Raw genomic sequence first — 230686 nt, 5'->3', positions numbered from 1 at the left:
AACACACTGCAACTGAGTGGTGAAATAAAACCTGGCGGTGCAGACCTGGAGTATGCGCTGGACAATGATCCATCTAACTGTTACCTGCTGGTAGCCGTAGTACAACGCAGTGCTACCACCAATGTAAAAGGTGGCGAAAATGAAGGCCGTATCCTGCCCCATGTACAGCTGGTGCGCGGCCTGGAGACCATGAACCTGAAAGGCCACAAAACAGGCCACATACATGTAAAACTGCCTGCTGGCTTTAACACCCGGGAGTGGGAAATTACCGGTTTGGTACAGCAAAACAGTAACGGCGCTGTTACGGCTGCGGCACATGCCACGCTCCAATAATTCATTCCGTAGTGGATGTGATCATCTGAACAGCTAACTAACAAGACCAACCCGCATTTATGAACGCTTACGCATATCCTGTGTAAGCGTTTCTTTTGCTGTCAACCATTAATTGAAAACTGGATGATCGATGACCGGTACGTATGCGGCATTATGTCTATCCAGGGTTAACGCTCCCCACAGCTACACTGCACGGGAACAAAATAAAAAAGAACCAGGTATTGCCTGGCTCTTTTCACATACACAACAGCTCATAAAAAAGGACATCTCAAATCATATGAGATGCCCTGTGTCACGGGTTACAAAATGCAACCCTTACAAAACAGTATCCTGGGAAAACTGGCCGTTTAAACCAGGATACAGTTTGCGGAAAGTAATGTAAGATGCAGCCAGTATGCCATACGCTATGATCGCGTCAATGGTGGCAGGAAAGCCAAGAACTGCCAGTTTGGAAAGGAAGGCAAATGTAATATCGAAGAAGATGCCTGCATACACCCATTCCTTGAGGCGGAGCACTTTGCCCGGAATGAGCAGGGTCAGTACACCAGACAGTTTAGCCACCCCCAGGATATAAATGAAGTGGGAAGGATAGCCCAGTTGCTGGGTAATGCCCCATACGATCGGGTTACCAGTAAGCTCAAAGAAGCCACTTGCGCCAAACCAGAGGGAAATAAGAACAGTAGCAGTCCAGTAAATAATAGTAGTTGTTTTCCGTGTCATGATCTGTAAGTTTTTGTTGTGATTGATGACACAAAATTGCAACAGGAAACGCCACCAGTCCAGCTGTTTCGCCCTGAACCGGACAAAGAACAGGATGAGTTGGACAAGGGGCGCGGCTATCATTTGCGCATGAGGAGCCAAGCCCGTACCGCCACGATGACCAGCAGCATGGAAATGATGCGCACGGGACTGGTGCCAGGGCGCCCTGCGCCGGCCTGCTGGCGCAATGCCTGGTCGATAGGTGTGCGGGTGCGTCCCCAAAAAGGGCAAAGCGGGTGCATGACCCGCTTTGCCCTTTACAATTTAAACGTGTGTATTACTTTATTCTATGGTCACCACTACCCGCCTGTTCACCCGCCTGTTATGTTCAGAAGTATTGGGCAGTGCGGGATCGCTTTCCCCTACCGTGCTGATGTCCATGCGACTGTCTGCAATGCCCTTATTGTGCAGGTAATGCGCTACCGCTTTGGCGCGCGCCATGCCTACACGCTGGTTTTCTTTTTGGGTGCCAATGTTGCAGGTGTGGCCCACAATAGCTACCCGCAGGTTGGGGTATTGCTGCAGGATGGCGGCTACGCTGTCCAGGTGGGAGATCAGGCTTCCAGGAACAGTGATCTTACCCAGCGTACCAAAGGTCACAGGAGCGGCTACTACGGCGGCTTCCGCCATGGTGGGCGTAGCGGCCGGCGGAGCAGGTACGGGAGCGGGCGTTACCGGCGCAGGCGCCGGTGCGGCGGCCACTGGTGCAGGCGTGGGCGCAGGGACTGGAGGCGATGCCGGTACCGGGGCTGCCGGTGCGGGCGTTGCCTCAACTTGTTTGGACCGGTGTTGTCTTTTGCTATTGCCTCCAAAACCTACTCTCACTTGTATACCATAAGCCAGCAGCTTTGTATGCTCACTCATGGGCATCACGCCCGTGCCTTGTACGTTTGAAATGCCTGTAGGGCTGTAGGTAACGATGGAGGTAGTGGGCGGTGCGTCTTTCCGCAGATCATTCACACCATAATCTATGAACAATCCGGTATAGAGATGCAGTTTTTCAGACAACTCAAAACGGACGCCAGTGGCCAGGCTGGCTGTGGCAGACAGCTTCAGGTCATTGGTAGTTTTGCTTTGCCAGTTATTCACCGTACCAAAACCGTGCTGGGGCAGGTCTTTCAGCTCCACGTTCACATCCGGGTAGTAGCCGGAAAGTACCAGTTGCTGTGCGGAGGCTTTTGTTTCTCCACTGAAAGGCACCAGTACTTTGCCACCTGCGGCAATGTACCATTGCGTATTGCCTTCCGTGTGGTACTGGATCATCACCGGGATGCCAGCCGCCAGGAAGTGCTGGGTTTCTTTATAACCGGTGGCCGTTACTTTATACTGGAAGGCAGACCCCTGGTCATCCACCATATAGGAAGAGAACTGGGTGCCGTCTTTCACCGTGGCTTTGGCATGGTAGTACCCGGCCTGTATACCGGTGAGCAGGCCCCAATGGGTGCCCAGCGGAAAGGTATAATTAAGCCCCAGTGAGCCACCGGGTTTAAGCTTACCCTGGTCATAGTGCAGGCCCTGCATGCCACCATTCACTTCCACTCCAAATTCCTGGGCGCCGGCCCGTGCGCAAAGAACGGACAGGCAGATGCCGAGGTATATGATCTTTTTGGTCATCATCATTGTAATTAAAAAATTAGTCTGCTATCATTACGTTCACACTTGCGATCTGGCCATTGCTCAGTCTCAGGGAGATGATGTACAGGCCACCGGTATTGGGCATGCTTACCTGCATGACGGGGTGTACTGCCGTGATCTCCTTCAACACACCGCCGGTAATGCTGGTGATGGTCAGTTTAGCGCCCTGCAATGCAGCATCCGTGTAGTTGCACGTGATGGTAGCGGTAGCTCCTGCCGGTGCGGGGTTAGGCTGGATCCTGATGCCACCGGTAGCTGTAGCCGGTGCTGTGAGCGTTACAGGACAGGTCTGGGACGTATTGCCATTCTTATCTTTCACCACCACGTAGTAAGTGCCGCTCAGGGAAGTGGACTGGCTGTAGTAGGCCATGGTAGCGCCATTGATCATGCTGCCATCTTTGTACCACTGCCATTGTACATAATTGTTACTACTGTTATCAAACACCAGCACATCATCCCAATGCGGCCTTACCAGGCCGGAAAGCTGGTAAGAAAAGTTGTTGTCCACGGGTGCAGCAGCTTCATGGTTTGCATCGCCGGGTTGTGTAGCCGTAACAATGGTGCCACCCTGTGCTACCGGGATAAGGATGTCGCCGCTCACGGTGGCTACATTCACATTGGTTACCGTATAGGTCACCGGCAGGCCACTGCTGGCCGTTGCGTTCAGCTGGATGGAGGTTGTGCCACCGCAACCGCTGATCAGCTGCTGATCCCAGGTGATGGCCTGGGGCGCTTTGGTGATGGTAAGGTTATTGCCGTTGTATACAAGCACGTAGTTGTTGCCTGCCGATACAGTTCCTTGCAGGATGGCATATACCCCTGTATTCTCGCCCGGATCGCGGGTGAGGGTGCCCGTGAAGAGGTTGTTATCATCTCCAAACTGGAAGCCCGTGGCCTGGTAAGTAAGCACCGGGTCTGCAGTGCCATACACTTTCGTTTGCGCATCGGCGGTTATGGCCAGTGTTGCTTTTGTAATGATGAACACATTCGCGGTAAAGGTCACTGCGTAATTATTACCAGGTGTAAGGGTACCCTGGCGGATGGTGTAGTTGCCCACGTTCTCTCCTGCATCGCGGGTAAGGCTGCCAGTGAATACATCGCCGGGAACCAGTGTACCTGCGGTGATTGCATAACCCAGCACAGGATCAGCCGCGCCGTATATTTTCGTGGCAGATTTTGCGGCTACCGTAATGGCTCGCTGACCAATGGTGAGGTCTTCACTGTTGAAGGCCAGGTCGTAGTTGGCATTCAGGGCCAGGGTACCCAGGTTGATGGCGTAGGTGCCCACATGCTCGCCCGGGGCCCTGGACAGGCTGCCAACAAACTGGTCGCCGGGTATCGGGGCCGGGGTAAAGGTATACGTCAGCACGGGGTCTGCATCACCATAGATCTTACTGGCGGCATCCGCTGTGATGGTGATCGTTTTCTTATTGATGGTAAAGTCTGCGCTGGTGAAGTGCAGCACATAGTTGCCGCCCAGGGTAAGACTGCCTTGCAGGATGGGATACACACCGGCGTTTTCACCCGGGGCCCTGGTAAGCGTACCGGTAAAGACATCGCCCGGTATGAGGGCCTGGGCTACCGTATAGGTCAGCACCGGGTCTGCATCGCCATAGGTCTTGCTCATCGCGGTGGCGGTAACATCGATCTGCTTGGCGCCGATAGTGAGGTCTGCACCGGTAAAGGTAATATTGTAGTTGCCATTGAGCGACAGTGTACCCAGGTTAATGGCGTAGTTGCCTACATTCTCCCCTGCATCGCGGGTAAGGCTGCCGGTAAATACATCGCCGGGGACCAGTGCCGGGGCAAAGGTGTAGGTGAGCGCAGGGTCTGCATCCCCATAGCTTTTCTGCTTGGGCACGGCCGTAACATTTACCGTCCTTTTAGTGATCGTAAAGTCATTACCGGTGAAAGTGATGATGTAGTTACCACCTGCAGACAGGCTCCCCTGGCTGATAGCGTAGATACCTGCATTTTCTCCCGCTGCGCGGGTAAGGCTGCCCGTGAAGGCATCACTGCCCAGCAACGCAGGTGCGTTGGTATAGGTCAATGCAGGATCTGCGTCGCCATACGCCTTGTTTTTCGCATCCGCCGTTACGGTAATAGTTTTGGGGCTGATGACCAGGTTGTCGCCATTATACACAACAACATAATTGCTGCTCAATGCCAGTGTGCCTTGTTTAATGGTGTAGCTACCTGTGTTCTCGCCAGGATCGCGGGTCAGTGTGCCGGTGAAGGCGTCCGTACCGGTGAGTGCCGGCGTGTAAGTATAGGTCAGTGCAGGATCGGCATCACCATATGTTTTGCTTTGTGCGTGGGCCGTTACAGTGATGGTTTTCACGCCAACGTTCAGGTTTGCCGTAACAAAGCTCAGCGTGTAATTACTGCCCAGTGCTAATGTACCCTGGCGGATGGCGTAGCTGCCTACGTTCTCGCCAGGATCGCGGGTGAGAGTGCCGGTGAAGGCATCGCTGTCCACCAGTGCGGGGTTGTGCGTGTAGGTGAATGCAGGATCGGCAGCACCATATTCCTTCGCTTGTGCATCTGCTGTTATCGTAATCGCTTTGGGCGTGATGGAGAGGCCAGCACCGGTGAAAGTGAGCTGGTAGTTGCTGTTCAGCGACAACGTTCCCTGGTTAATGGTGTAGTTGCCCACGTTCTCCCCGGCAGCACGGGAAAGGCTACCGGTAAAAGTATCGCCCGTTACCAGTGAAGGTGTGAAAGTATAAGTCAGCGCAGGATCGGCATCCCCGTAGGTTTTCGTTTGCGCATCCGCGGTTACCGCAATTGTCTTTTGACCAATGGAGAGGTTAGCGCTGTTAAATGCGATCACGTATTGGGCCGGCAACGTGAGCGAACCCTGGTTGATGGCATAGCTGCCCACCGCTTCACCCGGGGCCCTGGAGAGGGTGCCGCTAAAGGTGTCTCCCGCATCCAGTGCAGGTGTGAAGCTGTAAGTCAGTGCCGGATCGGCATCGCCATACGTTTTGCTTTGTGCAGTTGCCGTTACGGTGATCACCTTGGCGGAGATCGTTAGATTATCACCGGTATAGTTCACCAGGTAATCGCTGCCCGGTGTAAGCGTGCCCAGGCGGATAGGATAAATGCCCACGCTTTCACCCGGATCCCTTGTAAGCGTGCCGGTAAAGACATCGCCGGTTATCAATGCAGGTGTGTAAGTATACGTCAGTACAGGATCCATAACGCCACTGGCTTTTGTTTTTGGATCGGCCGTTACGTTGATTGTTTTTGCACCAATGGCCAGGTTATTACCGGTGAAGATCAATACATAGTTGCTGCCTAGTGAAAGACTGCCCTGGCTGATGGCGTAGTTGCCCACATGCTCACCGGGCGCGCGCGTAAGGCTGCCGGAGAAAACGTCGCCTGGCAACGGTGATGGTGAAAAAGTATAGGTCAATGCAGGATCCGCATCGCCGTAGGTTTTGCTTCGCGCATCCGCCGTTACCGTGATGGCTTTTGTGCCAATGGTGAGATTGTCACCGGTAAAGTTTATAACGTAATTGGTGCCCAGCGAAAGGCTGCCCTGGCTGATAGCATAGCTGCCCACATCTTCGCCGGAAGCGCGCGTAAGGCTGCCGGAGAAAACATCGCCTGGCAACGGTGATGGTGAAAAAGTGTAGGTCAATGCAGGATCTGCATCGCCGTAGGTTTTGCTTCGCGCATCCGCTGTTACCGTAACAGGCTTCGGGGTAACCAGTAGATTACCTGGCACAAACACCAGGGTGTAATTGCTGCCGGCACTGAGGGTACCCAGGGTGGTGGCATAAGACCCTACGTTTTCACCAGGATCCCTGGACAATGCACCTGTAAAGGCATCGCCGGGTTGCAGCGTCGGTGAGACACTATAAGTTAATACTGGATCCGCATCACCATAAGTTTTGGACTGCCCGGTAGTACCGGAAATAGTGAGGGGGCGGGCCGTAATGGTGAACGTACCTGGAGAAACTGTAAGCAAATAATTAGCGCTCAATGATAAAGAGCCCGCTGAAATAGCATAACTGTTTACATCCTCACCCGGAGATCTTGTCAAGGCACCGGAAAACACGTCCGCACCTATTAGTGCAGGTGTAACAGTATAGGTTAAAACAGGGTCTGCATCCCCGTATACCTTAGTAGCATTATCAGGCTGCACCGTCACACTCAACGGGTTTACCGTACTGGCAGGAATAATGGCATCCGCCGCATCTGCATCCTGGCTGCTCACGGTAATTATTTCATTATAAGTACCTGCATCCGCATCCGCCTTCAGGCGCACCAGGACATTCGTTGTGTTCACCTGGTTTGCGGTTGCCATAACTGTGGCCGTGGCGCCAAAAGTGGCACCACCATCCGCACTTACCTCGAAATGGGCCGGCGCCGTGATGGTAATATTGCCGCTCAGGTTAGTCCCCGATACATGGAAACCAGCGGCCGTGGAAGCCGTACCATATGTGGTGGTCATGGCAGCAGGTAATGTTTCCACCGCCACGGCTGGCTTTTTCACATGAATGGTCACCGTGGAAATATTACTGGGGCCAAGGCTGTAACCAATGTAATAATCAAAGGCGTCATCTCCTGCATAACCGGTGTTCGGGGTATACGAGAAAGTGCCATCGCCATGAATGGTCACTGTTCCATGCTGCGCGCCCGTTGCCTGCTGCATGATAAGATCCTGGCCCGGCACCAATCCCGCATCATAGATGTCATTTTGCATCACCCCTTGCGGCAGGCTTACCGTCAGGGTGGTGTTCATTATCGCATTATAATCATCATTAACCGTCACCGGTGGCTGTTTCACGTGGATGGTTACTGTAACGGTGTTACTGGGACCACCACTGTATCCTATGTAATAGTTAAAGTTATCATCACCAACGTAGTTGGGGTAAGGGATGTAATCAAAACTACCGTCCTGGTTAATCAACACGTTTCCATGTTGCGGAGAAGTTGCCTGCTCCATAATAAGATCAACTCCCGGCACCAGGCCCACATCGTACAAGTCATTAGCCATCACACCATTTGCGGTACTCACCTGCAGGACCGTATTCTTCGCCACGCTGTAATCGTCATTGACGGCCACGGGCGGGGCTACACGCTGTTTCAACTCCGCATGCCCACCCGGAAGGGCATGCAACGGCACTGCGGCCATAATACTGGCGCTATTCCAAAATACCGCGAACAACAAGAGCAACAGGCGTAAAATTTTCTTCATCTAAAATCTTATAAGATCAATTAAATAGTAACTGTCTGGAAATGCAAAAAACACCTGTGCCGGGATGGCAAGGCGGAAAGGCAAGGAAAGCTGGATGGGCACGCTAACGGCGCACGGTTGATATTGCGTTGGCAATCCATGGTATATCGGGACCTATTGCTAGGGATCTAAAAAGCACCTACTGCACGCCATGGCGTGCTTAAAAACATAAAAACGTTGGCAGTAATAACGCGGAATAGCCGCTCTTGCTATGAAAATCTACGACGAACCAATTCAATTTCGGAGCACAATACAAGCAAAAAAAACTGACATACGCAAGAAAAATGAGGTGCATGGTATAACGGATCTGGCTATATGTAAACAGGGGCTTTGCGTAAGTCGTTGTGTATTATTTTAATGCGGAGAGCGCAGGAGGAAGAAGGCGGAAGTAATTTTTTACAGGAACATACAGGCAGACCTACCGGGTCCCGCCACCCTCGCAGACAGTACAAGACAGTTAAAGCCATCACATTGAATATCTTTATGCTTTTACTACCACGTTCGCGAAACCAAAAAGATAAGATGAAACTGCTCTTTACCCTTAGCCTTGCTTTGCTGTCGATCATTTCCTGCCATGCGTCCACCGCTTCCACACTACCACACCCACAGACCTGGCATGCCAACTGGATAGCCCTGCCGGGAGAAAATGAACATGCTTACGGTGTGTATTATTTCCGGAAAAAATTTGATCTCGCCGCCCGGCCGGATAGTTTCCTGGTGCACGTATCGGCAGACAACCGTTATAAACTGTTTGTAAACGGCACCCTGGTATCACTGGGCCCTGCGCGCAATGACACCTACCACTGGAACTACGCCACCGTGGACCTGGCCCCCTACCTGCAGGCAGGCCACAACCTGGTGACGGCCATCGTGTGGAATGAAGCCGATTTCCGCCCGGAAGCGCAGATCTCCGTGCGCACCGCTTTCATGCTGCAGGGCAATACTGTTAAAGAAGAAATACTGAACACCAACGATAGCTGGAAATGCGCCAAAGACAATGCTTACCAGCCCCTCCCCGCCATCTTTGCCGCCAGCACCGGCGAAATGGTGGACCGCACCAAAACCATCCGCAACTGGATGGCCCCTGACTTTGACGACAGCCATTGGCCGAAGGCCGCCAACCTCTTTGGCGCCCAGCCCAAAGGCCAGTCGGACGGACTGGGATGGATGCTGGTGCCCTGCCCCCTGCCGCCCATGGAAATGACCTACCAGCGCATTCCCACCTTGCGCAAAGCGGAGGGCATCCCCGCGCCCACTGGCTTTCCGGGGCAAAGAACCGCGGTGATCATTCCCGCTCACACCACCGCCACCCTGCTGCTGGACCAGACCTTCAATACCAATGCTTATGTAACGCTGGCTTTCAGCAAAGGCACGGGCGCCGGCATTTCCCTTCGTTATGCAGAGTCACTGGTGGAAGAATTTACGCAATACGGAGCGCGCAAGGGCAACCGTGACCAGGTGGATGGCAAATTGTTTTCCGGCCGTATGGACAGCCTGGTATCTGATGGTACGGATGCACAAACCTATACCAACCTTAACTTCCGCACTTTCCGCTACCTGCAGTTGCGCGTGCACACGCAGGACGAGCCCCTGACCATTGATGATATTTACGGCACCTTCACCGGCTATCCTTTTAAAGCGCCGGCCCAGTTCCATACGGATGATGCGGAGATCAAAAAAATACTGGAAATAGGCTGGCGCACCGCCCGCCTGAATGCATGGGAAACGTACACAGACTGCCCTTACTACGAGCAGCTGCAATACATTGGCGATACCCGTGTACAGGCCACCATCAGCTATTACAACAGTGATGACGACCGCCTGGCGCGCAATGCCATTGAACTGATGGACCATTCCCGTTTGGCCGACGGCGTTACCCTCAGCCGCTTCCCTACGCGCAGCACCCAGGTGATCTCACCCTTTTCCTTATGGTACATTGGTATGCTGCACGACTACTGGATGTACCGGGGCGACAATGCTTTTATTGCAGACAAACTGCCGGGCGCACGCGGCATCCTGAAATTCTTCAGCCAGTTCCAGGACAGCACCGGCTCCCTGAAAAACACACCCTACTGGACCTTCGTGGATTGGGCCGGGGGCGACGGCTGGTTTGTAGGCGCACCACCAAAGGGAGCAGACGGAAGCTCCGCCATCCTGGACCTGCAATTGCTTATGGCTTACCAATGGGCCGCCGCACTGGAAAGCAAGACCGGCATTCCCTATTACGCCACGCTATACCAGCAGAAAGCGCAGCAATTGCAGCGGTCCATCCAGCACAAATACTGGAGCACTGAAAAGGGATTGTATGCGGATACACCGGAGAAAAATAAATTCTCCCAGCATGCTAACTCCCTGGCTATCCTCACCGGCATGGTGAAAGGCCCAGCCGCGCAGGCAGCGGGCCAGCGCATGCTCACGGATCAATCGCTTACGCAATGCAGCATTTATTTCAAATACTACCTCCACCAGGCCCTGGTAAAAGCGGGCCTGGGCGATGGGTACCTGGACTGGCTGGATATCTGGCGCAAGAATATTGCCGCCGGCCTCACCACCTGGACGGAAGATTCCAACATTGACTTTACCCGTTCTGACTGCCATGCATGGGGCAGCAGTCCCAATATTGAATTTTTCCGCACCGTACTGGGCATCGACAGTGATGCACCGGGCTTTACCAGGGTGAAGATCACCCCGCACCCGGGCAGGCTCAGGGACCTGGGTGGTGAGATGCCCCATCCAAATGGCAAGATCAGCGTGGACTATCACCTGCGCAACGGGCATTGGGAAATGCGCGTAAGCCTGCCGGCAAACACTACCGGCACATTTACGTGGAAAGGGAAAAATTATCCGCTGAAGGCGGGCGCTAATATGCTGAAGTTATAGCTGGTAGCAGATTTTAACGCTTCAGGAATCATTGCGTTCTTCGGGCACTTTCTTGGTGACATCCACGGGAGTGTCCGTAAGATTGCCATTCTCATCCAGGTAGGCCATCATATCTTCCAGGCTTTTGCCTTTTTCTTTATGGTCTTTGCGCTCCTGCATCTTTTCTTTTTTCGCCTGTTGGTTTTGCAACTTCTTTTTTTCCCGTTGTTTCTTCGCAAAAGATGCCTGAGATTTCGCCATGATATGAATTTTAAATAAAGAAATGCACCAGGGACCACTGGTGTAACATGCGCATGTTGTAAGATGAGCACCAACCTGCTTATAATGGAGCACGGCCTGCGGGCCGCTATTCGGTATGCTTATGCCTGCCAGGGAGCTACCCTGGCAGGGGTGCGGGTGAAGATCAGTCCGCGCGCTGGCCTGAAGAAACGGCCAGGTAAAAAGAAGATAAACGGGGATGAATGTAGGAATAATTAATTAGATATTGTACAATTAAATGCGTAACTTCCACTTCCTGGCCAAAAAAATGACCTCCCGCATTTATCCATGCTCTCCTTTCGCTATTACCGGCCAGTTTAGGATCATCTATAAAAACTTATAGCATGCGCTTACGTGTCAGTAATCTCAACCGGCTCACTACCGTGTCCCATCTTGTAGACCTGTTTGTTCCTTTTGGACTTATTTCTTTTGTAAGAATTGCGATGAACCGCTATAACGGTGACTCTGTAGGCATTGCCCTGGTAGAGATAGACCATGAAGCTGGTGTCAACGCCATTGCATCCTTACACAACCTGCTTTTTATGAACCGCTACATACAGGTGGAAGAAACTGTTCCCAACGTATAGTTTTGCTGCCCTCTACCGGGCATGGCAGTTATTTCTTAGCAATTGAGCCTTTCCAGTTAATGCTGTCCGTAAACGCTGTACGGGGGTTTACCTGTGCGGCCTTTCCTGCCTGTAAAACCAGGGAGAACAGCGCCAGCAATACCGCACCAATCCCCTCCCCCACCTGCCACCTCCGCATGGATAACAGCCATGCAGGTAAAGTTATGTCCCCTGCCGCGTAAATGCCTGCCGGAAGATATTTTTTTATATCTTATCCCGCCATCCGGTATGGCGGTGCGGAAGCCCTCCGGTGTCTTATTACATGGAACCATTTTTATACTAAATGCACGTTATGACGAAACTATTTGCGCTTTTGGGCCTGGCCCTGGCTCCTGCCGGGTATGCAGCCGCCCAGGTGAAGCTGCCTGCTTTTATTACAGACAGCATGGTATTGCAACAAGCCACCAATGCGCCCATCTGGGGCTGGAGCACACCCGGGCAAACTGTAAGCGTAAGCGGCAGCTGGTCTTCCAAAGCGGTAACCGGCGTGGCCGGCAAAGACGGCAAATGGATGGTAAAACTCCCCACGCCCAAAGCCGGCGGCCCTTACGAGGTAACGATCAAAGCCAATGAAACAAAAACACTACACGGCATATTGATAGGTGAAGTGTGGATCTGCTCCGGCCAGTCTAACATGGAAATGCCCGTACAGGGCTGGGGAGCCGGCACGCCCATCCAAAACTCCGCCACGGAAATAGCGGACGCCAACTACCCTTCCATCCGCATGTTTACGGTAGACAAAGCCGTGGGCTTTGCGCCCCAGGAAGACGTAAAAGGTAGCTGGGCTACCTGCGCTCCCACAACGGTAGGCAGTTTTAGCGCCACTGCTTATTTCTTTGGCCGCCAGTTGTACCAGCAACTGCACGTACCTATTGGTCTCATCCACACCAGCTGGGGTGGCACCATTGCGGAAGCATGGACCAGCGCACCCGCCCTGCGTGGCATGCAGGACTTTAACAAAGACCTGGACCGGGTGGATTCCATCCGCCACCACCTGAAAGCCATGCAACTGCAGGACAGCATTCATGCAGCCGGCTGGCAACGCGCCCTGGCAGACCGTAGCGATTACAACGCACCTTCCCTCCAATGGGCCACCATGCAGGTGCCCGGCTACTGGGAATCACTTGGGCAACCCTCCCTGGACGGCATTGTATGGTTTAAACGCACCGTTGATATTCCCGCCACCTGGGCCGGCAAAGACCTGAAGCTGGACCTGGGCCCTATTGACGACCGTGATATCACTTACTTCAATGGCCAGCCCATAGACAGCACTATGCAGGGCTTCACGTGGATGGCGGAACGTCATTACCGTATTCCTGCATCGCTGGTAAAAGCCGGCAGCAACACCCTTGTGGTAAAAGTGATCGATGATGGTGGCAACGGCGGCATGTACGGAAAACCTTCCCAGCTGGCGCTGTACCCGGCGGACCAGCAGCCTGGCGCCGGCATTGCATTGGGCGGCACCTGGCAGTACGCTGTTGCTAAAGTAAAGCCCCAGCCTGCGGTAGGCAATTCACCCAACCAGCCTTCTGTGCTCTACAACGCCATGATTGCACCACTGGTACCTTACGCCATCAAAGGCGCCATCTGGTACCAGGGCGAGGCAAACGTGGGCCGCGCAGCACAATACACCCGCCTGTTCCCGCTGATGATCAAAGACTGGCGCAATCACTGGCAGGAAGGTAACTTCCCCTTCTACTTTGTACAGATAGCGCCCTTCGGTTACGGAGGCGACAGCACACAGGCAGCCGCCCTCCGCGATGCACAGCGCAGAACCCTGAAACTGGCGCCCAATACAGGCATGGCCGTAACCATGGACATTGGCGAGACCGGCAACATCCACCCCGCGGATAAACAGGATGTAGGCAAGCGCCTGGCACTGTGGGCGCTGAACAAAACCTACCGGAAAACAGACGGCGTATATTCGGGACCGTTATACAGCGGGTTTGAAGTGAAAGGCAATGAAGTAGTGGTATCCTTCACTAACACCGACGGAGGCCTGAGCGTTGTGGGTGATAAGTTGAAAGACTTTGAGCTGCAGGATGCAGATGGCAGCTGGAAGCCGGCACAGGCCAGCATTTCCGGGGAACAGGTGACCGTGACCAGCCCGGATGTGAAAGCACCCAAAGGCGTGCGGTATGCATTCTATGCTACTGCACAGGGCACCTTGTTCAATGGCAAAGGATTGCCGGCCAGCTCATTTACTTCGGAAGCGTTGAAATAAATAAATAAATAAATAACCATCCTTAAACAAAAAGGACTGCACCCATGCCGGTGCAGTCCTTTTTGTTTTATATAACGGGGGGTGCTTATCATTTCGTTACCACCATTTGAATATTGTTCCCGCCTTCTTCCCGCTTTGCGGAATTCACGGAGATCACCTGGCCGGAAGGTGCCTGGTACAACGCACTCCACAGGATCTGCTGCCAGGGCGTACCCAGGCTGCTCCACGTTTTGCCAAAATCATCACTCCCGGAAATATTGTTGACATTAGAGCTCACCAGCAGGCGCCCATCTTTTAAACTCACAATGAACGGGCCTCCCATCTGGTCCGGGATGGGATGGCCCAGGCCTACCGGCCAATGGATGCCATCTTCACTGGTCTTGTAATAGATATTGCATTTCTCCGGGCCGCAGATCTCGTACACTGTGATATATTTACCATTCTTCATCCGCGTCCACACCGGCATGCCGGGCCGCGATGCCGGATGCCCCGGTTCATAAGCTACCCATATTTCCGGGCCCCATGTTTTACCATTGTCCGGCGAGATCTTTTCAGAAATGATCTGTGAGTAAGAGGGTGTCTCCACCACATGTTTTTCATTGGCGTACTGCACGGCCAGGCGCCCGTCTTTCAGGTAGTAGCAGTGCGGCTCGTAAATGCCTTTATCCGGGTTTCCCAAAGCGCCCGGCGCACCAGCGGTAGAATCGATAACACTGTAAGGCGCCCAGTGATTTCCCTTATCATCGCTTTTATACAGCCGCAAAATGTAAGACTCCTGCCACCGCACACTACGGCAGGCCAGTAGCACAGCGCCTTGGGGCGTTTCAATGAGTTGTGCATTATCCAGGTCACGGCCCGGTTCAGCAATGTTGGCAATAATGTTCCAGGACTTACCCTGGTCCGTACTGCGCGATACTTCCAGTTCCAGGCCGCCGGTGGCTGTTGCATCGAACGGCTTGTTACGGTCGTAGCCTTCCTGGCGGGAAACGGTGTAACCGGCCAGCCAGGAGCCATCGCGGAGCATGAGCAGGCGTGCATACTGGGAGCCGTAACGCCCGTGATGGCGGCGGCTTCCCACGCCAGCTGCCGGCACCGCGCCGCTGTCTTTGAAAACTGGAACATCATTAATGGTAATGGGGGCCGACCATCGCAACGGCTTGTTGGTTTGGGCAATGGCAGCACTGCAGGCCAGCAGGAGCAGCAGGCACGTGGAAGATCGTTTCATATGGTTTCCGGCGGGGTTGATGACCGCCGGAACAAAGAAAGGGAAAAGTTTCAGCGATGTCAAGCCCCGCTACAGGCCCAGCACACGGGCTGCATTGCGGTACGCCAGTTTTTCCAGGTCTGGCACGGAGAGGCCTGTATTGTCCAGGAACTCCCGGCCCATTTCGTTGGTGCTGAAAGGATAGTCCACGGAAAATAACAGGTTGTCCAGCCCAATGGTTTCCAACGCCAGTTTAAACGGGGGTTGTGTAAAAAATCCGCTCGTGGTGATGAACACCTGCTCCCGGAAAGTATCTGCCAGTGTGCGTTGATTGGCACCTCCCATGCCAGGGGCCAGGGCCCGCCCGGAACGCGCCATCATCATGGGCAGCATTTCCCCCATATGACCAATGATGATCTTCAGCCTGGGATACTGATCAAAAATACCGGCGTAGAAAAGGCGCAGTACGTGCAATGCTGTTTCTGAATGCCATCCCCACCCGTAGCAGGCCAGGGCTTCCACCATGCCTTCATTGCCCGAGAGCTGGCTGTAATAGATATCCGCCACACCTTTGGGCGGCAAACCGGGATGCAGGTACAACGGTACATTCAGCCGCTCTGCCCTTTCAAAGATAGGCGCAAACTTAGGGTGGTCCAGGAATTGGTCACGGGTTACACCACGGATCATAGCGCCACAAAAACGGTAATCCTTCACTACGCGCTCCAGTTCATCCGCAGCCGCCACGGGCGCGGTGGTGGGCAGGTGTGCAAACGCAGTGAAACGATCGCGGTGATCCGCAATGCGTGCTGCAATCAGGTCATTATAACGGGTGGCAAAAGCGGGTGCTTTTTCGTCATCCAGCAAATTAGCGCCGGCGCTGTCTACAGAAAGCACCTGCATGCTGATGCCGTTACGGTCCATAGATGCCAGCCGCTGGCCGGTGATGTCTTCCAGCAGGGGCGCCAGTTGCTGCATGCGGGGCGATTTTCCAAAGTTGCCCAGTGCTTCCTGCGGCACCTGGGCCGCCATTTCCGGAAAGGAAAGATGTTCTTCAAGCGTAATGATGCGCATAGATCCGTTGTTTTAAGAATAAAGGAACGCTGTCAATGCGGGTATACCCGCTTCATTTTAATACCGTGGTGGAAATTCACATCCAGCGGGGTGTGTTCCACCACCACGTTGTTGGCCTCCAGCCCAAAGGCCTTTTCATCAGAAAGGCTTACAGACTTCAGCCACAGGTACAGCCGCATGATCATCCGGTCAAAGTAGTCCAGGTCGCGGTCATTATTCAAATAAGTTTCCAGCACCACGAACGTGAAATCACCAATGATGTTATGCTTTTCCAGACTTTCATACCGGCTCGTTACATCCACCTCCCGGTTGATCACCAGGTCCTGCACTACTTTGCGGAACATCAGGTCCAGCCGGGGTTGTACGCGGAAGCCCAGGTGAAAATCCACGCGGATCAGGTCATTGGTCAGCATTTGTTTTACTTCATATTCCATGGTGTACGGATCATCCACCGTATCCACATGCAGGAACCAGTAAATATCTGCGCGCTTGGGTTGCTTGCGCAGGATGGAATAAATGACCTTGCTTTCTATCTCCGCCGGCGACTCCGCCGTGGTGAGATACACCAGGTGCGTGGCATACCGGGGAATGGAAGCATCGTTGCTCAACTCTCCCAGTAACTCCACGTGGGGCTGCAACCGCTCCACTGCCATATACCGCTGTTTGATCTTCCGGGCCCTGAACCAGATGAACATCACGGCAAACAACAGGCCTGCCACGATGAGGGCAATGTAGCCGCCCTCGCGGAACTTCACCAGGTTAGCCACCAGGAAAGTGCCGTCAATCGTGAGGTACACGGTCAGGAAAGCATAGATGAACAAAGGCCGCACCCGGCGCTGCACCAGGTAGTTAGTGAACAGGATGGTGGTAGCCAACATACACAATGTAATGGCCAGCCCATAGGCTGCATCCATATTGCTCGATTTCCGGAAATGCAGCACTACCCCGCAGCACCCGATGAGCAATAACAGGTTTACGCCCGGAAGGAATAATTGTCCCCTGAGCTCCGACGGATAACGGATGGCCATGCGGGGCCACAGGTTCAGGCGCATGGCTTCACTCACCAGAGTAAACGAACCGCTGATCAGGGCCTGGCTGGCTATTACCGCGGCGGTAGCCGCTACCACGATGCCGGTCATCACGAACCAGGATGGCATTACACCATAAAATGAATTGAATCCCGCATCAATGAGTTGTTGTGTCACTACGATGCCCTTGTTATGCACCAGCAGCCAGGCGCCCTGGCCCAGGTAATTCAGGATCAAACAGGTTTTCACAAACAGCCAGGAGATGCGTATGTTAGGCAGGCCCGCATGGCCCAGGTCAGAGTAGAGCGCCTCCGCACCGGTAGTGCACAGGAATACACCGCCCATGATCCAGAACCCGCCCGGGTAAGTGATCAGCAGCCGCAAACCGTACCAGGGATTGAATGCTTTGAACACCGCAGGATAATCTCCCAGGTGTAATAGGCCTAACACTGCCAGCATCACAAACCAGAGCAGCATTATCGGACCAAACAGCTTACCGATGGAAGCCGTACCAAACTGCTGGATAAAGAACAGCAGCAGGATGATGACCAGCACGATAATAACGATGGTGTTGTCTGTAATGCCGTGCAGCAGCGGGATATTGCGCAGCCCTTCCACGGCCGACGTTACCGACATGGGCGGGGTAATAATGCCATCCGCCAGCAGGGACGCACCGCCTATCATGGCGGGTATCACCAGCCACCTGCGCCGCCGCCGAATGAGTGCATACAGGGCAAAAATGCCACCTTCCCCCCGGTTGTCTGCCTTCAGGATCAGCAGCACATACTTCACCGTGGTTTGCATGGTGAGTGTCCAGATCACGAGCGACAAAGCGCCCAGCACCAGTTCATCCGTGACCGCCTTATTTTTTATGATAGCAGACAATACGTACAGCGGCGAGGTCCCAATGTCCCCGTAGATCACCCCCAGCGCCACTATCAGCCCAGCCGCAGATAATTTATTGATCGAATCCCTGTTCATCAGCCATTGATTTTTTCCCCGTGAATTCCTCCGTTATAGGGTGACCGTTGTTAAAGGCCCAGTTGTTTGAAAGCGCGGATGATCTTGCCCGCAATGATCGCATTGCCCTTATCCGAAGGATGCAGGCCATCATACGTAATGTCCATCGCCTCCTGCGGGTAAGGATAGGCATCATGCTTAGGATCAAACGGGATGCCGGCGCTTGCCGGGAAGCGGTAATTTTCGTAATGGCCGGTGGCGGTATCTTTAAGCCGTTTGAAATGGACGAGTTGTGAGAGGTCCAGTTGCCGGTCATGGTAAAGGTCTATTACGGGCAGTTTTTCCAGCTTGCCGATGTCCCGTACCGCATTGGCAAAGGCTTCCAGGGTTTGCCCGTTCTTCGGTTTGTAGGAGCCGTATGCATTATTATTGGGATCGAGGATGTACACAAAATCATTGCGTTGCATGGGCGTAATGAGCACTATTCCGGCAGCGGGATTGAGGGCCCGCAACTTGTCAATAATGATACGGAAGGCGCCAAAGGTGGTGGCATTACCCGTGTTATTTTTATAATCATCCAGGGTGCCCAGCGGACGGCCGCCCCACCAGTCATTAGTGCCCAGCAGCACGGTGTATACATCCGCTTTCACAAGGCCCAGTTGATCTATATTGCCGGCAATGTCAGTTGCTTTCCAGCCATTATGGCCCTGGTTAATGTAGCGCAACCCCGGGAAGCCGGCTGCTACGCGGGTCAGGTAGCCCTGGGTAACCCGGTTCCCCGTTTCATCCAGGTGGTCATTCAGGTAAGTAAAGGAATCGCCAACGGCTACCCACACCACTGCTTTGGGAGTGAAGGAAAAAAGCGGCAACAACACAATATATAAGAAGAGGAGCTTTTTCATGATAAGCAGGTAACATTAACAGGAAAGAAAATAGTAACAGACCGGGAGCAAATATACGAAAGCTTCCCTGCGTGATCCGGGAAGAATGTTACGCATCTTCCCAAAATTATTTTATATTTCTGATGCCGCCCGGCGCCACGTTATGCTTACCCAAAAACGGCAACATCCACTCATGACGATTTCACGTACTACCGGCAAACTACTTGCCCTGCTGCTCTTTGCCTGCTCCGCCTTTCACATGCGTGTATGCGGCCAGGATACAGTGCCCGGCATTATCATTGACCACGTACCTGCTGCAGCCAGGCAGTACATTGGCTCTCCAAGCATCTGCATCCTGCCCAATGGTCATTACATCGCATCACACGATTTTTTCGGACCTGCATCTAACGAGGCCACCCACGCCACTACCAGGATCTTTGAATCGACAGACCAAGGCAACACCTGGCATGCCATTGCAGCCATCAACCAGTTCTGGTCCGGCCTCTTTGTGCACCGGGGCGCCCTGTACATCATGGGGGTGCGCAACGCGGAGGGGGATTGCATTATCCGCCGGTCTAAGGATGGTGGCCATAGCTGGACGGAACCTACCGGCAGCCATAACGGCCTGCTGCTGCCAGCGTCCGCAATGGTGGGCTACCACACGGCACCGGTGCCGGTGATCGCGGCCCATGGCAGGATCTGGCGTGCCATGGAGCAGGTGAAGCCTGGTGGCCCCTGGGGCGACTTTTACGCCTTCATGCTGAGCGCCGGCAACCGCAAGGACCTGCTGTATGCCGGCAGTTGGACCACCTCCGGCAAACTGGCACTGGATAAAAACCTGCATAAAGGGGCTGGCTGGCTGGAAGGCAATGCCGTAGTGGCACCGGATGGCAATATAAAAGACCTGCTGCGGGTGCACTACCTCAAAAAGGGCGAAGAAAAAGCGGCCATCATCAATATCAGCGCAGATGGAAAAGCAGTAGCGTTTGACAGTACCAGTGGTGTTTTCGACTTCCCGGGCGGGGCTAAGAAATTCTGCATCCGCTACGATGCGCAAACCCGGAAATACTGGACCCTGAGTAACTATGTGCCCGCAGCCTATGCAAACGATAACCAGGAAAGGGTGCGGAACACGCTGGCCTTGTGCAGCTCAACGGACCTGGTTCACTGGCGCGTAAACCATATCATCCTGCAAAGCGACAATGTGGCCAAACATGGCTTCCAGTATGCAGATTGGGTATTTGATGGCAACGATATCATTGCCGTGGTAAGAACCGCGTATGACGATGCAACAGGTGGCGCCGATAACCAGCACAATGCAAATTATATGATCTTTAAACGCGTGGCCGGTTTCCGGCAATGGGATAAATAACAGTTCACTTCCGCAGGATCTTTTCCATGGCCTTTCCTTTTGCCAGCTCATCGATCAGCTTATCCAGGTAACGCACTTTTTGCATCAGCCTGTCTTCGATCTCTTCCACGCGATACCCGCAGATCACGCCGGTAATTTTAGATGCATTGGGATTGAGTTGTGGGGCTTCTGCAAAAAAAGTTTGAAAGTCGGTCTTATTGGCAATGACCTGCTGCAGGCCCTTTTCGTCGTACCCCGTCAGCCAGTGGATGATGGTATCCACTTCCGCTTTGGTGCGTCCTTTTCTTTCCGCCTTTTGAATATAGAGCGGGTAAACACTGGCAAATGACATCCGGTATACTCTTGTGTTGTCCATGTTAACAGCATTTAAGGCAAAATTACAAAAGGCAGGCGCTTACACGATCGGGTAGGCAGTATCACTTTTCGTTTCAGATAACACGAAAAAACTTTGTACGGTACTGATATTAGGCAATGCGGCCAGCTTGCGGTAGAACGTGTGATATGTGTCCATATCGCGGGTGGCTACCCGTAATATAAAATCAAATGTCCCCGTCATCTGGAAACATTCCATCACTTCAGGAAACTTTGCCACCGCGGTTTCAAAAGACCTTAACGTAGTGGCGGCATGATCATGCAATAACACCTGGCTGAATGCCACCAGCCCCAGGTCAATCTTCTTTCGGTCTACCAGTGCCACCACTTTGGTGATATAGCCGGCTTCCCGGAGCTGGCGGATCCGCTCATGCACGGTGGCTACAGATTTATGCAGCCTCCCGGCAATTTCCTTATTGGTAAGCTGTGCATCTTTTTGCAGGAGGCGGAGCAAGTCCTTGTCGAGCTGATCAAGTTGTTTATCCATGGCAGTTAAAAAACTGCTACAATTTAACCCATCCTGCACTATAAATCGTAAAAAATGACATTATAATGGCCAAATAGCAGAATATTTACGGAAAAACGGCCTACCCATTGATCAAACGGGTAATAAATTGGAATTTTATTGTAAAACCGACTATCATACCACGAACCGGGCGCCTGTTTCCCGGCTGAAGGTTACACATATTTGTTGATTAAGTAAACTAAACCAACCATTGGAACGGTCTGCGCCTGTTGAGGCACAGACCTTTTTGTTGTGACGACGCCCGGTCACATTACTAATTTTATTAGCAATTCCGTATCTTTGCTGCATGAGACTTTTTGAAGATGCAGCGCTGTTTGATGAGGGAAGAAAATACTTCAAAGATTTCCATCTCCCCGGCACCGAACTTAAATTATGGGAACGTTTTTTTGAGAAAGCAGATTCCGACCGGTTTTTCCAATGTTTAAAAACCGGTACCCCCTGGCAGCAGCGGGAGCGCAAACTTTATGACCGTACCCTGCCAGACCCGCGGTTAACAGCCTTCTATGGCGGCAGTACCGGTTTTGCATGGACCCCTGAACTGCTGGAAATAAAAGCAAAAGTGGAAGCACAATGTAACATTACATTTGACCGGGTGCTGCTCAATTTTTACCGGGATGGCAACGACTCCGTGGCCTGGCATAGTGATACCCTGCCCGCGGAGGGAAAGCACCACGCCGTTGCCTCGGTTACTTTCGGAGAAACACGGTTATTCAAAGTAAGACATAAGACCCGCAAAGACGTATCCCGGCTGGATATACCACTTACCCACGGCAGCCTGCTACTGATGGGCGAAACCATGCAGGACCACTACGAACATCATGTACCCAAGACCAGCAAGGAAACCGGTCCGCGGATCAACCTTACGTTCCGCATCGGGGAACCTGGCACCATCCGGAATCCCTATAGCCCCAGTGTTTAATACAACAAAATGCCGGGCAGCCGGAGTACGATTTTGTTTTGTCCCCCCCTTAATTACTTTTCCTGCTGCCGTTCGTGCTGGAGGCACACCACACCAGCGCTGAACACATGGGTCTTCACGAGCTTCAGCGGCAGCCTTTCTTTAATACCATCAAAAACCGGCATCCCCTCCCCCAGCAATACCGGGTTGACAAACAGCCAGCATTCATCGATGAGATTTTCCGCCAGGAGTGCATGAGCGGCGGTAGGGCTTCCGAACAGCAGTATTTCCCCGCTTGTATCCTCCTTCAATTTGCGGAGGGCAGCTGCATAATCTTTTCCGATCACCGTTGTATTGGTAAGTGTTGCCTGATCCAATGTGTTTGACAATACTACTTTGTGCACGGTTTTATACCAGGCGGCATGTTCTTTATCGTGCTTGCTGGCTCCCGGCTGGTCTGCCGCCGTTGGCCAATAGCTTTCCATCAGCTGGAAGGTAACCCTGCCGTATAACGCCGTATTGGTTTTCATGATCCTTTCTGCCCCGAAATCAAAGATCTCTTCATCTACATGGATCCAGTCCATCTCGCCTTTTGTACCGGCAGCAAATCCATCGAGCGATGTGTGCATGAATAATACAATGTTTCCCATATTGGTGCTTATTTGAATGTGTTTTGTTATTGGTCAGGGCACAAATCTCCGGGAAATATTGGTAATATGATTGGGTAAGAACTGACAAACTGCGGGGGCAATTGCGACAAAAGACGGTTGACGGGGGCGGGTAATGAATGCCCTGCCCCAAAACTAAATTAATGTATCTTTACGGCCGGTATCTGCTGTTATGTATCATACCCACTAAAAGTATTCTATTGTTGATAATCAACAATTTAAAAATGAAAAAGAATGACAAAACCTGCCCGGAAGTGGCAACTTGTTCTGTTGATTACGCATTTAAACGAATCGGTGGCAAATACAAAGGGAGGATCCTATGGTACCTGCACGAGCATTCTATTTTGCGTTACGGAGAATTGAGCAGGACGGTGCCTGATATCACCACGAAAATGCTCACACAAACGCTGAAAGAACTGGAAGCCGACCATCTCATTAACCGGAAAGTTTACCGGGAAGTCCCTCCGAAGGTTGAATACACGTTAACGGAAGTCGGAAAGGAATTGATCCCGTTCATCACTTACCTTAAAGAATGGGGCGACAGGCAAATCAAGAAAGAAAAAAAAGTGAAAAACAGCGCATGATAGATCTATCTCGCACCGGGAACCAAATTCATTGTGTCACAAATTTCCAGGACCTGGTTGCTACACCCTTTGATGGAGCCATCAACGCAATTTGCTGGCCCCGTACGCTAACAGGTGATTTTTCTGAAATTATAGAGCAGGTAGCGCCCGCCGGAAATATAACAACCATTGAACAAGAAGCGCTTCGCGATCTCCGGCTAAGTGAACAAGGGCAGCTTGCCCGCGAAATACTCCTGCATGACCTGCAAGCATTGGAAGCACATGGCGCATCGCCAGTCCTTAACGTGATCAGCCACTACGACCGGGATGATGCCTACCCGTTTTTTCCGACCGATGTTTACTCCTTTCACGTAGACCGCTCCCCTATACCCACCAACACCTTTTTATGCACGTACCATGGCGATGCGAGCGAAATATTGCCCAATTCTCAAGTCACACAGAAGATCCTGATCCCGGCAGTACGGGATGAGCTCAAAACGCTTTATCATGGCCCCGCGGAAGGGTTTGAGTCATTCCTGCGTGAAAACTTCTTTGACCTGCATTACCAGGCCAAACCGGATGCGCGTCCTATAAACCTGGGACTGGGCCACTTATGGAGACTGGCAGTGGATCATCCCGGGAGTAAAGTGCCGCCTTGTGTTCACCGTGCACCCAAAGAAAAATCAGGGCAACGCAGGTTACTACTGATCTGTTGACCACAACAGGTTAGCCAACTGCAAAATGCTGCAACCTATGTACGTTCAATAGCATGCTCCACAGGCCAGGCCGCGGCTCCCTGGCAAGTTTTTTCGCTTCTTTCCAGCTTTTTATTTATTTGATATTCAACAATACACTCCAAACGGTACGTAGCATACAAAAAAGTACATACTTGCCATAAATATACTGTCACGTTACTTTTGTTGCTCATTAAAGATTAAACCAGATGAGCATAAGTTCAGAACAGAAAAATGAAAGGCCGGGTGTTATGAAAGCAATCCGGCAACATGAATTTGGAGGCCCTGAAGTACTTCGCTATGAAGATGCCCCGGTTCCGGAAGTAAAAAGAGGAGAAGTGTTGGTAAAAGTAAAAGCAATTGGGCTCAATCCGCCTGACTGGTATTTGCGAGACGGATATAAAATGCTGCCACGGGAATGGCAACCTAAGGTGCCATTTCCTGTCATACTTGGCACCGATATCTCGGGCGTGGTTGTTGCGACAGGCGAAGCGGTCAAAGGATTTTCCATCGGAGATGAAGTATATGCGATGGTGCGGTTTCCAAGTTATGGAGCAAGCCAGGCATATGCAGAATATGTCAGTGTACCTGCAGAGGAGATAGCCTTAAAGCCTGAAAATATAGGTTTCACGGAAGCCGCGGCCGCCCCCATGTCATTGCTTACTGCCTGGCAATTTTTAATTGACCTTGGGCATGATGAACCCAACCCGCTTCAACCCTACCGGCACGAACCTGTTCCCCTGGAAGGAAAGACCGTACTTGTAAATGGAGCTGCCGGAGGAGTAGGACATTTTGCAGTACAACTGGCAAAATGGAAAGGGGCATACGTTATTGCGGTCGGATCGGGAAGGCACGAAAATATTTTGCGTGCGCTTGGTGCCAATGAGTTTATCGACTACACTAAACACAACGCCGAAGACATCGTGTCTGGCATCGACCTGGTAGTGGATACTGTTGGCGGTCCATCCACCGGCCGCTTCTTAAAGACCCTTAAAAAGGGAGGAGCCCTGTTCCCTGTTTTCCCTTTAGGATTTTCGGGTGCTGCGGAAGCTGAAAGATCAGGCGTTACGGTATCAGCAACGCAAGTACGTTCCAACGGCTCCCAGCTTTCTGTGCTTGCCGGCCTGCTCAATAATGGAACAATCAAAGTGGTTATTGACAGTGTCTTTCCACTGGCGGATGCCAGCAAGGCACACGAAAGAGCTGCAAAGGGAAGTATACAGGGGAAAATAGCACTTACGGTTTAATTATTTCCATACAACCCTGAAAGGAACACAAATGAATTAGCCGTCCGAATGGCCATACGGCAACTTGTTGACCGCATTCCGATCCTCCCGGCCCCAAAAGACGTTGAGCGCCAGGGGCAGCTGTTTTCAGAAGAAGCGGTGTCAGAGACAATTGCAGGAGGAAAGACAATCCTGAGCATTACGGGCAGAAAAGAAACGGCACAGGCATAAAGTTGCCAGCAACCGTCTAGTGCGGTAACTTCTCCCTGAAATATCCATAGGTCCAGGTACCTGCAATGGCGCTCAGCAGCACAACAATGACCACCAGGGCACCCGTGCCCACCTGTGCGAACAGGGGGCCGGGGCAGGCACCTGTCAATGCCCAACCAAGGCCAAAGATCAAACCTCCATAGATCTGCCCTTTGTTGAACTTTTTGGGATGAAACTCGATTTTCTCACCATGGATGGTTTTGATATTGAACTTTTTGATCAGCCATACGGAAATGATGCCTACCACCACTGCGGTTCCTATCACGCCATACATATGAAAGCTTTGCAGCCGGAACATCTCCTGTATGCGGAACCAGCTGATGACCTCCGCCTTTACGAATACCACTCCAAACAATACTCCCACAGCCATGTACTTGAAGTTGTACCACCAGGGATGTTGTTTCCTGGATTCATTGATGCAAATGGTATCCAGCGAACGTACTTCAAAATCGGTATTCCCTGGTTGTGCGTTTATGGGTTCTGTTGTCGTTTTCATAATTGACGATGCTCTTGAAAGAAAGATTATAAATGGAGGATAAAAGGAAGTAACAGGTTTGCCATGATGAACCCACCTGCCATAAACATAACTGTAGCCACCAGCGAAGGCCATTGCAGGTCACTGAGTCCCATGATGGCGTGGCCGGAAGTGCACCCCCCGGCATAACGGGTTCCGAATCCTACCAGGAAGCCTCCCCCTACCAGCATGATCAGCCCACGCAGTGTAAACAGGCTACTCCAGGAGAAAAGTTCCCGGGGCAACAAACTGCTACGGTCAGTGATGCCATACCCCGCCAGTTCACGGGCCAGCGCCGCGTTGATCTGTACCGGATGAGGGTCGGGGATCAAGTGGGTGGTCAAAATAGCCCCTGCCAGTATCCCGCCCACAAAGAAGAAGTTCCAGATCTCTTTTTTCCAGTCGTACTGGAAAAACTTTATGCCTGCGGGAAAACAGGCCGCGCAGGCATGACGCAGGTTAGCAGATATGCCAAAATGTTTGTTTCCCAGGATCAATAGCGCCGGCACAATGAGCCCGATCAGGGCACCTGCCACATACCAGGGCCATGGTTGTTGTAAAGCCTGAAGCATTCGATGTATTTTATTGGCAAATCTATTGCCGGGGGAAGAACTTATCGGTGACCATGGTCACTTAGTAGAAAAAGGATAATTGACCACAAAAGCAAAATGGGATACATTCACCTTATTAATTACATATTTGGGATTATTGTAAGTATCCCCTTTGTCTCCTTTATAAATATACAGGGCCGACAATCTAAGCGGCTGCAGCTTGCCACCACAAACGTAGTCTACGCCTATTTTTGTATGATTATAAGAAGGCATCCCATATTTATTCAGTGTATACTGTTTTACATCGGGCATATAATACCTTCCATACCCTCCTTCCACGGTAAGGTGTTGTTTGGGAAATTCCCACTTAACAGTAACGGAAGCAGCATGTACACCTCCGGCGCCTTCATTCCGTTCGCGGCTGAGGAAAGTAAAAAATGGCTCCGTTCCCCATTCCCTCGGCATGGAGAACCTCCCTCCGGCAGTGATCCGCGTGTAGTTCAATAGTGCCCTGGCCCTATTATTTTCCCATCCGGTCCTTGCACCGATCACATTTACCCGGTTGCCATTACTGAAGTAAGCCTTTGCCGGGTCTGCATGCCCGCCATCCTGCACAATGTCCTGCCGGATATATTGCAAACTAAATAGCCACCGGGCATCTTTGTCCAGTGGTACTTTATAGTCACCCTGCACCAGCACAGTGTTAAAAAGATTATCCGCATATTGTTCCCATGCCTGCAGGTGGAGGTGCTGGTCCGGCTCGTAATGCAGCCCTAGCAAGCCTATGCCGCTTGTTTTAACATTAGCGAGATAATTTCCGCGGCTGCCATCGCTATTGGTTCCCTGCGGATATAATCCCATGGAGCCTGCCACATTATACCAATGCATCGTACCTCTTGGCGCTATGCCGCGTAACCAGGCAGCTTCCACTTTCCATTTCTGCAAACGGATATCTGAATAAAATCCTTCCACCGCAGTGGGTTGCATCCGGTTATCCTGCATATTGATGAACGGTGTATTGAGCCATTGCCGGCCTAGTATGATCCTGCTATCCTTCCATTGCCAGGTAAGGTTCAACAGGCTGACTAGAGCCAGGTTCCGCTTTTCCTGGGGTTTCGTCACGTCAAATAAGGTCGCCTCATAACGGTTAAGCGCACCGGTAGCGGGATCTGGCTCAGACAGACCGGAAGTAGTAAGCGGAAAAGTGAAGTGAGTTCCCACGGCTAACCGGAACCCCTTGAAACTCCCGGTTTGATAAACCAGGTGACCGCCAATGGCATCCGCCTGGTAATCCGTTAGCCCGGGAGCATTGTTGGTCAGCAATAGGGCATTGCGCAGGTTTCCCCGGACACTTCCTTCGTGGAAAGCATAGGCAAGCGTAGTCGTATCCTTCTTTTCCTGCGCAAAGGCAGATGTATGGAATATCCAAAGGATCAAAAGGCCTGGAATGCCTTTCCTTATCCTTGGGCAACTTACGAACCACTTCATCGGTTGCGGGACTGTCTCGGAAGCGAACAGGAACCGGCACAGCAACAACCTGCATTGAAGAGACTTAACAATACCAGGAATAAGCCGGCTGCTCCCAAAAGCATTTCGTGGCTGGCTAAGCCGTAGATCACACCGGCTATGCCGGCAATCAAACGCACTACACGCATCGGGTTCCAACCTTTTGTCAATATTGTCTTCATGAGTACTGGTTTTAGTGAATCCCTTTTTTCGCAAGCAATGATCTTACTGCTTCCAGGCTGCCTCCATTGTATATCATTCCATAGCCTTCCCGTTGTAGTTGACTTACGGCAAGACCACTCCGGCTGCCACTTCTGCAATAGCACACCACAACGTTGCTGCCGAGACCTTTGATCTCATTTTTTCGCCTGGATATGTCTGACAATGGAATATTCAACGCGCCGGCAATATGCCCGGCAGCAAATTCCTCCGGTGTTCTAACATCTACAAACTGGGTGGAGGCATCTATGATCTCTGATAATTTCATAATGATACTTTTTTAGGATTCAAAGCTACCCCCGCTAATTGGCGCTATAAATGACTGCAGTCACATAGCGTGAAAATGCACACAAAAAAAGGGCACCCCTTTTCCAGGAGCGCCCTTTTACCTATGATCATTGATCAGCTGTTACTGTACTACAGCATTCCCTTCCTGCAACCATTTATTCATGCCTTCCGAAAAATTCAGGATGTTCTTATACCCGCTTTGTGCAAGGAGTGAATACCCGATAGTAGCCCTATCGCCTCCCTGGCAGTGAATGACCACCTTTTTATCTTTACTGATCTTGTCGAGGTTATCCGGCAGCGTGCCTATAAACACGTGGCTGGCTCCTTTGATATGGCCGGCCTGGTATTCCGTTGCGCCGCGCAGGTCTACCACCTGTATACCGTTATGGGCATATAGGTCCTTGAACTCTTCCAGGGAGATCACCGGTGCTTGTTCCAGGTGGCCGCCCGCTTCCTGCCAGCCTTCTATACCAGGGATATATCCGTAGATTTTATCCAGCCCAATACGCATCAGCTTCCGGGTGAGGTCATCGATGTTAGCAGGATCTGCTACCAGCATAAAAGGCGTCTGATAATCAAGGAACCAGCCGGCCCAGGTGTTAAAGGAATTGTTGCCCTGTATATTGATGCTACCGGGAATGTATCCTTTGGCAAAATCCGCTTTATCACGCGTATCGATCAGTTTATATCCTTTCTCCCGTGCGGCCTTCAACTCCGCTATGCTTAACTGTTTAATGGCAGGAACCCCGGTTAGTAACGGCCGGTTCACCTTATTGAGCTTTTTCATCATCGCGAAATACTTTGGCGGCTCCGGCTGGTCAGCCAGCAGGAACTTTACAAAGCCAGCTTCGTCCTGCTGGAAGCGAAATGCCCAGTTCCTTACTATTTCATAGCCGGTTGTGGTAGAAGGCACCGCACCCAGTGCCTTGCCACATGCAGAACCTGCGCCATGACCTGGCCATACCTGCACATAAGGAGGTAAGGCACTAAACTTTTTAAGAGAGAGGAACATCTGATGGGCACCTGCTTCCTGGGTACCCTTCAAGCCGGCAGCTTTTTCCAACAGGTCGGGCCGGCCGATGTCTCCTACGAAAACAAAGTCGCCGGTAAACAGCATGACAGGTTGATCACTGGCTGGCTTGTCCGTCAATAAAAAGCTGATACTTTCCGGCGTATGTCCGGGCGTATGCAACACTTCAAATTGCAGGTTCCCGAGGTTGATCCTGCTGCCGTCTTTCAATCCTATGTGGTCAAACTCGTATTGCCAGTCTGGGCCGCCTTCGTCAGAGAGGTACATTCCGGCCCCGGTAAGCGCTGCAAGCTCACGCGACCCCGCAAGGAAATCCGCATGAATATGCGTTTCCAGTATATGGGTGATGGTCATTTTCTGTTCCTTTGCAATTTGCAGGTAAGTGTCCACATCCCTTTTAGGATCGATCACTGCCGCTACGCCTGCTTTCTGGCAACCGATAAAATAACTACCCTGTGCAAGGCTCTTATCATAAATGTGTTGAAAATACATAGTGGTTTTGTTTTTTGTTTCCACAAAGATGAAATCTCTGTTGCGACCTATCAGTGACGCAGATCACACACGCCTGTCTATGGCCTGATCCATTCAAAAGAGTTACGGTGAATGATCACCCATCCGTTCTTCTCCATCTTTTTCATCAACCGGCTGATCACTTCGCGGGAAGAATTGAGGTCGGAAGCGATCTCCTGGTGTGTCAGCCTGATGTGACGCCCCATTTTTTTTACCTGCCCCTCAATGTACAGCACCAGGCGCTCATCCATATTCCTGAATGCTATATCATTGACCGTATTCAGCAATTCATCGTAACGGTCCCTCCAGCTTTTGATAACGAAATGATGCCAGCTTTTGTATTTCCCCAGCCATTCATCCATATATTGAAGGGGAATATTGAGCACCGTTGCCGGAGTAAGCGTTTTTGCCATGACCCGGCTGTTTTCCTGCCGGTAGGTGCACAGCATAGACACCGAACAGGCTTCCCCCGGTTCGATATCATACATAAAAAATTCATCGCCCTCTTCGTCCTCCTGGTAGATCTTTACAACGCCTTCCAGTATCAGAATGGCGGACCGGATGGGCTGGCCCTTCCGTAACATGATGGTCCCGGCAGGTATATGGCGTATTTCTCCATGCCGGTCAATTTCCTCGTATAATTCTTCCTCAAGTCCCGGAAACCATTGCCGGACCAGATTTAGTTCTTGCATAGTGTCAAATTACAAATTAAAACTGTCTTTGTTACAAGGCCGTCCAGCCACGGCTATCCATAAATGTCCGGGCCGGTTTATACCAGCAATACGTTTCGTGCATAGATACTGTTCTTTCCGGTATTTCCTGGTGACTGTAGTCACATAAGCGGGTTACCGGGAAAAAAGCCTTACGTGACCAAAATCACTGTCAGGGCAAACAAGGAGCATCACCTTTGCCAGAAATGAATACTATGCATTTGCTCGGATATATCGCTTCTTTATTGATTGGAATATCGTTGGGACTGATCGGCGGCGGCGGTTCAATATTGACCATGCCGGTGATGGTTTACCTGTTTGGCGTTTCTCCTGTAACAGCTACATCCTACTCTTTGTTTGTGGTAGGCTCCACCAGCCTGGTGGGAGCAGCCAGACAGTATAAACAGGGAACGGTGAATGTCCGGATGGCGCTGTTGTTTGCCGCAACGTCGGTAGCAACCGTTTTTGCTACCCGCAAATGGCTAGTGCCTTCCATCCCCGGGCACATTGCCACTATCCATGGTTTTAACATTACAGAAAGCTGGTTAACCATGGTGTTATTCGCTTTACTGATGCTCATCTCCGCTATTTTTATGATGCGCAACAAGCATGCTCCGGGCAGCAGGGAAGCCGTGGAGAAAAAGATCAACGCAGGCAAATTAATCTTATATGGTACGGGTATTGGACTGGTAACCGGCTTGCTGGGCGCCGGCGGAGGGTTCCTGCTCATTCCGGCACTGGTGCTGTTGCTTCACCTGCCTATGAAGGAAGCGGTGGGCACGTCACTGCTTGTTATTGCCCTGAACTCCCTGATCGGGTTTACAGGCAACCTGCATGACAAGGGGATAGACTGGCAATTGCTGTTTGCGGTTACTGCGCTGGCCATAGCCGGTATTTTATTAGGCAGTTACCTGAACCGTAAAATACCCGCCGGCAAACTGAAAAAGGGCTTCGGATGGTTTGTATTGGCCATGGGCATTTATATCCTGGTGAGGGAGATATCAACCGCTTTATAATCACCCCAAAAAAGGCGAAGCAGCCATACGCTGCCCCGCCTGTAATTGCCATTCTTACTGCACAGATCTTAAAGTTCCTTGTCAATGGTGCTTTTCACCTGCTTCACCAGTTCCGGGCCAGATTCGGCAGCCAGCAATATTTTGCCTCCTTTACCGATCACAAAGCTGGCAGGCCAGGAACTGATCGCATAGCTTTTATCCACTTCGCCCGATGAAGGCAGGATCGTATAATCAAACACGTGTGTTTCCAGGAATTTCTTTACCTGGTCAGCATCATTGAATGTAAGTGCCAGGAACACCACCTTCGCCGGCGGATACTGATGCACCAATCCATTTAAATCCGGCATCTCCGCAATGCAGGGCGGACAGGAAGTGAACCAGAAATTGAGCACCACCACCCTGCCTTTCAGCTGGTCCAGCGTCCATGACTTCCCGGACATATCCTTCAATGAAAATGCAGGTGCCGGCTTGCCCACCATTGCCATTAGCTTCATTTTGTTTTCAGTTGCCTTTTGCAGGAATAACTGCATCATGGCATCAGACATTTTCACCACGTGCATGATACCTTTTTTATCGTCTTCCGCAGTATGCTGTAGCATCACCCGGCCCTGGCCCCATGCGCGGTTCAGGCTATCCAGGCTACTTGCCGGAAGTACGGTCCCGTCTTCCATTACATAGGTATATGGCTGTTTGTCCTGCCCCAATGCATTTACAGCAATGACCATCATAAGGCCTAATAAGATTGACTTCATGTTTTTTTTGATGCAATTTAAGCCGGTATGCGGGCGGGCGGCGTTAACCCATTACTAACCATTGTTAACAATTGTTAACTCCCGCACGAAAGCCGGATACTTGCTACCTTTGAAGCAATGAAAAGGAACAACCAGGCTGTTTTTTATGCCGCGGCGATCACCGCGGTGAGTATCATTATTTTCCAGGTTTACTGGGCCTATAATGCCTACCTGTCTGCCAGGAATAACCTGTATGAAAAAACGTTGCAGGCACTTGAAAAAAGTATTGATGCATACCAGGTAAATGCGATGAACTCCCTGCTCCCGTGCACCCCGGGCGACAGTGTTCCTCGCTTGTCTGTATTCCAGGTCATGCAAAGCGGTACCGGCCATCCTGTAATGCCGGACCCCAGGTCTGTGGCAGGCCACAAGGCTCCTTACAAATCGCAATTCACGCCCTACAATATTGCGCCCCAATATGTATCAGAAGTCAGGCGTTTAATAGCCCGCGCTGCAGCCACGCTCAACCCTCAGCCGGTAGCGCTGCCCGCCATTGACTCCCTGTTCAAACAGGAGCTGGCCAGGCACGGCGTCACACTTCACTTTACACTGGCGTTGCTACCGGCAGGCACTCCAGCTGCAAAAGGAGATATCGCAACGTTTATCAACTCGGGCTCCGCCAGCTATGTTGTTACGGCCCACGCCTCCAATACCTGGCAATATGTGCTGCGGGAAAGTTCCGCGCCCATCGGCATTTCTTTTATCCTCATCCTGCTTACCGCGGGCAGCCTATGGTTCATGGGTTCCATTATCCGCAGCCAGGAAAAGATCGCCCGGCTTAAAACGGAGTTCGTCAATAACATCACCCATGAATTGCGCACCCCGATCGCTATCCTGAAATCTGCCAACGAAGCATTGTACCAGTTCGGGGAATCCGGCAACCCGGAAAAGACCCGCCGCTACCTCAAGATCAGTGCCGGCATTCTTAACAACCTTGATAAAAATGTAGACCGGCTGCTGGACGTGGCCCGGTATGAAGACGGCAGGATGCCGGTGAAGCTCGTGGAGGTGAGGCCAGCCGATATTATCAACAGCGTGATCGAAAGCCTGCCCCCGCAAGAAGCACAAACGTTGACCTTCCATTCCGGGCTTGGAACGGCAACCGTATTGACCGATCCCCACATCATTGAAACGGCCGCCTTCAATTTGATAGACAACGCCCGGAAATATGGCGGCGACGGGACCACCATCCAGGTAATGCTACTAACATCCGCCACCGACAACAGCTGGCAACTGGTAGTGAGCGACAATGGCCCCGGTATTGACGCCGCTCATTTGCCGCTTATCTTTGATAAATTCTTCCGCGTGCCCACCGGTGACCTACATGAGATCAAAGGCTATGGTATAGGGCTCAGCCATGTGAAACAACTGGTAGCCTTACTGCAAGGCAACATCACCGTTAAAAGCAAACCTGGCAAAGGCACTACATTCACTATTAACATTCCATTCCGCCATGAGTAAGATCAAACTATTACTGGTTGAAGATGAAGAAGTGCTGGCAATGATCATCAAAGAAACCCTGGAGCTGAAAGGCTTCCAGGTAACTACGGCCAGGAATGGCGCAGAGGGCTGGACACAGTATGCCAGTCTGAAACCGGATGTATGCGTGGTGGATATTATGATGCCCAGGAAGGATGGCTATTCCCTTGTAACAGATATCCGCCGCGTAGATGATCTTACACCTATCGTTTTCCTAACAGCGAAAACACAAACCGCTGATGTGATCAAAGGCCTGGAGCTGGGTGCGGATGATTATATGAAAAAACCTTTCAGCATGGAAGAACTGGTGCTCCGCCTGCACCGGCTGGTAAGGCGGGCTGTCAATACCCCCAACAATACCGCCCCCGGCGACGCGGAAGATATCCTCATAGGACCATACGTTTTCAACTTCCGGAAGCTGGAGCTCACCCGCAACACCCACACTATTACACTATCGCAGCGCGAAGCAGAGGTGCTGCACCTCCTGAACCAATTCCGCAACAACCTGCTGGAAAGAAAAACTGCCCTGCTGAAAATATGGAATGAAGACACCCTGTTTACCGCCCGCAGTATGGATGTGTACATTACGCGGCTTCGCAAGTTCTTTGGAGCAGACAGCACAGTGCAGATCCTGAATGTAAAGGGCCGGGGCTATAAGTTATTAGTGGATTAGTCCCCAGCGCCTGCTATACCCCTACCAGCCGCCCAAATATTTGGCCATGTAAAAATTTATCACTTACTTTGAATCACAAAGTGCTTTTTAACAACCAAAAATCACGCCTATGCTGACAGTAGCTACGCGGCGCCTGCTTATTGGTGCCTTTATCCTGGTGCTGCTCACTCTTCCGCTCATCGCCATGCAGTTCACCACGGAAGTCCGCTGGACTGTGACAGATTTTGCAGTGGCAGCATTCCTGCTTGCGGCCACGGGATCAGGCTGTGAGCTCATTATGACCCGTGTTAAGAGCATGAGGAGGCGGCTACTTATCTGCGGCCTGGTCCTGGCCCTCCTGCTCGTTGTATGGATACAACTGGCGGTGGGAATTATTGACTAGCATTCATATAAACAGCTAATACTTTAGTGTATCATCTAAAACGCATTTCCTGTCATGAAAAGAACCGCGCTAACATTACTACAGGCAGTCATCGTACTTATCAGCCTCGTGGTGCTTGCCATGCTGATCAGGTTTCCCCTGACCGAGGGAAGAGCCGCAAACCTGGACCTGTTCAGTATTTACACTGACCCCTTCATCCTGTACGGATACGCAACGTCAATCGTTTTCTTTGCAGCACTTTACCAGGCGTTCAAATTGCTGGGATACATCGGGCGGGATCAAACATATTCCTCAAACGCAGTGGGAACTTTAAAGCGGATAAAGTATTGTACAATACTGTTAAGCGCCCTAATGGTGATAGCAGGGCTGTACATAAAGATATTCCATCATAAAGAAGATGACCCTGCGGGTTTTCTTGCCGTTTGCATAGCCGTTACTTTGGTTTGTATCGCCGCAGCGGCTACCGCGGCGACATTTGAAAAGAAATGGAAGCATGCAACACAGATGAGGGATACGCATTTCTTATAGATGCAAAAGCAAGAAGAGATACCTACCGGGCCGGAACTGAGGATAGAAAATTCATTGAATACTTTAAAACACATATTAATACGCTAAATAGGACAGGGCATAGCATTGTTTATCCTTTAATTGTATCAAGCGATTTTAAATCTGCGTCCGATATTTGGTTGAAAAATATCCCCAGAAAAACTGGCATTAGCACGACATTAATAACTGCCGTGACACTTTCTTAAGATCCTTAAAAAAATTGATAACTTTCTTTTAGCTACATGAGAACCTGCTACAAATACGAGCATGCATTTCCCATAACTTTGTGACTTTGACGTTATTAGATAAGGCTACTTTTCGTTGCAGCATCCGGCCAGGCAAACCCAGCTCCACCGTGCTTGTAACGCTCTGTTTCCTGCAAGTAAAAAGTATTTACTCCCTGAAGCCCAATTCCTGAGTAGTATAAAAATTGATCTACATGCTCCTGGTATTCCCCAAATTCCCGATACTCCTTATGTAAAGCAAGCAATTCGGCCAAGTATTCATTATGAATACGAAGCGCCTCTGCACTCGCATCTTTTAGCGAAAGATTGTATTCCTTTTGCAGCACAAGGATCAGATTAAAAACCTCTGTGCCTTTCGCCAGTTCCTTCGGCAAGGAATGGATATCGTTTTGCCATGCAACAACACTGACAAATAAAGTGATCATTCGTTTTACCACGGGATGCTCCAGCACATGATCTGGTAAAATAAGCCCTGATTCGATCTCCCCAAAGATCATGTATGGGTGCATCAGAACAGAATACTCACGAAGAACCTTGTAAAGCATAAGGGAAGGCGGCCGGTTAGCCACTTTATAAGGGCGTTCAGGTTCAATTCCATATCTGGTGGAAATATAGAAGTAGTTTGCAAAGCGTTGCACCCACATTTCCGGCATGAAAGCGCGGAATTCATCCCTTATTAGCGCTAATTGCCGGTACAGTGCATTTTCCTCAGCGGCAGGTTGATCTCCTCTAAGTATGGCCGTACATCGAATCCGTAAGTGTTCGATCTCCCCGGGAGATGAATCTTCTACCTGATCATCGAATACAACATATTGAAGCATGAACCTATTGCACGGAATGGCCTGCTCATATGTTAGGTGGGGCCACATACAAGCCGTACAGGCATGTAGGCGCATCTTCTTGTATCTTATTTTTTGCGACTCGGTCAAGAATGTATAATCGTTGTCAATCCAGCCATCCATATCCTTGCCCATTTGTTCTATATTGGCGTTAACAAGATTGGGCCATGGATAATAATTCAGGGGGAGATAGTCTCTTGAGTTGTATTCCTCTGGTTTCATTAATATATTTTTTAATACCGCATGCTATTTCCTTGATTGGCTTTGTTTTCCGGGGTAATCATCATCTGAACGCAAACAAGCTAACAATGAAGCTAAAGGTATTCCTGCTTCTTCTGCGGCCAATTCACCACATGGATGGATATTGATTTTTCGTGAACGAACTTTACTTCCGAAAGAGCGGCCTCTTCATACATATCATCATTATAAAGTGTCCAAAGCATAAAACGGCAAACAGGTTTGAGCCGCTCCAGACTTGCCGTAGGTACAGGCAAAGATATTTACCATCGATCCATTGCTTATCAGTAATATCCTGCAGCTGCTCAGCAAAGGGACTTTTCAGCATCGGAAAGGGGCAACGAAAACGTGCTGGGGTTGTTGTCACATCGGCATTCATCGCAATCTTTTGGGTTATTTTGAAAAGTCGTTTGCCAGATTGTCTTTTTTATGCTTTTGCACCATTTCAAAAATAATGAGGCCGCCTGCACTGGGACAGCAGTATAAGCAGAATTTAAATTAATCTCATTGGATTGTTCCTGCTCCGGGCACACACTTAAAAATGGCATACCCCGGCTCAGGTAAAACCGGGCCGGGGCGCCATTGCTTAATAGTTGGTCACAGGTCTAATGCATCACTTTCTGCAAAGCCGCTTCGAGCGCATCGCCACGCAGGTATTTACCAATGATCTTCCCATTCGGATCGATAAGAAAATTCATTGGAATAGCTTTGACATCATATAATTTAGCTGCTTCATTATCCCATGCTTTCAGGTCAGACACCTGTGTCCAGGTCAGCCCATCTTTTTGAATAGCGGCCAGCCATTTATCGCGGTCTTCGGGCTTATCCAGCGACACGCCCAATACCGTAAAACCCTTGTCTTTAAAGGCGTTGTAAGCCTTCACCACATTGGGATTCTCCCTGCGGCAGGGACCGCACCAGGAGGCCCAGAAATCCAGCAACACATATTTACCACGGAAATCAGACAGCTTCACGGGATTGCCCTGTACATCCGTTTGCGTGAAATCCGGTGCCACTTCTCCTTCCTGTGTTTTCTTTGTTTTGGCAATACGGGCAGCCAGTTCCTGGCCCAGGTCTGTTTGCTGCAAGGCGGGTGAGAACTGTTTGAATTCCTTTTCCGCCGCTACAGCATCAAACTCCGGGGGCAGCGTGGAATTAAAGGCCATCAGTGCCATGTAGTGGTCCCGGTGTGCTTTGAAGTAAGTGGCCTTGGCAACCAGGATCTCGTCCCGGATTGCATCTGCCCTGCTATCGAGGTTGTGCAGGTACGCGGTATCGCGCTGCTTTTCCAGGGGCTGCGCATTGAACTCGTCATTCAGCAGGTTATACTTATCGTAGATAGGCTTCAGGAGAGCGGTTACTTTTGCATTGTCCTCATTGGCTACTCCCCCGGTGATCACGGCATGCTTCACAGCGTCTTTTGCCACCACATTGATGGTGGTGTTCTCGATCAGGAAGGGCAGGATATCTTCTGGCGGGCGGGTAGTAGGATCTTGCGGGGCGCTGTCATGTTTTACTTTCAGGTGAGCTTCTTTAGGGCCATTCACCGTGCCTTTGAACACAAACCTGCCATTCTTCATCAGCGTAGAGTCCATGATCCGTTCACCATTCACTTTATACGTCAGGTACACTTTTTCCGGTGTTTTAATGCTGCTTACGCTACCTTTTATCACGTAGCCCTGTTGCGCTACAGCAGCCATTGGCGCACACATGGCAGCCATCACTATCCATTTAGATATTTGCATATTTCGTTTTTTAGCGGGTTATTTTTTCTTTGACTTCGTTTTCACCGGCGCTGCCACAGGGGATTTCAGCACGGCGGCCACACCGCCTGGCCGCTCCAGCAACTGCAGGGCCGCCTGGAAGCTGGCATTGTCTGTATTCAGCACCTGCAGGTAGTAATCACTGCCGGTATACAATTGATTGGCCAGCTGGCCTTTAATGCCCAGGGATAGTAAACCCAGCATGCGTTCACGGTTGTTTTCCTTCAGCGGGAAACCGGCTTTGTCTGCCGCACCCACCACGTCCTGTACCAGGTAGCCTGGTACCTTGTAAGATTTGTTGAACGCGTTAAAATCGGTGTATGCAGCCAGCAACGCGGTGCGGTTGCTATCCAGGTAATCAAACGTGATCTTACCGGAGAGCTGGTGCTCCGCAACGTTCTGCAACCAGCCATTGTACTCCACCGTATCCAGCGGGATGAACAGGTCTGGCATAATACCTCCGCCACCGTACACAATCCGTTTATCCTTAAGCGTAGTGTACTTCAAAGAATCCGGGAAGTGGATCACACTGGCGTTGGTGAGTTCACCACTGGCCAGGCGTGTATACACATTGTCCTCGTAGACGGAGCCATGGTAGGGTTTTTGAATGGACCTTCCGGAAGGTGTGTAATACCGTGCGCCCGTCAGTTCCAGCACAGAACCATCAAATACAGGCACCGGCTTTTGCATCAGGCCTTTACCAAAACTCCTGCGGCCCACGATCACGGCACGGTCCCAGTCCTGTAAAGAACCGGTCAGGATCTCGCTTGCAGATGCTGTATACTGGTCGATCAGCACCACAAGGTTGCCTTCATAAAAATTGCCGAAGCCACCAGTGTAGTAATAATCCTTCCCTTTATCGCGGCCCACGCTATAGAAGACCAGCTTATCCTTTGGCAGGAACTCATCGGCCAGGCCAATGGCTGCTTCCACGTAACCACCGCCATTTCCCTGCAGATCCAGGATCAGGCTTTTCATACCTTTTGCTTTGAGGTCGGTGATCGCTTTGTCCACTTCAGAACGGGTGGTTTCACTGAAAATCCGCAGCGAGATATAACCAATACTGTCATTTACCATGTAGGCAGCGCGCACGGATCTGTCCACCACAAAGTCGCGCACGATCTCTTTGGTAACATCAGCGGCCTCATTGTTCCGGTGAATAAGCAAGGTTACCGGCTTTCCTTGCGGACCGCGGATCTTCTTCATCACCTCAAAATTAGTAGCCCCCGCTACCGGTATTTTATCGATGGCCAGGATACGGTCGCCCGCACGCAGGCCGGCCTTCTCCGCAGGACCGCCTGTTACCAGCTGCGTAACCAATACCGTATCGTTTTCTACCATGAACTCAATACCAATACCGGCAAACTTACCTTGCATAGCCTCCCGCATCTGTGCGGATTCATCGCCGGAAAAGTAGCGGGAATGCGGATCCAGTTTACTCATCATTCCGGCAATAGCCGCATTCACCAGTGTTTCATCGCTCAGTGAATCCACATAATTTCCCTGGATGGCCTTCAGCGTTTGCCACAGCTTTTCTTTCGGATTCACTTGTGCTTTGGCCTGTAACATTGCACAGGTAAGCGCCAGCACCATTCCTCCATATTTTTTAAACAACTTCATTATTGCTCTGCTTTTAAAAGTTCAATGGCATCTGACAATTCATCTGCCAGCTTACTGGGGCTTCCGGAATAACCTTCTGCTGTGTAGCGCATTACTCCATCTTTAAGGATCACTTTGCGGGGGATCCCGGAAGAGTGAAAGAATGGCACAAAACTTCTGAACACCGCATCCTGGCCGCCGGTGGCCTTGTCTATATTGTCATGCAACAGATGGAAGCGATAGCCCTGCTGCCTGATGTAGCCTTCTGATTTTTCCTTATAGTTACCGGATTGCATGGTACCCACCATGTACACCACTACCTGCGGGTCGTTGGCGTATTTATCGATCAGCATCTGCATACCGGGAAAGGCTGCTATACAGGGCTTACACCAGGTAGCCCAGAAGTCCAGCACCACGATCTTGTTACCCCAGTCACTGGAGCGCACCAGGTGCCCTTCAGGATCCTCCATGGCAAACGGTACATACTCCTGGTTGGTAAGATGTTCCTTCACTTCTGCCAGCAGGGTCTGTTGTTCTGTGTCAGATTTAAGACCAGCCAGGTATTGATCATAATTACCATCCTTGTGCTGTGCGGTGTAAACTTCTTTCAACACATCCAGCATCCTGGGCGTCATGGCATTTGCCTTCATACAGTTTTCCAGGAAAGGCTGTACGGCAGCCTGATCACCGGTTTGCTGCAATACGTCCAGGTGCAGCTCATTGAGCTCTGCCCTCCCGTATGTAGCAGCGGGAGACAGATAGTGGAAGAAAGGTTTTGCATCGGCAAAACGGCCCATACTATGCAACAGGGTGATATGCGTGTTCAGTTCATTGTCCATTTGCTCACTGGCGTTGGCAGCCGCTCGTGCTGCGTTGAACACGCCAACCTCTATGTAAGAGGAATCATCCTTTTTTTGTATAAGTTCATTGATCATGCGGGTGGAAATGTTGAGCAGTGTATCAGCACCCACGGTTTTGAAAACAATGGCACGCATCACATTCCACCGGTACAGTTCATTCTCCGTTTTAAAATTGAGCGGCGTGGTAAGGTCCAGGAATTTATTAAACTGGCGGGCATCAAAATAAGCACTGCCCAGCACACGGTAAGTTGTGTAGTATATAAACTCTTGTCCATTGGGATGCTGATGCCATTCATTGTAGGGGAACGCCTGCAGGAATGCTTCTGCGCGCGCAATGCGATCCTGCGCTGTCACAGCGCCTTCTATAGTATGAAAGCTTACAAATCGTGCGGTACTGCCCTTCGGGTATCTAGCCACGATCAGCTGTTGCAGTGTCTTTGCCTTTTGCTCATCTTTCAAACCCAACTGGAAGTAACGCTGGATGTCACCCAGCTGGGCTTCCGTGAGATCGGTACGTTCTACCAATTGTTCCGGTGTGGCATTCCTGTACTGGTCCATCTTAGCCTGGCCCAGCACTGTGGCGGCACTCAACAACAGTACACCGGTGATCCAGTTTAATTTTTTGCAACTCATATCTGGTGGGTTTTTATCTGGCGTTTTGAATTAATTCAGGATTGAGATCGATATTCCTGGGCGGAATGGGATACACATAGCGGTCGCCGGAAGTCAGCGTGTACGTATTGCCCTTGAACGTGCGTGTAACTGTAACCGCTAATGCGGGTTCCACGCTGAGGCGACGTTGATCAAACCACCGAAGACCGGTACCAAACAATTCCCGGCGCCTTTCCTCCAGTACCAGGTGCAGGACAGCATCCGCCGTGGCAGCGGTAAGCGGGGCATAGTCCGCTGCTTTGAAACGGTTCTGTCTTAAGGTGTTGATCAATGCCAGTGCACCATCTTTGTCGCCGCTCCGCGCCAGTCCCTCCGCCTGGATCAGCATCATCTCCGGTACACCTACGCCTACTGTTACCGTGTTATTGTCACCGCCAAACATGCGGTCGCGGTAAGATCCTCTACCGTCAAATGCAGGAAAAAAGGAAGTACCGTTCCGCGTAAATAACACATAGCGCAGATCACGGGTATCAAAAAGTTTCACCAGGTCTGTACTAAGCGGCAGATCGATAAAACCCGGTTTCATCGCTTTTTTCGACATCATCACTTCCACATTGTCCAGTCTTCTCGGGAAGGCTTTTCCTCCCGTCACATAATCATCCAGGTTCAGCAACGTGTGTTGATAAGTAAGCGACTTGGCTGCATTGTCAGCAGCATCTGTGTAACGCTGCATGTACAAGTATGTTCTTGCCAGTACTGCGTAAGCCCCGCCCTTTCCGGGATGCAGGCGGTTGGCGCCCACATCCGGCAGGTTAGGTATAGCGTCCGTGAGGTCCTTGATGATCTGGTCGTATACGGCTTTCACCGATGACCGGGTCAGGTTCACGAAAAGATCTGGAGAGAGCAACAAGGGCAGGCCGGGATCACTGGCTGCATTGGCCTCGTTGTACACGCGGGCATATAAATTCACCAGCGTTAAATAAGTAGCGGCTCGCTGCACCTGCGCCTCCGCATAGACCTGCTTCTTTTGCTGATCGGTGCCTTCCGTACTGGTCATCACATTGGCCGTGATCTGGTTGCATACGTACACCAGGTTATATAACTGGTCCCAACCGGCGTCGCTTTGGTCGGAAGTATAATAGGTAGCCGCCCACGTGTAAATATTATCATACCCGTTAGTGAGCAGGTTCTGCATACTGGTATTGGTACCGATGTTGATATCATCGCTGGACAACATAGGCAGGCTGGCGGAAGTTTCCATCACGTTCACGTCATTGAGCAGCGCCTGGAAATCCGAAGTGTATTTAAACGTGCGCTGGTTAGGCTGCGTTACCTCCACGTATTTGCGGCAGGATGCAGCGCCGAGCAGCAGTGCGAGCAGTGATATATAAAGCAATTTCTTGGTCATCGTTGTTGGATTTCGCGTTACTAGAAAGATGCGTTGAGGCTCAGGAAATAACTGGGAGCAGGTGGGAGGTTGCTATAACTGTTGGTAATAATATAGCTGGGATCAATACCCATATGGTTAGCACGCCAGATGATGCCCAGGTTACGTACCGCCAGGTTTATGCTGGCTGATTTCAGCAACAACCTGGAGAGTGCCTTGGAAGGCACCTGGTAACCCACATTGATCTGTTGCAAACGCACAAAGCCATCTTTTTGCACCAACAGGTCCGAGAATTTGTAACGGTTGCTGCCATTGGTAGAAATATTAGGCAGGCCCGGTACGTTCGTGAACTGCTCATCCCCCGGTTTGCGCCAGCGCAGCGCCAGGTCTTTCTGCGCCCCGATCTGGCCATAGTAAATACCTACATAATCCGGGTAATTATCGATGGAAGACCTGCGGAATACACCGCCTGTTTCGTACGTCATGCGTATACCCAGGGTGAATGCGTTATACGAAAAATCGTTGAAGAAGCCCCCGAAATAAGGCGGCGTGGTACGGCCCATGTACACCAGGTCCTGTGCAGTGATCTCGTTATTGCCGGCATCCGCGTTGATGATCTTGCCGTTCTTATCGTATACCTGGGAGCGGCCCTGGTTGTCCAGCCCTGCCCAGCGGTAAGCATATAGATAGTCATTTGGCAACCCTACAATGGGCGTGCTGCTGCCCACCGCCAGGCTGCTGGTAGGCCTGGTGAAGCGCGAATCCGTTACCTTGTTGGTATTGTACGAGAGATTGAAAGTGGAAGACCAGTTGAAATGATTGCCGCGGAAGATATCACCCCGCACGCCAAATTCGTAGCCATTACCTTTCATACTGGCAGCATTATAATAAATGCTGCTCCAGCCATACGTACTGTTGACTGGGAACTGCCACATGATGTCGCTGGTGCGCTTACGGTATGCATCCGCAGTTACCGTCAGGCGGTTGTTCAACACGGCAAAGTCGAGCCCCAGGTTCCAGCTCCGCGTCAGCTCCCAGCTGATCTTGTTATTGGCCGGCGATGAGATGCTGCCATAAGGCTCGCGGGTCACCGGATCCAGGCCATACAACGACAATATAGCGGCGTTACTGGCGCTGGTAGGAACAGCACCCGCAGTACCATACGTGAGGCGCAGGGCCAGTTTGTTGATGGGTTTTATATGCTGCATGAAATGCTCCGATGTGAGATCCCATTTGGCACCGGCAGACCACAACGGTCTTGCGCGCTGGCTGCGGGTGGCGCCGGCCAGGGTATAGTCATCAAAACGCGCGCTGGCAGATAACACATAGCGGCTGTCCAGGAACGACAAGGCGCCGTTGCCGTAGTATGACAGGAAGCGGTTGATAGACCGGTTGATGCTACCATCACTATAACCCAGGCTGGTGCTCCAGCCCATCACAGTGGTATAATAGGTATCCGGATCCCACGAAGCAGATGCATAGGTATCTTCATCAAATCCATAACGGGTTTGCTGGTAATTCGTTCCCTGGGTTTCGCGGATCTCCGTACCGGCCAGGGCGTTCAGTGAAACGATCTTCCAGGATTTGTTCACATTCAGCTGGCCACGTAGTGCATAGCTGACATCGGAAGTATTATGGGTGATCATTTTACCACCATAAGGTACACCATATACCAGGCGGCCGTTGTTATCCACCGTGGTGCCGGTATTGATCAGCACACGTTCATCATAGCTATTCAGGTCAGCCAGGTAGACCTGCTCTTCCTGGTTGCGTTGCAGGGAGCCGGCTACGTTTACATTGGCCCAGTCAGTGATCTTCGTGGTGATATCCGTATTCAGGCGGAAGCGGTTATCCTTTCCCGTTGTATTGCCATAGTTCAGCTCCTGCAGCGGGCTGTAGGTCCAGGGCAGGTAACCTTTCTGCAGGAAATCTGCCGCCACTTCATCACGGTAGTCAATGGAACGTGCAATAGGATTACCGTTGGCATCTGCCAGCATTTCATAGGGGCGCAGGCCCAGGCGGCTGGAGCCGATGGCATTCAGTGCAGCGGTATTGGCAATACTATGTACATAGTTATAGTTGATCCCGGTGTTCACTGTTACGCGATTGTTGAACAGCTCATTGCTGATATTGGCCGTCAGGAAAAAGTTCTCCGCTTTGTTGCTGCGGAACACGGGAATATCACGGGTGTAGTTGGTAGAAACATAGTAGGTGTTATGCTGCCCACCACCAGACAGGGAGAGGTTATATTGCTGCGACACGGCGCGTTGCAGCAGCAGGTCACGGATCTGTTTTTTATTATCCAGCTTGCCCAGTGCTGTCAGCGCAGAGTCGCGCTGGGCGGCCGTTGCCTCGCCGCGATCCACTTTAAACATCCATTCCATTGCTTCGCTCACCGGCTTGTTTTGGTTGAAGGTCATCCAGCTGTTGTCCCACACCGCGGGATCGGAGTAAAAGCCCAGATCCTTCATTTCCTTTTCCAGGTCAATGTACTGGGCGCTGCTCATGCGGTTCAGGTTCTTCAGATTAGCCGGGTTAGCGATGCTGAGGTTTGTATTGAAATTTACCTGCGAAGCATTCTTCTTGCCTTTCTTAGTCGTGATCACGATCACGCCATTGGCCGCTTTGGCGCCCCAGATAGAGGTGGCAGCAGCATCTTTCAGGATAGTGATGCTTTCAATGTCTTCGGGATTGTAGCGGCTCAGGATACCGCCGCCACTGGCAGAGGGATTTAATTGTGTTACAAGATCCTGGTCCACTGCGGGGAAGCCATCTACCACCACCAGCGGGCTTCCGGTGGAGTTCAGCGTGTTCACACCGCGAATGGTCACTTTATTCGTCCTCGCATCGAAACGCACGCCCGGGGTGGTACCTTCCAACCTTTCAATGATGTTCACGGCAGGCACTGCTTTCAACTGTGCGGCAGTGATCTGTCCAAATGCCCCAGTGGCGCGCTCTTTGGGCAATGTCTGGTAACCGGTGGAAACCACGTTCACTTCCTGAAGCTGGTTTACATCCGATTCCAGTTGTGCATTGATCACTGTTTTATCACCGATCTCGATCTTCTGGGGGATCATACCTACATAGCTGAAGATCACTGCTTTGGTGCTGGTTTGCAGGCGCAGGGTGTAACGCCCGTCACTGCTGGTGAGGGTACCAAAGCGGATAGCGTAGCCTTCCGGCAATACGGTAACCCCTATCAGCGGATGCCCTTCCTTATCCGTTACCACGCCAGTGAGTGTTTGCACATAGGGATCAGATATGGCTGTGTTATCGGCCGGCGCACCCGCGTTGTCGTTGGTCTTTTCGGACCGTGTATCGCGGATGATGGTGTAATAGTTTTCCTGCACATAAAGGAATACAAACCCCTTTTTGTACAACAGGTCTTTCAGCACATCTTCTACCGGCACTGATCTTTTCAGCGGTAATTTCAGGTTTACCGTCACATCGTCCAGCAAATGTGCTTCATAAGAAAACTTAGTGCCGTATACGGCCTTTACCTCGTCCAGCGCGGCTTTGAGCTTCATTTGCTGCTGGGCAAATAGCCTCCCGGGCACTGCTCCCAACAGGAAGCAGATGACAATAAAAAGTCTAAAGTTCATTCTACAGATTTGGGCTGATAATTAAATGTTTTCCCTTTTGGTTGATTTTAAGATTGAACGCCTTCCTGATAACAAAAAGGATGTCGTCTGCACTGGTGGCAGGGATGGTACCTGACAACGTTCTTTGTGCAAGTTGTGGTGATGTTAAAGTAATGTCATAACCATAGGTATCTTCCAGCACATGCAGGATATCCCCGAGGGTATAACCATCCGCATCCAGTTCGTCGTTGGTCCACGCCCTGTTGGCCTGCGGCTGCCTGCCTTCCATGGTTGTCAGCAGTTGCCTGCTGCTGTCGTACACATAGGCATCCCCGGGTTTGAGCATTTTGACAAATGCACCGGGTCCTGTTTTTTCGATCCGGAGACTACCTTCCAGCAGCGATACTTCTGTGATACCGCGGCGGTTCCGCACATTGAATTTAGTACCGGTAACGGTCAGTGCCAGGTCACTTACGTACACATGAAAGGAGTCTGACTGGCGCAGGCGGTTCTGCAGGGCCACGTGTTTCACTTCGAAGAAGGCTTCACCCTGCAGCCAGATCTGGCGCGGTTTCCCGGACTTCCAGGTGCGTACATAATGAATGGCAGAATGGCCATTGAGCGTGATCACCGATTCATCAGGCAAGACTACCTGTTCCTGTTTCCCATAGTCGGTAGCATACTGTTTTTCCCCAAGGGACGACCATTCACGCGAGAGTAGGGCGAAGATCAGCACCGCTGCAGCAGCGCTGATCCACCTGGCGGCTATGCGCAAGGGCCGGTACACCTGCCGCTCCCGCCGGTCGTGTTGTTCCATATCCTGCGCGATCTTGTCCCACAACTGCTGGCTGCTGACCGCGGGCTGGTAAGACCGTTGTCCATGCAGCAACTGTATCCAGATACGGGCTTCCTCCATGGCCGTTCTTTGGGCAGGATACTGCGCGGCCACCTGCCCCCAGTGGGCAACAGATGCTTCATCCGGGTGCAATACATGGCGGATAAACTGCTCATCCTCAAAGAAAGTGGTAGTGGTGTAATGCTCGTATGACTGGTTTGGAAGATCCATGCTTATTTAAATACACACGGCTGCGGGTGTTTTATCCCTCCCGGTTATTAAAAAAATAATAATTTCATTAAAATGGGGATAAAATGAATGATTTTCAAAAAAGGGTGTAAGAAACAGGAAGTAGTTAGATTTTTTTCAAGGCAAGTAACGCCGCCAGCAACAGGAGGTCTGACTTGGACAAATAGGTGCGCAGGCCGTCTATAGCCTTATATAGTAATTTATAGGTACTGGAAACCGACAGTTGCATGACGGCGGCAATTTCCCCGTACTCCATTTCTTCGAAGTAGCGCAGGTGGATGATCTCACGCTGGCGCGGCGTCATCCTGCTTAATGCCAGGCGCAGTTGCCCGCGGAGCTTTTCCAGCTGCTCGCGGCTGATCAACGTTTGATCATACGCCAGCTCCTGGTCCAGGTCCAGAAAGTTGTCCAGCAAGGAAAAGCTATGTTTACGCTGTTGTGTGTCCATCGCGCGCAGGAGTACGCGGCGGAATGACTTGTAGAGGTAGTTCTTTACAGATGCTGTAGCCTGTACCCGGTCCCGGTTCTTCCAGAGCTTAACAAATAAGTCCTGCAAGGCATCTTCAATCAGGTGATCGTCTGGTGTGAATTTGTGACCGTAGTTAAATAAAGGTGTATAGTATTTGTCAAAGACGACCTGCAGCGCACTTTCATTTCCCGAACGAAAAGCATCCCATATATCTTTGTCGTCCACCATCTTTCCCGGTCGGTTCAGTTTTGGTTTAAATGCGAAGATGGTCAAAATGTTTGGTATTTCAAAATGGCCGCCGCGCAGTGGGTAGCAAGCATTCCCATAGTAACAGCCCTGAAAATGTCAGTACGCTTTAAGGTCAATCATAATTTTGCAAAAGGAATGAACGCAGTACAGCCCATAGAAGATGGCGCGCATAGTATTGGCATAAGCATTAAACACATCTTCACACCGATTTATGCACTACGCGAAGAAATTCCTGTTTATGAAACTGAAATTCCACTTTCGTTTAAATAGTCACGAACCTGGCTAATAGCTTTGCGAAAAAATAACCCGCACGCATCCCGAAAAATTAAGTTTTGACGGATTTATACTTCGAAGTACCCGCATCGATGAAGCAGTGCGCCTCGTATACTTACTGGACAAGGATTTTGGCTTAAATAAAAACAGGACAAACGAGCATAAATCTCATTTGTCCTGTCAAGTCGTCCTCACTGTACAATTTTCGAACTATTTCATTGAAGATTTAAAAAATATAGCAAACATTAAAATATAATAATCAGATAGTTAAATCGAAGCGAATGAAAATATGGACAAATTATGTAGATACATAGATTTAGAAGGACTATCGAGTTCTAAATCCCCTTACCCGAATGTTAGTACGCAGCATCGTAGCCTTTAATAGATTTTCTTAAAATGAAAGGTAAAGTTTTTGCTCAGGGTTAACTAACTTTGAATCAGAAGCTTGTCATATGATATTCAAATTCTTAAAAGCCCAAAATGGTGATTGCACCTTAATTAAATATACGGATAATAGCGGTGCCCAACGTAATATTATCATAGACTCAGGACTTGACGCCACTTATTTTGACCTAGCTACAAACACGTTTGGCGAACTTAAAGCTGAAATTGATGATATCAAAGCTCACGATCAAAGAATTGACTTACTGATCCTAACGCATATCGACAATGATCATATTTGTGGGTTTTTGAAGCTTTTTGAAATGGATGAGCAAATTCCAGGGATTATTAACATGGTCTGGTTCAATTCTGGAAAGTTGATCGCGGAAAAGATTGAGATTGAGGCGAATAAAGCACTCGCTATAAAGATGCAACAGCAGGGAGTAGTTGCAACGGGTGTTAGCGAAGGAATTGACTTTGAGGATTTTCTATTAAAATATGATTTTTGGGCACGAGATTTAATTCTAGGTGGACAGAGGCATGTCATTCATGATGCCCAATTCGAAATCTTAGGCCCGACCATTGCCCAGCTTCACAAGCTCTTAAAAGAATATCAGGATAAAACGGAGGACGATGCTTATACTAGCGCTGGAACTAATGATTGGAGGACAGACGTAGAAAGCTTTATCCAGGAAGAAGTTTCCAACTATAATTTTTCACAAGATACCAGTGTAAAGAATGGCAGTTCAATTTCTTTTATTTTAACATTGAAAGGTAAAAAGTTTGTTTTTCTTGGAGATTCTCATCCGAGACCAATAACCAAGGCGTTAGCAGAATTGGGGCATACTGCAAAGAAGCCGTTGGCAGTAGAGTTTCTTAAAGTCTCACATCATGGCAGTAAAGCCAATACAAACAAAAAACTACTATCAACGTTAGATACCGAGCACTATATCATTAGTACTAACAGCCAGGTTTATGGACATCCGCATAAGAGAACTCTTTCCCGAATAATAGCAAGAAACCCCAATGCAATATTTCATTTTAATTATGAAAATGTAAGAGAAAATATTTTTAGCGAGGCCGATCGGGGGAAGTATAATATACGCGCACGCCTCACTCCTTCTATCTTTTATAAAATATGACACCCGAGCAACTCAAAACCTATATTGTATCCCTAAACAATGGTAGCGGATGCTTGTTCCAACCAATGGAAGGAATAAATGCATACACCTACATTCTGACTGCCAAACATCTTTTTGAGGGCACGAGGCGGGATGAAAATGGAAATAATACAACCTATGATACAAGAAATGGAGATACTGTTCCCATTACCAGACTTACCTATCAGGCTGGAAGTTGGTCTGAGATCATATTTAATTTTGTAGTTAATAAAGGGGAAAACTATTTTGCGTCACCGAATGCTGATGCGGTTATTTTAAAGATCGACTTTCTCGCCGGTTTCGATAAGATCTTTCAATCCAGTATCAGCCCAGCCACTAACGGATATGGTTTGAATGGCTATCCGAATATTTACAGACCACGCGCTGTAGGTGAGAGAAGTACAACACATGCGATTTCACGACTGATTTCTGGTGGTTCACAGACCTATGGCGCACAACTGGAAAATGTAACCCTAGCACAACTTCAACTCCAAGGAATGTCTGGTGGAGGAATTGTAAAAATCATAGATAACGCAATTTCGATTATTGGAATTCAAAGCAAGGTCGCTCATCAAATGCTTGCTGGCGGTCAGATTGACTTTGTACCAATGGAATACTTCAACCAGATTATTAAAAGCGTCGCTAACCCGCAGAAATTATCTGCGCTGTATCCGCCTTTTCTGCATTCTTTCGAATTTCTAAAAAATGATGCTTTTTTACTAGAGGTTGACGAAATCGATGAAGGAAATATTGAGGGCGCTAGAATCACACTGAGAAATAAAGCTGAACAGATTGTTAAATCGGATATTAGCCCTCAAGGCATTAAAGAATTGTTTGAAGCGCGATTGTTAATCATTGAGGGCGAAACAAGTTGCTTTTCACACAAAGAAATTTGGATTGCCTGGCTCGAATTTCTCACCATTTTAAATATCGTAAAATATGACCCCATTCAAAAAACAATGCTGTCGAACATTTTCAACGAGTATCGCTTAAAATATATCGATGGCCATGGATGGACTGAGGTACGTAAAGATTTGGGCCGCTCCGACTACATAGGGCTGAAACCAGACTCTACTATATTCGTTAGTTCTAAAACACCGCCAAAATCTTCGTTTATCCTTAAAAAGGGCAAAGTGATTGATATCGCCAAACCCTATGATAAGCGAGGGTTTAAAACCGATGAGGGAATTGATCCATTCACTTCCTTTGACTTTGTACATCTAGAACATTTCAAAGAAATTTGCATTATTAGGAAACTAAGTGAATATCAGGACCTCAATGAAGATCAATTACTTGAAAAACTGAAATCTGAATATCATGAGCTTTTCGATTAACCAGTTTATTGATACCTTAAATGCCAAATTTGAAAACCTCTCAGTCGACTACCAGGAGCTAGACTATAACGGAAAAATCCCGGTGTTTTTTGTGAGAAGTAAAAGCCTTGAAGATTTGACTGCGGACTGGATAAAATTGGTGGATGTTATTGCATTTGACTTTCAAAGCCAGCTGACCGATGAGTTCCAGATCTGGAATATCTATATTTTCTTTATTAGACCGGCAGGGATTGAAGATATGGTTAACTATAACAGTCTTAAGCTAAAAATTGAAAACGATACTTTCTCCAGTAGAAAGATTTTGGTTGAAGACATGGAAAACGATGTGATTATTAACGAACATATCGTTAACGGGAATGTGCACTTTTCAGTGGATCAGGTTGCCCCAGCTGCCGTGACATTCGACGCAAACCCTATACTTTGGTCGATTCTAGAAGTAAAGACATTGAAAAAGCAGAAGATGACTGCTGAAGCCAGTAGTGCTTTCGAAGAGCTATTAAAACAACTTAAAACGCCCCGTCCATGAAATTTAAGAAGGTTGAGATTTCGGCATTTCGAATTTACGATGACGCCAAGGATGCAACTTTTGATTTTTCGATTAACGAAACCACTACGGCGGATTTCATCTCTCTATATGCACCCAATGGCTATGGCAAGACCTCCTTCTATGATGCAGTAGAATGGGGAATGACTAATAATATCCAACGGTTTTGGCAAAATAAGTCAATTACCAATAGTGCGATTGATGCTTTAAAGAATCAATCGGATACGCAAGTTAAACTTTGGCGAAATATCCACTCGAAACATCCAACTTACGTCAAAATCTTAGGTGAGGGAATAGAGCCGATCAATCGCCAGCTAAAACCGCACGGGAATAAGAAATCCGATGCTGAAATGGATGGTGGCGAAAGTTTGGTCAACAGAACGTTTCGTCACGTTATTCTTTCACAGGAGTGGATATCCGCTTTCCTACGCGAGATTGACGGGAATAGACGATATGAAATATTCATGGACAATCCCGAATTAAAAGAAGTTAACAGCTACTATAAAAATCTTAAAGCTTTATTGGCGTACTGCCAGAACAACATTTCGATAATCGGTCAAAAGATCAGCGAAGAAGAGAAAAGGGTCTCTGCACTGGAAAGCGAAAATGTCTTGGATAAAATTAATCAACAGATTGATATCCTGATTGAAAAATTTAAACAATCGGGCTTGTATAAACTTACTTTAGCGACAACCAGGGAGGATGTCAGTAAGTTGAAAAACCTCATTGCCGAACGACTGATCTCTTTTAGTGATGATAGCATGATACGTGAAAAGCTCGAATGGTTATCAGTAACGAAGATTGGAGCCAATGATTATGTTGGTATTCGAACATACTTTGAATTGGAAGCAAGAAATAAAATCATTGTAGAAGCACAACGAAATATTCGCGGCATTTTAGCCAAGTTTACGGAGACCGAGAATAAATCGAACGAAATTGCCGCGCTCAACAAATTGTTAATAGAAAAGGAGACGCATAAGAGTAATATTTTAACAATCATTAGCCAATATGAAGAATACTTACGGGTAGCTGGCTTACTGTTATCCCATGAGGCAAGGTCGAATGTTCTTCTGGCAGATATTAACAACAAAACCATCGAACTTGATAATCTCGAAATACAAGAAGCAAAAACTAAGGTTGAATTGAACAGAATCCTTGCTGAAATCAATGAAGCGAATCTGACAATTGCAGGACTTCCTGAACGCCTACTACTTATTAAAAAGAACGAGCAAGATATTGTTATTCAGAACGAAAAAATCACAGAGATTAAGACTGGCTTAAAACCGCTGGAAAGCCAGGTCAAAACCATCGACGCAGAAATAGAGGCATTTAAAAAAGCAATTGCAGATCTTAGAAATGGTACCTATTCGAAGATGCTTATCGATGATCAAGATTTGGCATCGAGTACAGACGCCATCCTAATCAACCAAGAGGCGCTGGTAAAAAGTAATGAACGGCTTACAGCCCTAAATGAACGTATTGCAGATCAAGAAAAGTTAAAATCTGAGTTGTCAGCTTTTGTAAGGCAGGGTTTGGACATTGTTAACAAAGACCGCAACAGAAATCACTGTCCTCTTTGTGAGCAAGCTTTTAATTCGCATCAGCAATTAGCCGAGCGAATCGCTAATAATACAACGTTAGACAAAATACTTCAGGACCTTTTCATAGACAAAAATAAATTAGAGCAGGAAGTCTCACGACTAGTAGAGTTGATCAAAAGTGCAATGGAACGATTGCTGCTTTATTTTGAAGAAAAAATAATAGACAAACGGATATTATTATCAACTGTGTCCCGTGAAGTAAAGAGTTTAAAAGAAACAAATGCCTCGTATGAGAGCACTTTGGAAACCATGCAGAACGATCTGCGTGAACTCATGATGCAACAGCTCGGTTTGAGTCACGAGGCCTACGAACAAGAATTGAATAGCAATCTAAGTTCATACAAGAAAAAAGAAGAGGAGTTAAACAATTTACTGAAAAAGCAGAACCAGACACAAAAAATCCTCAATGATATTTTGGCAAAATCGCGAGATGAGCTCAAACTCTTGATTCAAATTATCGAGGCACTCAACCAGTCGGAACAATACCGCGCGGTACTAGCATGGTTTCAAATTAATTTCAATACAGAGGAAGCTTCTATAGACATCTTGCAGAATGAACTTGTGGAAAACGAACTTTTAATTAAGGAATATTTTGAAAAAATTGGCACCTTGCGGGTTGAGCAAGAAAACATAACCCTAGAATTGAGTGCCTACGATCAACAGGCAGAAGAAAAAAAGTTGTATAATTTAGTTTCTGAAAAAGAACGCGCGGATGCAAAAATGGATGGTTTCAGGAGCTTGCTGAAAGATAAGCTGGACATCGAATCTCAGTTCATCGACTTCAAGACTCTGTCGGCTACGCTTGATTTGAAAGAACAAGGCTTCAAACTTTCGCAGATAACTAATAAGTCCTTACTAGAAGAGTACTCAAAAATTGAAAAATATGCAGACCATATTAATGAATTTCTACGGTCGGAGAATGCTAAAATACAATTGCAAAATCTAGCATCAGAAAAAGAATTTTTGGAGCAAAATGTACGATCATTATTAATCAAAGAAGTTGAAAAAACCAAGTCCTTCCTTCAAATAAAAGTCAAAGAATTTTTTTTCGAAGATTTGATTAATGACTTATACCAAAAAATTGATCCACACCCAGACTTTAAAGAAGTGCATTTCAGCGCTGATTTTGACGCAGACTCTCCTCGTTTAGATGTTTTTGTCAGGGACCGGATGAACAAAAAGGCAGACCTTATACCCAATCTATACTTCAGCACCGCACAGATTAATATTCTAAGTTTAAGCATATTTTTGGCTTCAGCGTTAAATACTCCTGATTACAACTGTATTTTTATTGATGATCCAATCCAGTCCATGGACAGTGTCAACATTCTTTCTACCATTGATCTTTTACGGAGCTTGGTATTGAATTATAATAAGCAAATCATCCTTTCCACACATGATGAAACATTTTTTAATTTGTTAAAGAAAAAAATGCCACCGGGGCAATTCAAATCGAAGTTTTTGGAACTCGAAAGCGTCGGCCGAGTGAAAGTCGAAGTTTAAAATTCAAACTCAACCCATATTATGTCAAACGTGCTGTTTATTTTTAAGGTGTACCTATAACGAACGAGCAAACACTTTTTTCTCAATGAACCTCTATCTACCCCTTTTATTTTGTTATGATAAACTACAACCTACACTTATTGGGCTGGTACGCCTTTCAACAGCTTTGTTTAACCATATGCCGCGAAATATTAGGACAGACGGTTTCCCAGTATTTGGGTAGCAATGATGCGGGTAAAGATGGTGCATTTACTGGTGAGTGGAAACAGCAGGGACGGGAAGTTCTAACGGGAAGGTTTATAATACAATGTAAATTTACAAGTAAACAGGGGGCAAATCTTAGCCTTTCAGACATATCGGATGAAATTGAAAAAGCAAAAAAACTGAAAAAAAGTGGACGATGTGACTGCTATATTTTACTAACAAATGCGGGCATTTCTGGTGTTTTCGAAGAGCTCTTTGTTGACGCCTTTCGAAAAAATGGTATTGAAACAGCGAAGATCTATGGAAATGATTGGATCTGCGCTCAAATTCATGAAAGTAAGAAGCTTCGCTCTCTAGTACCGCGGGTTTACGGCCTTGGTGATTTAAGTCAAATACTGGATGAACGAGCTTACAGTCAAGCTAGACAGCTTCTAATATCAATGAGAGAGGATCTTGCTAAAATTGTCATAACCTCAACGTATCATAATGCGGCAAGAGCCATGGATGAACATGGCTTCGTGTTGATAATTGGAGAGCCGGCTGCCGGAAAAACAACTATAGCCTCCCTACTGGCAATGGCTGCACTTGACCAGTGGAAATTAATGACGATTAAAATCGAAAGACCTGAACAAATTACTAAACACTGGAATCCCGATGATCCTGCACAATTTTTTTGGATAGATGACGCTTTCGGGGTAACCCAATACGAATCTGAACTAGTTTATGGGTGGAACCGAATTTTACCTCAAGTAAAGTCAATGCTCAAACAAGGTGTCAAGATAGTTATGACCTCAAGAGATTACATTTATCGAAGCGCAAGAAAGGATTTAAAAGAAGGTGCGTTCCCGCTATTTAACGAAAGTCAAGTTGTCATCGACTTACATACATTAACGATACTTGAACGGCAACAAATATTATACAACCATCTAAAATTAGGTAGCCAAAACAAGACTTTCCTAACTCAAATAAAACCATATCTGCCGGGTGTTGCTGATAATAGGCGCTTCATCCCCGAGACAGCTAGACGTTTATCAGATCCAATATTTACTAAAACGATATCTCTCGATCCATACTCCTTAAGTGAGTTTGTTGAAAAACAAGAAAGTTTTTTAACTGACACAATTGGGGGACTAGACATGCACTGTAAGGCCGCGCTAGCGCTTATCTACATGAGAAACGGTTTTCTAAATAGCCCAATCAAGATTGATGAACAAGAACTGTCCGCAGTGGAACGTTTAGGCAGCAACATAGGAGACATTATAACAGCAGTAGACGCCCTCCGAGATAGTCTCCTTCAATTTGTAAATATCGATGACAAGAGTGGATGGCGATTTAAACACCCTACAATTGGAGATGCCTTTGCTAAAATAATATCAAATAGCCCTGAAATGCTGGAAATCTATTTGCAAGGAACGCCAATAGAAAAGATTTTTGAACAGGTAACTTGCGGAAACATGAAATTAGAAAAGGCAATAGTAATTCCAATAAACCTATTTGAGACTGTTAGCGCGAAAATGCTTAAATTCAATGATTCCTCAACCTATAAAACCGCGTTTCTATCTAAATGGGCAGCAGAACGAAAGCTACATAATTTTCTTGCACGCAGGTGTACACCATCTTTTTTAAAGTTCCATTCGAAGCAAGATCCGCAGATTTTTGATAGAATAACAAAACCAAGCTTATCGTTTGATTACTCTGAAGAAATCAATCTAGTGATTAAACTTCATCGCGAAAAACTTTTACCTGAAAATTACAGACTGATATTTATTGAACACATTTCTTATTTTACAAACAAAGGAGATGATTTAACGGCACTGACGGATAAAAACCTGCAATCTGTTTTTACTAGGCGAGAGTTGAAAGAATTACGAGCATCTTTAAGAACAGAAATCACACCAAATCTATCAAATTTGCTTACCGAAGAGATTGCGAATTTTGGACGCCAAAATTCAGAAACAGCTGAAGAATATATGGAAAATTTGTTGGAAAGGTATAACATATTGCTAGATGAATTCAGCGAAGAACCTAAGCTTCAAAAATTAGTTACAAAGCAAATCGAAACAGCTAAAAAATGGATTGAAGATAACGATTGCTCTGAGTTTTCAAGCAAACCAGACAGAAAACTAGATACTTCGAATGAAACGAGAACGTTCAATGTCATAAGAACAATCTTTGATGACATAGACTCTCATTGATTATTGACTGGTACATAGCTCTTGACTGAATTGCGTTACTTATCTTGTATCAACTGCAGACTTAAAAAAATAGCAATTATAATCGTAGACAACAGCACCAAACTAAAGTTGTCTTTTTAAACTTTAGTGAATAAAATTAAGTCACTCAAAAGCTGTCCCAGACCATCCGAGCACTTATTGAAAGATTTTAAAAAAACTAGAATTGTAATAAATTATGACTCAACAGACCATAAAAAATATTTGCGACAATTATCTGAACAAAAAAAAAGGATATACAGCTGAAATAGATGACTACAAAGACGAAACAAAAATGATAACCTTTAATTTTCGTATTCTGAAAAATGGAATATTCAAAGCCGATCAACCGATAAGGATAATAAAAACCTCTGAGCTTCCAATAGAAGGTCAACTTCGCTCTCAGATCGATCGTTTCTCAGCTTTAGTGGAAAACAATCGCATTTAGCTAATAGTCACTTGAATCAATTGCATCAGATAGCCGGCCTTCGGCGGAGCCTCTCGTAGCAATCTGCATTCATTATCTTGAATCTGAAATAGCGATCTATACTTACCATGGGCGTGTGCAAGAATCGTAATATCGAGTCCTTCTTTGTTGGTGGTATTCGGGCCACGCATGAATCCCCGATTTGTAGCCGGCATTAGCACCCTAAGGATTTCATTCCTTGCTTCCACCGGACAATCGATCACCTGCATCATTAAAATTCTCAGATTTTTCCATAGATTTCTGCTTTATAAAATCTGCAACGATTACTTCTGCTAGCATATCCATGTACGTAAGCATCTCTTCAGCCTGTTCCAATGAGACTTTCATCCCGTGTTGAGCTAGCAATTCCTGAGCTTGACGTGGAGTTAATTGGGAGTTACTCATCTGAACATATTTTGATTATGGACTGCGAAACAGACCTAGTTCAAAACCAACACCAGAATATACCGTATTGTTGATTATTTACATCGGCAAAACCTTAGTTCGATATTCAGTTCGAATCCAATAACCTTTAAAAACAAATAATTAAAAATAAATTGTCTATAATGTTATTTAATAGGAGGTTACAAGCTTGTTAAATTGTTTAACATATGCCGTCGAACTAAAATAAATCTAGGCCCAAACCTCTCCCACGGCCAACTTGCGCGCATAAAAAAAGGCAAAGCCGGTCTAAAACCAACTTTGCCTTTAATTATGTCGGGACGACTAGATTCGAACTAGCGACCTCTTGCACCCCATGCAAGCGCGCTACCGGGCTGCGCTACGTCCCGAAGGGGACGCAAATGTAAAAAGGGCACCTGACATTTCAAAAAAATCAGGCGCCCTTTTTTTATACCCGGAAAAATAACTTCCCTATTCCGTTCTCAAACTCTTCACCGGATCCGCCATGGCTGCCCTTCCGGCCCGTATACCTACAATCAGCAACGCCACGAGCAACATCATCATCCCACTCACTACAAACAACCACCAGCTCAGATCCGTGTGATAGGCAAAATCCTGCAGCCACTTGCCGGACTGCCACCATGCCAGCGGTACGGCAATCACGAACGCCAGCAACAGCAGCCGGGCAAAATCAACCGACAGCAGCACGATGATCTGCGTCACCGTGGCCCCGAGCACTTTCCGCACACCGATTTCTTTTACCCGTGTATTCGTTACAAAGATCACGAGCCCCAGGATACCCAGGCAGCTGATCAGCATCGCCACACCGGCAGACCAGGTAAGCAGCATAGACAATTGCCGGTCCTGTTTGTAAAATTTCTCTATCTGTTTATCCAGGAAACTATATTCAAAATCCACATCGGGATATATGCCTTCCCAGGCATGCTTTATATGTTCTATGGTGCTGTTCCACCCCGCGGGATCCGGGAACAAGGCGATGTGCATTACATAACCATATTTGGGCGCCGCAAAATACACCAGGGGTGCCACTTCGGCGCGCACGGAGGCCTGGTTAAAATCGCGCATCACGCCTACTACCGGCAGGTTTTTATTGGCAAACAGTAACACATGCCCTACCGCATCCGCCGGGCGTTGGAAGCCCATCCTGCGCGCCAGTGATTCATTGATCAGGAACTCCGCGGCGGTATCAGAATTAAGGATGTTGCGGCCGGCCACCAGGGGAATACCATATACCTGCAGGAAAGAGGTGTCCCCACTGCGCGATGCCACTTTGATATTCATGTTCTTTCCACCTTCCCGGTAATCCACCTCTGTGGTCATTGAACCATTGATAGCAGGCGATAGATTGCCCAGGCTCAGGGATGTAATACCTGCCAACTTGCTGATCTCTTTTTTCAGTACAAATTTTTTGTTATTCGGGTTGGCAAAATCGATCGGCACATAGAAAGTAATGATCGCGTCTTTGCGGAAGCCCATGTCCTTGTTCACCGCATATTGCAGCTGTTTGTCCACTACCAGTACGCCGATGAGGAACACCTGTGCAATCACGAACTGCGTTACGATCAGGATCCTGCGCAGCAAGGCACTTCGCGTAGTGCCGCTTACCACCACATTCTTCAATACTGCCACCGGCTGCATGCGGGTGAGCACCCAGGCTGGATAAATGCCCGCCACCAGGCTCACCACGATAACCAACAGCAGGAGGAACACCCAGAGCAGCGGCTCTTTCAGCAGGAATGCCGCATCCAATCCCTTTGGCACAAACCCGCCAAATGCCTGTAACAACAGGGGCATCAACGCCACCGAAACCAATGTGGTGAAAAATGTCAGCAGGCACGTTTCTGTCAGGAACTGCCCTACCAGCTGCATTTTGAGGCTGCCCAGCGTTTTGCGGATGCCCACTTCCTTTGCACGGGCGGACGCCTGGGCTGTAGAGAGATTGATGAAATTAATCGCACCTAATATCAGCAGGAATACGGCCAGCAGCGCCAGGTTCCGCAATGTAGTACGGTTGACCGGCCCTTCAAAGTCGGGGTTAAAATGCACGTCGGACAAGGGTTGAAGCCGGTGTATTGTCTTCGTATCCCCGTCCCCGGTAATGTGTTCTTTGAAAATACCATTGACCTGTTTTTCCACGATGGCTGCCTGCCCGGCCGAAGCCAGTTTTACCATTACCTGGTTTACCGAGTTGACACTATTCCACTCCCCTGCCTGGTAAGCGTTCCGGAGCCGGTCGCTATACAGTGTGGGCAGGGAAATAAAAGTGGCGTACGTAAAGTCGCTGTTATGTACCTGGTCTGCCACGATACCGGAAATAGTGGTCATAATGGTATCAGAGAACACGACTGTTTTCCCGATCAGCTGATCCAGCGGCAGGCCCGGGAAATAGGTCCTGGCACGGCTTTCGGCCAGCACGGTCGTGTAAGGCTGCCGGAGCGCGGTAGCGGCATTGCCCGCCAGCCAGGTATGGGGAAATATGGAAAAATAATTAGCATCCGCAAAGACTACCTGCTCTTGCTTTTTAAACGTCCCATCCGGCTGGCTGCTGCCCCTGGGGATGGTCACTTTCAGGTTGTCATTATTGAAGTCAAATATAGGCGCCATGTTTTCAATACCACTCACCCTGCCCGCCATACCCGCTGCAATGGGCACCGGCACGCCCTGGCTCTTCCACCCATCGCCTTCGCTCACCAGGCGGAAAATGCGGTCATTGCCTGGTTCGTATTTATCAAAGCTGTAATCATATTGCACGATCATGCAGATGATCAGCGCAGCACTGATGCCAACAGATAATCCCACAATATTAATAAGGGTGGACACCTTGTTCTTGCGAAACTGCCGGAACGCCATACGGAGATAGCTTTTTAGCATGGGGATGGGATTGATCTTTAGCGGGCGCCAAACTTAATGCCAATGGTTAAGCCTGTAATTGCCAGCCGTTTAAAGATCAGGAATCGCGCACAGTGTTCAAAAATGGACGTCCCTGCGTCCGCAAACAATGCAGGGAAATGCCCGGCCATACCAACGCCGCCGCGCCACCCCAAACGACCATTTTCCTCCTGAATAAAGACGCCACCCTCAAACAGGACGAGGGATACCATTGATGTTGTAACTTGGCAGCAGGTAACACTGCTGCCAGGTTAAACCAACCAGTAGTGCAGGATTGATGAAACTTAAACACATTGCGATGATGCGGTTTACATACATATGGCTTGTTTGCATGCTCTTTGCCGGCAGCCAGCTATCCGGCCAGCAAAAAAACAAACATCCGGTGGTGCGCACACCAACGAACGGATGGGAAGACCGGCAATACTGGCTGGCACAGATGGATAGGATGGCAAGGCCTGTGATCAGGAGCCTGGCACATGACAGCCTGCGCATCAATATGCCCACGGCGGTTTCCGTACATATCGACAATAAAGAAAGCCGGCAAAAAGTAGCTTACCTGGAGGTCCTGGGCCGCACCCTGAGTGGTATGGCGCCGTGGTTACAACTGGAAGGTGGAACACCGGGGGAAATACAACTGCGGGAGCAATACAGACAATGGGTATTGGAAGGCCTGCAACATGCACTGGACACGGCTTCCAGGGACTTCATGCGCTTTGACCTCGCAGGCCAGCAACTGGTGGATGCATCCTTCCTGGCATTTGCATTTGTAAGAGCTCCCTGGCTGTGGGAGCACTTGGATACCATATCCAGGCAAAGGCTGGTAGCTTCTATTAAAACCACCCGCCGGTTTAAACCAGCTTTTTCCAACTGGCTGCTGTTTGCGGCGATGAATGAAGCCTTCCTTGCAAAGTATGGTTATGAATGGGACCCTATGCGGGTGGATTTTGCCATGATGCAACTGGAGCAATGGTACCGTGGAGATGGTATGTACTCGGACGGGCCGGGCTTTGCGTTTGATTACTACAACAGCTATGTGATCCACCCCTACCTGGCAGCGATCAGTGAGCTCATGGCCACGAAAACCAATGCTTACAGGGACCTGGCACCAAAGATCTACAAACGCAACGAACGTTACGCGGTCATCCTGGAACGGCTGATCAATACAGATGGCACTTACCCGGCGTTGGGGCGGTCTATCATTTACCGCGCCGCTGCCTTTCATCACCTGGCAGACATGGCCTGGCGCCACAAGCTGCCGGCCCAATTGCCACCCGCGGGTGTGCGCTGCGCACTGACAGCCGTGATCAGGAAGACGTTGGAAAGTGCTACTACCTATACGAAAAACGGATGGTTAACCATAGGCCTGTACGGATCACAGCCCGGCCTGGGAGATTCTTATAACAACTCTGGCAGCCCTTATCTCTGCATGAGCGTATTCCTGCCGCTGGGATTACCTCCAGAAGATGTGTTCTGGTCGGCCCCGCCGGCAAAATGGAGTGCACAACAGATATGGAGTGGGGAAGATTTCCCGAATGACCACAGCGTACCATAGTACCCGGCTAAATAGGACACTGCCAACAACATTTTAAAATCCAATATTTACTGCCTGCTGGAATGCCTCTTCATTGCCCGCCAGCGACCTTCTGGCATCCGAAGGCGTAATACCGGTACGCTTTTTAAATGACCTGATAAAATGGGCCTGGTCATAGTAGCCGCACTCATAAGCAATGTCTGTAAGCGGCATTTGCGTAGACCGCACCAGGTGCAGCCCTTTATTGAACCTCGCAAACGTTGCAAACGAAACCGGGCTCCCACCCACATGGCCCAGGTATAGCTGCTGGGCGCACCGTTCAGAGATCCCCGTTTGCCGGGCCACCGCAGGCAGGTTAAATTCCTCATGGCCCATGGCAGGCGTGTCTTTCCGCCTGCCATTAATGATGGTGGCGGCAGCACCACCCAGGTTGATGACAAGGTCCATGTAACCGCTGGGATAAGCGCGTAAAAATGCGTTTTTCTACCGTTATTGTTTCCCGGTCACTCACAATAGTTAGCCCTTGGATTGGTACTGCTGCCACACGGAAACTGATATTTGCTTTGTGGATACTTAGGTGAAGGATCATCCGTTACCTCCAGTGGGGCCATTGCCTGGCCATTATAAGCGGGCATCGTAATTTGTGCGGTAGATCCGTTGCCTAAAGCAACATTCCTGGCATCACTGTTCCCATTGAAACTATAGTCCATCATTGCATCCAGCAGGCGGTACACGCCGTAATAGTCCAATGCGTCAAAAGCCTTCCGGGAGCTGGGCATTACGTGGTCCGTCAGGTAATTGTACCCATTAATGGTAGATGATTTGATGTAAATAAAATCTTTCTCGCTGTTGGCAATATTAATATGTTTATAAATATCGATGGCCAGGCGGTGGTCATTTACAACATCCTCATCATATACCTGTGTTATCATTTTGGTATTGGCAGGAAAGCTTTGCAATTGCTGTTCAGTAGACAACGGGCTGTTCCAGTTAAATGAATACCATGGAGCCATTGTGAAAAGGAAACGGGCATCCTGCCCCCAACCTTTCTCTGTAAAGGCCTTGTAAGCAAGATCTATGCTGGCACCACCACCAAAAGAATGTCCCATAAAGCCCACTTTTCTGGTATCAATAATGTTAGGATAATCCATGGCCGCTTTTACAAATCCTTCCCATAGTGTCTGATAACGGTGATCTACGCTGACATCAACGGTCCGGTAGGGAACAAATACAACTACATAGCCTTTCTTTGCGATAAAATTATACAACCCGGCATTGTATGCTTTGTTCTCCCCGCCAAAAGGGTGCGAAAAAAATATGGTAGGTTTAGGGGAAGTAATGCCTTTCGGATAAAAAATAGAAACCTGCGTTCCCGCATATTGTGGATTGTCAAAATCTATTTCTGCCACTTCATAATTGCCATCCGAACCATAGCCGGAGGCGGGCTTTTGTATGGGCCCTTGCAGACCGGTGTCTGGCTGTGCAGCACTCCCGCTATCATTACTTTTAGAGCAGGCTGAAACAGCAATAGACATTATCATCAATAAATATAAAGGTCTTTTCATTTTCTCTTTTCTTTTATTGTTTTCATCATTTGTTCCTGGAGTTCCTGGTATTTCCTGTACTGTTCTGCATCCAGTATTTTACTAATGGCCGCAGATTTTTCTTCTTGGGAAGCCTTCAGTTGCTTGTATTTATACAGTTTCCCTTTTGTACTTTCCAGGATCGGGGCATTTTTCTGGGCATATTGAAGGTTCAGGTTGTATACCTGATCTACTTGTGTCTGGCTCAGTGCCAGGTTGGTTTTCATCCATTCGGTTTGCATTTTTGCCCGCTGTTCTGGTGTGCTGTTCTGTGTTATCTGTTTGTCTTGCGCAGACACCGTAACTACCATGAACACCAGGATAGTCAAGAGAAAAGTCATTTTTCTCAGGTTTGTGAAGATCATCTTGAAAAGGTTTAATTTATAATATCGCAAATGTAGCAACAACGATAATTGCTATTAAAATAAAAAGGGTGAAGCTGCTAAATCTGGTGGTGAAATGCAGTTATTGATCCAGCCATCTTCTAAACAGCATTGCCCTTGCTTTGCTCACCAGCACCTGTTCCTGTGGAGAAGGATGTATTTTAACCTCCAGTCTTCCATTGAAAAAATATTCAACCGTATCCACAGCATTCCGGTTGATGATAAACTGGCGGTTGGCACGAAAAAAAAGACCGGGGTCCAGCGCTTGTTCCAATTGCTCCAGTGTAGACCCTGCGATGTATAGTTTCTCGTCTGCAGTGCGGGCATATACTATCTCTTTGGCAGTATAAAACCAATGGATCTTCTCGGATTCCACAGGGACTAGTCTGCCGCAATAATGAAAAAGGAAGGATTTTTTATAGGTCTTCGTTGCAGACCGCAGCTGCTGCAATAAGCTCGCCATTCTGGCACGTTCCATTTCAATATCAGGAACGATCAGGGTGTTGTATTTCAAGAAAGCGCGGCGTATTTCTTCTTCATCAAAAGGTTTTAAAATATAATCGATGCCATTATTGCGAAAGGCCTCTATTGCATAATCGCTGTATGCGGTAACAAAAATAACGGGCTTACTGATGTCTGTTTGCCTAAAAATCTCAAACGACAATCCATCAGACAGCCGTATATCTGAAAATATCAGATCATAGCTATTATGGTGCTCAGTCAACCAATTGACGGCTTCCGTTACACTCTGTAACGTTGCCATGATCTCCAAGTCAGGCTTAATTTCCCTGATTATATACTCCAGGTTCCTTGCCGTGGCGGCTTCGTCTTCGATCAATACTATACGTAAAGGGAGTGTCATAATAGCGGCAGTTGTACCATAAAATATTCACGGGTCTGATGTATTTCTATTTCCCGGCGAACCTGCAGTTTGAACCTCCCATTCAGGTTGGCCAGCCCTAACCCCGTGCCTTCGGTTTCGCCGGTGACAGGCTGCAGGTTGTTTTGCACTACGAGCCAGCCGTCTTTATCATAAATATCCACGGTTAACAGGCGGGCAGCAGTACTGCTATTATGTTTAACGGCATTTTCCACCAGCGGTTGTAACGATAAATGAGGGATCCGCTTTTGTAAAATACCCGGGCCTACATTTATCCGGACCCTGAAGGTGTTCCCCAGCCGCATTGTTAATAGCTGGGTATAGGACGCCAGATGCTGAAGCTCTATATCTATCGTTACCATATCGTTACCCGAATGAATGAGTGTATATCGGAAAACTTTGGACAGATGCATAATATAAGCCTGTGCCTGTTGCGGATTCTCTCTTACAATTGCGGAAAGGCTGCTGAGCGTATTAAAGAGAAAATGGGGATTGAGCTGCTCCTGGAGCAACTTCAATTGAGCTTGCAGATAGGCCGCATGAAGTTGTTCATTTACCAGGTCTTTATGTGCGCTTTCCCGCATCAGCAGGATGAGGCGTATCACCACGGCAACCATTATGGTACTGAGGGAAAACCGGGCAAAGTATCCTCTTATTACCATCTTTCGAAACTGCACAGCATCAAACAATGCCAGGTGGATGAGACTTCCCAAGGCGATAGCAGCCACTATCAATAAAATATTACAGGTATAAAGTTTCAGCCATTGTCTGTTTTGCCGGTACCCGCTGAAAAACCTGTCATGAGCAAGATTCAGGTATAGTATTAACAGGCAAAATGACATGTTGTACAAAAGCTGGAAGGTATATTCCCAAACATTGAACTGCCAGTAGCGGGCAATGATCCCATTGGTATTAAGTGCCATCAATTTGGCTGAATTGACCACCAAGGCAATCAGCAAGGAGCTGTATAGGTATATTTTCCCCTCGTTTTTGATCATTTATACAAATAAATGAAAATTATGCCCGGTTATGCAAAAAAACAACGCCGAAACGGGAAAATTAGGGGGTGAACTTTAATATGGCGGCAGTCAGAAAGGTTAAAGCAACGGCCAGGGGCAAACAATTTACAGGAATTGATGGAACGGTTGCCCAAACTGCAACGCGATCCGCGAATGACGTTTACTGTAACTTCAAATCGGGGCCCAACAGGCTCCGATCATCCGTATGATCTACAACGCCGCAAAGCGATCCATCGCCGTATGCCACCAACCCCAGTGTGGTACCAGGTTCAGGGTGAAGTGCAACGAAACAAACAGCAACAACGCCACCAGATAGGGTTTCCTGACCGGACCGTAACGCCTGTCATCCAGCAACAACACTACCAATGCCAATTCAATAAGCAGATAACCCGCATTGAGCGCTTTGGTGAAGCTGTCGAACCAGGGAATGAAAAAAAGGGCCCTTACGATGGCCGGTGGCAGTAAGACCAGGATCGTGCAGGCCATATACCGGGCATGTGCATGCACATCCGCGCTGTTATAGAGACTTAAGCCAAAGAAGAGGAGAAAAAACAGGATGGAACAGGCGTCGGCATATGCCAGTTGGTAAGCCGCTCCCGGCGGATAAGAGGCGGCGTTGCTTATCATTGAATGCATCATCTTTAATCCGCCCAATACCAGCAGCGGCACCAGAATGGACGAAGCGATCCTGCCTAGTTTCCGGTGAAGGGCGAACTTACCTTTATGATAAAGGATCGGCTGCACTATCAGCAATGCCATCCAGGCCCCGGCGGTGGCCCCGTGGATATGATGATAGATGTCATTAGTACCCAGTTTCGCAAAATAGGATCGTGAAAAACCCAACCATGTAATAAGGATGCCGGCTGCAAAATACCAGGCGGCATAGGGATACAATACCTTTTTCCCGGTTAATTCTTGGGGCATAACTTACGTTTAATCAAATATAATTCTTTTCCGGTTCCGTCCCAACAACCGCTTTGCCAGCCATAACAGTAATATGCTGGTTTGGCTGACGGTAAAGAATACCTCCACTTGACAGGCACGGCGAAACCAGATTTTAACTACTTTGCAGTCAGGCTCCCGGACCATTTACTCCTAGAGTTCACATTGCCGGAAAATTTGAAGGCCGGGTGCAGAAAATGCTTTGCCGAAAAAAGATCTGCCAGTAACTTGCAAAAACTATCCGCCAGCAAACAATTTAAACTATGGGTTCTGTTATTATTGGTACAGGCAGTTATTTACCGGAAGTTGTAAAACGAAACAGCGAATTTGAATCGCAGCCATTTTATACAAATGAATTTGTTCTGCTTAAGAACGACAATCAAACCATCATTAAAAAATTTGAAGCAATTACTGGCATTGAGGAAAGGCGATATGCGTCCCCAACCCAGAACACTTCAGACCTGGCAGCTATTGCCGCACGGAAGGCCATCGAAAATAGCGCCATTGACCCGGAAACACTCGACCTCTTGATCGTTGCTCATAATTATGGTGATATTTCCGGCGACAGTCGCCAGCCAGACACTGTTCCTTCGCTGGCCAACCGCGTAAAACACGCACTTGGCATTGCTAATCCAGGATGTATTGCATTCGACGTTTTATTTGGATGTCCTGGATGGGTACTAGCCATTACACAAACAGATGCTTTTTTTAAAGCCGGCATGGCTAAAAGGGCGCTGGTGATCGGCGCTGAAACACTTTCCCGTATACTGGACCCCTTTGATCGCGACAGTATGATCTTCAGTGACGGCGCCGGAGCGGTGGTAATGGAGCACCAACCCGGCACGGATGGCGGCTTCCTGCACAGTCATACCGCCAGCCATAGCCTGGAAGAACTCAATTATCTGCAAATGGGCAGTTCTTACAACCGGGACTATGCACCGGGCACAAAAATGATAAAGATGAACGGCCGGAAGGTTTATGAATATGCCTTGAAGCATGTCCCATTGGCCATCAAAGAATGTATAGATAAAGCCGGCGTTACTATTACAAGCATCAAGAAAATATTCATACACCAGGCCAATGAGAAAATGGATGAGGCCATACTGCAGGCCTTATACAAGCTTTACAACCTGACACCACCGCCAGATATTATGCCCATGAGTATTCATTACCTGGGCAATAGTTCCGTTGCAACAGTGCCCACCCTGCTTGACCTCGTTCAAAAAGGCACTTACCCTGAGCATGCACTCTCTACCGGCGATCTGGTGATCTTTGCCTCCGTAGGTGCCGGCATGAACATGAATGCAGTTTGTTATAAATGGATATAATGATGCCGCGATCAGTTTTTATATAAAAAACTGTTTGCATAGCGGGTACGGTGGGTTGATAACCTTTATGGCAACGGCAAAAGACGGAGCTTCCTGCTCCGTCCTTACCATGACAGCTTCAAAATAAAGCTGTTATTGAACATCAATTACCCGGGAAATGCTGGCCTTCCCTTCTTTTTTCGGCAGGCTTATTTGCAAAACGCCGTCCTGGTAACGTGCACTGATCTTCGCTGCATCCACTGCTTCGTCCAGGGTAAAACTGCGCGAAAAGCTGCGCTGGTGGAATTCACGGCGTACCCAGTCCTGATCCTGCTGCTGCCCCTTATCTGTGTGTTCATAAGCAACCGTCAACAGGTCTTTGTTCAGGTTCAGTTTAAAGTCTTCCTTGCGCAGACCGGGAGCCACCAGGTCCAATTCATAACTGGTCGCAGTTTCGCGGATGTTCACCGGTGCCAGGTTTTGCGAGTCGCTGGCCCAGCAGCTGTCATCAAAGAAATGACGCAGGTTGTTTTGGAAGATCTGATCGACAACACTTCCAAAGGTCGGCGCATGGCCGCTTTCTTTCTTAATGATGCTGTTCATAATACCTCCTTTTTTAAAAAACTCCCATCAACCAAAATGCCATCGCCGAAAATTGAATTTTTGACAGGAAAATATTTCAGCTGCGACCGTTCATGCCGCAATAATGTGTTGTTTTACAAATAGATACCAAGCAACAGCATCACTGTCAAAACTTCAAGTAACCACAACTTAATGTTGACAAGCTACGGGATAAAGGAATAAAGATGTCGTAAAAGGATAAAGGGGGTCGTTGAGCTGGTATATAGGCTGGATGAGGGTTTCAATGGGTCAAAAAAAAGACAAAGCAGCAAAAAATGCTGCTTTGTCTGATGAAGTCGGGACGACTAGATTCGAACTAGCGACCTCTTGCACCCCATGCAAGCGCGCTACCGGGCTGCGCTACGTCCCGAAACCGGTATGCCGTTTCTTTCAACAGCGGGATGCAAAAGTAAACAATAAATTCATTCCACAAAATATTTTTGCAACCTCATGCACAAGGGCTCCTTGCATCGTTTTTAAAAACCGCCACGGCAAAGAATTTTAACCTCCTAAAAATTTATGTAATCTCCCCACCCTGGTAACAGGAAAGTAAATATGTAGAATTTCCCCTATTTCTACATCACAGCCATCGCCCCAACACCTATTATCATACACTCCTGATCCCAAAACCCCCTCCGCCCCCTAAAATCACTGCCTGTAGTGTCAAATCACCTTGTTTTTTCATCTGTGTAGTGGTAATGTAGTGCCGGAAAAATAGGTTTTCCCCTGCGCAGCCCTGAAATTTGATGCATCATTGTAGGGATGATCCACGCCCCCTGCACTGTCAAAATCCACGATGATGAAGCAACTTTGGACCCTTTTATTATGCACCCTGCTGGCCGCCGCCGCATCTGCCATGCCCCCGGATGGGCACCCCACCCTGGCCATTGGCAGCCCTGCACCGGATTTTAACCTGCAGGATGTAAGCGGTAAAACCTACAGCCTGGCCGCTTTTAAAAATGCCAAAGTACTGGTAGTGGTCTTCACCTGCAACCACTGCCCTACCGCCCAGGCTTACGAAGACCGCCTCATTAAACTGACCAGCGATTATAAAAATAAAGGCGTAGCCGTCGTGGCCATCAATCCCAACGACAACAAAGCCCTCCGCCTGGATGAACTGGACTTCTCCGACCTGGGCGATTCCTTTGAAGACATGAAAGTGCGCGCCCGCGAAAAGCATTTCAACTTTCCCTACCTCTACGATGGGGAAACCCAGGCCGTGGCCCACCGCTATGGCCCGGTGGCCACACCGCATGTATTTGTATTTGACGCCGCCCGTAAACTGCGCTACAACGGCCGCTTTGACGATACGGAATCTCCCTTCAAAACGCCGGTGACCAACGATGCCCGCAACGCCATAGACGCCCTGCTGGCTGGCAAAGAAGTGCCGGTAAAAACGACCAAGATCTTTGGCTGCTCTGTAAAATGGGCCGAAAAACGCGACGGCGTGGCCAGGGCCAAAGCGGAATGGGCCAAAGAACCGGTTACTGTGGATAGTATTGATGTGAAAGGCATACAGGAACTGGTAAAGAACACGGGCGATAAACTGCGCCTCATCAATGTGTGGGCCACCTGGTGCGGCCCCTGCACCAAAGAATTTCCCGACTTCATGGACATGTACCACATGTACCGCGACCGCGACTTTGAATTTATCAGCATCAGCGCGGACAATGCAGCCAAAAGCGCACAAGTGCTGAAGTTCCTGCAAAAACAGGGCGCTTCCTGCAAAAACTACCAGTTCACGCTGGATGATAAATACAAACTCATTGAGGCCATCGACACCAGCTGGCAGGGCGCGCTCCCCTACACCCTGCTGGTGGAGCCCGGCGGTAAAGTGGTTTACAAAATGGAAGGGGCCATTGATCCCTACCTGCTCAAAAAGACGATTGTTAATAATCACCTGATCGGCAAATACCCATAAGCATTGGAAAGGAAATTCATTATTGCATCCCACGGCCAGCTGGCCAGCGGGGTACAATCTTCCCTGGAGCTCATCATCGGCAACACAGGGCACCTCACTACCGTAAACGCCTATACGGAGGGCAATGAGACCATAGCCACCGCACTGGATGCGGTACTGGATACCCTGCAACCCGCACAGGATCTTATCATTTTTACGGACCTGCTGGGGGGCAGCATTACCAACCAGGTACTCCGCCATGCCTTACGGGAACGGGTACACATAGTGGCCGGCTTTAACCTGGCCCTGCTCATTGAAATACTGATGGCAGACCCGGGCACACCCGCCGCAGAAGTGATAACTGCCGCCCTGGCAAACGCCCGGGAGCAGATGGTTTACGTGAACAAACTTATTCCGTCGCATGATTAAATTACTCCGGATAGATGACCGCCTGGTGCACGGCCAGGTGGCCATGGCCTGGACACCCGCCCTGGGCGTGGATTGCCTGGTGGTGGCCAATGATAAAGTGGCCAGGGACGATTTTATAAAAATGACGCTCAACCTGGCCAAACCAGCCAGTGCCAGGCTACTCGTCAAAAGCATTGCAGACACCATCGCCTTCCTGAAGGATGAACGCAGCAAACCGTTGAAGCTCCTGGTGCTGGTAAACAGCGTGGCAGACGCCCACACCCTGGCGCAAAGCCTGCCGGAGATCACCTCCATCAACTTCGGAGGCCTGCGTATGCGGGATGGGGCCAAAGCGGTATCCAGGGCGATCTACCTCACCGACGCTGACATTACGCTGGTCAGAACCCTGCTGGAAAAAGGCACCGCGCTGGAAGTAAGACAAGTGCCTACAGACAAGCCCACCGGCCTCGAATCGCTGATCTAACGGTAACGTATATACGCGAAAAGCATTTTATCAATCAAAAGACAACGCACGTTGCTGACCTCTTTTATCTTACTGACCCTCATTGCCACGTTTGGCCACTGTGAAGACTTCCTGGGCACCTCCCTGCTCAGCCGCCCGCTGGTACTGGGCCCGCTGACAGGCCTGGTACTGGGCGACCTGCAGCAGGGCATTATCATCGGTGGTACGCTGGAGCTCATTTTCATGGGCAACATCAAGGTGGGTGCCGCCATTCCGCCAGACGTGATCACCGGTGGCGTACTGGGCACCGCCTTCGCCATCATGAGTGGTAAAGGCCCTGCTATTGCACTGGCGCTGGCGGTCCCTATTTCCATCCTGGCAGAAATGGTGCTGAGTGGCCTGTTCGTGTTCCGTTCTTTGTTTAATAAACGCTTCCAACAATACGCGGAAGCAGGGGATTATAAAGGTGTGCAACGCCTGCACATTGCCTCCGGGCTACTGAAACCCTTGCTCATGGGGCTCATCACCCTCCTGGCATTACAACTGGGTGCCGGCGCTATGAAAGCCTTGCTGGACAAGATACCAGCCTGGGTGAATACGGGTTTGCAGGTGGCGGGCAATATGCTGCCCGCGCTCGGCTTTGCCCTGCTCATGAATCTCATGTTCCACAAAAAAGTAGCACCCTACTTTTTCCTGGGTTTTTTGCTGGCCAGCTACCTGAAACTGCCGGTGATCGCTATCGGTGGGCTGGGCACCGTACTGGCATTGATCATTACCAATGCCGGTCAAAAGGAACCGGCTGTTGAGGATGAATTTGGAACACCGGAAACAGAGCCTGCGCCAGTCAACGGGCAATTGCCCTCCGGTATCATCCGCAGGCTGTTCCTGCGCTCTCTGGCCCTGGAAGCCAATTTCAACTTTGAAACCTGGCAAAATACCGGGATGGCTTTTTCCATCATCCCCGTGCTGAAACGCCTGTACCGAACCAGGGAAGAGATGGCCCGCGCATTGAAACGCCATTTAACCTTTTTTAATACCAGCCCTTACGGCGCCACGCTGATCATTGGCATTACCGCCGCCATGGAAGAACAATACAGCCGGTCGGCCGATATGGATGAAGAAAGCATCAACGCCGTGAAACTGGGACTGATGGGGCCTTTGGCCGGTGTATTTGACTCATTGTTCTGGGGCACTTTCAAAGTAATTGCAGCGGGCGTGGGCACTTCGCTGGCGCTTAAAGGCAGCCTGCTGGGGCCCATCCTCTTCCTGCTGATCTTTAACATACCGCACTTTCTGCTGCGTTACAACCTGGCGTTCACCGGTTACAAAGCAGGCAATCGCTTCCTGCAAAACCTGGCACGCGGCAACGTGATGGACCGTCTCACCAACGGCGCCGCCATCCTGGGTTTGATGGTAGTTGGCGCCATGCCGGCTACGCTGATGAACATCCGTACACCACTGCGCCTGGGCAACAGCGATACGGGCGTGCCCGTGCAAAGCTTACTGGACCAGGTAGCTCCCTGCCTGCTGCCGCTGGCCCTTACGTTTGCCGTGTATTATGGATTGAAAAAGAACATTAAAACTACATATCTGCTCTTAGGCTTACTGGTACTGGGTTTCGTGGGCAGCATGCTGCACGTGTTTGCCTGAGCAGGAAATGATGACGCATGAAAGGAATAGGAGTATCGCCCGGCATTGCCATTGGTAAGGCAAGGGTGCTGAGAAAAAAAATAACAGTGGTCTCCGGCACGCGGCTGCAAAATGAGGCAGAGATAGCGATTGCTATTGCGCAATACGATGACGCCGTACACTGCGCCGTTGCCGGCGTGGAGGCCCTCCGGCGAAAGGTGTTGCTGCCGGAAGAAAACGACCTGCTGGACGCACAAATAGAACTGCTGCGCGACCCGCAGCTAAAAGCAGATGTGGAAGCCCGCATCCGGGAAGACAGGCTGCCTGTGCAGGATGCAGTGGCCGCTGTGATAGCAGCCACCGTGCAGTTGTTCCGCTCTTTGAAAGATGAATACATGCAGGCACGCACCGCAGACATACAAGACATTGGGGATCGCCTGCTTACACACCTGGAAGGCACGCAAACGCAAGCTGACAAGGACTTTGCGCCAGGCACCATTCTTATTGCGGAAGACCTGTCGCCTGCTGATACCATCGCCATGGACACCCGCCATGTAACCGGGTTTGCCACGCAAAGCGGCGGGCAAACGTCCCACGCGGCCATCATCGCAAAGGCGCGCGGCGTACCAGCCGTGGTGGATTGTGGGGCTTCACTCCATGCCATTGAAGATGGGGACATTGTGATCGTGGATGGAGAAAAAGGCCTGGTGCTGCACCAGCCGGATGCGGCTACAATTAACGCATACAGCAATCGCCGCATGCAGCTGGTAGCACAGCAACCGCCATTACACGCCATTAAAGACGCGCCTTGTGTAACAACCGACGGCACCCCCATCCTGCTGCTGGGCAACATTTCCGGCGCAGCTGACCTGGACCTTGTGTTTGCAAACGGTGGCCAGGGAGCCGGCTTGCTCCGCACTGAATTATTGTTCATGAGCAAGCCAGGGTTCCCTTCAGAAGCAACGCAATATGCATTTTATAAAGCGGCGGCACTGGAAGCTAAAGGCAAACCAGTGACCATCCGCACCCTGGATGTGGGAGGAGACAAGCAACTACCCTACTTCCGCATGGAGCCGGAACAGAACCCTTTCCTGGGCTACCGTGCTATCCGCATTTGCCTGGATGAATGGAAAGATATTTTCCGTACCCAGCTCAGGGCCATTTTGCGGGCCAGCGCCAGCGGTCCCCTCAGCATCCTGTTTCCCATGATCACGAACGGGGAAGAACTGCAAGCCGCCAAATCCTTACTGGAAGCGGAAAAGCAGGCATTACGGCGTGAAGGGATTGCATTTGATGAAGGCATTGAAACCGGCATCATGATAGAGGTACCAGCTGCCGCGCTGATGGCGGACATGCTGGCTGCGGAGTGCAACTTCTTCAGCATAGGCACTAATGATCTTTGTCAGTATACCATGGCGGCAGACCGTATGCATCCCAAAGTAGCCGCGTTGTATGATCCGTTTCATCCTGGCTTCCTGCGCCTCGTGGCACAGGTGATCGCCGCGGGGCATGCACACCACATCCACGTGGGCATGTGTGGTGAAATGGCGGCCGATCCGCGTGCTACGCAATTACTGCTGGGCATGGGCCTGCGCGAATTTTCCATGAGCGCCGCCAGCATACCGGCCGTTAAAAGCAGGGTGCTGCAAACCAGCATGGAACAAGCCGTTGCCTTGTGGCAGCAGGTACAGACCATGCGCAGCGCGCAGGACATCATTCAATATTTACAGGAAAAAGTACCATGATCTCGAAAGCATACGTGATACAAGCGGCGGAAGGCATCCACGCAAGGCCCGCCACCGCCTTGCTTAAACTGTCCCGCAATTTTACATCCGTCATCAGTTTACGCAAAGACGGCAAAACGGTAAAGCTCAATAGTATGCTGAATATACTGGCCATGGCCACCAAGGGCGGTGAAACGCTGACGGTCCTGGTGGAAGGAGAAGATGAGCAACAGGCCGCAGCTGCACTGGACCATTTTTTTACAACGGAACTGAAAAAACTATAAAGTGAAAATAACGATCGAAAAAGATGAGCACGCCTTTGATGTAGCCGCCGCCTGGCGCATCATAGGCCAGATGCTAAGCAAGCCGGATGCCGTGATAGGGCTGTCCACCGGCCAGACCACCATCAATATGCATGGCATGGTATCCGCCATTCACCAGCAATACCCGTTTGACGTATCGAAGATCACGCTCTTCAATGTAGACGAACTGACTAACCTGCCCCGCACTTACAGTGGCAGTTGCTATACGATGATCCTGAACCAGATTGCCGGCCCGCTGGGCATTCCACCGGAAAACTTTATCATGCCACCTACACAGTCTGATGATTTTGAAAGAGAGGCCCGCCTGTTTGAAGCAGCCCTGGCCGCCCGCGGTGGTGCTGACCTGCAAATGCTGGGCATTGGTATGAACGGGCATATCGGCATCAATCAACCCGGTACCCCCTTTGAAAGTGAAACCTGGGTATCGCCCATGGACCCTGACTTTGAAGCACGGGTGCGCCGGGAAACACAGGTGCCGGCAAACATTGTATTGGGCGGGCTAACCCGCGGCATTAAAGAGATCATGCACACCAGGAAGGTGATCCTCATTGCCAAGGGCGCTCACAAAGCAGACATTATTGAACAGGCCATCCTGGGCCCTGTAACAACAGACATTCCCGCATCGGTGGTGCAGCTGCACCCTGATTGCGAAATATTACTGGATGCCGCGGCCGCGTCAAAAATTGCAGACCGCGTGCAGCATCTTCTAAGGTGATAAAGCGGAGTGGTAGCCACTTTACTCACCCGGCGCAGGCGGTTATCCGCTTGCGCCTTTTTTATTGAGTGGAACGCCGTACCGTATTCAGTACGTTGATGAAGCCAATGCCATTCTCAATTTCAGGCTTCAGGGTCGTGGTTACTTTGTGCAGGCCGGGATCAAAATATTCCGCGAGGGTAAGCATGTAAATGCTGGGTTGGGGATTGAACGGTGCGCCGATCTTGAAAGCGCTTTCCTTATTGGCAGCACGTTTGCGGTCAAATTCCACTTTGGAGTTCACATACTCCGGGTGTTGCTTTTCACCAGTAATAAAAGGCACGGTCCAGTTTACACAGTTGGCAATGGAAGCCTTATTTTCTCCTACATAATGATAAAGATCCTGGCCGGTGGCACGCCTGATGATCACGGCCAGCTTGATCAGCGGCTCCAGGTTGTAAAGCTGGTAATGCAGGGCATCGCGCTCTGCAAAGTCAATACCGGAACCATCCGGCAGCAGGTTATGCTCCACCTGGTCCTTCATACCGTCAATAGCGTATTGCTGGAAAGCCTGGTTGCCAATAGCAAAACCGATCTCCCCCACTTCCTTGATGCGGTGGGAGTGCCAGTTGTTATGATTGAGCGCGTGGCGCAGCGTGGCCTTGCGGATCTCTTCACTGGCGGTGCTTTCCAGCCAGGCCACGATCACCTGGTTCTTATCTGCCGGGATCTCTGTTTTCAGCAGGTCATATGCTTCAACTGCCGGGTCCAGGTTGGTATCGTCAATGGGATCGCCATTGGCTTTATTGACGGTGGCCCAGGCCAGGAGATATTCAATGGCCTTTTCCTTGTAGCGGGTTGCTTTGGTGAGGCGGTATTGCAGGGCAAGGCCCAGCATTTTTTTCAGGTCTTCAAAGGACTTCCAGGAAGCAGCCTTCTGCGGATCGCCCTGGAGGCGGCCTTCCGTATGGATGGTATCTATAGGGCCTGGCGCTTGCAGGAAAGCCGCTTCTGCCGCGGCTTTCAGCGGGGCATATTGCTGCTGCGCCAGTGTGTCGGTTTTCAGCAGTTTACGCAGCCTGTCCACTTCTTTTGGCTGGAGGCTTACATATTGTGCGTGCGTGGTGTAGGCGGCGCACACGAGGCAGAGCAATAATAACTTTTTCATAGTTTAATAAAGTAGCAGGTTCAGATCCGTTGTGTCAGGTGCAGGTAAGTGGGTATAGTGTGGTGCAGCTTTCAGCACGGCGTAGTGCAGTGCTTCCATGCCAAAAGGTTCTATCTGTTCGTACTGCCAGGCTTGCGTATTACCATCAAAAGGCAGCAGGAATTGGATACATTTTTCCAATCCCCTACCATCCGTGGTGGTGTGCGCCCAAAGGTCTGTACCCAGCGATTGGGCCAGCACGGCCAGTTTGGTCCAGGCGGAGAGATTGAACAGGGAATAGCTCCAGGATTTGGTGCGGGCCAGCTCCAGCGGCTGCTGTCCGTCCGTAGTAAATTGCACTTCCATGCGCGGCATGCTGGTATGTATAATAATGTCCTTTGCTATAGCGGGTTGCCCGGTAAAAAGCGCATAATCACAGACCTGCAGGTCATAAAAAGTACCATGGTTGTTTTTCTCCTTATGCTCTTCCATACCATTCTTACTGGTGAGCAACCAGTGCAGGTATTCCCGGAACCACTGCTTCAAACCCTTCACCAGTACGGCATCCAGGGCAGGGCTCTTTTCCAGCATGGCCACGGCATCCGGGATGTTCATAAGGCCTGCTGTTTCAATGATGCCAATGCCGCGGCCGTCGTTCACTCCCGGCACATACTGCCCGTAGTTTAAGTTGGGATGCATGCGGGTAGCGGTATCCGCAAACCAGGTGCGGAGCAAGGTGGCTGCCCGTTGTGCATACGCCTCCTTCCCGGAAAAATAATATGCCACGCCCAGTTGCTTCACCTGGGAAGCCATGGTTACCAATTGGCTGTTATCGTGCAGCAAATAACGTTCGGGATTGATGTGCCCATCCCTGCGCACATAGGGCACTCCATTGGGCTTGGTGCTATCCGGCCACCAGTAAGGCGCCATGCTTACATAATCATGGGCATCGCCGCTGGGGCCTAGTTTTACCTTGTGGAAGGTTACCGAAAAAGAATCGCTCTTAGCCAGTATGGCATCAGCATTGCGCAGCAGTGGCTGCACCTGTGCAGTATCCCCTTGCCGGTAGCGGGTTTTAAAAGCTTTCAGTGCAGCACCATCCACCAGGATCAATTGTGCACGGGCGTAAAAGCCTGCCAGCAGCAAGGTTGCAAGGATCACAATATTTTTCATGGCCTATTTGTGCTTGGTGTGCGCCAGTAACCAGCGGGCCAGGTCGGCAGCTGCTTTATCATTCTGGTAAGTGGCGGGCAGGCGCCCGTTCACATATTCATTATACAACCAGGGATCTCCCACGGCAAACACCATACCTTTTCCATACTGCACCGTTGCGGCTATCACGGCGCCATGCTGCGTTTTCAGCGCTGGCCTGGCCTTGCCTTTCAGGCTGATGCTGGCTACGTCTTTCAGGAACAGCTGCTTTGCTGTTTTGAAAATGGGATCGTTTTCCAGGTAGATGGTACCCGCTGCAAAATGAGCATCGTTGAGCACGTGATTTTGCAGGTCGCTGTTGAAATGCAGGCCAAATGCGGCGGCCAGCATATTGAAGTGCTCCAGTTCCGTATTGGCACTGTCATTGGCCATCAGCACCAGCACCCCACCGGCCTTCACCCAGTTCTTAATAGCGTTCACATGAGCGGCTTCCACGTAATGCGGATCGGCGGTTTCCTTTTTAGTATCCGGGTCTACAATGATATACACATCACTGTGCTGCAGCGCGGCGGCGCTGGGCGCTTCCTGCAGGGTATGGAGCGTAGCACCCTGCTGGCGGAACATTTCACCCCAGATAGAAAAGCCTGTTTCATCCGTATCTTCCCAGAGATAGTGGAACGGCACTTTCTCTCCCCCACCCTTGGGCGTATGAAATTCATGATTGAAGTAGTTGTCAACCGTCACGGTTTGCGCAGCAGCCACACCGGCCCAGCAACAGGCCAGCAGGCAGATAAATGTTTTTTTCACAGCTGGTTTTTAGGTCAGAACGAAACGTGGAGCGTTTTGCTCAAAAATAGCGCAACCAGGACTGTGGTGGGTGATTTTCTACGAAATCGTTTTCGGCGGGCCGCAAAAAAATCAACTCCTCCTGGAAGAATTCCGCTCAAACAATGCCGTGGGCAATACGCGTGTTTCAAACTTCGTTACCGGGTGCTTGCTCTTAATGATCCCGAGTAGCAATTCCATGCTCTGCTTCCCGATCTCGAACGCCGGCTGCACCACCGTACTTAGCGAGGGATTCAGTACCTCGCCCAGCAAGGTATTGGTAAAGCCCAGCAGCGCCACCTGTTGCGGAATGGCAATATTATTTTTGTGCAGTAATGACAATACAGAAGTAGTAATACGGTCAGATGCCGTAAAGATGGCATCCGGCCGCTCCTTCATGGCCAGCAGTTCATTCACCGCCTGTTCTATCTCGTCAAAGTCTTTCCCGCCATGCATGCAGTATTTGATGTAGCGCTCATCCACTGCTATCCCATTATCCGTCAGCGCCTGCTTGTAGCCATTGAGGCGGCCACCGGTGATGGATAACTGGGCCGGGCTGGTAATATGGGCAATGCGTTTATAACCCGATTGCAGCAGGTGCAACGTGGCATTATAAGCGCCATTGAAATTGTCTACAATTACTTTGTGGGTATTGATATCATCTGTGACCCGGTCAAAGAAAACGATGGGCAACCCTTTTTTGTGCAGGGCCTGCAAATGCTCCACGTCCTTGGTTTCCGAGCTGAGGGAAATAAGCAACCCATCAATGGAACGGTGGGTAAGGTGGGTCACGTTCTTTAGCTCCAGGTCAAAAGATTCGTGTGTCTGGGTTATAAAAATATTGTAGCCTTCTTTGTATGCAACGGACTCAATGCCGTTGATCACCTGTGAGTAGAACTGGTTATCAACAGAAGACACCACGATGCCCACGGATTTGCTTTGTCCTTTTTTCAGGCTTTGGGCAATCGGGTTCGGCCGGTAATTGTGTGCAGCGGCATACTCAGACACCAGCTTCTTTGTTTTTTCGCTGATCTCGTAGCTATCCCGTAAGGCTTTGGACACAGTAGACACAGACAGTTTCAGTTCCCTGGCAATGTCCCTGATGGTAATGGTGTCAAGATTCATATGCGCTCCCCGGCATCAGTTTTAACGTAAGAATTTCATAACATGTTCTTGCAGTAAAGTACAACAAATTATTCAATTCCGGGGAGCGGGCGAACGCAGTATTACATCAGTGGAGCACTACCGGTTTAAACCGGGGTACCAGCAGTTTCATAATGCACCAGGGCACCAGGTAAGCAAAGGCACAGATACAGAACAAAATAAGGTAAGCGGTATGCGGCGTTTCGTGGTAATGCTGGTTGAGCCGGCCAGCCAGCTGCTGGAACAGTACGCCACCAATGCCCCCGGCCATGCTGCCAATACCGGTTACAGAACCCACCGCCTTTTTCGGGAACATATCGGACACAGTGGAAAACAGGTTGCAGGACCATGCCTGGTGTGCAGCCGCCGCTATGCAGATCACCGCTACCGCCAGGGTAGCCGCATTGCCGCCAAAGCGATCACTGTCCGCAAAGTACTGGGTGCTCAGCAACACCACCGGGCAAAGTGCAATGAGCAACATGGCCGTCATACGGGCCTTGTACACTTCCATACCTTTGTTGATGAAGAACATGGGCAGGCTGCCGCCAAACACGCTACCGGTAATGGCAATACCATACACGATGAACGTAGGCAGCATCACTTCATGCCCTGTCATGCCAAATTGCTTTTTCAGGTAGTCCGGCAGCCAAAACAGGAGGAACCACCAGATGCCATCCGTCATGAACTTGCCAATGAAGAAAGACCAGGTTTGCCGGTGGCCCAGGAGCTTCCACCAGCTTACCTTTTCACGCACGGCCACCTCTTCTGAAGGGGCCACGTGCACTACCAGGTCGTCACTGTGAATATGGTCATACTCTGCCTTGGACAGGTTTTTCATGCGGGCTGGCGTATCATACAAGGCAAACCAGAAGAGGAGCCAGATAAACCCAACACCGCCGGTGATGAGGTAAGCATATTTCCAACCCATCCCGCTGCCGAAATAGCCCATACACCATGGCACAAACAGGGCCGCCACCATGGCGCCGAGGTTAGAGCCACTGTTAAAGATACCAGTAGCCAGTGCACGTTCTTTTTTCGGGAACCACTCTGCCACCGTTTTAATAGATGCCGGGAAGTTGCCCGCCTCTCCAATACCAAACAGGCTGCGGATAAAGGCATGTGCGCCGGAAGCCGCGCCCGCAAAGGCATTCAGCATACCAAAGATGGACCACATCACCAGCGACAGGGCCAGGCCCAGTTTAGTGCCAATACGGTCTATCACCCAGCCGGCCAGGATGGTCATACCGGCATAAAAACCGGTGAAGCAGGAAGTGATGTTGGCAAAATCAACGTCGGTCCACCCGAAGCCGCCATTGGCCACGGGCGTGCAAAAGAACTCTTTCAGGTAAGAGATCACCTGGCGGTCCATATAATTGATCGTGGTGGAAAAAAGGAGCAAGGTCACAACTACCCAGCGGTATTTTCCTCTCTTTTCAGCTGTCATAACGTGGTGGAGCTAAGTACTAAAAAAAATAAAAGCGGTGTGGGTCAGACACCGCTCCAAATATTATACGCCTCCAAAGATGGAGAATCCGCCATCTACACAGATCATGGCGCCCGTTACAAACTCACTGGCGTCGCTGAGCAGCCATACCAGCGCGCCTATCAGCTCATCCGGGTGGCCAAAACGTTTGAAGGGTGTTTGCCGGATGGCCAGTTCGCCGCGCTGGGTGTAACCACCTTCCGGCCTGGTAAGCAGGTAGCGGTTCTGTTCCGTGAGGAAAAAGCCCGGTGCAATGGCATTCATGCGGATCTGGTCACCATAACGGTTTGCCAGTTCCACAGCGTACCACTGGTTGTAGCAATCCAGTGCGGCCTTGCCCATATTGTAGCCCAGTACTTTCGTAATGGCGCGCTTGGAATTCATGGAAGAAATGTTCACGATGCTGCCGCGGCCTGTTTGGGCAATAGCTTCGCCAAATACCTGTGTGGGCAGTACGGAGCCCCAGATGTTGATCTCCATGGCCTTTTTCATGCCTTCCAGGTTCATGGAAAACAGGTCTTCCTCCGGCTGCAGCACCCCTTCAGGAATGTTGCCACCCGCCCCGTTCACCAGGCCGTCTATACGGCCAAAAGCGGCTACCATCTTATCTTTTGCGGCCTTCAACTCATCTGCTTTCATCACATCAGCTACCAGGGCCATGGCGCGGCCACCTGCTTTGTTAATGGCTGCGGCTCTTTCTTCTGCCACGGCTGCATTACGGCCCAGGATGCCCACGGCACCGCCGGCTTCCACCACGCCTTTCACAAAGGCGCCGCCTAAAATACCGGTTCCCCCGGTTACTACGATTGCTTTATCAGCTAAAGAGAAGTTGACACTCACGGTTGCTCGTTTTTTTCAATAAGTTATAACATATCTGCGATACGTACTGCATCCATATCGGTATAATCCAGGTTTTCACCTGCCATGCCCCAGATGAAGCTGTAGCTGGCGGTAGCGCTGCCGGAGTGGATGCTCCAGGGCGGAGACACGATAGCCTCATGGTTTTGCAGCAGTACATGGCGGGTTTCGTGGCCTTCGCCCATGTAGTGGAATACTTTGTGTTCTGCTGGAAGGTCAAAATAAAAATACGCTTCCATGCGGCGGTCGTGCACATGGGCGGGCATGGTGTTCCAGATGCTGCCATTGTGCAGGATGGTGAGGCCCATCACCAGCTGGCAGCTTTGAATGCCTTCCAGGTGGATGTACTTATTAATAGTACGTTGATTGGCGGTGGCACTATCACCGGTGTGCACCTTCGCTGCATCTGCATGCGTGAGCAAGGTGGTGGGATAAGTGGTGTGCGCGGGTGCGGAGAGCAGGAAGAATACAGCGGGTGCCGCGGGGCGCTTGCTGCGAAAAGTAACGTCCCTGCTGCCCTTCCCGATATAGAGACAGTCCAGTTTATTTACGGTAAAGGTTTTTCCGTCCACGGTCACTTCCCCATCGCCGGCCACGTTGATGATGCCTATTTCGCGGCGCTCCAGGAAATAATTAGCGCGCAGGTTTGGGTAATTTTCCAGGGAAAGTGTTTGCTGCACAGGGTTTGCGCCACCTACGATCATGCGGTCGTAGTGGGTATATACATTTACCAGTTGGTCCGGCTGGATGATCTTATCTACCAGGAAACGTTCTCTGATGGTGGTGGTATCATAACGCTTAAAATCTTCCGGATGCACTCCATGAATGACTCTCAATTGACTATGTTTTAAATGTTTATTTACGGGAATTCCCAGCAATACTATACTACGGCGGCTTATTTTTAAAAGAATTGCGGATTTATTTCTACGCAAACGTTGTAGATAAATGAATAGTTAAAGTTTAATTTTTAACCCTGCGAGGTGCCCTTCCACATTAAAATTAAACCATTAACGGTTCCCATTTTAAGGAACAGCTTCCCCTACAACGTTTTCGTAAAATACCCCGCCCCGTCCCGGAAAAAGGCGCTAATATTGAACGGGCCTGCGGCCCTGATTGTTCACACCAGAATCTGTGTTAAGATGACTATGCGCATTCCACTGTATGCTAAAACTTTTTCGCTTATGTTCTTATCCATGTTTGCCGGCATTTTTGCTTTTGCGCAAAACAAAACGGTGAATGCCCAAAAGGCCCGCCAGTGGGTGCAGCGGCAGGGCTGGCATCCCGGCTACGCCCTTAAAGTGTACAACGATGTGGATGCGGCTACTTTCTACCAGCAATACCATGCCAACAAAGCCGCGTGGGACAAGGCTTTCGCCTTCCTGGCAGATCCGGGCACAGCTTCCCTGGCACCGGGAAAATACCCCATTGCCGGCGATACCGTGTATGCCTCCATCACCGAAAATCCTTCCAAAACACTGGACCAGGCCAGCTGGGAATCGCACCGCAAATACATTGACCTGCAATATGTGATCAAAGGCAAAGAGCAGATCAGCGTAGTACCGCTGGACAAGGCCACCGTAACGCACCCGTACGATGCTGCCCATGATGCGGCCAACTATACCGCTTCCGGCAAGGATTACATGGCAGCGCCAGGCACCTTCTACCTCTTTTTCCCAAAAGATGTGCACCGCCCCAATGTGAAAGTGGATGGCTATGATGTAGTAAAAAAATTAGTGATCAAAATCAGTTATACCGAGTAATGCCCGAAAGCAAGATCATTCAATCTGAAAATACCATTCCCTGGGAAGACCTGGGCGGTGGCCTGAGCCGGCAGGTGTACGGCTACAATGACCAGCTGATGATGGTGAAAGTGCGTTTTGAGGCCGGTGGCATTGGCACCCTGCACAGCCACCCGCATACCCAGGTCACCTACGTGGCTGCCGGCCGCTTTGAAGCCACCATCGGGGAGGTGAAGCAGCTCATCTCTGCAGGCGATGGCTTTTATGTGCCTCCCCACGTAGTACACGGTGTAGTGTGCCTGGAAGCAGGAATGCTCATCGATTCTTTCAACCCGGCAAGAGAAGATTTTTTATAAGGCAAGCAACTTCCCTGGAGATTTGAGATCCTGCATTGTCTAAGCTTCACAAATCATTAATGGGAGATTTCTTCCGGGATGCCGTTGTTCACAGCGGCATCCCTTTTAATTTCAGGCATTTATGTTTATTTTAACTGCCTAAGCGCCACGGCTTCATGAAGGCACCCATCATCGTTATACTATTACTGCTACTCCCCGTCCACATACAGGCACAGCATGCCATTGGCGTGCCGGGCATCACCAACTACCCTCCACTCCAATATGGGGCCGACCCCTCCGTGCGCCAGGTGTGCCAGGATGCCAGCGGGCTGCTATACTTTGCCAATGATGACGGCCTCCTCACATTTGATGGCAGCTACTGGAAACAATATTCCCTGCCCAACAAAACCGCCGTGCGCGCCCTGGCCATCGATCCCAAAGGCCGCATCTACACCGGCGGCCAGGATGAACTGGGTTATTTCTATCCCGGTGATAACGGCGCCCTGCGCTTTCATTCCCTGGCCCACCTTATCCCGCCAGTGGCGCGCCAGTTTGCAGACATCTGGGATGTGGTCATGATACGGGATGAAGTATTCTTCCGTACCAATGAAAGCATTCTCCGCCTGCATGATAGTACCATTACCACATTTGATGCACCGCACCAATGGCAACTGCTTTGCAACGCCGGTGGCAGGCTGTATGCGGCAGACCGGGAAGAAGGTTTGTTCCTGTTCCGTAATAACCAGTGGCACCCGCTCTGCAAAAACAAGGCAGGCCTGCGTTTCACCGCCATCACCCCTTTCCGGCACGACACCCTGCTGGCAGCCACCGCGCAAAATGGTTTATTCCTCCTGCACGACAGCACCCTGCAATCCTTTACCAGCGCCATTTCCGGCGCACTGGCCGCCACGCAGCTGGATGAAGATCATCTTGCCATTGGCACTGCCAATGATGGCTGCATGATCATAGATGCCCAGGGCCGGCTCCTGCAGCAGTTTTCAAGGGATGAAGGCCTGCAGGGCAACACCGTACAAACCATTTACCCTGACCATGACCAGCACCTGTGGCTGGGATTGAAGAACGGCATTGCCATGGTAAGCTACCGCAGCGCCATCAAACATATTTACCCGGACGCAGCCCACCAGCTCAGTACTTATAGTGCCCATGTGTATAACCAACAGCTATACATCGGCACAGCCGATGGACTGTATTCCTTGCCTCTCCAGGGCTTGCGGGATCTGAGCGCCACCAAAGCTGCGTTCAGCGTGGTGCCTGGCACCGGCGGCAAAGCATGGGACCTGTCTGAGATCCATCATCAACTGTTCCTGGGCCACATAGATGGCGTGTTCCTCGTAAATGGCAATACCGCCACGCCCCTGCTCAAACGGCCGGGCTGCTGGATGGTGACCGGCCTGCCGGGCAGCAATGCCATGATAGCCGGCACTTACACCGGCTTGCACCTGCTGCGGGGCACCCGTGACGGCGGCAGCATTGACGGCCTGTATGAATCACTACATTACCTGACCACGGAAGGCAACGTGGTTTGGGCCTCCCATCCCTACCGCGGCGTATTTCGCATGGCGCTGAGTGCAGACAAGCAAAGCATTACACAGCTGCAGCATTTTACACAGGCAGATGGATTGCCCAGCACCCAAAACAATTTCGTGTACACGCTAAACGGGCGGATGGTGGTGGCCACGGAACAGGGTATTTATCAATACACTGGTAAGCGCTTTGTGCCGGACACTCAATACAGCAGAACATTTCACAACATTCCGCTGCGCTACCTGGTGCAGGATAGCAGCCACAATATCTGGTTCATCAGCAGGCAGCAGGTGGGCGTGGCCGCACCGGGCCAGCCCATTGTGTACTTCCCGGAAATGAGTGGACAACTGCCCAATGAAAATGCCTGCATCTATCCGTACGACCGCAATAATGTTTTTGTAGGCAGCAACACCGGTATGTTCCACCTGGACTATGCGGATTACCTTTCCACGCAGCGTCCACCCACCGCTATGATCAGTGCCGTGAAGGTGCGCGACAGTCTTGCGTTTGGGGGTTATGCGGTGCATGATACGGCTGCCGCCCTGGAAGACCTGCGCCATGGGCCGGGCTTTCCAAACAAGTGGAATAATGTGCACTTTGAATACAGCAGCCCCCGGTATGACCAGGCCATGCAATACAGCTACCAGTTGCAGGGCTTTGATACAGAATGGTCCGCATGGGCTACCCGCACGGAAAAGGATTATACCAACCTGCCTTATGGTGAATATGTGTTCCGCGTGCGGGCCCGCAACAACCTGGGCGCGGTATCTGCACCAGCCAGCTTTGCCTTTGTGATACGGCCCGCCTGGTACGAGACCATTACGGCCTTCATCCTTTACGGATGTTTGCTCACGGCACTTGTTTATTACGGGCTGAAGTGGCAGGAAAACCGCCTTACCCGCGCCCAGCAAAAGCGCCAGGAAGAACAGGAAAAACAATTGTACTTGCAGCAACTGGAACTGGACCGGAGCGAGAAGGAGATCATTTCCCTGCAAAAGAACCAACTGGCCGCGCAGGTGGATTTTAAAAACAAGGAGCTGGCCACAGTAACCATGCTGCTGGTGGAGCGCCGCACTTTGCTCTCCAGGATAAGAGAGGAGCTGAACCGCCTGCTCAAAACCGTGCCCCCGGCGGTTGCCAGCGAGTTCAAGGCTTTACTGCGCATGCTGGAACATGCGGAAGAAGGGGAAGACGACTGGCAACAGTTTGCCATCCACTTTGATGAAGTGCACAGCAATTTTTTATCTACCCTCAAGAAAAAATACCCGGTGCTCAGCCCTACAGACCTGAAGCTGTGCGCCTACCTGCGCATTAATCTCAGTTCCAAGGAGATTGCCCAGTTGCTTAACATTTCTGCGAAGAGCGTGGAAGTAAGCCGCTACCGCCTGCGCAAAAAACTGGAGTTGCCCACGGAAGTAAATCTTTTCGATTTCCTGCTGCAGGTTACCGCATAAGAAAAGGCCGCTTAGACAAGCAGCCTTTCTCTCCAAAAGAATCAACCATTTAATAAAAACTAGTTTACTCCCCATTGCTTATTGGGCTTGGGGCCCATAAACAGTTCCAGCGTGCCGCCACTTACCAGGTCGGCATGCGTGAAGAAGGGCTTGTTCAGTGGCTTTCCGTTTAACGTTGCGCGTTGAATATATTTATTCACCACGGAGGCGCCATGCGCTAATACCGTGAAGTGTTTGCCGTTTTCCAAAGCGATGCTCACTTTGCTGAACACAGGGCTACCCACGGTATACGCCGGGATGCCCGGTGTAATAGGATAAAAGCCCATGGAAGAAAATACTACGAACGCAGACATACCGCCTCCATCTTCATCCCCCGGAATGCCGAAGATGTTATCCTTAAACCACGTATCCAGCAGGAAACGCACCCGTTGCTGGGTTTTCCAGGGCGCGGTGTAGTTATACAGGTAAGGAATGTGGAAGCTGGGCTCATTGCCCATAGAGTGCTGGCCGGTAAGGCCGGTAGCATCCGGGAACTTGGCATTGAATGCATATTTGGCGCGGCCCAGTCCCTCGCGGAACAGGCGGTCCAGCCGGGCTTCAAATTTGTCTTTGCCTCCCATCAGGTCTATCAGTCCCGGTATGTCGTGCTGCACCTGCCACATGTACGTCCAGCCGTTGTTTTCATCGTAGTAATCACGGCCACCCATGCCCCCGTCAAACGTGGGATCTATGTCCAGGAACTTCCCCTTCTCATCTTTGGGCATGAAGAATTGCTTGTCCGCTTCCCAAAGGTTCTTATAGTTCTGCGATGCTTTGGCAAACTTTTGCTGGTCGTCCTTTTTACCCAGGTCTCCCGCCAGCTGGGATACGGCCCAGTCGTCATAGCTGGCGCCCAGGGTCACGGCCACGGCCTGTCTTTTTTCAAAGGGATCTACCGCTGCTACGGTTTCTTTTTCGCCAGGCGCCAGGGCCGGGAAATAGCCATGCTCGTGGTAGAAATCATCCAGCACGGTCTTGGGGCCATTGCGCCAGGGCAGCAGCGTGGCATCTGTGCTGTTTTTGCGCATACCTTCATATGCCGTGTTGATGTCAAAATTGTGCAGGCCTTTGCGGTACGCATCCAGCAGCACTATAGAGGAATGGAAGCCGTTCATGCACGCGTGATCGCCGAACAATACGGGAAAGGTGGGCATCCAGCCGCTTTGCTGGTACATGCGCACGTAAGACTGCAACATATCCTCTTCCTGGGAAGGCTTCAGGATCATGCGCAGCGGGTGGGCCGCCAGGTAGGTATCCCAGCTCCAGTCGTCCACGTAGAAAGGTCTTGTATCCGTGTGCACCTGCTTATCGTAACCGCTGTAGTACTGGCCGTCTTCCATGATATTTACCATGCGCTCATTGGTGCGGTACAAAGCAGTGAAGAACGCACGGCGCTGGGCCTCCGTGCCCCCTTCCACCTGGATCTGGTCCATCACATTGGCCCATGCTTTTTCCCCATTGGCCCTGGCAGCAGCAAAAGTATTTTTCGGCACTTCCGCTTCAAAGTTCTTTTTAGCCTGGGCTGCGCTTACAAAACTGATGGCGTATTTAAACTCCACCGTCTTAACGGCATCCGGGAAGGTAATGCTGGCGTTGTGCCCATCTACATTGGTTTTACCCGCCTCGCTGAATACACCGTAGCAATAGATCTTCACATCATCATTCCAGGTTTCCATGCCGGTGAGCACATTGCCCGGGCCAAACTGGTAGCTGGACGCCCCGTCATTGTAAACACTGAACAATAACGATTTAGCAACGCCCTGCGGAAAAGTGAAGCGGTAGTAGCCTGCTTTTTTGCCGGGGGCAAATTCTACCGTGATATCCTTATCCAGCAGGTAGGTGGAGTAATAGTAGGGGCGGTTCACTTCCAGGTCGTGATCATACGCCAGGCGGGCCGTCCAGTTGCTGGCGGTTAGCTCGCCCAGGGCGGGCTTCACGGCGAAGACTTCTCCCAACCGGTGGGACACCACCGTGAGCGGGAAGCAACTGATCTGGTCATCCAGCCGGTCTTTACGATCCGGCGTGAAGCGGATCACCTGGTTAGGCAGCTGCACGGTGGGGCGCGTGGGCTCCAGCAGTGCTCCTACGTTGCCGATGGTGGGGTCTACGTAGTCCAGGTTCTTTTTACGGGTGTTGGGGATGCTGTCATTGGCAGTGGTGCTCAGGACCGCCAGGCAGCATGCGGGCAGCAACAGGCGTGCGCCCTGTTGTACCAGGTTCATTTTTTTCATTGCATTTTTTTTAAGGACGCTGTGGTAGTTCCGTGCTTAATGGTTGCTCGTTCCGCAGCATTCTGGCTGCTTCTCCGGTAAGCCAAAGATAATAATCCGAAGGTTTCTTGTCCATATGCATGAATTGAACATCTGTATTGGTCACTGGTGGGTTGTCGGTCACCTTGAAAATAGCGGTACCCTCATTCACTTCATCAAACATGGCCACGTAGATCATACCGGCGCCCGCGCGGATGGCGGTGCTGAGCTGCTGCCAGTAAAAGCGGCCGCCCTGGCGGGGAATGGAAGCCACTGGCTTCACATCGTCCGGGAAGGCAAAAGTGCTCAGGTTATGCCAGCTGAAGCCGGGGCAAACGCAAGGCACGTATTCCACGTGGTTTTCTTTGCACCAGGCCATATCATCCGTGATCTGGTCGCGCAGGCGGTCCATATCATTGTGCAGCAGCGGGGAAAAGCGCTGCACCATCCAGGGCATCACCATGTCTGCCTGTTTAATAAGGGTATGCAGGTAAGGATCATGCACGCAATCATTGTTCAGCGTGCGGAATGCAGTAGGCACGCCCAGCATCACGGTACACTGCCCGTACACGGGATCGTTCTTCAGGAAATTAATGAGCTTTTCCAGGCCTATGCTGCGAATATCATAAGGACGGTCCGGGAAGCCTACGCCCCAGATCACGACCACCGGTTTTCCGTTTTCGTGTAAATAAGTATTATTCGGCTGGCGGGTCACCTTCAGGCTGTCCACCAGGTACTTCCAGTCGTCAATGATCAACTGGCAATCTTCTCCGTGTCCTTTCAACCCACTCAGGTCATACATCACCGCAATGGCACGCTTGTATCTGGAAGCAGCCTGCAAAGCGTTGGAAAGAATGGTAGTAGCTTCTGTGCGGTGTCCCGGGCGGGTTACATCAAAGAAGCGCTGCATGAACACTCCATCCAGCCCATACTGCTGCATCCACTTGAAATGCAGGTCCACTGTGCTTTTATCCAGGGAGCTGAAAAAGCGGGCATTGCTGCCATCGGCCAGTTTAAAAGAGGTTTCGTAGGTTTTTTCATATTCGCTTACATCCGGCCAGGCGTCAATGGCACTGCGTTGCGGATCGCCATAAGCGTAGTGACTGGTGGCACTTCCATCGCCCCTGGCGCGGAACCAGCCCTGGTAGCCGGCCATGATAAGGCCTTTGTAAGTAGGGTACATCGTCTGGGTGCTGTGCCGCACCTGGCCTTTCACAGGCAGGCCGCTCAGCCAGATCAGCACGATGGGTAGCAAATAGCAAAATGTCTGCTTCATGTGATGCGGTTAAAAAGCCATGGCAGGCGTACATACCTGCCATGGCAAAAAGTATTAATAGCCTGGATTCTGCGTCCACTGCGGGTTACGTTGCATTTCGTTGGTGGGTATGGGCGCCAGGTATTTCTGGGCCAATACCGTGGGGTTGTTCTTGGTAGCATCCGGGATGGGGTTTTCCAGGTCACTGCGTGCCGCTACGATCTTGGGCAGCAGCTGCAGGCGCACAATGTCAAACCAGCGGATCCCAAACTCACCGGCAAATTCGTAGGCCCTTTCATTCACCACGGAGTCACGGAAAGCAGCGGCAGAAAGGCCGGCCTGCAGATCGGGTAAACCTGCACGGTTACGCACACGGTTCACCGCGTGGTAAGCATCTGCGGAAGGTGCGCCCGCCGCCATGGCAGATGCTTCTGCATAATTCAGCAGCACCATGGGAAAGCGGATGATGTCCAATGCCTTGTTGGTAGAAGGATTGGCGTTGATAATGCTGGTAGCGGTTTCGGTGATGCCATCGCCTACGCCTAAACGGAATTTCTTATAATACGGGTGGCCGGCGTGGGTTTCCGGGGAATTCCAGGGAACCAGCTTGTACGTTCTATCCGCCTGCAGTAGCTTGATGGTGGTGTAAAACGTTTCATCACTGCGTTTGCACTTGGGCGCATTCAGGTAGAAATTGATCTCAGGATAGAAGTCGTCCCAGCCACTGGCGCCGCTCAGCGCAATTTCATCAATGGGCATACAGGAAGAGCCGTATGTACGCTGGGGCACATTGCCGCTCACGCTGAATTGCAGGGCAAACACAGATTCCACGGTATTGTTGGTCTGGAACACCTGCAGGTAATCACCCAGCAGATCGTACTTGTTATCCTTGATCACGGTTTGCGATTCTGCCGCAGCCAGCGCATAGTTCTCCGGCTTGTTCAGCGGCCAGCCCGCCATGGTGAGGTACACTTCCGCCAGCAGGGCGTGCGAGGCATAGCTGGTGGCCTTCCCTATTTCCTTATCGCTCCAGGAAGGCGGCAGGAAATCGTTGGCCGTTTTCAGGTCGCTCACAATGAGGTCGTACACTTTAGACACTTCATCACGGGCGGGGCGTGCGTCCACATCCAGCGGCTTGTCTATCACGGGCACGGCGCCAAAAGTGCGTACCAGCATGTAATAGCAGAAGCCACGCAGGAAGTAGGCCTGGCCTACGGAATGCTTGATGGCATCTGCATCGCCCTGTACTTTCTCATAATTGGCAATGATGTTATTGGCCTGGTAAATGGCCTTCCACGGGCCTTCCCACGTGTTGGACAGGCGGCCGTCCGCATCAGAGTTGCCATTCAATTCATCAAAAATGCGGAAGCCCAGTTTATTGAGGCCGGGATCTGTACAAAGGTCGTCAGAGCCAAAGCAGGGCGTACTGTTGCTGATGTTGGCATAAGCCGCATCTGCAGAGAGCTGGGTGTAAATGCTGGTCACCGCGGCATCCAGGTCAGACACGGTTTTGAAATAGGTACCTGGTGTGAGGCTGCCTTTCGGGTCTTCCGTCAGCTTCTGGCAACCCGCAAAGAGCGTGGCGGCCAGCCCGGCGATCAAAATGATATGTTTACGTTTCATAAAAATGTCTTTAATAAAAATGCAATGCAGTATCAATTACAGTCCCAGGCGCAGGCCAGCAGTGTAGCTGCGCGGGTTGGGGATCACCCCCATTTCCAGGCCTTGTGTAAGGGCGTTGGTAGCGTTGGTGATCTCGGGATCGTAACCGGGATAGTGGGTAATGCAAAACAGGTTCTGGCCACTCACATACACATCCAGGCTGCGTACTTTCACGCGGCGCAGCAGGCTGGCCGGCAGGTGGTACGTAAAGGCGAGGTTCTTCAGTTTGATGTAGCTGGCATCATATACAAAGCGGCTGCTGTTGATAAAGTTTGCAGACGTTTTGCTGAAGGTCGGGTTGTTGGTCTCATTCTTTTCCGTCCAGATGTTCAGTGCTTCCTGCGTAGTGGCATTCCGCGCGTCGCCCAATCCACCCCAGGTATAGGCCAGGGTCTGGGAGAAGATGTCATTGCCATGCGTACCGGCAAACATGAAGCTGAGGGTAAAGTCGCCGTAGTTCAGGTCATTGATCCAGCCAAAGGAATATTTGGGGGTACCGTTACCAATGGTCTGCAGGTCGGCGGAGGTGTATTTGTTATCCCCATTCACATCCTGGTATTTGGCATCGCCGGGTTTCATACCAAATTTGGCAGCTTCCGCAGCTTCAGAATTTTTCCAGGTGCCTTCAAATTTGTAACCCCAGAACTGGGCCAGGGGCTGGCCTACTTTCAGGATCACGAGGTTCTGCTGGGGCGAGCCAATGTTGCTGGCCGTTACGTTGTCCAGGCCACCCAGGTCCACCACTTTGTTGCGGTTGAAAGACAAGGTAAGGTTCGTGGTCCATTTAAATTTATGGGCCAGCACCGGCGTACCGCCCATGGCGAACTCCAGGCCTTTGTTATCAATAGAACCAATGTTGCGCGCATATTGCTGGCCACTGTTATAGAAAGGCGCCTGGTAGTTATACAGCAGGTCGCGGATCTGTTTCAGGTAAGCATCCACGCTCAGGGTAAGGCGGTTCTGCAGGAAGGCCAGGTCTACACCGGCATCATACGCGGTAGTGCGTTCCCACTTGAGGGAGCTGGCCACCGGGCCGCCAAAAGGTGTGGCCACTGCGGCTACCGTGCCACCCCAGTAATAGTTAGGCACAGACACAGAGGGCGTGTTAGACAGGATCTGCTGGATGGTACCATACGGTGCCACGGCCTGGTTGCCGGTAATGCCATAGCTGGCGCGTACTTTAAAGTCAGAGAACACGCGGCTGTTCTCCATGAACTTTTCCTTGATCACGCTCCAGCCCAATGCCAGGGAGGGGAAGGTGCTGTACTTTTCGGTGAGGTGGGAAGAGCCATCTGTACGTACCGCGGCGGTGAGCAGGTAGCGGTCTTTGAAAGAGTAGTTCACACGTCCCATGTAAGATTGCAGTGCATCCTGCCAGTAGCCGGACGATGCAAACTGCACCTTGCCCAGGCCCAGGTTATAGTAACCGAGAGAGTAAGAGGCCAGGTTGTTGGAATTGGCGCCGGTAGCCAGGTTCAGGCGGTTCTGCTGTTCATACAGGGCCGTTACCGTAACACTGTGATCACCCCAGGTATTTTTATAGGTAAGGAAGTTACTGTTCAGGTATGAGCGGAAACGGTTGGTGTTCTGGGAGGCGTTGTCCTTACCGGCCAGGCCTGCGCTGGTTTCGGGACCAAAGAGGCTTTGGGTAAGGGAATACTGTAGTTCATATGCATTGGTAGACGTAAAGGTCAGGTGCGGGATAATGCGGTAATTCAGTGTAGCCGTTCCCGTTACATCGGTGGATGTTACGTCCACTGCCTGGTTGGCCGCTTGCGCCACCGGGTTGATCTGGATGGAAGCGAAAGGGGCGTTCAGGTTATACTTACCCGTGGCAGGGTCGCGCACCGGGGTGGTAGGGTCCCATTCTGTGGCCTGGGTAAAGGGGTCCACCAGGTCGCCCGGGTACTGGGTGTTGCGGTTCTTGGGCAGCACGGCGGCAACGTTCACCTTCAGGTCTATCTTGTCATTGATCCGCACATCCACGTTGGAACGCAGGGTGGCGCGGCGATAGTACTGGTTGATGATGAGGCCCGGCTGATCCAGGTAGTTCATGGAGAAGAGGTACTTCACATTCGGCGCACCGCCGGATACACCCAGTTGGAAGTTCTGGGACAAAGGTTTGGTGTGCAGTTCGCGTTGCCAATCGGTGCCCGGTGTTTTCTTCAGTTCTGCCAGGCGTTCATCGGAGAAGCCTGCGGGCTGGCCGGAAGCGGCGTACTGTGCATTCACCGTGCGGGCAAAGTCGTATGCATTCATCAGCTTCAGTTCCTTCGGCATCTCACTCTTGGTGAACCAGGAGCTGAAATCCACTTTGGGCTTGCCTTCGCGGCCGCTCTTGGTAGTGATGAGCACCACGCCATTGGAACCGCGCGAACCGTAGATCGCAGCGGAAGAAGCATCTTTCAGGATCTCCAGCGATTCAATATCGTTGGGATTGAGCGACTCAATGCTGCCGCCAATGTAGCCGTCTATCACATACAGCGGCTCATTGGAACCGGTGATAGAGTTCACCCCGCGGATGCGTACACTCAGGCCCACGCCCGGCTGGCCGCTGGTGCTGGCCACCGTAACGCCGGAGGTAGTGCCTTGCAAGGCCTGCTCCACGCGGGTAAGCGGGCGCTTGGCAATTTCGTCTGCCTTCACGGTAGAAGTGGCGCCGGTCACATCGCGCTTGCGCTGGGTACCGTAGCCCACTACCACCACGTCACTGAGATTGCGGAGGTCTGGCTGCAGGTGTGCCTCCACGAAGCTGCGGCTACCTACGGTGTAGTCTGCCGAAGCGTATCCCACAAAAGAAATGGTAAGCACCGGTGCCGTCTGGTCGCCGGGAGAAAGTTGGAAATTACCGGCGGAGTCAGTGGGCACGGACGTGTTAGTGGATTTCAAACGTACCGTAGCGCCGGGTAAGGGCTTGTTGTTCTCGTCCACTACCCTGCCCCTGATCAATGGTCTTTGCTGGGCATATGCATGCATAGCCCCCGCCGCCAATAATATCAGCGTAAGTAATCTTTTCATAACGGGAATTGTTTCGATTGATAAAATTAATAGGTGCAAGTAAGGCGGAACGGCCTAATGAATGGGCTAATAATGGACTAACGGGAGCGCTAATTTTGAAGAATAATGGAAATTAATTTCAGGAGCAATATGTTAGTTATCAAACAATTAATGGAATTAACCCCGGAAGGTGGCCGGATTAATGCCAACGTTAGCACTGCGTTAGGGGAAATTAGTGCCTCAATCATCCCCAAACACAGGGTCCGGGACCGGTTTCGTGGGCGCCTGCTCTTCCCGCAGGAAGACATAATTTTCCACTACCAGCACATCCATACCCGTGCGCATAAAGGACAGGTACGCTTGTTCCGGCGTGCACACGATCGGCTCTCCTCTTACGTTAAAAGAAGTGTTCACCAGCACGGGGCATCCTGTTTCTTTTTTGAAAGCGGTAAGCAGGGCATGAAACACAGGATGTACGCCTGCATCCACCGTTTGCACACGGGCGGAGTAATCTACGTGGGTTACGGCAGGCAATGTGGAACGTTCATGGTGCAGGCGTTCCTGCAAATTCCAGTTGGCATATCCCTCCGGCTCGGGGCGGCGCTGGCTGGCCTGCACCGGGCTAACAAAAAGCATGTACGGATTATGTAACGCCGTATTAAAATAAAGTGCTGCATCGGCAGCCAGCACTGCCGGCGCAAACGGGCGGAAGCCTTCCCGGGCTTTGATCTGCACATTTAAATGCTGTTGCATCTCCGCCCGGCGCGGATCGGCCAGGATGCTGCGTTGGCCCAGCGCCCGGGGGCCAAATTCCATACGCCCCTGGAACCAGCCCACGATCTTGCCCCGGGCCAGCAGTTGCGCCACATAGGCATTGCGCGCAGCGCTATCTTCCATACAACGGGCCGTGGCGCCATATTGCAGGATCATACTTTTTACCTGCAGGCTGGTAAAGGAAGACCCCAGGGCGGCGCCCTGCATACTGTCTGGCCGCATAATCTCCCGGGGTTGCGCAGCGGCAATGTAATGCACGGCCAGCGCCGCCCCCAGGGCTCCACCTGCGTCGCCGGCGGCGGGTTGTATCCAGGTGTCGTCAAAAATACGAAGGCCGGCCAGCTTGCCATTGGCCACACAATTGAGCGCCACACCGCCTGCCATTACCAGGTGCTTGCAGCCCGTAAGCCGCCGGGCCGTGCGGGCCAGTGCTATCACTATTTCTTCCGTGACCTGCTGGATGGCAATGGCCAGGTTCATGTGCTGTTGTGTAATAGGATCTTCTGCTTTGCGCAGGGCCATCCCAAAGAGCCGCTCCCATCTGGAAGCCTGCACCATGGTAAGGCCGGTGGCAAAATCGAAGTAGTCCATATTTAAATACAGGGAACCATCTTCCCGTATATCTGTAAGCGTAGTTTTGATGAGGTTCATGAAACCCTTTGTCTCCGGGCTGTTTGCATGGCCATACGGCGCCAGGCCCATGAGCTTGTACTCACCGCTATTCACCTTAAATCCTAAAAAGTAAGTGAAAGCGGAATATAGAAGCCCTGCGGAATGGGGGAATTTTCCCTCCCGGAGCAATTGTATCTGTCCGTCAACGCCTTTGCTGATGGTGGTAGTGGCCCACTCCCCTACGCCGTCAATAGTAAGAATGGCGGCTTCCTTAAAAGGTGATGGATAAAATGCACTGGCTGCGTGGGATAAATGATGTTCCGGGAAATACAGGGGCACGTTGGCCGGCAGGCCTAATGCCTTGCACTCTTTACGCAGCAGCCGGCGCATGAACAGCTTCTCTTTGATCCACACCGGCATAGCCGTCAAGAAACTGCGCAAGCCCCTGGGGGCAAAAGCATGGTAAGTTTCCAGCAGCCTTTCAAATTTGAGGAATGGCTTGTCGTAAAAAGCCACGGCCGTAACCGCATCTGCCGCAATGCCCGCCGTTTGCAGCACGGCGCGGATAGCCTGCACCGGGAACGCCGCGTCGTGCTTCACACGCGTAAAACGTTCTTCCTGCGCAGCGGCTACAATTTTCCCGTCTATAATGAGGGCGGCCGCACTGTCATGATAAAAGGCGGCAATGCCCAGGATAATGCTGGCCAAAGGAGATCTTTAAAATAAGGTATAGATAAAAGATGCCAGCGCGGAGCTGCTGGTAAGCACCACCAGGAGGCCCAAAAGCAGCAGCAGCCCCAGTAAAGGCAGCAGCCAGAATTTTTTGCGCGTCTTCAGGAAAAGCCAAAGCTCGGAGAGAAATTCCATTAATGAAAGTTAATGGTTAAAGGTCAATTGTTAATCGCTCATGATTGTGCTGACGGTTAATGGTCAACCCGAAACAATCAACGGTTAACGGTTCACTTTTAACGGTTATTAAAAAGTATGCACCAGGTCTTCCTTCGTATACACATGCTCCCGCACTTCCAGCGCCGAGCCGCTGCCCTGGCGGAATGCCCGCAACCGCAGGCTGTCACGGCCCCGCCACCGGCGCCATAAACCCACCGGCACTACCAATATAAAAAATAAAAGCGTGAGCAGGATACGCATATTCACCACGGCAAGTAACCGTGCCACCTGCCACCAGCACCAGGTAATGGGAAAGAAGAGCACCGGCAGCACCAGGGAAACGAGGAGCAATACCAGCGCCCACCCTGCAAATCCCCACTGGTGCCTGGTTACAGCCAGTACCAGGCAAATGCCCGCGGCAATCATCCCGATCTCAGTGTTTTGTTTCCTGGTGATCTCCATTTTCATAACGTAAGATAATTTAGGTGCGTTGAACATTTTGTACCATGCACTTCACACGGTATACAAGGTACCATACCTGTACCGTGCACCTTGTACGATCTCCCGCGCTACACCTTCTTCAGCTGCGCCAGCATGTGCTGCAGGCTCACATCCGCAGGACTGGCCTTCAGGGCCAGCTCCAGGTATTTCACCGCACCGTCCGTATTCCCCATCTGGTAATACTTGGTGGCAATCTGCTTGAGCAGGGCTGCATCCTGGGGCGACTTCTGGGCGGCCAGTTGCAGCTGGATCACGGCGGTGGCAAATTGTTTTACCGGCGCCAGGTTCATGCCCCGGTCGTTATGGGCCATGGCATAGTCCAGGTAAGGCATGGCCTTCATCGGCTCGTCCTGTTTCAGATAAATTACGAAAATATTCCTGGCAGTTTCAAAATCCGGGGCCATATTAAATGCCTGGCGGAAATAAAAGGCTGCATCCGCCAGCCGGTCCATCTTCCCGTACAGGTTGGCCGCCAGCAGGGCCAGGCGTGCATCCGTGGGCGATTCCAGGGCACGGGCTTCCGCAATGCGGGCCGCCGCCGGAAGGTCGCCATCCGCCACATACTTTGCATACAGCTGGTCCATCACCTCCCCCCATGACAGGTGGCGGAAAGCCAGGCCATAGGCCAGTTCCGGCACTTCCCCCTCTACCTTCGTTGAGTCGTTTGCGTTAGCACCATGAAAAGGCCAGCTGCGTTCCAGGTTAGCGATCTTGTAAGCCCCGGCCAGGGAATCTACTACTGTAACGGGCATACTGGTACGCAGCCGGGCCAGGGTCATTTCCGGCTCGGAGGGTGCCGGCAGGATGCCCTGCTGGCGGAGGGACTGGTAAAACACATCAGAAAGCAAGGCATAGCCATCCAGGTTGGGATGCACATGCTCCAGCACCAGGTTATTGCCCGGCACACCGGCGGCGCTGGCCGCGGCAAAGGCTTGGTAGGCATCTACCAGGTGCACCTGCCGGTGCTGTGCGCACACCGCCGCCAGTACCTGGTTCATGGCAGACGGTGCGCGGAAGCGCAGGGCGTCCATATCCCGCGCCCGGGCAAAAAAGGCAGGCGCCGCGGCACTGTCGTGCGCCCAAAGCGCCAGTTTGCCCAGGTAGAAATTACAGTCCGCATTTTGTGCAAATGCCTGCTCCGCCAGTTGGAAATCAGTGCGCGCGTTCGTGCTGTCGCCCGCGGCCAGGGCCTGCATGCCGGCGCGGAAGCGGGGCCCGAAATTGGGGTACCGCGCACTGTCCACGGGCAGGGAAATGAACGGGGGCAGGTCCCTTTCATTGGATACCAGGTTGCTCACAAACACCGGCACCCCGGCGTTTTCAAACACCTGCAACGTGGCGTCCATATTGGTTTTGAACTGGTCTATACCCCGCTGGTACAGGTCGCTTCCATAGGCGATCTGCTGCTGCGCCACCATCAATTCCATGCGGGCCTTACCATCTTTGGGGCCGGATTGTATTTTCTTTACCAGGCCTTCATACACGCTCGTAAACAACTGCACCACCCGCAGCTGGCGCAGCGCCAGCAAAGTATGCACCAGGGTAGGGCTGCCGCCTATTTGCTCCGTGCTACCCACACCCAGGGCGCCATAGTACTCATTATGCCCGCTGTAAATCAGTACGGCATCCGGCTGGTAATGCACTACCTGCCTGGCAAATCCCAATACCGTGTAAGAGTTTACAGCAGTGAGGGCCACGTTGATGATCTCAAAATTTTTGTTGGGGTAGGTGTGCGCCAGGCGGTATTGTAACCAGCGGTGGAATGATCCGTTGTGGAAGTAAGGATACCCGATGGTGGTCGATTCGCCGAGCACAAAAATGCGGCAGGTGTTGGGGTCTTTTTCCTTGCGGAACAGTTCATGGTTGCCGGTGGTGGCTATTTCCTGGTTGGGAAAGTATTGCTTTGCGGCATCGGGGTTCATCACAAAATAGCGTGCATCTTCCGGCGCGGTAATGAACAGGCGCTGGTCCTGCCCGTAATGGAAAAGGCGCAGCCCGCCTTCCAGCAGCAACAGCAGCAGCAGGGGCAGCAGGAGGCCAATGAATTTAAACAATCGGATTCGCTTGTGGGAAACGGGTACCTCGGCTTTAGCACTCATAACGTGGATAATGTGGATGATATCCGCAAATTAAAAGTGCCGCACTAATTACAGCACTAATTAAGCACTAATGGCGCGCCGGGCGCATAATTTCCGGGAAACAACTTTCAATATCAAAGAAAAAGGAGCGGCTATTTTCAATAACCAGTTCCCAATATCAAACGGAAGGGAAGCGGCTTCCGGCGCCCCTGCATGGAGAGCTGGAAGTTGGTTGCGGTTGAAAATTGTTGGTTGGTAATTCCTTTAACTGAATACCTCGTGGAAAGTATGCTGGAAGTCTTCCCCGTACATGTGGTGGTACTCACGGGCAAATTTGTCGAAGGCAGCCTTGGCCATGGAGTGGCGGCCCAGCACACCCAGGCTGCGGCACTTCACACGGAGGGCCTCTTCGTTCACCGGGTCAAAAAGGAAAATGCAGTTGGCTATTTCTATGAGCAGTTCCGGGTCGTGCGGCAATTGTGAGATGGCATCCGTAAGGGTGCTGATGGCCATGTCCGCAATGGCAGACTGGATGTCTTCCAGCCATTCCAGCTCCGTATCGGCCAGCAGCGGGCCACGGCGCAGGATGTGCAGCAGGGCGGTCACCTGCTCCAGCTGCAACGGGCGCGGCTCCTGGGCCAGGCGGAGGAAAGTGGCCAGGTCCATGCAGATCTGGTCCTTGTCGTAGTGCAGGCTCCAGCGCTCGGCCTCTTTCACAAAATTGCAGGGACCCAGTTTGTCCAGGATGGCTTTCAGCTTCACCATATTCACGGAGCGGTTGTTCTGGGCTTCCTTGGCAGACTTGTCACGCCAAAGGGTGGCATAGAGCTTTTCCGCGGGAATGCCCTTACCGGAGCGCAGGGTGTGAATGCTGATGATGAGGAAGAGCTCTTTTAATAAAGGAGTGAACAGGCGGGTGAGGTCCTGCCCTTCCTTGTCCGTCACTTCAAACTGGCCAAAGAAATAAATATGGCTGCGCGGCGTAGCGGGCATTACTAACGGTGACGGCACTACGTTATTTGCCTCCACGGGAGCGGTGCGCGTTGCCTGCCTGTTTGTCACAACCGGGGCGGCGGCGATTGCTGCCTGGCTGTTGGCTGCGGAAGGGGCAGCGGCCATTGCCGGTTGGCTACCAGCAGCTGCACTTTCCGCGGAAACAATGTTATGACCTGGTGCCACGGGTACCTGCGTTGTTGCACGTTGGGGCTGGGCAGCCCTTTCCGGCAGGGGGGCCGGTTGTAAACCCTTTACCAGCCGTGCTTTCCGGCCACGCCTGCGCAACAGCCAGTACACCGCTGCCGCCAGCGGCAGGGCCAGCCAGGCCCACCAGGCTTTGGGCAGGCGCGCAGCGGGTGTTACCACCGGCAACTGGTTGGGCGGAAAAGCGATGGTGTACACCTTGATCGCAGACAGGTTGGTGGCCTTATCGTTGTACAGCGTTACTGCCACTAATTTTTTACTATCCGGGCAATAATAGAGATCGGAGAAAGACTGGATATCGTAAAAAGAATAGGGGATGGCATTGGCCAGCAGCTTGTATTCCGGTTTGTCCAGGGAGCCGCTGATCAATTGCAGGTTCGTATTGAATTTATCATTCGGGTAAATGAGGGCGTAGTAAGTGCGGGTGCCGGGGATGATCACCAGGCTGTTGGCAAAGCAGAATTGCTCCCCAGGCTCTTTCAGGTGGTAAATGGTCTTGAAGGAGCGGTCTTTAATGCTGAACGACAGCAGGTCATAGTAGTGGCGGGGATTTACCACCTGGTCGCCGGTACTGCTGCCGTAACCGCCCAGGATGTAGGCCGTATCGCCGGCGGTATTGGCGCCCAGGGCCGCCAGGTAGCGGGGCGTAAAGCGGTCTCCCTTTACAGACAGGGAATCCCAGGTATGGTCCGTGAGGGAATAGCGCTGCACCCCGTTTTTATAACGCAGGTAGCCGTAACCGCCCAGGATGTACAGTGCAGTATCTGCCCCTACAAATTTATTGACCTGCCAGTACAGTGTAAGGCCTCTGGCATTGAAGTGCTGGTCCCACTTGCGGGCCGCGGTATCGTAAGTACTTACCTTTTTTTCGTCGATATAAAAATTATACAGCTTGTTGCGGAAGGGATCAAAAACGGATTGATTGCCGGCTATCAGCGTATCCTGGTGTTCTGCGTAAGGGTTGTTGCGCAGCTGCATATTGTGAAAGGAAAATTGCAGTACAGAATCTGCCGACACGATGTAGAGCATTTCCTTATTGCGGTCAAACGCTACGCTGGCGCGGCCGGGCACCTGCAGGGAGGCCGCCAGTTCCCAGTTCTGGTGCCTGGGGCGCATCCAGCCGGGATTGGCCACGGTAGCGGTTTTATCCTGGAGGCTGTCTTTGGCCTGGGTACCGGTGCTTTCATTGAGCGGCCAGCAATTGCGGGCCCGCCCGTCTTCCCACCAGGTTACGTCGCGCAGGCTCATGGGCGGAATGTCTACCGTTTGATAGCCTTCAAAATTATTAGTGCCAAAGAAAATGCGGCAGCTGGAATTGGCGTCCAGCTTGCCCTGGGCTGCCCCCATTTTTTTATTGTTGTAGAAAATAGCAGCGCTGTGGTCCTGGGGCGACAGCTGGATGCGCAGGTGGTTCCACTGCCGGTACAGCAGCATGGAGTCTATGCTAAAAGCGGCAGCGAGGTGCTCTCCTACCAGGAAATTAAATTGCTTCGTGATCTCGTTGTACACGAGGTCTACATTCTCATTGTTGTTAAAAATGATACGCACCACGTAGCCGAAATAAATTTCGCGGAAGGTGGCAAACTGCAGGTCAAAGGAAAGATCGGAAACCTGGCGGAGGCGGAAAGGCTCGTTGGGCGTGAGATTGAGGGAGGTTCTTTTTTCCTGCACCGACTCGTGGCTGGCAAACGCGAGACCGTAGGCTTGCGCTTGCACAAACATCCTGCTGCAAAGGACAAGGAAAAGGATCAAGATCAGTTTTTTCATACCGTGGACCGCCCAAATATACACGTAATATAGGCAATTCTCCCGATTTCATTTTGCGGAAGTTGGCACTGGTGGCTCGTGTAGGGATGACACTTAACCGGCGTACACGCACGTTTGCGCTGGCCTATATGGTAGTATTCCCAACGCTACGAAAAGCTAAAGCTGGATCAGCATCATCCGCGGTAAACGCCGTGCAGCCGCACGATGGAGGCAACAAAAAAAGGCGCCGTAAAAGGCGCCTCTTCCACGACAATCTTTTACAACCTGACCTTCACCCCCACTTTCGTGAGCAGCCTGGCCAATTGCACCATCAACAAAGCAAAAACAGCGGATTTCAATAAGCCTACGCCGCCCGTCACCAGCGCATCCGGCAGGCGTACGTCCGTGAGGAACACGCAATAAGCGTAATATGGCATAAGATAACAAAGCAAGGTATCCGTGCCGGCGGTTTTGATGAATGCAAACCACCCGCCTTTGCCTAAAATATCTGTAAGGTAAAACACCAGCATAAACATGGCAATAGTAATTGCACTACAGATCAATATCCAGCTGGGCGTACATTGAATTTTGGAAATACCATCCAGCGGTCGCACGCCAAAACCCGCACCCAGCAGGACCAACGCTATGCAAAGGAACAACGGCACCATGCGCCGCCACGCTCCCACCGCCATAAACCGGCGGAACAACTGGGAGATCACCACCCCACCTGTTACCAAAGCTGTAAGGCCGCCTTCTCCCAGGGGGCTGATCAAAGGACGGAACCACCCCTCCCGCGGCAACACATGCGCGTGCTCCGCCATGCAAAGCCCCAGCATCAGCGCCCATACCGCCAGGTTTACCACGATCCTATCATTAGACAACGCGTACACCGTAGCCCCTGCAAAATAAGACCAGCCTATGAGCCCCAGAATACCCCACCATGAATGCTCAAAACGGTGCACATCCCCATCCGGCCCACCGCGGAAGATCCAGGCCATGTACACCAGCACTGCCAGTGCCACTGCCTGCAAAACCCGCACAGCTGCCTTACTCCAGCTATCAGGGTACGTATTCCAGATAACAATAAAACAGGTAACCCCGATCGCATCAAACACCAGGTGCGACATGCCGGTAGCCTGCGCATTCAACTCCTCTGAATTAACCAGGTAAGTACCCATGATCACCAGCGCCACCGTGCGCAACACAATATGCCACAACAACCGGCCCAGGTTATCTCCTTTTGACCTCCGGTGCTGGATAGCATAGGGAATGGAAAGGCCTACAATAAACAGGAATGCGGGAAATACCGTATCCGCCAGGCCCATGCCGTCTTCCCGGGCCGCGGTATGCTCCAGCCAGCGGGGCACGCCCTGTAGCGTCCACAGGTCATTTACAAAGATCATCAGCACCATGGTGAGGGCGCGCAGGATATCGATGGACACAATGCGTTGTTTAGGCGCGCGCACGGCACCTGCAGCTACATCTCCCGGGGTTGTTATGGTTGTCTGCATGCGGTTTTGATTTAGGGAAAAAGATCAGGGAAGGCTTTTATTGATCTGGTTCAGCAGGTACAGTTTCAGGTCGGAGTCATATTCCCAGAACATCACGCCGCCCATATTATGCGTAAGCACATACTCGCACTTGTTCTTCACCGACCATTCATCGTCATAGCTGATAAAGGTATGCGTAGTGGGATTGAACAGGTAAGAGGCTTTGGCCTCCCCGTCATGAAATTCTTTAAAGCCGTTCTTATTTACCAGGCTGTCTTTCAGGAAAGTATAACCACCGGCTCTTGTGTTGCGCACAGTGGCATCTCCCAGGCCACGGGTGCCCGTATCCGCCACGATGGCGCCCCGGCCATAAAACGCAATACCCATCACCAGCTTGTTGTAAGGCACGCCCGCCGCGGTGAACCACTGTACGGTACTATCCGCGGAGCCATGTCCCGCATATGCCCTGGAAGGATATAAACTGGTATGATGCCCGGCAGCAGGGCCGCCATAATTATCGTAGGTCATCAGGTTTACATAATCCAGGTAAGGCGCTGCCTGGCCCATTTCTGTATGGTCTACAAAGTCTTTGGAGGCGCCCACTGCACAAGTAAGGAACAGGTGCCTGCCCACTTCCTTTTCGAGGGAATCCAGGCTGGCCCGCAGGTCGCGGAACATCAACGTGTAATTATGCGTGTCTTCCGGGCGGTAGATGTTTCCTTCCTCACCGGGAATGGCGGGATACTCCCAATCAATGTCCACCCCATCCAGCTTGTATTGGCGCACAATGTCCACTGCGCTGGCGGCGAACGCCTTGCGCGACGTGTCCGTGAGCACCGCATCGGAGAAATTTTCGCTCCAGGCCCATCCTCCAATGGAGATCATCAGTTTCAGGTCGGGGTTCTTTTGTTTGAGGGCATTAAGATTGCGGAAGTTCACCGTGTCCGTGGCTTCATTACCCAGCACAGCGCGGTTATGCTGCACGTTCACAAACGCATAATTGATATGCGTGAGCTTTTCCGCCGCAATATTGTAAGTATTGGCCAGGCCCTTGTAGCCGCCCACATAGCCGATGATCACTTTCTGGTGTTTTTTACGGCCGGGAGGCTGCAGCGCCAGGCAAAGGAGCGCCAGCATGCAAAGCGGCCATCGTCTGTTGAACATACCTACAGGTTTTGGTGGTCGTTAGTAAATAACCGGCGCGTGGACCGCCTTCTTTAAAAAGAGACAGCGGAGCAGCGTTTCTCATCGCCCCGCTGCAAGAATTATTTTTCCTGTCCGTCTGCCATGGCAGCAAGGGCCTGCAGTAGCCAGGCGGCGTGGGGGATCCATTGTTCCGTCCACCGCCACTCATTGCCTTCCGCTTCTTCCTTGAAATCAATGCCGCTGCCGTCGGGGTTGCCGTCTTTGCCGGTAATGCCGTTAGACACGCCTCCTTTTTCAGAACCATGCCCATAATTGGAATGCATGTAAGGCACATTGTGCTGGCCAAACTGGTACATAAAACACATATTGTACGGGTTACATCCCAGGACCCAGGACACCTGGCTGGCCGCAAATGCTGCCAGGGCGGGCTTTACGCCAAAGCGGGCATTTTCACCGCTATTCGGGTATACCAGCCTGCCGCCCACAATGGCGGCCGTGGCCAGTGATGCCAGCCGGGCATTCTCACCCTGCCACCACCAGCCGGTCTCATTGTCATGCGGGATAAAAAAACCGTCTTTCACCGTGCCTTTGAACCGGAACGACTGGCGCGCATATCCAAACGGGTTACTAACGGCGGCGCTTACACGCAGGTTGTAGTCCAATGCCTTTTTAATAGTGGCCAGCGCTGCCCTGCGTGCTCCCGGTTCCTTTTCCATACTGAGGTAGCGGGCCAGGGCCACCACGGGCATACCCGCGTCAGACGCGGGCCAGAAAGGGCGGCTGCCGTCATCTGCTATAAAATAGCCGGCTGCGCTCATGCGGGCATTGAGGTTTGCCGCACGTTTGCGGGCTTCATTCCCGTAATCCGGGTTATTGGTAGTGATCCATAATTCCGTGGCAGCCAGGAGGGCGCAGTAATCGTCAATGATGTTCTCCTTGTGATCATCACAGTAGCGCAGGTTATTCACCAGCAAATGGGCAAAGGCCCGCTCAGCACCGGCCAGGTATTCTGCATTGGTAGCATCGCCGTGCACGTGCAGGCGCGCAGCCCGGGCCAGTGCAGCAATGGCCATACCACCGCCTTCGCGGAAGGCGCACTGGTAGTCATTGGTGGTTACACTATTGGCCAGCAGGCCTACCACCCTTCTTGCTTTCGGATCCTTTTTAAAGTAAGTGAAAAGCGTCATATAAAAGTACCCGGAGTCAGAAAGATCACGCAGGATATAATCCGCGCCCCACATGGCCTCGTTGTTAATGGAATCTTCCACGCCCCAGCGGTGCAGCAGGTTGGGCATGCTTTCCGCGGCGCTCAGCAGGGACCAGGTGACCAGTGGAATTTGCTGGGGCGACATAAAATTAGCATAGGCCAGGTGGGAAAAATACTTGCTTACATCACCGGATGCATCGCACCAGCCACCGCGCAGGTCCACCGTCTTATTACTGCCAAAGAGTTGCGCATGCGCATCGGCCGCCCATTCTTCGGGCGTATTGGCCTTTTGCTTGTTATAGTAATGCAGGATGGCGGGAATGGCCTGTGCGGTAAGCGCATTGGGGCCAATGGAAAACGGAGCGGAGCTGGTAACCATGTTACCTTTTTTCACCTTGAGCACATAAGTGCCGGCAAGTTCCAGGGTGGAAAAGTCAGCCACGTAAAAATTTGTATGTGGGCGCCATTCAGGGACCTGCTGTGGCGCTTCCAGCACGCCACTGCGCACCTTTTCCCCGGTGGCCGCCGCCTCCAGCCAGAAGGCCCTGTCAATTTTCATACTGTCGTCTGCCGCTACCACCGCGTGTTTGGGACTGTGTTGTTCAAAAGCTACCTGGTTTACATAAACCTGCTGCCCCATTGCAGTGCAGCCGCAGCACGCAAACAGTACGAGTGTACATAATGTCTTCATTGGTCTTAATTATTTGAATAGCTATAGCGCCAGGCCGGCGCCGGTCTGTGAAAAACAATTCTATTGTCCTGCTGTAAAGAGTCGTAGTGTGGTAGCGGGCCAGGAAAATGGATTCCAACCTAGTAATTTTTTTCAACATTGCCTACTCCGTTTCAAAAAAGTACTGAATGCGCTACCTTTGCTCTTCAATCAAAAATGGTAATGGCTAGTACAAAGATCACCGTAAACAACAATGGTTCACTGAAAATTGAGGGCGATTTTGAGATCGTGGACCGCAATGGCGTAGCATACGACCTGAACGGCCGCGATGTGGTTTCCCTCTGCCGTTGCGGCATGTCGCAGAACAAACCTTTTTGTGACGGCTCGCACAAAGGCCACTTTGAGCACGATGCCGTTGCGTTCCAGCTGCCGCCCAAAAAGCAGGCATAATGCAACACCAGCCCTGCCGCAACAGGATAAGCGGCAGGGCTTTTTTTTAACATCGCCGGCACGGTATTTTCGTTATTTTTAAATAGCACCTCATCCCCATTAAAATTCCAGCCATGCAAAACGAACGCGTGAAGATCACCGGCACCGAAATTCTTTCCAACAACTGGTACACCCTTAAAAAGGTGATCTACGAATACCAGAAAGCAGATGGCACCTGGCAGATCCAGCAACGGGAAGCCTACGACCGCGGCAATGGCGCCACCATTCTGCTTTACAACCGGGAACGTAAAACGGTGGTACTCACCCGCCAGTTCCGCCTGCCCACTTTTATCAACGGCAATCCCAACGGCATGATGATAGAAGCCTGCGCCGGCCTGCTGGATAAGGACGATGCCGCTACCTGCATTGTGCGCGAAACTGAAGAAGAAACCGGCTACCGCGTGCACCAGCCACGCAAGATCTTTGAAGCGTATATGTCGCCCGGCAGCGTTACCGAAGTGCTGCACTTCTTCGTGGCGGAATATGACCACAGCATGCAAGTGCACCCCGGCGGCGGTATTGAACAGGAACAGGAAGACATAGAAGTGCTGGAAATGCCCGCTACCCTGGCCCTGGAGATGATCGGCGATGGCCGTATCAAAGACGCCAAGACCATTATGTTGCTGCAATACGCGGCCCTTCACCAGTTAGTTTGACAAATAAAACAAACTTTGCATACATAAACATCTGCCTTCCTGGAAGTGTAAAATTTCCACACCAAACGCGCAAAATTTCCACTCAACTTAGACCGCGTTTTTCTATCTTACCCCGCGGATCATTTCCCGGAGCACTGTTTCCAATATTAATTTTACGGCATTCCACAGGTGAACATGATTGTATTTTGACTTCCCGGATGTTGGAAATTGTTTGTGGAAATTGACCACCCCTGAGCGCAAAACGATACATGAAAAAAGTACTATGCCTGTTTGCCTTCCTGTGCGCTATGGAGCTGCCCCTGCATGCACAGACCCAACAGCCTTACATACTGAATGGCAACGCCACACAGCAAAGCTGCAACTGCTACCAGCTTACACCGGCAACTAATTTTGCCAGCGGTACCGTGTGGAACAAGAATAAGATCGACCTCAGTCAATCCTTCAATTATGTATTTGATGTGAACCTGGGCTGCGATCCCAATGGAGCGGATGGCATTGCCTTTATCCTGCAAACGCAGGGCACCAGCCTGGGCGCAAGCGGCCAGGGGCTTGGGTTTAAAGGGGTGACCCCTTCTTTGGGCGTGCTGATAGACACCTACTCCAATGCCGATGAAAACGACCCCTCCTTTGACCACCTGGCCATCCAGATGGACGGTCTTACAGATCATGCCAGCTCCGGCAACCTGGCCGGTCCTGTGCAGGTGATAGATGGGGTAAATAATATCAAGGACTGCCAGTGGCACCTGCTGCGTATTAACTGGGACGCGCCTACGAAAACACTGGTGATCAGCGTAGACAACGCACAGCGCCTCACCCTCACCAAAGACCTGGTGGCAGACATCTTCAACGGCGACCCCAGCGTATACTGGGGCTTTGCCGGGTCTACCGGCGGCGCTACCAATGTGCAGCAGTTCTGCGCCGCACTGCGCCCCGCTTTTGCCTTCAACACCAGCCAAAACCTCTGCGATGGCACACCCGTTACGTTCAACAACAGCTCCAGTTCCTTTGGCACCGTAACCCGCTGGTACTGGGACCTGGGCGACGGCACCACCTATACCGGCCCGCAACCGCCAGCCCACACCTATCCCGCTGCCGGCCAGTATCCTGTAAAATTTGTGATCGAAGACAACAGCGGCTGCATCAGCGATACGCTGAAAACCACCGTCACCATTGGGTCCTATCCCGAGCCGGACTTTGCACCAACTATGCTGTGCACTGGTTCGGACATGCAGGTTACAGATCACTCTGCGCTGGCCGTAGGCACCCCGGCCACCTGGGCGTGGGACTGGGGCAATGGCGCCACCAGCAGCGGGGAAACCGTGCAGGCGCCCTACACCACTGCCGGCGATTATCCCGTAACGCTCCGTGTAACTTCTGCACAGGGCTGTGCGGCCACCGCCACTAAAACACTGCACGTAGCCCCCACGCCACAAGTGAGCATCAATACGGGCAACGTGTGCCTGGGCTCTGCCGCGGGCTTTGAAGGCATCAACCTTACCCCTGCCATTCCCATACAATCCTGGACCTGGAACCTGGGCAACGGCCAGCTGACCGGCGGCCAGCAACCCAGCTACACCTACCCGGAGGCCGGGACCTACAGCGTGCATCTTACAGCCGAAAGCAATGAAGGTTGTGTAACCAATGCACCTGTGGCCCAGGTGGCCGTACTGGATGTAAAGGCGGATGCCGGCGCAGACACGCTGGTGGCCATGGGCCAGCCTTTGCAACTGTACAGCCATGGCGATAACCCGCCCGGCACAAAATATAGCTGGTACCCTGCCACGGGGCTCAGTGACCCCACCATTGCCAACCCGGTGGCCATTGTAAATGCAGACCAGGCCTACACCCTCATGGTGGTAACACCCGAAGGCTGCCAGGATGAAGCCTCCATCCACATTAAAGCCTACAAAGGCCCGGAGTTTTATGTGCCCACAGCCTTCTCTCCCAATGGGGACGGGCATAACGACTACTTCCAGGCCATTGCAGCCGGTGTACCGCAGATCGATTTCTTCCGGGTGTGGAACCGCTGGGGGGAACTGGTATTTTCCACACAGGACCTGCATGGCTATTGGGATGGTAACATAAAAGGAAAGCCTGCCGATGCAGCTGCCTATGTATGGATGATACAGGGGACAGACTACACGGGCAGGCGTTTCAGCCGCCAGGGAGCGGTGGTATTGGTCCGTTAATTATCTTCTTTCGTTATACACGCCAAACTCACAGATGCCAGGTGCTTCATCAAACTTGTCGATAAGGATGCGCACCTTGCCGCCGTACACGCGGTCAAACCGGTGGATCTTCACGCGGTTGGTATCATGCCCGCTCAGCAAGGGTTTCCAGGCACCGTTCTCAAAATATTCAATGCGGTATTCGCTGATATGATTGCCGGTTTCGGTAATGGCAATGGCGTTGAAGGCTTCATCTTTATCAAACACCACTTCGTACCACGGCGCTTTCACAATGCTATTGGACTGCCAGGCGGAATGGAAATTATCATCCGTACCAAAGTCCATGATGTTCATGTCATCGCTGTAGCTGGCGTTTGCCGGCTGGTGCTTGGCAATATTGTGGGAGATGATGGGCGCCACGTGCGGGGGCAGTTTAGGCGCGGGGCCTTCGTTCTTCCAGGCCTTGCCAATGGCGCTCAAAGCCGCCAGGGCATTGTCATCTATGAGACCATCGCGGTTAGGCGCGGCATTGAGGATGAATGTGCAGTAAGCATTGTTCAAAGGCTTCAGCAGGTCATTCACCAGCATGTTAGGATCTTTTACCGGCTGCGTGGGGAAGCTGGTTTTCCAGAACCAGGCGTCATTGATGGGCAGGCAGGTAAGCGCAGGCAGGTTATTGCTTTCCTTGGAGATCCGCTGGCCGGCACCCAGTTCATACGATTTAATATCAGTATACATCAGCGCTTCCGCGGGGTACTTGGCAGAGTTGAGGTCCATCACCAGGCAGTTGGGCTGCAGGGTTTTGATAAGGGTATAGATCTCTTCAAAAGGCACGGCATCATAGGAGATGCGGGACCAGGGCGCATCCCAGCCGTCTATGATCAGCGCGGGGATCTCGCCGTAATTGGTCAGCAGCTCCGTAAGTTGTGCTTTGATCATATCCACATCTGCGCGGGTAATGAAGCCGGGGCGGATCTTGTGATGGGTGTCCAGGATGGAATAATACAGGCAGGGTTTAATGCCCGCCGCACGGAATGCATCCACATATTCCCTCACCACGTCGCGCTTCAGGGGGCTGTGCATCACGTTGTAATCCGTAGTCTTGGTATCCCAGATACAGAAGCCGCTGTGATGCTTGGTGGTCAGGCACGCATACCCCATGTGGGCCGACTGTGCGGCACGGGCCCATTGCTTGGTATCCAGCTTCTTCGGGTTGAAAATGGCCGGCGATGCGTCCGGGTCAGGCCAGTCCTGGTCAAAGAAAGTAGGGATGTTAAAGTGAATGAACATGCCAAAGCGCAGGTCTTCAAACTGCTGCTGCAACTGGTCCAGCGGCAAAGGCTTGCTGCTTTGCTGTGCCAGTGCGGGTGTGGCGGCACACAGGGTAATAGCCAGGATACCCTGATAAATGCGGGAAATGATCTTCATGTCGAAATAGTGTTTTTATTGGTTGGTCCGGTTTCCGGAGCCAATGTTACACATCTTCCCCCGCATTTAAAAAGCTTCTGAAAATTAGTATCGTAAACAATCAAAATACTATCATTACCGCTCTTCAAAATTCAGTGCGCCGGACTAAAATAACGGGGTACATTTAGCAGCAACAAAAATCTATTCATGCGATACGTCTATACCTTGCTGGCCGGCGCCGCCCTCCTGGCCGCCTGCCATACTTCCACCACTGCAGACCGTGGCAAGGCAGATATCCTGGCAGCAGACCTGGATAGCAGCGCACGCCCGGCAGATGATTTCTTCCAGTATGCCAATGGCGGCTGGATAAAGCGCAACCCCATTCCCGCCGAAGAAAGCAGCTGGGGCATAGGCCAGCTGGTAGTGAACGAGAACCTGAAGCGCCTGAAGACCATCAACCTGGAAGCCGACTCCGCCCATGCCGCCAAGGGCACCAAACAACAGAAAATAGGCGACTTCTGGCATGCCGCCATGGACAGTGCCGGTATTGAAGCCAAAGGACTGCAACCCCTGGACAACTGGTTTAAAAAGATAGATGCCATCCACGACACGCATTCCCTCATGGACGCCATGGCGCAGCTGGACAATATTGGCGCCAGCACCATGCTGAGCGTAGGCGTATCGCAGGATGAGAAGAACAGCGAGGTGGAAGCCATGCATGCCTGGCAGGGTGGCCTGTACCTGCCGGAGCGCGAGTACTACCTGAAAACAGACAGCACCTCCCTGCACATCCTGCACAGTTACGAAGCACTGATCACCCACTTCCTTACCATGAGCGGCATGCCGGCAGCAACTGCCGCTACCCAGGCCGGCAACATCCTGGCCCTGGAAACCAGCCTGGCCAAGGTGCACCGCAAGCGGGAAGACCTGCGCGATCCTTACAAGAACTATAACATGCTGAAGGCGCCAGACCTCTATAAAATGGCGCCCAGCCTGGACCTGGAGCAATACTTCAAAACACTGGGCGCATCCCGGATAGACACCATCATCGTAGGCCAGCCGGAATACTACAAAGCCCTGAACCAGCAAGTGGCCGCCACCCCGCTGGATACGTGGAAAGCACTGCTGCGTTTCCGCCTCATTGACGCATTTGCAGAAGCCCTGCCGGATGCCTATGGCGTGGAAGCATTTAACTTCAATAAGCTGCTCACCGGCGCTAAAGAACGTAAGCCGCGCTGGAAGCGGGTGCTGCGCAAGGAAGAAGGCGCCATGGGCGAACTGCTGGGACAATTATTCGTAAAAGAATACTTTAATGCCACCGCCAAGAAACGCTACGAAGACCTGGTAGAAGCCATCCGTGATGCTTACAAGCACCGCATCCAGCAGCTTACCTGGATGAGCGACAGCACCAAGCAGAAAGCCCTCGTGAAGCTGGCCGCCATCAAAAAGAAAGTAGGCTACCCGGACAAGTGGAAAGATTTTTCTTCCCTGGAAGTCACCCACGACAATTATGTGCAGAACCTCATGAACGCAAACGCTTTCTGGGTGCGCTACAACATCAATAAGCTGGGCAAGCCCGTAGACCGCGATGAATGGGACATGACGCCCCAGACCTACAATGCGTATTACAACCCGTCTAACAACGAGATCGTATTGCCGGCGGGCATCTTCACCGTGCCCGGCTACCGCGACGAACAGCTGGACGATGCCCTGGTGTATGGTTACGCAGGCGCTTCCACCATTGGCCACGAGATCACGCACGGCTTTGATGATGAAGGCCGCCAGTTTGATGAAAAAGGCAACCTGAAAAGCTGGTGGACAAAGGACGATGAGCAGCACTTCAAAGAGCGCGCAGCGTTTATAGACCGCCAGTTCAGCAGCTTTGTAGTGGTAGATACGTTTAAGATCAACGGCAAGGCCACGATGGGCGAGAACATTGCAGACCTGGGCGGCATTTTACTGGGCTGGGATGCGTTCCAGAAAACAAAACAATTCAAGGATAACGACAGCATTGCAGGCCTCTCTCCTGCGCAGCGTTATTTCCTGGGCTATTCCCTCGGCTGGCTGATGGGCAGCACGCAGGAATACCTGCGCAACCAGACGCTCACAGACGCGCATGCGCCTGCCCGGTTCCGTGTGAACGGGCCCTTCCAGAATGTAGATGCGTTTTATGCGACGTTCAATGTGAAGCCGGGGGATAAGATGTACCTGGCGGATAGTTTGCGGGTGAGGATTTGGTAAGGGAGTATAACTATTTTTACAAAAAAAAGAGGCTGCATCATGAAACGCAGCCTCTTTTTCCGTTTAAGCGATCACCACATCACCTCCGGAGTATACTTCGGGAAATGCGCATCTTTTGAAACGATCTTATGCCCTTCCACAATGGCCTGCGAAATGATCAACCGGTCAAACGGGTCACGGTGATGAAATTCCAGCGTAGACAACCAACTGATATGGGCAGGCGAGATCTGCAAGATGCCAATGCCGCTGCGCGCAATGACCTTGCTAAGCTGCCCGATCGTCATATCCAGCTGCAGCTTCCCAAGGCTTTTTTTAACCGCTATTTCCCAAAGGCTGACGATGCTTACAAAACACCGGTTGTTCATATCCGATATGCTACGCCGTACCTTTCCCGGCAGGTTTGCATCATCCGTAATAAACCAGATCAATGCGTGGGTATCCAGGAGTAATGCCATTACATATAATCTTTGAAATCATCAGGGGTGGTATCAAAGTCTTGGGCCATCTTGATAAGGCCTTTTGCCAGCCCTGCAGGGCGAATATTTGCTGCATCTGTACTGGCGCCCGCTTCCTGGCGCTGCTGCTGGGACCAAAAGGAAAGTATAAGATCCAGGGGGTTGCTAACACCCCACTGCGCACCGGAATCATTAACGGTGGTGGATGCTTCCCGGGATGCGTAAGGGGAAATATTTGTGGCTAACAGGAAGTCAACAAACTTTATTACCTGCTCTTTTAATGGGGCCGGCAGGGATGCTATTTTTTCAACTAACGCTTTGTTTGTCATAAAAACTGCATTATACCCAAAACTACTTCTTTTCTTTTTGCTAAAAAAATTAGTTTTAAAAAGCCCCCACTTTCCTTAACTTACCCCCCGAAAAAAAGTCAACCCGCTTTGAATCTTACGGAAGAACAAATCATGGCCATGGCCCCGGACGATGCCGCAAAAAAAGCAGGCCTCTCCCTGGCCAGTCCCGCCAAATGGGTGGCCAAAGGTGCCGGCAATACTGCCCTCTGGGGCCTGTGCCAGGGCAGTGGCAGCAAACCTTATCAAACCCAGGTAGACCTGTCCGACTTTGCTACCAAATGCTCATGCCCCAGCCGCAAGTTTCCCTGCAAACACGGCCTAGGCCTCCTCCTGCTCTATGCCCGCCAGCAAGCTATATTTACAGACACCGCCACCCCCGGATGGGTAACGGATTGGCTGCAAAAACGCAACGACCGCCAGGAAAAGAAAACGGAAAAAGCCAGTAAACCCGTTGACGAAGCCACCCGGCAAAAACGCCAGGATGCGCGCCACCAGAAGGTTACAGACGGGATAGAGGAATTACTGCGCTGGACCCGTGACCTGCTGCACAATGGCATGGTACAGCTACCGGAAAAAGGCCCCGCCTTTATTGACAACATGGGCCGGCGCATGATAGATGCACAAGCCCCCGGGCTGGCCGGCCTGCTGAAGGAATTGTCCGACATTAATTTTTACCGCGACGGCTGGCCCTCCGAAGCGCTGGACCAGCTGGCCCGCATTTACATGGTGGCAAAAGGCTATCAGCATATAGACACCCTGCCGGAAAACCTGCAACAGGATATCCGCACCCTGATCGGCTACCCGCAAAGCCAGGATGCCCTTAAAGCCTTGCCCGGCCTGCGGGACCAATGGTTTGTACTGGCCAGGGAAACCGCCAAGGAAGACCAGTTAACCGTAGAACGGAACTGGCTCTACGGCCTGCAAAGCCAGCGCTATGCACTGGTGTTGCAATTCTTTGTACGCAACCAGCAACCCACTTTCAGTGCCCTCCCCGGCATGCTCCTGGATGCGGAACTGGTGTACTACCCTTCTGCCACACCACAACGCGCCATGGTGAAAATGCAGTACGGCAGCAAAGACCGCGGCACCATTCACGGCCTGCCCAACTGGCTGGCGGTATTGCAAACGCAGGCCGCCATGCAAAGCCGCCAGCCATTTGCCACACAATATCCCTTTATTGTGCAGGGACTGCGCGCTGTAAGGCAGGCAGACCAATGGTTCCTGCAGGACGAAGAAGGCCAGTGCATGCAACTGGCAGCGCCTTTCACCGGTCTCTGGAAATGGCTCAGCCTCAGTGGTGGCATGCCTTTGCAAACCGCGGTGATCGGCAAGGGCAATACCTACCGCCTGCTGGGTACCTGGAGTAATAACGACTACAAACTTTTATATGCAAACGTGGAATAACCTGGTGAACAATGCCCTGCTGGGCACCGCCAAAAAGCAGCCGTCGCGCCAGGAGTTGCCACCCGAATTGCAACCCGCCTGGGATGCGGTGGAAGCCACGCAACCGGCACCCGCAGACCTCCTGCTGCAAATAGCCAGCATCACGTCCGCCTACCGCCAGAACGGGCTGATGCCCCTTGCCGGTGACGACGGTGAAATAACCATCGCCCCCCCGGAAACACTACCCTACTGCGGCGCCTTTGCCATGAGCGTACTGCATGATGTACTGGCAGAGGAAAGTCAGCCCCTGCTGCACTACTGGCTTATCCAGTGCGCTGCAAAGCAACAGCTGGTGTGGCCGGAATACGTACCGGAACTTTTACAGGCCGCCGTGCAGTACAAGGAAGTGCGGCACCTGGCCATCCAATGCTGCGGAGAGCGGGGCCACTGGCTGGCTGGCCTCCATGCCGGCTGGAACTTTGCCCAGCCCCTGGACGCCGCCACCCGCTGGCAAACCGGTAACCTGGACCAGCGCCTGGAGGTGCTCAGAGAACAACGTACCACCAACGCTGCCCAGGGGCGCGAGTTGCTGCAGGAAACCTGGAACCAGGAAAACGCCGCTACCCGTGCTGCTTTGCTGGCCGTGATGGAAACAGGCCTCAGCAAAAAAGACCTGCCCTGGCTGGAAACAGTGGTAAATGACAAAAGCCAGAAAGTAAAAGAAGAAGCCCTTCGCCTCCTGGGGCTCATCCCGGGATCGCCGCTGGTGCTGCAATACTGGAATGTGCTGCAACAGGCCGTAACCCTGCACAAGGGCCGCACGGTGCTGGGCATAGGTGGCAGGAAAACGATCAACATTGCACTACCGCCGGATACAGACCCCGGTATCTACAAACATGGCATCCAGAAGCTGAGCAATCAAAAAGAATTTACCGATGATGAATATATCGTGTACCAGCTCATGGAAGCCGTGCCCCCTGTATATTGGGAAGATGCGTTTGAAGCAGATGCAGCGGACATCATCGGCTGGCTGGAAGCAGATAAAAAACAAAAGAAGTTTGTAAAAGCACTGGCCGTGGCCGCACTGCGTTTCAAAGACCAACGCTGGATAGAAGCACTGGCCACGCATGCCGCTACCTTTTACACTGAAACGCTGGCCTTCCTGCCGGAAGCCCTCCAGGATAAATATGCCGTCACCGCGTTTGAAGCACATCCGGAAGCCACCCTGCGCATCGTAAGCAACTACGCCCGCAAATGGCCGCTGGACCTGGCCCGCGCCATCTTCAGCTTCACCGCCAAACAGCCCTACCAGTACAGCAAGCATTTCTACCAGCTGCACATCCGCCGCATCCCCGAAAGCATTGCCACAGAACTGGACAAACTAGGCCCGCAGGACAGCTACACCATGCACCTCTGGACAAACACTGCACAGTACATTCAAAAGCTCATTACCATCAAAGCCAATACCATCAAGGCTTTCAACGGATAAATCATACAACCACGCAAATTGATCATATGTCAGATATCTTACGGGGGCACGCAGAGCAACTCTACGCCCAGGAAATTGAAGAACTGAAAAAGCAGGATGGCGGCGCCAAACCACAGAACTGGCTGCTTACGCCACAAGCGGTAGTGACCTACCTGATGGGCGGCAGGCTGAAAAACGGGTTTGAAGTATCGCCCAAATACATTGGCAACCGCCGCCTCATGGAGATTGCTGTGGCCACGCTCACCACAGACCGTGCCTTGTTGCTGTATGGCCTTCCCGGTACGGCCAAGAGCTGGGTGAGTGAGCACCTGGCGGCCGCCATTAGCGGCGACTCTACGATGATCGTGCAGGGCACCGCCGGCACCAGCGAAGAGGCCATCCGCTATGGCTGGAACTATGCCCGCCTGCTGGCAGAAGGCCCGTCTGAAAAGGCCCTGGTAGCCACGCCCGTGATGCGCGCCATGCAGGATGGCAAGATTGCCCGCATTGAAGAACTGACGCGCATTGGCGCCGATGTGCAGGACACCCTCATCACCATTCTGTCTGAAAAAACACTACCCATCCCGGAATTGAACAAAGAAGTGCAGGCCGTGCGCGGGTTCAACGTGATCGCTACCGCCAACAACCGCGACAAAGGCGTGAACGAGCTTTCCAGTGCGCTGAAACGCCGTTTCAATACGGTGATACTTCCCGTACCGGATAGCATGGAAGAAGAAATAGACATTGTAAAACGCCGCGTGGAAAGCTTTGAAAAGGTGATGCAACTGCCCGCGGAACCGCCGGCACTGCAGGAGATACGCCGCATTGTAACCATGTTCCGTGAGCTGCGCAACGGCGTTACCGCGGATGGCAAGACCAAGCTAAAAGTACCTTCCGGAACATTGAGCACCGCCGAAGCCATTTCCGTGATGAACAACGGCCTGTCCATGGCCGCCTATTTTGGAGATGGCCGTCTCACCGCCGCCGACCTGGCAGCAGGCATTGTAGGCGCCGTGGTAAAAGACCCGGTGCAGGACAAACTGGTGTGGCAGGAGTACGTGGAAACGGTGATCAAATCACGGGAAGACTGGAAAGATATTTACCGCGCCTGCCGTGACCTGGCATAGCACATCATCACAACGACACAATCAACATGGCAATTCATGTTTTAGGTATACGCCACCATGGCCCTGGCTCCGCGCGCAATGTGCGCAACTTCCTGGAGGAACTCCAGCCAGACATTGTGCTGGTGGAGGGCCCGCCGGATGCGGATAACATCCTGCAATGGGTGGGTAACCCGGGGCTGAAACCGCCGGTGGCCATCCTTTGCTTTCAGCCGGAACAGCTGGACAACAGCGTGTTCTATCCCTTTGCAGCATTTTCTCCCGAATGGCAGGCCATCCGCTACGCGCAGGAAAAAAAGATCCCCGTGCGCTTTATGGACCTGCCCATGCAGCACGTGTTTGCACTGGAGCAGCAATGGAAGGAAAAACGCCTGGCGGAAGCAAAAGCAACGGAAACAACGGCACCCCCAACAGGCAGTATAACGGAAACGGATACACGCAATGAAGCAGGTGACATCAACCGGGCACCGGATATACGCAATGAAGCAGGTGACATCAACCCGGCGCTGAACAATGCTGCCAGTGAAGATACAGGCGCCCGGCTCCCCTCCTTCACCCACGACCCGGTGGCCCACCTGGCCCTGGCCGCGGGCTTTCATGACGGGGAAAAGTGGTGGGAGCATATGTTTGAATACCGGCAGAACAATGAGCAGGTGTTTGAAGCCGTGACAGAAGCCATGGCCGCGCTGCGCGAAGCCTATCCCAAAAAAGATCCTTACATGGAGCGCCTCCGCGAGGCCTGGATGCGCAAGACCATCCGCCAGGCGGAACGCGAAATGTTTACCAGCATTGCCGTGATCTGCGGGGCCTGGCATGCACCCGCTTTGCAGACCATGCCCAGGCAAAAGGAAGACAACGACCTGCTCAAAGGGCTGCCCAAAGTAAAAGCAGATTGCACGTGGATACCGTGGACATATAGCCGCCTGAGTTTTGACAGTGGTTATGGAGCCGGTATTAATTCACCGGGATGGTACCATCACCTGTGGCAGCACCCGCAGGACGATGGCACCCGCTGGATGGCCCGCGTAGCTTCGCTGCTGCGCGAAAAACAAATGGACACCTCCGTAGCCCACGTGATAGAAGCCGTGCGCCTGGCGGGCTCCCTGGCCGCTTTGCGGGGATTCAGCAAAGTGGGCCTGGAAGAGTTGAATGAAGCCACCCTGGCTGTGTTGTGCAATGGAGATACCATTCTCCTGGAGTTGATCCGCGAGGCCCTCATCGTGGGCAACACTATTGGTGAAGTGCCGGCGGATATTCCCAAGCCGCCTTTGCAAAGTGATATTGAGAAAACACAGAAACGCCTGCGCCTCCCGGCCACGGCAGATTTCAAGGATTATACGCTGGACCTGCGCAAGGAAAATGACCTGGAACGCAGCATTTTCCTGCACCGCTTACGGTTGCTGGACATCCGCTGGGGTGCGCAGCAGGAAGTGAGTGGCAAAGGCACCTTCAAGGAAATGTGGCGCCTGCAGTGGGAACCGGAATTTTCCATCACCATCATCGAAAAAGGCACCTGGGGCAATACCGTGGCGGAAGCCGCCGGTAAGTACCTGCAACACCAGGCAAAGGAAGCCAGCAGCTTGCCACTTGTTTGCACCCTCCTGGGCGAGGCCATGCACGCGGAACTGCCGGAGGCGGTGCAGGCCCTCATTACCAGCATCAACAACCTGGCCGCCGCCACCGGCGACGTATTGCAACTAATGGAAGTGATACCCGGCCTGGTAAACGTGGCGCGCTACGGGAACGTGCGCAAGACAGACGCAGACATGGTGTCCGGCATCACAGACAGCATGATCACCCGCGTGTGCATCAGCTTACCTGCGGCCAGCAGCGCCCTGGACGAGGAAGCCGCGCAAGCCCTCACCGCACAGTTCCACCGCCTGGACGATGCCATCCGCCTGCTGCAACAATCTTCCACCACAGCGCCCTGGCAGCAAACACTGAACACTATCGCCCGCCAGGAAAACGCCACGCCCATGGTGAAAGGTTATGCTACCCGCCTCCTGGCAGACCACCAGGTACTGCAGGGCGATGACCTGTTGCAGCTTTTTTATTTTGGCATGTCTGCCGCGCAAACGCCTGCCAGTGCTGCGGCCTGGCTGGAAGGCTTCCTGAAAGGCAGCGGCACCTTCCTCTTGCTGGACCCGCAGTTGTGGCACGTAGTGTATCAGTGGGTGAGCCAGCTGCCACAGCATACGTTTGAAGAAGTGCTGCCCTTGCTTCGCCGCACCTTCTCCCATTTTACACCTGCAGAAAGACGCAAACTGGGAGAAAAAGCAAAACATACCAATAGTGATGCGCCTTTACCCGCGGCTACCGCGGATGCTGCATTTGACATAGCGCGTGGCATACAGGGCATACCGGTGGTGATGCAATTACTGGGGCTTCAAAACCCCACGGCGTAACCATTGCGCGCAGCGCACAATCACTTTCATCCCCATATTTTGGAAATTGGATTTGATCTTAGCACTTCCCGGGACCTGGAAATTGAATCCTGAAACTTCCCTGATGTTGGAAATTGAAACCTGGAAATGGATGTTCCTATGAGCAACGAACAAGAACTGCGCAAGTGGCGCATGATACTGGGCAACCACGCAGAAGACACCACCGGCATATCACTGGATGGCAGGCAACTGCAAATGGACAAAACCCTGGAAGCCCTCTACGATACAGACCGCCGCGGTGGCCTGGGCCCTTCATCGCCCAATGTGAGCCGCTGGCTGGGCGACATCCGCAACTTCTTCCCCTCATCTGTAGTGCAGGTAATGCAGCAGGATGCATTGAAGCGCCTTAACCTTACGCAGATGCTGTTTGAAAAGGAGATGCTGGAAAACGTGGAGCCCGATGTGAACCTGGTAGCCACCCTCATGAGCCTGAGCCGCGTGATCCCCGATAAAACAAAAGATACCGCCCGCCAGGTGGTGCGCAAGGTAGTGGATGCACTGTTGCAAAAGCTTATCAACCCCACCCAGCAGGCCATCACGGGTAGCCTGCACCGGAGTGTGCGCAACCGCCGCCCCCGCCACAATGAGATCAACTGGCATGCTACCATTCTTAAAAACCTGCAGCACTACCAGCCGGAGTATAAGACCATTATCCCGGAAATCCGCATCGGGTACGGGCGCCGGCGCAATGCCCTCAGGGACATTGTACTGTGTGTGGACCAGAGCGGCTCCATGGGCAGCTCCGTGGTGTACTCCGGCATCTTTGGCGCTGTAATGGCCTCCATTCCCGCCGTAAAAACAAAGATGATCGTATTTGATACCGCGGTAGCAGATCTTACAGAACAACTCACCGACCCCGTGGAACTGCTCTTTGGAGTACAGCTGGGTGGTGGTACGGATATACAACTGGCCCTCAGCTATTGCCAGCAGGTCATTACCCGGCCGGCAGACACCGTGATGGTACTGATCACCGACCTCTTTGAAGGAGGCAATGCCGATAAGATGCGGCAACGCGCCCTGGAACTGGTAACCGCCGGCGTACAACTGGTAGTGCTGCTGGCCCTTAGTGACGATGGTGCCCCGCATTACGATCATGGCAACGCCCAGTTCTTTGCCACGCTGGGCGTACCGGTATTTGCCTGCACACCGGACAAATTTCCTGACCTGATGGCCGCTGCCCTCAGTAAGCAGGACATTTCGCAATGGGCGGCCCGGGAAGATATTGCGCTCAAAAAATAAGTGCTGAAAAGGCGCTGTATTTGAAAAGCAGCCAAAAATTGCAAAGGCGAAGCCGCATAAATAAAATAAAGCCCTGGGAATTGTTTAAACGAAAAGTTTCTCCAGGTACCCAAATAAAAAGGAGCTGTCTCAAAGTTGGAAGACAGCTCCTTTGCATGTACGTATAATCTTACCCGTTATACTACACCAGTTGGGTGCCAATGCTTTCAATACCACCCTTGTTGATGATCATTTCCGCATCCTGGAGGAAATTCTGGATCTTCTCCTTGTTACGGGCTTTGAAGATGGCTTTGGAAATCAGCAGCCCAATCGCGCCAAAGAGCACCGCCACCGTGCGCTGGCCGGCACCGGGCATAATATCCACAAAAAGATGGTCCTTTTTGTCGCGCATAATGAACTTGATGTTTTCATACGGCACGGTCAGGATCTTGCCGGAAAGGAAAGGCTTGGTCACCGCGGCACCGGAATAATGTGGTTGTAACAAAGCCGCAATACTGTCCAGTGTTTCATGGGTTTCTTTTTTGATCTTCATACAGTAAAAGTGTTATTAAAGAGAATGGTGTTTACAAAAGGTATACAGTCGTTTCCGGGGTTTCAGGCACATGCACAACATAAGGCAGGAAACAATAGCAATTTTTCAAAGCACAAGTTTAATAAACAATACACAGATCTCAAAATGAGGATGACTAATCATCCCGGGTTTCAACATAAATTAACACATCGCGCCCCCGCAAAAACCCGCCACGGTATCACCCCATCATATACGTTTTTTTATCCCCATTTAGTTCACAGTAAATGATGATATAATGGCTATGCAAACACATCCATACTTAAAAGCAGCTAAAATACCATCATTTAAACATTTTCAACGCCTAACACAGTTATTTTTTATTTCATAAAATCTTATCACCCAGTGTACTATGCACATTATTAATAACTTGCAATATTTTGTTATATAAAGTTTTATATATATTTGTGAGGAATACCGGATCACCTTGTGAAGAATACCGAATCACCGCATGCTGCCTGCATGTTTTTTTAATCCGGAGCATGCTTAATACCATATCTGTGAAAGGGTGTACTGTTAACCATAGCAGGCCCTGAACCGATGCCTATGAATATGCGCCTGGCACCGCATTTCATTCGTCCTGCGTTTATGCTACACCAAAAACCATTGCGTCTGCATTGCATCATATCCTGCATTGCAAATGCACACCTATGAAGACCAGCGCTCCCGGTTGTGCTGCCCAATGCCATATTACCGGCTTTTCCCCGGAAGCCCGCGCCTGCGGCCACTTCCCTTGAAAGGCTGCCTGTACCTTATTATCCAGCGGCCATTTCCCCGGAAACGACCGCTATCATGCTTTACCATACAATACTGGCGATGAACGTTTTATCCCGTGGCATCCGGTTAGCGCCTGCGCTGATTCCCGGCCCTGCCCTGCAAACGCAAAACTGTACTGTAAATGCGGGCAGCAACACCAGCGCGTGTTCTGGCACAACAGGCAACATTACCATTGTAGTGAAAGTAACCGAATAGTGGATTCCCATACCTATTGAAATCAGATGAAGACTTACCCTTCTATAAGATCCCTGGTGATGGCACTTGTAGTGCTCATAACCGCGCTTACCTCCCATGCACAGGCCATCCATGGCCCGTTTCATCAGATGGCCGGCACCACCGGCGCGGCGGCAGCAGCCGCTCCCGCCATTGGTATTGCCAAACGCGTGAGCGCAGGTCCCACCATCCAGGCAGATGGCAGTTACAATGTCACCTACACTTTTGTGGTGAAGAACTATGGAGACCAGGCACTCAGCAATGTGCAGATCGATGACGATCTTTCTACTGTGTTCCTGTCCCCCGCGTCTTACACCGTGACCAACATCACGGGCGGCAACCTGCTGAAAACCGTTCCCAGGGCCAGTTACACCGGGCAGACAGGCGGCACCGCCCTGCTCTACCCCGGCCCCAGTAGTCTGGGCCTGGGAGCGAGTGACTCTGTAAAACTAACGCTCAATGTCCAGCTGAATAATACCTACAGCACGTTTAACAACAGTGCTACCGCAAGCGCTACCACCCCTGATAATACAGGAATTTCAGACGCTTCCACCAATGGTGCGGATCCTGACCCCAACAATAACAATGATGCTACGGACGATAACAGCCCCACGCCCCTGGTAGTGAGCCGCCCGGACGTAAACGTAACCATGACCGCCAGCAAAAGCACGGTGATCGTGGGAGACGTGATCACCTTCACCATCACCGCAACAAACACCGGTGGCGACGCGGTGAGCACCAACATATCAGACCTGCTGCCCTCCGGCTACACTTTTATAAGCGCCACGCCCGGCACCGGCGCGTACAACAGCGGTACAGGCATATGGACCATCGGTATATTCCCGGCCGCAAACAGCGCCACCCTGGCGCTGCAAGCCAGCGTGAATGCCAGCGGTACTTATACGAACACCGCCACCGCCACTACCACCGGCGACATAGTGCCCGCCAATGACGCAGCTTCCATAACACCCACGGTAACCACGGCAGTGGATATCCAGACCTCCAAGACACTGAACAGTGCATACAGCACTGCCCCTTTTGCCGGCACCAACGTACAATTTGATATCAATGTAACCAATGCCGGCTCCGCCAACTCCAGCAGCGTAACGCTGAGAGATACACTGGCAGCGGGCTTCAATTATATCTCCGGCCCCGCGGGCACCGCTTATGATCCTTCTGACCGCATTGTGACCCGCACCTTTGCACTCAACGCCGGGCAAACAATCACTACTTCCATCATTGTAAGTGTAGTGCCTAACTTAACGGCTGACAATTACAGCAACAGCGCTACCGCAACGCCGGTGGAAACAGATTCCAACCCGGCCAACAACAGCAGTGGCTTCATTACCTTGACACCCGTTCCCGCCATAGACCTGCAGGTGAGCAAGTCATTTGCTGCCGCATCTCCCCTGCATCCCGGCGATGCGGTGACCTTTACCATCATTGCCAAGAACAACGGCCCCAGTGATGCCACAAATGTGATCGTGGGCGACACCCTGCAGAGCGGCTACGCTTTTGTAAATGCCAACGCCACCACCGGTGCCTACGACATCATTTCCGGCCTTTGGAACATCGGCAGCCTGCCGGCCAATACCACCCAGACCCTGACCATCCAGACCACGCTGCTCCCGGATGCCGGCTATGGTAATACCGCTTATATCAAAGGCACTGAACAGGAGAACAATACTAACGACAACGTATATACGCTCAATCCTGCTCCCACGGTAACACAGTCCAGCGACCTGGCCATTACCCAGGCTACCAGCGCCACCGGCAATGCCGCTGATGCAGGCAGCACCATCACCTTTACCGTGAATGTGCACAACAATGGCCCCAGTAAGGCCACCGGCGTGAAAGTAACAGACCTGCTGCCCAGTGGCTTCACCTTTGTGAGCAGCACCGCCGGCGCCGGCTACGATCCCGCCACCGGCATTTGGACCGCAGGCAACATTGCCGCAGGTGCAGATGCTTCCATGACCCTCACCGTAAAAGTGAGCCCGCTCAGCGGCAGCATCTATAAGAACACCTCCACGATCACCAGTGCAGACCAGTATGATGCGGTAAGCAATAACAATAGCACCAGTGTAACCATCACCGTTACCCCGGTATCCAGCATCAGCGTGACCAAAACGGCAGACAACAGCACCCCGGATGTGGGCAGTGATGTAACCTTTACCATCACCGCTACGAACCTGGGCCCCAGCGATGCTACCAACGTGAAGGTGACGGATGCATGGCCCAGTGGCTATACCTTTGTGAGCGCCACGCCCTCTGCCGCCTACACCACGGCCGGCGGCGCCTGGAGCATTGGCAACATGCCCGCCGGCACCAGCCAGACCCTGGTACTGAAAGGCCATGTACTTACCACTGGCATCTACCAGAACACTGCCACCATCAGCGCTGCGGAGCAAGACAGCACCGCTGCAGACAATAGCGCCGCCGTAACACCGGTACCCGTGCCCGTGGCCAACCTGAGCGTGACCAAAACCGCTGATGCCGCCACCAGGGACGTAGGCAGTAACATCACCTTTACCATCACGGCAAAGAACAGTGGCCCCAATGCCGCTACCAATGTGCATGTAAAAGACCTGCTGCCCAACGGATACACCTTCGTATCTGCCAGCGCACCCGCCGGTACCAACTACAATGTACTGACCGGCGACTGGAACATTGGCAGCCTGGCGGCCAATGCCAGCACCGTGCTCACAGTCATTGCTTCGGTAGAGCCCACCGGTGTTTATACCAACACTGCTGTAATAAAGTCAGACGTAAAGGACAATAATACAACAGATGATACCGCGCGTGTAACGCCCACCATCCGCCAGCTCACAGACCTCTACGTCCAGAAAACGAAAGACAGCACCACGCTGTATGTGAACAGTACGATGAAGTTCCACATCAAGGTAGGCAACGCAGGGCCGAACGATGCCACCAACGTGGTAGTAACAGACCTGCTACCCACTGGTTATACTTTTATCAGCGCAGACCAGCCTGGCTATGATCCCGCCTCCGGCGTTTGGAACATTGGCAACCTGGCCTCCGGCGCCACCCTGGACATGGCCATATTGGTGAAAGCCAATGTAGCCGGCACTAACGGTATTGACTACACGAATACAGTAACCGTAACCGGGGACCCCGGTCAGTACGACCAAAATACAGGTAACAACACCGCCAGCGCCGCACCGGACATAAAAGGGATCGCTGACCTGGTGCTGACTAAAACCGTGGACAAGTCTACCCCGGTAGCCGGCACCAATGTAAACTTCACCTTTAACCTGCGGAACAATGGCCCCAGCAACGCTACCGGCGCAGTAGTACTGGATACCCTGAGCACGGCCTTTATCGTGGTAGATCCCCTGCCCACCGGCATGAGTTACAACACCGCCACGCATATCCTTACCTGGAATGTGGGCAACCTGGCCCTGAATGCAGACACCGCGGCATCCTTTGAAGCGCAGATCAACCCCTCACAGGCCGCCGTATACCAGAACACGGCGTATGCATCCAGCAATGAAGACGACCTGCAGCCAGGCAACAATGAAGGCGCCGTGTCTGTAACACCGCAAAGACAAGTGGATCTCAACGTAACCAAGACCATCGCCGCCCCCAGCCCGCTCTACGTGGGCGATACGGTGAAATTCACCATCGTGGCCAGCAACGCGGGGCCCAGCACCGGCACCCAGGTGCAGGTGATAGACCAGTTGAGAAGCGGCTATAAATTTGTAACATATACCACCAGCAACAGCACCGTATATGACCACACGACCAACGTGTGGACGCCCGGCGACCTGGTGCCCGGCCAGAGTGAAACCCTCACCATCGTGGCCACCCTGCTGCCCGATGGCGATTACCAGAACCAGGCTAACATCTTTTCTGCAGAAACTGAAACGAACAACGCAGATAACATAGACCAGATCGTAGCACCCACCGTTACGGCGCTTACAGACCTGGAGATCAAAAAGACCGCGGACGTGGCCAGCGCAGATGCCGGCGCCACCGTGCATTTTCACCTGGTGGCCACAAACCATGGCCCCAATACCGCCAGCAATGTATCAGTGCAGGACCTGCTGCCGGATGGCTACACCTTTGTAAGTTCCAGCAGCGCTGCTTACAATAAAACCACGGGCCTGTGGTCCATCGGCCTCATGCCGGCAAGCACCAGCCAGACGCTGGACATCACGGCCAGGATGAACGCCGCTGGTACCAGCTTTAAGAATATCGCCGTGATCAGTGGCGATGCCTCACAACTGGACACCGCCCTGGCAAATAATACAGATTCAGCCACCATTGCCATGGTACCGCTTACCACCATCTACGTGAATAAAACGGTGGGCAGCAGCACGCCGGATGTAGGCAGCAACGTAACCTTCACCATTACCGCTTATAACGATGGCCCCAGCACCGCTACCAACGTGGTGGTAACAGACGCATGGCCCAGCGGCTACACCTTTGTAAGCGCTACACCCAGCGTGGGCACTTACGATGTAGCTACCGGCCTGTGGACCATCGGCACCCTGGCCAGCGGCACTTCCCAGACACTGAACATTACCGGTACGGTGAAATCCACCGGCACCTACGACAATACCGCCTCCATCACCGGTGCTGAAAAAGATACCCACCTCGGACCTGCCACTGTAACCGTTTCCGTTGTACCTACACAGGTGGCCAACATCAGCATCCAGAAGACCATCAGCAATGACAAACCGGATGTGAACGACCCCGTGACCTTCCACATTGCGCTCCGGAATGATGGCCCGGACGATGCCAGCAACGTAAGCGTAAACGATGTATTGCAAGATGGGTACACCTACATAAACTCCTTGGCCAGCACCGGCGCTTATGACGCCGCCAGTGGTAACTGGACCGTGGGCAACCTGGCCAATGGTGCCACCGCTACCCTGGATATTGATGCCACGGTGAACCCCACCGGCACCTATGATAACAGTGCCACTGTGCATGCAGACCAGAAGAATAACGGGCCTGTTACGTCCTCCATTGCAACACCGACGGTGCGCGCAGTGGCAGACATCTTTGTAAGCAAGGTGTGTGACAGCGTAAATGCTCATCCGGGTGATGTGGTAACCTTCACTATCACGGCTTCCAATAATGGTCCCAGCATGGCCAGTGGAGTGATCGTGAAAGAGGTGCTGCCGGATGGCTATGCCTTTATTGGCACAGACCAATCGCCCATGGTGTATGATGCGCTGACGAACGAGTGGAATGTAAATTTCCTGAACCCGGATCCCACCCAGACCATCACGATGCACATCCAGGCCACCGTATTGCCGGATGCCACCAACTATACCAATAAAGCCACCATTGCCGGTGCGGAATACGACCCGGTGATGGCCAATGACACCGCCACTGTAACCCCTAACATCATCCAGACGGTGGACCTCAGTGTGTCCAAGTTTGGCGATGACCCGGCGCCGGATGCCGGCGGCACTGTGCACTTTAAACTCACAGCGGCCAACAGTGGACCCAGCATTGCCCACAACGTAGTGGTCAGTGACACCCTGCGCAGCGGCTTTGAAGTGATAACGCCGCTCCCGGCAGGTGTAAACTACAACAGCACCAACCGCGTGCTCACCTGGAATGTGGGCACCATGGCCACGGGTACCAGCCTTTTTGTAAACTACGGCGTTTCCGTGGTAGCAGACCAGCCGGCGGACGCCTATGAGAACCAGGCCTTCATCCACGCTGATGAAATGGATATTAACCCGGTGAACGACAGTTCTGCCACCATCGTGGTGGTGCCTACACCGGTAGCAGATCTCAGTATTGATAAAAAGATCATAGCACCCAGCCCGCTCTACCCGGGCGATACCGTGCGCTTCCTGTTGATCGCACAAAATGATGGCCCCAGCAGGGCTACCAGCATTGTAGTAACAGACGCACTGCAAAGCGGTTACAAATACATCAGCAGCACCGGCAATGGTACTTATGACAACACGGCCGGCACCTGGACCGGCTTTGCCCTGGATAATGGCCAGCGTGACACACTGACCATTACCACCACGGTAAACGCCACCGGCGCTTATGGCAACAGCGCATCGATAGACGCATTGCAGGTAGACCATAACCCGGCCAATGACAATGTGTCCATTGTAACGCCGACCGTAACGCCTGCGGCAGATATGGAACTGCTCAAAACCGTGGATAGCATCAACGTGTGGGCCAGCCACCAGCTTACGTTTAAGCTGCGCGCCATTAACCATGGCCTTAGTACCGCCAGCACCGTGGTAGCCAAAGATGTATTGCCCAACGGCTTCACCTACTCCAGCAGCACTGCTACCCACGGTGCCTATGAGCCGGCCACCAGCAACTGGAATATTGGCACCCTGGCCAGCGGCGATACCGCTACCCTGCTGCTCACCGTGAATGTGAAAGCAGATGCTACTAACTACCAGAACACGGCCAGCGTTACCGCGCTGGAAACCGACCTGGGCCCAACAAATAATAAAGACACTGCCACAGTGAACGTACAGCAGGTGGTAGATGTGGCCATTGATAAAACAGTGGACAATGCAGGACCTAATGAAGGCGACGTGATCCACTTTACACTGAAGGCCGCCAACAATGGCCCCAGTATAGCCCACAGCGTAGTGGTTACGGATGTGATGCCCAAAGGCTTTGTACCCAACGGTGCGGTAAGCACGCCGCTCACTTACGACGCAACGACCAATACCATCACCTGGCCGGTAGGCACTGTGAATGCAGGCGCCAGCACCACGGCCACGTTTGCCGTGAAAGTAGTGCCGGACCAGCAACCGGCTGATTATATCAACCAGGCCAGCATCACCGCCGCGGAAACGGACACCCTGACTGGCAGCAATACCAGCAGCGCTGTAACCGTAACACCGGTAGCAGTGGCAGACCTGCAACTGGCCAAGACCGTCAGCGCTCCCAGCCCGCTCTACCCCGGCAGTACCGTGACCTTCACACTCACGGCGACCAATGCGGGCCCGAGCAATGCGGCCAATGCAAGCGTGACGGACCTGCTGCACGCAGGGTACCAATTCATCAGCGCCACCGGCGGCACCTATAACAATGCTACCGGCGCATGGATCATTGGCAACATGGCGAAAGGCGATACCAGGACACTGACCATTACTGCCAAGGTACTGCCGGACCAGGCTGACTACGCCAATACCGCTACCATCACCAGCAGTACAAAAGACACCCTAAGCACAAACAATAACGCCAGCATCACCACACCGGTGGTAACACCACTCTCTGACCTGGCTATTACCAAAACAGTAGACAGCACAACGGTGTATGCAGGTCATAATGTAACCTTTACCATCACTGCCACTAACAATGGCCCAAGCAACGCTGCAGGTGTGATCATTGCAGAACAACTGCCCGCCGGCTATACCCTGGTAAGCCGCAACGCCAGCGCCGGCACGGTGAACAACAGCTTCTGGACACTAGGCAACCTGGATGCAGGCAAATCAGACTCCCTGAAGATCACCGCTACCGTACTGCCCACCGGCACCGCCTTCCTGAACCAGGTGACCATCAGCAGTGCCAATACCGACACCACCATGGCTAACAATATGGCTGCTGCACAGCCCATCATGGTGCCCGTAGCAGACCTTTCCGTGAGCAAAACAGTGGACAACGCCACACCGTATGAAGGTGATACCATCCACTTTACCCTGGCCATTCACAACGCGGGGCCGAACAATGCTACCGGCACCATAGTGGCAGACACACTGCTGGCGGGCTTTACACCCGTACTGCCCCTCCCCGCTGGTGTTACGTATAACAATACATCACATGCCCTCCTGTGGACAGTGGGCACGCTGGCCAGTGGTGCGAACAACAGCCAGTCATTTGCCGTGCGTGTAGTGCCGGATCAGCCGGCCAGTGATTACGTGAACACCGCCTCCGTGAATGCCGGCATAGCAGACATTGATCTGACCAACAATACCAGCAGCCCGGTGACGGTAACACCCGTGCCGGCGGCCAATGTACGCGTGACCAAGACCATCACCGCTCCCAGCCCGCTACACCCGGGTGATAATGTAACCTTTACCATCACCGCGGAAAACGCAGGTCCCGGCAAGGCAACCAATGTAGTGGTAACAGATGTGCTGCAAAGTGGCTACCAGCTTGTCAGCGCCACACCGGCCACTTACGCCGCCAATAAATGGACCATTGCCTCACTGGCGGCCGGCGCCACCCAAACCATGACCATCACGGCCAAGGTGCTGCCAGACGCAGTGTACGGCAATACCGCTACCATCAGCGCAGACCAGCACGATAGCGGCAATAGCGATAACACCGCCGCTATCACGGCACCCACAGTAACGCAGGTGGCAGACCTGGGCCTCACTAAAACCGTGGATAACACTACCGAACAGGTGAACCACACCGTTGTGTTTACACTGACGGCTACCAACAATGGTCCCAGCGCCGCTACCGGCGTAGTGGTGAAAGACCCGCTGCCGGATGGCTTCACCTACATCAGCTCCATCCCCACAGGCAGTTACAACGCCGGCCAGTGGACGATCAATAACCTGCTGAGTGGCGAAAGCAAGCAAATGCAGATCGTGGCTACCGTGGCACCGGATGCCACCAGTTATAACAACATTGCCTCCATTAAAGGCAATGTGCAGGATAATAACAAGACCAATGACACGGCCAACGCCAAGGTAATTCCCGTACCCGTGGCCCAGCTCTCCATCACCAAGGTGGCAGACAATAACACACCGGATGTAGGCAGCACCGTCACCTTTACCCTCACCGCCAAGAACAGCGGCCCTGGTAAAGCTACCAACGTGAAAGTGACAGATGCACTGCCCGCAGGCTACACCCTGGTAAGCAGCAACACCACTACAGGCACCTACAGCGCCGGCGTATGGACCATTGGCAATATGAGTGTGAACCAGGCCGCCACCCTTACCGTGGCTGCAAAAGTGAATACCACCGGCAGCTACACGAACACGGCCACCATCAGCAGCAGTGAAAAAGATACGGTACTCTCAGACAACACTGCCAGTGTAACACCGGTTCCAGTGCCCATTGCAGACCTGTCCATCACCAAAGCCATTAACACCACTGCACCCAATGCAGGTGACATAGTACACTTCACCATCACCGCGAAAAATGGCGGGCCGGTGAATGTAACAGACGCCGTGGTGAACGAAGTACTGCAAAGCGGCTACACCTTTATACAAGCCACACCAGCAGCAGCGTACAACGCCACCACCGGTAAGTGGGCCATTGGCAGCCTGGCCAGCGGCGCCACCACCACCCTCATTATCGACGCTAAAGTGAATGCCAGCGGTGATTATAGCAATACCGCCAGCATCACCTCCGCCACGATACCAGACCGCGTACCAGGCAATAACAGTGCATCCAGCACCACGCCCACGGTACACCCCATCACAGACCTGCAGATCAAAAAAACAGTGGATAGCGCCAGCATATGGGCCACCCATCAGCTCACCTTTACGCTGACCGCCACAAACAATGGCCCCAGCGACGCTACCGGTGTAACAGTAACGGATCTACTCCCCGCCGGTTACACATTTATAAGCAAATCGCTCAGCAACTACAATGAGGCCACCGGCGTGTGGAACATTGGCAACCTGCTGAACGGGGGCGTACAGGAGCTGAAGCTGCAGGCTACCGCCAAGGCAGATGCCGCCGCAGCCGCTTACAAGAACAGAGCCGCCATTACCGGTAATGAAACAGACCTTACGCCCACGAACAATGCGGATTCTGTAACGCCGGTAGTGAAACAGATCATCGATGTGTCCATCGTGAAAACTGCGGACCAGCTAACGCCCGATGAAGGCGATACCATCCACTTTATCCTGCATGCCCACAACGATGGCCCGGCCACAGCCCACGGCGTGGTAGTAGCAGACCAGGTCAGCAACGGCTTCAGCATCGTACCGCCATTGCCCACCGGCATGACCTACGATGGCCCGTCCCGCACCATTGCATGGCTGCCGGGCACGATGAATGCAGGCGCAGATGCCAGTGCCACCTTTGCGGTGCGCGTGGTGCCCAACCAGGCCGCTGCCCTGTACGTGAACAGTGCAAACATAGACGCGGCAGAAACTGATATTGCCCTGGCAAATAACACCAGCACCCTGGTGACCATTACTCCGCGTGCCGTGAGCAACCTTCATTTAACAAAATCCATCACCGCGCCCAGCCCACTTTACCCCGGCGCCCCGGTAACCTTTACCCTCAGCGCGAAGAATGAAGGCCCAAGCAATGCAACCGGTGTAACGGTAACGGATATACTCCAAAGCGGCTATACCCTGGTAAGCGCTACGCCTGCTACCGGCACTTATAATGCGGCCACCGGCAAGTGGACCATTGGCGCCCTCACCAGCGGGCAGGCTACCAGCATGACCATCAGTGCCATTGTAAACCCGGACGGCGTATACAGCAACACCGCTACCACCAGCGTTACCCAGGCTGATAAGGATAACAGTGATAACACCGCCAGCATAACCACCCCGGTAGTAACACAGCTCACTAACCTGTCCATCACCAAAACGGCCGACAGGACAGACGCTGATGTGAATGACCTGGTATTATTTACCCTCACCGCTAAGAACAATGGGCCCAGCAAGGCTACCAATGTAACGGTAACTGACCTGCTGCCCACCGGCTACACCTTTATGAGTGCCAGCGATGCGGGCTACAATAACACCACCGGCAAATGGACCATTGCCACCCTGGCCAGCGGTGCCACCGCCCAACTACAGATCAGCACCAGGGTAAATGCGGGTGGTAATTACACCAACACGGCCACCATCGCCGGTACGGAACTGGATACCGTAAGCACGGACAACAGCGCCAGCGTGACCGTCACCGCCCACCCGGTAGCCAGCGTGCGCGTAACCAAGACGGTAGACAACGCCACACCGGATGTGAACACCTCGGTAACCTTTACCATCACCGCGAAGAATGATGGCCCAAGCAACGCTACCAATGTAAAAGTAAGTGACGCACTACCCACCGGTTATACGCAGACCAGTGCTACCGCCAGCACCGGGACCTTCACCGGCGGTGTATGGACCATCGGCAGCCTGGCAAACGGCGCCAGTGCCATCCTCACCGTGAAAGCCAAGGTGAATGTAACCGGCAACTATATCAACACCGCCACGGTGAGCGCCGCCGAGAAAGACCCGGATGCTACAGATAATACTGCCAGCGCTGCCACCACGCCGGTGCCCGTGGCAGACCTGCAACTGGCTAAGACCATCAGCAACACCACGCCGGATGTAGGCAGCAACGTAACCTTCACGCTCACAGCCAGGAACAACGGCGCGAGCGCTGCCAACAACGTAGTGGTGAATGATGTGCTGAAGAACGGTTACACCTTTGTAAGCGCCAATCCGGCCGCCAGCTATGACGATGCTGCTGGCAACTGGGTAATAGGCGCCCTGGCCGCCAATGCCAGCGCCACCCTTACCATCACGGCTAAGGTGAACCCCACCGGCGCTTATGACAACACAGCCTGGATAAGTGGCCTTGAAAAAGACAACGACAAAACAAACGATACCGCTAAAGTAGCTGCCCCCACCGTACGGGCTCTCACAGACCTGTCCATTACCAAAACAGTGGACAGCACCACGGTAGATCCCGGTCATAACCTGCACTTCACGCTCACCGCACACAATGCAGGCCCCAGCGATGCCACCGGGGTAACCGTAACCGATCTGCTGCCCACCGGCTACACCTTTGTAAGTGCCAGCAATGCCGGGTACGACAAGACCACCGGCACCTGGACAATAGGCGCCCTGGCCAGCGGCAGCGATGCTGTCCTGACCATCACCGCCACCGTAAAAACCAGTGGCGTGTATACCAACACGGCCAGCATTACCGGTACACAAACAGACACCGTAGCAGCCAACAACACGGCCAGTGCAACACCCACCGTGCGCGCCCTGGCGGATGTACGCTTGACCAAAACCGTGGATAAAGCCACCCCGGACATGGGTAGCAAGGTGACCTTCACCATCACAGCTACTAACAACGGGCCGGCCAATGCTACCGGGGTAACCGTAACTGACGCGCTGCCCGGCGGCTACACACTGGGCAAAGCCACACCGGGTGCCGGCACCTTCGCCGCAGGCGTATGGAACCTTGGCACCCTGGCCTCCGGTACCACCGCTACCCTCACGGTAGAAGCCACCGTGAATGCCACCGGTAACTATACCAACGTGGCCACTATCAGTGCCGCGGAAATGGACCTGGTGCCGGCCAATAACAGCGCCAGCGCAGCCACCACGCCCACGCCTGTGGCAGATGTGGCCATTACCAAAACCATCAGCAACAGCAACCCGCAGGTGGGTGACGTGGTGACCTTTACCCTCACCGCCGGCAACAACGGCCCCGTAGATGCTACCGGCGTGATCGTAAGTGATAAACTGCAAACCGGCTACACCTTTGTAGATGCCACCCCCGCCGGCGTGTACGACGCCACTACCGGTGTATGGAACATTGGCACCCTGGCCAACAGCAGCACCTCTTCCCTGCTGATTAAAGCCACGGTGAATGCAAACGGCAATTATGCCAACAGCGCCACCATCACCGCCACGGAGAAAGATGCGAACGTGACCAACAACACCGCCGCCATCACACCGCCCGCGGTACAGGCGCTCGCAGACCTGGACATCATGAAAACAGCAGACAGCACTAACGCGGAACCGGGGCATACCGTACACTTCTCTCTCACCGCCCATAATGCTGGCCCCAGCAATGCTACCAGCGTAACGGTAACGGATATACTGCCCACCGGCTACACTTTTGTAAGCGCCAGCGATGCCGGTTACGACAAGACCACCGGCACCTGGAACATACCCACGCTGAACAACGGCGACAACAAAACACTGACGATCACCGCCACCATGAACGCCGCCGGCAACTATGCCAACACGGCCACCATCAAGGGCGCGGAAAAAGACAGCAACCCAGCCAACAACAGCAGCACCGCCACCGTAACACTGACACCAGTAGCAGACCTTGCGGTAACGAAGGCCATCAGCAACAAGACGCCCAACGTGACCAGCAGCGTTACGTTCACCATCACCGCCGCCAACCATGGCCCGAGCAACGCCACGAACGTGAAAGTGACGGAAGTGGTGCCCAGCGGCTATACCGTAACCGGCAGCAACACCGCCACCGGTACCTACGACGGCAGCACCTGGACCATTGGCACCCTGGCTAACAATGCCACCGCTACCCTGACCATCACGGCCACGGTGAATGTGAGCGGTAATTATACCAACACGGTTAGCATCAGCGCAGCAGAGAAAGACACAGCCCTGGCCAACAACACGGCCTCCGTAACGGCTACGCCCAATGCGCTGGCGGATGTAAGCGTGACCAAAACCATCAGCAAAACAAATCCCGAAGTAGGCGAGGTGATCACCTTTACCCTTACCGCAAAGAATGCAGGTCCCAGCACAGCCACCGGCGTGATCGTAACAGACCTGCTGAAATCCGGCTACACCTTTGTAAGCGCCGGCAGCACCGGTTATGATAAGACCACCGGCATTTGGAGCCTGGGCAATATGACTAACGGTAACGTACAAACGCTGACTATCAGCGCCAGCGTGAATGCAGGCGGCAACTATGCCAATACGGCCGTGATCACCGCCGGTGAAACAGACCCGCTGACCAGCAACAACACGGCCTCCATTACACCGCCCACGCCCAAACCGCTGGCAGACGTGGAAATCGTGAAAACAGTAGACCAGGACAAACCGGGCATCACTGACAACGTAGTATTCAAACTGGCAGTGACCAACCACGGCCCCAGCGATGCCACCAGCGTAAAAGTGGTAGATATACTGCCCGCTGGCTACACCTTTGTAAGCGCAGACGATGCCGGCTACGACAAGACCACCGGTGTGTGGTACATAGCCACCCTGGCCAATGGCAGCACCCAAACACTGGGCATCACGGCCACCGTAAACGCAAGCGGCAGCTACAGCAACACCGCTACCGTAAGCGCTACAGAAACAGACAAGGTGCTGGCCAATAATACCAGTACGGTGGCTACTATGCCTTACCCGGTAACGGACCTGGAAGTGACCAAGACAGGCGATAATGATTTCCCGATGATGGGCAGCACCATGACCTTTACCATCACGGCGAAGAACAACGGCCCCAGCGACGCTACCAACGTACAAGTGACGGATGTGCTGAAGAGCGGCTACGCCTTCCAGCACTACACCGCCACCCGCGGCACCTTTGACCCGGCCACCGGCATCTGGGCCCTGGGTAGCCTGGGCAATGGCCACAGTGAAACGATGACCATGACCGTGATCGTAGCACAAGCCACCGGCACTACCAACTTTGCCAACACCGCAACCATCAGTGGTGCGGAAGCAGACCGTGACCAGGCCAACAACAGCAGTACGGTAACACCCACACCGGTAAGGCTCCTGGCCATTGATGACCAGCTGACCACCGAAAACCCTGACAGTGTAAGTGCAGACCTCACGGCAAATGACACCTATGGCCCCAATGGCCACTTTGTGGTCATCAAAGACCAGCCGTTGCATGGTACCGTCGTGATCAATACAGACAACACGGTCACCTACACACCGGTACCGGGTTACACGGGCAACGACAGCTTCACCTATACCATAGAAGACAAGTCCGGCAACAGCTCTAACACGGCCACCGTGGCCATTGCCGTGAAGCCGCGCCAGATAGACCTGGACATTAAGAAAGTGATCACCACCGCGCCTGGCGATATCAAAACCGGTAAGCTGCTCACTTTCCGGATCACGGTCATGAATAAGAGCGCCAAACCCACCGGTAATGTGCTCATGGAAGACGTGCTGCAATCCAACATTGGCGATGCACAGGTACTCCTCCAGGCAGATAGCGGCCAGGCCAGCTTTGACGCCATGACCCGGACCGTAACCTGGACACTCGATACCCTGGCCGGCGGCAGCAGCGTACAACTTACCATCTCCGGCAAACTGCAAAGCGGTGGCGCTATCAGCAACACCGCCACGGTGAAAGGCCGTGATGAAGACCCGGACGATACGAACAACAGCAGCACCGTAACAGCCAGCAGCGTGGCCGACGACCTGGCGATCCCTAACGTCTTTACCCCGAACGGCGATGGCGTGAACGACCGGTTCGTGATCCTCGGCCTGGAACGCTATACCAATGTGAAACTGGTGGTATGGAACCGTTGGGGCAACGTGGTATACCAATCCACCGACTATCACAACACCTGGGATGGCAGCAGCCTCAATGAAGGCACTTACTTCTACCAGGTGGATGCGAATGGCCCGGACGGCAAGCAACAATTCAAAGGCTGGTTGCAGCTGATGCGCTAACCATAACAGATTATCCTAACAACGACCTATGAAAAAGTTCCTGTTCATCCTATTGATCACGCTGTGCGGAATAAAAGTTTCCGCACAGCAGGACGCCCAGTTCAGCCAGTACATGTTCAACGGGCTCTATATCAACCCGGCCTATGCCGGCTACCATGAAGCGTGGAATGTGCATGCCTTCTACCGCAACCAGTGGAGCAGCTTCCCAGGCGCGCCCAAAACCTTTTCCGTAGCTGCGGATGGCAATTTGAAGAACGAACGTGTGGGCCTGGGCATACAGGTGATGAATGATAAACTGGGTGCATCCAACAACACCTCGCTGTACGGCACCTATGCCTACCGCTTCCCGGTGAATGAAGAAGGCGACCACCGCCTGTCCATCGGCATCAGCGCGGGCTTTGTGCAGCAGCACATGGACCTCTCCAAGCTATCTCCCACCAGCACCGCCCTGGACCCGGTACTGGTGAATGGCCGCAAAGACGCCATGCTGCCCGATGCACGCGTAGGCATTTACTACAATACTGAAAAATGGTTTGCCGGTTTTTCTGCCAATAATCTTTTCACACATGCCTTCCAGAAATCAGACGCACTGAAAGAATACCTTCCCCTGAAGCCACACCTGTACTTCACGCTGGGCGGCATTTTCCCGGTATCGGAGCAGCTGAAACTGAAGCCTTCCCTGCTGGTAAAAGAAGACATGGCCGGCCCCACCAGCATAGATATAAATGCCATGGGCCTCATCCAGGAAAAGCTGTGGGTAGGCATCTCCTACCGCTCCGCTTACCTGAAGCGGAACAACCTGCAGGACGGCCTGCAACAGCCATCCGCCATGGTGTTCATGGCAGATTTTATCGTGAGTGAAAAACTGCGCATCGGCTATGCATATGATAAGACGATCAACAGCACAGTGGCTAACAATGCGCCCACAAACGAGATCTCACTGGGCTACTACTTCAGGCACAAAGACGGGCGGGTGATCTCCCCTAAATATTTCTAAGGTCGTTTTTCATACAGGGACAAACAAGGGCTGGCCCAAAACGCCAGCCCTTTTGCATGCCCCCCGGAGGCGGTACGGGGGGCGGCGAACCGGGCCCGGGAAGGCCCACAAAACCAGGTCAATCCCATATTTCAGTAACTTTACGCAAACACCGCTGTATGCAAAAAGCACTACCCCTCACGCTTTGTTTGCTCCTCCTCTCCTTCCAGGATGCAAACCCCGTAGCAGTTACAGACCGTAAATACACCAGCATGACATCGGGCACCTTCCCGGCATCGCACCTCCGCAAAAATGAAACGGAGATCAGCGCTGAGGGCGGGCACATTGACGCCTACTATGACAACACCGGTTTCCGCATCATTACAGAACATACCTTTGCCGTGATGAGCGAGCATGAGACCCAGCTTTACTTTGATCCCGGCAACCAGTTGATCCTCGTACAGGACCGCAATATCACCCACGCTACACCCATGTACGACAGTGCCTTCACCCATGCAGATGATAAGGCCCAGACCTGGCGATATTACTTTCAAAACCGGAAGCTCATTAAATGGACCGGCCCCAAAGCCAAAGACAGCACCTCCCGCCAGTACCGCGACCAGCAAGCCTCCTGGCTGGATTACTCCGACAATATGGTAAAGCAGATGACGAAATACTACACCAGGAATCCACAGCCCGCAGCTTTCACATTGCCCGTTTCAAAAGACACCGAATAAGCGAGGCATGCCCTCACGCGCGGGCCTGTCCCCGGACACAAACAATAACGCCCGCGAATAATCGCAGGCGTCTGGTTGCTATCTTAACACACAGATTGGGGACGGGCTTACAAATGGAAGGCCTCCCAAGCCCCTGCGGTTGCCCTGTTGCAGGTCATGGCCTGGGTGCCATTCTCGCTGGATATATATTTCCCGTTATTGCCAATAAAAGAGATAGTGCCATCCGGCTGCGTCACCCAGGTGAATTTTTCCCAGTCACTCACCGTAGTACGGTTGCACGTGATGGCCTGGGTGCCGTTCTCGCTGCTCACATATTTACCCATGCTTTGCAGCGCCACTTTGCCACCACCGGCATCCACCACGGTAAATTGTTCCCATGCCTGGGCAGTAGTGCGGTTGCACGTCATGGGCTGGGTGCCATTTTCACTGCTCACATATAAGCCATTGCTGCCCTTGAGGGTGATGGTCTGGCCAATGGGCACCGTGCCGCCGGAATTGCTCATGCTGTACACGCGCACATAGTCCACCAGCATTTGCGTGGGCAGGGCGGCGTCATTAATGGTGTTACCAGGCAGGTCTCCACCTACGGCCAGGTTCAGGATGATAAAGAAGGGATTATGAAAAGCACCGGTGTTGTTAATATTGTTCTGGATATTACCATTTACATAATTGGTACCGTCTACATACCAGTGAATGCCATTAGCATCCCATTCCACGGCATACACATGCCAGTCTGTAGCCGTAGCGGTAGTGCTGCTGCCATACTGTACGTGGCCACTACCGGCATTCCAGTGCATGGTGCCCAGGATGGTATTGTTGGTATTCACCTGCTCCATAATGTCGATCTCACCACAGTCGGGCCAGGGCGTGCCGTTATTGATGCTGGCGCCCAGCATCCAGAATGCAGGCCACATGCCCTGTACACCCGGCAGTTTAATGCGGGCCTCAATACGGCCGTAAGTAGGCTGGTACTTGCCGGCAGTGGTCAGCTTGGCAGAAGTGTAAGGCTGGCCGCCCACTGTTTGCTTTCTGGCAGTGATCACCAGGTTACCGCCGGATACGGTGGCATTGGCAGACTGATAGTACTCCTTCTCATTGTTCACGCCGGGGTTGCCATTGTCGATGTTCCAGTTGCTGGTATTTACGCTGGTACCATCAAATTCATCGTTCCACACCATGGTGTAGGTAACGGCGCGGGGCTTGCTTTCCCCGGCAAGGGAATTGTCTGTGGGTTTGTTGTCCAGGTTTTTAGTGCAGGACACGAAACAGAATGCGCTCAGCAGGATGCTCCCTGCTAACATTGCTTTTTTCATAACTGGTTTTTTAGTGAAACATGGATTAAAAAGAACATGGAATTATCGCTTCATTTTTGGGTAGAAAAATGAAAGGGTCAAAACGTGGTAGTTATGAAATCGGCGTATTATGTATACTGAGGTGGTAGTAGGATACGATAATACGCAATTCAACGCAATCGAGCAAAAAACTTTTCAAGCTGTAACCCTTGCTGCTGCGGGGTTGCAGGGAAGGTGAAAATTTTCCGCATGGACAGCGAAAAATTTTCATAAATTAACTGCGATGCGTATGGGATTGTGTAACAGGTACACTGCCATTTTAATAAAACCCATTCACCAGATATGCCCAGATTCCGCGGCCTGTTGTTACTGATCTCCGTTTGTATAACCAATAGCCTGATGGCCCAGCAAAAATTATCCTTGTATGTGGCCCCCGGCTACCAGGCAGCAAACTCCCGCTGGTCCATTGCAGGCAACAGCAACGGTACCAATCCGAACATCTATTCGGAACTGATCTGGAAAAATCTGCAGTGCGCCAACGTGCAGGCAGGCATTGACTACCAGTACAAACAATGGGGCGTGCGCCTTAACTACAATGAATCCTTCATCCAGTCTGGCGATGTGACCGATACCGATTACGGCGCGGATAACCGCCGGCAGCCAGTGTACGAAGGCGTGTTCCAGGATGATAAAGGACACCTGCTACAGGCAGATGCAGCCCTCACCTACACCTTTCGCTTGCGCGGAGTGGGCCTCACGCCCATGCTGGGGTATGTGCTCAATAAGCAAAACCTGTATGTATTGCCCAAACGGGCATCTGACCCTGCTGACCTGCGCAGCACCTACAACGCAAAATGGCAAGGCCTGCTCACCGGCGTTGAAGCTATATTTATACTGGGCAAACATTTTGATCTTACCCCTTCTTTGTATTACTATCAGCTGCACTACACGGCAGATGCCAACTGGAACCTGATCACCCAGTTCCAGCACCCGAGAAGTTTTTCGCATAAGGCCAATGGCTATGCCCTGAAGCCCTCGCTGCGGCTGGATTACAAGCTTTGCCCGCTACTCCGCATTTTCCTTAAAGGAGATTACGCCTACTGGAATACCGCTAAAGGCACGGATGAATTGTTCCTTACTTCCGGGCAGGTAGATTACACACAAATGAATGGAGCGCGCCGCCAGGAAGGCGGTATGGCACTGGGTGTAGCCTTCTCTTTCAGGGCCGGCCGCTAGTTTGCTGATCAAAAAACTTTGCCTAACTTCCTGTCTTAACCTCAAACCGCATCTACATGGCAGCGCTGTCGCCTGAAAAGAAAAAGCGGACCACTACCCTTACCCCGGAAGACTTTACGGCACAGCCGGAAGTGAGGGAGGCAGTGGCCAAAGTCCTGGCCGATTTCAAAGGTACCCAGCCCAAAATTGTATCTGATGTAATAGATGATGCAGGCCACCAATACGTGAACCTGGTACAGAAAGGCGGGGGCGTGCTGGGCATTGCCCTGGTAGGCTACACCTATGTGCTGGAGCAGGCAGGCATCCGCTTCCTGAAGCTGGCCGGCACCAGCGCAGGCGCCATCAATACCTCGCTGATGACCATTCTTAAAGAAAAAGAGGATGCCAAATCAGAAGCCGTGATCCAGATCCTGTGTGACCTGGATTTTTTCAGTTTTGTAGACGGCCACCCGGCAGCCCGCTGGCTGATCCGCAACTTTATCACCCACGAAAATTTTAACCGGATCATGCTGCGGTGGGCCATCATCATTGGCTCCATGCTGGTGCTGCTGCCGTTACTTTGTTTTGTTTTTTTTGGCCTGCAGCACCAGCATCCGGCGCTGGCCGTGATCACACAAACTGCATTTGGGCTCACAGCGTTAGGCTTCGTGGCCATCTGTGTTTTTTCCGGTTGGGTAGGAAGCCTGCTATCCCGGCTAAAGAATGCCGGCTTTGGCATTAACCCCGGCGACACCTTTTATGACTGGATCAAAAAGATCTTCGAGGCCAATGGCATCCACACCGTGGAAGACCTTACCACCAAAGCTCGTAAACGCCCCGCCAGCCTGCGCGTACGGGAAAATGCACCGCAGACCCTGGAAAACCTGGACGGGGATGTGACCTTCATCACCGCGGAACTGGTTACACAAAACAAGATCCAGTTTCCCGCCATGTACAACCTGTTCCGCGCCCCCGGCGACAAGCCCATTCACCCCGCGGGATTTGTGCGTGCGTCCATGTCCATTCCCGTGTTCTTTGAATCGTACATGATCCCCGATATTGATTGTACCCGGCCTGAGATCGTGAAAGCATGGGCCGATACCTTCTTTGAAAAAGACCCGCCTGGCACCGCGCGTTTCGTGGATGGCGGCGTGCTGTCCAACTTTCCCATGAACCTGTTTTACAACCCGGCCCTGGCCCAGCCCCGCCTGCCCACCTTTGGCATAGACCTGGACGACAGTAACCCGAATGATAAAACAAAGAACCCTTATTTCTGGACCGGGGGCGGTTACCTGGGCCGCGTGTTCAATACCATCCGTTTTTATTATGACAAGGACTTCCTGATCAAGAACAGCATGTACCAGGCCGGCGTGGGCAGCATTCCGCTGCAGCGTTTCAAGTGGTTGAATTTTTTCCTGGACAACCAGGACAAGGTAGATATGTTTATCTGCGGCGCACAGGCTGCGCAGCGCTTCCTGGCCGATTTTAAATGGGAAGATTACAAACAGACGCAGGTGGCAGCCCGCAAGCAATTATCTTAAACCGTTTTGCACATGGAATACATGCACGCACACCCCTGGATGTTATTTTTCATTACATGGAGCATCATGCTGGTGTCCATGCTGATCATGAACCACCAGGCCCGCAACTTCTATACGCTGGACGTGGTGCTGCGCCAGTTCAGCATTTTCCAGCTGGAGTTTCCCGCATCCAATAAAGAATTGCCCAACCTTATACAAGGTATCTACGCCCTGCCGGAACCGATGCGCACCCGCTCCCTGCGCGCGCTGAAAGGACAGCTCTACACCGACTTCCTCTACATGCCCGGCGTATACCTCAGCATCCACATCCTTTGCCATGAAGTGTCCAGGACCCAGCATGGATGGGGCTTTGCGCTCTTTACCTTTTTATCCATGGGACAATTTATCTCCTGGCTGTGCGATATCATTGAAAATTTTTACCTGCTGCGCAAAATACGCCGCAGGGGCCCGGCCATTTCCAGGCTGGAACACAAAGCCTACCAATTGATGGAGCTGGTAAAATGGGGCCTGGCCCTGGCGGGCGCCGGCCTGGGCGCCAGCATGCTGGTATATGCCTGGCTGCTCGGCACCGTACGCGCTGAATCATTGCGGGTACTTGGCTGGGTAATAGTGGCAACGGTGGTATACGGGGTACTAAATGCAGTGTTCAATAAACAGCGGGAGCCTGATAATGCGGCGCTACAGGTGAAATAAGACGCCTATGAATAAAAAAGCCGCCGGCGCATGAAGCCCGGCGGCAGTCTGGCCAACTTGCCAGCAGATTACTTGGATGGACAACCCGGTCCCGGCGCTGCCTTACTTGTTGCTTCAGGCAACATGGACCGGAAGTTTCCATGACATATCTGTAGATTGCATGAATACCTCCTTTTCTTTGGTGAATTTTAAAGTTACGAAAAAATATACACCTATCCTCCCCTCACCGTATTCCATCCACTGATCCCCGCCACTTATCCGGGCTAAGCTGCCACTTCCGTAGAAATCCGTATTCTGGAATTGCAGTAGATTTGCGCTTGTCTGCAGAACATGCCGCGCCTACTTTTGCATCAGATTGTTAGAAGATACCGTAAACCGGATACACCACTTGAATTGTACCCCCAAAAATTTCCGGACGTGCAGTTGCGCGGCGCGGCATGCAGATCGGACAGGATTGCATGTACCCGCATGGGCAGCTGCACCAAAGGAGATCTGCTCCTGTAGCGGCTCTCATTAAAACACTCCTCTCCAAAAAGCACTGCCACATTTTTACGCATCGCCTCAAAAAACCGTTTGCACGTCGCCTCAAAAAACCGTTTGCATTTTATGCATCACCTCAAAAAACCATTACATTTTATGCATCACCCCCAAACCATTACATCTTAACATCACCCCAGCATCGCTACATTTTACACATCACCCCAAAAAAGTTAAACAATGAGCTATCTATTTAATGGTAATCTGAAAGCCCTCCTGTGCGATAAATATTGCACCGAAGTACTGGCCGGCGTAAAGATACGCCTGTACCGCACCGCCACACTGTCCACTGAAGTGGTGGCCGCCGCAGTGGCCGCTCCCAAAGAAACCTTCCACCAGGTAAGTGACGGGGAACTGAACGCAAAAGCCAGTCTCCTCCTCGCAGAAACCACCACCGATGACCAGGGCAACTTCAGCTTCACGCTGGGTGAAAAACAACGGTATGCCGGCGAAGCATTTGACATTGACTTTGTGTGCGGCAACGTACCAAGGCCCAAACCGGGTCCTAAAAAATTTCCCGAACTGCAGTTTCACATTACCACCCTGCAACCCCGCTGGGCGCAACGGGAAAATGACTTTACCGCAGCCTGGGTGTACGTGGTGCCCGCCCGCTGGTGGTGCCTCATCCGCAGTAAGTTTGATGCATGGGTGATCTGCGGCCGTGTAATGGACTGTAAGAACAACCGCCCCATTGCCGGGGTAAAAGTATCCGCCTTTGATGTGGACTGGATCCAGGACGATCCCCTGGGCTCCGGCATCACCGATTCCAACGGCTATTTCCGCATAGACTACACCACGGCCGATTTCAGCCAGACCCTCCTTTCGCCCCTTCTGAATGTAGAATGGCCCGCAGGCCCCGACCTGTACTTCACCGTGCAGGAGCCAATTACCAATGCTTACCTCTTAAAAGAAGACCGCAGTATAGGCCACAGTGCCAGCCGTAGTAACCGCGGGCCCTGCTTCTGTGTAGATCTCTGCGCATCGCCTGTCACTACAGATGGCGGCTACTTCCCCGCATTATGGGAAGCCGTAGGCGATTACAAGATCCATACGCAGATCAACGCAGACGGTTATACGATTGCGCCGGAACTGTATGCCTTTACCGGCACCGTGGCACTGAACGGCAAGCTACCCAACGGCAGCAATACCAACGCCATGCAATACCGCTTCCGCATCTTCAATGCAGACACCAACTACGAGCTTACCCGCACCCAGGTAAATGCAGCCATGCCCGCCTTCGTGATTGGCCAGATGGTAACCTACCACCAGCCTACGCCCCCGCCCCCGTTTGACGAGACGGACGTGGTGATCAACCCCGCCCTGGACCCCGAAGGCTGGATCACCGTGCCGAGGGGCAATAACCTCAACAGCGGTGGCCTCTTCTCCCCCAGCGGCTTACTGGGCTGGCTCAATACCGCCGCCCTGGCCCTGAATGCAGGTGGCACCCAGGCACATGAAGACTTCAATATTGCCACACCCTCACCGGTGATAGCCGGCAACCCGGTGCCCGGCAGCGCCATTGGCGCCGTGCACACTTTCAGGATCACCTTTGAAAGCCGGGAACTCAATGCCAGCACGCTTTCCAGCACAGATACACTGAATAAGATCGTAGTCTCCAACGTGACCTACCTGCAGCGCCGCCATCCCAGCTGGAACTACACCGGCGATGTGACCGCCGTAGGCGCAGGCCTCCTGGAGATCCAGGAAACTACCGCCGGCGGCAACGGTTGTGGCACCATTGGCGATGCTATCCACGTAAACTACACCGTGGCACATCCCCATATGGACACTTGCTCCATCAGCTTTGAAGGCAATCCTGTACTGCCCGCTGCTTTTACGCCGGCGGTGTCCGGGGTGTCCCAGATCAGCGGCAGCCAGCTGTTTGATACCAGTGGTATGCAGCCCTGCGCCTACATTGTGTGGCTCAACGTATCGCTCCGCCTTACTGCAGGCTCCGGCCGATGGACAGGCGCTTACATTTCCGACCACATTGCGTTCTGTAAAAAGCCAGCGATCTGATAAACGGCTTGTATAATTGTGATACATTTTCAGGAACAAAAAGCGTCGCCTCCTATGGTGGCGCTTTTTTATTTGTAAGACCGCCGCGTATGATTTTGTCCCTGAACTATCATTTTAATTGATACCTCATTTTATCTATTGATGCCGGTGGCGGCGCCAGCCGTAGCACGTGACCGGTCCCAATCCCCGCTGGCAGGCGGTTTCAGGACCGGCGGGGGCGGCAAAAGGCAGTGCTGCCACCCGTTGTATTTTCGTTAAAAATGGCCTGGGTTCCCTGAAATGCTGTAGTTATAGTATCATTCGGCTATCTTTGCTCAATTATCCGGATGACAATTATCATCTGGAGCGTTCTTAGTAAATTTTATTTTTGTCGCATGAACAACAACATGGTTAAACAAGACCGGAAACCACCGATCTGGCTGCACCAGATAGATTTTCTTGGTATACACGCCCTGCCACTGCTGGCTTTCTTTACCCACGTCACTGCCTTTGACTGGATCCTGTGTGCATCTTTGTATGTAGTCCGCATGTTCTTTGTAACAGGTGGCTATCACCGATATTTCTCGCATCGCACGTTTAAGACCTCGCGATTCTTCCAATTCATCCTGGCCGGCGGCGCACAGAGCAGCCTGCAGAAAGGTGCCCTGTGGTGGGCATCCAATCACCGCATCCACCACAAACACAGCGATACCCCGGAAGATCCCCACTCCGCCAACGTGTATGGCTTCTGGTACGCCCACATCGGCTGGATCATGGGCCCCGAGCACAAGCAAACCCGCTTTGACCTGATCAAGGACTTCAAGAACCGTGAACTGGTGTGGCTGAACAAGTGGCACATGGTACCCGCAGTAGTGCTGGCAGTAGCCTGTTACTTTGTAGGTAACAAGGTAAACGGAGGCAGTTTCTTTGCCTGGCACGCCGGCTTCAGCACCCTGCTGATCGGCTTCTTCCTGAGCACCATCATCCTGTACCATGGCACCTTCACCATCAACTCCCTGATGCACAAATGGGGCCGCCCCCGCTATATCACCGGCGACTACAGCAAGAACAGCCCTATCCTGGCGCTGATCACCCTGGGCGAAGGCTGGCACAACAACCACCACTACTACCAGAGCGCCGCACGCCAGGGCTTCTACTGGTGGGAGTTTGACATCACTTACTACGTCCTCCGCACCCTGGGCTTCTTTGGCATTATCTGGGACATCCGCGAGGTACCCAAGAAAGTGCTGGATAGCAACAAAATAAAAGACCAGCAAAAACAAGCCTCCGGCAAGCAAGCATCTGAAGCCGTGCTGGTAGAAAACTAAAAATTTGATCTTACAGATAAAGGAAAGCCGGTGATGTAGCAATTACCGGCTCTTTTTATGCCCCCTGGTCGTATCTTTGCGCCCTTGCCACCATACATGCTGATGAGAAGGATCGTTTTGCTGCTGTTATACTTGATGCCGTTTGCCACCCATGCCCAGCAGGCCGTGGGCGTGAGCGCGCAGGAAGACCAGCATATCTTTACCTTCCAGGAGATCCAGTGGCTGGAAGACGGGCGTCAGCCCCACACCCTGGAGCAGATCCTGGCCCTGCCGGATACCGCCTTCAAAGCCAGCAGGACCAGCACGCCAGGCAACAGCAAGCCCAATATTTACTACTGGTACCGCATTAAGATCCGCCGCAACCCCGGGCTGGACAAGCAATACATCCTGGAATTCTTTGACCAGACCATAGACGACCTGCAGGCCTTCCTGCCAGACAGTAATCACCAATACCACCTGGTACAATTGGGAGATGCCTACCCTTTTTCCCAGCGCACCTTCCGCCACAAGAATTTTGAACTGAAGCTGGACAACAGCTATCCCGGCGAGTCTGTGTACTATTTCCGGGTACGCTCCGCCCAGACGGCAGATATGATCGTGGTATTGCGCAGCATCAATAAGTTCATCGCCTACGCGCTTACGGAGTACATCACCTTTGGCCTGTTTTACGGGATGATCCTGATCTTTTGCTTTTACAACCTGATCATGTTCATCACCATGCGGCAGCGCCAGTACCTGTGGTATATTTTATATATCATCAGCGTGGCTTTTTTTGAAATGAGCACGGATGGTATTGCCTACCAGTACATCTGGCCGGATGCCCCGCGCTGGAACCAGTATGCCTATGCGGTGCCGCTGTGTTGCATGAGCGTATTTGCCCTGGCATTTACCCGCTCCCTGCTGTATGTACGGGCCCGCGCGCCCCGGCTCAATAAGCTGATCATCGGGGTGATCATAGCGCGGGTCGCCTTTTTCCTGATCTGCCTTCTTTTTAACCAGTATTGGTTCAATTATAAGTTCATCGAGATCGTCCCGCTGGCACTGGCTTTTTACAGCGGCATTTATATTTACCGTACCGGCTACCGGGCGGCCCGCTTCTTTGTGCTGGGATACAGCTTCCTGTTTGCCGGCTTTATGCTGAAGTTCTTTATCATGCTGGGGTATAGCTGGCTGAATTTTGGGGCGGTGAGTTACTACAGCCTGAGTTTCTGTTTTATCCTGGAAATGTTCTTCCTCTCCTTTGCCATTGGCGATAAGCTGCGCCTCCTGAAAAAGAAAAAAGAAAAAGCCCAGCAGGAGATCATCCGGCAAATGACGGCCAATGCAAGGCTGAAAGACAGCATCAACCAGCAGCTGGAGCAGCAGGTAAAAGAGCGCACCCAGGAGCTGGTGGAGAAAAACCACCTGATCGAGGCGCAGAACCAGGAACTATTGTCTCAAAATTCCCTCATCGAGGCCCAGAACCAGGAGCTAAACGATGCCAACCAGTTGCTGAAGCTCCAGTCCGAGGAAATCCTCCGCATGAACACCCTGCTGGAAGAAGATAACCAGCAGTTGCTGCACAACGTGGAAAAGGTAAGCCGCGCCCGTGCGCTGAGCGCCCCCGTGGATTTTGAGGAATTTAGCCGGACCTACCCGGATAATGAAAGCTGCTTCCGCTTCCTGGCGGAGCTGAAGTGGCAGCAGGGGTACCATTGTTATAAGTGTGGCCATGAGCATTACTTTGCCGGCCATGCGCCCTTCAGCCGGCGCTGCTCCCGGTGCAGCTACGAGGAATCCGTGCTGGCCAATACCATTTTCCAGAACACCCGTATCCCCATTAATAAGGCCTTTTATATCGTATTTCTTATTTATACGAGCAAGGGGAAGATCTCTTCCCACAAGCTGAGTGAGCTGCTGGACATCCGCCAGAGCACCTGCTGGAGTTACCAGCATAAGGTGAAATCTGTAATGGAGGAACGGAAAAAGGAGTTGAAAACCGCCGATGCGGGAGGGTGGAGTAAGCTGGTGTTATAGCTTTTCAGCTCTTTTTTTCACTTGTATGGAGGCGTATCAATAAAAACCGATCCTGCTTAGTTCCATTTCAATAACCCGTTAGTTATCAGCCCATTGTTATTTTAGCCTTCACGGTACCCAACCGCATCAAAATTCAATCAACTAATTAAAAATCAATCGTTTACATAAAAATTTATTTGTTTTTCTCCATCCCTACCCCTTAATTTTGTCTTGTTAAAATTGTGTTATTAAATCGGCTCCGTTATGAACTTCCAGGTTGTTTAGCTGCAACCATTACCACGGCCAATGTTCCATAATCTAAACCGACGATCGTATCCCTTTTTCTAAAACATCTTGCACGTTATGAAGCAAAAGTTCCTGGCCTTCCTGGCCTTGCTGATGGCAGTTACGTCCCTGTCCATTGCGCAAAACATCTCCGTACATGGTACCGTGAGCGATACCCTGGGCAACGGGTTGCCCGGCGTTACCATCCGGCTGGTAGGTACTAATTCCGGTACCACCACAGACGCAAAGGGCGCCTTTAACATTAATGCCCCCGGAAATGCCTCGCTTGAATTTTCTTTTATTGGTTATAAAGCCCAGACCGTGGCTATTGGTGGCCGGGAGAATATCGTGGTGCACTTAAGCACCGCCGGCACTGATCTGACCCAGGTGGTGGTAGTGGGGTACGGTACCCAGAAAAAGAAGGACCTGACCGGTGCTGTATCCGTGGTAACTGCCGCTGATATTGCCAACCGCCCGATCGTGAACGCAGCAGAAGCGTTGCAGGGCAAGGCCGCCGGGGTGCAGGTGACCTCTGTATCCGGTAAGCCCGGTGCAGGCCTGAGCATCCGTATCCGTGGCTCCTCTTCCATCAGTTCCGGTAACGATCCGCTGTACGTAGTGGATGGCATCATTACCCCGGACATCAGCGCCTATAGCGCAGATGACATCGAATCTTTTTCCGTATTGAAAGACGCGGCTTCCACTGCGATCTATGGTACCCGCGCTGCGAACGGTGTGGTGATCATCACTACCAAGAAAGGCACCGCTGGTAAATCCAAAATCGAGGCCTCCGCTTATTGGGGCGACAGCAAGCCCACTAACATGGTGAGCGTGCTGAATGGCAAGCAATACCAGGCCTATATGAATGAAAGCTATGGTGCCGGCACGATTTCCGACTCACTGGTAAATGCTACCAATATCAACTGGCCGGACCAGGTGTTCCGCCATGGCAGCCAGCAAAACTACCACGTAGCGGCATCCGGCGGCACTGAAAAGACCCAGCATTATGTGGCACTGGATTACAACAAGCAAACCGGTATGATACGCCCGGCCAACTTTGACCGCATTAATGGCCGCGTAAACCTGAACAGCCACGTGACCAAATGGCTGGATGTAACCTCTTCCACGATCATTTCCCGCGTTACCAATAATGACGTAAGCGATAACCTGAGCGCAGCCAAAGGCGGCGTGGTGGCCTCCGCGCTGACCACACCTCCCACCGTGCCGCAATACCAGGCAAACGGCTGGATCGGTGCCAACCCCTCCACCGGCTGGGAAAACCCGCTGGGTGCCATCATCGGCTCCCGCACGGCCAACACTAACGACCGCCTGGTAAGCAACCTCGGTGCAGACATCAAGTTCTACAAAGACCTGGTGTTCACTACCCGTTTTGGTATTGACTATAAGAACAATAAGAGCACTTATTTCCTGGATCCGTTCCTGACCAACTACGGTCGCGGCCAGGGCGGTGCACTTTCCCAGACCACTTCCACAGAACTGAGTTGGCTGAGTGAGCAAACCCTGAAGTACAACCACCGTTGGGGCAAGAGTAATTTTGGCGCCCTGGCCGGCTGGACTGCCCAGAACTCTGACTGGCAGCAGACTTACATCAACGCCAACCGCCTGGATCCCCAGTACCGTCATCTGCCCTTCAATACCATGTGGCAACTGGCGCTGACCAAAGGCATTCCCACTATCAGCCAGGACCAATGGGCGCTCATCTCCTACCTGGGCAGGATCAATTACGACTATGATGGCAAATACCTGCTGGAGGCCAATATCCGTAATGACCAGTCCTCCAAATTCTCTACCGCCAACCGTAACGCGGTGTTCCCGTCCGTATCTGCCGGCTGGAGAATTTCTCAGGAAGATTTCATGAGAGACATCCGCTTTATCAATGACCTGAAGATCCGCGCCGGCTGGGGCCAGAACGGTAACCAGGAAGGCATTGGCAGCTATTCCCACCTGAGCCTCCTGGATTACGGAATCAGCAACGGGTCACTGACCTTTACGCCCTCTTCCATTGCACTACAGAACCTGAAATGGGAAACCACCACCCAGACAAACATTGGTTTTGACGCCACGCTGCTGAACAACCGCCTGTCTGTAACCGGTGACTTCTACTGGAAAAACACCAAGAACGTATTGCTGCCCATTACCCTTTCCGGTGAACTGGTACAGTCCGTACTGATGAACAATGCCAGCATGCGCAACATCGGTGAGGAACTGGCTGTTTCCAGCAAAAACATTGTTGGCAAGGCAGTGAACTGGACCACCGATTTCAATATCTCCTTCAACCAGAACAAGATCCTGGCATTGGAAAATGGCATCACCGCCATGCCGATCTATGGAAATATCTATGCCCGCGGCAATGCCATCAACCTGGCTGTAGGCAAGCCCCTGGGTGAATTTTACGGTTACGAGGCCGCTGGAGTGGACCCCAACACCGGTGCACAGCTATACCTCACCAGCGATGGCAAGGCCGTGCCTTACAGCGGCACCAAACCTTCTGACCGCCGCTTCCTGGGCAATGCACAACCAAAGTTCACCTACGGCATGACCAACACCGTGAACTACAAGAACTTTGACCTGTCTGTATTCATCCAGGGCTCCCAGGGCAACAAGATCTACAACGGTCTGCGTACAGAACTGGAAGGCATGATGAATACTTCTAACCAAAGCACTGCGGTACTGCGCCGCTGGCAGCATCCGGGTGACAAGACCGATATCCCGGCCGTAAGCCCCAATAGCGTTGACAACTCTGTAGTGTCCAGCCGTTTTGTTGAAAATGGTTCTTACCTGCGTTTCAAAACGATCACGCTGGCATACCACATCCCCCAGCGCATCCTGGATCACATCGGTATCGGCGCAGCATCAGTGTACGTCTCCGGTCAGAACCTGTTTACCATCACCAAGTATACCGGCTTTGATCCCGAAGTGAGCAGCTACACTAACTCCACCGCGAGCAGCGTAGACCGGAACGTGTCACTGGGTATTGACAATGGTGCTTACCCGCAGGCAAAAACCATCCTGGCAGGTATCAACATCAGTTTAAAATAAAAGCGTACCGGCATTTCTTTTAAGCACATTCAAAACTGAATAACATCATGAAAAATAAATTTCTTTATAACGCCTCCGTGATAGTGATGGCTGCCGGTGTAATGAGCAGCTGCTCTAAACTGCTGGATAAAAATCCGACTACACAGGGCATCTACTCCACTGATACCAGCGTATCCATTTCCGCCGCGGACGCAGAAGCGTCCGTGGCAGGCCTGTACCGCTACTACAAGGCTGACAACCTGGAATGGTCTGTATTTGACAAGATCACCAATGGCGATGTGATCTCCGATAACTGCTATGCAGGTGGCGACAACGCGGATAATATCACCCTGGACAAATTCACAGCCAACTCCCTGAACGGGAACGTGAACCGCGACTTTGCTGATGCCTATTCTTTCATTGGCCGCGCCAATGTAACCATCCAGAACGTAAGCCGCAGCAAGGACGCCGCCCTGAACGAAACCCGCCGCAGACAGATCCTGGCAGAAGCCATGTTCATGCGTGCCTTCAACTACTTTGACCTGGTGCGACTGTATGGTGGGGTTCCCTTGAAACTGGTACCGTCTGACAACAGCACCGCGGAAACGCTGATCGAGACCTCCCTAAAACCCCGTTCCGGCGTGGATTCCGTATACGAAGCCATCCTGAACGACCTGTGGTATGCGAAGGACAATGCGCAGGACGTGGGCGCCACTTCCTCCAAATACATCGTGTCCAAAGGCGCTGCATGGGCTACCCTTGCAAAGGTTTATTCCAGCATGCCCACGCCCAACTGGGATTCCGTAAGCTACTATTGCGACAAGGTGATCCCCAGCTACACATTGCTGAGCGACTATAATTTCCTGTGGGATAATGCCCACAAAAGCAATTCAGAAGCGATCTGGGAAATGGTGTTTGATGGCTACGATACCGGTGATAAGGTGGGCAACTGGGTACCTTCCATCTTTGTAGGATATGATGACGCCACCAAGCAATTCATTGGCGGTGGCTGGAAAAAATTCAGCACGCCTACCAACGATCTCGTGAAACTGTTTGTGAATGACGGTGACAGTGTGCGCCTGCACGCATCCATCACCTTCCTGAACGTGACCGGCCAGTTTAACGACAGCTACTGGGCTGTATCCCGTTATCCTTTCATTACCAAGTACAATGATCCTAACCACGGCACCAATGATTTCTACATGCTGCGTCTCCCCGAGATCATGCTGCTGAAAGCAGAAGCCCTGGTGCATAAAGGTGATATTGCCGGCGCTATGAACCTGGTAAAAACCCTGCGCGCCCGTGTAGGACTGGCCGCGAAAACCGCTACCACGGCCGACCAGGCCAACCAGGTAATTGCCGATGAAAGACGCCAGGAGCTGGCCTTTGAAGGCATCCGCTGGTTTGACCTTCTGCGCACCGGCAAGGCACAGGAAGTAATGCAGGCCCAGAAAGATGGTAATGGCACCTCCCTGGGTTACAGCGTACCTGACTACCGCCTGCTGATGCCCATCCCTCAACAACAGATAGACCTGAACCCGAAACTGGTACAAAACCCGGGCTACTAATAGCATCTTACCACAGGGGCCCGGCCGCAAAGCCCGGCCCCTGTGTACTTTATAACGGGAACCGGCAAACGTAAAGCGTACACTTTTACTGCTACAACGTTTTCGCCGAAAAGTATTTTTTACAAAGGCCCTTTGCTTTCTTTTTGGCAATGAATCCTGTACTTTGTACCGCATTCATTTTCCACGTAAAAAACACTTATCTCACCTAAAAGCATTTCACCATGAAGTTTACCAAATGGTATGGCGTCATTGCCGGCTGCAGTGTGCTGCTCACCGCGCAGGCGCAACAGCAACGTAATTCCCTGCCTGTAGAAAAACGTAGCATCATTGTTTACAAAACCGCCGCCAATACTACTTTACGCATTACCCCCACAGACACCCTGCACTTTGCGCCCATGGCCCAGCCCCTGGAAACGCAGGTATGTGTGTTTGTAGATCCTACCCACCGCTTCCAGAAGATCACAGGCTTTGGTGGCGCCATTACCGATGCATCTGCAGAAGTATTTGGCAAACTCGGTGCAGCGGAGCAGCAGGAACTGCTCAAGGCTTACTACGACAAGAAAGACGGCATTGGCTACACCCTGGTGCGCACCACTATTGGCAGCAGCGACTTCTCCAGCAGCTCTTACGCCTACGTACAGGATGGCGATACCGCGCTGAAAACCTTTAGCATTGATCACGACCGCCAGTACCGCATTCCCCTGATCAAAGCCGCTATGAAAACGGCCGGGGGCAAGCTGGATGTCTTTGCCACACCCTGGTCTCCCCTGGGCTGGATGAAGAGCAACAACAACGTACTGCAGGGTGGTAAGCTGCTGCCCCAGTACCGCCAGGTGTGGGCTAACCACTACATCAAATTCATCAAAGCATACGAGAAAGAAGGCATTCCCATCTGGGGCCTTTCCGTGCAGAATGAACCCATGGCCACCCAGAAATGGGAGTCCTGCATTTTCACCGGTGAAGAAGAACGGGATTTCATCAAATATTACCTGGGCCCCACGCTGGCAAAAGCCGGTTTTGGCGGCAAAAAGCTGATGGCCTGGGATCATAACCGTGACCTGATCTACCAACGTGCGTCCGCCGTACTGAATGATCCGGCCGCGGCCAAATACGTGTGGGGCATTGCTTTCCACTGGTATGAGAACTGGTCCGGCGGCCTCCGCATGCTGGACAACGTGGCCCGCGTGCACGAAGCATTCCCGGGCAAAGCCCTCATGTTTACCGAAGGTTGTATAGAAAAATTCAACTGGGATAAAGTGAGCGACTGGCAGTATGGTGAAGTGTATGGCCAGAATATGATCTCCGATTTTAACAACGGTACTTCCGGCTGGACAGACTGGAACATCCTGCTGGATGAACAGGGCGGCCCCAACCACGTGGGCAACTACTGCATGGCCCCCGTGCACGCCAAGGATGGCAAACTGTATTACAGCAATGCATTTTACTACATCGGTCACTTCTCCAAATTTGTGCGTCCCGGCGCGCAGCGTGTAGCTGCTACGCCCAGCCGCAGCAAACTGGAAGCCACCGCGTTTGTAAACCCGGATGGTAAGACCGTAGTGGAAGTAATGAACCGCAGCGATGAAGAAGTACCCTTCTTCCTGTGGGTAAATGGCAAAGCCGCGGAAACCAAGTCCCTGGCCCATTCCATGACCACCTTTATTTATTGATATTGACTTTTTTGCGTAGAAAGAAATGAAGAGCACTTATTATCGCCTGATGGCATGCGGGATAGCTTTTGCAGGCATGGTGGCCTGCAAAAGCACCCGCAATACGAACGGAAACCTGCACGGCGTGGCTAACTGGCTTACAGACCCGGATGCCACCGCCCGCCTGGAAAAACAGGCAGACATCGCATTTACCAGTGCCGCAACCGGCGCCAGCACCATTCACATTAACAGTCAGGAAACCTACCAGTCGATGGACGGTTTTGGCTGCACCCTCACCGGGGGCAGTGCACAACTGATCATGAAGATGGATGCCGCCTCCCGCGCAAAGCTGCTCCAGGAGCTGTTTGGCCACCAGCCAGACCAGCTGAATATGAGCTACCTGCGCATCAGCATTGCCGCGTCGGACATGAATGATCATGCTTTTTCTTATGACGATATGCCCGCAGGGCAAACGGATACGGCCCTGGCCCACTTTAACCTGGGACCGGATGCCACCAGTGTGGTACCGGTGCTGCAACAGATCCTTAAAATAAACCCATCATTGAAGATCCTGGGCTCTCCCTGGAGCGCCCCCGTGTGGATGAAGGATAATGGCGATACCCGCGGCGGAAGCCTGCAACCGCAGTACTACCAGGTGTACGCCCGCTACCTGGTGAAATTTATACAGGTAATGCAGCAGCTGCATATTCCTGTTGATGCCATCACGGTACAAAATGAGCCCCTGCACCCCGGCAATAACCCCAGCATGAAAATGCTGCCGGAAGACCAGGCCATTTTCGTAAAAACCGCCCTGGGGCCTGCTTTTGAAAAGGCAGGCCTGCAAACGAAGATCATTATCTACGATCACAACTGCGACCGCCCGGACTACCCGATCAGCATCCTCAAAGACCCGGACGCGGCTAAATACATTGATGGCAGCGCATTTCATCTGTACGGCGGTAAAATAGAGGCCATGAGCGAAGTGCATAATGCATTCCCCAATAAAAACCTCTATTTCACCGAACAGTGGATAGGCGCACCGGGCCACCTGAAACGTGACCTCGATGAACATATCCGCCTGCTGACCATCGGCGCATCGCGGAACTGGGCCCGCACGGTACTGGAATGGAACCTGGCTGCCGATCCGCAACAGAACCCACACACAGACCGTGGCGGCTGTAATGGTTGCCTGGGCGCTATTACCCTGGACAGCAATGCAGTGGTACGCAATCCTGCCTACTACATTATCGGCCATGCCTCCAAGTTTGCACTACCAGGCTCCGTGCGCATTGGCAGTACCAGTGACGAGCAGCTGCCCAACGTGGCTTTCCGCCGCAAGGATGGCCGTACGGTGCTGATTGTTCTCAACCACAGCACACAGGCGCAGGACTTCAGTGTGGACATTGACAACAACAAACATTTTACTGCCCACCTGAATGCCGGTGCAGTAGCCACTTACGTGTGGTAATAATTATTTTACAAAGGAAAGGGCCGCAGATCATGGTTTGCGGCCCTTTTTTTGTGCGGAGGAGGGAACATTTTTCCTGCATGAAGAGATATTCCTCCGCTTCAACACTGCTCCTGATTATGGGGGCCGGGTCGCTCCTGTTAATAAGCGCACTTACCATGTGGCATCATCAGCCGCCCTTATATGATGAGCCCCTGTTCATCTCCAATATGCCGTTATTTAACCGCTATGGCCTTTCTGCTACGTTCCTTCGCGAGATGGACAACCAGGCGCCGGGCCCTTTGTACGAACTGATGCATTACCCGCTGCAGGCTATTACCCACATGCAGCCGCCAGGCCTGCGCATGGTGAACATTGTGTTGCTCTGGTGCATTATCTTATTCCTGGCCATTATCCTGAAACGGCAATACAACCTTGGCTGGGAACAGGCCCTGGTACCGGCATTGAGCATGATGGCCCTGCCGGTGGTGTGGCCGGTGGCCGGTATGGCGCTTACAGAAATTCCGCCCATGTGCTGTGCCATGCTTTCTGTGCTCCTGTTGCAACGCGCACTGGCCTGCGAAGGCCGTTCCTGGTTCCTGCTGCTATTCACCCTGCTGGCGGGAGTGGCGCTGGGGCTGGCTATCTGGGGCCGGTCTCCTTTCCTGGTCATGGTACCTGCGGCGGGCCTGCTGCTTTGGCAACAGGCGCAGCGCCGCCAACGATGGATAATAGTATGTTTGTATGTAAGTGTAGGCCTGGCCATGAGCGTACCGGTGTTCCTTATCTGGCATGGGCTGATGCCACCCAAACAGGCACTGGTAACGGCGGAAGGTTTTAAGATATGGCATGGCATACTGGCCTTTGCATACGGCGGCCTGCTTACCCTCATCATTGCGCCACGATGGTTCTATTTCAACCGCCGCATTGCATGGTTGCTGGTGGCCACCATGTTGATCCTGACACTCCTGAATATCACCCTGCTGCATTACACGGACACCCCGATGACCGCTGTGGTAAAGCGTATAGGCAGCAACGTTTTCGTGCACATTTTTTCCAGCCTGGTACCTCCCCTGCTGGCCACGGCAGCTTTATATTTTGGGGTATGCAGCCTGTTGCGGACCTGGGAAGAACGGCACCAGCCGTTCACCCTCTTTATGCTGGCCAGCGGTTTTTTACTTTTGCTAAGCTGCGCTAAGATCACCCACCTTTTCAGTTCGCGTTACGTGGCGCAGGCTACACCCTTCCTGGTGTTAGGGATGATGGGGTTTGATAAAATAAGTTATGGGAAATGCGTCCGTTTTGCGATCGGTGCAGGCCTGGGCCTGGTGTCTTTGGAGAGTTACTTTTCATTCCATTAATGTAGGCAGCGCCGGTCATACCACGCTGGCGCGCAAAGGATCCATATAATTGAAGCCCTTGCCAAATGCGGCTTCCAGGGCTTCGGTGCCTTCTTTGGTAATGTAATCTTTTTCCGCTTCCGTGATGGGCACCAGCCAATAGCAGAACAGTATCTTTTCTTTCGTGATCTTAAAGGATTCTAGCTTGGGGCCATCCGGGTAAGGCTGGGTAATGTAGCCATGATCACAGGCGGAGCCAGGTTGCCAGGGATAGCCGAAGTTGATGACCTGGTGCAGGCCCAGGCACGCGCAGGTACGGTGATGGGAGGCGGTGAAGGCCAGCAGGTCTGCCAGCCGGGCATCGCGGGTGGCGGAGCAGATGTGCAGCTCCATGGCAAAAACATCTTCCGGCACAGACATGCCACAGGTGGCGTAGCACCAGCGGTTGCGGGCGGCCGTGGGCGGGAATTCTAGCACGGAGAAGCCAGGAGGCAGGTCGGGGTAGGCATCTTCTGCTACGTGCAGGATGTTATAACTGCTTTTCCAGGCACGCTTGTAATGCGCGCGGATAGCGGACCTCCATGTATCGGGATCTTTCCTACGTTTCCAGAAAAGCATCATGTTGCGCGGGTTGATGAAGTGGTTTGTAGGGTAAGGTAGTGAAAAAGTGGACAGAAAAAAAAGACCGCTCCTCCCGGAACAGCCTATCTGAAGCAACACAAATCTAAGCTTCCCCCTACGCCCCCTCCCCCTCAAAATCAACATCCAGGTCCATCCTTCCCGCATTCCCCTCCACCTCCGGTTCCGTCTCAAATGTCACCGCAGATTTATCCTCCCGGTTGCCCAACAAATTCGTCCCTCTCATAAACACATTATCCCGGATGATCACCCGGTCCAGGAACTGGCAAAAAGAAAAATCCACAAACCCCGTAAACACATTGCCCTCCATCACAAACGGGCGGTAATTATGCCCACCCATCTCATATTGCACATAACCATGCACCACGCAATTGCGCAGCACCAGGCCTTCCGTAAACCAGCAGCTGTGTATCTGCATATCTTCAATGATACTGTCCTCAATCACCACCGTACCACGGAAACCGTCCGCAGCCAGCAGGTCAATGGATTTTATCAAACAATGGGAAAGAAGTATCACATCATCCCGCTTAATTTCATTAAAGGTGAGGGTCTTAATGATGGCATACTGTTTTTTCATCGTTTTCCTTACTGCTTTTATAGTTACACAATAGAGATACCAAGGAAAAAAGGATTTTTCACTGCCAAAATACAACATCAGGGTAAAGTGACCAACACCCTTTCTATCCGGTGGTCCTCCATTTTTACGATCTTGAATTTCACATTATGAACAGTCAGCTCCTCTCCCTCCGCGGGAATGCGCTGCCATTTCTCCAGCAGCATAGCCGCCAGGGTCAGGTACTGGCGCTCATTCACCGGTATCCAATCCACACCCAGTGCCTCCTTCAGTACATACAGCCGCATGGCTCCGGGCGCTATCCAGCTTTTAGGCCCCTGCTGTTCTAATTGTGGATGGTCTTTTCCCGTGTTCCGCAGGTTCCCGAAAATAGCGGTGCCCACATCATGAATGGTCACCACGCCCTCAAAACCGCCATAAGCATTTACCACCACCCCAAAGGGCCACATGGTTACCTGGAACTGCTGGAACACCGTAGGCAAAGGCTGGTGCAGGGCAATGAAGCACGGTGTTTTTATCAGCTCCTTCAGCGGGCGCTCCGGGTACATAAAAAACTCCTTGGACATGATCACGCCAATCACATGCTCCTTATCATTATGAAATACAGGAAAGCAGGAATAGTCGTACCGCTTCAGGAGCGCCGTTATCTCCTCGCGGGACATTTGATCATCCAGCGTTACCACCAGGTGGCGGGGCGTCATAATGTATTCTGCCCGCAGGTCGTTAAAGTTGAACACATTCTGGTGAAGCTTCAGTTCATTTTTTTCGAGGAGGCCTTGTTTGTAAGCAGTGCTTAGCATGGTACGCAGATCGCCCTCCGTGATGGTTTCCTTTTTATCATTGCGGATGTCAAACGCTTTCAGGATAAGCTGAGTGCTGATGGTGAGCAGCTTCACAAAAGGATAGGTAAGCCAGGTAAACCAGCGCAGGGAGCCGGCCACCATCAGGGCCGTGCGGTGGGGAAACTGCAGGGCCAGTGATTTGGGAATAAGTTCTCCCACCACGATGGTGATGTATGTAATGGCGCCAATGCTCAGTACCAGGGCCAGGGCACGGGCCATATCCGGGTGCAGGCCCCAGTGGATGAATACCGGTCCCACATACAACGCCAGCCGCTCGCCCCCGTACAGGCCCTCAATAATGCCCACCAGGGTAATGCCTACCTGGATGGAGCTGAGGAATTCCTCGGGATCGTCCAGCAGGGCCAGGGTACGGGCTGCCCGTTTATTGCCTTCCTCGGCCTCTTCCGCCAGGCGGCCCTTGTTTACCGATACCAGGGCTATCTCCGCCAGGGAGAAATACCCATTCACGATGATCAGTAAAATGATAATAAGTATAAATACCAGCATAGTCCCCTTGGGCATCAATTTTCAGACCGAAATCGGCTGGGGCAGCTGGCCGTTTCACCATAGCGGGCTCATTTACCTACTACCTGATACTTAATACCTTACACCTTGTACCTTGTACAATCTATATTATTATTTACATTTGCCCCGATTTGAAACCTAGCATGCAAATTTTAATCAGACAAGCGTCCATCGTATGGCCCGGTGCCACGCTGCACGGGCAACAGCAAGATATCCTGATCGATCATGGAACCATCACCGCCATCGGCCCGGCGCTGGATGCGCCCCATGCTAAAGTGATAAGCAGCCAGGGCCTGCACGTGTCCCCAGGATGGGCGGATGTATTTGCCCACTTCAGTGATCCGGGCGAAGAGCACAAGGAAGACCTGCAAAGCGGCGCCCGCGCGGCGGCCAAAGGCGGTTTTACCAGTGTAATGGTGGTGCCCAATACCAACCCTGCCCTGCAGACCAAGCCCCAGATCGAATACGTGCTGAGCCGCACCCGTGGCGCTGCCGCGCAGGTACTGCCCATTGGTGCAGTGTCTAAGAACCTGGAAGGCGCCTCCCTGGCGGAAATGTATGAAATGCAACACGCCGGGGCCGTAGCTTTTTCCGATGGCCTCAAACCCATCCAGTCTTCCGGCATCCTGCTCAAGGCCCTCCAGTATGTAAAAGCCTTTAACGGCATCGTGATACAGGTACCGGACGATAAGAGCATCTCCGCCCATGGCCTCATGCACGAAGGCATTTTCAGCACCCAGCTGGGCATGCCCGGCAAACCCGCCATTGCAGAGGAGATCATGGTGCAGCGCGACCTGGAACTGGCTAAATACACCGGCTCCCGCCTCCACCTTACCGGGGTAAGCACCCGCAAATCCCTGGAGCTCATTACCGCGGCCAAGGCCCAGGGTATCCAGGTAACCTGCTCCGTAACACCTTACCACCTGAGCCTCACTGACGGGGCCCTGTGGCACTACAATACCAACCTGAAAGTAAACCCGCCCCTGCGCACCCAGGACGATGTGGACGCCCTCCGCGAGGCGGTACAAAGTGGCCTGGTAGACTGCATTGCCACCCACCACCTGCCACAGGACTGGGATGCCAAGGAAGTGGAATTTGAATACGCAAAGAATGGCATGATAGGCCTGGAAAGCGCCTTTGGCGTGCTGCGGAAGCACCTGCCCCACCTGCCCCTGGAACAGCTGGTGGCCCTGCTGAGCACCCGGCCCCGCCAGCTTTTTGGCCTGGAAATGCCGCAACTGGAAGTGGGGGCCAAAGCCAATCTCACCCTTTTCCAGCCGGACGTGGAATGGACTTTTACGGAGCAGGACATTGCTTCCCGGTCTAAAAATTCCGCGTATCTTGGCGCCGCGCTGCAAGGCAAAGTGCTGGGGGTGATCAATGGCAGCGTATCCAATCTTTAAATACGATCGATGAACGAGAAAAAGACAAACCCGGGGCTTACCTGGGGCCTGGTAGCAGGTTTGCTCCTGATCCTGTCCCACCTGGGATTCTATTTGTCAGGCGGCAACGGACAGTTTGGCCTGGCGTACACCCTGGTATCAGTTTTGATCATACTGGCGTGCATGGTCACCGCCGTGCTGCTTACGCGGCGCCACCTGGGCGGGTATGCGGACGCTCGTCCCCTGCTGCGGCAGGCTGCCATGACCCTGGTGACAGCGCTGGTACTACAGGCAGTTTACTCCTATTTGTACTATAACGTGATCGATACCGCCGCCGCGGTAAAGGAAAAACAATACGTGCTGGATGCCTACAACCGGATGGTGCCTATGATGGGCGCCTCTCCCGCGGATGTTGTCAAGGACAGGAAGGAGATTGCGCAGCTGGACTTTACCCAAACACCCGGGCAGGCCGTCTGGAAGCTGTGCCAGTACATAATTCGTTATTTTGTGCTGGTGTTCCTGGTTGCCTTTATTTTCCGCCGCAAAGCACCGGTGACTCCCAACAATTAACCATAGCAACTTTAGTATGGACATATCCGTTATCGTTCCGTTAAAAAACGAAGAAGAATCACTGCCGGAACTGGCCGCCTGGATCCAGCGGGTGATGGATGAAAACCACTTCACCTACGACATCTGGATGATAGATGACGGCAGCACCGATAATTCCTGGGAAGTGATCCGGGCACTCTCTGCCGGCAATCATAACATCAAAGGCATCAAGTTCCAGCGCAACTACGGTAAAAGCGCAGCCCTCAATGAAGGCTTCCGCCAGGCCCAGGGCGATGTGATCATCACCATGGACGCAGACCTGCAGGACAGCCCGGACGAGATCCCGGACCTGTACCGCATGATCAGGGAAGACAACTTTGACCTGGTGAGCGGATGGAAAAAGAAACGGTACGACAATGCGCTGACCAAGAACCTGCCTTCCAAATTATACAATTACACCACCACCAGGATGAGCGGCGTAAAGCTGCATGATATGAACTGCGGCCTTAAGTCCTACAACCGGAAGGTGGTGAAATGCATAGAAGTTTACGGTGAAATGCACCGCTATATTCCCGTGCTGGCCAAGTGGGCCGGCTTCCGCAGGATCGGCGAGAAAGTAGTGGAGCACCGCGCCCGCAAGTACGGCGTGAGCAAGTTTGGCCTGGAACGCTTTATCAACGGCTTCCTGGACCTGGCCTCCATCATGTTTATCGGTAAATTTGGCAAGCGCCCCATGCACTTCTTCGGTGCCCTGGGCTTCTTCTCCTTTTTCATCGGCTTCCTCATTGCCGGCTACCTGGCCATCGCCAAGATCGCCTTTGATAAATACAACATGACGGACCGCCCCATTTTCTTCCTGGCCCTGCTCTGCATGATCATCGGCTCCCAGCTGTTCCTTACCGGGTTCATAGGTGAACTGGTGACGCGCAATGCGCCGGAGCGCAACAACTATTTAGTGGAAGAACAAATAGGCTAATGGCAACACAGAAAATTATCATACTTGGCACTGCCTTCCCATTCCGGGGAGGCATTGCCGCTTACAATGAGCGCCTTGCCCGCGAGCTGCAACAACAGGCAGACGTGGAGATCTGGACCTTTACCCTCCAGTATCCGCAGTTCCTCTTCCCCGGCCAGAGCCAGTACTCCACGGACCCTGCGCCTACAGACCTGAAGATCCGCCGCCTGGTGAACGCTGTGAACCCGCTGAACTGGTGGAAGGTAGGCCGCATGATGAAGAAAGCCGCGCCGGATATGGTGATCACCAAATTCTGGCTGCCTTTTATGGGTCCCTGCCTGGGTACCATCCTGCGCATAGGCAAAAAGAATAAACGCAACACCAAAGTAGTGGCCATCCTGGATAACATGATCCCGCATGAAAAACGCTTTGGTGATGTAGCCTTCTCCAAATACTTCCTGAAGCCCATCGATGCCTTCATTGCCATGAGCCAGAAAGTACTGGATGACCTGCGCCAGTTTGAGCCCACCAAGCCGGCCAGCCTCATTCCTCATCCTATTTACGATAACTACGGCCCCCTCATTTCCAAGGCAGAAGCCCGCAAAAGACTGCAGCTGGCGCAAGACCAGCGCTATATCCTCTTCTTCGGATTTATCCGCAAGTACAAGGGCCTGGACCTGCTGCTGCAAGCCATGGCAGATCCCCGGGTGATAGCGGCCGGCATTAAATGCATTGTAGCCGGTGAGTTTTATGAAGATGCCGCCCCCTATCACGCACTGGTGGAGCAATTGCACCTGCAGGACCGGGTGCTGCTGCATACAGACTTCATCCCCACGGAAGATGTAAAGAATTATTTCTGTGCCGCCGACCTGGTGGTACAACCGTATAAAAGCGCCACCCAGAGCGGCATTTCACAGATCGCCTACCACTTTGAAAAGCCCATGGTGGTGACCAGTGTGGGTGGCTTGGTGGAAATGGTGCCCCACGGCGTGGTAGGCTTCCAGGCCGATCCCGAGCCAGCCTCCATTGCCGCCGCTATCGTAAAATATTATGATGAGCAGCAGGAAGTGCCTATGACCAACGCCATGCGGGAAGCCAAGAAGCAATATGCCTGGAGCCGGCTGGCAGAAGAAATTGTTAAATTGCCGGCCCGCTAAAATGCAGGCCTGCACATCCGCGTTAAGCATTTACCTAAAACATAACCCTTGATCTACAGAAGCAAAGCTCCCCTCCGCATCGGCCTGGCCGGTGGTGGTACGGATGTAAGTCCATATTCAGACCTGTATGGAGGCGCTATCCTCAACGCCACCATTTCCCTGTATGCCCGCGCCGCCATAGAGCCGCTGGACAACGGGCAGGTGATCTTTGATTCGGAAGACCGGGGTGAACACCTCACTTACGACGCAGCCATGCAACTGCCCATTGATGGTAAACTGGACATCCTGAAAGGGGTGGCCAACCGTATCATGAAGGACTATTGCTCCAAACCCCTGAGCTTCCGCCTGACCACGTTCGTAGATGCTCCCGCCGGCTCCGGCCTGGGCACTTCCTCCACGCTGGTGGTAGCCGTACTGGGCGCTTTTGTGGAATGGCTGAAATTACCCCTGGGTGAGTATGATATTGCCCACCTGGCCTACTGCATAGAACGCGAGGACCTGAACCAGGCCGGCGGTAAGCAGGACCAGTATGCAGCCACTTTTGGCGGGGTGAATTTCATGGAGTTCTATAACGACCGCGTGATCGTGAACCCGCTGCGCATCAAGGATAAATACCTCTTTGAGCTGGAAAACAACCTGCTGCTGTATTACACGTCCACCAGCCGTTTGAGCAGCAGCATTATCAGTGAGCAGCAGAAGAATGTGAACGAGAAAAAAGATGCTTCCATTGAAGCTATGCATAACCTGAAGCAGCAGGCTGTGATGATGAAAGAAGCCTTGCTGCGCGGGGAGATCCACAAGATTGGCGAGATTTTAGATTATGGTTTCCAGCATAAGAAACAAATGGCCAAAGGCATCTCCAACCAGCAACTGGACGATATCTACGAAGCAGCCCGCCAGGCAGGCGCTTCCGGGGGTAAGATCTCCGGCGCAGGGGGCGGTGGCTTTATGATCTTTTACTGCCCCGGTAATGCCCGCTTTAAAGTAACGGGCGCCCTGGAGCAGTTTGGGGGCCAACTGAAACGTTATCATTTCACGCACCACGGTTTGCACACCTGGAGCCTTTAATTACACCCGAACAATTATATGACGCAGTTTGAAAAAATCCAGCTTGTCCTGAAGGAAAGCATCAGCGTAAAAGAAGCGATCATTAAAGACGAGCACCTGTTGCAAACCATTACCCTGGTAGCCCAGCTCATTACCAAAAGCCTGGAAACCGGCCATAAGCTGCTGTTTTGCGGCAATGGCGGCTCCGCTTCCGATGCCCAGCACCTGGCCGCGGAATTTTCCGGCCGCTTCTATAAAGACCGCACCCCGCTCTACGCAGAAGCCCTGCATTGCAATACTTCTTACCTCACCGCCGTGGGCAACGACTACGGTTTTGAGCAGGTATACGCCCGCGCAGTAAAGGCCATGGGCAAACAAAACGATATCCTCATTGCCATCTCCACCTCCGGCAATTCTGAGAACATCCTGCAGGCCATGAAAGCGGCCAAGGAAAAGAAGATGATCGTAGTGGCCATGACAGGCCTGAGCGGTGGTAAGATGAAAGGCGCCTGCGATTACCTGCTGAACATGCCCAGCACTGACACGCCCCGCATCCAGGAGGCTCATATCACCGTAGGACATATCATTTGCGAGATCGTGGAAAACAACCTGTTTGACTAATGGTGCGCGAATGTATGATCCTGGCCGGCGGCTTTGGCACCCGCTTACGCAGCGTGGTGGCGGACAAGCCCAAGTGCCTGGCCCCCATGGGCAACCACCCTTTCCTGTATTATCTCTTCCAATACCTGCACGCCCAGGGCTTTGAGCACGCCGTACTTTCCCTCGGTTATTTATCGGAACAGGTGATAGCCTGGTGCAATGACAACCCGCTCCCGCTGCGGGTTTCCTTTGCCGTGGAGCAGGAGCCCCTGGGCACCGGCGGTGCTATCCTGCACGCCATGCCTTACCTGGCGGATGATACCTTTGCCGTGTTCAATGGCGACACCTTTTTTGATGTGGCCATGGCAGATATGCTAGCCTTTGCGCAGCAGCACAACAGCAAGCTGACCCTGGCCTTAAAGCCCATGGAAAAGTTTGACCGTTATGGCAGCATAGCGCTCAACGGTGAAGGCCGCATCACCGCCTTCCGTGAGAAACAGTACCAGGAAAAAGGCCTGATCAACGGCGGCGTATACCTGGCCAGCCAGGAATACCTGAAAAGCCTGGCACTGCCCACAGCCTTCTCTTTTGAAAAAACCGTACTGGAGCCGCAAGCCACTGCCGGCGGGCTGCTTGGGTTCATCAGCGATACTTATTTCATTGACATCGGCATTCCCGAAGACTTTACCAAAGCAGGCATTGACCTGGTTAAAATGTACCAATAGACCATGCAACTTCCCCTCATCGATAACAGCTGGACCCTTTTCCTGGACCGCGATGGCGTGATCAATGAAGAGATCCGCAAGGGCTATGTGCTGCATTGGGATATGTTCAAATTCACCAGCGGTGCGGAAGAAGCCCTGGGCATCTTTGCCCGGCGCTTTGGTCATATCGTGGTGACCACAAACCAGCGCTGCATAGGCAAAGGCCTGCTCACCACCGCGGGGCTGCAGGATATCCATACCCGCATGCTGGCCGCCATAGCGCCTCACGGGGGGCGTATAGACCGCATTTACCACTGCCCGGATGTAGATAGCAACAGCCCCTGCCGCAAACCCCAGCCAGGCATGGGATTGCAGGCGCAGCAAGACTTCCCGGAAATAGATTTTGCCCGCAGCATCATGGTAGGCAACACGCTGAGTGATATGCAGTTTGGCAAGAACCTGGGCATGTACACCGTGTTCATTCCCTCTACCCTGCCTGATCTTCCCTTTCCCCACCCGCTGCAGGATGCCCGGTATGAAAGCCTGCTGCACTTTGCCCGGGCCATACAATAAATTGGCCCACACGGCGTATATTCACTGACCATTTCCGCAATCATGAAACGATACCTGTCCCTGCTCCTGCTACTCTGCTTAGCTATGCCCCTGGTGCATGCCCAACAAAAGCTGACGCCCCAGGACAAACAAAGCCTTTTGAAACAACAGGATTCGCTGCGCCTGCTGGGTGATGAAATGCTGCGCGGCAAAAATGACGATGCCCGCCACAACGCCATGCTGGCCTTCATTCCCCGCCTGGTGCGTGCCCTGAAGACCAAAAACTCTTTTTATTTTCCTTTTGATTCACTGGAAACGGTGGCCATCAAATACCCGAAAGACAGCACCTTCCGCATCTTCACCTGGGTAGATGTAACGGACAATGGTTTTTTCTCCCACCACGGTACCATCCAGATGCGCACCGCCGATGGCAGTTTAAAACTCTTTCCCCTGATAGACAGCAGCGAGTATATTAACAATGCGGACACCATCACCAGCAACCGCGCCTGGTATGGATGCCTGTATTACAATATTGTGCAGACACACTTCTTTAACCAGGAATACTACACGCTGTGCGGCTGGGATGGCAACAATCCCCGCAGCCAGAAAAAACTGCTGGATGTGCTTACTTTCAAAGACGGGCAGCCCGTGTTTGGCGCGCCCATGTTCAGTTTTGAAGAAGACTCCGTAAAGCGCCCCACGCAGAACCGCTTTTTCCTGGAATATAAAAAAGATGCGAACGTAACGCTGAACTACTACCCGGATATGGACATGATCGTGTATGATCACCTGATCTCCGAGAGCAATGAGCCCAGGAAAAAATTCACCTACGTACCTGATCTCGATTACGAAGCTTTCAAATGGAAGAATGGTAAATGGGTGCACATCGATAAGATCTTCCACGATAAATTACAGAACGGCCAGGCACCGGCACCCATGCCACTGGACATGAAAGAAAAAGACAACACCCACATTCAATCTGAAGAAGAAGTGCAGGCGGCACAAGCCGCCAAAGCCGCTGCCAGCCCACAAAAGAGCAGCAAGAAAAAAACGCCTGCCAAAAAGCCATAACAGCTAAGCGGAGTGCCGCTGTATGCCCTGCTGCCGGGAGGCTTGCGTGATCAACTGCCCCAGGCGCACCAATGCTTTTTCCACGCGCGGCTCCCAGGTAAGCGCATAACTGATGCGCAGGTAATGCTGGTAATCCCCCTTTGCAGAAAAGATCTCGCCGGGGGCATAAGCCACATCCTGCGCCAGTGCTGCATCCTGGAGGGCCACGGTGTTAATGCAGGCCGGCAGCTCTATCCAGAGGACCATACCGCCTTGCGGGCGGGTAATGCGGGTGCCTTCCGGGAAATGGTTTTCAATAACCTGCGTAACGCGATGCAGGTTCTTTCCCAGCTCCACACGGTAGCGGTGCAGGTGGCGGTCATACGCGCCGGAAGTTACCAGCTGCTCCACCACTCTCTGGCCCAGGCTGGATGTAGCGCCGTTGTGCATGGATTTAATGCGGGCCACTTCATCCGCAAAACGTCCTGCCGCACACCATCCTATGCGAAAACCCGGCACCAGTGTTTTGGTAAAGGAATTACAATACATCACCCAGCCACCACTGTCGTATGCTTTGATGGTATCCGGCCGGCCACCGCCGGTGTACAGCTCTCCGTACAGGTCGTCTTCTATCACCGGCATGCAGGCTTCGTTGGCAAACGCCGCGATGCGTTTTTTGCTATCCGTACTAATGCTGGCCCCATCCGGGTTATTGAAATTGCTCACCAGTATGCAGGCCTTCACCGACAGGCGCTGGCAGGCATCTCTTAACTCTGTATAATCCACGCCCCTGCCGTGGTACGACGGAATGGTAGCGATCTTCAGCTCCAGGCATTCCAGCACGCGCATAATGCCATAATAGCAAGGGTCTTGCACCAACACCGTATCGCCCGGCTTTGTCACTGCTTTAAGGCAGCACAATATAGCTTCAGTAGCACCATTGGTGATCACCACCTCATCCGGGTGGGTGGTGCCTTTCCACCAGAAAGAACGCTTGGCAATAGCCTCGCGCAGCGCGGGATAGCCCTTGCGGCTTTCCTGCATAAGGTAACTCCCGCTCACATCGCGGGAAACCTGTTGTATGGCACGCTTGATGCTATTGTACGGCAGCATGCGGTCATCCGGCAATGCAGCTGTAAACGATACAAAGCGGCGCCCCTTCCCTTCCATTTTCATTTGCTGCAACACCTGGTCTATCCGCACCGTATGCGCCGATACGGAGGCAGGTAGAGATTGCGGCAGCGGCAACACTTTGCCGGCGCGCTGGTTTACAAAATAGCCGGATTTTTCGCGGGCCGTGATAAGCCCTTTGTCTGCCAGGTGCTGGAATGCCAGCAGCACAGTGCCCATGCTGAGCTGGTGCTCCTGGTGCAGGCGGCGCACAGACGGCAGCTTTTCACCGGGCTTGTAAATACCCTTATCTATCATGGAAGCCAGCTGGCCAGCCAGGGCTTGGTAAGCGTGTTCTTTCATGCGGTAAAAGTAAACTGTTATAGCCACATTTACCGATTTTAAATCTGTTACATACCAGCGGGAAGAACGGCCCACATTGGATTCCACACCATGTAAATCAATTCATTACAGCATGCAGGATAAAAACTGTTATAGTAGAATACACCAGAACTGTATCATAATTGCCCCTTCGCCGGCGCAGCCTTTCTTCTAAAACACATCACCAACTTTCCCTAAAAAAAGTGCCCCCGCATCACTGCGAGGGCACTTTATCTTTCCCCGGCAAAAACACCGGCTTTTAAATCTCCATTAAAACAACTCTCCCTGCAAGCCACCGCCATCTTCCGGTGTTTCCTCTTCCTCGTTCAGTAATTCAATGCTTACAAAATCATCGCCTGCAATACGTGTCCCTATTGTTTTCCAGCCGGTCACTTCAACAAATTCATTCAGCTCAAACTGCTCTTCGTCCGGGTTGCGCTTTTTACCGGTCTTCAGCAGCAGCAGTGGTTCCGCCACGGTGGTCACCAGCTCTACATGATTGCCGGCACCTTCTTTAATGAACTGGAACTTATTGTTCAGCGTCTGCGTTTCTATCTTAAAGCGCTTGGCGTTGTATTGTTTTTTATCTGCATCGAAGTATACGGCTGACACGATCTTCTCGGGATTGAATTTCTCGATGTACATCACCGCATCGGTTTCGTAACGGTTCGTGAGCTCGTAGTTGGTCAACTCATAGGTACCGTTCTTGTTGATCACCAGGATCTTGTCATCCCCTTCAAAGCTGCCGATGTACACACCACGGTCTTCCGTGTTCAGGCGGCCGGTGGCGTCATCGTACCAGATCTTCAGGCCTGCCAGGGTAGATACGCCGGCTTCCTTGAACTTCACGCTTTTTACGGTGTATTTCGTGAGCTGGTTACCCATGGATGCGCGGCCCTTGATGTCCAGGGTTTCAAAGTAGAAGTCAAATTCCTTTTTACGCGCGGGGCTGTTGGGGCTCAGTTTCACGGTCACCACTTCTGCTTCCCCGTTGGGATTGGCCGTGAAGTAGTGTACCTTGGTATGCTTGTCGCCCTTGCCGGCCAGTTCGTATTCTTTATCGCGGGTAATGCCCGTTACGTTAAAGCGTTTGGCAAAGGTGACACCGCTGATGCCGTCCACGTAGATCATATTGTAGGTGGTGCGCTCATCGTTCTTGCGGAACACGGCCACGTGGATAATATCCTTGCCCACAAAGGTTTTCTCTGCCACCTTGGTGATCATCATTTTACCATTGCGGAGGAATACGATGATGTTATCCAGGTCAGAGCAATCCGCTACAAATTCGTCCTTCTTCAGCGAGGTACCAATGAAACCCTCCGCCCGGTTCACATACAGCTTGGTATTGGCAATGGCCACCTGTTGCACCTGGATGGTGTCAAAGGTCTTGATCTCGGTTTTGCGGTCGCGGCCCTTGCCGTATTTCTTCAGCAGGTTCTCGTAGTAAGCCACGGCAAAATCCACCAGGTTCGCCAGGTCGTATTTGACCTGCTTGATGTCTGCCTCAATGGCCTTGATCTGCTCATTCAGTTCGTTAATATCCAGGCGGTAAATGCGGCGCACGGGCTTCTCCGTGAGCTTTACAATATCCTCGCGCTCAATGGCGCGTTTCAGTTGTTTCTTGTAAGGCCCAAATGCCTTGTCAATGGCCTGCAGCACGGCTTCCCAGTCCTTGTGCTTCTGCTCCAGCTCCTTGTAGATACCCTTCTCAAAGAAGATCTTTTCCAGCGAGGTGTAGTGCCATTTATTTTCCAGTTCCGCCAGCTTTATTTCCAGTTCCTGCTGCAACAGTTCTTTGGTGAAGTCCGTGCTTTGCTTCAGCAGTTCGCTGGCGGTTACAAAGCGGGGTTTGTCTTCAATGATCACGCAGGCATTGGGAGAAATGGAGATCTCGCAATCGGTGAAGGCATACAGGGCATCAATGGTGATATCCGGTGAAATGCCAGGCGCCAGGTGCACTTCAATCTCCACATCAGCGGCGGTATTGTCTACCACTTTGCGGATCTTGATCTTGCCGTTATCATTGGCCTTCACGATGCTTTCCATTAGCTGTGTGGTGGTAACACCGTAAGGCACGTCTTTTACAAGCAGGGTCTTTTTATCTTTTTCTTCAATGTGGGCACGCACCCGCACTTTGCCGCCGCGCTTCCCGTCATTGTAGTTCGCCACATCGATCATGCCGCCGGTAGCAAAGTCCGGGTACAACTCAAACTTGCGGCCCCGCAGGTATTTGATGGAAGCGTCTATCAGTTCATTGAAATTATGCGGCAGGATCTTGGTGGAAAGGCCTACGGCAATGCCTTCTGCCCCTTGTGCCAGCAGCAGGGGGAATTTTGCCGGGAGCGACAAAGGCTCGTTCTTGCGGCCATCATAGCTCAGCTGCCAGGTGGTGGTCTTTGCATTGAACAGTACGTCCAGTGCAAATTTGGAAAGGCGCGCCTCAATGTAACGGGCGGCGGCGGCATCGTCGCCGGTACGTACATCGCCCCAGTTACCCTGCGTTTCTATGAGCAGGTCTTTCTGCCCCAGGCCCACAATGGCGTCGCCAATGGAGGCATCACCATGCGGGTGGTACTGCATGGTTTGCCCGATGATGTTGGCCACCTTGTTAAAGCGGCCGTCATCCATTTCTTTCATAGCGTGCATAATACGGCGCTGTACGGGTTTCAGCCCGTCTTCCACCGCCGGCACTGCACGTTCCAGGATCACGTAAGAGGCATAGTCCAGGAACCAGTTCTCGTACATCCCGCCTACGTGGGTAACTCCCTGGAGGGATTCGTCTGCCATGCCGTTTTCTAATTCACTCATATTATTGCTTGCTTTTTTTCAATTTCAAAAAATGAAAGCGCTGACCCGGGGATAATTTCCCACAACCAATTTCCAGCTTCAGGAAAACCACCGGCAGGAAACAATTTCCAGCGCTATGAAAGCCCCTCCCTTACAACTCCTCCCGCCAGATCCGCACCGAATCTGCCTGCACATCCTCTACGCTGTTCAGTTCCATAAAACTACAATCTGTCACCGCTATGAGCTGGTGCCAGATCATAACGGGCACCACCACTTTTGCCGGGGCCTGGATGGTGATGGTCTCCATTTTATCCCGCTGGTCCAGGGTGCACCAGTGCATTTCCGCAGTACCGCTCAGCAGGAAAAGGATCTCGGGGTTCTTGTTGGCACTTTTGCCCTCGTGGTAGTGCTGGCCGCTGCTGCTGCCGGCTTTGCGGTAGCAGAGGATGAACGCACCCGTGCGGGTACAATCCCAGGTATAGTTCTCCCCACGGTCGTCTTTGCCCATGAGGTGTAAAGGGGTTACGGTGATCATAATGCAATATTTTCTTCTGCTGCCACGGGAGCTGCGCCACCCATGCCCGGCAGGAATACTTCAAAATCTTTCAGGGCCTTCAGCTCTCCCTTGCTTTCCAGGGTACCGGCTTTCACCAGTTCCTTGACCCGCCATCCCAGGAAATGCTCTGCCACCGGGAACTTCAGCTTGCCCGTTACCTGGCTCACCGCTTTACTGGCCTTGGTAGGGCCAGCACTTACCGCTGCCAGCAGGTCCTTGTCCAGGAACGTAACGGGCTCCCCTTTCAGCTTCTTGCCACCTTCCAGCAGGCGTATGCCCGCATTCTCGTTCATCAGCCGGCGCCACTCATCCCCATCCAGTTCAAATTCTGCCAGCGATACCGGCCTTGCCAGTTTTTTCGCTTTCACAAATTCCCTGGGCAGTATCTGGCTCAGTTGCGTAGGATAAAATATGCCGCCTTTCTCATTCAGGAAAGGAAGGTTGTTCAGGTAAACGATCTGCACACGGCCGGAAAAATCATACAACTGGCTCACCAGCCAGAAGTAACCCGTCACATCCCGCGCATTCTGCCCGGCCCAGATGCAGAGCTGCAGGTCTTCCTCCGCTTTCAGGCGGGCCTTCAGCCCGCGGAACAGCTGCACATCTTTGGGCAGGTCTGCCACGCGGGTAAAACCCTCCGGCACTGCGGAAATATTTTCACTTTCGGGCGGTGGCGGCGGTACTTCATTCACCGTGTCCCACCATTGCTGGCGGGCCAGTTGCCCGTCTTTTGTGTCCAGGATGAAGAGCGGCCCCACAGAAAGGTCGTCCTCAAAGCTCAGGATCTCCGACTGAAGGCTGCTGTCCAGCTCAAACGCTGCTGCCAATGCCGTTGCCGAAGCGGTTCCAAAAACGATATGCATGAAAACTATTAATAAATGTTATTCCTAAAGATCAATTATTCCCCCACTGTACCTGGATATTGTGCTTATCGGCGTAGGCCTTGCCCAATGCGATCAGCTTGTCAAAACGCTGCCGGTAGCCCTCCCCATATTTATCGTGGATAGCCTGGCCCATGGCGGCCACCTGTTCCGGGCTGGCGCCATTGTCCCATGCCTCCGCCATTTTCGTGTATTCATTTTTATACACGGGAATTACATACGTGTACAGTGCTTCAGACGCGGCCAGCATGTCCCGGGTTTCATCCGTAGGCTTCAGTCCTTTCACCTTTTCCAGGGATTGCTCCACGTATTGGATCTTGTTGTCCACTATTTCCTTCCGCTTCATGATCTCCGTCTGGTCCTTGGTACCTTCTTTCAGTTTGGCAGAAGGGTGCACCATTTCGCGCATCAGGCCATCGTTCTCAAAGCCGTCCAGCATGTTGGTATTCAGCACGGCGTAATCAAAATAATTGGCCGGGGTGGCCGTATTGCAGGCAGTAAAAAATACCAGGCCTGTCACAAACAGTAAAATGTACTTTTTCATCTTTTACTTTAAATGGATCTGCAGTCTGTATTATCCTTCCGCTACTATTTCTTCGTCAATCAAATCCTTCTCGTAGCGCAGGTTGCCAATGATAAATTCCTGGCGGGTCTGTGTATTCTTGCCCATGTAATATTCCAGCAGTTTCTGGATATGGGTATCCTTTGATAGGATGATCGGCTCTTTACGCATATCCTGGCCAATAAAGCGGCCAAATTCATCCGGCGAAATTTCACCCAGGCCTTTAAAGCGCGTGATCTCCGGCTTGCCTCCCAGCTTCTTCACTGCGGCCTGCTTCTCGCCTTCATCATAACAATAAATGGTCTGCTGCTTGTTGCGCACGCGGAACAGCGGCGTTTCCAGCACATACAGGTGCCCGTTCTTCACCAGGTCCGGGAAAAACTGCAGGAAGAAAGTGAGCAGCAGCAGGCGGATGTGCATGCCGTCCACGTCCGCATCAGTAGCGATCACGATATTGTTGTACCGCAGGTCTTCCAGCCCTTCTTCAATGTTGAGGGCGTGCTGCAGCAGGTTAAATTCTTCATTCTCGTATACGATCTTCTTGGTAAGCCCATAGCAGTTCAGCGGCTTGCCCCGCAGGCTGAACACTGCCTGGTTCTCCACGTTGCGCGACTTGGTAATAGAACCACTCGCGGAGTCACCTTCGGTAATGAAGATGGTGGTCTCCTTGCGCTTCATTTCCTGGATATCCTTATCCTTCCCGGTCAGTTCATCATTGAGGTGGAAGCGGCAATCACGCAGCTTGCGGTTGTGCAGGTTCGCTTTCTTGGCGCGTTCGTTGGCCAGTTTTTTAATGCCGGCCAGTTCCTTCCGCTCCCTTTCACTCTGTTCAATGCGCTTCTTCAACGCCTCTGCCGTACCGGGATTGCGGTGCAGGTAATCGTCCAGGTGCTTGGACAGGAAGTCCAGCACAAAGGCCTTCATGGACTGCCCGCCTTCCGATACGGTGAGGGAGCCCAGCTTGGTCTTGGTCTGCGATTCAAACACCGGCTCCTGCACGCGCACCGCAATGGCGGCGCAAATGCTGGCGCGGATATCGGTAGCATCGTAATCTTTCTTGAAAAAGTCGCGGATGGTCTTCACATACGCTTCGCGGAAGGCCGCCAGGTGGGTCCCCCCCTGCGTGGTGTGCTGCCCGTTTACGAAGGAGTAATATTCTTCGCCGTAGGCGTTTTCATGGGTAATGGCCACCTCTATATCATCCCCTCTCAGGTGGATGATGGGATAGCGCAGGTCTTCCTCCGTGGTCTTGCCCTTCAGCAGGTCCAGGAGGCCATTCTTAGACAGGTATTTCTGCCCGTTGAAGTTGATGGTGAGGCCCGCATTCAGGTAACAGTAATTCCAGATCTGCCCCTCCAGGTATTCGGGGATGTAACGGAAGTTCTTGAACACCGTGTCATCCGGTATGAAGGTCACCAGGGTGCCATTGGTTTCCTGGGTGCTGGTCTCTTTATGTTCTTTGGTCAGCACGCCGCGCTCAAATTCCGCCACACGGGTACGGCCATCGCGGATGGACTGTACTCTAAAATAGGACGAGAGTGCGTTCACCGCTTTGGTACCCACCCCGTTCAGGCCTACTGATTTCTGGAATGCTTTGCTGTCGTACTTTGCACCGGTGTTGATCTTGCTCACTACATCCACCACTTTCCCCAGGGGAATACCGCGGCCATAGTCACGTACCGTTACGCTGTGCTCACTCACTTTGATCTCTACCTGCTTGCCAAAGCCCATGGTATGCTCGTCAATACAGTTGTCCACCACCTCCTTGAGCAGGATATAGATACCGTCGTCCATGCTGGAACCATCTCCCAGCTTACCGATGTACATACCGGGGCGGAGGCGGATGTGTTCCCGCCAGTCCAGCGACCGTATCGAGTCTTCGGTATACGCTGCAGAAAGGTCTTTGTTCTCCGTATTTGCCATAACTACTTAAATTCCAAGGTTCTGTTTATCGGGGCCAGCCACGCTATGCGGGCGTGCGGCATGCAACTTACTAAATCTTTTAGCAAAATCCGCTTATGGGCAAAAATAATGGTTTACCACAATTCCCCAAGTTTTAGTTATGCACGCCACTGGGCCTCCACGTGTAAAATAATATATAAATATTCCCTATATCAATATTTTTTCATTAATTCCCCTGGAAAACACCGGCAGAATTAGTGCACCTGCAACTAAACCGCGTCCGTCTTACACGAACTGCAATAAATTCTATCAAAAATTTGTTTTATTTAAAAAAATACATATATTTACAAAAGAGCACCTAACATATCCTAACCTAACTTAAAACCTTTGTCCTATGCAATCCCTGTATATCTTCCTGTCCGTTGCCGCATGTGCCGCCATTCTCATGATCATCCGTAAAGAACAGGCATACCTGCAACGCCTCAGCCATACGTTCATCAAATTAATGCAGAAATTTGAATCCTGGCAGATGCTGCGCTAAGCATCCGCCCCCCTGTCCCGAAAACCGAATACCATATCCTAATACACAAAAACCTGTTCCTATGAAGTTTGGTCTGCTGTTCAAACTGGCGTGCTTGCTCATCGCAGCCATCATCCTTTGCGCGCACCTTGCAGGTCAACACCTGCGCAAGCTGCATCTGAAAAAAGTGCCGGCTCACAAATCCTGATCACCAGCACACCTTTCTTCTTTTTTGCCGGGGCCCCCGGCGCCGAACTTTCACCTCTACAACAAAGGAATAACACCGGTACGGCGTTGTTCCTTTTGTTTTTTAACACTTGTCCGTACGGCGTTGCCCTTCCCTGATCCCCGCCCCCGCTATTCCTTTAGCACCCGCTAAATAAAAGAAGCGGGACCATGGCCCCGCTTCTGCTTGATAATATATGTCAGCGCAATGCTTACCGGTTATAATACTTATTCACTGCATCGGTACGGCTTCGTACATGCAGCTTCTCGTAAATGTTGTGCACGTGGCGTCTTACGGTTTCAATGCTGATAAACAGGTTGCTGGCTATTTCCTTGTACAGGAAGCCCTTGGACAGCTGGTCCAGGATCTCCTTTTCCCGGCTGGTAAGCGCTTCCAGTGCAGGATTGGGCTTGGCCTGTTTCTGGAAATAGGCCACCACGCGGCGGGCTATCTGGCTGCTCATGGGCGAGCCGCCATGGTGCACTTCCATAATGGCTTCCAGCAGTTCACCGGGGCTGGTCTTCTTCAGGATGTAGCCGCTGGCGCCAGCCTCCAGTGCCTGGAAGATCTTTTCATCATCCTCGTACACCGTCAGCATCATAAACTGCATATCAGGAAACTCGCCTTTCAGGCGTGCTATACATTCAATACCATTCATGCCGCCCGGCAGGTTGAAATCCATCAACACCACGTTGGGCAGCAAAGCCGGGATCTGCTCTACCGCGGTCTCACCATTGTTGAACGCGCCCACACAGGCATAACCCTCTGAACCGTTTATCAGCAACTCCATAGCGGTCCGAATATCATGATTGTCTTCCACGATGGCCACTGAAATAATATCCATGGATCCCTGGGACTTCTTTTTTGAGTAAACAGTCATTGTATTTAATTAGGTCGATTGCTCTCAGGAGTGTTTTTTCTCTGAAAGCGAATGTAGGTTAATTTAACGGTATATCTAGCAGCACCGTGGTTCCCTTGTTAGTAGAAATATCGGCATAGCCGCCCACAGCCTGCATACGTTTCTGGATATTTTTCAGGCCATTCCCGAAAAGGCGCACTTTCTCGGGGTCAAACCCTTTGCCATTGTCACGGATCAGGATAGTCATTTTGTTGTCCGCGATCTTCAGTTCAATGATCACCTCCGTGGCCTGCGCGTGTTTCATCACGTTGTTTACCGCCTCCTTCACCGCCAGGTAGATATTGCGCCGCGTGCCCCCGCTCAGCTTAATGTCCGGGATACTCTCCGGGATGTAGAACGCGTGGTCTATATGCGCATGCTCCAGGAAGTCTGCCACAAAACTGCGCATGTAGGCGATCAGGTTTTCCAGGGAGTCATTACTGGAGTTCATGGCCCAGATGATCTCTCCCATCTTGTCCACCAGCTCGCCGGCCGCTTCAGAAATACGTTCTATCTCCTTCGTTTGTGACGGGTCCTGGATCTTGCGTTTCGCAATCTCGCTCAGCAGGCGGATAGTGCTGAGACCGGAGCCCAGGTCGTCATGCATATCACTGGAAATGCGGGCCCGCTCCTGGTCTACCGCCTGTTCCTTCTCCAGCTTCAGCTTCTCATGCCGGATCTTATAGTCCAGGTAGAGCGTGGAGAAATAATACGCAATGCCCAGCAGGAGCAATAACAAGAGGAACCGGAACCACAGCGTTTGCCAGAAAGGCACGCGGATCACGATCTCCAGCGAAGTAGAGGTACCGCTCCAGATGTCATCGTTATTGGATGCACGCACCTTAAAAACGTATGTACCCGGCCGAAGGTTCGTATAACGCGCCATTTTAAAGGTGCCTGCTTCCACCCAGTCCTCGTCCGCTCCTTCCAGCATGTACTGCATCGAGTTTTTCAGAGGGTTGGTAAATTCCAGCGGCACGTATTCTATGGCAATGGTATTTTGATTGTACGGCAATTCTATGTGCCGCAGCAATGACACCGCGGTGTCCGATTCATACGGGCGGTCCAGCACTTCCAGGCTCTTGATCACCACCGTAGGCACAAAGGGATTATTCTTGAAGTTCTTGGGATAAAACCCGTTCACCCCGCGGATGCCACCAAAGAACAGTTCCCCGTCCACCGACTTAAAATAGGCCCCGGTATTAAATTCATTGCTCTGCAGCCCGTCCACATAGGTGTAGGTGTAGATCTCGTTGGTCACGGTATTGATCACAGACAGGCCTTTGTCGTGACTTACCCACACACGGTCCTTATCGTCCAGCAGCAGGCCATACAGGAAGTCGTTTACCAGCGATGGGTTGTCGTAACTGTTATAATGCTGCAGTACATTGTATTGCTGGTCCAGGATGAACAATCCCCGGCTAGTGGCCACCAGCAACTGTTTGTGGGCATTCTTGTTCAGTGATTTGATGGTGGTGCCGGATGGCATGGGAATGCTTTTCCAGTTATTCAGCCCGGCCTCTTTTACATACAGGGATGCTTTGGTACCCACGTATTGATTGCCATCAAAATCTTCAAAATAACAGGTAAGGCTTTCATGCGCAAACTGGTGTACAATGGCGGTCCGGTATTGCCCTGCATCGTTGATAAACTTGAGCAGGTACTCTCCATCATTGAAGTACACCTCTCCGTTGGGCCGTTTAAAAACAAAGGGCCAGTCGTTCAGCTGGGGCGGCAGTCCCAGGGCATTGATCTTGTCGGTGAGGTTCTGGAACTTCCGGGTATTGACCTGGAACAGGCCAATGCTGGACCGCTGGAAGTGCAGCCAGATGTGGCTTTCATCTTCCCTGCAGATAGCGCTCAGGTTATCGCCGGGAAAAATACCGGGCGATGTCTCGTTGGAAATGCGCTCCATAAAACGCCCGTCCGGCGCATAAATATCCATCCCGTCTGCCATCATGCCTACAAACAGGCGCCCGTCGTCGTGTTTATAAATGGCCTTGGCCATGTTATGCGTGAGGTAGGGAGAGCGGTATTGGTTAAATACTTTTTTGTGCGGGGAATACTTCTTGATGCCGTCTCCATCCGTGCCTACCCACATATTGTCTGCCGCATCGCGGTACAGGTAGTTCACGTTGTTGAGAGAGCGGGTTTCAATAGAGTTAAAGGTGATGATGTGCTGTACAATGGCGTGGCTGGCCACGTTGTAGATCAGCACCCCATCACTGCCGCCTATCCATACATTGCCGGCGTGGTCCATTTCCATCACCTGTGGAATGAAGTCCTGGTTGTACACGTTGTGAATGTCAAAAGGCAGGTCGGTATAGCGGTTCAGGCGTTTATTGAAAATGGTCACATGCCCTCCGCTGGCAATCAGCAGGGAGTCACGGTTCAGGCTGCGCATCACACAATTGTTGCCGATCACGGGCACGTTGTAGGTCAATACACGGGAGCTCTTGATATCCATGGCCAGCAACTCTCCGGGCTTGCGGTTCATCCAGATCACGGAGCCATCTTTTACCATGGCAGTAGGCAGGGGCTGGCCGCCAAAACTGCGGGGATACAGCACCACCTTGCGCAGGGTGTAATTAAGATCGTCCAGCACATACAGGCCCTTGGCAGGGCGCCAGATCCAGAGCTGGCGGGCAGCCGTGTCTTCCCCCAGGATCACGAACTTGCGCAGGAAATCACGCTCATACTCATTCACATTGGAGGTGTCGTGAAAGACTTCCCGGAAAGAGTTACGGTATTTGTCGTACAGGGAAATACCGCAATTGTGGGCCAGCAGCAGCTGGTGGCGGCTGTTATTGTAGAACTGGTATTGTTTATAACCTTTGAGGTCAAAACGGTTGATCACCGCGCGGCCACCGTTAGGGGCCCGGTGTACCAGGTCGCCGGCGCCGTGGCGGTTCTCATCGCCCGTGCTGGGATTATAGCGGTATTCATTGAACACGTAGCCGTCAAAACGGTTCACCCCATCCCTGGTGGCAATCCACAGGAAACCCTGGTCATCCTGTATGATATTGTAAACGCTGCTTTGCGAAAGCCCTTCGTTCACCCCGTATGCATCAAAAATGTAACTCTTCTCCAGCGTCTGGGCATACGCCTGTGGCATAAAACCCATCACACCAAGGAAAAAAAAGGTAAGCAGTCGTTGGATTGGCGACATGTAAGTAAAATAGGTGTCTGTAAAGCGTATCTTGCAAATATATAATTCTGGCGGAAACTTTATATTTTTCTTACTTTGGAGTCACTTATTACGCTGTTTTGAACAAATTGCGCTGTTTTGAACAAACCTACCGACCTATGACCTTACAACCGGCACACACCCTTGTCCTGGGCCTGTTTCTCCTGCTCTGCTATGGCACGGCCTTTCCCCAGGCACCTAAGCTCACTCCCATAAAATCCGGTACCACCGCCAGTTTCCGCGGCCTTTCCGTGGTAAACGACAGTGTGATCTGGCTCTCCGGCACCGCCGGTACCGTGGGCCGCAGCACGGATGGCGGCAGGAACTGGCAATGGCACCATACCACTTCCTGCGACTCGTGCGACTGGCGCAGCATTGCCGCGGTGAACGAGATGGAAGCCTTTGTGCTCAATGCCGGCTCCCCCGCCAGCTTGCTCTACACCTACGATGGCGGCTACACATGGACCATCCAGTATACCAACCGTGACTCCACCGTGTTCTTCGACAGCATGGTGTTTGCTGACTCCCTGCACGCCTACGCCATTGGCGATCCTGACAGCGACGGCCATTTCCGCATGCTATACACGGAAAATGGCGGCCACCGCTGGCTTACGTATGATTACGATGAAGGCGAGTTCCCGGAAGCCAGGCCCGGTGAAGCCATCTTTGCCGCCAGCAACAGTAACCTGGCGCCGGACCGGGGCCAGCCCCGTTTTATCACCGGCGGTAAGGCCTGCCGCCTGTTTACTGCCACGGCAGTGGAAGGCAGGGCCACTCCACCCATTGGCCACCTGAATATACAATGGCATACCCAGGACCTCCCCATGTTGCAGGGCCAGTCCACCACCGGGGCTTTTGCCATGGATTTTTACCAGGACCACGGCATTATTGTAGGAGGTGATTACAAGCGCGAAGGCCTGCGCATACAAAACTGCCTGTACAGCACAGACGGCGGCCTAAGCTGGAAACCGGCGCAGACACCGCCTTTCGGCTACCGTTCCGGTGTAGCGTTCGTTAACATGAACTGGTTAGCAGCGACCGGGACGGCTGGCACGGATTATTCGCTGGATGGCGGTAAAAACTGGCATAATTTGGGAAAAACGGGGTACAACACGGTTAAAAGCCTGGGCAATGGCCAAAGCGCTATCCTGGCGGGCGCCGGCGGAAAGATAGCCCTGCTCACCTTTCCAGTAACGAATAAATAACCTGCGGCTATATTGCATTTACCGGTAATGGTTTGTATTTTAAAGCATTAGGAAGCAAGGCCAGCCACCCGTGGCGCCTGCGGGCAAAAAAAGGGTGGCCAGACCTGGAAAGGCGCACCACCGGAATAATAGTTTAAAGCAAAAAGTAAATTTATAGCGATGAAGTTAGTGACTTATCATTACCATGCCATACCACCTTTTAGCCAACTTTTATGTGCCCGGAAATGTGGTTATTCGCTGCTGGCTAAACAAGGGCCCAACCCGTTTTATTTTTATTAGTTTTGTGCCCACTTTGGCATTTGAAAATGTGATTTATGCAAATTGAAACTTCGTCCAGTAAATATTCTGTAAAACACTACCCGGACGCCATAAGGGAGTGGAAACAAGAGGGCAACTACTTTAGCTTCACCACCGCAGAAACCATCCTGGAAGTACGCGTTATCACCGATAAGATCATCCGCTTCCGCTACGCCGCAGACGGCACTTTCCAGCGGGAATTTTCCTACGCCACCAGCGCCCGCATGGAAGATGCGCCGATCTTCTTCCAGCTCCGTGAACTGGAAGAGGTATTCGAGATCACCACGGATGCCATCAAGGTGTTCATTGCAAAAGACAACCTGCGTATTACCATTACCGACAAGGAAGGCCGCATCATCAACCAGGATGAACTGGGCTTCCACTGGCAGTATTACCTCCAGAAGGGCGGCAAGATCGTGTACTGCTCCAAGGTGATCCAGGAAGAAGAAGCCTTTTATGGCCTGGGCGACAAGCCCACGGAGCTGAACCTGCGCGGCAAGCGCATGGAAAACTACGGCACCGATGCGTACGGCTTTCAGAAGGATACCGATCCGCTTTACCGCAACATTCCTTTTTACTATGGCCTGCACAACGGCATTGGCTATGGTATTTTCTTCGATAATACCTTCCGCACCCTCTTTGATTTTGGTAAGGAGCGCGATGATGTGGCCAGCTTCTGGGCACGGGGCGGAGAGATGAACTATTATTTCATTTACGGACCGGAACTGCTGCAGGTAGCAGAGTCTTATACCCGCATTACCGGCACGCCGGAACTGCCGCCCCTGTGGAGCCTGGGCTACCACCAGTGCCGCTGGAGCTACTACCCGGCTGCAAGGGTGAATGAGATCGCCGCAGAGTTCCGCAAGCGCGAGATCCCCTGCGATGTGCTCTATCTCGACATCGATTATATGGAAGGATTCCGTTGCTTCACCTGGAGCAAGGAAGGCTTCCCCGATCCCAGCACTTTTATTAAGGAACTATCCAAACTGGGCTTCAAGATCGTAGTGATCATTGACCCTGGCATAAAGGTGGATCCCGAGTATTTCGTATACCAGGAAGGCATCAAAAATAATTACTTCTGCAAACGTGCCGACGGTGCGCTGATGGAGGGCGATGTATGGCCGGGTAAATGCGTATTCCCCGACTTTACCAACCCCGTGGTACGCAAGTGGTGGGCCGATCTCTTTGCCAGCCTGGTGGCCTATGGCGTGCGCGGTGTATGGAATGATATGAACGAACCCGCCGTGTTTGAAATGGGCTCCTTCCCGGAAGACGTACGCCACGACTACGATGGAGAGCAGGTAAGCCATCGCAAGGCCCATAACATTTATGGCCACCTCATGACCATGGCCACGGCCGCAGGCATGAAAAAACACCTGATGCCCTACCGTCCCTTCCTGATCACGCGCAGTTGCTACTCCGGCGCACAACGCTTCACGTCTGTATGGACGGGCGATAACGTGGCCAGCTGGGAGCACCTTTGGCTCGCTTCCGTACAGTGCCAGCGCCTGGCGGTAAGCGGCATTTCCCACGCGGGCAGCGACATTGGCGGTTTTATTGGAGAGCCGGATGGAGAGCTGTATACCCGCTGGATCCAGCTGGCCACTTTCCACCCACTCATGCGCACACACTCTGCGAGCAATGAGACCGGCTTTAACCAGGAGCCCTGGAGCTTTGGTACCAAGTACGAATTCATTGTTAAGAAGTTCATACAACTACGCTACCACCTCCTGCCCTATTTCTACACTACTTTCTGGCAATACTCCACCCTGGGCACGCCCATGCTGCGCCCCATTGCATTTGTATCACAGCACGATCCGGTGACCCGCCACCGCAATGATGAGTTCATGTTTGGCGATGCGCTGCTGGTCAGCCATGTAAGTGAGCCGGGCATGAAACAAAAGGAAGTATACCTGCCGGAAGGCAAGTGGTATTATTACTTCACCAATGAAGTGTTTGAAGGGGGTAAGATCATCACCATTCCCACACCCATTGAGGAAATGCCCCTGTTTGTAAAAGCAGGCATGGTAGTGACCAAGTATCCGAAGATGCAGTATGTAGGGGAACAGGTAGTGGAAGAGCTGGCGCTGAACGTGTATTACAACAGCGATGAAGTAACACACAGCGTGCTGTATGAAGATGCCGGTGATAACTATGGCTATAAAAGTGAGCTGTTCAACATCATCCGCTTCCGCCAGATGTCCGACAGCAAGCAGTTCCGGCTGAAAAAGAAATTTCACGGCAAGTACCGCAATACGTACACGACGCAGAAGGTGATCATCCATGGACTGCCGTTTACCCCGAAGGAATTTGTGGTGGATGGACAGGTGTTTCCCATCACGGCAAAGAACCTGGCAGCGGGTGTGGTGAAAATGTCGCTGGAGCGCAAGTTCGAAGAACTGATCGTCCGGTAATGAATGACGGTTTATCAAAGCAGATCATCCGTTAAGCAGTACTGATCATCCCGGTTGATCATTCACCGGGAATAGCAAAAACATATCCAGGCAAAAAGCGGTTGTTGTGCAGGCAGCCGCTTTTGCTTTTCCACGCTGGCCCCGTTTCGCCTTATTTTGGTACTGTTAATCCCTCAACGAATGGTTAAAATTTTGTTATTGCCAGGGCTCTCAATATCATTCTAATGCCATTTTTTCCAAAAAACCCGTTCATTTTGTTCATTCGGTTTATAGGCTATACATGTGTGTTAGAAGGTTATATATTTGTATTAACTCTAAAGTTGGCATAGGTTATGAGAAGGCACTGAGATTTCAATCTATAGTGCCTTATTTTTTTGAAACCCTTTGCCAGTAAGGCTTCTGGCGATAATTACTATCCACGAAAACCCTGTTTGGGACGATCATTCTGCAGTGCCGCGTTATCCGCCGGGATTTTCCGTCACCCTGCAACACGCCATCCGTCACCTGCGCCCTTTACCGCCGGCCCCATCTTTTGCACCTTTTATGCACACTCATAAACATTACATTGAATGTGTTTTATCTTGCATAAGTCAATATAACTAAACCTATGAACGACATGCTTACCTGGGCCGATACCCTTGAGAGCAGGCGCAATGCATTAGAAGCCCGCCTCTATGCTGCCCACATAGCCGACCTGGAGATCACGTGCTTATCATACCTCGATGCGGCACAATGGCATTTCCGCGACGCCTCCACCACTGCCCGCCGTGTACTGGTGCTGTACGCCCTGTCACTGGCGGCTTACAAGCCCTCCAAAAAACCGGCCATCCTTGCCTGGCTGCAACAACAACGGCTGCACTTCCTGGTATCGGCGGAAGAACACCAATTCCTGCAGGGCCAGCACTCCGACGAAAAACTACAAGCCAGATACAGCTGGAGCCTGGAAGGCGCCTACATCCTGGCCTGGGCCCTGGACCTGGTGCCCCTGGCACCGGATGCCGCCAGTGAGGCACCCATCGCCGCCCTTCTCTCCCACATCCCCCACCTGGGGGCGGATACGACAGCCTTCATTGCCCACTGCCATTACCGGGAGCCGGAAGAGCTGGTGGCCGAATACGTGTTCAACGACCTGGCGGTAGTGCACCTGCGCCGCCTGTATGAGCAAGGCGCCCGCACGGTACAGCAGCTACACCCTATGGCGGTGTTTGAACGCAGGAAAGCCCTGAGCTGGATCACAGAGAGCCGGCCTCAGAGCGCGTAGAAGACACCCGTTTCAAACTTCAGGAAAAAAGCCATGGACAGCCATCATGCTCCCACCAGGGAACATATGGCAAAGGAACACCGGTCCTTTCATTGAAAAGGACCGGGCTCACAAACACGTAACCGCGCTGCTTACGCCGCTAATAGATCGTTACGTAATAACAATAAAACAGTGCAATAAAAAGAAATAAGACACACAGCACTCTCCATACCCCATACAGGTACGCTGGCTGTGGTACAGCTTTCAGGGACATTTTCATAAGACAATCTTTAACGACGAACAATGTTTTTCAAAAGGATACAGACTGGGTCACAATAAGCCTGGTGACAATCTTTGCATTCGGTTTAGTCGCAATATAATAATCAAATAACAAACACGGCCATTCAGTTTATTCAGGGCACGGTTAAAATTATAAATCAACCATTTGCCATAAAAAACGGCCCGGGAGCAAAGTGTCCCGGGCCGTTGTTATCATCACTTTAAAAACTACTTGTGCAGGGTGATGGTGCCTGTGTTGGTCACTTTACCCCCCTTCACAGTAAGACCTGTAATAGTGGTGTCTTTATAACCATTGGAAGCATTTACATACATGCTGTAAGTGCCTTCCTGTACACCGCGGATCATGAACTCACCACCTCTCCAGGGCAGTGCATACAGCGTATCGGTGCTGCCATACAGGCTTACCACCGGCTTGGCATCATCAGGGCCCACTTTACCGGACACTATACCAAAGCGGTTCGGCGTGAACACGCGGATGAACGGATTGAGGATGAAGTGCCCCCTGAACACTTCCAGTACGGAGTGGTTCACGTCAAAATCAAGCCAGAGGCGGAATGCATCGTCGGAGAAGTTTTCCCAGTCGCTGCGACGTACATTGATCACCAGCTTGGTTTCACCATTCCAGGTACCCAGCGGGTAGGTAACGCTGTCTTTTACCAGGCTGTTATTGTTGCCAATGGTAATGCGGATGCGCTCAATGTTGCCTTTGATGGCATTGCCGGCAGCCAGCAACGTGTCTGTACCATTGCGCAGGTTCAGCAGGTTATATACACCGGCGCGGATGTCCAGTGTATCCCATACGTTGCACTTTTTGTTATCCCACTTACCATTGTCCCAGCCGCAGCGGTTGGGGCCTTCACCTACCTCGCTGCTGTCTACGCTGCAGGTGTCCACGAGCACTTCCACAGCGCGGATGTCCAGGTTCACGGCATCAAAAAAGCCGGGACCATCAGACAGGTAAATGTTCAGTTTTTGTTCGTTGGCATTGGGCTTTGCGCCGCCCGCACTATTGTCTTTGTTACAGGCATAGATACCCGTGAGTAAAAGCGCCACCAGAGCAAGTGGCCACGCACCAAAGCGGAGTTTCATAATGAAGGTTTTTAAAATGAAGAAATGGTAAAGTATAGTGTAACTGTTTAGTTCATAATAAGTACTCCGGTGTGACGTAAAATGTTTTCGATCCTGGCGTTCCTTCCCGTTCTTGCATAGGGAATGGTCTTTAGATATGGTTGCCTTCTTAAAGTTTAAACCCTGTTAAAATTTTTTATAGTCAACAAAATTGACGTTCATGTGCTGCTAAATTTTCCAGGCTGTTTTCCATATAACGATGGAAGCGTTGACATCAAAACGCAATAAGCTACAGTTCCAGTATGTGTATCGGTCTAATGGTTCGGATTATCTTACTGTAAGACAAAATCATACCAAAAAACGGTTTCATACAAAAAGGCTGTACCGCCTGCGGCACAGCCTTTCCCAACTGTTTATGTTACAATATTTTATTTCCGGCGCTTCAGCACCAAAGCCCCCAGGGGTGGGGCATCCAGCATAAGGCGGTAGGGTTTGCCGTTCCATTCTTCCATGGTGGTTCTCAGGGGGCCGGTGTTACCTACGCCGCTGCCACCATACATATCGTCATCGCTGTTCAGGATCACCTCCCAGGTGCCTTCCTCCCGCATACCCAGGCTATAACCCAGGCGGGGCACCGGTGTCATATTCAGCACCACCAGGACCTGGTCCTTTTCCATTTTGCCATGGCGCGCGTACGCCACCACGCTGTTATCATAGTCATTGACGGTCACCCATTCAAAGCCTTCATATTCAAACTGCTTTTCGTACAGCCCCGGGTGCGATGTGTACAACTCGTTGAGCGCCCTTACGTAATGTTGCAGCCCCTCGTGCGATGCATATTGCAGCAGGTGCCAATACAATTCACCTTTGTAATTCCATTCTCCTGTTTGCCCGAATTCACCGCCCATAAAAAGCAACTTGGTGCCCGGATGGGTGAACATGTACGTGTACATGGTGCGCAGGTTGGCAAACTTCTGCCAATCGTCTCCCGGCATTTTATATAGTAAGGATGACTTACCATGCACCACCTCATCGTGGCTCAGCGGCAGCATGAAGTTTTCTGAAAATGCATATGCAATGCTGAAGCTGAACTGGTCCTGCATCGTTTTACGGTACACCGGATCTGCTTTGAAATAACGCAGGGTATCATTCATCCAGCCCATCATCCATTTCTGCCCAAACCCAAGCCCACCGGCAAACACCGGCTTAGACACCCCATAAAACGAAGTAGATTCCTCCGCGATCATCTGCACATCCGGGAACGTTGCATAGATGTAGGTATTCATTTCCTGCAGGAACGCAATGGCTTCCAGGTTCTCCGGGCCACCGTGGATATTGGGCTCCCAGGTACCTTCCGGGCGGGAGTAATTGAGGTGGATGATAGATGCCACCGCATCCACACGCAGGCCGTCCACATGGAATTTATCCAGCCAGAACACAGCATTGCTGATAAGGAAAGATTTCACCTCGTTGCGTGCATAGTTAAAAATATAAGAGTTCCAATCAGGATGATACCCCTTGCGCTCATCTTCCGATTCATACACGAAAGAACCGTCAAACTTATACAGCCCATGTGCGTCATAAGGGAAGTGGGAAGGTACCCAGTCCAGGATCACGCCGATGCCCGCCTGGTGAAAGGCATCTACCATGGCCATAAACTCCGTAGGTGAGCCATAGCGGCTGGTGGGGGCGTAATAGCCGGTTATCTGGTAGCCCCAGGAGCCATCAAAAGGATGCTCCATCACCGGCAGCAGCTCCACGTGCGTGAAGCCCATTTCCGCTACATAGGGTACCAGCATTTCAGTGATCTCCCGGTAGCTGTAAAACACCTCGTGATCGTTGGGGTCCGGGCGGCGCCAGCTGCCCAGGTGCACTTCGTACACGGTGATGGGACTTTGCAGGCTATTCTTTTTGTGGCGGTTGGTGAGCCACTTTTTGTCTTTCCATTTGTACTCCAGGGAAGTGGTCACGGATGCCGTTTTAGGGCGCAGCTCCCACTCATTGGCGTAAGGATCGCCTTTGTAAAGCTCGTCGCCTGTGGCGGAGATAATACAGTACTTATATTTTTCGCCGTAGTCCACGCCGGGCACAAAGCCTTCCCAAATGCCGCTTTTGTCCCAGCGGGGCAGCAGTACATGGCTATCCTTGTTCCATCCGTTGAAATCGCCCACCACACTTACCCGCCGGGCATTCGGTGCCCACACGGCAAAGTACATCCCGTTGCCTGCCTCTTCATGCGAGACCGCATGCGAGCCAAACTTCTCATACAAGCGGTAATGTTTTCCGCTCCCAAACAGGGCAATATCAAATTCGGTGAACAAGGTGTAAGGCAAAATGCCCGTAGCAACGGCGGTAAGCTTGCTGGTGCTCTTTTTTCTCTGGGTGGCCATGTGGTTGCGAGGTGGTTAGATATTTACGGGAATATACTCAAAAACCTTGCAAAAAGAGAAAAAAGGTCCCCCCAACAAAAAAAGGGCATCACCTTTCGATGACGCCCTTCTATCCAAATTAAATATTAAGTCTTACTTACTCTGCTCTCCGTTTTCCCTTAAAGCTGGGACGGCCGGTGCTGTATTCACGGCGGGCACCGCCTTCGCGGTCGCCATAGCTGCGTTTACGGTCTCCACCGCCGTAGGAACGGTTGTTACCACCACGGTAACCACCACCGCCGCCACCACTACGCTTGTCGCCATCCTGCGACATTTCAATGCGCACGCTGCGACCGTTGTAGTTGAGGTCCTTGAAGGCATTCTGCACCTGTTCCAGGGAATCGTTCTCTACTTCAAAAAAGGAGTAAACGCCCTTCAGGTCTATGCGGCCGATCTTGTTGCCTTTCAGGCCTGTATTGTCGCACAGGTAGCGCAGCATATCGCCGCGGTTGAAATCGTCTACAGAGCCCAGGTTGATGAACAGGCGGGTGAAACGGCCGGTGTTGCGGAATGACATGGAGTTGCCATCGCCTTCTACACGGCGTTCTGCCTTTACATTCAGGTCTTCAGCGTTCTCGTAGTAAGCCAGGAATTCATTGAACTCCAGGGATGCAAAGCGCTTGATCAGCTCTTCCTTGCTCATGTCCTGGAATTCTTCGTAGATGCGTTCCAGGTAGGGATCTATCTGCTCGTCATTGACAGTTACGTTGTGCACTTTATGTACCAGGGCAAACAGTTGTTTTTCACATACTGCAAAGCCATCGGGCACTTCGCTCTTGGTGAACTTCTTACCGGTCACGCGTTCCAGCTGGCGGATCTTGCCGGTATCGCGGGCGGTGATGATAGCGATGGACACACCGGATTTACCAGCACGGCCGGTACGGCCGGAGCGGTGGGTGTAGTTCTCTACGTCATCAGGCAGTTCATAGTTGATCACGTGCGTTACGCTGTCCACGTCAATACCGCGGGCGGCAACGTCTGTAGCTACCAGCACCTGCAGGCCTCTTTCACGGAAGCGTTTCATCACCTTATCGCGCTGCTGCTGGGTGAGGTCACCGTGCAGGGAATCAGCGTTGTAACCATCACGGATCAGGGATTCAGCGATCTCCTGGCTTTCCGCCTTGGTACGGGTGAAGATGATACCGAAGATATCGGGATTGTAATCCACGATGCGTTTCAGCGCAGCATATTTATCGCGCGGGCGTACCACGTAGTATTCGTGCTCAATGTTCACATTACCGGAGTTCTTGGTACCTACGGTCAGTTCAAACGGATCTTCCATGTACTTCTGTGCAATACGGCGCACTTCCTGTGGCATGGTAGCGGAGAACAACCAGGTGGTCTTCTCTTCCGGTGTTTTGGAAAGGATGTTGTTGATGTCTTCCTGGAAACCCATGTTCAGCATCTCATCCGCTTCGTCCAGTATGGCGTAGCGCACGTTGTCGAAGTTGATAGCGCCGCGGTCAATGATGTCCAGCAGGCGGCCGGGAGTGGCCACGATGATGTGTGCACCGCGTTTGATCTCGCGCAGCTGCTGTACAATGCTGGCACCACCATATACCGCTACGATGCTCACATCGCCCAGGTATTTACTAAAATTCTTAAGGTCATTGGCAATCTGTAAACACAGCTCACGTGTGGGACACAGCACGAGGCCCTGGGGCGCGCGCAGTTTCACGTTCAGCTGGTGCAGTAAGGGCAGGCCAAATGCTGCAGTCTTACCGGTGCCCGTCTGGGCAAGGCCTACAAAGTCCCGATCCCCACCTAACAAAACCGGGATGGCTTTTTCCTGGATAGGCGTCGGGGATACAAATCCTAAGTCCGTAACGGCTTTTAAGATGTCTTCCTGCAGGCCTAATGATTCAAATGTTGTCATTGATTGTATTTAATGCCTCAAACAGAGGCCATGTATCCGCAAAGGAGCGGTAAAAAAGATATGTTTTGTGTTAATTAGTCTACCAGTTCGCCTTCCAGGTCGTAGTCATAAGCCTTGGTGATGCGTACATTCACAAACTGGCCTGGTTGCAGGCGTTTTGTGGTGGAGATGATCACTTCGTTATCTACTTCCACGGAGTCAAACTCGGTGCGGGCCAGGTAACGGCCACTTTCCTTTTTGTCTACCAGCACCCGGAACACCTGGCCTACTTTGGCCTGGTTTTTCTCAAGGCTGATCTCTTGCTGCACTTCCATGATCTCCTGGGCACGGCGTTCTTTTTCTTCCGCGGGCACATCGTCCACCAGTTCGTAAGCGCTGGTGTTCTCTTCATGGCTGTAGGTGAATACCCCCACGCGGTCAAAGCGCATTTTTTCCAGGAATTGTTTCAGTTCTTCGATATCATCCAGGGTTTCTCCCGGGAAACCTACGATCAGCGTGGTACGGATGCAGATGCCGGGCACCTGTGCGCGCATTTCAGTGATCAGCGTTTCCATTTCCTCACGGGTGATCTGGCGTTTCATTGCTTTCAGCATGTTGTTAGCCGCATGCTGCAGTGGCATATCAATATAATTGCAGATATTCTTACGGGTGCGGATCACTTCCAGCACCTCCATGGGGAACTTGCTGGGGTATGCATAATGCAGGCGTATCCATTCTATACCGGGTACATCGGCAATGGCGTTGAGCAGGTCTGCCAGCCGGCGTTGCTTGTACAGGTCCAGGCCGTAATAGGTCAGTTCCTGTGCGATCAGCATTACTTCCTTCACCCCCATTTTCACCAGCCGCGCTGCTTCCCTCACCAGCTCTTCGATGGGGCGGGATACGTGCCCACCGCGCATAAGCGGAATGGCGCAGAAAGAGCAGGTACGGTTACACCCTTCAGCGATCTTCAGGTAAGCGTAGTGAGAAGGGGTGCTAAGCAGGCGCTCGCCTACTAATTCCGATTTATAATCTGCATCAAATTTCTTTAGAAGCGCGGGCATTTCCATGGTGCCAAACCAGGCATCCACACCGGGGATCTCCGCCTCCAGGTCGCCACGGTAGCGGGCGCTCAGGCAGCCGGTCACATAAACCTTATCCAGTTTTCCGCGGTCTTTCAATTCTACCTGTTCCAGGATGGTATTGATGGATTCTTCTTTGGCTTTATCAATAAACCCGCAGGTGTTGATCACTACAATGTTGTGGTCTCTTTTTGCGTTTTCGTGTACTACGTCAATATCGTTGGCACGCAACTGTCCACTGAGGACTTCAGAATCCACCAAATTTTTAGAACAACCGAGCGTAATAATGTTAACCTTGTCTTTCTTTAAAGTTTTTGTCTTCAATTCGTGCGTTTTAAGATCATACAGCAGCCAGAACGCTGCTGAAACAGCCACGAAGACACCGGACACGAACAGACAATAAAAGGAGTAAGTGTGTGTTATGGGAGCCTTAGTGGCAAGGGACCATCGTCGTGGTCCTTCCAAAGGATTCGCAAAGTTAGCGATTAATTTCCGTAATAACTAACGGCGCGGGGCACAATGTGCCATAAACCATAAATTTAACAACCCGGACATATAGCGATTAATCACTACATGTGAATACCGCTAGGCATGCACGCCCAGTTTCTCCAGGGCGCGGTTTGCGCGTTCCCTCGCCACTTTGCGCTTGTAGTGGTACCACCAGGTGGGGGCCATTTTTATGAGCAGGTTGTTCATCCCTCTCAGCCCCAACAGGTGGTAAGCGCCATTGAGCTTGCCGCTAAGGCGTTGGTCCAGCGCCCGGAGGCTCATGGCAAAGCCACTGTCAATGTATTCCATATGGTGCCAGTAGCCAGCAGGCATGAAGAGGGTCTCGCCATGGTTCAGCGTTTCAGTGTAAGCCCTGGCATAGTTCAGTGCAGGAAAATCCTTTGTATTGAGTTGCTCCTGCCAGTTCACAAAGGAGGCCGCGCTTTCCACCGTCATGGGCATGCGGTAGATCAAAGGGCTCTGGTTGTTTTCCAGCAGCAGCAGGCGCTTGCGGCCTATGAACTGGGTATGGAAAATATGGGAAAGGTCAATATCGTAATGCATATGCGCCACGGAGCCCGCCCCGCCTACAAAGAGCATGGGAAATTTGTGCAGGAAGCCCCTGGCATATTCATCCGGCCAGGTGAAGTCCTGCACCAGCTGGGGCGCATGCTGAAAAATGTTGAACAGGAAAATGCGCAGCTCTACGGGCCCTTGCTGGATCATGTCCAGGTAGTCACCAAATTTGATGTAATCATCGGCACCGTTCACCGGCGTGCTGGCACCGGCGCGGGTATTATTGTAGACCCCTACGGTTTGTTCCCCTACGATGGATTTGAAATAATCCCAGGTCCATTTGGTCTTAGCTTCCCAGTTCTGGGACAGGCCGGAGATAATCACCGGTTTGCGCGGCAGGTAATACTTTTCTCTGAATTCAGCCGGCGTAATGTCGGCAACCCGTTCAATTTGCTGAATTTTCATACAGGTGGTCTAATGAGTCTTGGTGAATAACGAGTGTTATAGTGGGTTGTCAAAAATTTTCATTCCCGTAGAAGTAGAAATAGTCGTGCCAAACTGCACCATGAGAAATAGGCTCCGTTTAAAACCGGGGATTCAGCACAGCTATAGTAGTAAATATAACAAAAAAAGGCCTCGTGCGCACGAGACCTTCAGATTATTTAATACGCATTCGCCTTCCTGCTTCACGGCCTGCACCGGAAACAGGATGGCGGGTATTCCGGCAAGCAGGACCTGCAGATCTCCAAGGGTTTCTTAAACGTGAACCCTTGAAAACCGTTACTGCACGGGGCTGAACAAAGAATCTACAAAGGCGTCCTTGTCAAACACCTGCAGGTCTTCCATCCTTTCCCCGATGCCGATGTACTTTACCGGGATCTTGAACTGGTTGGCAATGGCCAGCACTACTCCACCTTTGGCGGTGCCATCCAGTTTGGTGATGGCCAGGGCGGTCACCTCGGTGGCGGCGGTAAATTGTTTGGCCTGTTCCAGGGCATTTTGCCCGGTGGAGCCATCCAGTACCAGCAGCACTTCATGGGGGGCAGCTTCGATCTTCTTTTTCATCACGCGCTTGATCTTGCTCAACTCGTCCATCAGGTGGGCTTTATTGTGCAGGCGGCCGGCGGTGTCAATGATGATCACATCTGCATTGCGGGCGGTACCGCTTTCCACGGCATCATAGGCTACGGAGGCAGGGTCTGAGCCCATTTGTTGTTTTACGATAGGCACGCCCACGCGCTCGCTCCATACGGTCAGCTGGTCCACCGCTGCGGCGCGGAAAGTATCTGCGGCGCCCAGTACCACGGATTTGCCGGCTTTTTTATAGTTGTAAGCCAGCTTACCGATAGTGGTGGTCTTGCCTACCCCGTTCACCCCTACCACCATGATCACGTAAGGCTTTTTATCGGCGGGGGTATCAAAGTCGCGGAAGCCGCTATCAGGAGCGTCTACCAGCAGGCTGGTAATTTCTTCTTTGAGGATATTATTCAGCTCACCGGTGCCCAGGTATTTGTCTTTGGCTACGCGGGCTTCTATTTTGTTGATGATCTGTACGGTGGTGGTAACGCCTACATCGGCGCTGACGAGCGCTTCTTCCAGGTTGTCCAGCACTTCAGTATCTACAGTGGATTTGCCGGCAATGGCCCGGCTGATCTTGGATAAAAATCCTTCCTTGGTTTTCTGTAATCCCTGGTCCAGGCTTTCCTTCTTTTCCCGGGAAAATAACTTATTAAAGAAGCTCATATTCTTCTGGTTTGTAGCAATATCGTGCAATATCGGCCATTTCGCCATGCGGTCAAACAAATTCCATCCGGGTAGCCATTCAACACAAAAAGCTGTCCGGCGAAGGACAGCTTCTGTGAAATATAATTAGTAAAGCCGAATTACTTGGCGTTGATGTGCTCCTGTACCTTGTCTTTGTGCACAATGGCCTCTTTGAAGGTATAGGCGCCGGTTTTCGGAGAACGAACAGCTTTGATCACTTTCGTCCACACTTTAGATTCGGCGGCTGCTTTAGCGTCTTTTACTTTCGCGTTCTTGGATGCTCCTTTTGCCATAATATTATTAGATTAAAAGTTAAGTAGATCGTTAAAAGTTACGTGTCAAATGCTAATCGCGACGACATGCTAACGATTAACCCTCAACATTAACAATCAATTATTATTTGATTTCTTTGTGTACAGTAACTTTCCGCAGAATGGGATTGTACTTTTTCAGCTCCAGGCGTTCCGGAGTGTTCTTTTTGTTTTTGTTGCTGATGTAGCGGGAAGTACCGGGCAAACCAGTTGCCTTGTGCTCAGTACATTCCAGGATCACCTGCACCCTGTTACCTTTCTTTGCCATTTTTATTCAAATTAAAATTTGTTCTAAGAAATTAGATAGTCTGACCAGCAGCACGCAGTTCTTTCACTACGGTGTAAAGACCATTCTTATTGATGGTGCGGATTGCCTCTGCAGATACCTTCAATGAGATCCAACGGTCTTCTTCAGCGAGGAAAAAACGTTTCTTCTGCAGGTTGGGCAGAAATCTTCTCTTAGTTTTAATGTTAGAGAAAGAAACACTGTTACCTGTGATCGGCTTCTTTCCTGTCACCTGACATACTCTTGCCATTTTTCAAAAAATTTTGGACTGCAAAAGTCGATTTTTTTTATTGATTTAGCAAATAATATGGTATTAATTTATTCACATCTGAAAACTTGTCCACATCTGTGAATAAATGCTAAATCTTATTGCCTGGTTCCCAGGACCTTAACAAAAAGGCAGTTCCGGTCAGTTTGCGACGGTACCCCGGGAGGCGGCTGCAAAAATAAACAAGTTTTACCGGTTTACCGCGTTTTGGGTACGATAAAAAAGTAAAACTTGCTGCAATAAAAGCAAACAACTGATCTTCAACCGTTTACCAAGGTTATCAGCAATACTGCATTATACCCGCATCCGGTAAACGCTTGCTTACAGCAACACGATCAGGCTGCGCAGTATGGCGCCCAGGCGCACGGCTTCCAGGATGCGTTGCTGGGAAGTCCCATGTTTCAGCAGGGCTTCTTCATGGCTGGTTACGCACATTTCACAACCGTTCAGGGCAGATACTACCAGGCTGAGCAGCTCAAAGAATTCTTTGCCCAGCACCGGGTTTGCCATGATACTCATGCGGATGCCGGCGGGAGTGGTGGTATAGTACTCCTTATTCACAAAATGACGGAAGCGGTAAAACACGTTGTTGGCTGCCATAAGCGAGGCACAGCTGATCGTTTCGGCAATCTCCTTTTCGGTAGCACCTTCCGCGGTGGCCAGGCGGGCCAGGGATGCCTGCAGCGCTTCGTGTTTTTCATTCACCGCCACGGACAGGCCCACCAGGTAGGCTTCCTTTTTAGAAAGACTGGTAGCTTCAATGGCGTTCGTTACGTTGATCTTCAGATCTTTCAGGTAACGGGCATCGGTGGTGGCCAGGGTTTGCAGGCGGGTGGAAATATCGGTAAGGCCTACCACCTGCAGCAGCTGCAGGGCGGTATCCTGGTTAGTAGTGGCAAACATATAATTACATTTTATTGCATGAAAAAGCCGGAAGCAGGTACCTCGCGGTCCCTGCGTTGCTTCCGGCCTTTAAAATGAGCCCTGGCCTTGCGGCGCGGGCGGGTGTCAGTTCCATTAAGCAAGGGTAGCCTCACCTTTCTGCCAGTTGCAGGGGCACAGCTCGTCTGTTTGCAGGGCATCCAGTACGCGCAGTACTTCTTTCACGTTGCGGCCCACGCTCAGGTCGTACAGGGAAACCCAACGAATAATACCCTGGGGATCTACGATGAAGGTAGCACGGTAAGCTACTTTCTCATTGGCTTCCAGGATACCCAGTTCTTCTGCCAGGGATTTGGAAGTATCGGCCAGCATGGGGAAGGTCAGGTTCTTCAGGTCTTCGTGATCCCTTCTCCAGGCCACGTGTACGTACTCGCTATCGGTAGAAGCACCGATCAGGATCGCGTCACGGTCGGTGAAGTCTGCATGGTGTTTATTGAACTCAGCGATCTCGGTAGGGCATACGAAAGTGAAATCTTTCGGCCACCAGAACATTACCATCCATTTACCGGAGTTCTTCAGTTCTTCGGAAGACAGTTCATAAAACTCTTTACCTTTTTCGGTAGAAACTACGGCCGTCTTTTTAAAATCCGGGAATACAGCACCCAGGGACAAAGTTTGATTTTTCATGTATTGAAGCGATTATGTTGTATAGCTATTGACTAATTATGTAAACAAATTGTTATTCGTCTTGGAGTGTCGCTTAAAACGGCTTATTTTCGGGTAACAATGGTTCCTTTCCGTAAAAGCTACGCAAAGATGAAGCGTTATCGTGAATAATGCCAATAGATTTTTGAAATATCACATCAGAAATCTCTATATGGCAAATCTGATACATGCGACAAACCGTACATATTACTGAGGATTATTACAGGGCGAAAGGCCCGGCCCCTTTTTCAACAACATATAGGATAGCAGACACCCAAAACAACCGAAACATCATTGATAACGAGTAAGTAACAGCTGATCAAAATCCCCTCTATTTCTCGCTGATCATTGATCCCAATATTTTGGCCAAACCTTAACGAACCAGCCGGCGTGCTCTACTCAGGGCCATGGCGCTATTTGAGTCATTTTCATGTGCCTTCCGGCATGTGGGGCTCAACAATTTGGCATAGTATTTAGTTAAATATTTATACACTCTAAAACAGCGCGGATATGAAATTAAGAAATGTACTCTTGGTGATTCTTACGGTAGGTTTAGCTTTGATCCCGTTTATTAAAAACAGCATCATGAAACAGGACGAGTTTGATGCCACACAGGACCTGTTCATCTGATGCCGGACTGCTACCCTACTGGTTTCCAGCTGCAACTGCAGCCCCTGCATGCCAACCCATGCGATCAAAATTTTAACCGCTTTTCCAATCTGACGAGACCTGGTAATGCCCCGAGCGGTGTGTAACGCACGCCCTGCCCCGTTTTGCATGTAACGCATGCCAAACCCGCAAGGCCGTGCCACATATACCGCAAGCAACCAGCTTTGTCCATCCATAAAAAACCGCCGCCCGCAGCACCCTGCAGCCGGCGGTTTTTATTTGTCCCCTACCGCACCGGGGGAGTAACAATTTTACCCAATGTGTGGGCAAACCGATAGCAGGTAAACGAAGGCGTCTGACCACCTAGCTTACCGTCATCAGCAAGTCTTTGAAATTCTTTACCCCGATCACTTTTTGCGTAGTGAAGCCCTCCGCGTACTGCACGCCGATCATCTTACCAAACAGGCGGTCCCGGTGCAGGATACTATCGAAGAAAGCGCCGGAAGAAATATAGGTCTGGGGCTCCTTATTATCGCCCTCGGCAAGGAATTGCGTTTTGAAGCATTTGATCGCAGCGATCTTGGTGTCCATCACGGCTGAAATATCCACGACGATATCCGGGGCCTGGTACGTGTCCTGGATAAAGTGGAAGACCTGCTTGGGGCGCCAGGCGGCCTGGGGCTGCCCGTTTCCATCCAGGGTTTCTACTTTGCGCAGGCCGGCCAGGAAACAACTGTCTGCAATGAGATGGGCGGCGCGGCCATGGTCCGGGTGGCGGTCATTAAAGGCATTGGCCAGGATCACCTCCGGCTGGTATTTGCGGATCGCCTGGATGATGGCCAGTTGTTCTGCTCTGGCGTTCTGGAAAAAGCCATCTGCCAGGCCCAGGTTCTCCCGCACGTGCAGGCCCATGGCGGCGGTAGAGGCGACGGCTTCTGCTGCGCGGGTTTCGGGTGTGCCCCGGGTACCCAGCTCCCCGCGGGTTAGATCTATTACGCCTACTTTCTGTCCTTGTGCAGCATGCGCCAGCAGGGTGCCGGCACAGCCCAGCTCCACGTCGTCGGGGTGGGCGGCTATTGCGAGTATATCCAGTTTCATGTTTCCCGGGTTTTAGATGTGGGCGCAAAGATAGGCCATCGCTCCCAAACTAATAATCCCCCATGGTACGGTCATCTTTCAGCTGGCCGTTCTCAAAATCCTGTTCTTCTGTTACTACGCTCTTCGGGCCAAAGAATTGCCAGGTACCGGTTTTCTTGGCCACGTACACAGTGCGCTCATTGAATTTAATATCGCCGGTCACAGGATCTACCGTGCGCAGGGAAATAAATTCGGCCTCGGGCACACCGGCATACTGGCCTTTCAGCATAATGCGGTCGTTGCTGGCCACCCGTTGTTCAAAGTACAGGGTACCGTTGCAATCAGAGACATACACTTTCAGGTAGCGGGCGGCGTCCATGGGCACCCGGAAGGTATCTTTGAGGGCTTTTACCTGCACGTCTATATCCAAAGTGTCCAGGTAAATAGCGTGGGGGCACACACCGGTGGCTTCCGGCCTGGAAGCGGTGGCAGGTGCGGGTTTAGCAGGCACTTTCTTTACCTGCCCGGTGGCCGTGGTGGCCAGTATGGCAAAGGATAATAATAAATACAGGCATTTCATAACGGGCGGTTTTTATGATGGGATAAAGATAGGGATCTGCCAGGGCTACTACCGCGCATAAGCCCCATCGCCGGAAGCTACGGACCCCGTGGTGATCAGCACCCCGGCAGCTTTGCCCTTTACGCCATATACGCGCTCCAGGTCTTTGCCGGGCATTACGGAAATAGCGCGCAGGTCATTGTCTTTAATGGCAGAAAGCTCCCCTTCCGGATTGATGGCCAGCACCCGGCCGTTGAGGATGTAGGCAAAGCGGGTGTCGTCGCCTTTATTGTCGTTGAGCAATTTCCTGTAAGCAGCGGAGCGGTTAGAGAACAAAGCGGTGTAATGTTTGCGGGCAAAGGCTTTGGTCTCGATATAGATCACGCCATTGGCGGCCCTGTCCCCGTATTTACGCACGATGCCCGGGCCGGATACCACAGAAATAGAAGCGATCTTTTCCGGGCTCAGGTCCTGCATGGCCCCTATGCCTACGGCTACGCTGTCTACCACGTAAAAAGTACTATCGCCGGGCAGGTCAGCACTGATGCTGTCCAGCCCCGTCTGGGCTTTTGCGCTAAAGCTGGCAGCCATGCAGGCTGCTATCATTACCATCCGTTTCATCACATGAACAAGTTTTAGTTATATGCTTTCAGGGAATGGTAAACTTCTATTTCCTGGACAATCATTTCAATATCGCGGTCTTCCTGGATATCGTATTCCGTCTTCAGATCGCCCCCTACAAAGAAGGCCACTGTTTGCCACACACGGGCGTTGAAGCCTCCTTTCAGTTCTTTGATAATATCATAGCAATTCTCGCCGGTCTGGCGGTTGATGAGCTTCATCAGCACTTTTCCCTGGTACACGCTCAGGTCTTCCAGTTTGTTGCCAAACTTCTCTTTCATCTCCTTTTCCTTGCTGGCCAGGAATTCCTTGCGGGCGCGTTTGTCCGGCAGGGATGCCAGTTTGCCGTTCACGTCCTTGAGCAGGGCGGCAGCGGTAAGGGCGTATGGATACGTTACGTATACGGCATTGCGGAGGCGGGTCCAGCGGGCATGCTCCTTTACCAGGCGGCGTGGCAGGCGGTCTACCACTTCTGTGAAGGGCAGGGTAATGGCGGGGATCAATTCCCCGTTATACATCACTGTTGGCAGCGGGATGGTATCGGTGGCGGTGCGCTGTTGGGCTAACGCGCTGCTACCCCCAAAAATGAGTACCAGCAGAAGGGTTATGTGTGAGAAATAGCGCATACTCCAAAGTTAATATAAATCGGCAAATCCCCTCTCCCGGCGGCATTAAACTTACATTGCATTTTCCAACGTATAAACGCAGCCGTTCGTTACACCGGTATGCGGTTCGGCCTTTAATTTTCTAAAGGACGCAGGTGCAGCTTGTTTTCCATAAACCGGTCGATGTTAGCCTCCACAGTAGGTATGTCCTTGCTGGTAAGGGCGCAGCCCATCACGTGGGCGCCGGCGTTGGGGATGTCTGCCAGCTGTTTCAGGCTGTCCGGCGTGCCCAGCTCCTGGCTCATACGCAAGATGGCGCTCACCCGCACGGTGGGGTCCTGTTCTTTTTCGTTCTTGTAATAATATAATACAAGAGCGGGTTGATGAATCTCCTCAAAGGTTTCCCGGGTCATGCTTGTTTCCAGCAGCTCCTGGAGCTGTGCTACGGCCTCCAGGCGGTATCTGGTATACCAGTAACGGGCCTGCAGGTCATTGCGGGCGGGGGAAATATTACAATCGCCCTGTTTTACGATGCGGGCCAGTTGAAGGCCCCAGTGATTGTTGGCCAGGAAGGCCAGGGGCTGGTTGATCTCTACATTCGGGCTGAGGGTGATCACGGCATAAACGTCCTGCGGAAAGGCGGCGGCCAGTTTCAGGGCCAGGGTGCCGCCGGTGGAAGTGCCCACCAGGATTACCTTTTTGCCCAGTGCCTTCCCGATCTGGAGGGCTTCCTTGGCATCGTTCCACAGGCCGGTGACGGTCATATTCATCAGGGGCTCGGAGGTATCCAGGCCATGGCCGTCCAGGCGGCTCAGGTACAGGTTGCACCCGTACCGGGCGGCCATACGGCGGTGTACCGGGTCGCCTTCTTCCTGGCTGGCGGAGAAGCCGTGGAGGTATACGATGCTATATTCCGTTTTTTCCTGCAGGCTGTCATGGCACCAGACAATGCGGGCCTGGTTATCCGGCTTGAGCCGGTGCTGGCTTTCCTTCTGGTGGATGTAACGGACCAGTGCCCCCGGTTCCTGGGGCACAACGGGAAGGTCTGTTTCATACGCCGGGTGCGCAGGGCACGGTCCCAACAGGTAAATTACTGCCAGGATCACAACAAGGGATACTACAACACGGAGCCATATTGGCATAACAGGCAAAATTTAGCAGGTGATAATCCGGGGTAATGCATCGGCGTTAAAGATATCAAAAAAGGCAGGCAACGGGATTACTAAATCGTGGGATTTTTACTGCGGCCGCAGTGATCATGATCGGTGCTTCCATCCTGCATTGCAACCACTCCCCCATCTTTGTCCGCGGAATATAGCTGTTTCCGTATCTTAGTAACAGTTAAAACCAGCTATTATGAAACGTATTGTATGGATGCTGGGCATCTGCGCCATGGCCCTTGCGGGCAAGGTGCAGGCCCAGGACCAGCCGTCCGCTCCTGCCGCCGCAGATGTAGTGAAAGCCGCGCAAACCAAAGCGGGCAAAGAACACAAAAATGTATTGCTGATGTTCCATGCCTCCTGGTGCCATTGGTGCCACGCCATGGACACCGCCATTGCCGACCCGGCCTGCAAGGCCTTCTTTGACCGCAGCTATGTACTGGAGCACCTCACGGTAGCAGAATCGCCCAAGAAAAAGAACCTGGAAAATCCCGGCGCGGAAGCGATGCTGAATAAATTCACCGATGGTAAGGAATCCGGCATCCCGTTCTGGGTGATCATGGATCCCAAAGGCAAGATCCTGGCGGATTCCAGGTTGCCGCAATCCGGCGATAACATGGGCTGTCCCACGGCCGGCCCGGAAGTGGAAAGACTGAAAGAGATCCTCAAAAAGACAGGTAAAGGCAGTGCTGAGGAGATCACCGCAATCGGTGAGCGCTTTAAGCAGGCCGCGAAATAATTTTGTTGTGTTAGTATCATGAACGGTCCGCTGCTATTACGTGGTGGGCCGTTTTTTTTTGCCCGGCACAGTTGCCTAGCGGCCCGTTGCAGTATGTCGTGTAACTGACTACTCTACCTTGAAATAAAAACGGATGTTGCCAAACTGTACTTCCGGCGCATCAGGGCTGGCGTTGTACTTAATGCGGCGGGCTGCACCCAGTGCAATGCTGATCAGTTGTGCATTATTCAGCGTGGAGCCGCGCAGGCTGTGGGTGGCTTCTATTACATTACCATCCCGGTCCACCTTGATGTTTACCGCCACATAACCACTTTCATTGCCGGTATAAGTAACGCTGGGGCGCCCTACCAGGCTGCGGCCACTGAGGCGGAAGTCTGACTGGCCGGAGCCCAGGCCACCACCCGTATAGGCGCCACCGTTAGGGTTACCGCCTGCCGCGCCACGGTCGCCAGGCTGGCCGGTGTTGCCCTCCCCTTTGGAATTATTGCTGCCGTCTGCCCCATTGCCGCTGTTCTTGGTGGCAAAGGTGCCGCCGGTGGCCACTGCCTTGGGCTTGGGAGCCGGAGGAGCGGGTGTGGGCGGGGCTTCCGTGGGTTTGGGATGTTTTATTTTTTCCGGCTTGGGGTCCAGGTCTTTCGGCTGCTCCTTGGGTGGGGTTACCGGTTTTACGGGCTTGGCCACTTCGGGTGCGTCTTCTTCATCCTGGGTGGCTATATCCTGTGGCGGCGTTGTATTCCGGGCGGCATCCTGCGGCACGTTCTGGGGCACCGCTGCTGCGGTTGCAGGAGCATTGCTGGGCGGGTTGGGATTGAGCGGCTGCTCATCCCCCATCCCCTGGTCTGAACTACCGAGGTTCACTTCCATGCCCAGGTCCTGGTCAGGCAGGGGCGCGGGCGCAATCAACCCGGGTAATAACCAGAACATCAGGCACATCAAACCTACCACCAGCGCGGTAAGACCGGCTGCCTGGAGGTTCTTGGTGGTATTTTGTTCTATCGTCTGCATATTCCAAAGTTAATGGTTATTGTTAGAATGTTGGACGGCCGGATGATCAGATTGTTAAATTGTTGAAGTGATAAATTGGGAGATTGCCACAGGTTTATGGCCTTGCATACAACGCATATTGGCCCGCTTAATTGTGGCCTGCCGTCCGCCCGTGCATGGGCATATCATCCACCCAACCGTGATCCGGCCATTCAATAGTTTAAATGTTCCGTGCGGCCTGATTTCCGGGGCACTCTCTCACGGATTTGTTAAATATCGTTACCAGGCTTGCAAGCGCGGGGGAAATGCCCTTAATTAGTGCCCGTAAACCAACCACGATTTTTCTAAACCAACCCCGCGGGCTTACCGCGGCACAACCCTTCCCAAGTAATGATCAGACACCTTCTGCTTGCTGCCGGCTGCCTGTTGCAAACGGCTGCCATGGCTGCTGCGGGCGCCGACAGCAGTGCGCACAAGATCCATTTAAAAGTATTGTACGTGGGTTACGATCCACAACGCCCCATGCCCGCTGATGTAACCCTTTACAGCACCGGCAAAGGCGTGGTGGCGGATGTGTACCAGCACCGTATGGCCGACTTTAAAAGCTTCCTGGAGCAGCGCTTTGACGCCGTACAGGTCATGGACGTGCACGATTACACCACGGCCGTCTCCCAACAGGCGGATGTAACCATCCTGGATGCGGGCCCGGTGAACATTCCCCCGGATTTTGACCGGCCCACCATGCTGCTGCACCAATTGGCACCCAATGTAGGCATGCCCCTGCGCCTCAAGTTTGACTGGTACTGCCAGTGCCTGGAAAACGACGCACTGAACATCCGCACCGGGCACGAAATCTTCCGCACGCCCAATGCCGTGCACCTCACGCTGGAAACACGCCCCACGCCGGCTTCTTTTTTCAATGGCTTTGAAGGCCTTACCACCCCGAAGACCATGCCCATGTGGAACGTGATCAAGCGCAGCGCCAATGCCAGCAACTACGTGATCGGGATGGTGGCGCACGGCGAAGGTTTCAACGACTCACCGGACGCGGAAGTGATCTCCGGCGGTGTATGCCTGAAAAACGCGGAGGCCGTGGCTTTAGGCCGGCAGGCCAACTACTTCATGTGGGGCTTTTCGGCATCGCCTTCTTACATGACAGACGAGGCAAAAGATGTGTTCGTGAACGCCGTGGTGTACATCAAAAAATTTGACCACCAGCACGCGCAAATGGAAAAAGTGCAAACCGTGACCCGCACCGGCATAGACGAACTGGTGTACCGCACGGATAAAGACCTGTATAATAAAACCATCATTTCCCGCCGGGAAGGCAATGCCCGCCTGCTGAAATTCCAGGACAGCCTGCGCGCGGAAAAGGCCGCCGGTAAAGACATAGGCCGCAGCGGGGAAGCCATGCTGCACATGCCCATTACCAACGCCGTGCAATCATTTGAGGACTACATCAGGGGCTTCATCGGTGATGAATTGTTTGCGAAATATGGCACGGACACCAAACGCATTCACCAGTATTACCACGATAACTACGAATACTTTTATCCGGACGGCGCCTACTCCCTGCAACTGGATACGGATGCGCAGTCTTTGGGAATCTCCAACCGCAAGGTGGAGATCCTCGAAAAATGCGTAACCCTCCTGGAAAGCAGTAAGGACACGGCTCTGGCCATGCGGGTACTGACCCGGTACACGTTGAAGAATTTTAAGACGGCCCCGGAATGGCGCCAATGGCTCACCGAAAACAAAGCCCATTTCTTCTATACAGAAGCGGGCGGATTCAAGTTTATGGTGAACACGCTGAATGCCGCACCAGCGGCCACTTCCAGTGCCACTACCCCCGAAACCGCGGCGCCTAACCGTGCAGACCCCGTGCTGGTGAAGGCACAGCTCCGCGATGGCGCGGCCGGCAAAAAGCAGGTAGTGATCAATGCCACCATTTTAAAAGGATGGCATATCTATGCGCTGGTGCCGGAAGCCAGCCCTTTCATTGTTACCGAGCAAAGGCTGGAGATCCCCAAGGGCACTGCGTTTGACACCGAGTGGAAAACCAGTGCAGGCGTGCCGTTTGAAGATGGAATGTTCATTTATGAAGACCAGGCAACGTTCACCGCAGATGTGGATGCCGTGAAACTGAAAAAGGGTAAAGTGATCCGCTGCGGGTTATACTACCAGGTATGTGATAATAAGAAGTGCTTCCAGCCGCAAACAAAGTGGGTGGATGTAACCGTGGAATAGATGTTGTTGCATATAAAAAAAGTGGCTGCCTTGTTGAAGGGCAGCCACTTTTTTATGCAGTTAGTTAGTGGGCAAAGTCTTGTTCATAATCGCCCAGGATGCGCTCCATCGGCGGGTTGAAGTAGCCAAACCTTACGTTCGGAAACTCTTCATGGATAAGCTCCATGAGCTGTTTCATACCCAGGCATTCACCGGGATCGGTGATGTTTAACTTGCCCAGGTACCAGTCCGGGTCAATGTTGAAATTGCGCCACTGGATCATGTTCAGGTCTGTATCTATGATAAGCTGGCGCAGGGCTTCGTATTCGGCCACACTGTCTGTAAGGCCAGGGAATACGAAGTAGTTGATAGAGGTCCAGCCACCATAGGAACGCACTACCTTCAGGCTTTCCACGATATCGGAAAACTGGTAATTATTGGGGCGGTAGTACGGCGTGTACCAGCGTTCCTGCGCGGAGTTCAGGCTTACGCGGATGCTGTTGAGACCTGCTTCGCAGAGGGCTTTCACGGCGTCTGGTTTGGAGCCGTTGGTGTTGATATTAATGCTGCCTTTGGGCGTGTGCTTACGGATCTCTTTAATAGACTCGGCGATGGTTTCCCACATGAGGAGGGGCTCTCCTTCGCAGCCTTGTCCGAAGCTCACGATCGGGAAAGGCGCCTGCTCCAGGTGGGGCACGGTGTACTCCACGATCTCTTCAGCCGAGGGTTTAAAGCGGAGGCGGTCCTGGGTGGATACGATGGTCTCTTCTTCCGGCTGGAAAGAAATACAGCCTATGCAATTAGCATTGCACGCGGGAGAAGAAGGAATGGGGCACTCCCAGCGGCCCATGAAGTAATTGCGGGCAGCGGGGCAATGATAGGTGAGCGCACAATTTTGCGCCAGGTGCTGTACCAGGCGGTTGTGCGGATAGGCTTCCATTAAGGTTTTCACACCTTCTTTCACCTTGGTATCGTCAAAGCCGGCGCATTCCTGGCGGATATCATTTTCAATACGTACCGCGGGTACATAGAACTTGCCATCCCACCAGCCTACTGCCGTATAGCAGAACAGGGGTAAGGTAGGCGCGTCCGGGAGCGTTTCATAAGCCGCAATGTAAGAACCGGTGTGCGCCGGCGGAATGAACGCCGCCACGGCCCAGCCTTTCTCACAGATGGTCATATCGCCGGTATTGGCATCAATGCCAATGCCGCGCCGTCCCGGCAGCTCGTAAAGTGAACCACCTTCCGGCAGTTCTATCCATTCCGATTCATCTATCGGCCAGGCATCCCAGCCGGCGCGGCCCGTCACAAGCAGGGAAGTATCTTCAAAGATGTTCCCATTGCCATCGGAATAGAGGATGTAAGGTGTCATATCAATTTATTTTCACAGCCTGCCCTGGCAATACTCATTGATCGTATCGCGCTCGGTTGCGGGAAGATCATCCAGGATTTCCAGTTGCAGGATCTTGTTGTTTTTAAAATCCACGGTGAAAAGATCGTTGCGGACCACCGCGTTTTGCAGGTCTGTCCAGGGAAACAGCTTTTCACTGAAAGTGGTAGGCAGTGTAATGCCGGTCATGTCCAGCTTTGCAAAGGCAGGCTGCATGATCTTATGCTCTGCGTAGCCCACATACGCTACCCCGATGCCCACCGCCAGCAGCAGCACGGCGATATCCGGTTTGCTGTGCGACAGGAAGTAAAGGCTGCCGGAGAAACAGGCAAAGGCCTGGAACACCCTGGCCATTGTATTCACCTGCGTAAAGTTACGGAAACGGCGCAGCACAAACGGCAGCGCCACACTCACCAAACCCAACACCAGGAAAAAGCCGCTCATCGCATAGCTGGGATGCGGCTCGTGGTAAGCCCCAATCGCGTTGAACAGGAATAAAATCCCCACCAGCCCATGCATCATCGGTTGCAGGCGCAAACGCGTAACCGTGGACGGGTGAAGAATTCTGAATTTATACATGTTTGCCTGTTGGGTTTTGTTAGATATGCTGGCTCACCAGCAGGTTGCATAATTTAAACAACACGCGGGCGCCCACGTTGGCATCCCATTCATCGTGGCTGGCGCCTACTTCATTGAGGTCGAAACCGATGAGGGTGCGGCCGCTGGCCAGTACGCGTTTGAAAAGATAGTAAACCTGTTCACACTCAAAACCGCCGGGCACCGGGGTGCCGGTGTTGGGGCAGAGTTTCGGATCCAGGCCATCAATATCAAAGCTGATGAAAACCTGCTGTGGCAGGGTTTCCACGATGCTGTCGCAGATGGATTTCCAGGTCTCGCCTTCATATTCACGCTCCTTGATGTTCTTATCAAAGAAGGTGCTGATGCGGCCGTTGCTGCTGTTGATGCAATCCACTTCTTCATCGCAATAATCGCGGATGCCCACCTGTACCAGTTTAGTGATCTGGGGGATCTCGTTCAGTGCGTTATACATGATAGCCGCGTGGGAGTACTGGAAGCCTTCGTAACCATTACGCAGGTCGCAGTGTGCATCTATCTGGAGAATGCCGAATTCACCTTTCTTTTCGGCAATGGCTTTGAAATAGCCGAGGGGAGTGCTGTGATCACCCCCGATGAGGCCTACCAGCTTGCCCTTGTGCAGCAATTCCTTGGTTTGCTGGTACACCCAGTCTATCATATGGCGGTTGCCTTCATTCACATCCACCAGGGTCTTTTTCAGGAAAGGATTTTCTGAAATGTCGCCCCCTTCGATGAGGTACTTCAGGTACAGTTCCGCTTCCTTGCGCAGGTAATCGCTGCGCAGCAGCAGGGCCTTGTCCGGCTGGCGCATGAAGAAGCCCTGTTTCCACCCGTCCAGCACGTCCGGGTCGTACAGGTCCACCTGCAGTGACGCCTTGAAAATGTGCTCCGGGCCGCGGGAGGTGCCCTGGTTGTAGGAAACCGTTACTTCCCAGGGAACGGGAAGCAGTACCAGTTTTGCCTCTTCTTCGGTAAAGGGCAAACCAAAAATGTTGTTGGACAACAACCCTACCGAGTTGGGGTCAAATTGCGATAAATCAGCCATCGTTTTCAATTTCGGGAGGCAAAGATAACCTATTTCCTGTTTCCCACAGCCCTTATGGACCATGTAAAGCTACCCTGCACAAAGTGTAGCATTTACATAAATCAATATTATTATATGTTAAGAAAATGCCAAAACAACGTAAACTGACTTTTGTCATGCCGGGCCCGTGGGCAAGCCCGCATGCCGGTTGGCACCAAACGCAGCAGTGACGCGGGTCTCCCGGCCCGCCTGCCCTTTATTGCGCCTATCCATACGGGGGATACCGTATAAATAAAAAATATACCCCTCAACGGCATTTTGCCGTAATTTTGCGGCTGCACAAGTCTAATAAAGGATGAAAAAAACAAATATAATTCTGCTGGTCCTGGTAGCAGTATGTATCGCAGTAATTGTAACCATGGTGGGCGATTTCAGTACCTACGAAACATTTGCCACCGCTAAAGCCAGTGAAGGCAAGGATTTCCGCGTGATCAGCGTGCTGGATACCTCCAGAGCGATGGAATATAATGCGCTGAAAGATGCCAACCGTTTTACGTTCTACGCCAAGGACAAGGCCGGCGAAGTGCACAAGGTGATCTTTTCCGGTACCAAGCCTACTGACTTTGAAAAAGCAGAATCCGTGGTGCTGCTGGGCAATATGAAGGCCGATGGCGATTTCCATTGCCGCGAGATCCAGATGAAATGCCCGTCCAAGTACAAAAAAGACCAGGTAGTGGTGGGCAAAAATGTGATGTAACCCTCTGCCTGCAGCAAATACTTACAACAACGACTTTTCTATGGTAACGCCCGCGTGATGGCGGGCGTCATTGCTTCCATTAATACCGACAAGACTTGGAAACTAAATTTATAGGCGAACATCTTTTTCCCGGCCAGTTCGGCCACTTCTTTGCCGTGTTGTCGCTCGTGGCCTCCCTGGTAGCGCTGGTCTCCTACTTCAACGCCACCCGCGCCGCAGACGAAGCCACCAGGGCGTCCTGGAACCGCATGGGCCGCATCACCTTCGTGATCCAGGCACTCTCTGTATTCGTGGTGTTTGGCTCCCTGTATTATATCCTGCAGCAACATTATTTTGAATACAAGTATGCTTACCGCAACTCCTCCCGCAACATGTTGCAGGCCTACCTTTTCTCCAGCTTCTGGAGCGACCAGGAAGGCAGTTTCCTGCTGTGGAGCGTTTGGCAAAGCGTACTGGGCCTCATCCTTATCCGTAAAGCCAAGAGCTGGGAAAACCCGGTGCTCACGGTGATGAGCTTTGCGCAGTTCTGCCTGGCCACCATGCTGATCGGCATTTATTTCTTTGGCTACCGCGTGGGCGCCAACCCGTTTGAACTGCTGCGCCAAACCGAACCTTACAACGCCGCACCGGTGTTCCAAACGGCTAATTACCTGGCGGATTATGTGCCGGATGGGAATGGCCTCAACCCGCTGCTGCAAAACTACTGGATGGTCATCCACCCCCCCGTGCTTTTCCTCGGCTTCGCCTCTACCATTGTGCCTTTTGCCTTTGCCTTTGCCGGCCTGTGGACCCGTCGCTTCAGCGAGTGGGTGAAGCCTGCATTGCCCTGGGCCCTCTTTTCCGCCATGATCCTGGGTACCGGTATCATGATGGGCGCCGCCTGGGCTTATGAGTCCCTCACTTTTGGAGGGTACTGGGCATGGGACCCCGTGGAAAATGCCTCCCTGGTACCCTGGCTTACCCTGGTAGCGGGCATTCATACCCTGCTGGCGTATAAGAGTACCGGCCAGTCGCTGAAGATCACGTTCTTCTTTTTCTTCATCACCTTTGTACTCATTTTATACTCTACTTTCCTTACCCGCAGCGGCATCCTGGGCGATACTTCCGTACACGCCTTCACAGACCTGGGCATGACCCAGCAGCTGCTGTATTTCATGCTGGCCTTCCTTATCCCGGCTTTTGGCCTCATGATCTACCACCGCAAGCGCATTCCTTCCGTACATAAAGAGGAAAGCACCTACAGCCGCGAGTTCTGGATGTTCGTAGGCTCCCTGGTACTGCTCATGGCCGCTATCCAGATCACTTTCACCACGTCTATCCCGGTGTGGAACAAGGTGCTGAATGGCCTGGGCCTTATGAAGCTGTTTAACATGAAGGACCTTGCTCCGCCACTGGAGCCGGTATTCCACTACAATAAGATCCAGATCTGGATAGCCATTGTGCTGGGCGTGCTCACCGCCGTGATCCAGTACCTGAAATACAAGGAAACACCCAAGGGTTATACCTGGCGCAACATCTGGCTGCCTACGGCCCTTGCCGCCCTGGCTACCCTGCTGATCGGTGTGTTTGGCAAGATCGATTATGATCATTACGGCACCGGTTTCCTGGTGGCTATCTATATCATGCTGTACGCCAGCGTATACGCCGTGGTGGCCAACGTCCACTACATCGTGGGCGTGCTGAAAGGCAACTTCAAGGCAGCCGGCGCTTCCATTGCCCACATTGGTTTTGGGCTGGTGCTGCTGGGCGTACTGATCTCATCTTCCAAAAAGCAGGTGATCTCCCTGGACCAGATGAATATCCTGGATGGTTACTTTGGCAAGGACTCCAAGGAAAACAGCCGCGAGAACCTGATGCTGCCGCTGAATATGCCCATGCAAATGGGTGACTACCACGTGACTTACGTGGGCGACAGCGTGGTGCCGGGCGATTTCAAAACCTATTACCGTGTGCGGTACGTGAAGGTGGACAAGGATGGCAAAATCACCGAACAGTTCACCCTCTACCCGGATGCATTTGTAAACCGTAAAATGGCCCAGGCCAGCCTGGTGGCCAACCCGTCCAGCAAGCATTACCTGACCAAGGATATCTTCACTTACCTCACCTCCCTTCCCGATCCGGACGCGTACAAGGACACCGCCCAGTATGTGCCCCACGACGTGAAGCCGGGTGATTCTATCTTCTTCTCCCAGGGCTACATGGTGCTGAAGAATATCCAGCCCCGCCCGGAAACAAAGAACTACAAACCCCAGGGCAACGATATCGCCGTGAGCGCCAAGCTGGAAGTGCATAGTCTCACCAACGATGAACTGTACCACCTGGAGCCGGTGTACCTCATCCGCGACAGTGCCTACCAGTACAGCGTGGAAGATACCGTGAGCGCCATGTCACTGTACGTGCGGTTTGACAAGCTCACGCCTACGTCAGATAACCAGGCGCGCATCCAGCTCCAGGTAAAAGATGCCGGTGGTGCGCAGAAGAATTACATTGTGCTGAAAGCCATGGTGTTCCCCTACATTAACGTGCTGTGGATAGGTGTGCTGGTGATGATCCTGGGCTTCTTCCTGAGTATTATACAACGGGTAAAACAAAACCGCCGTACCGAAAAAGCGATGACCCAGCGAAAAGCGAAAGAGGTAAGCGCATAAAATTTATCGACAAACCATTGCAGCCACAAACAGGGCGGTGATGATAACTGATCTTTCAATTTCCAGCATTCGGCGGGGTAAGACCCGGGAATAGCTGGAAATTGTTTTTCAGGGCAAGGCTGATCCCGGGTAGCCGGTGATCACCGGTTTGTGTCATAAAAAAATCCCCGCAAAACCCTATCTTAATCCCGATATATTTTTCCCCTTACCTGCATGCCCGGCGCACAATAAAGCACTGCCTGCAATTAAATTCCCGGAAACGCGTTATGGGGAGGAGCATGGCATTTGGCATGAAGTATGCAATTATGCACCAGCTCGACCATATTTACGCACTCACTGTACGAAAAACCATGCGCCATTTAGTTACTGTATTATTGCTGACATTTCTGCCAGGACTTGCTGTGGCGCAGACTTTCGGCGGGTACAACACCAGCCCGGATGCCGGCATTTACGGCATCTATACCAACCCGGCCACGGCGGCCAGCACCCACTTTAAATGGGACGTGAACATTGCAGGTGCCCATGCAGTAGCCGGTAATACTTACATCAGTTTTGCCAAAAGCGCGTTGCGCGCAGATACCCTTAAGAGAGGCGTTGATTACTTCCAGGATACCAGTTCCAAACGTTACCAGTTTGGCTGGGCCCAGGCAGACATCCTGATGCCCTCCGTGCTGTATTCTATTGATGAAACCCAGTCTGTTGCCTTTACCTGGCGCGTGCGCGGTATGGCCAATGCCGGCCCTGTAAGCCCGCGGGTGCTCAATTTCACCACGATCAGATTCCCCAACCCGCAATACATCGGCAATACACTGTACATCGACAATGCTGCGGGCACCTTTAACAGCTGGAACGAATTTGGATTTACGTATGCCCGCGTGCTGAAAGAAAACCAGCTCTCGCGGCTTAAAGGCGGTATTACCGTGAAATACCTGAGCGGCATCGTATCCGGCTACACGGCTATATCCAATACTTCCTTTACGGTGAACTCGTCTACCAGCATGAGCATCAACAGCGGTCATGCTATTTACGGCTATTCAGAGAATATGGACAGTGCCAACCGCGCGGGCCAAAGCTATTACAACCTGACCCGCTACCCCGGTGTGGGCGCAGACATTGGCTTCACCTGGGAATGGAGGCCTGATCCCGAAGGTGGCGATGGCGCAAACTACGGCTCCAATGGTTATTTTAATGACGATGCAGATGCCTATGTATTGCGTTTAGGCGTTTCCGTTACAGACATTGGCGGTATCAATTACAGCAACTCTCCCTACAGTACCAGCCTTGACCTGCGGAAAGCAGACATTGACCCGCATACGCTGGACAAGCGCAAGGGAGAAAGCTATTCCAAATGGTATAGCCGCATTAAACAATACTTTACGCCCGACGGCCCCCGGCAGGTTTCCTATTACATGCAGCTGCCCACGGCCCTGCACCTTACGGCAGACTACCAGTTTGGTGGTGGCTGGGCAGCCAGTGCCAATGCAGTATTTGGGCTTAATACCAATGCAAAGAATAACTTCCGCAACAACATGATCACCATGCTCCAGCTGACCCCACGTTATGAGCATGGATGGTGGAGCGCCTTTTTACCAACAAGCGTAAACCGTTACGCCGGTGTGGATGTGGGCGTGGGTGTACGCCTGGGCCCCGTGCTGCTGGGCAGCAGCAGCATCCTTTCCGACCTGGTAAGCAGCAAGATCAAGCGGGCAGACGTATTCCTGGCGGTGCGCCTGTGGCCGATGAAGGCCGGCAAAGAAGGCAAGACCAGCGCAGAAAAGCGGGCTTTGCGCCAGGTGAAATGTGCGTTATAAATTACGGTCTGACCCCCCAACAATTTGCCAAGAAGCACTATTTTCGTAGTCTATTTCCAACATCATGGACTACGCGCAAACATTGAACTTTCTCTATAACCAGCTGCCGGTGTTTACCAAGCAGGGATCTGCGGCGCTGCGCACAGGATTGCATAACATTGAAGCGCTTTGCGCAGCACTGGGGCACCCGGAAAAGAAATTCAAATCCATCCATATTGCAGGCACTAACGGCAAGGGCTCTACGAGCCACATGCTGGCAGCCATTTTCCAGGAAGCAGGTTACAAAACGGGCCTCTACACCTCTCCCCACCTGAAAGATTTCCGGGAGCGCATCCGCGTGAACGGGCAGATGGCGGAGCAGCAGTTCGTGGTGGATTTTGTAGCCCGCATACAAAACGAACTGGATGACCTGCAGCCTTCTTTCTTTGAAGTGACGGTAGCCATGGCCTTTGAATATTTTGTGCAGCAGCAGGTAGACATTGCCATCATAGAAGTGGGACTGGGCGGGCGTTTGGACAGTACCAACGTGATCACACCGGAGCTGTCACTGATCACCAATATCAGTTATGACCACATGCACATCCTGGGCGATACGCTGCCACAAATTGCCGGTGAAAAAGCAGGCATTATCAAGGATGGTGTGCCGGTAGTGGTGAGTGAAACGCAGGCCGAAGTGGAAAAAGTATTTCGCGACAAAGCCGCCGCACACCATAGCCCCCTCCACTTTGCCGACCAGGAATTCCTGGTGCAGGACAGCCATACGGAGCACCAGCATTTACAACTTTCTATTTTACATACACCCACCGATCACGGGCAGCAGATAGCGCTGGACCTGCGCGGCCAGTACCAGGGTAAGAATGTGCTGGGCGTGCTGATGGCTGTGAAGCTGATGCAGCAAAAAGGCTGGCAGCTGCCGGAAGCGGCGGTGCACAAAGCCCTCTCCCATGTGAGCCATCTTACCGGCCTGCGGGGCCGCTGGGAAGTGATACAGCAACATCCCCTCACAGTGCTGGATGTGGGCCACAATGAAGCCGGCATCACGGAAATTGTACAGCAGCTGGCCTACCAGGTGTACAACCAGCTGCATATTGTAATTGGCTTTGTAAAAGACAAGGACATAGAAAAAGTACTGCAACTGCTGCCCAAAACAGCGCATTACTACTTCTGCCAGGCCGCCATAGAACGGGCCCTGGAAGCGGATGTACTGGCCCGCATGGCGCTGCACCATGGCCTGCAGGGGCACACCTTCCCCAACGTACAACTGGCTTATCATGCGGCGCAGCAGGCCGCGCATAAAGAAGACATGGTGCTGGTATGTGGCAGCTTCTTTATTGTGGGCGAGGTACAATAAAAATAATTTGGTGAAAGCAGCGATGTAATGTCGCTGCTTTTTCTTTATCTACATTTTAATATCTCCCGTTCTCTCAAACGCATAAAGCATGTTGGTGACGTGCAATGCCTGCACCACTTTATTCTCCCGTAAGAGCTGCTTCACCTCGTCCACGGTGAGCTCCATCACTTCTATCTCTTCATTGTCATCCAGGTCCTGCTCCGCTACTTTTTCCCCGCCGGTGGCCAGGAACATATGCGTGCGGTTGTTGCTGGTACTGGCATTGGCAGATACATTGCCCAGGTATTCGATCTGTTCAAATTTATACCCGGTCTCTTCCAGCAGCTCCCTTTCTGCAGCCACCGTGGGCGATGCATCTTCAGGGTCCATGGTGCCGCCGGGCAGCTCTATGATGGTAGCGCCATATGCCTGGCGAAACTGCCGTATCATCAGCACTTTGCCGGTTTTGGTAAAGGCCACTACATTCACCCAGTCCCGGTATTCCAGCACGTAGTAGGGCTCAATGATCCTGCCATCGGGGCGTTCGCATTTGTCGCGGCGGGCTGTCAGCCATTCGTCGCGGAAGATGTAAGTTGATTCCAGTGTTTTCCAGTCCATTGCGTCCATAGTCCAGTTGTTAGATTGTAGTTACCAGCCCATCCGCTCTTTCAGGCGGATGATGTGCATGAGGTGATGACGGCCATGCCAGGCGTACATGCCGGCCACCGCCTTAAGTGCAGCAGTCCTTTGTGTGGCGGGGTGCAGGAAGGTACGTTCCCATTGTTCCGGTGTAAGGTTATCCAGCAGTACGGTCCAGCGTTTGTGCAGGGCATGCAGCAGGGTGTTGCTTACGTTGATGGCGGTTTTATGCGTATCCGGCAGTTCCGCCCACAAATGTTCTTCGTAGGGTTTGATGGTGGGATTATCTTCTGTAAGCGCCAGTTTAAAGCGGATGTAGGCGTTCATATGACTGTCTGCCACATGATGCACGACCTGGGTCACGGTCCAGCCATCCGGGCGGTAGGGTGTAAGCAACTGGGCTTCATCCAGGTCCTGGGTGGCTATTTCCAGCAGAGTGGGCAGGTGGCGGATATCGTTGATCCAGCCTGCCAGGATCTGCGGGGTGATCTCCGCAGGGGCTTCAAATTTCCCGATGGGATATTTCAGTACTTCGATGTCTGTAGTGGTCATGCGGGAGGAGGATTATTGTTCGCGGATGTCTTTACCGGTGAGGTGGATGAATACGTCTTCCAGGTTGGCTTTCTTCACCTGTTTGGGCCGTTCAAAACCGGTGGCCACCAGGTTATCAATGAGCGCATCCGGTGAGTCGATGGCGATGATGCGGCCACTGTCTACAATGGCGCAGCGGTCGCAGAGGAACTCGGCTTCGTCCATGTAGTGGGTGGTGATCACCACGGTGGTACCTGCTGCACGTACGCCCTGGATGAGGTCCCACAGGTTACGGCGTGCCTGGGGGTCCAGGCCGGTGGTGGGCTCGTCCAGGAAAATGATCTTGGGCTTGTTAATGAGGGTGGTAGCGATGGAAAAGCGTTGTTTCTGGCCACCGGAAAGCTCTTTGAACTTGGCCTTGGCCTTGTCTTCCAGGTTAAAGCGGGCCAGCAGTTCGGTAGCATTCACCGGCTGGTTATAAAGTCCTCCGAAGAGGTCGATGAGTTCCGTAAGGGTAAGGCCGGGATAATAACCGGAAGTTTGCAGCTGCACGCCGATGCGGGTCTTAATGGCTTCGGGATCCTTGTCCAGGTCCAGCCCGTCCACGGTTACCTGGCCTGCTGTTTTTTCGCGGAGGGTCTCGATGATCTCCAGGGTAGTGGATTTGCCGGCGCCGTTAGGGCCCAGCAGGCCAAAGATCTCGCCTTCATACACGTCGAAGCTGATGCCTTTCACCGCGGTGAAATCGCCATACCGTTTCACCAGTTCTTTCACTTCAATAATCTTATTCCTTTCCATGGCGGCAAGGTACGGCGGAATGGGGAGTTTTACAATGACTTTTGCCGTTGTGATATGGCGTGGCGGGTTGTGGTGTTTCGTTCTTTGGGTTACCGCCCTTCTGCCACCGGCGGGATAAAAAAAGGGAGACAAGTGCCGGGGGATAAAACCGCCGGGGCAAAAAAAGAAGCGGCCGTCCTAAACAGGATGGCCGCTTACATATGCTTGATTCCACGTTATGATCTTATTGCTGGATGAAAAGCTGGGTAAAGTAAATCATCCCGTTTTTCCCTACCGCGGTACCAATACCGGAGAGGGCGTAATTGCCTTCCATGTTCTTGCGGTGGCCCGGGCTATGGATCCATCCGTTCACCACGCCTTCTGCGTCCAGGTTACCGTAAGCTACATTTTCTGCGGCCCGGCTCACCTTGCCCTGTAATTTGCTGTAGGTGGCCACCCGGTCTTCAAAGCCATCGTGCCCGAAGGGGGTGGTACCATTGGCCATTTGTTCGCTGTGCATTTCTGCCAGGCTATCCATCAATTTGTTTGCCACAAGTGGCGCCAGACCCTTGGAAGCCCTGTATTTGTTTACATAATACAAGATCTGCGCATTTAAAGTGGCCGCGTTCATAGTGGCGGCAGCTTTCACGGTACTACGGGCGGGCGGTGTTGCTTTGCGGGCGCAGGCATCTGCCTGGCTACCGGCCATGACCAGCACGGCCATGATAACGATACGATTCAGTGTTTTCAAGGTGTAATGGTTTGAGATTGCAACCGGGTATTTCAAAAATGATACCCGGTTTTTAAACGCAGGCACAAGTTAATTATTGCACCTTAGTATCAGATACTGTCCATCTCAAAAAGTTTAACAACCCTGGCTAAAATATTTTGTCAAACCGCCCGCCGGCAGGGAATTTCCGAGGCTCAGTTTCCAATTTCAAAGGAAGTATAAAGTCTCATGTCCCCTTTGCGCAGCATGGAGGCCGGCAGCTTACCGCGGCAGTGTTTGCGTATGTTTTACAGGAAAGCGTAAAATACAGGGGCCTCCTGCAGCACGCACGCTTACCGCGGGCTGCGGCTGGCGTTATTATACGTTTACACCACCGTGCTCATGGCCGCCAGCCGGGCCTTCACCCCTTCCATCATGGTACTGGAACCAATGAAGATGGGCGTGCGCTGGTGCAGGCGGGTGGGCTGCACGTCCAGCAGGCGCTGGGCTGCAGCCGCCAGGGATACGCCCCCCGCCTTTTCCACCAGGAAAGACATCGGGTTGCATTCATAACAAAGCCTCAAACGGCCACTCTGGTATTTGCCGTAGGCGGGATAAAAAAACACGCCCCCCTGGATAAGGGTACGGTGGATCTCCGCCACCATACAGCCCACCGCACGATGCTTGTATATCCGCTCCTGTGGCGTTTTTGCAAGGAAACCATCTATTACCCGGCGGGTGGCATCATCATACAAATGGTAATAGCCCATGTTGATGGAAAAGATCTCCCCGTCTGCAGGGCATTTCAGGTTGGGATGCGACAGGCAGAACTCCCCGATGGAAGGGTCCAGGGTAAAGCCCTGCACGGAGCGGCGGGTGGCGTATACCAGCATGGTGGAAGAGCCGTAAATGATGTAGCCCGCGGCTATCTGGGCGCTGCCCGGCTGCAGGAAATCTTCCAGCTTGCAGGGTGTGCCTTCCGGGGTAATGCGGCGGTACACAGAAAAGATGGTGCCGATGGAAATGTTCACATCAATATTGCCCGATCCATCCAGGGGATCGATGAGCACCACGTACTTGGAGTTCATGGAGTGCTCATCCAGGAAAGGAATGAAGTCTTCATTCTCTTCGGAGGCCATGCCACAGCAGTAAATGCTGGTGCGCAGGGCGTCAATAAATTGTTCGTTGGCAAATTCATCGAGCTTTTTTACGGCCTCGCCTTGTACATTGGTGCGGCCTGCCTCCCCGAGGATATCGGCTATGCCGGCTTTATTTACTTCTACATTCACGCGCTTGGCGGCCAGTCCTATGCCGCGCAGGAGGCCCGATAACTGGCCCGTGGCGCCGGGGAAATTGCGTAGTTCCTGGATGGTAAATTCATCCAGTGTCATGACGCTTTGCTTGCTGTTCATAAACCTGTTTAGCTTGTTTTGGTGTGTAATGATTGGTGGTTATGGTAACACTTTATAACGTGGGCCCTGACTCCGGGAGGGCAAAGCGAATGTAGGATAATTCTCCCTAAACCCAGGCAGGGCGCCTGGTACGGCAAGGGGCTTCATAACGGGATTGTCATTTCCTGCCGGGATTCTTTAGAGAAAATGCAGCAATTGCCGTATTTTGTTACGCATTATTTTATAGTAGATCGAGCAAATATGAAGGTTTTTAAATTTGGTGGCGCCAGCCTGGCCAGCATTGAACGCATACAACAGGTGGCCTCCATCGTACGGAGTTTTGCAGGGGAAAAGATCCTGATCGTGATCTCCGCCATGGGCAAAACCACCAATGAACTGGAAAAGGTAGTACAGCACTTTTATAACGGGCAAAAGGAAACGGCCCTGCAACTGCTGCAGGGCATTGAAGCGCAGCACCTCCAGGTGGCCCGCCAGCTCCTGCATAACCCGGACAACCCCGTGTATGCACAGCTGCAGCAGTTCTATACCGAAGCCGAATGGACCGTGGGCGAGCAACCGGTGCAATCTTTCGATTACTATTACGACCAACTGGTAAGCCTGGGTGAGCTGCTCAGTACCGCCATTGTGAGCGCCTACTTTAACGAAGCGGGCCTGGCCAATGCCTGGATGGATGTGCGCGACGTGTTCCGCACGGATGATAATTACCGGGACGCCAACATAGACTGGAACGTGACCCAGCGCAATATGACCCAAAAGGTAGTGCCCCTCTTTAACGCACTGGACCTGGTGATCACCCAGGGGTTCATAGGCAGCACGGATGAAAATGAAAGCGTGACCCTGGGCCGGGAAGGCAGCGATTACAGCGCAGCGGTATTTGCCAACATGCTGGACGCAGAAAGCCAGACCATCTGGAAAGACGTGGAAGGCCTCAAAAATGCCGATCCCAAGCTATTCCCCAACACGGTGAATATCCCGGAGATCACCTACAGCGAGGTGATTGAAATGGCTTATTATGGCGCACAGGTGATCCACCCCAAAACCATCAAGCCCCTGCAGAACAAGCAGATCCCGCTGTATGTGAAATGCTTCCTGAACAAGGACCTCCCGGGCACCCGCATCAGCGAAACCGCCGATACGGCCCAATTGCCGCCTATCATCGTTTTAAAACAAAACCAGGTGCTGCTCTCCATCACCTCCCGCGATTTCGGGTTTATAACGGAAAAGAGCATCAGTAATATCTACGCCATCTTCCACCGCCTCAAGATCCAGATCAACCTAATGCAGAATGCCGCTATCAGCTTTTCCTGCTGCATAGACCATAATGCAGAAAAGATCGAAGCGCTGATCAAGGTCCTGCAGGACGCGTTCAAGATCAGTTATAATGAAGGCCTGTCCCTGCTGACCGTCCGTCATTATAATCAACCGCTCCTGGACCACTTACTGCAGGGAAAACAGCAGTTGCTGGAACAGAAGTCGCGCCATACGGTACAGGTGGTCTATTAACATTATCGTATTTAAATTAAAGAGGTCTTTCCCCGGCGTAGTATGACGGCTACAGCACATGGAAAGACCTCTTTTTTTATGCCGTCAAACCCGCCACCAGACCAGAGATCACATTTACCCCCAAAAAAAATTAAAAATATTTCTACGTTTGCTGCAACCTTTTTCAACACGGATCGTCTTTTTAGTGTAGACTGGTTGCAAAGGCGAAAAGGTACAATCCGAAAAAAACATTTTCCCCCGAGCCCCCCGGCATACACAACGCGTTTGTTTAGTTACTCGAATACTTATTTATCAGGATCAACAACTGTAGAAAAAAGCGGGCCTTCCCGCGCTCGTCGTCTCAAACATTACTAAGTCTTTAATACTGCTCTTTTATGAAGCATTTACTACTGGCAGGGCTCATGCTGCTCGCCGGCATAACATTGCACGCCCAAAATCAAAACAACGGAACTGTACAAACGCAGGTACTGGACGCACAAGGCAAGGCTTTGCCCTTTGTGACCCTCATGCTGAAAAAAGAAAAGGACTCCTCTTTAGTTAAGGGAGAACTGAGCAGCGAGGACGGCCATGTAAAGTTTGAAAAAATACCTTTTGGAACATTCTACGTGGAGGCTTCCCTGGTTGGATATCAGACCGCGAAAACCAAAACGATCACCATAGATGCTACTCATCCTTCCGCCAAAGTAAGTAACATCGTCCTCAGCATCAGTACTAAAACCTTACAGGCTGTAAACGTTGTAGGTCAAAAACCATTCATTGAACGGGTGGGCGGCACTACCACCCTGAACGTAGAGAACAGTGTATCCAGCACCGGTACCACCGCCCTGGAAATTCTCCGGAAAGCACCCGGCGTTACCATCGATAAGGATGACAACGTGCTGCTGAAAGGACAGGGCGGGGTTACTGTAATGCTGGACGGCCGCCTCACCCATTTAAGCGGGGAGCAACTGGCCAACCTGCTCAAGAACATGAGCAGTGAAACCATTGCCTCCATCGAGATCATTACCAATCCTTCCGCCAAATATGATGCTGCCGGGAGCACCGGTATCATCAACATCAAGACCAAGAAAAGCAAGCTCACCGGCATGAACGGCAATGTGCATGGCACCATGGGTAAAGGCATGTACATGCGCTACAATGCCGGTGCAGACCTGAACTACATGACCAACAAGTACAACCTGTATGGCAACTACAACCTGGCCGATAACCACACTGGTACGACCCGCGCCCTGGACCGCGAAGTAGGCGGCGAACCGACCGACCTGCTTTTCAGCCAGCGCGTAAAAGAGAAACATCATTACAACGGCAATAACTACAAAGCCGGTATTGATTATTATCTCACCCCAAAGCAAACCCTGGGCTTTATGTTCACCGGCTACAACAGCGCCTGGCAGAACAACCGCCCCAGCACCACCACCATCCAGAACGTGGGCATGCCCATTGACTCTGTGCTGCACTCCCGCACCACCAACGATGAGCATTACAAGAACCAGACGTATAACCTGAACTATAAGGCTACACTGGACACTACGGGCAAGGAGATCACCTTTGACGGCGACTATGCCACCTTCCACAACACCGGGCTGGAACACCTGAACGACAGCATGTATAACAATGCACAACAGCAGTACACCGCTATCAACGGCATCCGTGACAATACCAATACCAACATCACCATTGGTACCGCCAAAGTGGACGCCAGCCTTCCTTTCACGAAGACCACTAAAGTGGATGTGGGCCTCAAAGCCAGCCTTGTAAAAACAGACAATGACCTGCGTTATGATTCATTGTTCAATAACAAATACCAGTTTGCGCCCAGCCGCAGCAACCGTTTCATCTACAAGGAAAATGTGTATGCAGCGTATGCCATGGTGAAACATTCTTTTAAGAAAACAGACGTGGTAGTGGGCCTGCGCGCAGAACAGACAGAGGCCACGGGCATCTCCCCCACCATGTCCAATACCTTTAAACGCAGCTACCTGGACCTGTTTCCCAACGTCAGCGTGGACCAGAAGATCGATAGCCTGAACAAGGTGGGCATCTCCTACTCCCGCCGCATTAACCGCCCGCAGTACGACCAGCTGAACCCTTTCCTGTTCTTCCTGGACAAGTTCCTGTACGGCTCCGGTAACCCGAACCTGATGCCGGAATACATGACCAAACTGGAAGGCGCTTACACCTTCAAAGACAAATACATCCTTACCCTGGGCTACCGCCACAGTAAAGGCATGATCAATGAATACATGAGCAATGACACCGTGACCAAAGTGGCCTACGATACGCAGATCAACTACGATAACAGCGACGGATGGGACCTGGCCGTGACCGTGCCGGTGGATGTAACAAAGTGGTGGAACTCCAGTAACAACGCGAGTGTAAACCGCACCATCTACCGCCTGCGTACAGACCCGGTGAACCAGCAGCTGATCAACTTCCAGAACATCAACTTCAATTACGGTTTCAACACCACCAATACTTTTACGGTAAACAACGCCGTGAAGCTGGAACTCAGCGGTTACTATTACTCCCGGTTCGCAGAAGGACTGTGGAGAGGTAAAGCGCAGTACGCGGTGAACGTAGGCGCACAGTACACCTTCCTGAACAAGAAGGCTACACTGAAACTGAATGTGAACGATATTTTCAATACGCAACAGTTCATTGGCGGCACCCACACGCCCCAGCTGAACATAGACATCCACAACCGCTGGGATAGCCGCAGAGCTTCCCTGAGCTTTACGTACCGCTTTGGTAAAACGGATGTGAAGCCCCAGCGTGAGCACCATTCGGAAGAAGAAAGCCGTGTAAAAGGAAACTAAAAAATATTTGCATCCCACGGCGAATGGTGTGCCATGGCC

Annotated in this window: 176 protein-coding genes and 2 tRNA genes (1 of these 178 only partly in view); 79 read left to right on the top strand and 99 right to left on the bottom strand. The window is 52.1% G+C overall.

Features of this window, described 5'->3' with window-relative positions:
- Positions 1–333 carry the 3' end of a DUF1223 domain-containing protein gene (locus DCC81_RS18170; protein ID WP_108688001.1) on the top strand. The gene continues 441 nt to the left of window position 1, outside the view, so the window shows 333 of its 774 coding nt (coding positions 442–774); its start codon lies off the left edge, out of view; it ends in the stop codon at positions 331–333.
- A 315-nt stretch (positions 334–648) separates the two neighbouring features.
- Here DCC81_RS18170 and DCC81_RS18165 read toward each other — a convergent pair whose 3' ends face one another.
- From DCC81_RS18165 to DCC81_RS18155, 4 genes are all read right to left on the bottom strand, one after another.
- Positions 649–1053 carry a DoxX family protein gene (locus DCC81_RS18165; protein WP_108688000.1) on the bottom strand — a complete coding sequence of 135 codons (405 nt, stop codon included), beginning with the start codon at positions 1051–1053 and terminating at the stop codon, positions 649–651.
- A 119-nt stretch (positions 1054–1172) separates the two neighbouring features.
- Entirely contained in the window at positions 1173–1334 is a 162-nt protein-coding gene (locus DCC81_RS25595) for a hypothetical protein (protein WP_165806633.1), read from the bottom strand.
- A gap of 40 nt (positions 1335–1374) precedes the next feature.
- A complete protein-coding gene (locus DCC81_RS18160; protein ID WP_108687999.1) occupies positions 1375–2712 on the bottom strand; it encodes an OmpA family protein in 1338 nt (445 codons plus the stop codon).
- Between the two features lie 13 nt (positions 2713–2725).
- Complete coding sequence (locus DCC81_RS18155; RefSeq protein ID WP_133177708.1) at positions 2726–7936, bottom strand: MBG domain-containing protein; 5211 nt, start codon at positions 7934–7936, stop codon at positions 2726–2728.
- A 561-nt stretch (positions 7937–8497) separates the two neighbouring features.
- Between DCC81_RS18155 and DCC81_RS18150 the strand changes: the two genes are divergently transcribed.
- Positions 8498–10855 carry an alpha-L-rhamnosidase-related protein gene (locus DCC81_RS18150; protein WP_108687997.1) on the top strand — a complete coding sequence of 786 codons (2358 nt, stop codon included), beginning with the start codon at positions 8498–8500 and terminating at the stop codon, positions 10853–10855.
- A 21-nt stretch (positions 10856–10876) separates the two neighbouring features.
- Here the strand turns inward: DCC81_RS18150 and DCC81_RS18145 are convergent, their stop codons facing one another.
- Positions 10877–11095 carry a hypothetical protein gene (locus DCC81_RS18145; RefSeq protein ID WP_108687996.1) on the bottom strand — a complete coding sequence of 73 codons (219 nt, stop codon included), beginning with the start codon at positions 11093–11095 and terminating at the stop codon, positions 10877–10879.
- 63 nt (positions 11096–11158) lie between these two features.
- Between DCC81_RS18145 and DCC81_RS25590 the strand changes: the two genes are divergently transcribed.
- From DCC81_RS25590 to DCC81_RS18135, 3 genes are all read left to right on the top strand, one after another.
- Positions 11159–11332: a hypothetical protein gene (locus DCC81_RS25590; protein ID WP_165806632.1), complete on the top strand. Its 174-nt coding sequence runs from the start codon at positions 11159–11161 to the stop codon at positions 11330–11332.
- 125 nt (positions 11333–11457) lie between these two features.
- Positions 11458–11700, top strand: coding sequence for an RNA recognition motif domain-containing protein (locus tag DCC81_RS18140; protein WP_108687995.1), 243 nt, complete (start codon positions 11458–11460; stop codon positions 11698–11700).
- 331 nt (positions 11701–12031) lie between these two features.
- The gene (locus DCC81_RS18135) at positions 12032–13963 is read left to right on the top strand and encodes a sialate O-acetylesterase (RefSeq protein ID WP_165806631.1); all 1932 of its coding nucleotides are present in this window, start codon (positions 12032–12034) and stop codon (positions 13961–13963) included.
- A gap of 88 nt (positions 13964–14051) precedes the next feature.
- Here the strand turns inward: DCC81_RS18135 and DCC81_RS18130 are convergent, their stop codons facing one another.
- The 4 genes from DCC81_RS18130 to DCC81_RS18115 all read right to left on the bottom strand — a co-directional run bounded on the left by DCC81_RS18130 (position 14052) and on the right by DCC81_RS18115 (position 19128).
- A complete protein-coding gene (locus tag DCC81_RS18130; protein WP_108687993.1) occupies positions 14052–15188 on the bottom strand; it encodes a sialidase family protein in 1137 nt (378 codons plus the stop codon).
- A gap of 69 nt (positions 15189–15257) precedes the next feature.
- Positions 15258–16238: an amidohydrolase family protein gene (locus tag DCC81_RS18125; protein ID WP_108687992.1), complete on the bottom strand. Its 981-nt coding sequence runs from the start codon at positions 16236–16238 to the stop codon at positions 15258–15260.
- A gap of 32 nt (positions 16239–16270) precedes the next feature.
- Complete coding sequence (locus DCC81_RS18120; protein WP_205686361.1) at positions 16271–18247, bottom strand: KUP/HAK/KT family potassium transporter; 1977 nt, start codon at positions 18245–18247, stop codon at positions 16271–16273.
- Positions 18248–18297: 50 nt separating this feature from the next.
- Positions 18298–19128 carry an SGNH/GDSL hydrolase family protein gene (locus DCC81_RS18115; RefSeq protein ID WP_108687990.1) on the bottom strand — a complete coding sequence of 277 codons (831 nt, stop codon included), beginning with the start codon at positions 19126–19128 and terminating at the stop codon, positions 18298–18300.
- A gap of 172 nt (positions 19129–19300) precedes the next feature.
- On the opposite strand from DCC81_RS18115, the gene DCC81_RS18110 reads away from it, so the two are divergent.
- A complete protein-coding gene (locus DCC81_RS18110) occupies positions 19301–20479 on the top strand; it encodes a sialidase family protein (RefSeq protein WP_108687989.1) in 1179 nt (392 codons plus the stop codon).
- 4 nt (positions 20480–20483) lie between these two features.
- Here the strand turns inward: DCC81_RS18110 and DCC81_RS18105 are convergent, their stop codons facing one another.
- Both DCC81_RS18105 and DCC81_RS18100 read right to left on the bottom strand, forming a co-directional pair.
- A complete protein-coding gene (locus tag DCC81_RS18105; RefSeq protein WP_108687988.1) occupies positions 20484–20834 on the bottom strand; it encodes a DUF2200 domain-containing protein in 351 nt (116 codons plus the stop codon).
- Between the two features lie 39 nt (positions 20835–20873).
- Positions 20874–21338, bottom strand: a complete 465-nt coding sequence (locus tag DCC81_RS18100) for an Lrp/AsnC family transcriptional regulator (RefSeq protein WP_108687987.1) — start codon at positions 21336–21338, stop codon at positions 20874–20876.
- Between the two features lie 325 nt (positions 21339–21663).
- Here DCC81_RS18100 and DCC81_RS18095 point away from each other — a divergent pair, with 325 nt between their 5' ends.
- Complete coding sequence (locus DCC81_RS18095; protein WP_108687986.1) at positions 21664–22296, top strand: alpha-ketoglutarate-dependent dioxygenase AlkB family protein; 633 nt, start codon at positions 21664–21666, stop codon at positions 22294–22296.
- 53 nt (positions 22297–22349) lie between these two features.
- On the opposite strand, the gene DCC81_RS18090 is transcribed toward DCC81_RS18095, so the two are convergent.
- Positions 22350–22904 carry a dihydrofolate reductase family protein gene (locus DCC81_RS18090; RefSeq protein ID WP_240613018.1) on the bottom strand — a complete coding sequence of 185 codons (555 nt, stop codon included), beginning with the start codon at positions 22902–22904 and terminating at the stop codon, positions 22350–22352.
- 263 nt (positions 22905–23167) lie between these two features.
- Here DCC81_RS18090 and DCC81_RS18085 point away from each other — a divergent pair, with 263 nt between their 5' ends.
- The 3 genes from DCC81_RS18085 (at position 23168) to DCC81_RS18075 (ending at position 25487) form a co-directional block, all read left to right on the top strand.
- Positions 23168–23527, top strand: coding sequence for a winged helix-turn-helix transcriptional regulator (locus tag DCC81_RS18085; protein WP_205686360.1), 360 nt, complete (start codon positions 23168–23170; stop codon positions 23525–23527).
- Positions 23524–24222: a DUF1826 domain-containing protein gene (locus DCC81_RS18080; protein WP_108687984.1), complete on the top strand. Its 699-nt coding sequence runs from the start codon at positions 23524–23526 to the stop codon at positions 24220–24222. The genes DCC81_RS18085 and DCC81_RS18080 overlap by 4 nt, the downstream gene beginning before the upstream one ends.
- Positions 24223–24449: 227 nt before the next feature.
- Positions 24450–25487 carry an NADP-dependent oxidoreductase gene (locus DCC81_RS18075; protein WP_205686359.1) on the top strand — a complete coding sequence of 346 codons (1038 nt, stop codon included), beginning with the start codon at positions 24450–24452 and terminating at the stop codon, positions 25485–25487.
- Positions 25488–25713: 226 nt separating this feature from the next.
- On the opposite strand, the gene DCC81_RS18070 is transcribed toward DCC81_RS18075, so the two are convergent.
- From DCC81_RS18070 to DCC81_RS18045, 6 genes are all read right to left on the bottom strand, one after another.
- The gene (locus DCC81_RS18070; RefSeq protein WP_108687983.1) at positions 25714–26232 is read right to left on the bottom strand and encodes a DUF6691 family protein; all 519 of its coding nucleotides are present in this window, start codon (positions 26230–26232) and stop codon (positions 25714–25716) included.
- 26 nt (positions 26233–26258) lie between these two features.
- Complete coding sequence (locus DCC81_RS18065) at positions 26259–26822, bottom strand: YeeE/YedE family protein (protein WP_108687982.1); 564 nt, start codon at positions 26820–26822, stop codon at positions 26259–26261.
- Between the two features lie 57 nt (positions 26823–26879).
- On the bottom strand, positions 26880–28238 hold the full coding sequence (locus DCC81_RS18060; protein ID WP_165806630.1) for an OprD family outer membrane porin: 1359 nt from the start codon (positions 28236–28238) through the stop codon (positions 26880–26882).
- Positions 28239–28500: 262 nt separating this feature from the next.
- Positions 28501–28794 (bottom strand): rhodanese-like domain-containing protein, encoded by a 294-nt coding sequence (locus tag DCC81_RS18055; protein ID WP_108687980.1) that lies wholly within the window; start codon positions 28792–28794, stop codon positions 28501–28503.
- A gap of 141 nt (positions 28795–28935) precedes the next feature.
- Positions 28936–30336: an MBL fold metallo-hydrolase gene (locus tag DCC81_RS18050; RefSeq protein ID WP_108687979.1), complete on the bottom strand. Its 1401-nt coding sequence runs from the start codon at positions 30334–30336 to the stop codon at positions 28936–28938.
- Positions 30337–30413: 77 nt separating this feature from the next.
- Positions 30414–31046: a Crp/Fnr family transcriptional regulator gene (locus DCC81_RS18045; protein ID WP_108687978.1), complete on the bottom strand. Its 633-nt coding sequence runs from the start codon at positions 31044–31046 to the stop codon at positions 30414–30416.
- Between the two features lie 233 nt (positions 31047–31279).
- Here DCC81_RS18045 and DCC81_RS18040 point away from each other — a divergent pair, with 233 nt between their 5' ends.
- Positions 31280–32080: a sulfite exporter TauE/SafE family protein gene (locus DCC81_RS18040; protein WP_205686358.1), complete on the top strand. Its 801-nt coding sequence runs from the start codon at positions 31280–31282 to the stop codon at positions 32078–32080.
- A 68-nt stretch (positions 32081–32148) separates the two neighbouring features.
- On the opposite strand, the gene DCC81_RS18035 is transcribed toward DCC81_RS18040, so the two are convergent.
- Complete coding sequence (locus DCC81_RS18035; protein WP_108687976.1) at positions 32149–32832, bottom strand: TlpA family protein disulfide reductase; 684 nt, start codon at positions 32830–32832, stop codon at positions 32149–32151.
- Positions 32833–32949: 117 nt separating this feature from the next.
- On the opposite strand from DCC81_RS18035, the gene DCC81_RS18030 reads away from it, so the two are divergent.
- The 4 genes from DCC81_RS18030 to DCC81_RS18015 all read left to right on the top strand — a co-directional run bounded on the left by DCC81_RS18030 (position 32950) and on the right by DCC81_RS18015 (position 35933).
- On the top strand, positions 32950–34332 hold the full coding sequence (locus DCC81_RS18030) for a sensor histidine kinase (RefSeq protein WP_108687975.1): 1383 nt from the start codon (positions 32950–32952) through the stop codon (positions 34330–34332).
- On the top strand, positions 34325–35023 hold the full coding sequence (locus tag DCC81_RS18025) for a response regulator transcription factor (RefSeq protein ID WP_108687974.1): 699 nt from the start codon (positions 34325–34327) through the stop codon (positions 35021–35023). Before DCC81_RS18030 ends, DCC81_RS18025 begins: the two co-directional genes overlap by 8 nt.
- 109 nt (positions 35024–35132) lie before the next feature.
- A complete protein-coding gene (locus DCC81_RS18020) occupies positions 35133–35405 on the top strand; it encodes a hypothetical protein (protein ID WP_108687973.1) in 273 nt (90 codons plus the stop codon).
- A gap of 54 nt (positions 35406–35459) precedes the next feature.
- A complete protein-coding gene (locus tag DCC81_RS18015; RefSeq protein WP_108687972.1) occupies positions 35460–35933 on the top strand; it encodes a DUF2975 domain-containing protein in 474 nt (157 codons plus the stop codon).
- A 319-nt stretch (positions 35934–36252) separates the two neighbouring features.
- Here the strand turns inward: DCC81_RS18015 and DCC81_RS18010 are convergent, their stop codons facing one another.
- From DCC81_RS18010 to DCC81_RS17970, 8 genes are all read right to left on the bottom strand, one after another.
- Positions 36253–37257, bottom strand: coding sequence for a terpene synthase family protein (locus DCC81_RS18010; protein WP_108687971.1), 1005 nt, complete (start codon positions 37255–37257; stop codon positions 36253–36255).
- Between the two features lie 620 nt (positions 37258–37877).
- Positions 37878–39017 carry a TlpA disulfide reductase family protein gene (locus tag DCC81_RS18000; protein WP_108687969.1) on the bottom strand — a complete coding sequence of 380 codons (1140 nt, stop codon included), beginning with the start codon at positions 39015–39017 and terminating at the stop codon, positions 37878–37880.
- An 18-nt stretch (positions 39018–39035) separates the two neighbouring features.
- Positions 39036–40655 carry a S41 family peptidase gene (locus tag DCC81_RS17995; protein WP_108687968.1) on the bottom strand — a complete coding sequence of 540 codons (1620 nt, stop codon included), beginning with the start codon at positions 40653–40655 and terminating at the stop codon, positions 39036–39038.
- Positions 40655–42127, bottom strand: coding sequence for a TlpA family protein disulfide reductase (locus DCC81_RS17990; RefSeq protein WP_108687967.1), 1473 nt, complete (start codon positions 42125–42127; stop codon positions 40655–40657). Before DCC81_RS17990 ends, DCC81_RS17995 begins: the two co-directional genes overlap by 1 nt.
- A 13-nt stretch (positions 42128–42140) precedes the next feature.
- Positions 42141–43514, bottom strand: coding sequence for a RagB/SusD family nutrient uptake outer membrane protein (locus DCC81_RS17985; RefSeq protein ID WP_108687966.1), 1374 nt, complete (start codon positions 43512–43514; stop codon positions 42141–42143).
- A gap of 20 nt (positions 43515–43534) precedes the next feature.
- Entirely contained in the window at positions 43535–47095 is a 3561-nt protein-coding gene (locus DCC81_RS17980) for a SusC/RagA family TonB-linked outer membrane protein (RefSeq protein ID WP_108687965.1), read from the bottom strand.
- A gap of 1 nt (position 47096) precedes the next feature.
- Positions 47097–48140, bottom strand: coding sequence for a FecR family protein (locus DCC81_RS17975; protein ID WP_108687964.1), 1044 nt, complete (start codon positions 48138–48140; stop codon positions 47097–47099).
- Between the two features lie 124 nt (positions 48141–48264).
- On the bottom strand, positions 48265–48900 hold the full coding sequence (locus tag DCC81_RS17970) for an RNA polymerase sigma factor (RefSeq protein ID WP_133177706.1): 636 nt from the start codon (positions 48898–48900) through the stop codon (positions 48265–48267).
- An 18-nt stretch (positions 48901–48918) separates the two neighbouring features.
- Here DCC81_RS17970 and DCC81_RS17965 point away from each other — a divergent pair, with 18 nt between their 5' ends.
- The 7 genes from DCC81_RS17965 (at position 48919) to DCC81_RS17935 (ending at position 58534) form a co-directional block, all read left to right on the top strand.
- A complete protein-coding gene (locus DCC81_RS17965; protein WP_108687962.1) occupies positions 48919–49146 on the top strand; it encodes a hypothetical protein in 228 nt (75 codons plus the stop codon).
- Between the two features lie 455 nt (positions 49147–49601).
- Positions 49602–50672 (top strand): ComEC/Rec2 family competence protein, encoded by a 1071-nt coding sequence (locus tag DCC81_RS17960; protein WP_108687961.1) that lies wholly within the window; start codon positions 49602–49604, stop codon positions 50670–50672.
- Positions 50669–52024, top strand: coding sequence for an ABC-three component system protein (locus DCC81_RS17955; RefSeq protein WP_108687960.1), 1356 nt, complete (start codon positions 50669–50671; stop codon positions 52022–52024). Before DCC81_RS17960 ends, DCC81_RS17955 begins: the two co-directional genes overlap by 4 nt.
- On the top strand, positions 52008–52550 hold the full coding sequence (locus DCC81_RS17950; protein ID WP_108687959.1) for an ABC-three component system middle component 1: 543 nt from the start codon (positions 52008–52010) through the stop codon (positions 52548–52550). Before DCC81_RS17955 ends, DCC81_RS17950 begins: the two co-directional genes overlap by 17 nt.
- A complete protein-coding gene (locus DCC81_RS17945) occupies positions 52547–55672 on the top strand; it encodes an AAA family ATPase (protein ID WP_108687958.1) in 3126 nt (1041 codons plus the stop codon). Before DCC81_RS17950 ends, DCC81_RS17945 begins: the two co-directional genes overlap by 4 nt.
- 116 nt (positions 55673–55788) lie before the next feature.
- A complete protein-coding gene (locus DCC81_RS17940) occupies positions 55789–58071 on the top strand; it encodes an nSTAND3 domain-containing NTPase (RefSeq protein ID WP_108687957.1) in 2283 nt (760 codons plus the stop codon).
- 214 nt (positions 58072–58285) lie between these two features.
- Positions 58286–58534 carry a hypothetical protein gene (locus DCC81_RS17935; protein ID WP_108687956.1) on the top strand — a complete coding sequence of 83 codons (249 nt, stop codon included), beginning with the start codon at positions 58286–58288 and terminating at the stop codon, positions 58532–58534.
- A 210-nt stretch (positions 58535–58744) separates the two neighbouring features.
- Here DCC81_RS17935 and DCC81_RS17925 read toward each other — a convergent pair whose 3' ends face one another.
- From DCC81_RS17925 to DCC81_RS17910, 4 genes are all read right to left on the bottom strand, one after another.
- Positions 58745–58957 (bottom strand): hypothetical protein, encoded by a 213-nt coding sequence (locus DCC81_RS17925; RefSeq protein ID WP_108687954.1) that lies wholly within the window; start codon positions 58955–58957, stop codon positions 58745–58747.
- A gap of 312 nt (positions 58958–59269) precedes the next feature.
- Positions 59270–59343, bottom strand: a tRNA-Pro gene (locus DCC81_RS17920).
- Between the two features lie 82 nt (positions 59344–59425).
- Positions 59426–61846: an ABC transporter permease gene (locus DCC81_RS17915; protein ID WP_108687953.1), complete on the bottom strand. Its 2421-nt coding sequence runs from the start codon at positions 61844–61846 to the stop codon at positions 59426–59428.
- A 17-nt stretch (positions 61847–61863) separates the two neighbouring features.
- Positions 61864–62076 (bottom strand): hypothetical protein, encoded by a 213-nt coding sequence (locus tag DCC81_RS17910; RefSeq protein ID WP_108687952.1) that lies wholly within the window; start codon positions 62074–62076, stop codon positions 61864–61866.
- Positions 62077–62162: 86 nt separating this feature from the next.
- On the opposite strand from DCC81_RS17910, the gene DCC81_RS17905 reads away from it, so the two are divergent.
- A complete protein-coding gene (locus DCC81_RS17905) occupies positions 62163–63416 on the top strand; it encodes a DUF2264 domain-containing protein (RefSeq protein ID WP_205686357.1) in 1254 nt (417 codons plus the stop codon).
- Positions 63417–63449: 33 nt separating this feature from the next.
- Here DCC81_RS17905 and DCC81_RS17900 read toward each other — a convergent pair whose 3' ends face one another.
- The 6 genes from DCC81_RS17900 to DCC81_RS17875 all read right to left on the bottom strand — a co-directional run bounded on the left by DCC81_RS17900 (position 63450) and on the right by DCC81_RS17875 (position 68184).
- The gene (locus tag DCC81_RS17900; RefSeq protein ID WP_108687950.1) at positions 63450–63842 is read right to left on the bottom strand and encodes a helix-turn-helix domain-containing protein; all 393 of its coding nucleotides are present in this window, start codon (positions 63840–63842) and stop codon (positions 63450–63452) included.
- Between the two features lie 56 nt (positions 63843–63898).
- Positions 63899–64960, bottom strand: a complete 1062-nt coding sequence (locus DCC81_RS17895) for an alpha/beta hydrolase (RefSeq protein ID WP_108687949.1) — start codon at positions 64958–64960, stop codon at positions 63899–63901.
- A complete protein-coding gene (locus DCC81_RS17890; RefSeq protein WP_133177705.1) occupies positions 64957–65319 on the bottom strand; it encodes a hypothetical protein in 363 nt (120 codons plus the stop codon). Before DCC81_RS17890 ends, DCC81_RS17895 begins: the two co-directional genes overlap by 4 nt.
- A gap of 124 nt (positions 65320–65443) precedes the next feature.
- Positions 65444–66223 carry a LytR/AlgR family response regulator transcription factor gene (locus DCC81_RS17885; protein ID WP_108687947.1) on the bottom strand — a complete coding sequence of 260 codons (780 nt, stop codon included), beginning with the start codon at positions 66221–66223 and terminating at the stop codon, positions 65444–65446.
- Positions 66220–67239 carry a sensor histidine kinase gene (locus tag DCC81_RS17880; RefSeq protein ID WP_108687946.1) on the bottom strand — a complete coding sequence of 340 codons (1020 nt, stop codon included), beginning with the start codon at positions 67237–67239 and terminating at the stop codon, positions 66220–66222. The genes DCC81_RS17885 and DCC81_RS17880 overlap by 4 nt, the downstream gene beginning before the upstream one ends.
- A gap of 231 nt (positions 67240–67470) precedes the next feature.
- Positions 67471–68184, bottom strand: a complete 714-nt coding sequence (locus tag DCC81_RS17875; protein WP_108687945.1) for a hypothetical protein — start codon at positions 68182–68184, stop codon at positions 67471–67473.
- Positions 68185–68465: 281 nt separating this feature from the next.
- Between DCC81_RS17875 and DCC81_RS17870 the strand changes: the two genes are divergently transcribed.
- Complete coding sequence (locus DCC81_RS17870) at positions 68466–69530, top strand: 3-oxoacyl-ACP synthase III family protein (RefSeq protein ID WP_108687944.1); 1065 nt, start codon at positions 68466–68468, stop codon at positions 69528–69530.
- A gap of 132 nt (positions 69531–69662) precedes the next feature.
- On the opposite strand, the gene DCC81_RS17865 is transcribed toward DCC81_RS17870, so the two are convergent.
- Positions 69663–70112 (bottom strand): Hsp20/alpha crystallin family protein, encoded by a 450-nt coding sequence (locus tag DCC81_RS17865; RefSeq protein ID WP_108687943.1) that lies wholly within the window; start codon positions 70110–70112, stop codon positions 69663–69665.
- A gap of 314 nt (positions 70113–70426) precedes the next feature.
- Positions 70427–70500, bottom strand: a tRNA-Pro gene (locus DCC81_RS17860).
- A gap of 426 nt (positions 70501–70926) precedes the next feature.
- On the opposite strand from DCC81_RS17860, the gene DCC81_RS17855 reads away from it, so the two are divergent.
- From DCC81_RS17855 to DCC81_RS17825, 7 genes are read left to right on the top strand one after another with little or no spacing between them, the layout of a single operon-like run.
- A complete protein-coding gene (locus DCC81_RS17855) occupies positions 70927–72051 on the top strand; it encodes a redoxin domain-containing protein (RefSeq protein WP_240613017.1) in 1125 nt (374 codons plus the stop codon).
- A 3-nt stretch (positions 72052–72054) separates the two neighbouring features.
- On the top strand, positions 72055–72459 hold the full coding sequence (locus DCC81_RS17850) for a PTS sugar transporter subunit IIA (RefSeq protein ID WP_108687942.1): 405 nt from the start codon (positions 72055–72057) through the stop codon (positions 72457–72459).
- Entirely contained in the window at positions 72452–72922 is a 471-nt protein-coding gene (locus tag DCC81_RS17845) for a PTS sugar transporter subunit IIB (RefSeq protein ID WP_108687941.1), read from the top strand. The genes DCC81_RS17850 and DCC81_RS17845 overlap by 8 nt, the downstream gene beginning before the upstream one ends.
- Before the next feature lie 51 nt (positions 72923–72973).
- On the top strand, positions 72974–74551 hold the full coding sequence (locus DCC81_RS17840) for a PTS system mannose/fructose/sorbose family transporter subunit IID (protein ID WP_108687940.1): 1578 nt from the start codon (positions 72974–72976) through the stop codon (positions 74549–74551).
- A gap of 17 nt (positions 74552–74568) precedes the next feature.
- Positions 74569–76275 (top strand): phosphoenolpyruvate--protein phosphotransferase, encoded by a 1707-nt coding sequence (gene ptsP, locus DCC81_RS17835; protein ID WP_108687939.1) that lies wholly within the window; start codon positions 74569–74571, stop codon positions 76273–76275.
- Complete coding sequence (locus DCC81_RS17830; RefSeq protein ID WP_108687938.1) at positions 76272–76538, top strand: HPr family phosphocarrier protein; 267 nt, start codon at positions 76272–76274, stop codon at positions 76536–76538. The genes ptsP and DCC81_RS17830 overlap by 4 nt, the downstream gene beginning before the upstream one ends.
- 1 nt (position 76539) lies before the next feature.
- Entirely contained in the window at positions 76540–77292 is a 753-nt protein-coding gene (locus DCC81_RS17825; RefSeq protein ID WP_108687937.1) for a 6-phosphogluconolactonase, read from the top strand.
- A 61-nt stretch (positions 77293–77353) separates the two neighbouring features.
- Here the strand turns inward: DCC81_RS17825 and DCC81_RS17820 are convergent, their stop codons facing one another.
- From DCC81_RS17820 to kduI, 7 genes are all read right to left on the bottom strand, one after another.
- On the bottom strand, positions 77354–78439 hold the full coding sequence (locus DCC81_RS17820; protein ID WP_108687936.1) for an alginate lyase family protein: 1086 nt from the start codon (positions 78437–78439) through the stop codon (positions 77354–77356).
- Between the two features lie 3 nt (positions 78440–78442).
- The gene (locus DCC81_RS17815; RefSeq protein WP_108687935.1) at positions 78443–79591 is read right to left on the bottom strand and encodes an alginate lyase family protein; all 1149 of its coding nucleotides are present in this window, start codon (positions 79589–79591) and stop codon (positions 78443–78445) included.
- A 3-nt stretch (positions 79592–79594) separates the two neighbouring features.
- The gene (locus tag DCC81_RS17810; RefSeq protein WP_108687934.1) at positions 79595–80377 is read right to left on the bottom strand and encodes a DUF4350 domain-containing protein; all 783 of its coding nucleotides are present in this window, start codon (positions 80375–80377) and stop codon (positions 79595–79597) included.
- 111 nt (positions 80378–80488) lie between these two features.
- Complete coding sequence (locus tag DCC81_RS17805) at positions 80489–81520, bottom strand: LacI family DNA-binding transcriptional regulator (protein ID WP_108687933.1); 1032 nt, start codon at positions 81518–81520, stop codon at positions 80489–80491.
- 106 nt (positions 81521–81626) lie between these two features.
- A complete protein-coding gene (locus DCC81_RS17800) occupies positions 81627–82982 on the bottom strand; it encodes an MFS transporter (protein WP_108687932.1) in 1356 nt (451 codons plus the stop codon).
- Between the two features lie 63 nt (positions 82983–83045).
- Positions 83046–83861, bottom strand: a complete 816-nt coding sequence (locus DCC81_RS17795; protein WP_108687931.1) for an SDR family oxidoreductase — start codon at positions 83859–83861, stop codon at positions 83046–83048.
- A gap of 23 nt (positions 83862–83884) precedes the next feature.
- Positions 83885–84715: a 5-dehydro-4-deoxy-D-glucuronate isomerase gene (gene kduI, locus DCC81_RS17790; protein ID WP_108687930.1), complete on the bottom strand. Its 831-nt coding sequence runs from the start codon at positions 84713–84715 to the stop codon at positions 83885–83887.
- A gap of 345 nt (positions 84716–85060) precedes the next feature.
- Here kduI and DCC81_RS17785 point away from each other — a divergent pair, with 345 nt between their 5' ends.
- From DCC81_RS17785 to DCC81_RS17775, 3 genes are all read left to right on the top strand, one after another.
- The gene (locus DCC81_RS17785; RefSeq protein WP_165806629.1) at positions 85061–85639 is read left to right on the top strand and encodes a YhcH/YjgK/YiaL family protein; all 579 of its coding nucleotides are present in this window, start codon (positions 85061–85063) and stop codon (positions 85637–85639) included.
- Positions 85639–85974, top strand: coding sequence for a cupin domain-containing protein (locus tag DCC81_RS17780; RefSeq protein ID WP_108687928.1), 336 nt, complete (start codon positions 85639–85641; stop codon positions 85972–85974). The genes DCC81_RS17785 and DCC81_RS17780 overlap by 1 nt, the downstream gene beginning before the upstream one ends.
- A gap of 155 nt (positions 85975–86129) precedes the next feature.
- Complete coding sequence (locus tag DCC81_RS17775) at positions 86130–88952, top strand: ligand-binding sensor domain-containing protein (protein WP_108687927.1); 2823 nt, start codon at positions 86130–86132, stop codon at positions 88950–88952.
- Positions 88953–89011: 59 nt separating this feature from the next.
- Here DCC81_RS17775 and DCC81_RS17770 read toward each other — a convergent pair whose 3' ends face one another.
- From DCC81_RS17770 to DCC81_RS17720, 12 genes are all read right to left on the bottom strand, one after another.
- Positions 89012–91222, bottom strand: a complete 2211-nt coding sequence (locus DCC81_RS17770; protein WP_240613016.1) for a GH92 family glycosyl hydrolase — start codon at positions 91220–91222, stop codon at positions 89012–89014.
- Between the two features lie 10 nt (positions 91223–91232).
- The gene (locus DCC81_RS17765) at positions 91233–92516 is read right to left on the bottom strand and encodes a glycoside hydrolase family 71/99-like protein (RefSeq protein WP_108687926.1); all 1284 of its coding nucleotides are present in this window, start codon (positions 92514–92516) and stop codon (positions 91233–91235) included.
- 54 nt (positions 92517–92570) lie between these two features.
- The gene (locus DCC81_RS17760) at positions 92571–94118 is read right to left on the bottom strand and encodes a RagB/SusD family nutrient uptake outer membrane protein (RefSeq protein WP_108687925.1); all 1548 of its coding nucleotides are present in this window, start codon (positions 94116–94118) and stop codon (positions 92571–92573) included.
- Between the two features lie 36 nt (positions 94119–94154).
- Positions 94155–97175, bottom strand: a complete 3021-nt coding sequence (locus DCC81_RS17755; protein ID WP_108687924.1) for a SusC/RagA family TonB-linked outer membrane protein — start codon at positions 97173–97175, stop codon at positions 94155–94157.
- A 219-nt stretch (positions 97176–97394) separates the two neighbouring features.
- On the bottom strand, positions 97395–99248 hold the full coding sequence (locus DCC81_RS17750) for a carbamoyltransferase family protein (protein WP_108687923.1): 1854 nt from the start codon (positions 99246–99248) through the stop codon (positions 97395–97397).
- 9 nt (positions 99249–99257) lie between these two features.
- Positions 99258–99407 carry a DUF5989 family protein gene (locus DCC81_RS25585; protein ID WP_165806628.1) on the bottom strand — a complete coding sequence of 50 codons (150 nt, stop codon included), beginning with the start codon at positions 99405–99407 and terminating at the stop codon, positions 99258–99260.
- Positions 99408–99515: 108 nt separating this feature from the next.
- Positions 99516–99896, bottom strand: coding sequence for a hypothetical protein (locus DCC81_RS17745; RefSeq protein ID WP_108687922.1), 381 nt, complete (start codon positions 99894–99896; stop codon positions 99516–99518).
- Positions 99897–99997: 101 nt separating this feature from the next.
- Positions 99998–101983 (bottom strand): GDSL-type esterase/lipase family protein, encoded by a 1986-nt coding sequence (locus DCC81_RS17740; protein WP_165806627.1) that lies wholly within the window; start codon positions 101981–101983, stop codon positions 99998–100000.
- Between the two features lie 288 nt (positions 101984–102271).
- Entirely contained in the window at positions 102272–104974 is a 2703-nt protein-coding gene (locus tag DCC81_RS17735; protein ID WP_133177704.1) for a hypothetical protein, read from the bottom strand.
- A gap of 257 nt (positions 104975–105231) precedes the next feature.
- Positions 105232–106464, bottom strand: a complete 1233-nt coding sequence (locus DCC81_RS17730) for a heparan-alpha-glucosaminide N-acetyltransferase domain-containing protein (protein ID WP_108687919.1) — start codon at positions 106462–106464, stop codon at positions 105232–105234.
- A gap of 24 nt (positions 106465–106488) precedes the next feature.
- Entirely contained in the window at positions 106489–107607 is a 1119-nt protein-coding gene (locus DCC81_RS17725; RefSeq protein ID WP_108687918.1) for a glycoside hydrolase family 18 protein, read from the bottom strand.
- A 101-nt stretch (positions 107608–107708) separates the two neighbouring features.
- Entirely contained in the window at positions 107709–109487 is a 1779-nt protein-coding gene (locus tag DCC81_RS17720) for a glycoside hydrolase family 9 protein (protein WP_108687917.1), read from the bottom strand.
- Positions 109488–109688: 201 nt separating this feature from the next.
- On the opposite strand from DCC81_RS17720, the gene DCC81_RS17715 reads away from it, so the two are divergent.
- The 3 genes from DCC81_RS17715 to DCC81_RS17705 all read left to right on the top strand — a co-directional run bounded on the left by DCC81_RS17715 (position 109689) and on the right by DCC81_RS17705 (position 112800).
- Complete coding sequence (locus tag DCC81_RS17715) at positions 109689–109916, top strand: CDGSH iron-sulfur domain-containing protein (protein WP_108687916.1); 228 nt, start codon at positions 109689–109691, stop codon at positions 109914–109916.
- A 113-nt stretch (positions 109917–110029) separates the two neighbouring features.
- Positions 110030–110611, top strand: coding sequence for a GDP-mannose pyrophosphatase NudK (gene nudK, locus DCC81_RS17710; RefSeq protein WP_108687915.1), 582 nt, complete (start codon positions 110030–110032; stop codon positions 110609–110611).
- 248 nt (positions 110612–110859) lie between these two features.
- A complete protein-coding gene (locus DCC81_RS17705; RefSeq protein ID WP_108687914.1) occupies positions 110860–112800 on the top strand; it encodes a lectin-like domain-containing protein in 1941 nt (646 codons plus the stop codon).
- Here DCC81_RS17705 and DCC81_RS17700 read toward each other — a convergent pair whose 3' ends face one another.
- Positions 112801–114207 (bottom strand): alpha-L-fucosidase, encoded by a 1407-nt coding sequence (locus DCC81_RS17700; RefSeq protein WP_108687913.1) that lies wholly within the window; start codon positions 114205–114207, stop codon positions 112801–112803.
- Positions 114208–114393: 186 nt separating this feature from the next.
- Between DCC81_RS17700 and DCC81_RS17695 the strand changes: the two genes are divergently transcribed.
- Positions 114394–116427, top strand: coding sequence for a M13 family metallopeptidase (locus DCC81_RS17695; protein WP_108687912.1), 2034 nt, complete (start codon positions 114394–114396; stop codon positions 116425–116427).
- Positions 116428–116498: 71 nt separating this feature from the next.
- Here DCC81_RS17695 and DCC81_RS17690 read toward each other — a convergent pair whose 3' ends face one another.
- A complete protein-coding gene (locus DCC81_RS17690; RefSeq protein ID WP_108687911.1) occupies positions 116499–116882 on the bottom strand; it encodes a type II toxin-antitoxin system VapC family toxin in 384 nt (127 codons plus the stop codon).
- A complete protein-coding gene (locus DCC81_RS17685; protein ID WP_108687910.1) occupies positions 116882–117211 on the bottom strand; it encodes a DUF2281 domain-containing protein in 330 nt (109 codons plus the stop codon). The genes DCC81_RS17690 and DCC81_RS17685 overlap by 1 nt, the downstream gene beginning before the upstream one ends.
- Before the next feature lie 108 nt (positions 117212–117319).
- Here DCC81_RS17685 and DCC81_RS17680 point away from each other — a divergent pair, with 108 nt between their 5' ends.
- The 5 genes from DCC81_RS17680 to DCC81_RS17660 all read left to right on the top strand — a co-directional run bounded on the left by DCC81_RS17680 (position 117320) and on the right by DCC81_RS17660 (position 124890).
- Positions 117320–118636 carry an SWIM zinc finger family protein gene (locus DCC81_RS17680; protein ID WP_108687909.1) on the top strand — a complete coding sequence of 439 codons (1317 nt, stop codon included), beginning with the start codon at positions 117320–117322 and terminating at the stop codon, positions 118634–118636.
- Positions 118620–120104 carry a DUF5691 domain-containing protein gene (locus tag DCC81_RS17675; protein WP_108687908.1) on the top strand — a complete coding sequence of 495 codons (1485 nt, stop codon included), beginning with the start codon at positions 118620–118622 and terminating at the stop codon, positions 120102–120104. The genes DCC81_RS17680 and DCC81_RS17675 overlap by 17 nt, the downstream gene beginning before the upstream one ends.
- Before the next feature lie 26 nt (positions 120105–120130).
- The gene (locus DCC81_RS17670) at positions 120131–121210 is read left to right on the top strand and encodes an ATP-binding protein (RefSeq protein WP_108687907.1); all 1080 of its coding nucleotides are present in this window, start codon (positions 120131–120133) and stop codon (positions 121208–121210) included.
- Positions 121211–121236: 26 nt separating this feature from the next.
- Positions 121237–123612: a DUF5682 family protein gene (locus DCC81_RS17665; protein ID WP_108687906.1), complete on the top strand. Its 2376-nt coding sequence runs from the start codon at positions 121237–121239 to the stop codon at positions 123610–123612.
- 138 nt (positions 123613–123750) lie between these two features.
- A complete protein-coding gene (locus tag DCC81_RS17660) occupies positions 123751–124890 on the top strand; it encodes a vWA domain-containing protein (RefSeq protein ID WP_108687905.1) in 1140 nt (379 codons plus the stop codon).
- Between the two features lie 181 nt (positions 124891–125071).
- On the opposite strand, the gene DCC81_RS17655 is transcribed toward DCC81_RS17660, so the two are convergent.
- Positions 125072–125422: a hypothetical protein gene (locus tag DCC81_RS17655; protein WP_108687904.1), complete on the bottom strand. Its 351-nt coding sequence runs from the start codon at positions 125420–125422 to the stop codon at positions 125072–125074.
- A gap of 1034 nt (positions 125423–126456) precedes the next feature.
- On the opposite strand from DCC81_RS17655, the gene DCC81_RS17645 reads away from it, so the two are divergent.
- From DCC81_RS17645 to DCC81_RS17635, 3 genes are all read left to right on the top strand, one after another.
- Positions 126457–141786 (top strand): T9SS type B sorting domain-containing protein, encoded by a 15330-nt coding sequence (locus DCC81_RS17645; protein WP_108687902.1) that lies wholly within the window; start codon positions 126457–126459, stop codon positions 141784–141786.
- 28 nt (positions 141787–141814) lie between these two features.
- On the top strand, positions 141815–142783 hold the full coding sequence (locus DCC81_RS17640; RefSeq protein ID WP_108687901.1) for a PorP/SprF family type IX secretion system membrane protein: 969 nt from the start codon (positions 141815–141817) through the stop codon (positions 142781–142783).
- Positions 142784–142941: 158 nt separating this feature from the next.
- Positions 142942–143499: a hypothetical protein gene (locus tag DCC81_RS17635; protein WP_133177703.1), complete on the top strand. Its 558-nt coding sequence runs from the start codon at positions 142942–142944 to the stop codon at positions 143497–143499.
- A 107-nt stretch (positions 143500–143606) separates the two neighbouring features.
- On the opposite strand, the gene DCC81_RS17630 is transcribed toward DCC81_RS17635, so the two are convergent.
- Positions 143607–144812 (bottom strand): family 16 glycosylhydrolase, encoded by a 1206-nt coding sequence (locus DCC81_RS17630; RefSeq protein ID WP_108687899.1) that lies wholly within the window; start codon positions 144810–144812, stop codon positions 143607–143609.
- 321 nt (positions 144813–145133) lie between these two features.
- On the opposite strand from DCC81_RS17630, the gene DCC81_RS17625 reads away from it, so the two are divergent.
- The 11 genes from DCC81_RS17625 to DCC81_RS17575 all read left to right on the top strand — a co-directional run bounded on the left by DCC81_RS17625 (position 145134) and on the right by DCC81_RS17575 (position 163447).
- On the top strand, positions 145134–146027 hold the full coding sequence (locus tag DCC81_RS17625; protein WP_108687898.1) for a hypothetical protein: 894 nt from the start codon (positions 145134–145136) through the stop codon (positions 146025–146027).
- A 56-nt stretch (positions 146028–146083) separates the two neighbouring features.
- Positions 146084–147547: a patatin-like phospholipase family protein gene (locus DCC81_RS17620; protein ID WP_108687897.1), complete on the top strand. Its 1464-nt coding sequence runs from the start codon at positions 146084–146086 to the stop codon at positions 147545–147547.
- 12 nt (positions 147548–147559) lie between these two features.
- Entirely contained in the window at positions 147560–148240 is a 681-nt protein-coding gene (locus DCC81_RS17615; protein ID WP_108687896.1) for a hypothetical protein, read from the top strand.
- Positions 148241–148957: 717 nt separating this feature from the next.
- The gene (locus DCC81_RS17610) at positions 148958–150796 is read left to right on the top strand and encodes a transthyretin-like family protein (RefSeq protein WP_108687895.1); all 1839 of its coding nucleotides are present in this window, start codon (positions 148958–148960) and stop codon (positions 150794–150796) included.
- A 374-nt stretch (positions 150797–151170) separates the two neighbouring features.
- The gene (locus tag DCC81_RS17605) at positions 151171–152103 is read left to right on the top strand and encodes an acyl-CoA desaturase (protein ID WP_240613015.1); all 933 of its coding nucleotides are present in this window, start codon (positions 151171–151173) and stop codon (positions 152101–152103) included.
- A 102-nt stretch (positions 152104–152205) separates the two neighbouring features.
- The gene (locus DCC81_RS17600) at positions 152206–154119 is read left to right on the top strand and encodes a 7TM diverse intracellular signaling domain-containing protein (protein WP_240613014.1); all 1914 of its coding nucleotides are present in this window, start codon (positions 152206–152208) and stop codon (positions 154117–154119) included.
- Positions 154120–154461: 342 nt separating this feature from the next.
- A complete protein-coding gene (locus tag DCC81_RS17595; protein WP_108687893.1) occupies positions 154462–157443 on the top strand; it encodes a SusC/RagA family TonB-linked outer membrane protein in 2982 nt (993 codons plus the stop codon).
- Between the two features lie 47 nt (positions 157444–157490).
- Positions 157491–158990 (top strand): RagB/SusD family nutrient uptake outer membrane protein, encoded by a 1500-nt coding sequence (locus DCC81_RS17590; protein WP_108687892.1) that lies wholly within the window; start codon positions 157491–157493, stop codon positions 158988–158990.
- A 221-nt stretch (positions 158991–159211) separates the two neighbouring features.
- Complete coding sequence (locus tag DCC81_RS17585) at positions 159212–160660, top strand: glycoside hydrolase family 30 protein (protein ID WP_108687891.1); 1449 nt, start codon at positions 159212–159214, stop codon at positions 160658–160660.
- A gap of 25 nt (positions 160661–160685) precedes the next feature.
- The gene (locus DCC81_RS17580) at positions 160686–162107 is read left to right on the top strand and encodes a glycoside hydrolase family 30 protein (RefSeq protein ID WP_108687890.1); all 1422 of its coding nucleotides are present in this window, start codon (positions 160686–160688) and stop codon (positions 162105–162107) included.
- A 158-nt stretch (positions 162108–162265) separates the two neighbouring features.
- Positions 162266–163447, top strand: a complete 1182-nt coding sequence (locus DCC81_RS17575; RefSeq protein ID WP_133177702.1) for an ArnT family glycosyltransferase — start codon at positions 162266–162268, stop codon at positions 163445–163447.
- 15 nt (positions 163448–163462) lie between these two features.
- On the opposite strand, the gene DCC81_RS17570 is transcribed toward DCC81_RS17575, so the two are convergent.
- From DCC81_RS17570 to DCC81_RS17560, 3 genes are all read right to left on the bottom strand, one after another.
- A complete protein-coding gene (locus DCC81_RS17570; protein ID WP_165806626.1) occupies positions 163463–164047 on the bottom strand; it encodes a suppressor of fused domain protein in 585 nt (194 codons plus the stop codon).
- 115 nt (positions 164048–164162) lie between these two features.
- The gene (locus tag DCC81_RS17565; RefSeq protein WP_108687887.1) at positions 164163–164642 is read right to left on the bottom strand and encodes a hypothetical protein; all 480 of its coding nucleotides are present in this window, start codon (positions 164640–164642) and stop codon (positions 164163–164165) included.
- Between the two features lie 77 nt (positions 164643–164719).
- The gene (locus DCC81_RS17560) at positions 164720–166003 is read right to left on the bottom strand and encodes a hemolysin family protein (RefSeq protein ID WP_108687886.1); all 1284 of its coding nucleotides are present in this window, start codon (positions 166001–166003) and stop codon (positions 164720–164722) included.
- Positions 166004–166149: 146 nt separating this feature from the next.
- On the opposite strand from DCC81_RS17560, the gene DCC81_RS17555 reads away from it, so the two are divergent.
- Genes DCC81_RS17555 through DCC81_RS17515 form a run of 9 tightly spaced genes read left to right on the top strand, consistent with a single transcriptional unit; the run spans position 166150 to position 174023 of the window.
- Positions 166150–167409, top strand: a complete 1260-nt coding sequence (locus DCC81_RS17555; RefSeq protein WP_108687885.1) for a dihydroorotase — start codon at positions 166150–166152, stop codon at positions 167407–167409.
- 9 nt (positions 167410–167418) lie between these two features.
- Positions 167419–167958, top strand: coding sequence for a DUF4199 domain-containing protein (locus tag DCC81_RS17550; RefSeq protein ID WP_108687884.1), 540 nt, complete (start codon positions 167419–167421; stop codon positions 167956–167958).
- Positions 167959–167974: 16 nt separating this feature from the next.
- Positions 167975–168913: a glycosyltransferase family 2 protein gene (locus DCC81_RS17545; protein ID WP_108687883.1), complete on the top strand. Its 939-nt coding sequence runs from the start codon at positions 167975–167977 to the stop codon at positions 168911–168913.
- On the top strand, positions 168913–170049 hold the full coding sequence (locus tag DCC81_RS17540; RefSeq protein WP_108687882.1) for a glycosyltransferase: 1137 nt from the start codon (positions 168913–168915) through the stop codon (positions 170047–170049). The genes DCC81_RS17545 and DCC81_RS17540 overlap by 1 nt, the downstream gene beginning before the upstream one ends.
- Before the next feature lie 48 nt (positions 170050–170097).
- Positions 170098–171117 (top strand): GHMP family kinase ATP-binding protein, encoded by a 1020-nt coding sequence (locus DCC81_RS17535; protein WP_108687881.1) that lies wholly within the window; start codon positions 170098–170100, stop codon positions 171115–171117.
- 18 nt (positions 171118–171135) lie between these two features.
- Positions 171136–171717, top strand: a complete 582-nt coding sequence (locus DCC81_RS17530) for a D-sedoheptulose-7-phosphate isomerase (RefSeq protein ID WP_108687880.1) — start codon at positions 171136–171138, stop codon at positions 171715–171717.
- Positions 171717–172421, top strand: a complete 705-nt coding sequence (locus DCC81_RS17525) for a nucleotidyltransferase family protein (protein WP_205686356.1) — start codon at positions 171717–171719, stop codon at positions 172419–172421. Before DCC81_RS17530 ends, DCC81_RS17525 begins: the two co-directional genes overlap by 1 nt.
- 3 nt (positions 172422–172424) lie before the next feature.
- Complete coding sequence (locus tag DCC81_RS17520; protein ID WP_108687879.1) at positions 172425–172973, top strand: D-glycero-alpha-D-manno-heptose-1,7-bisphosphate 7-phosphatase; 549 nt, start codon at positions 172425–172427, stop codon at positions 172971–172973.
- Between the two features lie 42 nt (positions 172974–173015).
- Positions 173016–174023 (top strand): hypothetical protein, encoded by a 1008-nt coding sequence (locus DCC81_RS17515; RefSeq protein WP_108687878.1) that lies wholly within the window; start codon positions 173016–173018, stop codon positions 174021–174023.
- 3 nt (positions 174024–174026) lie between these two features.
- Here DCC81_RS17515 and DCC81_RS17510 read toward each other — a convergent pair whose 3' ends face one another.
- The 6 genes from DCC81_RS17510 to DCC81_RS17485 all read right to left on the bottom strand — a co-directional run bounded on the left by DCC81_RS17510 (position 174027) and on the right by DCC81_RS17485 (position 182202).
- Complete coding sequence (locus DCC81_RS17510; protein ID WP_133177701.1) at positions 174027–175502, bottom strand: aminotransferase-like domain-containing protein; 1476 nt, start codon at positions 175500–175502, stop codon at positions 174027–174029.
- A 261-nt stretch (positions 175503–175763) separates the two neighbouring features.
- Positions 175764–178301 carry a DNA gyrase/topoisomerase IV subunit A gene (locus tag DCC81_RS17505; RefSeq protein ID WP_108687876.1) on the bottom strand — a complete coding sequence of 846 codons (2538 nt, stop codon included), beginning with the start codon at positions 178299–178301 and terminating at the stop codon, positions 175764–175766.
- A 130-nt stretch (positions 178302–178431) separates the two neighbouring features.
- On the bottom strand, positions 178432–178815 hold the full coding sequence (locus DCC81_RS17500) for a hypothetical protein (protein ID WP_108687875.1): 384 nt from the start codon (positions 178813–178815) through the stop codon (positions 178432–178434).
- Complete coding sequence (locus tag DCC81_RS17495) at positions 178812–179699, bottom strand: DUF1835 domain-containing protein (protein WP_108687874.1); 888 nt, start codon at positions 179697–179699, stop codon at positions 178812–178814. Before DCC81_RS17495 ends, DCC81_RS17500 begins: the two co-directional genes overlap by 4 nt.
- Before the next feature lie 31 nt (positions 179700–179730).
- Complete coding sequence (locus DCC81_RS17490) at positions 179731–180261, bottom strand: hypothetical protein (RefSeq protein WP_108687873.1); 531 nt, start codon at positions 180259–180261, stop codon at positions 179731–179733.
- A gap of 30 nt (positions 180262–180291) precedes the next feature.
- Positions 180292–182202, bottom strand: coding sequence for a DNA topoisomerase IV subunit B (locus DCC81_RS17485; RefSeq protein WP_108687872.1), 1911 nt, complete (start codon positions 182200–182202; stop codon positions 180292–180294).
- A gap of 373 nt (positions 182203–182575) precedes the next feature.
- Here DCC81_RS17485 and DCC81_RS25580 point away from each other — a divergent pair, with 373 nt between their 5' ends.
- Both DCC81_RS25580 and DCC81_RS25975 read left to right on the top strand, forming a co-directional pair.
- Complete coding sequence (locus DCC81_RS25580) at positions 182576–182722, top strand: hypothetical protein (protein WP_165806625.1); 147 nt, start codon at positions 182576–182578, stop codon at positions 182720–182722.
- Between the two features lie 61 nt (positions 182723–182783).
- Positions 182784–182909: a hypothetical protein gene (locus DCC81_RS25975; RefSeq protein WP_262510169.1), complete on the top strand. Its 126-nt coding sequence runs from the start codon at positions 182784–182786 to the stop codon at positions 182907–182909.
- A 229-nt stretch (positions 182910–183138) separates the two neighbouring features.
- Here DCC81_RS25975 and DCC81_RS17480 read toward each other — a convergent pair whose 3' ends face one another.
- Together DCC81_RS17480 and DCC81_RS17475 are read right to left on the bottom strand one after the other, a co-directional pair.
- Positions 183139–183771, bottom strand: a complete 633-nt coding sequence (locus DCC81_RS17480) for a response regulator transcription factor (protein WP_240613013.1) — start codon at positions 183769–183771, stop codon at positions 183139–183141.
- Between the two features lie 94 nt (positions 183772–183865).
- Positions 183866–186994 (bottom strand): sensor histidine kinase, encoded by a 3129-nt coding sequence (locus DCC81_RS17475; protein ID WP_108687870.1) that lies wholly within the window; start codon positions 186992–186994, stop codon positions 183866–183868.
- 137 nt (positions 186995–187131) lie between these two features.
- Between DCC81_RS17475 and DCC81_RS17470 the strand changes: the two genes are divergently transcribed.
- From DCC81_RS17470 to DCC81_RS17460, 3 genes are all read left to right on the top strand, one after another.
- Positions 187132–188217 carry a beta propeller repeat protein gene (locus DCC81_RS17470; RefSeq protein ID WP_108687869.1) on the top strand — a complete coding sequence of 362 codons (1086 nt, stop codon included), beginning with the start codon at positions 187132–187134 and terminating at the stop codon, positions 188215–188217.
- 314 nt (positions 188218–188531) lie between these two features.
- Positions 188532–190928 (top strand): glycoside hydrolase family 31 protein, encoded by a 2397-nt coding sequence (locus DCC81_RS17465; RefSeq protein WP_108687868.1) that lies wholly within the window; start codon positions 188532–188534, stop codon positions 190926–190928.
- A 607-nt stretch (positions 190929–191535) separates the two neighbouring features.
- Positions 191536–192189, top strand: coding sequence for a DUF4272 domain-containing protein (locus DCC81_RS17460; RefSeq protein WP_108687867.1), 654 nt, complete (start codon positions 191536–191538; stop codon positions 192187–192189).
- Between the two features lie 486 nt (positions 192190–192675).
- Here DCC81_RS17460 and DCC81_RS17455 read toward each other — a convergent pair whose 3' ends face one another.
- The 16 genes from DCC81_RS17455 to DCC81_RS17380 all read right to left on the bottom strand — a co-directional run bounded on the left by DCC81_RS17455 (position 192676) and on the right by DCC81_RS17380 (position 208736).
- Entirely contained in the window at positions 192676–193557 is an 882-nt protein-coding gene (locus DCC81_RS17455; protein ID WP_108687866.1) for a DUF4382 domain-containing protein, read from the bottom strand.
- 407 nt (positions 193558–193964) lie between these two features.
- Positions 193965–195926 (bottom strand): 1,4-alpha-glucan branching protein GlgB, encoded by a 1962-nt coding sequence (gene glgB, locus DCC81_RS17450; protein ID WP_108687865.1) that lies wholly within the window; start codon positions 195924–195926, stop codon positions 193965–193967.
- Between the two features lie 136 nt (positions 195927–196062).
- Complete coding sequence (locus DCC81_RS17445) at positions 196063–197841, bottom strand: DEAD/DEAH box helicase (RefSeq protein ID WP_108687864.1); 1779 nt, start codon at positions 197839–197841, stop codon at positions 196063–196065.
- A gap of 74 nt (positions 197842–197915) precedes the next feature.
- Complete coding sequence (rimO, locus tag DCC81_RS17440) at positions 197916–199277, bottom strand: 30S ribosomal protein S12 methylthiotransferase RimO (RefSeq protein ID WP_262510174.1); 1362 nt, start codon at positions 199275–199277, stop codon at positions 197916–197918.
- 210 nt (positions 199278–199487) lie between these two features.
- Entirely contained in the window at positions 199488–200372 is an 885-nt protein-coding gene (locus DCC81_RS17435) for a cupin-like domain-containing protein (protein WP_108687863.1), read from the bottom strand.
- Positions 200373–200687: 315 nt separating this feature from the next.
- Positions 200688–201650, bottom strand: coding sequence for a signal recognition particle-docking protein FtsY (gene ftsY, locus DCC81_RS17430; RefSeq protein ID WP_108688299.1), 963 nt, complete (start codon positions 201648–201650; stop codon positions 200688–200690).
- 140 nt (positions 201651–201790) lie between these two features.
- Positions 201791–201964, bottom strand: coding sequence for a DUF4295 domain-containing protein (locus tag DCC81_RS17425; protein ID WP_108687862.1), 174 nt, complete (start codon positions 201962–201964; stop codon positions 201791–201793).
- Between the two features lie 103 nt (positions 201965–202067).
- Entirely contained in the window at positions 202068–202250 is a 183-nt protein-coding gene (gene rpmG, locus DCC81_RS17420; protein ID WP_108687861.1) for a 50S ribosomal protein L33, read from the bottom strand.
- 31 nt (positions 202251–202281) lie between these two features.
- Positions 202282–202518, bottom strand: coding sequence for a 50S ribosomal protein L28 (gene rpmB / locus DCC81_RS17415; protein WP_108687860.1), 237 nt, complete (start codon positions 202516–202518; stop codon positions 202282–202284).
- Positions 202519–202857: 339 nt separating this feature from the next.
- Complete coding sequence (locus tag DCC81_RS17410; RefSeq protein WP_108687859.1) at positions 202858–203439, bottom strand: carboxymuconolactone decarboxylase family protein; 582 nt, start codon at positions 203437–203439, stop codon at positions 202858–202860.
- A gap of 114 nt (positions 203440–203553) precedes the next feature.
- Positions 203554–204105 carry a peroxiredoxin gene (locus tag DCC81_RS17405; protein ID WP_108687858.1) on the bottom strand — a complete coding sequence of 184 codons (552 nt, stop codon included), beginning with the start codon at positions 204103–204105 and terminating at the stop codon, positions 203554–203556.
- Positions 204106–205095: 990 nt separating this feature from the next.
- Entirely contained in the window at positions 205096–205830 is a 735-nt protein-coding gene (gene bshB1, locus DCC81_RS17400; RefSeq protein WP_108687857.1) for a bacillithiol biosynthesis deacetylase BshB1, read from the bottom strand.
- A 49-nt stretch (positions 205831–205879) separates the two neighbouring features.
- On the bottom strand, positions 205880–206389 hold the full coding sequence (locus tag DCC81_RS17395; RefSeq protein ID WP_108687856.1) for a hypothetical protein: 510 nt from the start codon (positions 206387–206389) through the stop codon (positions 205880–205882).
- A gap of 48 nt (positions 206390–206437) precedes the next feature.
- Entirely contained in the window at positions 206438–206992 is a 555-nt protein-coding gene (locus DCC81_RS17390) for a hypothetical protein (RefSeq protein ID WP_133177700.1), read from the bottom strand.
- An 11-nt stretch (positions 206993–207003) separates the two neighbouring features.
- On the bottom strand, positions 207004–207615 hold the full coding sequence (locus DCC81_RS17385; protein ID WP_108687854.1) for a DUF4294 domain-containing protein: 612 nt from the start codon (positions 207613–207615) through the stop codon (positions 207004–207006).
- Between the two features lie 113 nt (positions 207616–207728).
- Entirely contained in the window at positions 207729–208736 is a 1008-nt protein-coding gene (locus tag DCC81_RS17380) for an alpha/beta hydrolase (RefSeq protein WP_108687853.1), read from the bottom strand.
- A gap of 214 nt (positions 208737–208950) precedes the next feature.
- Here DCC81_RS17380 and DCC81_RS17375 point away from each other — a divergent pair, with 214 nt between their 5' ends.
- Complete coding sequence (locus DCC81_RS17375) at positions 208951–209493, top strand: thioredoxin family protein (protein WP_108687852.1); 543 nt, start codon at positions 208951–208953, stop codon at positions 209491–209493.
- A 108-nt stretch (positions 209494–209601) separates the two neighbouring features.
- Here DCC81_RS17375 and DCC81_RS17370 read toward each other — a convergent pair whose 3' ends face one another.
- Positions 209602–210498 carry a hypothetical protein gene (locus DCC81_RS17370; RefSeq protein ID WP_108687851.1) on the bottom strand — a complete coding sequence of 299 codons (897 nt, stop codon included), beginning with the start codon at positions 210496–210498 and terminating at the stop codon, positions 209602–209604.
- A gap of 369 nt (positions 210499–210867) precedes the next feature.
- On the opposite strand from DCC81_RS17370, the gene DCC81_RS17365 reads away from it, so the two are divergent.
- Entirely contained in the window at positions 210868–212724 is a 1857-nt protein-coding gene (locus tag DCC81_RS17365; protein ID WP_108687850.1) for a protein-disulfide reductase DsbD domain-containing protein, read from the top strand.
- 64 nt (positions 212725–212788) lie between these two features.
- On the opposite strand, the gene DCC81_RS17360 is transcribed toward DCC81_RS17365, so the two are convergent.
- From DCC81_RS17360 to DCC81_RS17350, 3 genes are read right to left on the bottom strand one after another with little or no spacing between them, the layout of a single operon-like run.
- On the bottom strand, positions 212789–214075 hold the full coding sequence (locus DCC81_RS17360; RefSeq protein ID WP_108687849.1) for a radical SAM protein: 1287 nt from the start codon (positions 214073–214075) through the stop codon (positions 212789–212791).
- A gap of 12 nt (positions 214076–214087) precedes the next feature.
- Positions 214088–214672, bottom strand: coding sequence for a hypothetical protein (locus DCC81_RS17355; protein WP_133177699.1), 585 nt, complete (start codon positions 214670–214672; stop codon positions 214088–214090).
- 19 nt (positions 214673–214691) lie between these two features.
- On the bottom strand, positions 214692–215735 hold the full coding sequence (locus DCC81_RS17350; protein WP_108687847.1) for an agmatinase family protein: 1044 nt from the start codon (positions 215733–215735) through the stop codon (positions 214692–214694).
- A gap of 334 nt (positions 215736–216069) precedes the next feature.
- On the opposite strand from DCC81_RS17350, the gene DCC81_RS17345 reads away from it, so the two are divergent.
- From DCC81_RS17345 to DCC81_RS17330, 4 genes are all read left to right on the top strand, one after another.
- Complete coding sequence (locus DCC81_RS17345; protein ID WP_108687846.1) at positions 216070–216471, top strand: cytochrome c maturation protein CcmE domain-containing protein; 402 nt, start codon at positions 216070–216072, stop codon at positions 216469–216471.
- A 95-nt stretch (positions 216472–216566) separates the two neighbouring features.
- On the top strand, positions 216567–219119 hold the full coding sequence (ccsA, locus tag DCC81_RS17340) for a cytochrome c biogenesis protein CcsA (RefSeq protein WP_108687845.1): 2553 nt from the start codon (positions 216567–216569) through the stop codon (positions 219117–219119).
- Between the two features lie 401 nt (positions 219120–219520).
- Complete coding sequence (locus DCC81_RS17335; RefSeq protein ID WP_108687844.1) at positions 219521–220930, top strand: DUF5723 family protein; 1410 nt, start codon at positions 219521–219523, stop codon at positions 220928–220930.
- Positions 220931–220994: 64 nt separating this feature from the next.
- Entirely contained in the window at positions 220995–222281 is a 1287-nt protein-coding gene (locus DCC81_RS17330) for a bifunctional folylpolyglutamate synthase/dihydrofolate synthase (protein WP_108687843.1), read from the top strand.
- Between the two features lie 48 nt (positions 222282–222329).
- Here the strand turns inward: DCC81_RS17330 and DCC81_RS17325 are convergent, their stop codons facing one another.
- From DCC81_RS17325 to fbp, 5 genes are all read right to left on the bottom strand, one after another.
- Positions 222330–222887: an NUDIX hydrolase gene (locus DCC81_RS17325; RefSeq protein ID WP_108687842.1), complete on the bottom strand. Its 558-nt coding sequence runs from the start codon at positions 222885–222887 to the stop codon at positions 222330–222332.
- Positions 222888–222908: 21 nt separating this feature from the next.
- Positions 222909–223451, bottom strand: a complete 543-nt coding sequence (locus DCC81_RS17320) for a YfiT family bacillithiol transferase (protein WP_108687841.1) — start codon at positions 223449–223451, stop codon at positions 222909–222911.
- Positions 223452–223463: 12 nt separating this feature from the next.
- Positions 223464–224228 carry an ABC transporter ATP-binding protein gene (locus tag DCC81_RS17315; RefSeq protein WP_108688298.1) on the bottom strand — a complete coding sequence of 255 codons (765 nt, stop codon included), beginning with the start codon at positions 224226–224228 and terminating at the stop codon, positions 223464–223466.
- A 223-nt stretch (positions 224229–224451) separates the two neighbouring features.
- Positions 224452–224958, bottom strand: a complete 507-nt coding sequence (locus DCC81_RS17310) for a CAP domain-containing protein (RefSeq protein WP_133177698.1) — start codon at positions 224956–224958, stop codon at positions 224452–224454.
- 344 nt (positions 224959–225302) lie between these two features.
- Positions 225303–226328 (bottom strand): class 1 fructose-bisphosphatase, encoded by a 1026-nt coding sequence (fbp, locus tag DCC81_RS17305; RefSeq protein WP_108687839.1) that lies wholly within the window; start codon positions 226326–226328, stop codon positions 225303–225305.
- 240 nt (positions 226329–226568) lie between these two features.
- On the opposite strand from fbp, the gene DCC81_RS17300 reads away from it, so the two are divergent.
- Both DCC81_RS17300 and DCC81_RS17295 read left to right on the top strand, forming a co-directional pair.
- On the top strand, positions 226569–227831 hold the full coding sequence (locus tag DCC81_RS17300) for an aspartate kinase (RefSeq protein WP_108687838.1): 1263 nt from the start codon (positions 226569–226571) through the stop codon (positions 227829–227831).
- A gap of 374 nt (positions 227832–228205) precedes the next feature.
- Complete coding sequence (locus tag DCC81_RS17295; protein ID WP_108687837.1) at positions 228206–230647, top strand: TonB-dependent receptor; 2442 nt, start codon at positions 228206–228208, stop codon at positions 230645–230647.
- Positions 230648–230686 lie beyond the last annotated feature (39 nt).

Origin of the sequence: Chitinophaga parva (genome assembly GCF_003071345.1) — a bacterium.
GTDB classification, from domain to species: domain Bacteria; phylum Bacteroidota; class Bacteroidia; order Chitinophagales; family Chitinophagaceae; genus Chitinophaga; species Chitinophaga parva.
This window is presented reverse-complemented; position numbering and strand designations above follow the sequence as displayed.

Excerpts from the sequence above, each read along its gene's own strand:
- DCC81_RS18165 (WP_108688000.1), bottom strand. The coding sequence starts at position 1,053 with ATGACACGGAAAACAACTACTATTATTTACTGGACTGCTACTGTTCTT.
- DCC81_RS25595 (WP_165806633.1), bottom strand. The coding sequence starts at position 1,334 with ATGCACCCGCTTTGCCCTTTTTGGGGACGCACCCGCACACCTATCGAC.
- DCC81_RS18160 (WP_108687999.1), bottom strand. The coding sequence starts at position 2,712 with ATGATGATGACCAAAAAGATCATATACCTCGGCATCTGCCTGTCCGTT.
- DCC81_RS18155 (WP_133177708.1), bottom strand. The coding sequence starts at position 7,936 with ATGAAGAAAATTTTACGCCTGTTGCTCTTGTTGTTCGCGGTATTTTGG.
- DCC81_RS18150 (WP_108687997.1), top strand. The coding sequence starts at position 8,498 with ATGAAACTGCTCTTTACCCTTAGCCTTGCTTTGCTGTCGATCATTTCC.
- DCC81_RS18145 (WP_108687996.1), bottom strand. The coding sequence starts at position 11,095 with ATGGCGAAATCTCAGGCATCTTTTGCGAAGAAACAACGGGAAAAAAAG.
- DCC81_RS25590 (WP_165806632.1), top strand. The coding sequence starts at position 11,159 with ATGAGCACCAACCTGCTTATAATGGAGCACGGCCTGCGGGCCGCTATT.
- DCC81_RS18140 (WP_108687995.1), top strand. The coding sequence starts at position 11,458 with ATGCGCTTACGTGTCAGTAATCTCAACCGGCTCACTACCGTGTCCCAT.
- DCC81_RS18135 (WP_165806631.1), top strand. The coding sequence starts at position 12,032 with ATGACGAAACTATTTGCGCTTTTGGGCCTGGCCCTGGCTCCTGCCGGG.
- DCC81_RS18130 (WP_108687993.1), bottom strand. The coding sequence starts at position 15,188 with ATGAAACGATCTTCCACGTGCCTGCTGCTCCTGCTGGCCTGCAGTGCT.
- DCC81_RS18125 (WP_108687992.1), bottom strand. The coding sequence starts at position 16,238 with ATGCGCATCATTACGCTTGAAGAACATCTTTCCTTTCCGGAAATGGCG.
- DCC81_RS18120 (WP_205686361.1), bottom strand. The coding sequence starts at position 18,247 with ATGAACAGGGATTCGATCAATAAATTATCTGCGGCTGGGCTGATAGTG.
- DCC81_RS18115 (WP_108687990.1), bottom strand. The coding sequence starts at position 19,128 with ATGAAAAAGCTCCTCTTCTTATATATTGTGTTGTTGCCGCTTTTTTCC.
- DCC81_RS18110 (WP_108687989.1), top strand. The coding sequence starts at position 19,301 with ATGACGATTTCACGTACTACCGGCAAACTACTTGCCCTGCTGCTCTTT.
- DCC81_RS18105 (WP_108687988.1), bottom strand. The coding sequence starts at position 20,834 with ATGGACAACACAAGAGTATACCGGATGTCATTTGCCAGTGTTTACCCG.
- DCC81_RS18100 (WP_108687987.1), bottom strand. The coding sequence starts at position 21,338 with ATGGATAAACAACTTGATCAGCTCGACAAGGACTTGCTCCGCCTCCTG.
- DCC81_RS18095 (WP_108687986.1), top strand. The coding sequence starts at position 21,664 with ATGAGACTTTTTGAAGATGCAGCGCTGTTTGATGAGGGAAGAAAATAC.
- DCC81_RS18090 (WP_240613018.1), bottom strand. The coding sequence starts at position 22,904 with ATGCACACATCGCTCGATGGATTTGCTGCCGGTACAAAAGGCGAGATG.
- DCC81_RS18085 (WP_205686360.1), top strand. The coding sequence starts at position 23,168 with ATGAAAAAGAATGACAAAACCTGCCCGGAAGTGGCAACTTGTTCTGTT.
- DCC81_RS18080 (WP_108687984.1), top strand. The coding sequence starts at position 23,524 with ATGATAGATCTATCTCGCACCGGGAACCAAATTCATTGTGTCACAAAT.
- DCC81_RS18075 (WP_205686359.1), top strand. The coding sequence starts at position 24,450 with ATGAGCATAAGTTCAGAACAGAAAAATGAAAGGCCGGGTGTTATGAAA.
- DCC81_RS18070 (WP_108687983.1), bottom strand. The coding sequence starts at position 26,232 with ATGAAAACGACAACAGAACCCATAAACGCACAACCAGGGAATACCGAT.
- DCC81_RS18065 (WP_108687982.1), bottom strand. The coding sequence starts at position 26,822 with ATGCTTCAGGCTTTACAACAACCATGGCCCTGGTATGTGGCAGGTGCC.
- DCC81_RS18055 (WP_108687980.1), bottom strand. The coding sequence starts at position 28,794 with ATGAAATTATCAGAGATCATAGATGCCTCCACCCAGTTTGTAGATGTT.
- DCC81_RS18050 (WP_108687979.1), bottom strand. The coding sequence starts at position 30,336 with ATGTATTTTCAACACATTTATGATAAGAGCCTTGCACAGGGTAGTTAT.
- DCC81_RS18045 (WP_108687978.1), bottom strand. The coding sequence starts at position 31,046 with ATGCAAGAACTAAATCTGGTCCGGCAATGGTTTCCGGGACTTGAGGAA.
- DCC81_RS18040 (WP_205686358.1), top strand. The coding sequence starts at position 31,280 with ATGCATTTGCTCGGATATATCGCTTCTTTATTGATTGGAATATCGTTG.
- DCC81_RS18035 (WP_108687976.1), bottom strand. The coding sequence starts at position 32,832 with ATGAAGTCAATCTTATTAGGCCTTATGATGGTCATTGCTGTAAATGCA.
- DCC81_RS18030 (WP_108687975.1), top strand. The coding sequence starts at position 32,950 with ATGAAAAGGAACAACCAGGCTGTTTTTTATGCCGCGGCGATCACCGCG.
- DCC81_RS18025 (WP_108687974.1), top strand. The coding sequence starts at position 34,325 with ATGAGTAAGATCAAACTATTACTGGTTGAAGATGAAGAAGTGCTGGCA.
- DCC81_RS18020 (WP_108687973.1), top strand. The coding sequence starts at position 35,133 with ATGCTGACAGTAGCTACGCGGCGCCTGCTTATTGGTGCCTTTATCCTG.
- DCC81_RS18015 (WP_108687972.1), top strand. The coding sequence starts at position 35,460 with ATGAAAAGAACCGCGCTAACATTACTACAGGCAGTCATCGTACTTATC.
- DCC81_RS18010 (WP_108687971.1), bottom strand. The coding sequence starts at position 37,257 with ATGAAACCAGAGGAATACAACTCAAGAGACTATCTCCCCCTGAATTAT.
- DCC81_RS18000 (WP_108687969.1), bottom strand. The coding sequence starts at position 39,017 with ATGCAAATATCTAAATGGATAGTGATGGCTGCCATGTGTGCGCCAATG.
- DCC81_RS17995 (WP_108687968.1), bottom strand. The coding sequence starts at position 40,655 with ATGAAGTTGTTTAAAAAATATGGAGGAATGGTGCTGGCGCTTACCTGT.
- DCC81_RS17990 (WP_108687967.1), bottom strand. The coding sequence starts at position 42,127 with ATGAGTTGCAAAAAATTAAACTGGATCACCGGTGTACTGTTGTTGAGT.
- DCC81_RS17985 (WP_108687966.1), bottom strand. The coding sequence starts at position 43,514 with ATGACCAAGAAATTGCTTTATATATCACTGCTCGCACTGCTGCTCGGC.
- DCC81_RS17980 (WP_108687965.1), bottom strand. The coding sequence starts at position 47,095 with ATGAACTTTAGACTTTTTATTGTCATCTGCTTCCTGTTGGGAGCAGTG.
- DCC81_RS17975 (WP_108687964.1), bottom strand. The coding sequence starts at position 48,140 with ATGGATCTTCCAAACCAGTCATACGAGCATTACACCACTACCACTTTC.
- DCC81_RS17965 (WP_108687962.1), top strand. The coding sequence starts at position 48,919 with ATGGCCGCCGCGCAGTGGGTAGCAAGCATTCCCATAGTAACAGCCCTG.
- DCC81_RS17960 (WP_108687961.1), top strand. The coding sequence starts at position 49,602 with ATGATATTCAAATTCTTAAAAGCCCAAAATGGTGATTGCACCTTAATT.
- DCC81_RS17955 (WP_108687960.1), top strand. The coding sequence starts at position 50,669 with ATGACACCCGAGCAACTCAAAACCTATATTGTATCCCTAAACAATGGT.
- DCC81_RS17950 (WP_108687959.1), top strand. The coding sequence starts at position 52,008 with ATGAGCTTTTCGATTAACCAGTTTATTGATACCTTAAATGCCAAATTT.
- DCC81_RS17945 (WP_108687958.1), top strand. The coding sequence starts at position 52,547 with ATGAAATTTAAGAAGGTTGAGATTTCGGCATTTCGAATTTACGATGAC.
- DCC81_RS17940 (WP_108687957.1), top strand. The coding sequence starts at position 55,789 with ATGATAAACTACAACCTACACTTATTGGGCTGGTACGCCTTTCAACAG.
- DCC81_RS17935 (WP_108687956.1), top strand. The coding sequence starts at position 58,286 with ATGACTCAACAGACCATAAAAAATATTTGCGACAATTATCTGAACAAA.
- DCC81_RS17925 (WP_108687954.1), bottom strand. The coding sequence starts at position 58,957 with ATGAGTAACTCCCAATTAACTCCACGTCAAGCTCAGGAATTGCTAGCT.
- DCC81_RS17915 (WP_108687953.1), bottom strand. The coding sequence starts at position 61,846 with ATGCTAAAAAGCTATCTCCGTATGGCGTTCCGGCAGTTTCGCAAGAAC.
- DCC81_RS17910 (WP_108687952.1), bottom strand. The coding sequence starts at position 62,076 with ATGGTATCCCTCGTCCTGTTTGAGGGTGGCGTCTTTATTCAGGAGGAA.
- DCC81_RS17905 (WP_205686357.1), top strand. The coding sequence starts at position 62,163 with ATGATGCGGTTTACATACATATGGCTTGTTTGCATGCTCTTTGCCGGC.
- DCC81_RS17900 (WP_108687950.1), bottom strand. The coding sequence starts at position 63,842 with ATGGACCTTGTCATCAACCTGGGTGGTGCTGCCGCCACCATCATTAAT.
- DCC81_RS17895 (WP_108687949.1), bottom strand. The coding sequence starts at position 64,960 with ATGAAAAGACCTTTATATTTATTGATGATAATGTCTATTGCTGTTTCA.
- DCC81_RS17890 (WP_133177705.1), bottom strand. The coding sequence starts at position 65,319 with ATGACTTTTCTCTTGACTATCCTGGTGTTCATGGTAGTTACGGTGTCT.
- DCC81_RS17885 (WP_108687947.1), bottom strand. The coding sequence starts at position 66,223 with ATGACACTCCCTTTACGTATAGTATTGATCGAAGACGAAGCCGCCACG.
- DCC81_RS17880 (WP_108687946.1), bottom strand. The coding sequence starts at position 67,239 with ATGATCAAAAACGAGGGGAAAATATACCTATACAGCTCCTTGCTGATT.
- DCC81_RS17875 (WP_108687945.1), bottom strand. The coding sequence starts at position 68,184 with ATGCCCCAAGAATTAACCGGGAAAAAGGTATTGTATCCCTATGCCGCC.
- DCC81_RS17870 (WP_108687944.1), top strand. The coding sequence starts at position 68,466 with ATGGGTTCTGTTATTATTGGTACAGGCAGTTATTTACCGGAAGTTGTA.
- DCC81_RS17865 (WP_108687943.1), bottom strand. The coding sequence starts at position 70,112 with ATGAACAGCATCATTAAGAAAGAAAGCGGCCATGCGCCGACCTTTGGA.
- DCC81_RS17855 (WP_240613017.1), top strand. The coding sequence starts at position 70,927 with ATGATGAAGCAACTTTGGACCCTTTTATTATGCACCCTGCTGGCCGCC.
- DCC81_RS17845 (WP_108687941.1), top strand. The coding sequence starts at position 72,452 with ATGATTAAATTACTCCGGATAGATGACCGCCTGGTGCACGGCCAGGTG.
- ptsP (WP_108687939.1), top strand. The coding sequence starts at position 74,569 with ATGAAAGGAATAGGAGTATCGCCCGGCATTGCCATTGGTAAGGCAAGG.
- DCC81_RS17830 (WP_108687938.1), top strand. The coding sequence starts at position 76,272 with ATGATCTCGAAAGCATACGTGATACAAGCGGCGGAAGGCATCCACGCA.
- DCC81_RS17820 (WP_108687936.1), bottom strand. The coding sequence starts at position 78,439 with ATGAAAAAGTTATTATTGCTCTGCCTCGTGTGCGCCGCCTACACCACG.
- DCC81_RS17815 (WP_108687935.1), bottom strand. The coding sequence starts at position 79,591 with ATGAAAAATATTGTGATCCTTGCAACCTTGCTGCTGGCAGGCTTTTAC.
- DCC81_RS17805 (WP_108687933.1), bottom strand. The coding sequence starts at position 81,520 with ATGAATCTTGACACCATTACCATCAGGGACATTGCCAGGGAACTGAAA.
- DCC81_RS17800 (WP_108687932.1), bottom strand. The coding sequence starts at position 82,982 with ATGACAGCTGAAAAGAGAGGAAAATACCGCTGGGTAGTTGTGACCTTG.
- DCC81_RS17785 (WP_165806629.1), top strand. The coding sequence starts at position 85,061 with ATGTTCTTATCCATGTTTGCCGGCATTTTTGCTTTTGCGCAAAACAAA.
- DCC81_RS17780 (WP_108687928.1), top strand. The coding sequence starts at position 85,639 with ATGCCCGAAAGCAAGATCATTCAATCTGAAAATACCATTCCCTGGGAA.
- DCC81_RS17775 (WP_108687927.1), top strand. The coding sequence starts at position 86,130 with ATGAAGGCACCCATCATCGTTATACTATTACTGCTACTCCCCGTCCAC.
- DCC81_RS17770 (WP_240613016.1), bottom strand. The coding sequence starts at position 91,222 with ATGAAAAAAATGAACCTGGTACAACAGGGCGCACGCCTGTTGCTGCCC.
- DCC81_RS17765 (WP_108687926.1), bottom strand. The coding sequence starts at position 92,516 with ATGAAGCAGACATTTTGCTATTTGCTACCCATCGTGCTGATCTGGCTG.
- DCC81_RS17760 (WP_108687925.1), bottom strand. The coding sequence starts at position 94,118 with ATGAAACGTAAACATATCATTTTGATCGCCGGGCTGGCCGCCACGCTC.
- DCC81_RS17755 (WP_108687924.1), bottom strand. The coding sequence starts at position 97,175 with ATGAAAAGATTACTTACGCTGATATTATTGGCGGCGGGGGCTATGCAT.
- DCC81_RS25585 (WP_165806628.1), bottom strand. The coding sequence starts at position 99,407 with ATGGAATTTCTCTCCGAGCTTTGGCTTTTCCTGAAGACGCGCAAAAAA.
- DCC81_RS17745 (WP_108687922.1), bottom strand. The coding sequence starts at position 99,896 with ATGAAAATGGAGATCACCAGGAAACAAAACACTGAGATCGGGATGATT.
- DCC81_RS17735 (WP_133177704.1), bottom strand. The coding sequence starts at position 104,974 with ATGAAAAAACTGATCTTGATCCTTTTCCTTGTCCTTTGCAGCAGGATG.
- DCC81_RS17730 (WP_108687919.1), bottom strand. The coding sequence starts at position 106,464 with ATGCAGACAACCATAACAACCCCGGGAGATGTAGCTGCAGGTGCCGTG.
- DCC81_RS17725 (WP_108687918.1), bottom strand. The coding sequence starts at position 107,607 with ATGTTCAACAGACGATGGCCGCTTTGCATGCTGGCGCTCCTTTGCCTG.
- DCC81_RS17720 (WP_108687917.1), bottom strand. The coding sequence starts at position 109,487 with ATGAAGACATTATGTACACTCGTACTGTTTGCGTGCTGCGGCTGCACT.
- DCC81_RS17715 (WP_108687916.1), top strand. The coding sequence starts at position 109,689 with ATGGCTAGTACAAAGATCACCGTAAACAACAATGGTTCACTGAAAATT.
- nudK (WP_108687915.1), top strand. The coding sequence starts at position 110,030 with ATGCAAAACGAACGCGTGAAGATCACCGGCACCGAAATTCTTTCCAAC.
- DCC81_RS17705 (WP_108687914.1), top strand. The coding sequence starts at position 110,860 with ATGAAAAAAGTACTATGCCTGTTTGCCTTCCTGTGCGCTATGGAGCTG.
- DCC81_RS17700 (WP_108687913.1), bottom strand. The coding sequence starts at position 114,207 with ATGAAGATCATTTCCCGCATTTATCAGGGTATCCTGGCTATTACCCTG.
- DCC81_RS17695 (WP_108687912.1), top strand. The coding sequence starts at position 114,394 with ATGCGATACGTCTATACCTTGCTGGCCGGCGCCGCCCTCCTGGCCGCC.
- DCC81_RS17690 (WP_108687911.1), bottom strand. The coding sequence starts at position 116,882 with ATGGCATTACTCCTGGATACCCACGCATTGATCTGGTTTATTACGGAT.
- DCC81_RS17685 (WP_108687910.1), bottom strand. The coding sequence starts at position 117,211 with ATGACAAACAAAGCGTTAGTTGAAAAAATAGCATCCCTGCCGGCCCCA.
- DCC81_RS17675 (WP_108687908.1), top strand. The coding sequence starts at position 118,620 with ATGCAAACGTGGAATAACCTGGTGAACAATGCCCTGCTGGGCACCGCC.
- DCC81_RS17670 (WP_108687907.1), top strand. The coding sequence starts at position 120,131 with ATGTCAGATATCTTACGGGGGCACGCAGAGCAACTCTACGCCCAGGAA.
- DCC81_RS17665 (WP_108687906.1), top strand. The coding sequence starts at position 121,237 with ATGGCAATTCATGTTTTAGGTATACGCCACCATGGCCCTGGCTCCGCG.
- DCC81_RS17660 (WP_108687905.1), top strand. The coding sequence starts at position 123,751 with ATGAGCAACGAACAAGAACTGCGCAAGTGGCGCATGATACTGGGCAAC.
- DCC81_RS17655 (WP_108687904.1), bottom strand. The coding sequence starts at position 125,422 with ATGAAGATCAAAAAAGAAACCCATGAAACACTGGACAGTATTGCGGCT.
- DCC81_RS17645 (WP_108687902.1), top strand. The coding sequence starts at position 126,457 with ATGAAGACTTACCCTTCTATAAGATCCCTGGTGATGGCACTTGTAGTG.
- DCC81_RS17640 (WP_108687901.1), top strand. The coding sequence starts at position 141,815 with ATGAAAAAGTTCCTGTTCATCCTATTGATCACGCTGTGCGGAATAAAA.
- DCC81_RS17635 (WP_133177703.1), top strand. The coding sequence starts at position 142,942 with ATGCAAAAAGCACTACCCCTCACGCTTTGTTTGCTCCTCCTCTCCTTC.
- DCC81_RS17630 (WP_108687899.1), bottom strand. The coding sequence starts at position 144,812 with ATGAAAAAAGCAATGTTAGCAGGGAGCATCCTGCTGAGCGCATTCTGT.
- DCC81_RS17625 (WP_108687898.1), top strand. The coding sequence starts at position 145,134 with ATGCCCAGATTCCGCGGCCTGTTGTTACTGATCTCCGTTTGTATAACC.
- DCC81_RS17620 (WP_108687897.1), top strand. The coding sequence starts at position 146,084 with ATGGCAGCGCTGTCGCCTGAAAAGAAAAAGCGGACCACTACCCTTACC.
- DCC81_RS17615 (WP_108687896.1), top strand. The coding sequence starts at position 147,560 with ATGGAATACATGCACGCACACCCCTGGATGTTATTTTTCATTACATGG.
- DCC81_RS17610 (WP_108687895.1), top strand. The coding sequence starts at position 148,958 with ATGAGCTATCTATTTAATGGTAATCTGAAAGCCCTCCTGTGCGATAAA.
- DCC81_RS17605 (WP_240613015.1), top strand. The coding sequence starts at position 151,171 with ATGAACAACAACATGGTTAAACAAGACCGGAAACCACCGATCTGGCTG.
- DCC81_RS17600 (WP_240613014.1), top strand. The coding sequence starts at position 152,206 with ATGAGAAGGATCGTTTTGCTGCTGTTATACTTGATGCCGTTTGCCACC.
- DCC81_RS17595 (WP_108687893.1), top strand. The coding sequence starts at position 154,462 with ATGAAGCAAAAGTTCCTGGCCTTCCTGGCCTTGCTGATGGCAGTTACG.
- DCC81_RS17590 (WP_108687892.1), top strand. The coding sequence starts at position 157,491 with ATGAAAAATAAATTTCTTTATAACGCCTCCGTGATAGTGATGGCTGCC.
- DCC81_RS17585 (WP_108687891.1), top strand. The coding sequence starts at position 159,212 with ATGAAGTTTACCAAATGGTATGGCGTCATTGCCGGCTGCAGTGTGCTG.
- DCC81_RS17580 (WP_108687890.1), top strand. The coding sequence starts at position 160,686 with ATGAAGAGCACTTATTATCGCCTGATGGCATGCGGGATAGCTTTTGCA.
- DCC81_RS17575 (WP_133177702.1), top strand. The coding sequence starts at position 162,266 with ATGTGGCATCATCAGCCGCCCTTATATGATGAGCCCCTGTTCATCTCC.
- DCC81_RS17570 (WP_165806626.1), bottom strand. The coding sequence starts at position 164,047 with ATGATGCTTTTCTGGAAACGTAGGAAAGATCCCGATACATGGAGGTCC.
- DCC81_RS17565 (WP_108687887.1), bottom strand. The coding sequence starts at position 164,642 with ATGAAAAAACAGTATGCCATCATTAAGACCCTCACCTTTAATGAAATT.
- DCC81_RS17560 (WP_108687886.1), bottom strand. The coding sequence starts at position 166,003 with ATGCCCAAGGGGACTATGCTGGTATTTATACTTATTATCATTTTACTG.
- DCC81_RS17555 (WP_108687885.1), top strand. The coding sequence starts at position 166,150 with ATGCAAATTTTAATCAGACAAGCGTCCATCGTATGGCCCGGTGCCACG.
- DCC81_RS17550 (WP_108687884.1), top strand. The coding sequence starts at position 167,419 with ATGAACGAGAAAAAGACAAACCCGGGGCTTACCTGGGGCCTGGTAGCA.
- DCC81_RS17545 (WP_108687883.1), top strand. The coding sequence starts at position 167,975 with ATGGACATATCCGTTATCGTTCCGTTAAAAAACGAAGAAGAATCACTG.
- DCC81_RS17540 (WP_108687882.1), top strand. The coding sequence starts at position 168,913 with ATGGCAACACAGAAAATTATCATACTTGGCACTGCCTTCCCATTCCGG.
- DCC81_RS17530 (WP_108687880.1), top strand. The coding sequence starts at position 171,136 with ATGACGCAGTTTGAAAAAATCCAGCTTGTCCTGAAGGAAAGCATCAGC.
- DCC81_RS17525 (WP_205686356.1), top strand. The coding sequence starts at position 171,717 with ATGGTGCGCGAATGTATGATCCTGGCCGGCGGCTTTGGCACCCGCTTA.
- DCC81_RS17520 (WP_108687879.1), top strand. The coding sequence starts at position 172,425 with ATGCAACTTCCCCTCATCGATAACAGCTGGACCCTTTTCCTGGACCGC.
- DCC81_RS17515 (WP_108687878.1), top strand. The coding sequence starts at position 173,016 with ATGAAACGATACCTGTCCCTGCTCCTGCTACTCTGCTTAGCTATGCCC.
- DCC81_RS17505 (WP_108687876.1), bottom strand. The coding sequence starts at position 178,301 with ATGAGTGAATTAGAAAACGGCATGGCAGACGAATCCCTCCAGGGAGTT.
- DCC81_RS17500 (WP_108687875.1), bottom strand. The coding sequence starts at position 178,815 with ATGATCACCGTAACCCCTTTACACCTCATGGGCAAAGACGACCGTGGG.
- DCC81_RS17495 (WP_108687874.1), bottom strand. The coding sequence starts at position 179,699 with ATGCATATCGTTTTTGGAACCGCTTCGGCAACGGCATTGGCAGCAGCG.
- DCC81_RS17490 (WP_108687873.1), bottom strand. The coding sequence starts at position 180,261 with ATGAAAAAGTACATTTTACTGTTTGTGACAGGCCTGGTATTTTTTACT.
- DCC81_RS17485 (WP_108687872.1), bottom strand. The coding sequence starts at position 182,202 with ATGGCAAATACGGAGAACAAAGACCTTTCTGCAGCGTATACCGAAGAC.
- DCC81_RS25580 (WP_165806625.1), top strand. The coding sequence starts at position 182,576 with ATGCAATCCCTGTATATCTTCCTGTCCGTTGCCGCATGTGCCGCCATT.
- DCC81_RS25975 (WP_262510169.1), top strand. The coding sequence starts at position 182,784 with ATGAAGTTTGGTCTGCTGTTCAAACTGGCGTGCTTGCTCATCGCAGCC.
- DCC81_RS17480 (WP_240613013.1), bottom strand. The coding sequence starts at position 183,771 with ATGGATATTATTTCAGTGGCCATCGTGGAAGACAATCATGATATTCGG.
- DCC81_RS17475 (WP_108687870.1), bottom strand. The coding sequence starts at position 186,994 with ATGTCGCCAATCCAACGACTGCTTACCTTTTTTTTCCTTGGTGTGATG.
- DCC81_RS17470 (WP_108687869.1), top strand. The coding sequence starts at position 187,132 with ATGACCTTACAACCGGCACACACCCTTGTCCTGGGCCTGTTTCTCCTG.
- DCC81_RS17465 (WP_108687868.1), top strand. The coding sequence starts at position 188,532 with ATGCAAATTGAAACTTCGTCCAGTAAATATTCTGTAAAACACTACCCG.
- DCC81_RS17460 (WP_108687867.1), top strand. The coding sequence starts at position 191,536 with ATGAACGACATGCTTACCTGGGCCGATACCCTTGAGAGCAGGCGCAAT.
- DCC81_RS17455 (WP_108687866.1), bottom strand. The coding sequence starts at position 193,557 with ATGAAACTCCGCTTTGGTGCGTGGCCACTTGCTCTGGTGGCGCTTTTA.
- glgB (WP_108687865.1), bottom strand. The coding sequence starts at position 195,926 with ATGGCCACCCAGAGAAAAAAGAGCACCAGCAAGCTTACCGCCGTTGCT.
- DCC81_RS17445 (WP_108687864.1), bottom strand. The coding sequence starts at position 197,841 with ATGACAACATTTGAATCATTAGGCCTGCAGGAAGACATCTTAAAAGCC.
- DCC81_RS17435 (WP_108687863.1), bottom strand. The coding sequence starts at position 200,372 with ATGAAAATTCAGCAAATTGAACGGGTTGCCGACATTACGCCGGCTGAA.
- ftsY (WP_108688299.1), bottom strand. The coding sequence starts at position 201,650 with ATGAGCTTCTTTAATAAGTTATTTTCCCGGGAAAAGAAGGAAAGCCTG.
- DCC81_RS17425 (WP_108687862.1), bottom strand. The coding sequence starts at position 201,964 with ATGGCAAAAGGAGCATCCAAGAACGCGAAAGTAAAAGACGCTAAAGCA.
- rpmG (WP_108687861.1), bottom strand. The coding sequence starts at position 202,250 with ATGGCAAAGAAAGGTAACAGGGTGCAGGTGATCCTGGAATGTACTGAG.
- rpmB (WP_108687860.1), bottom strand. The coding sequence starts at position 202,518 with ATGGCAAGAGTATGTCAGGTGACAGGAAAGAAGCCGATCACAGGTAAC.
- DCC81_RS17410 (WP_108687859.1), bottom strand. The coding sequence starts at position 203,439 with ATGTTTGCCACTACTAACCAGGATACCGCCCTGCAGCTGCTGCAGGTG.
- DCC81_RS17405 (WP_108687858.1), bottom strand. The coding sequence starts at position 204,105 with ATGAAAAATCAAACTTTGTCCCTGGGTGCTGTATTCCCGGATTTTAAA.
- bshB1 (WP_108687857.1), bottom strand. The coding sequence starts at position 205,830 with ATGAAACTGGATATACTCGCAATAGCCGCCCACCCCGACGACGTGGAG.
- DCC81_RS17395 (WP_108687856.1), bottom strand. The coding sequence starts at position 206,389 with ATGAAATGCCTGTATTTATTATTATCCTTTGCCATACTGGCCACCACG.
- DCC81_RS17385 (WP_108687854.1), bottom strand. The coding sequence starts at position 207,615 with ATGCGCTATTTCTCACACATAACCCTTCTGCTGGTACTCATTTTTGGG.
- DCC81_RS17380 (WP_108687853.1), bottom strand. The coding sequence starts at position 208,736 with ATGCCAATATGGCTCCGTGTTGTAGTATCCCTTGTTGTGATCCTGGCA.
- DCC81_RS17375 (WP_108687852.1), top strand. The coding sequence starts at position 208,951 with ATGAAACGTATTGTATGGATGCTGGGCATCTGCGCCATGGCCCTTGCG.
- DCC81_RS17370 (WP_108687851.1), bottom strand. The coding sequence starts at position 210,498 with ATGCAGACGATAGAACAAAATACCACCAAGAACCTCCAGGCAGCCGGT.
- DCC81_RS17365 (WP_108687850.1), top strand. The coding sequence starts at position 210,868 with ATGATCAGACACCTTCTGCTTGCTGCCGGCTGCCTGTTGCAAACGGCT.
- DCC81_RS17360 (WP_108687849.1), bottom strand. The coding sequence starts at position 214,075 with ATGACACCTTACATCCTCTATTCCGATGGCAATGGGAACATCTTTGAA.
- DCC81_RS17355 (WP_133177699.1), bottom strand. The coding sequence starts at position 214,672 with ATGTATAAATTCAGAATTCTTCACCCGTCCACGGTTACGCGTTTGCGC.
- DCC81_RS17350 (WP_108687847.1), bottom strand. The coding sequence starts at position 215,735 with ATGGCTGATTTATCGCAATTTGACCCCAACTCGGTAGGGTTGTTGTCC.
- DCC81_RS17345 (WP_108687846.1), top strand. The coding sequence starts at position 216,070 with ATGAAAAAAACAAATATAATTCTGCTGGTCCTGGTAGCAGTATGTATC.
- DCC81_RS17330 (WP_108687843.1), top strand. The coding sequence starts at position 220,995 with ATGGACTACGCGCAAACATTGAACTTTCTCTATAACCAGCTGCCGGTG.
- DCC81_RS17325 (WP_108687842.1), bottom strand. The coding sequence starts at position 222,887 with ATGGACGCAATGGACTGGAAAACACTGGAATCAACTTACATCTTCCGC.
- DCC81_RS17320 (WP_108687841.1), bottom strand. The coding sequence starts at position 223,451 with ATGACCACTACAGACATCGAAGTACTGAAATATCCCATCGGGAAATTT.
- DCC81_RS17315 (WP_108688298.1), bottom strand. The coding sequence starts at position 224,228 with ATGGAAAGGAATAAGATTATTGAAGTGAAAGAACTGGTGAAACGGTAT.
- fbp (WP_108687839.1), bottom strand. The coding sequence starts at position 226,328 with ATGAACAGCAAGCAAAGCGTCATGACACTGGATGAATTTACCATCCAG.
- DCC81_RS17300 (WP_108687838.1), top strand. The coding sequence starts at position 226,569 with ATGAAGGTTTTTAAATTTGGTGGCGCCAGCCTGGCCAGCATTGAACGC.
- DCC81_RS17295 (WP_108687837.1), top strand. The coding sequence starts at position 228,206 with ATGAAGCATTTACTACTGGCAGGGCTCATGCTGCTCGCCGGCATAACA.